The sequence below is a fragment of the Pseudomonas sp. LBUM1673 genome, assembly GCF_059695645.1.
Genome location: NZ_CP166780.1, coordinates 4,347,602 through 4,578,287 on the forward strand (window position 1 = coordinate 4,347,602; position 230,686 = coordinate 4,578,287).

The window sequence follows — 230,686 nt, forward strand, 5'->3', positions numbered from 1 at the left end:
TCGTCGCACCCGTTGTCCTGTTGCTGCCGCTGGCTGCCCATGCCGATTGGCCAAAGGGCGAACGCGAGAAATACATGGCTCAGTGCACTCAGGCGGCTACTCCGCAGATCGGCGCTGCGGCAGCCAAGTCACACTGCGCTTGCGGTGCCGACGCGATCAAGTCGTACCCGGCCAGCGACATTCAGGCCCTGATGGATAACAAGGCCAGCCCGGAACTGCAACAAAAGGCACTGGGCCAGATCGCCAAATGCAAGGCCAATACACCGGCGAAAAAGTGAGGAAAAAGTCCTTTTGACTCGGCCGAACACTGATAAAAAGTGCCGGATTTCAGCTTTTTCGTACGATTTATGCAGGTTTTACAGCTTTTTTTATTGTCTTTACTTTCGGCTGAAAGCCTTTTAAACCGGGGCTTTCAGCCACACGAAGCAACAAAGAAAACGTGACTGCAGGGCAAACAGCACACCCAGGGGGCTCCCAAAGCGAACATTTCGACTATGATACTCCCGTGTGCCCAGTTGGCCTGAGCAGCACAGTACTACTGAAAATATAAGTTTCTTGGAGATACACCATGTCTAATCGCCAAACCGGCACCGTTAAATGGTTCAACGATGAAAAAGGCTTCGGCTTCATCACTCCTCAAGGTGGCGGTGACGACCTGTTCGTACACTTCAAAGCTATCGAAAGCGACGGTTTCAAAAGCCTGAAAGAAGGCCAGACCGTTTCCTTCGTGGCTGAGAAAGGCCAAAAGGGTATGCAAGCTGCACAAGTCCGCGCAGAGTAATTTTCTGCCGCACTAAAAAAACCCCGTCCATGTGACGGGGTTTTTTATGGGCGAAACAAAAGCCAGAAGCAATCAACCGCAGTTGACGCGAGTAACCACCAGGTTGTTATCAGTGTTCAGGTTCAGGCGATCGGAGCGGTATTCCAGGGTCACCATATCGTCAGGCTTGAGGAACCGGGCATTCTGCGCGCCTGCGCGCGTACGTGCCTGCTCCAGCAGTTCGGGCGAAGCCTTTTTGCCAATGGTGAATTCGGCGGCCTTTGCTTCACAACGGCTGTGACCGGTGTCGGTCGCCACAGGGTCCTTTGCCGACTCGGTGGACGTACTGCTGCAACCGGCCAGCAGAGTGGCGGCCAACAAAGTACCCAATGACGCGAGCTTCCAAGGCATGAAGCCTCCTTTTTTCAATAGTTGAGCTGAGATCGTGCGACCGCCATTTTGACGTTTGGTTTCAAGGTGGGCGCTATCGCCCTGCCATCGATCCGGACAGCGGCGAGTGTGCCTGAGCATCACCCTGCCGCTCATCCCTCAATCGTGACTGAATATGAACGGCGCTTAATAAACGTCGATGTAGTCGAAAGGCGGCTTCGGCCAGTTCTCCTTGAGTGCATTGAAGATCTGCATGACCCAGACTTCATCGCTGGCCGCGACCAATCCGACATAGCCGGAACCCTTGGCCCACGTCTCCAGGCGAAACAGCAATCCGTCGATGTCGGTGCCGCCCACAATGCCCGACGAAATGTAGGCGATGCCGCCTTTGGTGACCCGCAGCTGGGTGTGCTCCTCGTCGCTGGCAGAGGCCAGCAGCTGACGCACCGCTTCCAGGGTCAAGCCGTCAGGCGTATTCAAATCGATCTGCACAGCACGGTCCTTGAAAATCCATCAAAGACCAAGTGTCGCATAGCCCTCGCCTCATGCCTAAGTCGGAGTGCCAAACGTCCCGCAAAATGGTTAACTCGACACTCAGACATCTCGATTTCACGAGCGCCATCATGACCACCGTAAGCATCGACGCCAACATCACAATCAAGTGGCCACAGGGCCACAGCTCTTACAGCCCCGGCAGCCCGGAAGAGTTGGCAATCATTGGTATCGATTTGCTGGTCAAGGAACTGGGGACACAAGCAGCCCAGACATTCATCGCCCAGATACTCGAGAAGTACCCCGCCGACTATATGGGCCTGACAGATAGCGAATGAATGTAAAAACCCGCAGGCTGGCACCTGCGGGTCCATGGCTTACTTCAAACGGGCCAGGCGCTGGGTCAGCAGATCGAAGAACCCCTGAGCGTCGCCACTTTCAACCCAGAAAGCATTTTTCGGTGCCTTCAAGCCGTCATACCAATCGACAATGGTTTGACCGAAGGTCGGCCCTTCGCGGCTATCAACCACCACGTTGACCGAACGGCCAGTGAACAGCTCCGGCTTGAGCAGGTAAGCGATGACCGTAGCGTCATGCACCGGGCCACCCGGAATGCCGTAGTGCTCCATGTCGCCTTTGACGTACTCGTTGAGAATATCGCCCACCAGCTTGCTGGCATTGTTGTTCAGGGCGGCGATCTGCTTCAGGCGCGCTTCACTGGTAAGAATCTTGTGGGTCACGTCCAGCGGCAGGTAGGTCAGCTTGACGCCACTTTTGAGCACCACTTCTGCAGCCTGCGGGTCGGCGAACAGGTTGAATTCGGCCACCGGAGTGATGTTGCCACCGTTGAAGTGCGCACCGCCCATGATCACCACTTCCTTGATGCCCTGAACGATTTCAGGCTCCTGGATCAGCGCCAGGGCCAGGTTGGTTTGCGGACCGAGCATGGCGATGGTGATGCTGTGGGGTTTGGCGGCCTTCAGGGTATCGATCAGATAGTTGACCGCATTGCCTTCGGCCAGACCTTTCTTCGGCTCGTGCACCGTGACACCCGACAGGCCTTCCTTGCCATGGATGTTCTCGGCATAGATCGGCGTGCGCATCAGCGGCTTCGGTGCACCCGCGTATACCGGCACCTCCTCGCGCCCTGCCCACTCGCGAGCCAGACGCGCATTACGCGAGGTCTTGTCCAAACGCACGTTGCCAGCGACGGTGGTCAGCGCACGAATGTTCAGTTCTTCCGGCGAGGCCAGGGCAAACAGCAAGGCGACCACGTCATCGGCACCCGGATCGGTGTCGATGATCAAGTCGATCTTTTCCGCCGCCTGGGCGCTTGTTGCGGTAATCAGGGACAAAAGCAGCAGACTCCGGAGCAGGTGGTGCAGTTTCTGAGCATAGCGGTGCATAGCGCACTCCTTGTGCGTGGGAAGAACGGGAAGTTAAAACGTTATTCCAGCCACCAGCACGATGTTGCAGTACGGCTGACATTCGCCTGTACGAACAATCGCCCGCGCCTGTCGGCTGAGCACTTTGAATTGCTCATGACCGAGCAGTTCGCGCCGGCCCAGCGCACCTTCGGCATTCAGTTCATCCAGCGTGCTCAATGCCGACGGTTTCTTGTCCAGAATCTCATGGGCCAGCACGTGGCTTTCGACCTGCATTTCGCTGAGCACAACCTTCAAGGTACTGATGAAATCCGGAATGCCGTGGGTCAAGGCCAGGTCGATCAATTCGACACCGGGCGGAACTGGCAGGCCAGCATCGCCGATCACGACCGTGTCGCCATGGCCCAGGGATGCGATCAGCCGCGACAGCGCGACGTTGAGCAAAGGTGTTTTTTTCATGGTGCTTTAAAGGCCTGTACGTCGGACAAGGTAGGAATCGAAGGTTGCGCACCAGCACGGGTAACGGACAGCGCAGCGGCGACCTGTCCGAAACGGATCGCATCGGACTCGCTTTTGCCGGCCGCCAGCGCTGCGGCGAAACCACCGACGAAAGTGTCGCCAGCCGCAGTGGTATCGACCGCCTTCACTTTCGGCGCCGGGAAATGCTCGAACCGCGTGCCATTGGCGAACAGCGATCCCTGAGCGCCAAGGGTGATGATCACTTTGCCGGCGCCCATGGCGATCAAGCGGGTCGCGGCGGTTTCGGCGGTGCTCAAGGAATCCACCGGCAAACCGCTCAACGCCGAGGCTTCGCTTTCGTTGGGAATCAGGTAATCAATGGATACATACCAATCCGCTGGCAGCGGGCGACTGGCCGGTGCTGGATTGAGGATCACGATTTTGCCCAGCTCACGACTGCGCTTAAGGGCATGGCCGACCGTGGCATCCGGCACTTCCAGCTGACAGATGATGACATCCGCCGCTTGCAGCACCGCGTCGAAACGGTCGATCACATCGGGGGTCAGCGCACCGTTGGCACCGGCAACAATGACAATCGCGTTTTGACTGTTGTCATCGACCACGATCAACGCCACACCGCTGGAACCTTCGACAGTGCTGACCGCCCGGCAATCGATCTGCTCGGCCAACAACGCCCCGCGCAGCGCTTCGCCATAGGCGTCGCTGCCCACACAACCGACCATCGACACCTGCGCCCCCAGCCGTGCCGCGGCCACGGCCTGGTTCGCGCCCTTGCCGCCGGAAACCGTGGCAAACGATTCGCCGATCAGCGTTTCACCACCACGGGGCAGCCGTGGCGCCCGGGTTACCAGGTCCATGTTCAGGCTGCCTATTACCACTACTTTTGCTGGCATACATCACTACTCATCAATTCTGTTTCTGCGGTGCTTTTGGTTTCAGCGGTATTGGGCAAACACACCGGCCAGCGGCGCGGTCGATTCGCGCAGGACAATACTGGGTGTCACGATGCGCTGATCGGTCGCCATATCCGGGGTAGCAATCCTGCGCAACAGCACCTCGGCCGCCATCTCGCCAAGCTGCAGGATCGATTGCCCCACGGTGGTCAACGCCGGATAGACGTAACGGCTCATCTGGATATCGTCGAAGCCAATCACCGACAGCTCGGTGGGTACCCGAATATTGCGTTCGGCAGCGGCGCGCAATACACCGATGCCGATCATGTCGTTACCGGCAAAGATCGCGCTGGGCGGGTTCTGTTGCAGCAGAATCGCGGCGGCGTTGTAACCACCCGTGCTGGTGAAGTCGCTTTCCAGCATGCGCTCGCGCGGCACTTCGACACCCGCCTCTTTCAAGGCTCGGCAATAACCAGCCAGACGCATCTGCGCCACGCTGGTACTCGCCGGGCCGCCGATGGTAGCGATGTCCCGATGCCCCAATTCCAGAAGGTGCCGGGTCGCCAGATAAGCGCCGTATTCGTGATCGATGCGCACCAGGTCCGCGTCGACGCCTTCCAGCCCACGGTCGACGATTACCATGGGTGTACGCACACCCGCCAGGCCTTCCGCTAGCCCACTGTCACCGCCGGCCGAGGCCACGATCAAGCCGTCGATGCGTTTTTCCAACAGCACGCGAAGGTAGCTGCGCTGCTTGTCCGGGTTGTCGTCGGAGTTACAGAGGATGACGCAATAGCCATTGCGTTCGCAGTAATCCTCGATGCCACGGGCCAGCTCGGCGAAGTACGGGTTGAGGCTGTTGGGCACCAGCAGGCCGATGGTCGCGGTGGTTTTCGCTTTCAACGACCGGGCCACGGCGCTGGGCACGTAGTCGAGGCTTTTGATCGCCGCCTCGACCTTGATCCGCACTTCTTCGCTGACCGGCCGCGTCTTGTTCACCACGTGGGAAACCGTGGTATAGGAAATGCCCGCGAGTGCCGCTACATCCTTGATGGTTGCCATGACTCAGGTCCGCCGGCTTGCGCGCTGACTGCGATAAGTATCAAGCACCACCGCCACCACGATAACCGCACCGGTGATGATGCGTTTGGTTGGCTCGGTCGCGCCGATCTGCGCCAGACCAGCCGCCAATACGGAGATGATCAGAACGCCGAAGAACGTGCTGATGACCGAGCCGCGCCCGCCCATCAGGCTGGTGCCGCCGATCACGACCGCGGCGATCACTTGCAGCTCCAGACCGGAGCCGGCATTCGGGTCCGCCGCTTCCAGGCGAGAAATCTGAAACAACGCAGCGATACCGGCCAGCAATCCCATCAGACTGAAGACCAGGATTTTGTAGGGCTTCGGATTGATCCCCGCCAGACGCACCGCCTCTTCGTTGGTGCCGATGCCGATCAGGTAACGACCGAACACCGTACGCGTCAGCACCGCTTGGGCAATGAAGATAATCAGCAAGGCAATGATGAATGACGGCGAGATGCCGAACGCGATCGGGTTGGACAGCCAGGCAAAGGCATCACCGATATAGGCAGTGCGCGAACCGGTCATCTGATACGCCAGGCCCCGCGCCATTTCCAGCACGCCGAGGGACACGATGAACGACGGAATCCGCCACGCCACGGTGATCGAGCCGGTGATAGTCCCGGCCAACGCCGCTACCGCCATGCCGAGCAAGGCCGCAGGCAAGACGCTCCAGCCCCAACCGAGAATCGCCACGCTGACCGCCGAAGCCGCGAGCGCCAGCACCGAACCTACCGACAGATCGATACCGCCGATGATCAATACGAAGGTCATGCCGACCGCCAGGACCATCAAATCGGGAATCTGGTTGGCCAGGGTGCTGAAGGTGTCGTAAGACAGGAAATGGCTGCTCAGGACCGAGAACAGCGCAACCATCGCCAACAAGGCACCGGCCAGGCCCAGATAAGTGCCGAGACCGTAAAAATTGCCACTACGTTTGCCGGCCAAAGATACAGTATTCATGGAAGATCCCTAGGCGCTGCTTCGTTGAGCAACGCATCACGTTTTTGGTAGCCGGCGAAAGCGGCGGCAAGCAAATCATCCTGGGTCCAGCTGTCACGCTCGAAGGTGTCGATCAGACGCCCTGCCGACAGCACACCGATGCGGTCGCAGATCAGCATCAGTTCGCGCAGGTCGCTGGACACCACCACCAGCGCTTTGCCCTGACGGGTCAACTCACCGAGCAATGTATAGATGTCGAACTTGGCGCCCACGTCGATGCCACGGGTCGGCTCATCGAACAGCATCACCGTGCAGTCGCGCTCCAGCCAGCGGCCGATCACGACTTTCTGCTGATTGCCGCCGGACAGCTCCGAGACCAATTGCGTCGGGCTGGAACTGCGAATGCGCATGGCGTCGATCTGACGCTGGGCCAATGACATCTCGTCACCGTTGTTGACGAAGCCACCACTGGAAATGACCGGCATATTGCCCAAGGCAATGTTGGCGCTGATCGATTGCGTCAGCAGCAGGCCTTCGCCCTTGCGATCTTCAGTGATCAGGGCGATGCCATGACCGACCGCATCGGCCGGGGAACGAATACTCACCACCTGAGCCGACGCCCCCAGCGCGACAGTACCGCTGTCGGCTGTATCGGCGCCGAAGATCAGGCGCAGCAACTCGGTGCGCCCTGCCCCGATCAAACCGGAAATTCCGAAAATTTCGCCGGCGCGCACCTCGAAGGACACGTCGCGAACCTTATCCGAACGGGTCAGCCCTTTGACCGTCAAGGCCGGCGCGCCAATCTTGCGCGGCCCCATGTCGATGTGTTCACCCAATTCACGGCCGACCATCAGGGTGACCAGTTGCTCGCTGTTGTAATTGGCCATCGGCTCGACACAGACCAGGTTGCCGTCGCGCAATACCGCAATGCGCTGGGCCACCCTTGCCAGTTCTTCGAGGCGGTGGGAAATGTAGATGATCGACACGCCACGAGCTTGCAGGCGGGTGATCTGCTCGAACAGCATTTCGACTTCACGGGCCGTGAGCATCGCGGTCGGCTCGTCGAGGATCAGCACATGGCAATCGCCGATCAGGTTGCGGGCGATCTCCACCATTTGCTGGTGACCGATACCGAGTTCGCCTACCAGTGTGTCCGGGTCGATCGCGTCGAGCCCGACCTGGGCCATGGCCTCGATCGCCGCCTTGCGCAATTGCTTGCGGCTGATCCAGCCACCATGGCTAGGCAGGTTGTCGAGAAACAGGTTTTCCGCCACCGACAACGTCGGTAACAGATTGAGTTCTTGCATGACCATGCGGATGCCCAGCTCTTCGGCCTGGCTCCGGCTGCCGGGACGGTAATCCTGCCCCTGGAATTGCATCTGGCCGGTGGTCGGCGTGACCAGTCCGCCAATGATTTTCGACAGCGTGCTTTTACCGGCACCGTTTTCACCGGTCAGCGCCAGCACTTCGCCGCGCATCAACGTCAGGTCGATGCCGGTGAGGACAGGTTGGGCGTAGGTCTTGCCGATACCGCTGACCGAGAGGACAGCGTTCGGGGCGCAAACGGACATAAAAACTCTCCATGTGCCCGCCCCAAGAGGCGAGCACCGTTGTGTCGCCAGAAGGACTACTTGGTAACCAGCTCTACTGGAGTTTCGATGACGCCATTGACGCCGCTATCGACTGTCTCGCCTTTGATGATTTTCAGCGCAGTCTCGATGCCGAACACCGCTTGCCGGGCAGCAAACTGGTCGGCGGTGGCCAGGACGCGGCCGTCCTTGAGCATTGGCTTGATCGCATTGATGTTGTCGTAACCGACCACTTGCACCTTGCCGGCCTTGCCCGCGGCACGCACGGCAGATACCGCGCCGACCGCCATGCTGTCGTTGCCGGCCAGCAGGGCCTTGATGTTCGGGTATTCGCTGAGCATCGACGAGGCAACCTTGCCGCCCTTGTCGATTTCCCAATCGCCGGACTGCAGGGACACGACTTTGATCTGCGCCGCTTCCATCGCATCCTTGAAGCCCGCTGTGCGCTGCTGGGCGTTGGTGGTGGTGGAAACACCTTCGATGATGCCGACTTCATCACCGGCCTTCAGTTGTTTGGCCAGGTACTCACCCACCAGACGCGCGCCTTTGCGGTTATCCGGGCCTACGAACGGAACGGTGATGTTTTTGCTTTTGACCACGGCCGGGTCCAGCTGGTTATCGATGTTGATCACGGTGATGCCGGCATCGACTGCTTTCTTGATGACCGGAACCATGGCCTTGGAGTCTGCCGGGGCGATGACCAATGCGTTGACTTTGGACAAAATCATTTGCTCGACGATGCGCGTCTGGCCGGCCGTGTCCGTTTCGTCCTTGATGCCGTTGGAGATCAGCTCGAAGTCGCCGGAGTGGTCTTTCTGGTAAGCCTTGGCGCCGTCTTCCATGGTCAGGAAGAATTCGTTGGCCAGGGATTTCATGACCAATGCGACTTTAGGTTTTTCAGGGGTTTCGGCCAAAGCCGAAGAGACAGGTAAAGCGGCGGATGCGGCAGCCAGCATAGCGACAGCGAGAAGACGTCCAGCGAATGGCAGCTTCATGGGTTTACTCCGATCTTATGATTATTCTGAGCAACGCTTGCGCTGAAGTACGCCCGGGACTCCGATCATCAAGGGATCAACCCATCGACGGCGACTGCGCAAACGTTTGCGTAGACCGAACTATGCGAACCCTGTCGAAATTTGTCAACGACCCGTTCTGTGTCTCGGCTGGCAAAAGTCCACCCTTCTACATCACGCCGTGGTGCTGACCAGACTGCCACTGCCGGAATCCTTGGCCAGCTCTTTCACCAGATTGCCCGTCACCTGCGAGAGCGCACCGCTGGTATCGGCGATTTGCCCCTGGATCGACATGACAACGGTGGCTTTAGCTTCCGGGGTCGGATAATTCGCGGCCTGAGCGGCCGCCAGTTGCTGCTGCTGTTCACGCAGTTGCTGCTGCAGTTCCTGCATGCGCTTGAGCAGTACCTGCACCGCAATACTTTGAGTGCTGCTTTTCTTGGATTTGGTTTCGCCCTGAGCCCCTGCGCCGCCACCGGTTCTGACCTGGTTGTCGCTGCCCTTCTCTTCGCCCAGCGATTGGGCTGAGGCGTCGGACGTCGCGTCACTCAAGGCTTTGATGGCCGCCGGGGACTTGCCCGCGATAGTGATTGCGCCTGCATTTGCAAAACCGACAGTAAACGACATGTGAACTCCTTGAGAAAAAAATCCTAGAAGGAACATCGACCTGTGCACGGGTTTCTTTAGCACTGGTTTTCGATTCCCCAAGGCGACTTTCTCAACAGCAAAGAGCTGCAACGGATGTTCTGGGAATACTGATTCGCCCTCGCCCGACCCGTTCGCGGTCGAGCATCGCTGTCACCACTCGCCAGTATTGGCCAGTGGCTAACGACCTCTTCCGATAAAAAACTTCCCACAGTCCTACACCAAACGGAAAAAACCACTGTCAGAGGATTTTCTTGAATTTTAAGCAGTTGCGAAAATCCCTACAGTTAAATACTGTATGCCCGTACAGCTTAATGAGGATAATTCCGTGGCCACTACCTCTGTCTCTCCTGACGCCTATGAACGCCTGGGCATCCGCGTCCAGAAAATCATTAACTCCCCCACCGCCCAGAAAGCCAAAGCGGCACTGATCTTCCGGCTCCCGGACGAACCCGTGGATGAGTGGGAGCGCTTGCTCGAGGAAATCGACGAGAACGACAACGTCACCCTTGCCCATCGCGACGATGGTGGTGTGCAGATTTTCTGGGTTGTGCCAAAGGAAGATTGAGTCGATGAGTGTCCGCTGGTTTGCTTTATTGTTTCTGCTCATCACCCTCGGCGCCCAAGCTGGCGCCCCACGTACCTTCAACGAAGCCAAGAAAGTCGCCTGGAAGTTGTATGCGCCGCAATCCACCGAGTTCTATTGCGGCTGCAAGTACACCGGCAACCGTGTGAACCTCGCCGCCTGCGGTTATGTGCCGCGCAAAAACGCCAAGCGCGCATCCCGCATTGAGTGGGAACACATTGTCCCGGCCTGGCAGATCGGCCATCAACGCGAGTGCTGGCAACAGGGCGGTCGCAAGAACTGCACGCGGTACGACCCAACTTATCAAAAAGCCGAAGCCGACCTGCATAACCTGGTGCCAAGCATCGGCGAGGTGAATGGCGATCGGAGCAACTTCAGTTTCGGCTGGTTGCCCGTGCAGCCGGGTCAATACGGCTCGTGCCTGACCCAGGTCGACTTCAAGGCGAAGAAAGTCATGCCCCGTCCTTCCATTCGCGGCATGATCGCCCGGACGTATTTCTACATGAGCAAGCAGTACGGCTTGCGCCTTTCGAAACAGGATCGGCAACTGTACGACGCCTGGAACAAAACCTATCCGGTAGAGGCCTGGGAACGTCAACGCAACCAGAGCGTGGCGTGCGTGATGGGACGCGGCAACGAATTTGTCGGGCCCGTCGACATGAAGGCCTGTGGCTGACCGGCGACTAAACCAGGCCTAATGCCAGAATTTTCTTCCACCCGATTGCGCCCATGCCGGGCGCACAAACAAAAACGCCCCGACCAAGGTCGGGGCGTTTTCATGTGCGGCTAAGGCTTAGCGCGGGAACGCTGGCGGGTTTACACCGGCCATGTCTTCCATCACGCGAACTACCTGGCAGCTGTAACCGAACTCATTGTCGTACCAGACGTACAGAACAACGCGGTTGTCCTGAACGATGGTCGCTTCAGCGTCCACAACGCCTGCGTGGCGCGAGCCCACGAAGTCGGTGGAAACCACTTCCTGCGAATTGACGTAGTCGATTTGCTTATGCAGATCGGAGTGCAGCGCCATATAGCGCAGGTACTCGTTCATCTCTTCACGGGTAGCGGCTTTCTCAAGGTTCAGGTTGAGAATGGCCATCGACACGTTCGGCGTCGGAACACGGATCGCGTTACCGGTCAGCTTGCCGGCCAGCTCAGGCAGCGCCTTGGCGGCAGCAGTGGCAGCACCAGTCTCGGTGATGACCATGTTCAACGCGGCGCTACGGCCACGACGATCGCCTTTGTGGAAGTTGTCGATCAGGTTCTGGTCGTTGGTGTACGAGTGAACGGTTTCGACGTGACCGTTGATGATGCCGAACTTGTCGTTGACAGCTTTCAGCACCGGCACGATAGCGTTGGTGGTGCAGGAAGCGGCGGACACGATCTTGTCGTCAGCGGTGATTTCACCGTGGTTGATGCCGTGAACGATGTTCTTCAGCTTGCCTTTGCCAGGCGCGGTCAGAACAACGCGGTCGATACCCGGGCAGGACAAGTGTTGACCCAAGCCATCGGCGTCACGCCATACACCGGTGTTGTCCACCAGCAGCGCGTTTTTGATGCCGTACTGGGTGTAGTCCACTTCGGTCGGGTTTTTCGCGTAGATAACCTGGATCAGGTTGCCGTTGGCGGTGATGGTGTTGTTGGCTTCATCAATGGTGATGGTGCCATCGAACGGACCGTGAACCGAGTCACGACGCAGCAGGCTGGCACGTTTGACCAGATCGTTCTCGGCGCCCTTGCGGACAACGATGGCGCGCAGACGCAGGCCGTCGCCACCACCGGTTTTCTCGATCAGGATGCGTGCCAGCAGACGGCCGATACGACCGAAGCCGTAGAGGACAACGTCGGTGCCAGTACGGCCGGAACCATTTTGCTTGCCGACCACATCGGCCAGTTCGTCACGGACGAACTCTTCGGCGGTACGGCCATTGCCTTCGGCCTTGAACTTGACGGCCAGCTTGCCCAGGTCTACCGAAGCGGCGCCGAGCTTGAGCTCGCTCATTGCTTTGAGCAGCGGGAATGTTTCGTGGACGGACAATTCGCTGTCATCGGACTGGCGATGGCGAGCAAAGCGGTGAGCTTTGAGAATCGCGATGACTGAACGATTGATCAGGCTGCGGCCATAGATCGAGCTCACCACGTTGTTATTGCGGTAGAGCTGACCGATAAGCGGAATCATCGCTTCTGCGAGTGCTTCACGGTCGATCCATTCACCAAGACACTGGTCGGGCTTCTGAGTCACGGGAACCTTCCACATGTAGGGGCAGAAAAAAGGGGCTACATTATGCCGCCGAGTCCCTCCCGTAGCAATGCGCGCCTGTCGCACGGGCGGTAACAAAATCCCGTTCAAAAAAATCACACCCTGCGCCAGCCCAGTAAAACCGGGGCTTTCAGCACAGTCAATTTTTCGACGACAACGCGGCCGTGTCCGTAACCCTCCGTAACACTGAGCGGTTTCGGCACTACATTTTCAGTAAATAACCACTGGTTTTTGTCATAACCACTACATTTTGCCCAACCTGTGTATATAGACACAGTCTGCAACTGACAGCCGGCACCCGAGGCCGTTACAATTGTCGACTTTGTCGCAACGCTTGGAGCTCAACCTTCCGTGCCCGTTCTGCGTCTACCGCTTCTCCCTGCCGCGGCAGGTAAACAGCACTGGGGCAACCTGCCCGGTGCAGCCCTGAGCCTGGCCATCGCCGAGGCCGCCAGCGCTGCCAAGCGCTTTACCCTGCTACTGACCGCCGACAGCCAGAGTGCCGAACGGCTGGAACAGGAGCTGAGTTTCTTCGCCCCGGATTTGCCTGTACTGCACTTCCCCGACTGGGAAACCCTGCCCTACGACCTGTTCTCGCCGCACCAGGACATCATCTCTCAGCGCATCTCCAGCCTGTATCGGTTGCCGGAGCTGGTGCATGGTGTGCTGGTCGTGCCGATCACTACAGCCCTGCACCGTCTGGCGCCGACCAAATTCCTGCTCGGCAGCAGCCTGGTGCTGGACGTCGGCCAGAAGCTCGATGTCGAGCAAATGCGCAGCCGGCTTGAGGCCAGCGGCTATCGTTACGTCGATACAGTTTATGAGCACGGCGAATTCACCGTACGCGGCTCGCTGATCGATCTGTTCCCGATGGGCAGCAAACTGCCCTTCCGAATCGACCTGTTCGACGACGAAATCGAAACCCTGCGTACCTTCGATCCGGAAAACCAGCGCTCAATCGACAAAGTGGACACCGTTCGCCTGCTGCCGGCGCGGGAATTCCCACTGCAAAAGGACGCGGTCACCCGTTTCAAGGCGCGCTTTCGCGAGCGTTTCGATGTCGACTTCCGTCGCTGCCCGATCTTTCAGGACTTGAGCAGCGGGATTACACCGGCCGGTATCGAGTACTACTTGCCGCTGTTCTTCGACGAAACCTCCACCCTGTTCGACTACCTGCCTCAGGACACACAAGTGTTCTCTTTGCCGGGCATCGAACAGGCGGCGGAGAATTTCTGGAACGACGTGCGCAATCGTTACGAAGAGCGCCGCGTCGATCCATCCCGTCCTTTATTGCCACCGGCCGAGCTGTTCTTGCCTGTGGAGGATTGCTTTGCCCGCCTGAAGAGCTGGCCCCGTGTGGTTGCCAGTCAACAGGACATGGAAACCGGTGTCGGTCGCGAGCGCTTCCCGGCTCAGCCGCTGCCGAACCTGGCCATCGAAGCCAAGGCCACCCAGCCGTTGGCGGCGCTGGCCGGTTTCCTCGACGCATTCCCCGGCCGCGTGCTGTTTACCGCCGAGTCCGCGGGCCGTCGTGAAGTGCTGCTGGAATTGCTGGAACGCCTGAAGCTGCGACCAAAATCCGTCGACAGCTGGCCGGACTTTGTCGCCAGCAAAGAGCGCTTGACGATCACCATTGCGCCGCTCGACGAAGGTCTATTGCTGGACGATCCAGCCCTGGCCCTGGTCGCCGAAAGCCCGTTGTTCGGTCAGCGCGTGATGCAGCGTCGCCGTCGCGAGAAACGCGCCGACGCCAACAACGATGCCGTGATCAAAAACCTCACCGAACTGCGCGAAGGCGCGCCGGTGGTGCACATCGATCATGGTGTCGGCCGCTATCTGGGGCTGACGATTCTGGAAATCGACAATCAAGCCGCCGAATTCCTGACCCTTGAATATGCCGAGAACGCCAAGCTGTACGTCCCGGTAGCCAACCTGCATTTGATCGCCCGGTACACCGGTAGCGACGATGCCCTGGCGCCGCTGCACCGCCTCGGCTCCGAGACCTGGCAAAAAGCCAAGCGCAAAGCCGCCGAACAGGTGCGCGACGTGGCCGCCGAATTGCTCGACATCTATGCCCGCCGCGCCGCTCGCGAGGGTTATGCCTTCGCCGACCCGAAAGCCGATTACGCGACCTTCAGCGCCGGTTTCCCGTTCGAAGAAACCCCGGATCAGCAAACCACCATCGAAGCCGTGCGCGAAGACATGCTCGCGCCGAAACCGATGGATCGACTGGTCTGCGGCGACGTCGGTTTCGGCAAGACCGAAGTGGCGATGCGCGCGGCGTTCATCGCGGTGCACGGCGGCCGTCAAGTGGCCATTCTGGTGCCGACCACCCTGCTCGCCCAGCAACACTACAACAGCTTTCGCGACCGTTTCGCCGATTGGCCGGTGAGCGTGGAAGTGATGAGCCGCTTCAAGTCGACCAAGGAAGTGAACGCCGCCGTCGCGGACCTGGCCGAAGGCAAGATCGACATCGTCATCGGCACCCACAAGCTGCTGCAAGACGACGTAAAAATCAAAAACCTGGGACTGGTGATCATCGACGAAGAGCACCGTTTCGGTGTCCGTCAGAAAGAACAGCTCAAGGCGCTGCGCAGTGAAGTCGACATCCTGACGCTGACCGCCACACCGATTCCGCGTACGCTGAACATGGCGGTGTCGGGCATGCGCGACCTGTCAATCATCGCCACGCCGCCGGCCCGTCGCCTGTCGGTGCGCACCTTCGTCATGGAGCAGAACAAGAGCACGGTCAAAGAGGCTCTGCTCCGTGAGTTGCTGCGTGGCGGCCAGGTCTACTACCTGCACAACGACGTGAAGACCATCGAGAAATGCGCCGCCGACCTCGCCGAACTGGTGCCGGAAGCGCGAATCGGCATCGGCCACGGGCAAATGCGTGAACGCGATCTCGAACAAGTGATGAGCGACTTCTACCACAAGCGCTTCAACGTGCTGATCGCCTCGACCATCATCGAGACCGGCATCGACGTGCCGAGCGCCAACACCATCATCATCGAACGTGCCGACAAGTTCGGCCTGGCACAGCTGCACCAATTGCGCGGCCGCGTCGGTCGTAGCCACCACCAAGCGTATGCTTACCTGCTGACACCGCCGCGCCAGCAAATCACTCCCGACGCGGAAAAACGTCTGGAGGCGATCGCCAATACCCAGGACCTCGGCGCGGGCTTCGTGCTCGCCACCAACGACCTGGAAATCCGTGGTGCCGGCGAACTGCTGGGCGATGGGCAGAGCGGGCAGATCCAGGCCGTCGGCTTCACGCTGTACATGGAAATGCTCGAGCGTGCGGTGAAGTCGATCCGCAAGGGCGAACAGCCGAACCTCGACCAGCCGCTGGGTGGCGGTCCCGAGGTCAATCTGCGTGTGCCGGCATTGATTCCCGAGGACTACCTGCCAGATGTGCATGCTCGACTGATTCTCTACAAACGCATTGCCTCGGCCACCGATGAGGAAGGCCTCAAGGACCTGCAAGTAGAGATGATCGACCGTTTCGGCCTGCTGCCGGAGCCGACCAAGAACCTGGTGCGGATCACGGCGCTGAAATTGCAGGCCGAACAGCTGGGCATCAAGAAAGTCGACGGCGGCCCGCAAGGCGGTCGTATCGAGTTCGCGGCGCAGACACCGGTCGACCCGCTGACACTGATCAAACTGATTCAGAGCCAGCCCAAACGCTACAAATTCGAAGGCGCCACGATGTTCAAATTCCAGGTGCCGATGGAAAGCCCGCAAGAGCGCTTTAATACCGTAGAGGCGCTGTTCGAGCGCCTCATTCCGACCACTGCTTGAAGGACGCCGCATGCGCCTGTTTCGCTCACTGACCTTGTTGATGACGCTGTTAATGTCGTTGCTCGCCTCGACGGCGTTTGCCGATGATCTGTATCAGGTTGAAATGATTCTGGTGCGGCAAAACGCCGTGCCCGCCATCGTCAGCCGCGCCGCGCCGGAAGACTGGGACGCCGGTGCCCAACGCATCAGCCCCGACAGCTTTCGCACGCCGAGCCTTAATCCCGAAGTGGAAAAACTCAGTGCCAGCAACAACTACACGGTGTTGCTGCACAAGGCCTGGCAACAGAATCTGGGCGAAGAAGCCAGCAAAGTTGCGATCAGCGAAGGCACCGAGCAGTTTGGCCAGTTCCCGATCGAGGGCACGCTGAATCTGAAACTGGGGCGCTTCACTGACGTCGACGCTGATTTTTGGGTCAATCAGATTGATGCCAACGGCCTGGTCACCGCCAGCGAACGCCTGAAGCAGGAAAGCCACACCAAGAACGGCCAACTGAACTTCCTCGACAACGGCCACCTGGGCCTGCTGATCAAGATCACTTCGCTGACCACCCCTGCGCCTCGGCCAGTCCCCGATGTAATTCCGGACTGATATGCCCCCGACCCTGAGCAAACCCCTGGCAACATCCTGGGTCAGCCGATTCAAGGAACAGAGCCTGGAGCGTGGCCGTCGCTACGCGCTGGAGAACCGCGTCAGGATCGTCGAGGTCGGCGACGCCACCATCACCGCCAGTTGCGAAGGCTCTGGCGGTAATGTTTACCGTCAGACCATTCGCCTGCGCGAGTCGGCCAAAGGCACCTTGCTGATGATCGACGCCACGTGCACTTGCCCGGTTCACAGCAACTGCAAACATTGCGCGGCGGTGTTGCTGCAAGTGCAGGAAACCCTCGCGTACCCGGCCGCGGCAAAAGACGCCGAACTGCTGGAAAAACTTCAGGCCGTACTGGAAAACCGTAGCCCGAAAGCGCCGCCACAAGTGTTGGTGGACAACGTGCAACCGGTGCCGCGCCTGTGGCTGGCGAGCATCGAGTTCAGTGCTTTCGAACCGCGCAACGGCAAGATGCAGCGTTACATCCAGCATCGCGCGGCGCTGTCCTTCAGCTATCTGGATGAATACGTCAGCGGACAGAAGAACGCTGACATCCTGATTCGCCAGGAAACCCAGACGTTACGGATAAAACGTCACCCGGAAGTCGAACAAACCTACAGAGAACAGCTGCGAATCCTCGGTTTCAAAATCGCTACCCGACAAAGCAAGGCCTTGCCGGAAAGTGCCGGCGAACTCTACGAGATGGTCAACGACAGCGCCTGGCTGACCTTCACCCTCAACGAGCTGCCGAAGCTGCGCACCCAGGGCTGGGAGTTGCAGATCGACGAGGATTTCGGTTTCGACCTGACCGCCGTGGACGACTGGTACGCCACTGTCGAGCAGGCACCGGAGCGCGACTGGTTCGACCTGGAACTGGGGATCATCGTCAACGGCGAACGCCTGAGCCTGCTGCCGATCCTGTTGAACCTGATGCGTTCCCACACCGAGATCCTCAACCCGGAACGGCTCGCCCGGCGCCGTGACGACGAACTGATCCTGGTGAACATCCCGCAACGCCGCAGCACCGACCAAGGCCCGTTGCAGGTCGCCCTGCCCTTCGGCCGCTTGAAACCGGTGCTGGCCACCCTCGGCGAGTTTTATCTGCAAGAGCCCGGCGAAACCACGCTGCGCTTGAGCAAGGCCGACGCCACGCGACTGAATCCGCTGGAAGGCCTGCCGCTGCTCTGGGAAGGTGGCGAACAGATCCGCACCTTTGCCCAACGCTTGCGAGACATCAAGGACCACACCGCGCAAGCGCCCGAAGGTTTGAATGCCACCTTGCGCCCGTACCAGCTGGAAGGCCTGAGCTGGATGCAGTCGTTACGGCAACTGGAAGTCGGCGGGATTCTCGCGGACGACATGGGTCTGGGTAAAACCCTACAGACTCTGGCGCACGTTCTCAGCGAAAAGAATGCCGGGCGCCTCGATCGACCGTGCATGGTGGTCATGCCCACCAGCCTGATCCCCAATTGGCTCGACGAAGCCGCGCACTTCACGCCGCAGCTCAAAGTGCTGGCATTGTACGGTGCCAGTCGCAAAAAACATTTCGAGAACCTGGCCGATTACGACCTGATTCTGACCACCTATGCGCTGCTGCCCAAGGATGTCGAACGCCTGTCCGCGCAGCCGTTGCACGTACTGGTGCTGGATGAAGCGCAGTACATCAAGAACCCCAACAGCAAGGCCGCCCATGCAGCCCGAGAGCTGAATGCTCGCCAGCGTCTGTGCCTGAGCGGCACGCCGCTGGAAAACCATTTAGGTGAGCTGTGGTCACTGTTTCACTTCCTGCTGCCCGGCTGGCTCGGTGACGTGAAAAGCTTCAACCGCGATTACCGCGTTCCGATTGAAAAACGCGCAAGCGAAGTACGACTTCAGCACCTGAACGGTCGGATCAAACCGTTCCTGCTGCGCAGAACCAAGGAACAGGTGGCCACCGAACTGCCACCGAAAACCGAGATCATTCATTGGGTCGAGCTCAACGAAGCCCAACGCGATGTGTACGAAACCATGCGCCTGGCCATGGACAAGAAAGTCCGCGACGAGATCACCCGCAAGGGCGTGGCGCGCAGCCAGATCATCATTCTTGAGGCGCTACTGAAGCTGCGTCAGGTGTGTTGCGATTTGCGCCTGGTCAACGATGCCGCCCTGCCCGCCCGCGGCAGTACCTCCGGCAAGCTCGACAGCCTGATGGAAATGCTTGAGGAACTGTTCGAAGAAGGTCGGCGGATTCTGCTGTTTTCGCAGTTCACCTCAATGCTGTCATTGATCGAGGACGAGCTGAAAAAACGCGACGTTGCCTATGCGATCCTGACCGGACAGACCCGCGACCGACGCACCCCGGTGAAGGAGTTCCAGAGCGGCAAGCGTCAGATCTTTCTGATTAGCTTGAAGGCCGGCGGTGTAGGACTGAACCTGACCGAAGCGGATACGGTGATTCACTACGACCCTTGGTGGAATCCGGCGACGGAAAATCAGGCGACGGATCGTGCGTATCGCATTGGTCAGGAGAAACCGGTGTTCGTCTACAAGATGATTGCCAGGGGCACGGTAGAAGAGAAGATTCAGCATCTGCAGAAGGAAAAATCCGATCTGGCCGCAGGCGTGCTGGATGGACGCAAGACCGGGGACTGGAAATTGCAAAGCGATGATATTGAGGCGTTGTTTGCGCCGTTGCCGGAAAAAATCGACAAGTAGCGTAGATATGTAGATCGCCTTCGCGGGCAAGCCTCGCTCCTACACGATTTGTGTTGATCACACCATTGTGGCTGTACACATTTCTGTAGGAGCGAGGCTTGCCCGCGAAAGGAACAACTCGGTAATGAGCCAGACTCAGCCCTTCAACACCCGCGCCAACGTCGACTTAACCTTGCCCATTCCGTCATGCAATGCCTGTTCGATCTCGGCCATGGTGATCACCGCTGTCGACTTGCCCGCCGCCGGGTTCACCACCAGCGCCAGGCAGGCATAATCCAGTTCCAGTTCACGCGCCAGTGCCGCTTCCGGCATCCCGGTCATGCCGACGATGTCGCAACCGTCACGTTCCAGCCTTGCGATTTCAGCGACAGTTTCCAGACGTGGCCCCTGGGTGCAGGCGTACACGCCATGGCTGCTGTAGCCAACGCCTTCAGCCGCCAACGCCGCGATCAACTGCTGGCGCAGGGGTTCGCTGTAGGGATAGCTGAAGTCGATGTGTGTGACGTGCTCCAAGTCATCGGCGAAATAGGTGTGTTCGCGACCACTGGTGTAGTCGATCAATTGATGCGGCACGCAAAAATGCCCGGTGCCCATCGCGGCATGAATCCCACCCACCGCGTTGACCGCAAGAATCGCTTCGGCACCAGCCTGCTTCAAGGCCCACAGGTTGGCGCGGTAGTTCACCTGATGCGGTGGAAAACGGTGTGGGTGCCCGTGACGCGCGAGAAACAGCACTTCCTTGCCTGCGTATTCACCGATCTGCACCTCGGCCGAAGGCGCGCCGTAGGGAGTGTCCACCGCCAATGACTGACGAATGCTCAAGCCTTCGAGTTGAGTCAGGCCGGTGCCACCGATAATCGCGTAAACCGTCATAACGAAAAGTCCTTAATCAATCAATTGAGCTTCTTTGAGCGCGCCGATGGCCGTCAGCCAGCGCGGGTCTTGACGGTATTCGGTGTTGGCGTACGCCTGCCCACGCATCCGCGCAATACGCGCCGAAGGTTTGACCTTCAAACGCTGGGCGGCGCTCAAGGCCAGCTCGGCAGCCGCACGATCGTTACACACCAGGCCCATGTCGCAACCGGCAGTCAATGCCGCTTCGATGCGACTGGCGGCATCGCCAACCACGTGGGCACCGGCCATCGACAGGTCGTCACTGAAGATCACGCCATCGAATTGCAGCTCGCCGCGCAGGATGTCCTGCAGCCAGCGACGGGAGAAACCTGCAGGCTGGGAATCGACTTGTGGATAAATCACGTGGGCCGGCATGACGGCGGCCAGTTGCTTGCTCAGTCGCGCGAACGGCACCAGGTCGTTGGCGCGGATCTCGTCGAGGCTGCGTTCGTCGTTGGGAATCGCGACGTGGGAATCGGCCTCGGCCCAGCCATGACCGGGGAAATGCTTGCCGGTGGCAGCCATCCCGGCGCTGTTCATGCCGCGGATGAATGCACCAGCGAGCAGAGCGGCACGCTCGGGATCACCTTCGAACGACCGAGTGCCGACCACCGCACTGCGCTGGTAATCCAGGTCCAGCACCGGGGCGAAACTCAGGTCGAGACCGACCGCCAGCACTTCAGTCGCCATGATCCAGCCGCACTGTTCGGCCAGGTATTCGGCATTCGGATTGTCGGCGATGGCGCGCATGGCTGGCAGCCGCACGAAGCCCTGACGCAGTCGCTGAACCCGACCGCCCTCCTGGTCCACCGCCAGCAGCAGATCAGGGCGAATGGCACGGATCGCGGCGCTCAACTCGCGCACCTGGCGCGGATGTTCGATGTTGCGGGCAAAAATGATCAGGCCGCCCACTTCGGGTTGGCGCAACAATTGGCGATCTTCAGCCGTCAGCCAGGTACCGGCGACGTCCACCATCAACGAGCCTTGCAGGCCAGCAGTCATAGAGATTCCTTGATAACGATAAACCCGGCTCGCACGAATTCGCCGCCATGGGATGTGCCCGGCAGGTCGGCGATATTAATGAGGAGCGGGTTCAGAACGAGAGTCGGCATGGGCGGCTAGCTTAGCGGATGTCAGCTACCGCGCCCACCCGTGTGGTTAAACCTTGGCGGCCACCGGTGCCGATTTGCTGCGCGGACGCAACTGCGCGGTGGCCATGGCCGTGTCGGTGACGCCGGTTTCGGCACGCATGCCAGCGGCCAGGAACGGCACCATCAGACGCATCACCTGCTCGATGGAAGTGTTGACGCCGAAATCGGTCTCGGCAATCGCGCGCAAGGCCTTGATCCCCGACATGCTGAACGCCGCGGCACCGAGCATGAAGTGCACGCGCCAGAACAGTTCGATCGGGGGAATGCGCGGCGCGGCCTCGTTGACCAGCATCATGTAGCGGCGGAACACCTTGCCGTACATATCTTCCAGATAACGACGCAAGTGCCCTTGGCTTTGACTGAACGCCAGCCCAAGCAAGCGCATGAAGATCGACAGGTCATTGCCGCTGCGTGGCTGCACCACCAGAGCTTGCTCGACGAGGATTTCCAGCAGCTCTTCAAGGGTCGGTTTGTTGTCGGGCTTGGCCTGACGGCGCTCCAGCTCTTTATCGAGACTGAGGCAGAACGGCCCGAGAAAACGCGAAAAGACCGCCTGAATCAGCGCCTTCTTCGACCCGAAGTGATAGTTCACCGCTGCCAGATTGACACCGGCCTTGCTGGTGATCAAACGCAATGAGGTTTCAGCGAAACCCTTTTCCGCGAACAACTGCTCGGCAGCATCGAGAATGCGTTCAACGGTTTCCGACTGGGCCATGGTTACTCCGCCTGACAAACACTTGTTTGAAACATACGTTTCAGCCCAGGCCTTGTCAAGTCTGGCGGTTCGTTTTTGGAATGGTCGGTCAGTTATTTAACCATACAACAGTAGCGCTTCAATCAGTGAGCAAAATGACCGTCCAGCGGCCGGCAAAAAAAGGGGCATTGCCAAGACCGATTCACTGTATATAATCCCAGTCACTGTATAAAAAGACAGAGCGATCAATATGCTAAAGCTGACGCCACGCCAAGCAGAGATTCTGGCCTTCATCAAACGCTGCCTCGAAGACAACGGCTACCCGCCGACCCGCGCGGAAATCGCTCAGGAACTGGGCTTCAAGTCGCCCAACGCGGCGGAAGAACATCTCAAGGCACTGGCCCGCAAGGGTGCGATCGAAATGACCCCCGGCGCCTCCCGCGGTATTCGCATCCCTGGCTTCGAAGCCAAGGCCGACGAGTCCAGCTTGCCGATCATCGGCCGAGTGGCTGCAGGTGCGCCGATCCTCGCCCAGCAGCACGTCGAAGAGTCCTGCAACATCAACCCTTCGTTCTTCCACCCTCGCGCTGACTATCTGCTGCGGGTCCATGGTATGAGCATGAAGGACGTCGGCATTTTCGACGGAGATCTGTTGGCCGTCCATACCACCCGTGAAGCCCGCAACGGCCAGATCGTGGTGGCGCGGATTGGCGACGAAGTAACCGTCAAACGCTTCAAGCGCGACGGCAGCAAGGTCTGGCTGATTGCCGAAAACCCTGAATTCGCCCCTATCGAAGTCAACCTGAAAGATCAGGAACTGGTCATCGAAGGCTTGAGTGTCGGCGTGATTCGCCGCTAAAGGAGGCTTTATGCAGTTCCCACACACCTCACAGCAAGCCCAACTGCCGTTGTTCGAGGCATTCATGGCACAACCGCTGGCGCCGATCCTGAAAGACGTGGTCGAATCGCCCTGGGGCACCGAGCCCGAAGTCTTCAGCGAGCTGTCACTGCGTGGCGCGGCCGGGAACTGCCTGAACCTTCTGGCGCCTATTCTCAGGGAACTGAGTCAGGACCAGGATGCACGCTGGCTGACACTGATCGCCCCACCCGCCAGCCTGACCCAAGCCTGGTTGCGGGACGCCGGCCTGAACCGTGAACGCATTCTGCTGCTGCAACCGCGCGGCACACAGAGCGCTCAGCAGTTGACCTGTGAAGCCTTGCGACTTGGCCGCAGTCATACGGTCGTCAGCTGGCTAAACCCATTGAGCACATCGTCACGGCAACAGCTGATCAACGCCGCCCGTACCGGGGATGCGCAAAGCCTGAATATTCGACTGGGTTGACGGACAAACACTGTGTGCGCTGAACAGCGCGGGGCTTCTCCAAGGATAGAGAAGCCGATCTGTAGAGGTACCCGCAGAATCCGACGGACGGGGATCAATGAAGAATCCGTGGTCCCTGTTCTTTATCAAACTCGCCTTCAACCAGGCGTCCTGCCATCTGAACACCGACACTCAACATCGCCTTGGCGACTTCCACATGCTGGCCTTGCAGGAAAACCTTGGCATCCTCGGAGAAATCCAAAGTAACCAGAGAACCCTCGTCCTCGGCCCTGCGCAGCTCGATTCGGCCGTCTGGTAACTCGACAATTTCTAGAAAGGACGTTGGCATAAAGGTCTGTTCTCCACGAAAGGCGGGGATTATATAGGCATCAGCCAAGCTTCGCTCGGGATCTTGACCAAATGCCATCACGAAGAGAAATTTCTGACAACGCTCTTCCTTGAGCGGACCCTTCCCTAAATACTCAATCCTTCAGCACTCGTTCAACCCCTCGCGAAACCGAATCGCCAGACCTTTCAGGTTCTGACGCCAGCTCTCAAGCTCTTCCCGGCTCAGTTCGTCAGGCGCCTCCTCTTCATCCAGATTAACGGCCTGGATCAGCGGCTGCGTCACATCGCCTTTGGGCTTGTGCGGAGCGCTAGGCGGTTGAAAAAGCGCCGCATGGGCTGCCAGCAGTTTCGCTAGCCAGGTTTCAGGGTTTTGCGCCAACTCGACCATCTCGGCCATTTCCGGAATAGCGATGGTTTCGAGCACTTCGCGGGTCAGCAGCATCTCTGCCCGCGGCGCATTGGCCTGAGGCAAACGATAGAAACCGGCGATTTCATGGCACAGCCCCAACAGCGCACCATACAAATGAAACAACGCCGATTCGCGCCCGGCCTGAATCAGCGCCAGGGAGTTCATCGCCCGCCCCTCTTCGGCTTTGGCGAGCGCTTCCAGCGACAGACCGGCGAAATAAATCTTCTGGTTGGTACGGGTATAGAGTTCGTGGGCCATGACGGCAGCCTCCACAACGAAATAATTGCTTCACGCAGGTCAGACAGTGTCGTGGATCACCTCCGCTTCCCGCAAGCCCAAAACAAAAGGCCGCATGAAAACCCGAGGGTTGTCATGCGGCCTTTTGTCTACAGGGCCTTTTAAGCCTTGGCTGATGGACGCTTGTCTTCAACCGTCCACTTACCGCCGTCGTAATACGCCTTCCAGCCAGTCGGTTTACCGTCGACCTCAGTCTGCACGTACTGCTCTTTGGTCTTGCGACTGTAACGGATCACGGCAGGAAGGCCGTCCGGATCTTTTTTCGGTGCTTCGCAAAGGAAATGGTACTTCGGATCGATCTCATCCTTGTGCGGCACGATCTCCATGACCAATGGTGCACGGGTCTCGCGGTTTTTCGGGAACTGGCTGGCCGCCAGGAACAGCCCGGAAGCACCGTCGCGCAGGATGTAGGTGTCGTTGACCTTTTCGCATTTCAGCTCAGGCATCTTCACCGGGTCCATCTTCGGCGGCGCCGCGTCACCGCTTTTCAGCAGTTTGCGGGTGTTCTTGCACGTCGCGTTGGTGCAACCGAAGAATTTGCCGAAACGGCCAGTCTTGAGCTGCATCTCGCTGCCACACTTGTCGCATTCCAGGCTCGGACCTTCATAACCCTTGATGCGATAGGTGCCCTCTTCGATTTCGTAGCCTGCGCAATCCGGGTTGTTACCGCAGATGTGCAGCTTGCGCTTTTCGTCGAGCAGGTAAGCGTCCATGGCCGTGCTGCAGATCGGGCAGCGATGCTTGCCACGCAGAACCAGAGATTCGGATTCACCCTCGTCGTCCGCGGCGATTTCATCACCGGGCACCAGATTGACCGTGGCCTTGCAGCGCTCTTTCGGCGGCAGGCTGTAGCCCGAGCAACCGAGGAACACACCGGTCGATGCAGTACGAATCTGCATCGGACGACCGCACAGCACGCACGGAATATCAGTCATTACCGGCTGGTTGGCGCGCATGCCGCCTTCGGCGCTCTCGGCCACTTCGAGTTTTTTCTTGAAGTCGCCGTAGAACTCGTCGAGCACGTTCTTCCAGTCGCGTTCGCCCTGCGCCACGTCATCGAGGTTCTCTTCCATGCCGGCGGTGAAGCCGTAGTCCATGAGATTGGAGAAACTCTCGGCCAGACGTTCGGTGACGATGTCGCCCATCTTTTCCGAATAGAAACGACGGTTGTGCAACGCCACGTAGCCGCGATCCTGGATGGTCGAAATGATCGCTGCGTAGGTCGAAGGACGACCAATGCCGCGTTTTTCCATCTCCTTTACCAGGCTGGCTTCCGAGTAACGCGCCGGCGGCTTGGTGAAGTGCTGGGTCGGATCAAGCTTGATCAGCTTCATCGCGTCGCCCTGGGCCATGTCCGGCAGCACGTCGTCATCGCCAGGTTTGGCAATTTGCGGCATAACACGGGTGTAACCGTCGAATTTCAGAATGCGGCCCTTGGCACGCAGCTCGAAGTCACCGGCACCGACGGTGACCGTGGTCGACAGGTATTGGGCCGGCAGCATCTGGCACGCCAGGAACTGGCGCCAGATCAGCTCGTAAAGCCGCTCGGCATCACGCTCCATGCCCGACAGCTTGCTTGGCTCGGTATTGGCGTCGGACGGACGAATCGCTTCGTGAGCCTCTTGTGCGCCTTCCTTGCTGCTGTAGACGTTCGGGGTTTCCGGCAGATATTTCTTGCCGAATTCACCGTCGATATAAGTACGCGCCATCGTCACGGCATCGGCCGAGAGGTTGGTGGAGTCGGTACGCATATAAGTGATGTAGCCGGCTTCGTACAAACGCTGGGCCATCATCATGGTTTTCTTCACACCGAAGCCCAGGCGGTTGCTCGCGGCTTGCTGCAGGGTGGAGGTGATGAACGGTGCCGACGGCTTGCTGCTGGTCGGTTTGTCTTCGCGCTTGACGATGCTATAGCTGGAAGCCTTGAGCTTTTCCAGCGCGGCCATGGCCTGGGCTTCGTTGAGCGGCTTGAAGGCTTCGCCTTTCTCGCGGGCCACGTCGAAGCGCACAGTCGCGCCCTTGGTAGTGCCGAGGTCAGCATGAACTTCCCAGTACTCTTCCGGGTTGAACGCGCGGATTTCACGCTCACGCTCGACCACCAGCTTCACGGCAACCGATTGCACGCGACCGGCGGACAAGCCACGGGCGACCTTGGCCCACAGCAGCGGCGAAACCATGTAACCCACCACGCGGTCGAGGAAACGCCGCGCCTGCTGGGCGTTTACACGGTCGATGTCCAGCTCGCCCGGTTTGGAGAAGGCTTCCTGAATCGCCTTCTTGGTGATTTCGTTGAACACCACGCGCTTGTAGCGGCTGTCGTCACCACCGATGGCTTCGCGCAGGTGCCAGGCAATGGCTTCCCCCTCGCGATCCAAGTCGGTTGCGAGATAGATGGTGTCAGCATCTTTAGCGAGCCGGCGCAGCTCTTCGATGACCTTTTCCTTGCCCGGGAGGATCTCGTACTTGGCTTTCCAGCCATGATCGGGATCGACACCCATGCGCGAGACCAGCTGCTTGCGCGCTTTCTCTTTCGGCGTGAGCACCGGACCTTCACCTGCAGCGGCCTTGCCACGCTTGGCGGCAGGCTCTTTGCTGGCGCTAGCCGAACCGCTGGTGGGCAGGTCTCGGATATGGCCGATACTCGACTTCACCACGTATTGGTTACCCAGATACTTGTTGATGGTCTTGGCCTTAGCCGGGGATTCCACAATGACCAGCGATTTGCCCATGGATCAGAAAATTCCTGAATTCTAGAAGTGAAAGGCGGTTGGCGCCTGACGCGGCACCGCTATATATAGTGGCTACAAGGTGAGGTCAAGCGCAGGGTTTTGCGCGCACTCAGCTTATGGCTTGGAAAAAAGGCTCGGTTCGGCTTGCACCAAAGCAAAGCGTGGCACCTGTTCGCCGTCAACCTCGACCGACTCCAGGAACATGCTCAAGGGACGCACCCAAAAGCCGTAATCGCCATACAGGGCTTGGTAGAAGACCACTTCTTCTTCGGTTTCCGAATGCCGCGCAATACTGAATACACGGTACTGCGGACCTTTGTAATGTTGGTAGAGCCCAGGTTGTATCGGCATGGTTTGGCCCTCGCTCAAATCTTTTCAAAATAAAAACAAAAATAAATTCAGAAAAACAAAAACCGGGGCACTTGGCCCCGGCTTCCTTCGACGAAACGCTTAAACGCGTTCGAAGACGGTGGAGATGCCTTGGCCGAGACCAATGCACATGGTGGCTACCCCGAAGGTACCGCCATTTTGCTTCATCACGTTCAGCAGAGTGCCGGAGATACGCGCACCAGAGCAACCGAATGGGTGTCCCAGGGCAATCGCGCCGCCGTGCAGGTTAACCTTCTCGTTCATCTTGTCGAGTACTTTCAAATCTTTCAGCACTGGCAGGGCCTGTGCGGCGAAAGCTTCGTTGAGCTCGAAGAAGTCGATATCGTTGATGCCGAGACCCGCGCGCTTCAGTGCTTTTTGTGTAGCCGGTACTGGACCATAGCCCATGATTGCCGGGTCTACACCTGCCACCGCCATCGAACGAATCACCGCCATAGGCTGAATGCCCAGGTCCTGTGCACGCTGCGCCGACATCACGATCATGCACGAAGCACCATCGGTGATTTGCGACGAAGTACCGGCCGTCACGGTGCCGCCCTTGGGATTGAACGCTGGCTTCAGAGCCGCCAGGCTTTCCAGGGTAGTTTCCGGACGAATGGTTTCATCGTAGTCGAACAGTTTCAGGAAACCGTTCTCGTCGTAACCCTGCATCGGGATGATTTCGTCTTTGAACTTGCCTTCCAGCGTCGCTTTATGAGCGAGCTGGTGGGAGCGCACGCCGAAAGCGTCCTGTTGTTCGCGACTAATGCCGTGCATTTTACCCAGCATTTCAGCGGTCAAACCCATCATGCCCGAGGCCTTTGCCGCGTACAGGGACATATGCGGGTTCGGATCGACACCGTGCATCATGCTCACGTGGCCCATATGCTCGACGCCGCCGACGACGAATACGTCACCGTTGCCGGTCATGATCGCTTGCGCGGCAGTGTGCAGTGCGCTCATCGACGAACCACACAGACGGCTGACGGTCTGGCCGGCAGCAGTGTGGGGGATCTGAGTCATCAGGGACGCCATGCGGGCGATGTTCCAGCCCTGCTCCAGGGTCTGGTTTACACAGCCCCAGATCACGTCTTCGACTTCGTTCGGGTCGACCTTGACGTTGCGTTCCAACAATTTGCTGATCAGGTGCGCCGACATGTCTTCGGCGCGGGTGTTGCGGTGCATGCCGCCCTTGGAGCGGCCCATCGGCGTACGACCGAAGTCGACAATCACGACGTCTCTAGGATTCAAGCTCATATACTTTCACTCTCGCTCTAGTGTGGGCGCTTAACCGAAGAAGCTCTGGCCGTTTTTGGCCATTTCACGCAGCTTCGCGGTCGGGTGGTACAGCGCGCCCAAATCAGCGTACTGGTCAGCCAGGGCAACGAACTCTGCAACACCGATCGAGTCGATGTAGCGCAGCGCACCGCCACGGAATGGAGGGAAACCAATACCGTAGACCAGACCCATGTCGGCTTCGGCGGCGGTTTCGACGATGCCGTCTTCCAGGCAACGCACGGTTTCCAGGCACAGCGGGATCATCATCCAGTTGATGATGTCTTCGTCAGTGACTTCCAGCTGTTGGAACACGATCGGCTTGAGCACTTCCAGCACCGAAGGATCGGCGACTTTCTTCTGCTTGCCGCGCTTGTCGGTCTCGTAGGCGTAGAAACCCTTGCCGTTCTTCTGGCCCAGGCGCTTGGCTTCGTAGAGCACGTCGACGGCCGAACGGCGATCGTCCTTCATGCGGTCCGGGAAGCCTTCAGCCATGACATCACGACCATGGTGACCGGTGTCGATGCCGACCACGTCCATCAGGTACGCCGGGCCCATCGGCCAGCCGAATTTTTCCATGACCTTGTCGATGCGGACGAAGTCCACACCGGCGCTGACCAGTTTGGCGAAACCGCCGAAGTACGGGAACAGCACGCGGTTGACCAAAAAGCCCGGGCAGTCGTTGACCACGATCGGGTTCTTGCCCATTTTCTTGGCGTAGGCAACGGTGGTGGCAACGGCCACTTCGCTGGACTTCTCGCCACGGATCACCTCAACCAGCGGCATCATATGCACCGGGTTGAAGAAGTGCATGCCGACGAAGTTTTCCGGACGCTTGAGGGCTTTGGCCAACAAGGTGATGGAAATGGTCGAGGTGTTGGACGCGAGGATGGTGTCCTCTTTGACCTTGCCTTCGACTTCGGCCAGCACGGCTTGTTTGACCTTAGGGTTCTCGACAACGGCTTCAACAACCAGGTCGACGTGACCGAAATCACCGTAGGACAGGGTCGGACGAATGCCATTGAGCACTTCAGCCATTTTGGCCGGGGTCATGCGACCTTTATCAACGCGGCCCACCAGCAGCTTGGCGGCTTCAGCCAGACCTTGCTCGATGCCGTGCTCGTTGATGTCCTTCATCAGGATCGGCGTACCTTTGGAGGCCGACTGATAAGCGATACCGCCACCCATGATGCCGGCGCCCAATACAGCGGCCTGCTTCACGTCTTTGGCGATTTCGTCGTAGGCCTTGGCCTTTTTCTTCAGTTCCTGATCGTTCAGGAACAGACCGATCAAGCTCTGTGCGGCAGAGGTCTTGGCCAGTTTGACGAAACCGGCGGCTTCGACTTCCAGCGCCTTGTCGCGACCGAAGTTCGCGGCTTTCTGGATGGTCTTGATCGCTTCGACCGGCGCCGGGTAGTTCGGGCCCGCTTGACCGGCCACGAAACCTTTGGCGGTTTCGAACGACATCATTTGTTCGATGGCGTTAAGCTTGAGCTTTTCGAGCTTCGGCTGACGCTTGGCCTTGTAGTCAAACTCACCGGAGATGGCGCCCTTGATCAGATTCAGCGCCGCTTCCTGCAACTTCTCCGAAGCGACCACGGCGTCGACGGCACCGACTTTCAACGCGTCTTCAGCGCGGTTTTCCTTACCGGCGGCAATCCACTCGATGGCGTTGTCGGCACCGATGATACGCGGCAAACGCACAGTACCGCCGAAGCCCGGGTAGATGCCCAGTTTGACTTCCGGCAAACCGATTTTGGCGGTGCTGGCCATGACACGGAAATCTGCCGCCAGGCACATTTCCAGACCGCCGCCCAGTGCGATGCCATTGATCGCGGCGACAGTCGGGACGTTGAGGTCTTCGAAATCGCTGAAAATCTTGTTGGCTTCGAGGTTGCCAGCAACAAGCTCTGCATCCGGCAGCTTGAAGTTGTCGACGAATTCGGTGATGTCGGCGCCGACGATGAACACGTCCTTGCCACTGCTGACGATCACACCCTTGATCGAAGCATCTGCCTTGATGGTGTCTACCGCCTGACGCAATTCGTTCAGGGTAAGACGGTTGAACTTGTTGACGGACTCACCCTTGAGGTCGAATTTCAATTCGACGATGCCACTTTCAAGAGCCTTAACCGTGATGGCTTTACCTTCGTAAATCATCAACTGATCTCCACGATATGGAAGCTGAACAGTACACGTCGGACGCAGGCGACTGGTTTGGCAGGGACGCTTATCGTCGATGCTAACGCCAATTCACCCGGCACACCCGCCAACGCGATAGTCGGGATTCTGTAGGAGCGATGTGTAATACAAACGCTCAATTCATACGCCCGTTTGATTTGGGTATGTCACCTTCACGGAATTTCCGACAATTGTCAATCGCCCAAAACACTGGTTGAAACGCGACTTTCCGGTCACTTCCGTACGACGAAGACCTTCAACACGCCGATCCATGCGAGGCCATTCATAGAATCAATAGTTAGAAAAGTCGCCCTAATTGCCGGCAGCCTGTGTTTAACAAGCTACGCTGGCGGGACCCTGAAGAAAAAACTTGAACGCTTTGACGAATGCCCAGCGTAAGATCAGCCCCACACCGAATTACCGGCCTGCCTGGCCAACCTCAGCCCGATGATGATGTCGGGCTTTTTATTGCCTTCTGTAGCAGCTGCCGAGCCTGCGAGGCTGCGTCCGGCTGCGAAGCAGTCGTAAATCAGGCGCCGTGGTGCATCAGGCTGATCGCGTGCTCAGGGTTTACGACGACTTCGTCGCCGGACGCAGCCTCGCAGACTCGGCAGCTGCTACAGGTCGGGTTCAGGCGAGTGCTTTGAGGGTGGTGTCGATTTGTTGCAAAACAGATGCTTCGCCCTTCTCGCCCCAATACAGGGCAATCATTTGCTTGTCCGCCTCGACCTTGTAGACGTTGGCCGGCAATTTTTCGAAATGATCCAGCAGCGCTCCATCCTCGCAGACCTCCTGCCACTGATTGACCCACACGCCCGGCGCCTTCTGCCAGTAACTCCAGCACGCCGGTTGCGTGCCACGACGCGGCCGGTGGTACTGGGCGCAAGGGCTCGGCGGCTCCTGGCTCAGCCAGTGCGGCCACTCCTGGGGCGCCAGCTGCATGGCAAGGCCAATGCGCCGCGCCTCCATGCGCAGAGCCATGCGCCCGCTCTGAGCGCGAGACGGTCGCAACCAGGCCAGCGGGCTCAGCACCACCAGCAGGATTGACACCACTATCCAGACCGTCATATCTCTACTCCCGATTCTTGATGAGCCCATTGAGTCACTTTGAAACCAATGCGCTTGAAACCAGCCATACTTACCAAATGTTGCAATCCTCAGGAGGAGCACCTCATGCCCTACCACCACATTCTGGTCGCTGTAGATCTAACCGAAGAGTGCGATCCTGTAATCCACCGCGCTCGCGAACTCTCGGTGAGTAATGGCGCGAAGCTGTCCCTGGTGCATATCGTCGAACCGATGGCCATGGCGTTTGGCGGCGACGTGCCAATGGACCTTTCCCAGTTGCAACAGCAACAGTTCGATCAGGCCAAGGAGCGACTTGAGCGATTGATCGTGAAATACCCGGAACTTTCCAAGGAATACAGCCACTTGACCTACGGCCAGCCCCGCCAGGAAATTCACCACCTCGCCAAGGAGCAAACGTGCGACCTGATCGTGGTAGGCAGTCATGGCCGACATGGTCTGGCACTGTTGCTCGGCTCCACCGCCAATGACGTGCTGCACGGCGCGCCTTGCGATGTACTCGCGGTGCGCCTGATCAAAAGCTGACAACACAACACTCATGTGGGAGCGGGCTTGCTCGCGAAGGCGGACATTCAGTCAGCATTGATGTTGAATGTAAGTCCCTCTTCGCGAGCAAGCCCGCTCCCACAGTGAATCCATGTCGGCCAGTAGATCGCATTTCATACGAAAAGCCCGGCGTTCATCACTGAACGCCGGGCTTTTTTATAGCCGGATCAATCAGGCATCCAGCTCGGCCCAGCGCTCGACCATCACGTCGAGTTCAGCCTGCAATTGCTCAAGCTGAGCGATCACCGCAGCCGTCTCGGCAGGAGGACGCTGATAGAAACCGGCATCCGCCATCTGCGCTTCAACCACCACGATCTGCTGCTCCATGGCTTCGATCTGACCTGGCAGGGCTTCCAGCTCACGCTGCAGCTTGTAGCTGAGCTTCTTCTTTGCCACCGTCGCCTCTACCACTGCAGCGACTGGCACGGGTTCAGCAGTGACGACAGCCGAGTTCAGGTCGGCTTTGCCGGACTTGCTCTCGCTTACCCCCAGCAGGCGCGGCGAGCCGCCCTGACGCAGCCAGTCCTGATAACCACCGACGTATTCGCGAACCTTGCCTTCGCCTTCGAAGACCAGGGTGCTGGTGACCACGTTGTCGAGGAATGCCCGGTCGTGACTGACCATCAGCACGGTGCCGTTGAAGGTCAGCAAGACCTCTTCCAGCAGCTCGAGGGTTTCCACGTCCAGGTCGTTGGTCGGTTCGTCGAGTACCAGCAGGTTCGCCGGTTTGCTGAACAGTTTGGCCAGCAACAGACGGGCACGCTCACCACCGGACAGTGCCTTGACCGGCGTGCGGGCGCGCTGCGGGCTGAACAGGAAGTCGCCCAGGTAGCTCAGCACATGACGGCTTTGACCATCGATATCGATGAAGTCGCGACCTTCGGCCACGTTGTCGATCACGGTCTTTTCCAGGTCCAGCTGATGGCGCAACTGGTCGAAGTAGGCCACGTCGATGCGCGTCCCCTCTTCCACTTTGCCGCTGGTCGGCTGCAGGCCGCTGAGCATCAGCTTCAGCAGCGTGGTCTTGCCGGTACCGTTGGCGCCGAGCAGACCGATACGGTCGCCGCGCTGTAGCACCATGGAGAAATCCTTGATCAGGAACGGGCCGCCCGGGTGAGCGAAGCTCACGTTCTCGAGGACCATCACTTGCTTGCCGGACTTGTCGGCGGTATCCAGCTGAATGTTGGCCTTGCCGGTGCGCTCACGACGCTCGCTGCGCTCAACGCGCAAGGCTTTCAGGGCACGGACGCGGCCTTCGTTACGGGTGCGGCGGGCCTTGATACCTTGACGGATCCAGACTTCTTCCTGGGCCAGTTTTTTGTCGAACAGTGCGTTGGCGGTTTCTTCAGCAGCCAGAGTCGCCTCTTTGTGCACGAGGAAGCTGGCGTAGTCGCCGTTCCAGTCGATCAGGCCGCCGCGATCCAGTTCCAGGATGCGGGTCGCGAGGTTCTGCAGGAATGAACGGTCGTGCGTGATGAACAGCACGGCGCCCTGGAAGTCCTTCAGCGCTTCTTCAAGCCAGGCAATAGCACCGATGTCCAAGTGGTTGGTCGGTTCGTCGAGCAGCAGCAGATCGGGTTCGGAAACCAGAGCCTGAGCCAGCAGGACGCGACGACGCCAGCCACCGGACAACTCGGCGAGGGTCTTGTCGGCCGGCAACTGCAGACGGCTCAAGGTGCTGTCGACCAGTTGCTGCAAACGCCAGCCATCACGGGCTTCGAGGTCGTGCTGGACATGCATCAGTTTGTCCAGGTCGGCGTCGGTGACGATGTTCTGGCTCAGGTGGTGATATTGCGCGAGCAGCTCGCCGACACCGTCCAGGCCTTCGGCAACCACGTCGAACACGGTCCGCTCGTCGGCTACCGGCAATTCTTGCGGCAATTCGCCAATCTTTAGGCCAGGTGCGCGCCAAACAGAGCCGTCATCAGGCTTCTGGTCGCCCTTGACGAGCTTCATCATGCTGGACTTGCCAGTGCCATTGCGGCCGATGATGCACACCCGCTCACCACGGGCGATCTGCCAGGACACCTTGTCCAACAACGGCATAGCGCCGAAAGCAAGGGACACATCGCTGAATTTGAGCAGGGTCATGAGCTTCTCCAAAAACCGGGCGCGCATTCTACCTGACTTGAGGCTGCAGAAGGCCGGCAATTTCAATGTCGAAGCACTCTGCACAACAATTGTTGCGAACTTGTGCCGGCAGGTCGGCAAAGCTTTCGCCCGCTGCTGGCAAAAGGCTAAGCTACAGATTATTCAGTGCCGCTCTTGTCGGCACTTGTCATGATTTCTCTGCCCGGACGTCTCATGCGCAGTCGCCTTTTCAATCTTTTTTCGTGTTTGCTTCTTACCGCCGCTGTCGCGCAATCCGCCCAGGCGGTGGACCTGTCCACCCAACGCCAGTATTACGATGAAGCCAAGCGTGCCTTGGCCAAAGGCGATTCCGGCCCTTATTTCCGTTACAGCCAGGCTCTGCGTGATTATCCGCTGGAGCCCTACCTGGCTTATGACGAACTGACCGCGCGGCTAAAAACCGCGAGCAACGCCGAAATCGAGAAATTCCTCGCTGAACACGGTGACCTGCCGCAAGCCAACTGGATGAAATTGCGCTGGCTGCGCTGGCTGACCGAACGCGGCGATTGGGCGACGTTCGTCAAATATTATGACCCCAAGCTCAATTTCACCGAACTGGACTGCCTGAACGCGCAGTATCAGATCAGCCATAACCGCAAGGCCGAGGGCTACGCCAACGCCGACAAACTCTGGCTGACCGGCAAAACCCAGCCCGACGCTTGCGATGGCGCGTTCGGCATGTGGGCCGCCGAGGGTCAACTGACCGAGCAGAAACGCTGGGAACGCACCAAGCTCGCCGCCCAGGCGCGCAATTATCCGCTGGCCAACAGCCTGATCAATGGCCTGACGACACTTGCCCCGCGCGGTCGCCTGCTGGTGGATGTGGCGCAGAAACCCGAGCTGCTCAATCAGCCGTCACGCTTCATCCCGGCCGATGAACCCATGTCCGATATCGTCAGCCTCGGCCTGCGTCGCCTGGCCCGTCAGGATCCGGACAAGGCCATGGCCCTGCTCGACGGTTATGCCAGCAGCATGCATTTCTCCCGTGACGAAAAAGTCGCGATTGCCCGGGAAATCGGCCTGACCCTCGCACGACGCTTCGACAGCCGCGCGCTGGACGTGATGACCAAATACGACCCGGAACTGCGGGACAACACTGTTTCCGAATGGCGCTTGCGCCTGCTGTTGCGTCTGGCCCGCTGGGACGATGCCTATCAGTTGACCCGCCGCCTGCCCCAGGACCTGGCCACCACCAACCGCTGGCGTTACTGGCAGGCTCGCAGCCTGGAGCTGGCGCAGCCGCAAAATCCAGAAGCGCAGACGCTTTACAAAAGCCTGGCTCATGAGCGCGACTTCTACGGTTTCCTGGCGGCCGACCGCTCGCAATCCCCCTATTCGCTTAACAACAAACCGCTGGTGCTCAGCCAGGCGCTGATCAACAAGGTGCGCAATACCCCGGGCGTGCGACGCGCCCTGGAATTCCATGCGCGCGGGCAGATCGTCGACGGTCGTCGCGAGTGGTACCACGTCAGCAGGCACTTCAGCCGTGACGAAATGGTCGCCCAGGCGAAACTGGCTTACGACCTGAAATGGTATTTCCCGGCGATCCGCACCATCAGTCAGGCGAAGTACTGGGACGACCTGGATATCCGCTTCCCGATGGCCCACCGCGAAACCCTGGTCCGTGAAGCCAAGGTCCGTGGCCTGCATTCGAGCTGGGTATTCGCCATCACCCGTCAGGAAAGCGCCTTCATGGCTGATGCGCGCTCCGGTGTCGGCGCCAGCGGCCTGATGCAACTGATGCCCGGCACCGCCAAGGAGACCGCGCGCAAGTTCAGTATTCCCCTGGCCTCACCGCAGCAAGTGTTCGATCCGGACAAGAACATTCAGCTCGGTGCCGCTTACCTGAGCCAGGTCCACAGCCAGTTCAACGGCAACCGCGTCCTCGCCTCCGCCGCCTACAACGCCGGCCCCGGCCGCGTGCGTCAATGGCTGCGCGGCGCCGATCACCTGAGCTTCGATGTGTGGGTAGAAAGCATCCCGTTCGACGAAACCCGGCAGTACGTGCAAAACGTGTTGTCGTACTCGGTAATCTACGGCCAGAAGCTCAACTCACCACAACCGCTGGTGGATTGGCATGAACGGTATTTCGACGATCAATAACCGCTAATGCCGGCTATGTAGGAGCTGTGTAGGAGCTGTCAAGTGAAACAAGGCTGCGATCTTTTGATCTTCAACTGTGCCGAAAAAGATCAAAAGATCGCAGCCTTGTTTCACTCGACAGCTCCTACAGGTGGAGATCGGTTTCGGCCTTGCCATCATTGAACTGCAACGCCGCCAGCCGGGCATACAGCGCATTGTTCGCAATCAACTCCTGATGCGTTCCCACCGCCACCAGTTTTCCCTGGTCCATCACCGCGATCCTGTCGGCGTTTTTCACCGTAGCCAGTCGGTGGGCGATGACCAGCGTGGTGCGGTTTTCCATCAGGCTGGGCAGGGCTTGCTGTATCAGGTGCTCGCTCTGGGCGTCGAGGGCGCTGGTGGCTTCGTCCAGCAGCAAGATCGGCGCGTCCACCAGCAGCGCCCGGGCGATAGCGAGGCGTTGGCGTTGCCCGCCGGACAAACCGAGACCCGCGTCGCCGAGGTGAGTCTGGTAGCCGTGGGGCATTTGCTCGATGAAGTCATGGGCGTAGGCGATTTTCGCGGCTTCCTGCACCTGGGCCAAGGTCGCCGTCGGGTGGCCGTAGCGAATGTTCTCTTCGATACTGCCGAAGAACAGCGCCGGGGTTTGCGAAACGAGGGCGAAGCAGCGGCGCAGGTCCAGAGGATCGAGTTGGGTCAGCGGCACACCGTCTAGCAGGATGCGTCCTTCGGCGGGGTCGTAAAAGCGCAACAACAAGTCATACACCGTTGATTTTCCTGCACCGGACGGCCCAACCAATGCAAGGGTTTCGCCGGCATTGATCGTCAGATTCAGACCATCGACCGCATAGCTTTGCGGACGCGACGGGTAGGAAAAGCGCACATCTTGCAGCACCAGATCGCCCTTCACCCGTTCAGGCAAAGTCACCAGACCGTGGGTCGGTGGCTGGATGATGTTTTCCGAACGCAACAATTCGGCAATCCGCTCTGCGGCCCCCGCCGCTCGCTGCAGTTCGCCGATCACTTCGCTCAACGTGCCGAAGGCACCGCCGACGATCAGGCTGTAAAAGACAAACGCCGCCAGCTCACCCGCAGAAATCCGCCCGGCGATGACATCCATACCGCCCACCCAGAGCATCACCCCAACCGCGCCCAACACCAGCACGATCACCAGGGTAATCAACCAGGCGCGCTGGAAGATGCGCTTGCGGGCAGTGTTGAAAGCCTCTTCCACGGTCGTGGCAAAACGCTGCTCGTCCTGGACCTGATGGTTGTAGGCCTGCACGGTTTTGATCTGACTCAGGGTTTCGGAGACATAGCTGCCGATATCGGCAATCCGGTCCTGGCTCAGCCGCGACAGGGTGCGCACCCGGCGCCCAAAAATCAGGATCGGCGCGACCACCAGCGGCAACGCGACCACCACGATGCTGGTGAGTTTGGGGTTGGTGATAAACAGCAAGACAATCCCGCCGATCACCATCAGCCCATTACGCAGGAACAGCGACAGTGAAGAGCCAATCACCGATTGCAACAGCGTGGTGTCGGCGGTCAGCCGTGACTGGATCTCGGAGCTGCGGTTGTCTTCGTAGAAACCCGGATGCAAGTAGACCAGATGATTGAACACCCGCCGGCGGATGTCGGCGACAACGCGTTCGCCGATCCACGACACCAGATAAAAGCGCGCAAAGGTGCCGATCGCCAGACCGACCACCAGCAGCATGAACAGGCCGATAGACCGGTTGAGCAAATGCGGCGACTGAGTCATGAAACCCTGATCCACCAGCAGACGAATCCCCTGCCCCATGGACAAGGTGATGCCGGCGGTGGCGATCAACGCCAGCAAGGCGCCGAAGGCCGGCCAGCGATAAGGCATGATGAAACGACTGGCCAGACGAATGGCGCGGCGGTGACGGGAAGAGAGCATGAAGATCATCCGAGGGCGCAATCAATGGCTTTGACCCGACCAGCCTACACCGACAGACGGGATTGAACGCTGTAAATCACAATGAGTCAGGTTAATTATGACCGTCAAGACTAGTGGCTAGAGATTATTGGTCTAAAGTCCGGGTGGAAACGTCAGGGTATTTCTGATGGACTGAAGATGCCGACCTGAAAGATCGCAGGGAGTTGTCACAGCCCGGTCACCTGGCGGTTTTACAGTAAGCACACAACCTGATGAGGAGACAGGCCATGTCCTTGCAAAACAGCAGCGATGACAAGATTCCAGTGATCCGCACGCAGCCAGACCAATCTCTGGGTTGCTCGATTATTGATAAGGATGGGCACGAAGTACCGATCACTGAAAACATGATCCAGGACGCTTGCCGCGAACTGGAAGAGCGATTGGTCAAGCCTGCCGAACAAAAGTGATGTAGCCACCGTCTTCTTGACCCGGCTCTTTTAGCCGGGTTTTTTATGGGTGTCTTTTGAGGGTGCTTCGCCCCCTATCGCGGGCAAGCCCGCTCCCACAGGATTACCGCGATTCCAAAATTGACGCATGACCTGTGGGAGCGTGGCTTGCCCGCGATAAGACCAACCCGGCACTCAGACAGCCGAAGCACCCAACGCCGCCACAATTTGCTGCAACGCCGGCGAATCCCCCTCGATCCGCACCTTCAACCCATCAATCTCACGCCGCAGCGGGTAATGCTTGCGCAGCGCATCGAACGCCGCACGCTGCTCGCTCACGTTGCCTACAAGGCTGCGACGGAAATCCGCGTCGTCACGGCGCGGGTCGTACACGCCACGGCACAACATCGCCAGCGCCCAGGCCGGATCACTGTCGGCGTTCAATGTCACTGCCGACAGCCACGGCGCTGGCAGCAAGTCGCTCAGGTGGACCTGCTCCGGTTGCCCAAGAAACTCGCAAAACGCCTGATAGATCTGCGCCGTCCCGCGCTGTTTGCCGTCGAGGCTGTAACCGGCAATGTGCGGCGTTGCCAGCACACACAGCTCAGCCAGCGCCACATCGACCTCGGGCTCAGCCTCCCAGACATCCAGCACCGCTTGCAGATCTTCACGTTGCAACAGCACCTGGCGCAGGGCGGTGTTGTCGATCACCGGGCCACGACTGGCGTTAATCAGCCAGGTGCCCGGTTTGAGTTGGTTCAAACGGTTTTTATCGAACAGATGCCAGGTTGCCTGAGGGCCTTGTTTGTCCAGCGGAGTGTGCAGGCTGATGACGTCGCATTGTTCGATGACCTGCTCGAGGCTGACGTAATCGCCCCCTTCAGCGGCTTGCCGTGGGGGATCGCAGACCAGCACGTTCCAGCCCAGAGCTTGCAGAACCTTGATCAAGCGCCCGCCCACTTCGCCGGCGCCGACCACGCCGTAGGTGCGCTGAGTCAGGTCGGCACCTTCGATTTCGGCCAGGGTCAGCAGGCTACCCAACACGTAATCGACCACACCCCGGGCATTACAGCCTGGCGCGCTGGACCAGGTGATACCGGCTTGCTGAAAGTAATCCAGCTCCAGGTGATCGGTGCCGATGGTGCAAGTGCCGACAAAGCGCACCTTACTACCTTCAAGCAATGCGCGGTTGACGTTGGTCACCGAGCGCACCAGCAGCACATCGGCCTGCTCGACAGTGGCGCGATCGATGGCACGTCCCGGCACCCGGCGGATTTCACCGAACCCTTCGAAGAAGGCATCGAGCAGCGGGATATTTTCGTCGGCAACAATCAGCATGGCGGGCTCCTTTGGCGGACCGGCAGTGTAGGCGCAGATGGCGGTAGTGGGCCAGCGGGCATTACGCATCCTTGTAGCAGCTGGCGCAGCCTGCTACGGGACGTCGCAATGTCCGCACATCGATTACAAATCGCTAACACAGGACTTTTCCTGACCACTGCGTCAAGGCGTAGAATGCGCCGCCTCGCGCATCAAAACCCTTTGGACGTTTCGCCTTGAATTCCGTGACTGACCGCCCCACCGCTATTTCCCTCGACCGCCCGGCCCGGGTTCGCCTGGAGCTGAAAAACCTGCTCGGCCTGGCGTTGCCGATCATGATCGCGCAACTGGCGACCACCGCCATGGGCTTCGTCGATGCAGTGATGGCCGGTCGCGTCGGGCCTCGCGATCTCGCAGCCGTCGCGCTGGGTAACTCGATCTGGGTGCCGGTGTTTTTGCTGATGACCGGCACGCTGCTGGCCACCACCCCGAAAGTCGCCCAGCGCTTCGGTGCCGGTACTCACAGCGAGATTGGCCCGATCGTGCGTCAGGCGCTGTGGCTGGCGCTGGTGGTGGGCTTGATGGCGACCGGCATGCTGTTCAGCGCCGAACCGATCCTGCACATCATGAAGGTCGACCCCGAGCTGATCGGCCCGTGCATGCAGTATCTGCACGGCATCGCCAGCGGCCTGCCCGCCGTCGCGCTCTATCACGTGCTGCGTTGCTTCAGTGATGGTCTGGGTCGCACGCGCCCGGCCATGGTGCTTGGCCTGTGCGGGCTGGCGCTGAATATTCCGCTGAACTACATCTTCATCTATGGCCACTTGGGTGTGCCAGCCATGGGCGGTGTCGGCTGCGGCTGGGCCACGGCGATCGTGATGTGGGTGATGGCGTTGGGCATGGCCGGCTGGGAGCGCTGGGCGCCGGCCTATCAGTCGAGTCAGTTGTTCAGCCGATTCGACTGGCCGCAGTGGTCGGTGATCAAACGCTTGCTGGGCATCGGCCTGCCGATCGGCATTGCGGTGTTCGCCGAGTCGAGCATCTTCGCCGTGATCGCCCTGCTGATCGGTAGCCTCGGCGCCACCGTGGTCGCCGGGCACCAGATTGCCCTGAACTTCAGCTCGCTGGTGTTCATGATCCCCTACTCCCTGGGCATGGCCGTGACCGTACGGGTCGGCCAGGCACTCGGCCGTGAAGAACCACGGCAAGCACGTTTCGCCGCCGGTGTCGGCATGGGCACCGCCCTGGTTTACGCGTGCCTGTCGGCGAGCCTGATGCTGTTGCTGCGCGAACCCATCGCCGCGATCTACACCGCCGACCCGACAGTGATTCAAGTGGCTGCGATGCTGATTGTGTACTCGGCGCTGTTCCAGTTTTCCGATGCCATCCAGGTGACGGCGGCCGGCGCACTGCGGGGCTATCAGGACACTCGGGTGACGATGATCCTGACGCTGTTCGCTTATTGGGGGATCGGTTTGCCGGTGGGTTACGCCCTGGGCCTGACCGACTGGTTCGGTACGCCGAGCGGCCCGAGCGGGTTGTGGCAGGGATTGATCGTGGGCTTGAGTTGCGCGGCGCTGATGCTGTCGATCCGCCTGACGCGCAGTGCACGCAAGCGGATCCGCATCAGTCGTTCGGCGGGTTCGTAGGAGCCAGGCTTGCCGGCGAAAGCGCTCTTAAGGACGCCTTCGCCGGCAAGTCGGATCGCCGCACCGCTGGCTCCTACGTGTCCGATTTACCCTTAACTTATCGACATTACCTGCATAGGCAGGCCCTTTTTTGTGCCCGTTAATCAAACTTCTTGCGGATCCAGTACAGGTAGGTGCCTGCCTGTTCATGCTGCGCCACCAACTCGTGGTCGAGAAACACGCAGAACTTGGGAATGTCGCGACGGGTCGACGGGTCGGTAGCGATCACCTTCAGCAAACCGCCGGGCACCAGGTCGCGGATGTGCTGGTGCAACATCATCACCGGCTCCGGGCAATTGAGGCCGGTGGCGTCGAGGGTACCGTCTACCGGCGTATCGATCATTTCACTCATGGTTTACTCCTGAAGCTTGCCGGTATTGTCGCGCAAAGCCGGGTGTTCGGTCACCTATGGCATAAAGCCGCCGTCTCTGTAGGAGCGAGGCGTTTTAGCGGGACTTGGGTTTCTTTACGTCGAGCCGGCGAAGATGGCAGGTCACTTCTTCTCGGTCGTGATACAGCTGCTTACAGCCGATCTCGACCCGAATACCCCGCGCCTTGAACCCGTCGGCAATTCGTTCCAGCAAGCGCTTCACTTCGGCGTAACGCTGTTTCATCGGCAGCTTGAGGTTGACCACCGCTTCCCGGCAATGCCCCTCGCCAATCCATTCTTCCAGCATCGCGGCGTTGCGCGCCGGTTTCTCGACGATGTCGCAGACCATCCAGTCCACCGGTTGCTTGGGCTTGAAGGTGAAACCGTCAGCCATCAAGTGCTGCACCAAACCGGTGTCCATCAGGCTTTCGGCCATCGGACCGTTGTCGATGGCGGTCACCAGCATGCCACGGTTGACCAGTTGCCAGGTCCAGCCGCCGGGTGCAGCACCGAGGTCGACACCGGTCATGTCGCTGTGCAGGCGCTCGTCCCACTGGTCGCGGGGGATGAAATGGTGCCAGGCCTCTTCCAGTTTGAGGGTCGAACGGCTCGGCGCCTCACGCGGAAACTTCAGACGTGGAATACCCATCGGCCACATCGCCGAATTGTTCGACTCCGCCAAGCCCATGAACACTTCGCGACCGCTCTTGAAGGTCAGCAGCAGCCGTGGTTTGTGGGCGTCTTCCACTAGTTTTCCGGCCGCCATCAGCGCCTTGCGCAGGTGGCCTTCGAATTTCTTGCAGAAGTTCGACAGTTCCTTGCCATCGTTGGTGTCGACCATTTCCAGCCACAGGCTGCCGCACACCGGGAAGTCCGCCATGTGCGCAAGGATCACGCTGATGCGGTCGGTTTCCGGCAGATCAATGAAAATCCCGCGAGCCCATTGGCGCGGGAAAATCAGGTCGGCAAAACGCTGGCCGCGCATCAGGCGCTCGGCGCCGTCTTCTTCGGTGCAAATAAATTCGGCGCAGGCGCTAGCGGTTTTGGCCTTGGCATAACCGGCCACGTTCAGCCGCGCGGCATGTTCGGAAATCTCGGAACAGACTTCGCTTTCGAAGCCCGGCCGGCAATGCATAAAGAGGGTGTTCATTCTTACTCCTGGGCAGTTGGCGAAGAATTCAGCCACTGCGCGATGCCCAGACTTGCGTTGAAGCAAAGCCTGTCATGAAAACCGGCGCATGATAGCCGAGATCGGAACCTTGGACTTGTCCTTACGGTCCAGTTATTAGCCTTAACGTCTAAACAGGGCTAGGTTAAGAGCTCTGTCTGTCCCGCCAGTCCGTAGCCGTGCGGACCCAAAGGAGATATTTCAATGCCGTCCCTCGATAGCCTGAAAACCCTTAAAACCTTACAAGTCGACGACAAGATCTACCACTATTTCAGCCTTCCCGAAGCCGCCAAAAGCCTGGGCGATCTCGACACGCTGCCGATGTCGTTGAAAGTGTTGCTGGAAAACCTGCTGCGCTGGGAGGACGAGAAAACGGTTACCGGCGCCGACCTCAAGGCGATTGCCGCCTGGCTCAAGGAGCGTCGCTCCGATCGCGAAATCCAGTACCGCCCGGCGCGGGTATTGATGCAAGACTTTACCGGCGTCCCCGCGGTGGTCGACCTGGCCGCCATGCGCGCCGCCATGGCCAAGGCCGGTGGCGACCCACAGCGAATCAACCCGCTGTCGCCGGTGGACCTGGTGATCGACCACTCGGTGATGGTCGACAAGTTCGCAAGCAGTAGCGCCTTCGAACAGAACGTCGATATCGAAATGCAGCGCAACCACGAGCGTTACGCTTTCCTGCGCTGGGGCCAGAGCGCCTTCGACAACTTCAGCGTGGTGCCGCCCGGCACCGGCATCTGCCACCAGGTCAACCTCGAGTACCTGGGCCGCACGGTCTGGACCAAGGACGAGGATGGACGCACCTATGCCTTTCCGGACACCCTGGTCGGCACCGACTCCCACACCACCATGATCAATGGCCTCGGCGTACTCGGCTGGGGTGTCGGCGGGATCGAAGCGGAAGCGGCGATGCTCGGCCAACCGGTGTCGATGCTGATTCCGGAAGTGATCGGTTTCAAACTCACCGGCAAGCTCAAGGAAGGCATTACCGCCACCGACCTGGTGCTGACCGTCACCCAAATGCTGCGCAAGAAAGGCGTGGTCGGGAAATTCGTCGAATTCTACGGCGACGGCCTCGCCGACCTGCCGTTGGCCGACCGCGCGACCATCGCCAACATGGCGCCGGAATACGGCGCCACCTGCGGCTTCTTCCCAGTGGACGAGGTGACACTGGAGTACTTGCGCCTGTCCGGCCGCACCCCGGAAACCGTGAAACTGGTAGAGGCCTACAGCAAGACCCAGGGCCTGTGGCGCCTGCCCGGCAAGGAGCCGGTGTTCACCGACAGCCTGGCCCTGGACATGGACAGCGTCGAGGCCTGTCTCGCCGGGCCGAAACGCCCGCAGGACCGCGTCTCGCTGCCAAATGTGGCGCAAGCGTTCAATGACTTTCTCGGCCTGCAATTCAAACCCTCCAGCAAGGAAGAGAGTCGCCTGGAAAGTGAGGGCGGCGGAGGCGTTGCGGTGGGCAACGCCGATCTGATCGGCGAAGCGGACTACAACCACGAAGGCCGCACGTATCGGCTGAAAAACGGCGCGGTGGTGATTGCCGCGATCACGTCCTGCACCAACACCTCCAACCCCAGCGTGATGATGGCGGCCGGGCTGGTGGCGAAGAAGGCCATAGAGAAAGGCCTCACACGCAAACCGTGGGTCAAGAGTTCGCTGGCCCCCGGCTCGAAAGTGGTGACCGACTACTACAAGGCGGCCGGCCTGACCCGCTACCTCGATGAACTCGGTTTTGCACTCGTCGGTTATGGCTGCACCACCTGCATCGGCAACTCCGGGCCGTTGCCGGAGCCAATCGAAAAAGCCATCCAGAAAGCCGACCTGACCGTCGCCTCGGTGCTCTCGGGCAACCGCAACTTCGAAGGTCGCGTGCATCCCTTGGTGAAAACCAACTGGCTGGCCTCCCCGCCCCTGGTCGTCGCCTATGCGTTGGCCGGCACGGTGCGCATCGACATCAGCAGCGAGCCCTTGGGCAACGACAAGGACGGTCACCCGGTTTATCTGCGAGACATTTGGCCGAGCACCAAAGAAATCGCCGACGCGGTGACTCAGGTGAACACCGCGATGTTCCACAAGGAGTACGCCGAAGTGTTTGCCGGCGACGAGCAGTGGCAGGCGATCGAAGTGCCGCAAGCGGCGACTTATGTCTGGAACAGCGATTCGACGTATATCCAGCATCCGCCATTCTTCGATGACATCGGCGGCCCGCCGCCGGTGGTCAAGGATATCGAAAGGGCGAAAGTCCTCGCGCTGCTCGGTGATTCGGTAACCACCGACCACATCTCCCCGGCCGGCAACATCAAGGCTGACAGCCCTGCCGGCCATTACCTGCGCGAGCAAGGGGTGGAACCGCGGGACTTCAACTCCTACGGTTCCCGTCGCGGCAACCATCAAGTGATGATGCGCGGCACCTTCGCCAATATCCGTATTCGCAATGAAATGCTCGGCGGCGAAGAAGGCGGCAACACGATTTATATTCCGACCGGGGAGAAGCTGCCGATCTACGACGCGGCCATGCGTTACCAGGCGTCGGGCACGCCACTGGTGGTGATCGCCGGGCAAGAATACGGCACCGGTTCGAGCCGCGACTGGGCGGCCAAGGGCACCAACCTGTTGGGGGTCAAAGCCGTCATCGCTGAAAGCTTCGAGCGGATTCACCGTTCCAATCTGGTGGGCATGGGTGTGTTGCCGTTGCAGTTCAAGCTGGATCAGAACCGCAAGAGCCTGAACCTCACCGGCAGAGAAACCCTGGACATCCTTGGCCTGACGGGCGTCGAGCTGACCCCGCGCATGAACCTGACGCTGGTCGTCACCCGTGAAAACGGCAACAAGGAAAAGGTCGAGGTGTTGTGCCGGATCGACACCCTTAATGAGGTGGAATACTTCAAGGCCGGCGGGATTTTGCATTACGTGCTGCGGCAGTTGATTGCCTCGTAACAGCCTGCTGACAACGACACCGCCTTCGGGCGGTGTTTTTGTATACGCGGTGTACGTCTCTATAATCGCGCGCCCCATCGCATAGGTGTTGTGTACGACACATAACCAATGTGAGAGCGACCTGTGGCGAGGGGGCTTGCCCCCGTTTGAGTGCGTAGCACTCACAAGATCTTTGGTATATCAGAGATTTTGGGGCTGCTTCGCAACCCAACGGGGGCAAGCCCCCTCGCCACAGGTCGCTCCAACATGGCCCGCGGCAACCTGCAGAATCTCTGAAACAAGGACTTCAAATGATCGCTCTGCCATGGATCTACCTGGCGCTTCTCTCTCTCGGCTACGGCCTGGCGTTGATCTACGGCCAACTCGGCTGGCTGGCCGCCATCTCTTTCGGGTTGCTGCTGTTCGCCGCTTTCGCCGTTCGCCAACAACAGGTTCCCATTGGCCGCTACCTCGGCCACGGCTTGTTCATCGTCCTGGCGGTGGCGCTGGCGCTGCACTGGCTTCCCGGTTTCTACAATGGTCGCGGCATCGTTCCACAGCGGTTCACCGTCGACGCCGTGCCGTTTGCCATGTACCTGAATCTGGACAAACCTCTGATCGGCTTCTGGCTGTTGCTGGTTTGCCCATGGATTGTCGGCCGGCGTTCCCTGCGCCTGTCCGTGTATGCCACTGCCCTCGCCCTGACCGTGAGCGTCGTGCTGGCCCTGGGTGGCGCGCTGTTGTTGGGCGTGATCAGTTGGGCACCTAAGTGGCCGGATCAGGCCTGGTTGTGGGTGCTGAACAATCTGTTGCTGGTAACGCTGGTGGAGGAAGCGCTGTTTCGCGGCTACATCCAGGGCGGTCTGAGCCGGCAGTTCAAACACCTGCCTTATGGCGAAAACCTCGCCTTGTTGCTCGCATCGATGCTGTTCGGCCTCGTTCATCTAGGCGCTGGCTGGCAATGGGTACTGTTGGCGAGTCTGGCCGGGGTCGGCTATGGCCTGGCCTACCGTTTCGGTGGGTTGGGCGCGGCCATCGCCACCCATTTTGGTTTGAATCTGCTGCATTTCGGGCTCTTCACCTATCCCATGCTCGCCGGCTGACGCAACGGTCGTTTTGCGACGTGTCACCGATGATTGAAAAAAACACATCAATAAATGCCTGACGATGCCGATACCTCGTCAAAGCCTTGCGGATTGAAAAAGCCATGCGTAACAACCAGCCCATTACCCAACGCGAACGGACCTTCCCGGCTCAGCAACGGTTGATTTCCACCACCGATGCCAAGGGCGTGATCACCTACTGCAACGACGCTTTCGTCGAAATCAGCGGGTTTTCTCGTGAGGAACTGATCCGTGCGCCGCATAACCTGGTGCGTCACCCCGACGTCCCGGCTGCGGTGTTCGCGCACATGTGGGGCACACTGAAACAAGGCTTGCCATGGATGGGCATTGTCAAGAATCGCTGCAAGTCCGGTGACCACTACTGGGTTAACGCCTACGTCACACCGGTGTTCGACGGCAATCAGGTGATCGGTTACGAGTCGGTGCGGGTCAAACCCACCGCCGAGCAGATCCGCCGTGCCGAAGCGCTCTACCAACGCATCAACCAGGGTAAGTCGGCGATTCCTTCAACAAACAAATGGCTGCCGGTGCTGCAGGACTGGCTGCCGTTTATTCTGGTCAGCCAATTGAGTTTCATGATTGGTACGTCTCTCAATTCCCAATGGGGTTTTGCGTTGGCCGCCGGCCTGTCGGTGCCATTGGGTCTGTTGGGTTTGAGCTGGCAACAGCGCGGCCTCAAGCGCCTGCTGCAACTGGCCGGGCAAACCACCTCCGACCCGCTGATCGCGCAGATGTACACCGACAGTCGCGGTGCCCAGGCGCGCCTGGAGATGTCGATCCTCAGCCAGGAAGCCCGTCTGAAAACCTGTCTGACCCGCCTGCAGGACACCGCCGAGCACCTGAGCGACCAAGCGAAACAGTCCGACACCCTGGCCCACAACAGCTCCACCGGCCTGGAACGTCAGCGCGTCGAAACCGAGCAAGTGGCCACCGCCGTGAATCAAATGGCCGCCACCACGCAGGAAGTTGCCAGCCATGTGCAGCGCACCGCCGACGCCACTCAGGAAGCCAATCGCCTGACCGGTCGCGGTCGCGATATTGCCGGGGAAACCCGTGAAGCCATCCAGCGCCTGTCGGTGGTGGTCGGTGAAACCGGCCTGACGGTCACGCAACTGGCCAAGGACAGCGACGAAATCGGCGGCGTGGTCGATGTGATCAAAGGCATTGCCGACCAGACCAACCTGCTGGCCTTGAACGCCGCCATTGAAGCCGCGCGTGCCGGCGAAATGGGCCGTGGTTTTGCGGTGGTGGCCGACGAAGTCCGGCAACTGGCACAACGCACCAGCGAATCCACCGGGCAGATCCATGCCCTGATCGCCAAACTGCAACAGACTGCCAGCACGGCGGTGCAAACCATGGAAACTGGCCATCGCCAGGCTGAAGAAGGTGTGGCGCGGGTACTGGAAGCGGATCAGGCGCTGGTGGGCATCAGCGAAGCGGTGGCCCACATCACCGATATGACCACCCAGATCGCCGCTGCGACTGAAGAGCAAAGTTCGGTGGCTGAAGAGATCAGCCGCAATATCAGCAACATCTCGCAACTGGCGGATCAGACTTCGGAACAGGCTCAACACTCGGCGTTGTTGAGTGAAGAACTGACCAAGACTGCAAATACCCAGTACTCGTTGGTGGAGCGGTTTAACCGCTGATTGATGCTGGAAAGGCAAAAACCCGGAAGGTGAAAACTTCCGGGTTTTTTATTGACTGGCAGATCGCTTTCGCGGGCAAGCCTCGCTCCTACAGGTCATGCGTCGATCGTGTGGGCGCTGATAACCTGTAGGAGCGAGGCTTGCCCGCGAAGAGGCCCTGTCTGGCACCGCAAATCTCACTGAAGAAACTCAGCAACCTTCTGCGCCGTAGCCGCCAGATGCTGCTCATGGGTAAACCCCGAAGCCTTCAACGGCTTCAAATCATGGTCCCCCGCCACCAGCCAGAACATCTCGATGCCCGGCGCCAATTCATAACCCTCGACGGCCTGACGATTACCCAACGCATCCCGCTCGCCTTGCACAATCAACGTCCGCGTCTTTAGCGCAGCTAGATGTTCGACCCGCGGCTTCTCCGGTTTGCCCACCGCATAAAACGGATAACCGAGACACACCAACCCATCCGCGCCCAACTCATCGGCCAGCAAACTGGCCATCCGCCCGCCCATGGACTTGCCGCCAATGGCCAGACGCCCAGCGACATGGCGTCGCACCACGGCATAGACCTCGCGCCAGCATTCCAGCAACTTCGGCGCCGGATTCGGCGGGCGCTTGCCACCGTCCACTCGCCGTTGCGCCATGTAGGGAAACTCGAAACGCAACACATTGACCCCATGCGCAGCAAGGCGCGCAGCCATGTCGTTCATCCAGCCGCTGTCCGTCGGCGCACCCGCGCCGTGAGCGAGAATCAGTGTCGCCGAAGCCGGCGCTGAGGCGGCATTCCACAACCATCCATGATCCCGCACGCACTGCGCCCATTGATCCCCGTCAATACTGGCCTTGTGCTGTTTGTCCATGCTTGCCTCGCTTTTAGTCTGCCTATAACTCCAGGCGAAGGGAGCGTTGCCTTGCGCAAACGCCTCCACTTCGGCTGAACCGTGGATGGGGAACCATGAACACTTCTATCAGTACCGCCTACAACTACAAGGTGGTCCGCCAATTCGCCATTATGACGGTGGTATGGGGCATCGTCGGCATGGGGCTCGGGGTTTTTCTCGCGGCCCAGTTGGTCTGGCCCGAACTCAATTTCAATCTGCCGTGGACCAGCTTCGGCCGGTTGCGTCCATTGCACACCAACGCGGTGATCTTCGCCTTCGGCGGCTGCGCTTTGTTCGCCAGTTCGTTCTATTCGGTACAACGCACCTGCCAGACCCGATTGTTTGCGCCGAAAATCGCCGCGTTCTGCTTCTGGGGCTGGCAACTGGTAATTCTTTTGGCAGCCATCAGCCTGCCGCTGGGTTACACCAGTTCCAAGGAGTACGCCGAACTGGAATGGCCGATCGACATCCTGATCACCATTGTCTGGGTGGCCTACGCCATCGTGTTTTTCGGCACGATCATGCAGCGCAAGACCAAACACATTTATGTCGGTAACTGGTTCTTCGGTGGATTCATCATCACCGTGGCGATCCTGCACATCGTCAACAACCTGGAGTTGCCAGTGAGTTTCACCAAGTCCTACTCGGTGTACGCCGGTGCGACCGATGCCATGGTGCAGTGGTGGTACGGGCACAACGCCGTAGGCTTTTTCCTCACCGCCGGTTTCCTCGGGATGATGTACTACTTCGTGCCGAAACAGGCCGAGCGTCCGGTGTATTCCTATCGCCTGTCCATCGTGCATTTCTGGGCGCTGATCACCCTGTACATCTGGGCCGGCCCGCACCACTTGCACTACACCGCGTTGCCGGACTGGGCGCAGTCATTGGGCATGGTGATGTCGCTGATCCTGTTGGCGCCAAGCTGGGGCGGGATGATCAACGGGATGATGACGCTCTCGGGCGCCTGGCATAAGTTGCGCAGCGATCCGATCCTGCGCTTCCTCGTGGTGTCGCTGGCGTTCTACGGCATGTCGACCTTCGAAGGGCCGATGATGGCGATCAAAACGGTCAATGCCCTCTCCCACTACACCGACTGGACCATCGGCCACGTTCACGCCGGCGCGCTCGGCTGGGTGGCGATGATTTCCATCGGTGCGCTGTACCACATGATCCCGAAAATCTTCGGCCGCACGCAGATGCACAGCATCGGCCTGATCAACGCGCACTTCTGGCTGGCGACCATCGGCACCGTGCTGTACATCGCCTCGATGTGGGTCAACGGCATCGCCCAGGGCCTGATGTGGCGCGCCGTCAACGAGGACGGCACGCTGACCTATTCCTTCGTCGAAACCCTGGTGGCCAGTCACCCAGGCTTCGTCGTGCGACTGGTGGGCGGCGCGATCTTTCTCAGTGGCATGTTCCTGATGGCTTACAACACCTGGCGCACCGTGCGGGCCTCGCAGCCCTCCGAAGCCGCCACTGCCGCGCAGATAGCCTGAGGAGTCCGCCATGAAACACGAAACAATCGAAAAAAACGTCGGCCTGCTGCTGTTGCTGATGGTGCTGGCCGTGAGCATCGGCGGCCTGACCCAGATCGTCCCGCTGTTCTTTCAGGACGTGACCAACAAACCGGTGGAAGGCATGAAGCCCTACACCGCGTTGCAACTGGAAGGTCGCGACATTTACATCCGCGAAGGCTGCGTCGGTTGCCACTCGCAGATGATCCGCCCGTTCCGCGCCGAGACCGAGCGCTATGGCCACTACTCGGTGGCCGGGGAAAGCGTGTGGGATCACCCATTCCTCTGGGGCTCGAAACGAACTGGACCTGACCTGGCGCGAGTGGGCGGTCGCTACTCCGAAGACTGGCACCGCGCGCATTTGTACAACCCGCGCAACGTGGTGCCGGAATCGAAGATGCCGGCGTATCCATGGCTGGTGGCCAATCCGGTCGACAGCCGCCACACCGAAACCAAGATCCGCGCCATGCGCACCCTCGGTGTGCCGTACACCGACGACGACATCGCAGGTTCAGTCGCCTCGCTCCAGGGCAAGACCGAAATGGACGCGCTGGTCGCCTACCTGCAAGTGCTCGGCACTGCCATCAAGAGCAAGAGGTGAGCCATGTTCTTTGAAATAAGCAGTGGAATGAACAGTGGAATGATCCGCGGCCTGGGCACGCTCGTGGTGTTCGTGGCCTTCGTCGGCCTGGCGCTGTGGGTGTTCAACAGCAAACGCAATCCGGCATTCGCCGAAGCGCGTCTGCTGCCGTTCGCCGACGAGCCGCCATCCGAAAACAGCACCCAACCAGAATCCGCCACTAGGAGTACCCGGCCATGACCACCTTCTGGAGTGTATGGATCTGCGTGCTGACCATCGGCAGCCTGATCGGCCTGACCTGGCTACTGATCGGTACGCGCCGAGGGGAAACCAAGGGCAGCACCGACCAAACCATGGGCCACAGCTTCGACGGCATCGAGGAATACGACAACCCGCTGCCGCAGTGGTGGTTCATGTTGTTCGCCGCCACCTTGGTATTTGCCGTGGGTTATCTGGTGCTTTACCCAGGCCTGGGCAACTGGAAAGGCATCCTGCCCGGTTACGAGGACGGTTGGACCGGCGTCCACGAATGGGAAAAGGAGATGAACAAGGCTGATGCCAGGTTCGGGCCGATTTTCGCCAAGTTCGCCGCCATGCCGGTGGAAGACGTGGCCCAGGACCCGCAAGCGCTGAAAATTGGCGGTCGCCTGTTTGCGTCCAATTGCTCGGTGTGCCACGGCTCGGATGCCAAGGGCGCGTTCGGCTTCCCTAATCTGTCGGACAGCCAGTGGCGCTGGGGCGGCGATGCCGAAACCATCAAGGCCACCATCCTGGGCGGGCGCATGGCGGCGATGCCGGCCTGGGGGGAAATCCTCGGAGACGCCGGCGTGAAAAACGTCGCCGCTTATGTGCGCCATACATTGGCCGGCCTGCCCTTGCCGGAAGGCAGCACGGCCGATCTGCAAGCCGGACAGCAAGCGTTCAGCACCACCTGCGTAGCCTGTCATGGGGCAAACGGCCAGGGCACTGAAGCCATGGGGGCGCCGAACCTGACGCAACCGGCCGGTTTTATCTACGGTACAAGCCTGGCGCAACTGCAACAAACCATACGTCACGGCCGCCAGGGCCATATGCCGGCGCAGAATGAACTGCTCGGCAACGACAAGGTGCAATTGCTGGCCGCTTATGTGTACAGCCTGTCACACGGTCTGAATACAGAACGTTTGCAGGCTGAAGGCAAAAGCGAATAAATCTCGTCCGCTCTACCGCCGCATTCACCCGGATGCGGCAGTTCCCTGCCCCTTTGCGACGCATTGTCGCACCCTCCCTTGGTCTGCCTTTCGATTCGCCGGATTCGAGTCTAAGCTTCCTGCGATGCGGACTGGTCAGCGCCGGTTCCAGGTCGATCCAACCCGATGTGTTCTACGAATGTGCTCGATGACAGGCCGCAAAGGCTGGTAGACACCGGCTATCGTCCCCGTTGCCCTCTGTCACCCGATCGTCGTGTTTGAACATACCCCGTTACAACTGACCTGAACCCCTCGCTTTTTTCATCCGCTGCGACATTTTGTCAGAGGGCAATTTTGTCCTTACGCAGCGCATGGAAAGGCCGCAGAATCAGCTTTTGAAAGCATTGACCCAGGTCATGGCGCGTTGCAATGACCCCCCGCTTTCTCCATACTTGCGGCCGATTTTTACTCCTAATAAAACACCCAAACCGTGGAACCTTAGAATGAGCACAGCAATCAGTCCGACTGCTTATAACTATAAGGTAGTCCGCCAGTTCGCCATCATGACGGTGGTCTGGGGGATCCTTGGCATGGGGCTTGGTGTCTTCATCGCCTCACAGCTTGTATGGCCGGAATTGAACTTCGGTCTGCCGTGGACGACTTTTGGACGCTTACGCCCGTTGCACACCAACCTGGTGATTTTCGCCTTCGGTGGTTGTGCTCTGTTTGCCACTTCCTATTACGTCGTGCAGCGAACCTGCCAAACGCGACTGATTTCCGACAGCCTCGCGGCCTTCACCTTCTGGGGTTGGCAAGCGGTGATCGTCGGCGCGATCGTTACCTTGCCGCTGGGTTACACCACCACCAAGGAATACGCGGAACTGGAATGGCCTCTGGCTATTCTGCTGGCCATTGTCTGGGTCACCTACGGTCTGGTGTTCTTCGGCACCATCGTCAAGCGCAAGACCAAGCACATCTATGTCGGTAACTGGTTCTACGGTGCTTTCATCGTCGTGACCGCGATGCTGCACATCGTCAACCACATGTCGCTGCCGGTCAGCCTGTTCAAGTCCTACTCGGCCTACTCGGGCGCGACGGACGCAATGATCCAGTGGTGGTACGGCCACAACGCCGTGGGCTTCTTCCTGACCACCGGCTTCCTGGGGATGATGTACTACTTCGTTCCAAAGCAGGCCGAGCGTCCGATCTACTCCTATCGTCTGTCGATCGTGCACTTCTGGGCGCTGATCACCCTGTACATCTGGGCAGGTCCCCACCATCTGCACTACACCGCACTGCCGGACTGGGCTCAGTCCCTGGGCATGGCGATGTCGATCATCCTGCTGGCTCCGAGTTGGGGCGGCATGATCAACGGCATGATGACCCTGTCGGGCGCCTGGCATAAGCTGCGCACCGACCCGATCCTGCGTTTCCTCGTGGTATCGCTGGCGTTCTACGGCATGTCGACCTTCGAAGGCCCGATGATGGCCATCAAGACCGTCAACTCGCTGTCGCACTACACCGACTGGACCATCGGCCACGTTCACGCCGGCGCTTTGGGCTGGGTAGCGATGATTTCGATTGGCGCGATCTACCACATGATCCCGAAACTGTTCGGTCGCGTGCAGATGCACAGCATCGGCCTGATCAACACGCACTTCTGGCTCGCGACCATCGGTACCGTGCTGTACATCGCGTCGATGTGGGTCAACGGCATCACCCAGGGCCTGATGTGGCGTGCAATCAACGATGACGGCACCCTCACCTACTCGTTCGTCGAAGCGCTGCAAGCCAGCCACCCAGGCTTCATCGTTCGCGCCCTGGGCGGTGCGTTCTTTGCCAGCGGCATGCTGTTCATGGCCTACAACGTATGGCGTACCGTACGTGCCTCGAACCCGGCTGAAGCCAAAGCCGCTGAACAGATTGCTGTAGTTGGAGCTCACTGATGAAGCATGAAGCAGTCGAGAAGAACATTGGCCTGCTGGCCTTCTTCATGGTTATCGCCGTCAGCGTCGGCGGCCTGACCCAAATCGTTCCGCTGTTTTTCCAGGACGTCACCAACAAGCCGGTCGAGGGCATGAAGCCTCGTACCGCCCTTGAACTGGAGGGCCGCGACGTGTACATCGCCAACGGTTGTGTCGGCTGCCACTCGCAGATGATCCGCCCGTTCCGTGCTGAAACCGAACGTTACGGCCACTACTCGGTCGCCGGTGAAAGCGTCTGGGACCACCCGTTCCTGTGGGGTTCCAAACGTACCGGTCCGGACCTGGCCCGTGTCGGCGGTCGTTACTCCGATGACTGGCAGCGTGCGCATTTGTACAACCCGCGCAACGTGGTGCCTGAGTCGAAAATGCCGGCCTACCCGTTCCTCGTGGAAAACAAGCTCGACGGCAAAGACACCGCCAAGAAAATGGAAGTCTTGCGCACGCTCGGCGTTCCTTACACCGACGAAGACATCGCCGGTGCCAAGGATGCTGTGAAGGGCAAAACCGAAATGGACGCGCTGGTGGCCTATCTGCAAGGCCTGGGCACCATCATCAAAAGCAAACGGTGATTTAGATGGATATCGGGATGATTCGTGGCTTGGGCACCGTTGTTGTGATGGTGGCCTTCATCGGTCTGGCGTTGTGGGTGTTCAGCCCCAAGCGCAAGTCGGAGTTTGAAGACGCGACCTTGCTGCCTTTCGCGGATGATCCCGAAGCCATCAAGCACGTCGAGCAAGCTTCTAGGAGTAACAAAGAATGACTACGTTCTGGAGTCTGTACGTCACAGTCCTCAGTCTCGGCACCATCTTCGCCCTGACCTGGCTGCTGCTGTCCACCCGTAGAGGCCAGCGCAGCGAAGCCACCGAAGAAACGGTCGGCCACTCCTTCGACGGTATCGAGGAGTACGACAACCCACTGCCGAAATGGTGGTTCATGCTGTTCGTGGGCACCATCATTTTCGCTCTCGGCTATCTGGTGCTGTACCCGGGCCTGGGTAACTGGAAAGGCCTGCTGCCGGGCTATAACTACCTCGATAACGAGAAGCAGACCGCGTTCGCCAACGGCCAGACCGGCTGGACCGGCGTTCACGAGTGGGAAAAGGAAATGCTCAGGTCGGACGCCAAGTTCGGCCCGATCTTCGCCAAGTTCGCTTCCATGCCAATCGAAGAAGTCGCCAAAGACCCGCAAGCCCTGAAGATGGGGGGCCGCCTGTTCGCCTCCAACTGCTCGGTCTGCCACGGTTCCGACGCCAAAGGCGCCTACGGTTTCCCTAACCTGACCGACGCCGACTGGCGCTGGGGCGGTGAAGCACAAACCATCAAGACCACCATCATGGGCGGTCGTCATGCCGTGATGCCGGCCTGGGCTGAAGTGATCGGCGAACAAGGCGTCAGCGACGTCGCCGCTTACGTGGTGACCAGCCTCGATGGTCGCAAGCTGCCGGAAGGCGCCAAAGCTGACCCGGTTGCCGGCCAGAAACTGTTCGCCGCCAACTGCGTGGCGTGCCACGGTCCGGCAGGCAAAGGTACCCCAGCGATGGGCGCCCCTGACCTGACTCACCCAGCGGCGTTCATCTACGGTTCGAGCTTCGCTCAACTGCAGCAGACCATCCGTTACGGCCGTCAGGGCCAGATGCCGGCGCAAGAACAGCTGCAAGGCAACGACAAGGTTCACCTGCTGGCGGCTTATGTATACAGCCTGTCCCACGGTGAAAAAGCACCGGAAGCCGAGGCTCAGTAAGGCCAACGCTGATGCAATAAAAAACGGCCCCGCCAATGAGAATTGGCGGGGCCGTTTCGTTGAAGCATGGCGAATCTATTCGACCGCAATCGTATCCACCGCCACGCGGCTCGGCCAGTTGTTACCTTCGACCTTGCTGATGGTCAGACTTTTCCTGTCCTTTGAAAAACTGGCGATCAGGTAGGTTTGCTGAGAAGCGGAGCCGCTCAAATACACCGGTACGCGACCAAATTTGTCGTTCCACCAGAGGCGTCCTGCCCTCGTGTGCAAATGGCCCGCGAACACCGCGGTGACTTTGTAGTCTTCGATCATCTTTATGAATCGGTTGACCTGCTCATCGCTGCCCTGCCAGCGGCCAGGCTTATGCATATTGAGAATGATGATCTGCCCCCTGTCGCGTGCAGCCTTCAAGTCCTTTTCCAGCCAGTCCAGGGAATCCTTGATTTCGAACGTCGTCGGGTTCAGGAAGTGGGAAATCCGTACCGAATACGTTGGCTCATTGTGCAACTGAACAAGGTGCACATCCCCGATATCCTTGGAGTAGGCCAGACTCCCCGAATAAAGCCTGTTAACCGCACTGCCACTGATCTTCAGATCCAGATTCTCGACCTTGCCACGATGATGCTCTTCAAAATCGGTAATACTGCCGGCAGCACAACTTTCGGAAAAACAATCGTTCTTCTCATAATCATGATTGCCGAGACCGTAAAAGACATTAGTGCCGAAGTATTTGCTTAGCGCCGGCCTGAGCCAACTCCGCTGCCAGCCGTGACCATAGGCAGTAATATCACCATTAATCATGACTGGAATATGCTCAGGTGATGTGCTGAAGTTTTTCCTGAAGTTTGCAATATCCGAAAACTGGCTTTCTATCAGCCCCCGCGAGCGCGCTTCCTTTTCCGAGTTGGATTCGGGCTCGCCGCTGTCAGTCTTATCCGTCCAGGGGTATTGCGGATCGGACGCAAACACCATGTGGTTGGGATTTTGCTCAGCCAGCACCGTGGGTGAAATAAAACCGAGCGACCACATAAGCGCACAACTAAGCAGACCTTCCTTGAATGAAGCTTTCATATAATTCCCTTTATGCTCTATTTAATAAACCGGCAACCGATGTTGCCCGAAAGGAAAGTTATTCGAAAACCACAAACAAGAAAACTCAAAACCCATTTCAAATTAATTAGCCGGCTCCCTTAACTACTCACCCAATAGCAGAACTTAAACCAGAAGCGACAAACCCAACTTAAAACCTTATTTAAAGATACCGATAGCCCCCCCTGGTTTGCCAAATGACGCCAGACTCAAGGGAATCGACCTCCCGCCTGCAAAAAAGTCAGCCATACTCATTAAGTCAATTGACCTGCATCATGCTTTGTTACATTCGCTACACCATTGGTGTTTTTTCCCCAACGCGACCAAAGGTCGCACCCTTGTGCCAGAGCGACAGGCGTATCATTGCGCCACTGCAACACCTCTTTTTGACCGCGGTCGGCACGTACTGACCGAGGCATTTTTCCACTGCCGTGGGATGCAATGATGAGTAATCAGATTCCGGTACACGACGTCACCCCGCCTGCCAAGAACACGAACAACAGCGTCGACCTCTACGCCTCTCGAGAAAAAATCTACACCCGCGCTTTCACCGGCCTGTTCCGCAATCTGCGGATGTTTGGCGGTGCCGGGCTGTTTCTGCTGTATTTCGGCACGGTGTGGCTGAGCTGGGGTGGTCACCAAGCTGTCTGGTGGAACCTGCCGGAGCGTAAATTCTTTATTTTTGGCGCGACCTTCTGGCCTCAGGATTTCATCCTGCTCTCGGGGATTCTGATCATCAGTGCCTTCGGCCTGTTCTTCATCACCGTGTATGCTGGTCGGGTCTGGTGCGGCTACACCTGCCCGCAAAGCGTCTGGACCTGGATTTTCATGTGGTGCGAAAAGGTCACCGAAGGCGATCGCAACCAGCGCATCAAGCTCGACAAGGCACCGATGAGTGCCAACAAATTCCTGCGCAAGTTCAGCAAGCACACGATATGGCTGTTGATCGGTTTTGTGACCGGCATGACCTTCGTCGGTTACTTCTCACCTATTCGCGAATTGGTGATCGAGTTCTTCACCGGTCAGGCCGATGGCTGGTCGTATTTCTGGGTCGGTTTCTTCACCCTTGCCACCTACGGCAACGCCGGCTGGTTGCGCGAGCAGGTGTGCATTTACATGTGCCCGTATGCACGCTTCCAGAGCGTGATGTTCGACAAGGACACGCTGATCGTCTCCTACGACCCGCGTCGTGGCGAAAGCCGTGGCCCGCGCAAGAAAGGCATCGACTACAAGGCTCAGGGCCTGGGTGATTGCATCGACTGCACCATGTGCGTCCAGGTCTGCCCCACCGGCATCGACATCCGCGACGGCCTGCAAATCGAATGCATCGGCTGCGCGGCCTGCATCGACGCCTGCGACAGCATCATGGACAAGATGGATTACCCGCGCGGACTGATCAGCTACACCACCGAGCACAACCTGTCGGGGCAAAAAACCCATAAACTGCGTCCACGTCTGATCGGCTATGCCCTGGTGTTGCTGGCGATGATCGCGTTGCTGGTGACAGCGTTCTTCATGCGCTCGCTGGTCGGTTTCGATGTCAGCAAAGACCGCGTGTTGTACCGCGAGAACGCCGAAGGCCGGATCGAAAACGTCTACAGCCTGAAGATCATGAACAAGGACCAGCGCGACCACACCTACGTGCTGGAAGCCACCGGCCTGCCGGACCTCAAGCTGCAAGGCAAGCGCGAGATCAAAGTCGCCGCCGGGGAGATTTTCAGCCAGCCGGTCGAGTTGTCCAGTGCACCGGAGCAACTGCCGTCGAGCACCAACGAGGTGAAATTCATCCTCAAGGATGCCGATGACGCCAACGTCCACGTTGAAGCCAAGAGCCGATTCATCGGCCCACAAATTCGTTGAGAGAAGTGATCATGCCCGCAGCAACTGCCGCAAGTCCCTGGTACAAGCACCTTTGGCCGTGGATCATCATCGCAATCCTGGCCTGCTCGGTGGCCTTGACCCTGTCGATGGTGACCATCGCGGTAAACAACCCGGACAATCTGGTCAACGACAACTATTACGAGGCCGGCAAGGGCATCAACCGTTCTCTGGACCGCGAACTGCTCGCCCAGACCCTGCAACTGCGCGCCAGCGTGCACCTGGATGACGTGACCGGTGAAGTCGACCTGCGCCTGAGCGGCAACAGCCAGCCCAAAACCCTTGAGCTGAACCTGATTTCGCCCACCCAACCGGAGAAAGATCGCAAGATCACCCTGGCCCGCAGCGAAACCGAACAGGGCCGCTACATCGGCCAGTTGAGCGACAAGGTAGAAGGCCGCCGCTTCGTCGAATTGCTGGGCGTGCAGGATGACAAGATTTGGCGCATGTTCGAGGAAGAACAGGTTAGCCATGCCAAGGACCTGCTGCTCGGTGATGAGCCGTTGCAAGGCGCCGAAGACCTGAAAAAATAGCACTTGCGAAGGCGATCAAATGTGGCGAGGGAGCTTGCTCCCGCTGGGGCGCGAAGCGGCCCTGAAACCTGCAAACCGGTCCTTTCAGGCATAGCGAGTTCTCAGTATTGCGACTGCTTCGCAGCCGAGCGGGAGCAAGCTCCCTCGCCACAATGGTTTTCATGGCAACAAACATGACCAGTCCAACCCCCTGCTACCACTGCGCCCTGCCCGTCCCGGCGGGCAGCCGCTTCACGGCCACCGTCCTCGGGGATACCCGCGAGTTCTGCTGCCCGGGTTGCCAGGCGGTGGCAGAGGCAATCGTGGCCGGGGGGCTGGAAAGCTATTACCAGCATCGCAGCGAAGCCTCGGCTAACCCCGAAGCCTTGCCGGTGCAGTTGGTGGATGAGCTGGCGCTCTACGACCGCGCCGATGTGCAGCAACCCTTTGTCCGTCACGAAGGCGAACTTGCCGAAACCACCCTGCTGATGGAAGGCATCAGTTGCGCCGCCTGCGGCTGGCTGATCGAAAAGCATCTTCGCAGCCTGCCGGCGGTGGCCGAAGCACGCTTGAATCTGTCCAACCATCGCCTGCACGTGCGCTGGGCCGATGCCCAATTACCACTGAGCCAGGTACTCAGCGAATTGCGCCACATCGGTTACGCCGCCCACCCGTACCAGGCCGACCGCGCCAGTGAACAACTGGCCAGCGAAAACCGCCTGGCCCTGCGCCAACTCGGTGTGGCCGGGCTGCTGTGGTTTCAGGCGATGATGGCAACCATGGCCACCTGGCCAGAATTCAACATCGACCTCAGCCCCGAGCTGCACACCATCCTGCGTTGGGTCGCACTGTTCCTCACCACCCCGATCGTGTTTTACAGCTGCGCGCCGTTCTTCAAAGGGGCGATGCGCGACCTGCGCACCCGGCACCTGACCATGGACGTCTCGGTGTCGCTGGCGATCGGCAGCGCCTACATCGCCGGGATCTGGACCTCGATCACCGGGGTCGGCGAGTTGTATTTCGATGCGGTGGGGATGTTTGCGCTGTTCCTGCTGGCCGGGCGTTATCTGGAACGTCGTGCCCGGGAACGCACCGCCGCCGCTACCGCCCAGCTGGTGAATCTGTTGCCCGCCTCCTGCCTGCGGCTGAGTGCTGACGGTCAGAGCGAGCGGATTCTGCTCAGCGAATTACGCGTGGGCGATCAGGTGCTGGTGCACCCCGGTGCGATTCTGCCGGCCGACGGCAAGATCCTCGACGGTCAATCGAGCATCGACGAATCCCTGCTCACCGGCGAATACCTGCCACAACCACGGACCCCGGGCGATGCCGTCACTGCCGGCACCTTGAACGTCGAAGGTGCGTTGACCGTGGAAGTCCTGGCGCTAGGTCAGGACACACGCCTGTCAGCCATCGTCCGCCTGCTGGATCGCGCCCAGGCCGAGAAGCCGCGACTGGCGGAAATCGCCGACCGCGCCGCGCAGTGGTTTTTACTGCTGACGCTTATCGCAGTGGCCGCCATCGGCCTACTCTGGTGGGAACTGGATTCATCGCGGGCGTTCTGGATTGTCCTGGCGATGCTGGTTGCCACCTGCCCATGCGCCTTGTCCCTGGCCACGCCAACCGCCCTCACCGCCGCTACCGGCACGCTGCATAAGCTCGGTCTTTTGTTGACGCGCGGCCATGTGCTGGAAGGCCTGAATCAAATCGACACGGTAATTTTCGACAAGACCGGCACCCTCACCGAAGGCCGTCTGGCCTTGCGCTCGATCCGGCCTCTTGGAGCCCTGACCAGCGATCAATGCCTGAGCCTCGCCGCCGCCCTGGAAAACCGCTCCGAACACCCTATTGCCCGGGCTTTTGGCCGCGCGCCGCTGGCCGCCGAAGAAGTTCACAGCACGCCGGGCCTGGGCCTCGAAGGATTGGTCGGCGCGCAACGCCTGCGCATTGGCCAACCGGGGTTTGTCTGCGAGCTCAGCGGCGCTCAAGTGCCGGTAATGCCCGAGGAGCCTGGCCAATGGCTGCTGCTCGGCGACAGCCAGGGACCGCTGGCGTGGTTCGTGCTCGATGACCGTTTGCGCGCCGACGCGCCCGCCCTGCTCGCAGCCTGCAAGGCTCGCGGCTGGCGCACGCTGCTGCTGTCCGGCGACAGCTCGCCCATGGTCGCCAGCGTCGCTGCCGAATTGGGCATCGACGAAGCCCGTGGCGGTTTGCGTCCGGACGATAAATTGCAGGTGCTGCAACAGCTGCACAAGGAAGGCCGCAAGGTGTTGATGCTCGGTGACGGGGTCAACGACGTGCCAGTGCTGGCCGCCGCCGACATCAGCGTGGCGATGGGTTCAGCCACCGATCTGGCGAAAACCAGTGCCGACGCGGTGCTGCTGTCGAACCGCCTCGACGCGCTAGTGCAAGCCTTCAGCCTCGCCCGTCGTACCCGCCGGGTGATCATCGAGAACTTGCTGTGGGCAGCGCTGTACAATGGCCTCATGTTGCCGTTCGCCGCCCTCGGCTGGATTACCCCGGTATGGGCCGCGGTCGGCATGTCCATCAGTTCGTTGACCGTGGTGCTGAATGCCCTGCGCCTGACTCGCCTACCCAACACGCCTGCGGTCAGCGCCACGCCAGAAACCCGCCCGCTGCCGGCCTGAGCCGCGCGGGCATGGAGTCCAGATGCCAGCTCTCTACGTGATGATCCCGGCCGCGCTGCTGATCGTGGCCATCGCTATCTATATCTTCTTCTGGGCGGTCGACAGCGGTCAGTACGACGACCTCGACGGCCCGGCCCACAGCATCCTGTTCGACGATCAGGACCCGAACCACAAGGCAGCGGTCGACGAGGCCAGCGGCCATCCGGCCAAACCGGACGACGACAAGGCGCCGCCCCATGCTTGAGTTGGCGCCACTGTTGGTGTCTGCGGTGATCCTCGGCCTGCTCGGTGGCGGGCATTGCCTGGGCATGTGCGGCGGCTTGATGGGCGCGCTGACTCTGGCGATCCCCAAGGAACAACGCAGCCGACGCTTTCGATTGTTGCTGGCCTACAACCTGGGGCGAATTCTGAGCTATGCCGCGGCCGGTCTTCTGATCGGCCTGGCCGGTTGGGCCGTGGCCAATAGCCCGGCGGCGATGTTCATGCGCATCCTCGCCGGGCTGCTGCTGATCGCCATGGGACTGTACCTGGCCGGCTGGTGGAGCGGCCTGACCCGCATCGAAAGCCTCGGTCGCGGCCTGTGGCGGCATATTCAGCCCGTTGCCAACACACTGCTGCCGGTATCGAGCCTGCCCCGCGCGCTGCTGCTGGGCGCGCTGTGGGGCTGGCTGCCGTGCGGGCTGGTTTACAGCACATTGCTGTGGTCGGCGAGTCAGGGCAATGCGCTGGACAGTGCATTGCTGATGCTGGCATTCGGGCTGGGCACCTGGCCGGTGCTGCTCGCCACAGGGCTGGCGGCCGAGCGCGTCACGGCGTTATTGCGCAAACGCAGCGTACGCATGACCGGCGGCTTATTGGTGATGGTGTTCGGCATCTGGACCTTGCCGGGGCCGCATCAGCATTGGCTCATGGGGCATTAGCTCGGCGGCGCGCCCTTGTAGCAGCTGCCGAAGGCTGCGTTCGAGGACGAAGTCCTCGCAAGTCCGGTATCCCCGGTATGCCTGAAAACCGAGGTGGATGGTTTACGACGGCTTCGCCGCCGAACGCAGCCTTCGGCAGCTGCTACAAAGGTGCGGCGCACATCCGGCCACAGTTGATGCAAATCAAAATGCCTCTGCGCTCTTCCCCCTAGACTCGCCCACACTGCCAGCCTATCCGGGGGAATGCCCGCATGCTCGACGCCATTCGTTGGGACACTGATCTGATCCGCCGTTACGACCTGGCGGGACCGCGCTACACCTCGTACCCGACCGCCGTGCAATTCGACAGCCAGGTCGGCACCTTCGACCTGTTTCACGCCCTGCGCGACAGCCGCAAGGCCCTGCGCCCGCTGTCGCTGTATGTGCACGTGCCGTTCTGCGCAAACATTTGCTACTACTGCGCCTGCAACAAAGTCATCACCAAGGACCGTGGCCGCGCCCTGCCCTATTTGCAGCGCCTGGAACAGGAAATCCAGCTGATTGCGTGCCACCTCGACCCCACGCAGAAAGTCGAGCAACTGCATTTCGGTGGCGGCACACCAACCTTTCTCAGCCATGATGAACTGCGCCAGTTGATGGCTCAGCTGCGCAAGCATTTCAACCTGTTGGACGACGATTCTGGCGACTACGGCATCGAGATCGATCCTCGCGAGGCCGATTGGTCGACCATGGGCCTGCTCCGGGAACTGGGCTTCAACCGGGTCAGCATCGGCCTGCAAGACCTCGACCCGGTGGTGCAACGGGCGGTCAATCGCCTGCAAAGCCTGGAAGAAACCCGCGCGGTGATCGACGCCGCCCGAACCCTGCAATTTCGCTCGATCAACATCGATCTGATCTACGGCCTGCCGAAGCAGACACCCGAGAACTTCGCCCACACCGTCGACGAAGTCATCAACCTGCAACCAGACCGGCTCTCGGTGTTCAACTACGCCCATTTGCCGGAACGCTTCATGCCGCAACGGCGGATCAACGGCAACGATCTGCCAGCGCCGGCGCAGAAACTGGAAATGCTCCAGGGCACCATCGAACAGCTGACAGCCGCCGGTTACCGCTACATCGGCATGGACCACTTCGCCCTGCCCGACGATGAACTCGCGATTGCTCAGGAAGAATCGACCCTGCAACGTAACTTCCAGGGCTACACCACCCACGGTCATTGCGATTTGATCGGTCTGGGAGTATCGGCCATCAGCCAGATCGGCGATCTGTACTGCCAGAACAGCAGCGAACTGACCCAGTACCAAAACGCTTTGGCGTCCGCTCAACTGGCCACCAGCCGTGGCCTGGTGTGCAACGCTGACGATCGCTTGCGCAGGGCCGTGATTCAGCAACTGATTTGCCAATTCAGCCTGGAATTCGCAGGGATCGAGCAAGCCTTCAATATCGATTTTCGGGGTTACTTCGGCGAGCTTTGGCCCCAGTTGCAGAGCATGGCCGAGGACGGTTTGATCGAACTGGACAACGACCGGATGACCGTACTTCCCGCAGGCAGGTTACTGGTGCGTTCGGTGTGCATGGTCTTCGATGCGTACCTGGAACAACAGAGTCGTCAGCGGTTTTCACGGGTGATTTAAGGCCTCTGCGGCAAATTAGCCACAGACTGGCCGCCCCCCCGTGGGTTACCCTTACGTCTTATGTGTGTTTTCTCACAAGGATCTAAGAAATGTCCGAGCCAGTAAAACTGCGCGCTCATAGCCAGGCCCATTGCAAGGATTGCAGCCTGGCCCCTCTTTGCCTGCCACTTTCTCTGAATCTGGAAGACATGGATGCGCTGGACGAAATCGTCAAGCGTGGTCGCCCGCTGAAAAAAGGCGAGTTCCTGTTTCGCCAGGGCGACACGTTCGATTCCGTTTATGCAGTACGCTCCGGCGCCCTGAAAACCTTCAGCCTGAGCGATGGCGGCGAAGAACAACTCACCGGTTTCCACCTGCCGAGTGAACTGGTCGGCCTGTCGGGCATGGACACTGAAAAGCACCCGGTCTCGGCGCAAGCCCTGGAAACCACCTCGGTGTGCGAAATCCCTTTCGAGCGCCTCGATGAACTGGCCCTGCAACTGCCACAACTTCGCCGTCAGTTGATGCGAGTGATGAGCCGCGAGATTCGCGACGATCAGCAAATGATGTTGCTGCTGTCGAAGAAAACCGCCGACGAGCGCATCGCCACCTTCCTGGTCAACCTGTCGGCCCGTTTCCGCGCCCGGGGCTTCTCGGCCAACCAGTTCCGATTGAGCATGTCGCGCAATGAAATCGGCAATTACCTGGGCCTGGCGGTGGAAACCGTGTCCCGGGTGTTCACGCGCTTCCAGCAAAACGAACTGATCGCGGCCGAGGGCAAGGAAGTGCACATCCTCGACCCGATCCAGCTCTGCGCCCTGGCCGGTGGCTCGATCGACGGCTGATCCTGGCGATGGCGGCTGAGCGAAACGGTTCAGCCGCCGTTATACTGCGACGTTTGCAGCCCGCCAGGACACTTCGACGATGGTCATCGACTCCTTCGACATCAAATCCCTGATCCGCCCCGTGATCGACTTCCCCAAGCCGGGCGTGATCTTTCGCGACATCACCCCGTTGTTCCAGTCGCCCACGGCCCTGCGCCTGGTGATGGACAGCTTTGCCCATCGTTACGTCGAGGCCGACTTCAGCCACATCGGCGCCATGGATGCCCGTGGCTTCCTGATCGGCTCGATCCTGGCGTATCAGTTGAACAAGCCGCTGGTACTGTTCCGCAAGCAGGGCAAATTGCCGGCCGACGTGCTGGCCGAGGGTTATCAGACCGAGTACGGCGAAGCCTTCCTCGAAGTCCATGCCGACAGCCTGTGCGAGGGTGACTCGGTGGTGATGTTCGATGACCTGATCGCCACCGGCGGCACGCTGATCGCGGCGGCGAACCTGATTCGACGCATGGGCGCGCGAGTGCATGAAGCGGCGGCGATCATCGACTTGCCGGAGCTGGGTGGTTCGCAGCGGCTGGAAGACATGGGGATTCCGACCTTTTGCCTGACGCAGTTTGCCCTTACCGATAAATAAGCAGCGTCTGTACTGACGCCATCGCGGGCAAGCCCGCTTGTATGGTAGGACTTGAAGGGAGGAGGAGGGACAAAGCCCGATTCTGACTGTTGACGCAGTACAGATCCGTGGGAGATTTCGCCCCTCCTCCTTTCACCCAAGCGCCGATAAAGAATGCATCTGGCTAGACCGACGATAGGAACAAGCCTGCGCCTCTGGGTGAGCCCTTCAAGTGCTCAAAACCATATCCCGGAGGAAATTTAATGGCAATGCTGGTTTCTGTCTCAAAGCCGATCGTAGGCGTGGATGTTGCCAAGAATGAACTGGTGATCTATCACGCCGAACTTGACCTGCTTGAAACGATTCCCAACAACAAGGCAGCCATCAAGAAGTGGTTGAAGGCCTTGTCGGGGACTGTCGCTATTGCCATTGAATCGACCAATATCTATCACCTGGAGTTCGCCGATCTGGCCTATGAGGCCGGCTGCGTGATTTACATGGTGGGTGGCTACGAACTCAGCCATTACCGCAAAGGGGTGAATGTCCGCGCCAAAACCGACGCGCTGGATGCCAGGCTACTCGCTCGCTATCTGAAGAACGAGGGTGATGATCTTCATCCTTGGACCCCGCCATCACCGCTGTACCGCCAGCTCTTGAGCCTTTTTCGTCGTCGCGCAGCCTTGGTTCAGGTTCGAGTCGGCCTGGTGCAAAGCTGGGCGAATGAGCCGCTGCTGAAGGCGGCTTTTGCCGAGCAAGTGAAATCGATGCAGCAGCTTGAGACGCTGGTCGAGAAGACGATTAACGATCATCTGAAAGAAGCCGGTTTGCTCGGCCAGTTGAAGCGTTGCCTGAAAGTTGAAGGCATCGGATTTCTGACCGGGGCTCGCTTGCTCACGGCGTTTCAGCGGGGCGACTTCAGAAACGCAGATGCCTTTATTGCCTTTCTGGGAATGGATTTACGGGTGTCGAAGTCGGGACAAAAAGACGGTCGCCGGAGCTTGACCAAGCGAGGTGACCCGGAAGCTCGCCGGCTTCTGCACAACGCGGCCATGTCGGCCAGTCGTACGCCAGCCTGGAAAGGCTTTTACGAAGAGCAAAGAGCTCGAGGCTTCAGCACCACTCAGGCGCTGGTGATACTGGCTCGCAAGCTTGCTCGGATCGTATTCGCTCTACTGAAAGGACAGAGCGAATACCAACCCAAAGCCGGTTGAGGGGCTTCCCCTCAACCATAGAATCTCCCACAAGGATTGTCGTTAAATGCAAGTTTTGCATACGACAAAAATCACTGTGGGAGCGGGCTTGCCCGCGAAAGCGTCAGCCGCAACACCGCAAAACTCAAAGCCCCATCTGCTTGCTGATGATCTCGTTCATCACTTCCCGCGTCCCGCCGCCGATCGACAGGATGCGATTATCCCGATACAGCCGCTCCACCAGGCTCTCGCGCATATAACCGAGGCCTCCAAGTATCTGCACAGCATCGCTGGTGATGCGGTCCGCGGTGTCTGTGGCGAAATTCTTGGCCATGGAAATCTCCTTGATCACGCTCTGCCCAGCGGCCATTTTCGCCGCCTGGCGGTAGGTGAATTCCCGTGATACCTCCAACGCCGTGGCCATTTCCGCGAGTCGGTGCTTGAGCACCTGGAACTTGCCGATGGGTTTGCCGAAAGCTTCACGCTGACGGGCCCATTTCAGGCTCTCTTCCAGCGCCAACTGGGCGGTCATGTTGGCCATCAGCGCCAGGGCCAGACGCTCGCTCTGGAAATTGCCCATGATGCAGGCGAAACCCATGTTTTCGGCACCGATCAGATGGCCCACCGGCACTGGGCAATCATCGAAAAACAATTCGGCGGTGTCCGACGCCCACCAGCCCATTTTCTTCAACTGGCGACCGACGGTGAAACCGGGTGTGCCCTTCTCGATCAGCAGCAAACTGATGCCGCCAAACCCAGGCTCGCCGGTGCGCACCGCGACAGTGTAGAAATCCGCCCGAACGCCGCTGGTAATGAAGGTTTTACTGCCGCTGACCCGGTAAAAGTCGCCGTCACGTACGGCGCGGGTTTGCAGGTTCGCGACGTCTGAGCCACCGCCGGGTTCAGTGACGGCCAGGGCGCTGATCTTCTCGCCCGTCAGCACCTGAGGCACCACACGATCACGGACTTCGGGCCTGGCCCACTTGAGGATCGGCGGCAGACCAATGTCCAGCGAGCCCAGCCCTGCGACCAGACCACCGGAGCCGCAGCGCATCAGTTCTTCACTGGCGGCGATCTTGGCGAACACATCGCCTTCATGGCTACCGCCCAAGGCTTCGGGATAGCCGATGCCCAGAATCCCCGCCGCACCGGCCTTGAGGTAGAGCTCACGGGGAAAGCTTTCGGCTTCTTCCCACTGGTCGATGTCCGGAAGAATCTCGCGTTCGACGAAACGCCTGACGCTGTCGCGGACCAATTGGTGGCTGGGGTCGAAGTATTCCTGAAAGACAGGCATCGGCGAACTCCACTGAAGGTTCAGCGAAGTTAACCGAGCGCTTGCTTGGTTTTCAATAGAGTTGTGTGAACCAGATAGACCGAGGCGCGTCCTTCGCGAGCAAGCCTCGCTCCTACAAGGGCAGCGTATTGCCTGTAGGAGCGAGGCTTGCCCGCGAAGGGGCCTGTTCAGACACTACAAGGCAATCGGCTTACGCCCGGCAAACGAATGCGCCAATGTCCCGCCATCCACCAGTTCCAGCTCACCGCCCAACGGTACGCCGTGGGCGATACGCGAGGCGATCAGGCCTTTGTTGCTGAGCAACTGCGCGATGTAATGCGCCGTGGCTTCGCCTTCCACCGTTGGGTTGGTGGCGAGGATGACTTCGGTAAACGTGCCTGCCTCTTCAATCCGCGCCAGCAGTTGTGGAATACCGATGGCGTCCGGCCCCAACCCGTCGAGGGGCGACAAGTGGCCCTTGAGCACAAAGTAGCGACCGCGAAAACCGGTCTGCTCCACCGCATAAACGTCCATCGGACCTTCCACCACACACAACAAGGTATCGTCACGACGTGGATCGGCGCATTGCGGACACAAATCGTCTTCGGTCAGCGTGCGGCACAAGCGGCAGTGGCCCACCCCTTCCATGGCCTGGCTCAGCGCCAGGGCCAGTCGCGAGCCACCGCTGCGATCACGCTCAAGCAGTTGCAACGCCATGCGCTGGGCAGTTTTCTGACCCACACCCGGCAAAATTCGCAGGGCATCGATCAGTTGGCGAATCAAAGGGCTGAAGCTCATGGGGAAAAAGTCCGACATAACAACGAGACGCGGTTTATACCCGCGCCTCTGTTTAGCGTCAAATAGCAGCGTGTCCTTGATCGATGAATCCGGCTGTATAGGGAGCAGACCTTTGTGGCGGTGTCGTGTTCGATGTTTTTACGGGGGACCGAGTTGACTTCTTCGCGAGCAAGACCGCTCCCACAGGATTTAGGTGATCCCTGTGGGAGCGGGCTTGCCCGCAAAGGCGGCCTCACAGGCACCACACTTCCAACAGGCAGAAACAAAAATGCCAGGCGCGATGCCTGGCATTTTTTTGTAGCCCATCCGATGCGCGCTGGCGAATCAGAATGGCAGTTTCATCCCCGGTGGCAGTTGCATGCCAGCGGTCACGCCGGACATTTTGTCCTGGCTGTTGGCTTCGATCTTGCGCACGGCGTCGTTGACGGCAGCGGCGAATACAGCCTCCAGCATCTCTTTGTCGTCTTCGCTCAGGCCTTCGACCAGGCTTGGGTCGATGGTCACGCGTTTGACGTCGTGACGACCGGTCATTACCACGGTGACCATATCGCCGCCGGCTTTACCGGTGACTTCGGCGTTGGCCAGCTCTTCCTGCATCTTGGCCATTTTTTCCTGCATCTGCTGCGCCTGCTTCATCAGGCCGGCCATGCCACCTTTCATCATGGGAATCACCTCAAAAGTGCTTGGATAAAAACAGCGCCCGGCGAGTGCAGCCAAGCGCCTTCAGTTATTAGTCCTGACTGACCAGGGCCTCGACAGGTTCAATAGTATCGTGACGGACCACCGCCCCGAACTGCTGCATCATTTGCTGGATGAACGGATCACAGTGGATCGACTCTTCGGCCTCGCGCTGACGGTTCGCACGGCGACGGGACGCGGCCTGGGCCGGTGTTTCCTGCTCGGGCTTGATCAGCTCCATGCTCAGGGTCAGCGTGCGCCCGTGGAACTGGTTCAGCGCATCGTTGAGGCGACGTTGTTGCGTCGCGTTGAACAAGGCGCTGTGGGCCGGGTCCAGGTGCAACAGCCAGTTGTCGCCATCGACGGCGATCAGCGTGCAGTTGGCGGCGATGCTGCCGGTCATGCCGGACACCGGCAGTTTCGGGAACAACTCCAGCCATTGCAGGGCCAGACCGGTGGCCGGCATCGCGGCCGGTTCAGGCTCGGGTTCCGGCGCAGGCTCAGCGGTGTGTTCGCTGGCCAGTTCGTCGAGGTAGCTGTAGGCCGAATCCATGTCCGGCTCGATGTAGTCCTCGTCCAGCGGCGGCTCGTCGTCCTGGTCCATGCCTGGCGTAGCGGCATCCACTTCGGCCATGGACGGTTCCGGGATCGGCGCAGCGGCCCATTCCGGCGCGTCCGGCACCACGCTGTCCGGCGTCGGCATGGGCATCGGTGGCAGTTCGGGTTGTTCACCGGCCGTTTCCAGTACCGGCTCGACGGCGGGTTGCTGGACAACTTCGGGCTCTACCGGGTCGTTCCAGGGCAGATCGACGACGTCCTCGACCGCCACGGGCTCGACAACAGGCTCGGGCTCGGGCTCAGGCGCAATCACAGGCACAGGCACGGACGCGACCGGCTCAGGCGCAGCAACCGAGACAGGGGTCGGTGCAACCACGGGCGCAGCCGGAACCGGTGCAACAGCCGCAGCGACTACCGGCGTAACAATCGGCGCGGCAGCCACTGAGTTTGCGGAATCAACTGTGGCCTGGCTGATCCCCACTGGCTTTAGCGGTTGCCTCGGGGCGTCCTCAGTGTCTGCCGGTCGGAACGCGAGCATTCGCAGCAGGACCATTTCAAAGCCGCCGCGCGGGTCCGGTGCCAGCGGCAAATCGCGGCGACCAATCAGGCCCATCTGGTAATAGAACTGCACGTCTTCGGCCGGCAAAGCCTGGGCCAGGGCCAATACGCGATCACGGTCGCCGTGACCGTTGTCGACGCCTTCCGGTAAGGCCTGGGCGATGGCAACCCGGTGCAGCACGTTGAGAATTTCCGAGAGCACGCCGTTCCAGTCCGGACCTTGTTCGGCCAGATGGCGCACCGCTTCGAGCAATGCCTTGGCGTCGCCTTCGATCAGCGCATGCAGGACGTCGTAGACCTGGCCGTGATCGAGGGTGCCGAGCATCGCCCGCACGTCGGCGGCCAGGACCTTGCCTTCACCGAAGGCGATGGCCTGATCGGTCAGGCTCATGGCGTCGCGCATCGAACCGTCGGCGGCGCGGCCCAGCAGCCACAGCGCGTCGTCTTCGAACGGCACGTTCTCGACGCTCAGCACGTGGGTCAAATGCTCGACCACCCGTTCCGGGGTCATGTTCTTCAGGGAGAACTGCAGGCACCGCGAGAGAATCGTTGCCGGAAGTTTCTGCGGATCGGTGGTGGCCAGGATGAACTTGACGTAGGGCGGCGGCTCTTCGAGGGTTTTCAACAGCGCATTGAAGGAATGGCTGGAGAGCATGTGCACTTCGTCGATCAGGTAGACCTTGAAACGCCCGCGACTCGGGGCGTACTGCACGTTGTCGAGCAATTCGCGGGTGTCCTCGACCTTGGTCCGGCTCGCGGCGTCGATCTCGATCAGGTCGACGAAGCGGCCCTCATCGATTTCGCGGCACACCGAACACTCACCGCAGGGGGTCGAAGTGATACCTGTTTCACAGTTCAGGCATTTGGCGATGATCCGCGCGATGGTGGTCTTGCCGACCCCGCGGGTACCGGTAAACAGATAGGCGTGGTGCAGCCGCTGGCTGTCCAAGGCATTGATCAGAGCCTTGAGCACATGGGTCTGGCCGACCATTTCGCGGAACGAGCGCGGACGCCATTTACGTGCAAGAACCTGATAACTCATCGAAAACCGTCGCAACGAAGGAACAGAAGCGGCTAATGCTAGCGGAGCAAGGCCAAAATTGCATCCGGTGCGCTCGTCTATTCTGGCTAAGCTGCACTTTGAGGAGCTTTTATCGGCCAGGGTTTGAGCCGTAACGGAGCGTTTAGGCGTTTTGCCTTGTGGGCACTGCTGCTGGTCAGCCCGAGTGTCGCGGCCGCCGAGGCGCCGTTGCGCTTTGTCGTATCCGATAGCTGGGCCATGCCCATGGTGCAGATCGAGCGCGGCCGACCGACCCAGGGCATTCTGCACGACATCATGCTCAGCCTGGCGACACAGGTTGGCGCGCCGGCTGAGTTTCACGTTTTGCCTCGAACACGCGTACAAAATGCCATGGAGCACGGTGAAATCGATGTGCGCTGTTATGTCTCACAATCCTGGCTGCCGAACCTGTCCGGCGACTATATCTGGAGCGTACCGCTGCTGCTTCAGCGCGAGTTGCTGATTAGCCGGCGAGGCTCCCCCGACTCGGTCAATCCGGCGCAGTTGCCGCGACAGTCGATCGGCACCGTGCTCGGCTATAGCTAGCCGACTCTGCAACCGCTGTTCGACGCCGACCAACTGCACCGCGACGATGCGCGCAATCAGGAACAGGTGCTGGAAAAACTGCTGGCCGGGCGCTATCGCTACGCCGTGGGCAACCAATGGACCCTGGACTGGTTCAACCAGCGCCTGCTGCCCGACCGGCAACTACACTGAAAGACCGCTGGGCCTGTTATCACGACTGCTTCGCAGCCGAACGCAGGCTTCGCCAGCTGCTACAGGACGCCGATGGCTCAGCCTGCCTGATCAAGTGCCTGCCATTGCGACGGGACAACAAACCCCGCCACCCAGTCCGCCACCTCGCCGGGTGGCATGGGGCGAGCGATGAAATAGCCTTGAGCGACCTCGCATCCCAGCCGCAACAGCAATTCGCCGTGTTCAAGGCTTTCCAGCCCCTCGGCGATCACCTGCCGGCCGAACGCCCGGGCCAGGCTAATCACCGCCGTGGTCAGGGCCAGATCGTCACGATCAATCAGAATGTCGCGCACGAACGACTTATCGATCTTGATGGTTTGGGTGCGTAAACGCTTGAGATAACTCAAGGACGAGTAACCCGTGCCAAAGTCACCCAGCGAAAACTGCACCCCCAATGCCTGACAGGCCTGTAAACAAGCGCTGACATGCTGGATATTCTCGATCGCCACCGATTCGACGATTTCCAGATCGAGCATCTGCGGAGCGACCTGGGCATGTCGAGCGAGCACGTGCCTGAGCCGATCGACGAAATCTGCGCGCTGAAAATGTCGCGCCGCGATATTGATACTGACCGGCCAACCTTGCCCCGCCTGTTGCCAACGGTGCAACTGCGACAGAACCTGGTCCATCACCCATTCGCCAATATCGATGATCAGGTCCGTGTCCTCCACCAGCGGCAAAAACTCTCGAGGCGGCACCATGCCGTTTTGCGGGTGCTCCCAACGCAACAACGCCTCGAAACCGACGACCACGCCACGGCGCATGTTTACCTTGGGCTGAAAATGCAGGCGCAATTCACCGGCGAGCAGCGCCTGACGCACCCGCTCGACGGTCTGGTGAGTGGCCTTGACCTCTTTATCCCGGGACACATCAAACAGATGAAAGCGGTTTCGCCCGCTCTGCTTGGCTACGTACATTGCCTGATCGGCGTGACGCAGCAGCGTTTCGGCATCTTCGTTGTCGTCAGGGAACAGGGTGACGCCGATACTGGCAAACACATTGATGTCCTTGCCGTGCAGCACGTATGGCGCCGAGATCGCCCCCAACACGCGGTCCAGCGCCGCGCGCAATTCCGGCAGATCACGCACGTAACGCAACACCAACACGAACTCGTCACCGGCCAGTCGCGCCACCACGTCTTCGCCGCGGACAATGTCGCGTAAACGCTTGGCTACTTCCACCAGCAACATATCGCCACTGGCGTGACCGTAGCCGTCGTTCACCGCCTTGAACCCGTCGAGGTCAAGCATGCACACCGCCAACGGAATGTTTTCATGCCGGGAGAATTCCAGCGCCTGATCCAGCAAATCCGACAGGAACGCGCGATTGGGCAACCCGGTCAGCACGTCATGCCCGACCCGCCATTGCAGGGATTGCAGCAACTGGCGTTTTTCGCTGATGTCGAAACGAATCGACAAGTATCGGTGAATGCGCCCGGTGTCATCATCGAGCACTGGCACCATGGTGCTGTCGACCCAATACAGGCTGCCATCCTTGGCGCGATTACAGATTTCGCCCTTCCAGATATTGCCCAGGGCGATGGTGCGCCACATGACAGCGAAGAAATCGGCGGGGTGCAGGCCGGAGTTCAGCAGGCGATGGTTCTGCCCGAGCAGTTCCTCGCGGCTGTAGCCGGACACGACGCAGAATTGATCGTTGACGTAGGTAATCCGGCCGTTCAGATCGGTCTCGGAAAATATGGCGGCGGCATCCACGGCCCTGCGGTATTTCTCATCCATGAGTCAGGCTCACTGTCGCTAGCGGTGGTACCGCTCGACCAGCACAGGATGCCCGGAAGAGATGTTTTGAGACGTACTGCGCAGAGACACGTTATCACTCCATGAACAGCATTTGATGGTCCCTGGACACCAAGCTTAAAAGCCTCGGGCAAGGTAGCAACAACGACTTTTGGTAACATTCCGCGAGGATTTCAAACCGCTAACGGCTTCTCCACATACCCGGAAAGGGAGGACAATGCTGGCTGTTTCATATTGCCTAAATTTCAGAAAGCAGATCACCAAACGCCCCTTCTAAGCGGGGATTCTACGAAATGCATCACATTTTGCAAAGCAAGGTGATGAATCATGCAGTTGCCTAATACAAAAATCTATCGTTAAGTTCTTGATTCTAAATGGGAATTGAGCGATGCAAATTTCAAGTTTGGGTCTGGCCATCCGACGCTACCGCAAGGTCGCAGGGCTTACTCAGGCTGAACTCGGCGAAAAAACCGGTTTTGACCCCAAAACCATCAGCCGCTTCGAAACCGGCACCTATACCCCCAGCGTGGAAGCATTGTTCCTGCTTGCCGACGTGCTGGGCGTGAAGCTGAAAGCCTTTTTCGCAGATCTGGGCGACGAAGATGAACAGCGGGCGTACCTGTTCAGCGTCATACACAAAGCCACCCCGAAGGATCTGGGAAAGCTGATCGCAGCGGTTGACCAGGCCTTGTCCAAGCCTTAGTGCCAGTAATGAAAAAAGGAGGCCGAGCTGTCGAAATGCGACAGCTCGGCCTCCTTTTGTATCACGCTCTTTATTTCATTTCGGAAACGACGAAACACCGCCCTGGATGAACTCCATGGCAGGGGAAACAAAACAGTTTTTAGATAGAAAACACGAAAGAGGGTTCGTGTTGCGTTATGGAGGCAACCCCACCAGCCACACCCCGGCACACAATGTCACCGCTGCGGCTGCTCCCTTCCAGGCCTGACCGGGTTCACGGCTGATCGTTGCGGGGGGACCGATGGGGTCACCATAACGACGCTCACCTGACGGCGAGCCGCGCCATTGTACCTATCTGAGACGAAGTTACAACCGTTCGGGCGGATTAAAAAATATGAGCCGCTTCAAGGACATGCGCCGGCCTTAAAAGATCACGATCTTATTGCGCCAACACCTCATCCGCCCTGCCACCCTCCTGCTGAATCACCAGATGAATAAAGTGCAGCTTGGCGATCACCGCCGGTGGCAGCACGAACGGATAGAAATCCGGCTGGCCCATGCTGCGTGACAACTCGTTGAGCATCCCGGCCAGTTCGATCCATGCATTGACGAACGACAGGAACGCCGGGCCGCCGGGGTGCTGCGGGCTGAATAGCGTGCTGGGTGGAAACGGCTGGTAATCGAAATCCATTTCCCGGGCACTCATGCCAAACCCCAGCGCGGTGTCCACCGCATCCATCATGTGCAGGTAATGAGCCCAGGTTTCGGCCCAGTCTTCCCAAGGGTGCATGGTCGCGTAGGCGCTGACGTAATCTTGCTGCCAGTCAAGCGGCACGCCTTGCTGGTAATGCCGCTCAAGGGCCTCGGCATAACTTTCACGCTCGTCACCGAACAAGCCGCGGAACGGTTCCAGCCAATCACTGTTGGCGATCAGCCGGTCCCAGTAGTAATGCCCTGTCTCATGGCGAAAATGCCCAAGCAGCGTGCGATAGGGTTCGTGCATTTGCACGCGAACCTGCTCGCGATGGGCGTCGTCGGCTTCTTTGATATCGAGAGTGATCAGGCCGTTGGCGTGCCCGGTGGTCGGCAGCTTGCCTTCGAGGTCAATGCCAATGAAGTCGAAGGCCAGACCAGCCTCTTCATCCACGGTTTTTGGGATGACTTGCAAGCCCAGGCTGATCAACTGAGCCACCAGACGACGCTTGGCGGTTTCCACTTTGCGCCAGCGCTCGTGGTTCTCGGGGATCGACAGGTCAGGGATGGTGCGATTCAGGCTACAGGCAATGCACAACCCATCATGATCATTGGCCGGCAGCAGCCAGTTGCAGGCGGCTGGAGAATCGAGATTGGCACACCGACGGAACACACCCGCATCGGGATCGGCTTCGAGCAACCAGGTATCCGCTTGCGGGCCGGGCTGCAATGAAGACAAGCGACTCTGCTGCGGCTGATAACCCAGCGCCGCCGAGCAAGCCAGGCACTGGCTGTTGCGAAAGAACAGCGACTGCCCGCAGCGGCAATGCCAGACCTTGCTGTTGCGCGAACGCTCACCCATGAAGGGCGTGGCGATACGTGAAGTGAGCTGTTCGAAAAAGCGGTACATGGCGATCTCTCCCCTGGGGCCTGCCAAGACTAGATCACTCCTCAGACATGATCGTTCCGTGTTTGTGGCGAGGGAGCTTGCTCCCGCTCGCCTGCGCAGCAGGCGCAAAAACCAAGGGGACCGCTTCGCGGTCCAGCGGGAGCAAGCTCCCTCGCCACAGGTCTCTGTTAGATCGAGATGTTGTATTCCTTCAGACGCGCCACAAACGCTTCTTCATCCAGCACCTTCAACCCCAGTTCACTGGCCTTGGCCAACTTCGAGCCCGCACCCGGTCCGGCGACCACGCAATGGGTCTTGGCCGACACGGAACCGGCCACCTTAGCACCGAGGCTTTCAAGTTTGTCCTTGGCGACATCACGACTCATCAACTCCAGCGAACCGGTCAGCACCCAAGTCTGCCCGGCCAGCGGCAACCCTTCGACGACTTTTTTCTCGCTCTGCCAATGCATGCCGAAATCGCGTAGCTGCTGTTCGGCGGCCTCGGCAAGCTGACGATTTTCTGCGACCGCAAAAAACTCACGCACCGAGTTCGCCTGCTTCTCCGGCAGCGCCTGGCGCATGTCCAGCCAATCAGCACCAAAAACCCCTTCCAGCGAACCAAACTTGTCCGCCAGTTTCTGTGCCCCGCCCGGCCCGACCGAAGGAATGTGCAGCTTGTCGAGGAAACCGCCCAGCGTGGTACTGGCGGCGAACTCGGCGCCCAACTCGCCCTGATCCTGAATCTGTAAACCGTGCTTGAGCAGATCCTGGATCACCTGCTGGTTATGCGCATCTTCAAAGAAGCTGTGGATCTCGTGAGCCACTTCCAGCCCGACATCCGGCAAGTACGTGAGCACCTGTGGCAACGCCTGCTGAACCCGTTCCAGAGAACCGAGAGAACGCGCGAGCACCTTGGCCGTCTCTTCGCCGACATCGGGAATGCCCAAGGCGTAGATGAACCGCGCCAGATTCGGCTGCTTGCTGTCTTCGATGGCGCCGAGCAGGTTCTTGCTCGACAGCTCGGCAAAGCCTTCCAGGTCGACGATCTGCTCGAACGTCAGGGCATAGAGATCAGCCGGCGAACTCACCAGACCTTCATCCACCAGTTGCTCGACGCTCTTCTCGCCCAGCCCTTCGATGTCCATGGCGCGGCGCGAGACAAAGTGAATGATCGCTTGCTTGAGCTGCGCACCGCAGGCCAGACGGCCGACGCAGCGATACACCGCGCCTTCGCTGATGGTCTCACGGCCCTTGCTGCGCTTGACCAGTTGCGTACGCTCGACATGAGAGCCACAGACCGGGCACTGCTCGGGAATCTGCACCGGCCGGGCATTCTCCGGACGGCGTTCAGCGACCACTTGCACCACTTGCGGAATCACGTCACCGGCGCGGCGGATGATCACCGTGTCGCCGATCATCAGGCCCAGCCGCGCCACTTCATCCATGTTGTGCAAGGTCGCATTGGCCACGGTGACGCCTGCGACCCTGACCGGTTTCAAGCGCGCCACCGGCGTCACGGCACCGGTGCGACCAACCTGGAATTCCACATCGAGCAGTTCGGTGAGTTCTTCCATGGCCGGGAATTTGTGGGCAATCGCCCAGCGCGGCTCGCGAGCGCGGAAACCTAGTTCACGCTGGGAAGCAATGCTGTTGACCTTGAACACCACGCCGTCGATTTCATATTGGAGCGCATTGCGACGCTCACCGATGTCGCGGTAGTAATCCAGGCATTCATCAATGCCTTGGGCCAGTTTCAGCTCATGACTGATCGGCATACCCCAGGCTTTGAGTTGCTGCAGATTGCCAATGTGCGTGTCGGCGATATCGGCCGAAATCTGGCCGATGCCGTAGCAGCAGAATTCCAGCGGACGATTGGCTGTGATCTTCGAATCCAGTTGCCGCAAGCTGCCCGCCGCCGCGTTACGCGGGTTGGCGAAGGTCTTGCCGCCCACTTCCAGTTGCGTGGCGTTGAGCCGCTCGAAACCGGCCTTGGACATGAACACTTCGCCGCGTACTTCCAGGGTCGCTGGCCAACCGGTGCCATGCAGCTTGAGCGGGATATTGCGCACGGTGCGCACGTTGACACTGATGTCTTCACCAGTGGTGCCGTCGCCGCGGGTGGCACCGCGCACCAGCACACCATCCAGATACAGCAGACTGACCGCCAGGCCATCGAGCTTGGGTTCGCAGCTGTACTCCACCGCTGCGCCACCGCCGAACAAGTCGCCGACCGGCAGATCCAGCCCTTCCGTCACCCGGCGATCGAATTCACGCATGTCGGTTTCTTCGAAGGCATTGCCAAGGCTGAGCATCGGCACTTCATGACGTACCTGAGTGAATGCCGACAACGCCGCGCTGCCGACACGCTGGGTCGGCGAGTCGCTGGTGATCAATTCGGGATGAGCCGCTTCGAGGGCCTTGAGTTCGTGGAACAAGCGATCGTATTCAGCGTCCGGAATACTCGGCTCGTCCAGCACATGATAGCGATAGTTGTGCTGATCGAGCTCGGCGCGCAGCTCTAGAATGCGGTTTTTGGCGGCGGTCATGGGTGTTCTCTCATAAAGCAAAAGAGCAGCCGAGGCTGCTCAATCTTTTAAATACGGTAGCTTAACGCTGCAGACACTGTGGCGAGGGAGCTTGCTCCCGCTCGGCTGCGAAGCAGTCGTAAAACCAGTGAATACGGTCTGTCTGAATAAATGGGGTTGCCTGAATGGGGGCCGCTTCGCGACCCAGCGGGAGCAAGCTCCCTCGCCACAGAAGCCCGCCCCAGTCATTCGATTTAGCGCTTCTGGGTCAGGGCGCGACGCTCGAACTCGACGATGCGCTGACGGTAGTGCTCAATCGTTTGGGCAGTCAGCACGCTGCGCTGATCGTCTTTCAGTTCGCCGTTCAGCTCCTGGGACAGCTTACGCGCCGCAGCCACCATCACGTCGAAGGCCTGCTTCGGATGACGCGGGCCTGGCAGACCGAGGAAGAAGCTCACCGCCGGCGTGCTGAAATGATCGATGTCATCCAGATCGAAGACGCCCGGCTTGACCGCATTGGCCATGGAGAACAGGACTTCGCCGTTGCCGGCCATGCTTTCGTGGCGGTGGAAAATATCCATCTCGCCGAAGCGCAGGCCGCTTTCCAGAATGTTCTGCAACAGCGCCGGGCCCTTGAAGCCGGCCGGGTCGCGGCAGATCACACTGATCACCAGCACTTCTTCGGCTTGCGGCTGATCTTTATCGGCCGGGCTGGCGGACTTGGTGTCATCCGGGAAATCGTCGTCACGGCTGTTGAAGCTCGGGCCGCCGTCCAGGTCCAGGTTGAGGTTCAAGTCGCCTTGCGATGGCTCGCCATGGCCACGCTTGCCGCGCTTGGAACCCGACTCTCGGGGTTCACGGGCAGGCATGCTCACCGACGGCAGATCGTGCTCGTCCAGTTGCGGCTCTTTATGGGTATCCAGCACGCGGGGCGGGCCCAACAGCTCGGCGCTGGTGTCCTCGTCTGGCAGGTTGGACAAACTTCGGTCAAGACGGAATTTCAGTTTTCCCTTGCCGCCGCGCATGCGACGCCAGCCATCGAAAAGAATACCGGCAATGACAATAATGCCGATGACGATCAGCCACTCGCGCAGACCGATTTCCATGTAATCCCGTGCCTCTATAAAAAATGCTGAAAAATAAGGGGTTTACAACTCGTAAACCGCTTTAAAACGTGGCGCCAACTCTATGTTCTGACAGGCGTTTTGCCCACGTATACGAAAAATTGACATTAAACTAGCACGACCAAAGGCAACTTTACACCGTCTGTCACATTGGCTTGCGCGAATATGTCGATTGGCCAGCAAGTCGAGACAGGTAAAAAAGTCCTACAGACCAAAAATACTTGCCCTACACGCAATGACTCAGGCGTCCACCATGGCCATCGCCTCCTCCACATCCACTGCCACCAGACGCGAGCACCCCGGTTCGTGCATCGTCACCCCCATCAGTTGATCGGCCATTTCCATGGCGATCTTGTTGTGGGTGATGTAGATGAACTGCACCGTCTGCGACATCTCTTTGACCAGCCGCGCGTAGCGTCCAACGTTAGCGTCATCCAATGGCGCATCAACCTCATCGAGCATGCAGAACGGCGCCGGATTCAACTTGAAGATGGCAAATACCAGGGCCAATGCGGTCAGGGCTTTTTCGCCACCGGAGAGCAAATGGATGGTGCTGTTCTTCTTTCCTGGCGGCTGCGCCATGATCGTTACCCCTGTATCGAGTAGATCTTCGCCCGTCAGTTCCAAATACGCGCGCCCTCCACCAAAAACTTTTGGGAAAAGGGCCTGTAAACCGCCATTGATCTGATCAAAGGTATCCTTGAAGCGATTTCGGGTTTCCTTGTCGATCTTGCGAATCACGTTCTCGAGGGTGTCCAGCGCTTCCACCAGATCGTCGTTCTGAGCATCCAGATAACGTTTACGCTCGGATTGTTGCTGGTATTCGTCGATGGCCGCGAGGTTGATCGCACCGAGGCGTTGAATCCGCGCGGCAATGCGTTCGAGTTCTTCTTCGGCGTCCTTCTCGTTGGCTTCGGCCACCAGCGTGGCGAGCACGCCGTGAAGGTCGTAACCGTCTTCCAGCAGTTGATCTTCAAGGGCCTTGCGACGCACAGTCAGGGCTTGCCATTCCATGCGCTGCGTTTCCATCTGGCCGCGAATCAATTGCGATTGTTGTTCGGCCTGGTTACGGCGTTTTTCGGCGTCACGCAGTTCGCGGTCGGCATCTTCCATGGCCATTTGCGCGGTCTTGAGTTCTTCGTCAACCGTCATGCGCTTGTCGAGCAATTCTTCAAGCTTCAGCCGCAGTTCTTCCAGCGGCGCCTCGCCCTCTTCGAGGTTGAGGCTCAACTGTTCACGCTTCTCGGTCAGGCGCTCGGACTGCATTTCCAATCGCTCGAGGGCCTGACGAGTGGAGTCGTGTTGCGCTTTGAGCGAGCCCAGGCGCACCGCCAGTTGATGCGCATGGTCCTTGTGCTGCCGGGCTTCCTGACGTACCCGGTCAAGGCGCTCGCGCAGGCTGTCGCGCTGGGCCAGCAGTAACTCGCGCTGTTCGGTGTCCAGCGCCATGCTGTCGAGGGCTTCCTGCAATTGCAGGCGCGCTTCGCCGATGTTTTCGTGTTCCAGCTCGCGCTGCTCGCTCAACTCGGTGAGTTCTTCGTCGAGACGGGTGCGGCGCAGGGTCAACTGCTCGACCTTGGCTTTGCCGGCAGACAACTGGGCTTTCAATTCACCCTGCTGTCGGGCTTCATCTTGCAGCAGACGGCGCAAATGTTCGCGGCCGTTTTCCTGCTGACGCTGTTGTGCCCGCAGGTTTTGCAATTGGGTTTCGAGGGTTTCGACCGTGGCTTCGCGCTCTTCGCGTTCGAGGCCCAAACGCTGGATTTCCTGGCCACGGGCGAGTACGCCGCTTTCTGCTTCGCTGGCGCGGCGCACGCGCAGGAAATGTCGACCGACCCAGTAACCGTCGCGGCTGATCAGGCTTTGACCGGCGGCCAATTGCCCGCGCAAGGCCAAGGCCTGTTCAAGGCTGTCGACCGGTTTCACCTGACCCAGCCAGGGCGACAAATCGATCTGTGCTTCGACCTTGTCGAGCAAGCTGCCGGGCACACGCACGCCATCGCTGGCCGGGCTGATCAAGCGTAAATCGCCTTGAGAAAACCCGGCCAGATCGAAGCCACCGAAGTCATCCACCAGCACCGCTTGCAGGTCAGCGCCGAGCACGGTTTCCACCGCCAACTCCCAACCGGCCTCGACCTTCAGGCCTTCGGCCAGACGCGGGCGATCCGCCAGATTTTGTTCGCGCAGCCATTCGGCGGTGCCGGTACCCGGATCGAGGGCGGCTTGCTGCAAGGCTTCCAACGAAGCCAGCCGCCCGTTGAGCCGCTGCAAATCGCCTTGGGCTTGCTGCTGATTTTGCAGGGCTTGCTGCAATTCCTGACGCAGTTGCTCAAGGCGCTCGACCTGCGCTTCTTCACTGGCCTGTAAATCTTCCAGCGTCGCTTCACTCGCGGCCAACTGCTCGCTGAGCTCCATGATCGCCGCGTCTTCCGGGTCCGCCGACAGCAACGCACGCTCTTCGCCAAGGCGCTTCTGGCGATCGGCCAAACGTTCCATGCTGGTTTCAAGCTGCTGGATTCGCGACTGCTGAACTTCAGCCTGGCGGCGTGGCTCGGCGGCGGTGAGGTTGAAAGTGTCCCACTGCTCCTGCCAGCCGTGCATGGTGGTTTCGGATTCTTCCAGCGCCGCAGCGGCTTCTTCGGCGGCGGCGCTGGTGACTTCCTGCTCCGGCGTGAGCATGTCCAGCTCTTCGCCCAAAGTCAGCAGCAAGGTGCGGTCGTGGCCCAAGTGCGACTCGGTTTCCAGCCGCGCGCGCTCGGCTTCTTTCAGGTCGTCCTGCAACTGACGCAAGCGCTGCTGACCGTGCTGGATGCTCTGTTCGACCCGGGCGATATCGCCACCGACCGAATAGAAGCGCCCCTGCACCAGATTGAAGCGTTCAGACAGGTCGTGATGCCCGTCACGCAGGCGTTCGATGGCCGCATCGGCATTGCGCTGCTCGGCCACCAGGGCTTCGAACGTAACTTCCTGAGTGCCGATGATCGCTTCGCGCTGGCCGACCTGTTCGTTCAACGCCTGCCAGCGCAGGGCCGACAGCTGGGCCTTGAGCTGACGCTCTTCGCCCTTGTATTCCTGATACTTCTTGGCGGCCTCGGCCTGGCGGTGCAAGCGTTCAAGCTGACGCTCGAGCTCTTCGCGCAGGTCGGTCAGGCGGGCAAGGTTTTCGTGGGTGCGGCGGATGCGGTTTTCGGTTTCGCGCCGACGCTCCTTGTACTTGGAAATACCGGCGGCTTCTTCGATGAAATTGCGCAGGTCTTCGGGCTTGGACTCGATCAGCTTGGAGATCATCCCCTGCTCGATAATCGAATAGCTGCGCGGGCCGAGGCCAGTACCCAGAAAGATGTCGGTGATATCGCGGCGGCGGCATTTGGCGCCGTTGAGGTAGTAGGTGGTCTGGCTGTCGCGGGTCACTTTGCGGCGAATGGAAATTTCCGCATAGGCAGCCCATTCGCCGAGCAGGGTGCCGTCGGAGTTATCGAACACCAGTTCGATGCTCGCCTGGCTCACCGGTTTACGGCTGGTCGAGCCGTTGAAGATGACGTCGGTCATCGACTCGCCGCGCAAATTCTTGGCCGAGCTCTCGCCCATCACCCAACGCACGGCGTCGATGATGTTCGACTTGCCGCAGCCATTGGGCCCGACCACTGCCGCCATGTTACTGGGGAAGTTCACCGTGGTCGGGTCGACGAAGGATTTGAACCCCGCCAGCTTGATGCACTTGAGCCGCACGCTTAAGCGACCGTCAGGGCAGAAACTACCAGATCGCAACTGCGCTGGGCATACGCCGTCAGCACCACGCGGATCTGCGCAAAGTCACGGGCCAGCACGGCGGCGAGTAAACGTTCGAACAGTTCCAGGAACTCGCTCATCGAGGCCTTGCGCTGGTCCAGGGCGAGGAAATACGCACGGCTCATGGCCGGCTGCAAATTCTCGACGGTTTCCTGCAAGTACGGGTTGTTGGCGAACGGATACGCGGCGCGCATCACACTGAAGCTGTCGTCGACGAATGTGCGGATGTCCTGGCGCTCGTAGCTGGCGGTCAGGCGCTGCTGGATCTGCACGAACGGCGCCATGTCGGCCTGGACTTGCCAGCCGCTGGCCACAGCGTTGCCGAGCAGAATGTACAACTCGCTCATCAGCGTGCACAGGCTCTGCACCTTGTGCGCCGTGAGTTCGGTCACGTGGGCGCCACGTCGCGGCAAAATCGCGATCAAGTGGCGGCGCTCGAGGATCAGCAAAGCCTCACGGACTGAACCGCGGCTGACATTGAGGGCCAGCGTGACCTTCTGTTCCTGGATGCGCTCCCCCGGCTTCATTTCGCCGCGAATGATACGTTCGGCGAGGTGGTGAGCGATTTGCTCGGCGAGGCTGTCCGGCGCCTTGAACGTCATGGTTGTCCTTCAAACTCTTCGATCTGCACAAGCGGCGCAGTGTAGCGCAATTGATGGGTCATGGCGGAGTGCCCACCCAGCGGTTTTTGGCACGATTCAAGCAAAAAGCAGGCTATCCCGTGAGGGTCAATAATGAAGGAACGAGTCGTTGATCGACAAAATGCCATTTCCTGACCTTTAAGTCAGAAAATCATTGACCGGAAAGTCAGACCTGATAAATTCGGCTCATGTCGGTTAACAACAATAATGAGTTTGCGAGGCCTTCCGTGATCCAGTTTTTATTAAACCAGGAACTCCGTAGCGAGCACGCCCTGGACCCGAACCTGACCGTGCTCAATTACCTGCGCGACCATGTGGGCAAACCCGGCACCAAAGAAGGCTGCGCCAGTGGTGACTGTGGCGCCTGCACTGTGGTGGTCGGCGAGTTGCAGACGGACGAAGACGGCCGCGAACACATTCGCTATCGCAGCCTCAACTCTTGCCTGACTTTTGTTTCGTCGCTGCACGGCAAGCAACTGATCAGCGTCGAAGACCTCAAGCACAAGGGCGAGCTGCACAGCGTGCAGAAAGCCATGGTCGAGTGCCATGGCTCGCAGTGCGGTTTCTGCACCCCGGGCTTTGTCATGTCGTTGTTCGCCCTGCAAAAGAACAGCGACCAACCGGATTCCCATAAAGCCCACGAAGCCCTGGCCGGCAACCTTTGCCGCTGCACCGGTTATCGCCCGATTCTGGCCGCCGCCGAACAATCTTGCTGCGGCAAACAACCCGACCAATTCGACGCGCGAGAAGTGGACACCATTGCTCGTCTTAAAGCCATCGCTCCCACCGACATCGGCGAACTTAACAGTGGCGACAAACGCTGCCTGGTGCCGCTGACCGTGGCTGATCTGGCCGACCTCTACGACGCTTATCCACAGGCCCGCCTGCTGGCCGGCGGCACCGACCTGGCGCTGGAAGTCACACAATTGCACCGCACCCTGCCGGTGATGATTTATGTCGGCAACGTCGCCGAGATGAAGCGCATCGAAGTGTTCGACGATCGCCTGGAAATCGGCGCCGCCACCGCCCTCTCCGACTGCTATGACGCCTTGAAGGCCGAGTACCCGGACTTCGGTGAGTTGCTGCAACGCTTCGCCTCTTTGCAGATCCGCAACCAGGGCACTCTCGGCGGCAACATCGGCAACGCCTCGCCGATCGGTGACTCGCCACCGCTGCTGATCGCCCTTGGCGCACAGATCGTCCTGTGCAAAGGCGAGACTCGCCGCACCATGGCCCTGGAAGATTACTTCATCGATTACCGGGTCACCGCCCGTCAGGAAAGCGAGTTCATCGAGAAAATCATCGTGCCGCGTGCCAGCGACGAACAACTGTTCCGCGCCTATAAGGTTTCCAAGCGTCTGGACGATGACATTTCCGCGGTCTGCGCCGCCTTCAACCTGCGTATCGACAATGGCGTAATCGCCGACGTCCGCGTTGCTTTCGGCGGCATGGCGGCGATCCCGAAACGCGCGAAAAACTGCGAAGCTGCACTCCTCGCAGCCCAATGGAATCACGCCACTGTCGAACGCGCCTGCGCTGCATTGGCCGAAGATTTCACGCCACTCTCGGACTTCCGCGCCAGCAAGGAATACCGCCTGCTCAGCGCACAGAACCTGCTGCGTAAATACTTCATCGAACTGCAAACACCGCACATCGAGACTCGGGTGACCGCTTATGTCTAATCATCACGCCGTAGAGAAGACCCAAGCCGAACTGGCTGAATTGTTCGCCAAGGACCTGACTACCGGTGTCGGCCGCAGCGTCAAGCACGACAGCGCCGACAAGCACGTGTCCGGCGAAGCGCAGTACATCGACGATCGGCTGGAATTCCCCAATCAGCTGCACGTTTACGCACGACTGTCGGACCGCGCCCACGCGAAAATCATCAGCATCGACACCAAACCCTGCTACGCCTTCGAAGGCGTGCGCATCGCTATTACCCACGAAGATGTGCCAGGCCTGAAAGACATCGGTCCACTGTTGCCGGGCGATCCGCTGCTGGCCATCGATGACGTGCAATTCGTCGGTCAGCCAGTACTCGCTGTCGCGGCAAAAGACCTGGAAACCGCGCGCAAAGCCGCCATGGCCGCGATCATCGAATACGAGGATCTCGAACCGGTGCTGGACGTGGTCGAAGCGTTGCGCAAGCGCCACTTCGTACTCGACAGCCACACCCATCAGCGCGGCGATTCGGCCACTGCTTTGGCCACTGCCGAACATCGCATTCAAGGCACGCTGCACATCGGTGGCCAGGAGCACTTCTACCTCGAAACACAAATCTCTTCAGTAATGCCGACCGAAGACGGCGGCATGATCGTCTACTGCTCGACGCAGAACCCCACCGAAGTGCAGAAACTGGTGGCCGAAGTGCTCGATGTGTCTATGAACAAAATCGTCGTCGACATGCGCCGCATGGGCGGTGGTTTCGGCGGCAAGGAAACCCAGGCCGCAAGCCCGGCGTGCCTGTGCGCGGTGATCGCACACCTGACCGGCCAGCCAACCAAAATGCGCCTGCCGCGGGTTGAAGACATGCTGATGACCGGCAAGCGTCACCCGTTTTACGTCGAATACGACGTGGGCTTCGACAGCACCGGTCGCCTGCACGGCATAGCGCTGGAGCTGGCCGGGAATTGCGGTTGCTCGCCGGACCTCTCGGCGTCAATTGTTGACCGTGCAATGTTCCATGCCGACAACTCGTACTACCTGGGCGATGCGACCATCAACGGTCACCGCTGCAAGACCAACACCGCGTCGAACACCGCTTACCGTGGCTTCGGCGGCCCGCAAGGGATGGTCGCCATCGAAGAAGTGATGGACGCGATTGCCCGCCATCTGGGCCTCGATCCGTTGGCTGTGCGCAAGGCCAATTACTATGGCAAGACCGAGCGCAACGTCACCCATTACTACCAGACCGTCGAGCACAACATGCTCGAGGAAATGACCGCCGAACTGGAAGAAAGCAGCCAGTACGCCGAGCGCCGCGAAGCGATTCGTCGCTACAACGCCAACAGCCCGATCCTGAAAAAAGGCCTGGCGCTGACCCCGGTGAAATTCGGCATTTCCTTCACCGCCAGCTTCCTCAACCAGGCCGGTGCGCTGATCCACGTCTACACCGACGGCAGCATCCACCTGAACCATGGCGGCACCGAAATGGGCCAGGGCCTGAACACCAAAGTCGCGCAGGTTGTGGCTGAAGTATTCCAGGTGGAAATGGACCGCGTGCAGATCACCGCGACCAACACCGACAAGGTCCCGAACACTTCGCCAACCGCTGCTTCGAGCGGTGCCGACCTCAATGGTAAAGCGGCGCAAAACGCGGCAGAAATCATCAAGAAACGCCTGGTGGAATTCGCCGCGCGGCAATACAAGGTCAGTGAAGAAGACGTGGAATTCCACAACGGTCACGTGCGGGTTCGCGATCACATTCTGACGTTTGAATCACTGATCCAGCAGGCATATTTCGCCCAGGTGTCGCTGTCGAGCACCGGCTTCTACAAGACCCCGAAAATCTACTACGACCGCAGTCAGGCCCGTGGTCGGCCGTTCTACTACTACGCCTTCGGCGCGGCCTGCGCCGAGGTGATCGTCGACACCCTGACCGGCGAGTACAAGATGCTGCGCACCGATATCCTCCACGACGTCGGCGACTCGCTGAACCCGGCGATCGATATCGGTCAGGTCGAGGGTGGTTTCATCCAGGGCATGGGCTGGCTGACCATGGAAGAACTGGTGTGGAACAACAAAGGCAAACTGATGACCAACGGCCCGGCCAGCTACAAGATCCCGGCAGTGGCCGACATGCCACTGGACCTGCGGGTGAAGCTGGTGGAAAACCGCAAGAACCCGGAAGACACGGTGTTCCATTCCAAGGCCGTGGGTGAGCCGCCGTTCATGCTCGGCATCGCCGCGTGGTGCGCGATCAAGGACGCCGTGGCCAGTTTGGGCGACTACCAGCATCAACCGAAAATCGACGCACCGGCGACCCCGGAGCGGGTGTTGTGGGGCTGTGAGCAGATGCGGCAGTTGAAGGCGGTGAAAGCCGTGGAAGCTGAAACCGAACTGGCTTCGCTATAGACCGAGGTGCGGCCATTCGCGAGCAGGCTCGCTCCCACATTTGAAATGCATTCCCTGTGGGTGCGAGCCTGCTCGCGATGAGGCCCGAACAGACAACAATGTTGTAGGGGTGAAAACATGTACAACTGGATCGACGCCCTCGCCGACCTGCAAGCCCGGGGTGAACCCTGTGTGTTGGTGACCATCATCGAAGAGCTCGGCTCGACGCCGCGCAATGCCGGCTCGAAGATGGTCATCAGCGCCACGCAAACGTTCGACACCATCGGTGGCGGGCATCTGGAATACAAGGCCATGCAGATCGGCCGCGAGATGCTTGCCAGCGGCCGGCAGGACACGCATCTGGAGCGTTTCAGCCTCGGCGCCAGCCTGGGCCAGTGCTGCGGCGGGGTGACCGTGTTGCTGTTCGAACCGATGGGCCAGGTCCAGGCACAGATTGCTGTGTTCGGCGCCGGCCACGTCGGCCGGGCGCTGGTGCCGCTGCTCGCCAGCCTGCCTTGCCGGGTGCGCTGGATCGACTCGCGGGAAGCCGAATTCCCCGAACAGATTCCCCACGGCGTGCGCAAAATCGTCACCGAAGAACCTGTGGATGAAATCGATGACCTGCCCGCCGGCAGCTATTGCATCGTCATGACCCACAACCACCAGCTCGACCTCGAACTCACCGCCGCGATCCTCAAGCGCAACGACTTCGCCTACTTCGGCCTGATCGGTTCGAAGACCAAACGGGTGAAGTTCGAACACCGCTTGCGTGACCGTGGTTTCGACAGCGCCGTGCTGCAACGCATGCGCTGCCCGATGGGCATCGGCGAAGTCAAAGGCAAGTTGCCTGTGGAGATCGCCATCTCCATCGCTGGCGAAATCATCGTCACCTATAACGCGAACTTCGGCCAGCACACCGCCAGCGCCGGATCATCGATCGCCAAACTGCTGCCTGCTTCACGCCGCAGCCAAGCTTCAAATTAAGAAGCCACGAATTGAGAACCCCCATGCCTCTGACTCGCAAAGCCTACCGCGCCGCCATTCTGCACAGCATCGCCGACCCTGCCGAAGTGGGCATCGAAGCCTCCTACGAGTATTTCGAGGATGGTCTGCTGGTGGTCGATAACGGCCGGATCAGCGCCATCGGCCATGCCAGCGAACTGCTGCCAACCCTGCCGGCCGATATCCAGATCACTCATTATCAGGACGCGCTAATCACCCCGGGCTTTATCGACGCTCACATCCACCTACCGCAAACCGGTATGGTCGGCGCCTACGGCGAGCAATTACTGGACTGGCTGAACACCTATACCTTTCCATGCGAAAGCCAGTTCGCCGACAAGGCCCACGCTGACGAAGTGGCGGACATTTTCATCAAGGAACTGCTGCGCAACGGCACCACCACTGCGCTGGTGTTTGGCAGCGTGCATCCGCAATCGGTGAATTCGTTTTTCGAGGCTGCCGAACAGCTGGACCTGCGAATGATCGCCGGCAAGGTGATGATGGACCGCAACGCGCCGGACTACCTGACCGACACTGCCGAATCGAGCTACGTCGACAGCAAAGCGCTGATCGAGCGCTGGCATGGCAAGGGTCGCTTGCACTATGCGGTCACCCCACGCTTTGCACCGACCAGCACCCCGGAACAACTGACCCTCGCCGGCCAGTTGCTGAGCGAATACCCGGATCTGTACATGCAGACCCACATCAGCGAAAACCTCAAGGAAGTCGAGTGGGTCAAGGAGCTGTTCCCGGAGCGCAAGGGCTATCTGGACGTCTACGACCACTATCAACTGCTGGGTGAGCGCTCGGTGTTCGCCCACGGCGTGCACCTGTGCGACGACGAATGCGCGCGCCTGGCAGAAACCGGCTCGGCCATCGCCTTCTGCCCGACGTCGAACTTCTTCCTCGGCAGCGGTTTGTTCAACCTGCCGATGGCCGAGAAACACAAACTGAACGTTGGCCTGGGCACGGACGTCGGTGGCGGTACCAGTTTTTCGCTGCTGCAAACCCTGAACGAAGCCTACAAGGTCATGCAGCTGCAAGGTGCGCGGCTGAGCCCGTTCAAGTCGCTGTACCTGGCTACCCTCGGCGGCGCCCGCGCTCTGCGCCTGGAAGACAAGATCGGCACCTTGCAACCAGGCTCCGACGCGGACTTCCTGGTGCTGGACTACAACGCCACGCCACTGCTCAGCTATCGCCTGAAGCAGGCCAATAACATTGCCGAGACGTTGTTTGTATTGATGACGCTGGGGGATGACCGGACTGTTCTGCAGACGTATGCGGCGGGGAATCTGGTGCATCAGCGCTAAGATCTTTCAGGCATAAAAAAATCCCTCGCAAGCGTTGGTTGCGAGGGATTTTTTGTGTCTTTGAGGCCGCCTTCGCGGGCAAGCCTCGCTCCTACAGGTTGGTGGTGGATCACAAAATGATGTGAACGACACAAAACCTGTAGGAGCGAGGCTTGCCCGCGAAGGCCGCACCTCGGTCTATCAGAGTTTCGCGACCGGCCGCCCCGGCTTCTTGGTCTGCAACAAATGCGAAAACACCGCATGCAAATCATCCGACGCACTTTCTTCGTCGAGGTTGAGTTTGCTGTCGATGTGATCCATGTGATGCATCATCAGGTCCACCGCCAGCGTCGCGTCCCGCGCTTCGATAGCGTTGATCAACTGGGTGTGTTCATCGTAGGAACAGTGGGAACGGTTGCCGCTCTCGTACTGGGCGATGATCAACGAAGTCTGGGACACCAGGCTGCGCTGGAAGCTGATCAGCGGTGCGTTTTTCGCCGCTTCGGCCAGTTTCAAGTGAAACTCGCCCGACAGACGGATACCGGCGCCACGATCGCCACGAGAAAAACTGTCGCGCTCGTCGTTGACCATCTGCCGCAAGTCGGCAATCTCCTCGGCAGTGGCATGCTGAACCGCCAGTTCAGTGATCGCCCGTTCCACCAGACGCCGCGCCATAAACACCTGACGGGCCTCTTCGACACTCGGGCTGGCAACGACAGCACCGCGATTCGGTCGCAGCAACACCACGCCTTCATGGGCCAGACGCGACAGCGCACGGCGAATGATGGTGCGGCTGACCCCAAAAATTTCCCCTAGCGCTTCTTCGCTCAACTTGGTGCCGGGCGCCAGACGCTGTTCGAGGATGGCCTCGAAGATATGTGCGTAGACAATATCGTCCTGGGTACCGCTGCGGCCGGCTTTGCCTGCTCGCGGTTGTTTCTTGAGGGGCTGCAACTGTTCGTTCATGGGCACTCGAGTCGGGAGAACTGCGGCGAATTGACCGTGACTGTAATACGGCACAGTGGGTCGCTGGCAAGTATCGCGTAAAAAACACCGTAATTGTACACAATGGTAGGTGACAACACGACTGTACGGCTGTTTGTCGCCTTCGCTGTATTGCAACGACCGGTTACTTTTCAGTTTAGGCTTGAACGCACAATCCGCAGCCTGAACACAATCCCCTGTGGGAGCGGGCTTGCTCGCGAAGAGGGCGTGTCAGTCGACATCAATGTTGTCTGGCACACCGCCTTCGCAAGCCCGCTCCCACAGGGTTCAGCGTTGCTACGGACATCTTTATCAGAACAAGGAACGCCGCTGTCATGACCGACGCCACACACACGCAGCTTCGCCCCCTGACCGATACGTCAACCTCAGCCATCGTCGCCGGGTTCATCGCCATGATGACCGGTTACACCAGCTCACTGGTGCTGATGTTCCAGGCCGGGCAAGCAGCGGGCCTGAGCAGCGGGCAAATTTCGTCATGGATCTGGGCGCTCTCGATTGGCATGGCGGTGTGCTCGATCGGTCTGTCCCTGCGCTACCGCACCCCGATCACCGTTGCCTGGTCGACCCCCGGCGCGGCGTTGCTGATCACCAGCCTGGGCGGTGTCAGCTACGGCGAGGCCATCGGCGCCTACATCACTTGCGCGGTGCTGGTGACCCTTTGTGGTTTGACCGGCAGTTTCGAACGGTTGGTGAAAAAGATTCCAGCCTCATTGGCGGCGGCGTTACTGGCGGGGATTCTGTTCAAGATCGGCAGCGAGATTTTCGTCGCCGCTCAGCACCGCACCGCGCTGGTCCTGGGGATGTTTTTCACGTATCTGGTGGTCAAACGCCTGTCGCCACGCTACGCCGTGCTCGCTGCGCTGCTGATCGGCACCGCGCTGTCGGGGTTCATGGGGCTGCTGGATTTCAGTGGTTTCCACCTGGAAGTTGCGACCCCGGTCTGGACCACGCCGCATTTCTCCCTGGCCGCGACCATCAGCATCGGCATTCCGCTGTTTGTGGTGGCGATGACCTCGCAGAACATGCCGGGCATCGCCGTACTGCGCGCCGACGGCTACAACGTACCGGCCTCGCCGCTGATCACCACCACCGGCATTGCCTCGTTGCTGTTGGCGCCGTTCGGTTCTCACGGAATCAACCTGGCTGCCATCAGCGCGGCGATCTGCACCGGCCCGCATGCCCATGAAGATCGCAACAAGCGCTATACGGCAGCCGTCTGGTGCGGGATTTTCTACGGGATTGCCGGGGTGTTCGGCGCGACGTTGGCGGCGTTGTTTGCCGCATTACCTAAAGAACTGGTGCTGTCGATTGCCGCGCTGGCGTTGTTCGGCTCGATCATCAATGGGTTGAGCATTGCCATGGCGCAAGTGCAGGAACGGGAAGCGGCGCTGATTACCTTTATGGTGACGGCATCAGGGCTGACGCTGTTTTCCATCGGTTCGGCGTTCTGGGGGATTGTCGCGGGGGTGTTGACGCTGGTGATTCTGAACTGGCGCAAAGTGTAGGAGCGAGGCTTGCCCGCGAAGGCGTCGTGTCAGTCGATATCAATGTTGAATGAAACTCCGTCTTCGCGGGCAAGCCTCGCTCCTACAAAAAGCAGGCATAAAAAAACGGCGACCCTTGGGGTCGCCGTTTTTTAGAACATCAAGCTACCGGATTGATCGGCTTTTCCGGGTACCAGACGTCGATCAGCGGGCTGACGGTTGCTTCGGTCAGTTCGCTGCGGCCTTTGAGCCAGGCTTCAACAGCGGCACGCTGCTCTTCGGAAACCGAGCCACGCTTCTGCAGGCACACCAGACCGAAGTCGTCGCCGCCCACATAGCCCAGACCGTTGGCTTCCATGGCTTCTTTCAGGAACGCGTCGAGGAAAGCATCAATGGCTTCATCAGCCAAATCTTCTTTGAAATCCAGGTTCAGTTCGAAACCCAGCTCTTGAAATTCATCGACGCACAGTTTTTTGCGCAGACGCTGGGAACGGTTAGTCGCCATTGGAACAATCCTCATAAGTAATAACGGGCGGCACTTTAGCAGTTTAAGGCGCCGATTGCCCGCCTCAGAACGGCGCTACACCTACCGCCGGTAAAAAAATAGCCGATTAGACGACCAGGGTAAGGCACAAGCCGTTGCACCTTGGGGCATAATGCCGACACTTTCATGACCGCTGAGGGAATTTATCTCCATGCCCTCGTCTTTTTTCCCCTCGGCTGTAGGGTTTTATTTCAGATGATCAAATCTTTGCGTCCATTGTTGCTGGCCAGTCTTCTTCTACCCCTGGCTCTCCCTGTTTCCGCCGCGTCGATCAACACCGCCCTGTCGCCCAACGTCGAAAAGGCCCTCAAGGCCAGCAAGTTGCAGGACAGTGCCCTGTCGCTGGTAACGATCCCGCTCAATGGCCCGGGCACCCCGACCATCTTCAATGCCGACGTTTCGGTCAATCCGGCCTCGACCATGAAACTGGTCACCACGTATGCCGCGCTGGAAATGCTCGGCCCGAACCATCAGTGGAAAACCGAGTTCTACACCGACGGCACCCTCAGCGGTGGCATCCTCAACGGTAACCTCTATCTCAAAGGTGGCGGCGATCCGAAGCTGAACATGGAAAAACTCTGGCTGCTGATGCGCGACTTGCGCGCCAACGGCGTGACCCAGGTCACCGGTGATCTGGTGCTGGACCGCGGCTTCTTCATGCAACCGCAACTGCCCGAATTCAATGACGACGGCAATGACGAGAACAAACCGTTTCTGGTCAAGCCCGACGCGCTACTGGTCAACCTCAAGGCCCTGCGTTTCGTGGCCCGCAACGACTCGGGCAAGGTCCTGGTGTCGGTCGAGCCGCCGATTGCGAGCATCCGCATCGACAATCAGGTCAAGGCGCTCAACTCCAAGCAATGCACCGGGGGGGTGCGCTACAACCCAGTGCCTCAGGCTGATGGCAGCGTCACCGTGACCGTCGGTGGCCAGTTGGGCGAAGGTTGCAGCTCCCAGACCTACCTGTCGCTGCTCGACCACGCGACCTACACCGCCGGTGCCGTGCGGGCGATCTGGAAGGAACTGGGCGGCAGCATCCAGGGCCAGGATCGTCTGGCACCGACGCCGGGCAGTGCCAAGGTGCTGGCCCGGGCCTACTCGCCAGACCTGGCGGAAATCATTCGCGACATCAACAAATACAGTAACAACACCATGGCTCAGCAGTTGTTCCTGAGCCTGGGCCAGAAATTCCGCACCGACGCCGACGGTGATGACGCCAAGGCAGCCCAACGCGTGGTGCGCCAGTGGCTGGCGCAGAAAGGCATCACCGCACCGCACCTGGTGATGGAGAACGGCTCCGGCCTGTCCCGCGCCGAACGAGTGAGCGCCCGTGAAATGGCCGCGATGCTGCAAGCCGCATGGCACAGCCCGTATGCCGCCGAGTTCATCAGTTCGATGCCCATTGCCGGCACCGACGGCACCATGCGCAAACGCCTGAAGACCACCGCGATGCGCGGTGAAGCCCACGTCAAGACCGGCACCCTGAACACCGTGCGCGCCATCTCCGGCTTCAGCCGCGACGTCAATGGCAATACCTGGGCCGTGGTGGCGATCCTCAACGACAAGGCACCGTTTGGCGCTTCCTCGGTGCTGGATCAGGTGCTGCTGGACCTGTACCGCCAGCCGAAACTGCCGACTACGGCTTCGGTGTTGTAACCCGATCGTCCAGACACTGGAGATCAAATGTGGCAGCGGGCCTGTGGCGAGGGGGCTTGCCCCCGTTGGGCAGCGAAGCAGCCCCAAAATCTCTGATGTACCAAAGATCTTGTGAGTGCTACGCACTCAAACGGGGGCAAGCCCCCTCGCCACAGGCTCGCTCCCACAGGGGGTACGCAGCCTTAGCTCATCTGCCCCTCAACCCGATCCCTTCCTGCCTGCTTCGCCGCATACACACCCGAGTCAGCCCGCAACAGCAGCGCATCCGCACCCTCTCCGGCCCGCCAACTGGCAATCCCGAAACTCGCGGTGACGATCCCGACTTCGTCGATCGGCGAACTGCGCAACCCTTGCCATAATTCCACTGCCAGTACATGGGCCTGTACACCGTCGATGTCCGGGCAGAGCACCATGAACTCTTCACCCCCCAGGCGACAGAAGACATCGGTGCGCCGCAGGCGACCGCCAATGCGCTCGCACACGGCCTGCAGGACTCGATCACCCACGGCATGACCGTGCTGGTCATTGATGCGCTTGAAGTGATCGATGTCGAGCATGATCACCGACAACTCGCCACCGCCGCGCTCGACCCGGGCCATTTCGGTGGTCAGGCGCTCCTGGAAGTAGCGGCGATTATGGATCCCGGTCAGGGAGTCGGTCACCGACAGTGCGCGCAATTCCTCTTCCACACGCTTGAGGTCGGAGATGTCCGAAATGTAACCGTGCCAGAGCACACCGCCACCGGGCAGTTCCTCCGGAGTCGCTTCGCCGCGGACCCAGCGCAGACCACGCGCGGGCAATTGCACGCGGTACTCCTCGCGCCAGGGGCTGAGGGTGTCTGCCGACGCCTGGATCGAGGCGCGGACCCGGCTCGAGTCCTTAGGATGAATCCGCGCGAACACCGCTTCGGCATTGAGCAACAGCACGTCCGGCTCGAGTTCGTAGATCTCGCGGATGCCGTCGCTGGCGTAGATCACGCTGAAGCGCCCATCGAATTCCATCTTGAACTGGTAAATCCCGCCGGGCACATGGGCGCTGAGCTTCTTCAACAACAGGTCCCGTGCCGCCAGGGCCTCATGGACGCGCTTGCGTTCGGTAATGTCGATACAAATCGCCAGGTGCCCGACCCACAAGCCTTGTTCGTCGAGGACCGGGGTCGCCAGCATGTTCACCGTCAAATGGCTGCCGTCGCGGCGGACCAGCGTCCACTCCCGGGCTTCGTGACCGCCCTCTTCCCCACCTTCGACCAACATCGCCTGACACGTCGGGATCGGCTTGCCATAGCGCGCGCTCAATTCCGCCGAACGCGCCTCGAGTTCCCGGGGCAGGTACAGGTTTTCCAGGGTCATGTGGCTGACGACCTGCGCACTGGAGTAACCGAGCATTTGCTCTGCGCCGGCATTGAAGGTGCTGATAATCCCGCGCAGGTCGGTGGCAATGATCGCCACCTGAGTCGCGGCATCCAGCACGCCACGCAACTGGCCATGAGTGCCACGCAACTCTTGCTCACGATCGTGAAGCTCCTGGGTGCGCTGTTCGACCATTTTCAAGGCCCGTTGGCGCTGGCTGACCAACACATAGAGAAACACACCGAGCAGCAGGCTGAGCAAACCACCGAGCACCACCTGGCTGGCCACCGAGGAATGGTTGGCTTTCAGGAAGGCAGCGCTGGGGCGCATGTCCACTTGATAATCGTGGTCGGCCAGACGCAGCAATCGCGTAGAGGACAAATCACTGGCTCCCGCCGCGTTGGTCGACTCGTACAGCACTTCGTGCTGCTCATCGGTGGACAAGTCGAGAATACGCACCGAGAGAGAGTCATGATTCTCCTCCGGCAGCCCTTCCGCCAGCAGATGGCGCATGCTGATCACCGCCATGACATACCCGTCGGGCCCAGCGTTCGGGATGTTCTGAAAGTTGACCGGCGCCACCAGCAACACACCCCGCGAATAGGCGGGCTCGATGCCCACCAGATGCAACGGTTGCGACACGGCCATGCGGCCGTTGTGATCGGCCCGCTCCAGGGTCGAACGGCGCAGGGGTTGGGCCAGCAGGTCGTAACCCAGCGGCGTGGGCAGTCGGCTTTGGGTTTGGGTATAGAGCACCGGCACGTACTCGTCCCGCTCCGCGGCCGGTTGCAACCGGCCATCGGCGTTGAGTTCACGAAAGGTGAAATCGCTCAAGCCTTCTTCAAGCACCGCGCGTTCAAGCAGAGGGCGTTCGGCACGGGAAACCCGTGGCGCCCAGGAGTAAGCCTGGGTGCGACGCAAAAGAGGTTTGGCGTAACCGTTGAATTCCTCGCGGGACACCGACTCGGAATTGGAGAAGAACCGTCGCAGGCCGTCGAGACGCTGCTCCTGATCTTCGAAACGTTCTTCAATACGGCTGTAACGTTCACTGGCGAGCAGTTGGAAACGTTGCCGCAATTGTTGATGAAACTGATTGAGGGTTGCCCAGGCCAGCAATCCCGTGAGAATCCCGCCGGCGAGCAATACCAGCAGCGCGACCAGCCAGGCCGAAACATCTTCGCGGATAAAACCCAGGATCTTGGGGCGCACGGCGTGCAACGACATAAAGGCAACTCAAAACGCCAGGTGCCGGAAAAGCCCATTGGCCATGGGTTGAGTTATAGCTATTAGCCACTAATTTGACCAGCACTGAAAGTATCCAAGAGCCTTTAAAAATCAAGGCTCTGTGGATCCAATCGGTTCAAGTATCAGCGAGCGGTGATTTTCCAGGCACGGTGGATTTTGCCATTACGGGCGAAATCCGGATCGATGGTCTGGGTGGTGATTTCTTCAACGGCATATCGCTCGGTGAGGTTTTCCTCGAGCGCGAACTTGCGGAAGTTGTTGGAGAAGTACAACACCCCGCCCGGCGCCAGACGCGCCATGGCCAGGTCGATCAACTGCACTTGGTCACGCTGCACATCGAAGATCCCTTCCATGCGCTTGGAGTTGGAGAAGGTCGGCGGGTCGATGAAGATCAGGTCGTACTCGTCACGGCAGGCATCGAGCCAGGCCATCACATCGCCCTGCTCCAGACGGTTCTTGTCGGAGAAACCGTTCAGCGACAGGTTGCGACGCGCCCAATCCAGGTAGGTTTTCGACAGGTCGACGCTGGTGGTGCTGCGCGCGCCGCCCTTGGCCGCATGAACGCTGGCGGTCGCGGTGTAGCAATACAGGTTGAGGAAGCGCTTGCCGGCCGCCTCTTTCTGGATCCGCATGCGCATCGGCCGGTGGTCGAGGAACAGCCCGGTGTCCAGGTAATCGGTGAGGTTCACCAGCAGCCTCACACCGCCTTCGTTGACCTCGTTGAACTTGCCCTGAGCGCTTTGGCGTTCGTACTGCTTGGTGCCGCTCTGACGCTCGCGACGTTTGACCACCACGCGGCTCTTGTCGATGTTCAACGCCTGTGGGATCGCCGCCAGGGCATCGAACATCCGCGCCGAGGCTTTTTCCGGGTCGATGGATTTCGGGGCGGCATATTCCTGAACGTGGACCCAGTCGTGATACAGGTCGATGGCCATGGAATATTCAGGCATGTCGGCATCGTAGACGCGGTAGCAGTCGATGCCTTCACGCTTGACCCACTTGCCCAGCGCCTTGACGTTTTTTTGCAGACGGTTGGCAAACATCTGCCCGCCTTCGCTCAGGCGCGGCTGCTCGACCACCACCGGTGCCGGTTTGATCGGGTTGCCGTTCTTGTTGTACTTCTCGTACTTGCCCGGCGCTTCGATGTTCGACGGGGCATCGGACTCGGCCTGTTCGCGCTCGATCTGACGCTGTTCCGGGGTGCGACGCTCGCCGGTAACGAACTGGTCCGGCGTGACCTTGATCAGCAGCAATTTGCACGGCAAGGCGCCGTTCCAGAACGAGTACTGCTTGTGGCTGCGGATGCCCATGCGCTTGCCCAGGTCCGGCGCGCCGGTGAACACCGCCGCTTCCCAGTTCAAGCAGGCCTGACGCAGGCGCTCGCCGAGGTTCTGGTAGAGGTAGAGCAAGCTCGCCTCATCGCCCAGACGCTCGCCGTACGGAGGGTTGCAGATCACCAGGCCTTTCTGGTTCTGGTCCGGGCGCGGCTCGAACGTCGCCACTTCGCCCTGGTAAATCTTGATCCACTCGCTCAGGCCGGCACGTTCCACGTTGTTGCGGCCCGGTTGAATCAGGCGAGGGTCGGCTTCGTAACCGCGAATCCACAGCGGTGGCTTGGCCAGGCCGGCCGCGGCGCGTTCGGTGGCTTCTTCGTGGAGTTTTTTCCACAACGCCGGCACGTGACCGAGCCAGGCGGTGAAGCCCCATTGCTCGCGGCGCAGGTTCGGCGCCATGTCGGCGGCGATCATCGCAGCTTCCACCAGGAACGTACCAACACCGCACATTGGGTCAGCCAGCGCGCCGCCATCGGCGGCAATCCGTGGCCAGCCGGAACGGATCAGAATTGCCGCCGCGAGGTTTTCCTTCAGCGGCGCCGCGCCCTGCTGCAAGCGGTAGCCACGCTGGTGCAAGCTGTGACCGGAAAGGTCAAGGGACAGAATCGCTTCGCCACGGTCCAGACGCAGGTGAATGCGCAGGTCCGGGTTGAGCTTGTCGATGGACGGACGGTCGCCCTGCGGGGTACGCAGCTTATCGACGATGGCGTCCTTGACCTTCAAGGCACCGAAGTGGGTATTGTCGATGCCCGATCCGTGACCGCTGAATTCGACGGCCAAGGTGCCATCGTTGAGCATGTGGTCTTGCCACTCGATGTCCAGCACGCCGTGGTAGAGGTCTTCGGCGTCCTTCATCGGGAAACGCTTGAGCACCAGCAGCACCCGGTTCGCCAGGCGCGACCACAGGCACAGACGATAGGCGGTTTCCATGGTGGCCATGCCACGCACAGCCGAGGTGTGCTCGCGTGCGTCCTCAAGGCCAAGCCCGACGGCTTCCTCGATGAGCAGGCCTTCGAGGCCTTTGGGGCAAGTGAGGAAGAGTTCGAAACGATCGGACATGGTAATTCCAGAGCCTTTAGCTAAGTGAACCGGCAACGCATTACCGATCCGGTTTTCAATCAGGCGCTTTTCTAAAAGAGCGCCCGCGTGGCACGAAGGTGTGCCGTCCCCACCCTGACTGCTCGGGTTAAAAGAGCTTAGATGCCAGGGCAGATAAAAAAGTCGATGCAACAAAATGTCATAAGCCGACCCTTCGTCGAATAATCCCCAAGGGCAACAGGTGTCATTCTCGTTAAAGGCACACCCCATCACTCAGCGCAGGGCCGATCATACCGGGGTTTGGCCAATAAACACGGGACAAATATCGTGTTACTTATGGCCATAACATCTTTATGGTTACGTTCTTATGACAAAACGATCATTCCCTCGATGTGACGCATTGGTTAGAACTCAACTCAGGTTGACGTCGCAACGGCGTCAACACATTGGCTCGCGACGCCGGCAGCGAGCCGCCAACGGCAGAATTTTTCTGCCTGACCTCGATTGAGGTCGACGCGATAAATACAGTCAACAAGTGAGGGCAACACCCTATGAGAAGACTTAAGCGTGATCCGTTGGAAAGAGCATTTTTGCGCGGATATCAATATGGCGTTGGTGGTAAATCCCGTGAGCTTTGCCCTTTTACTCTACCGTCGGTACGCCAAGCCTGGATCAATGGCTGGCGAGAAGGACGCGGCGACAATTGGGACGGTATGACCGGCACTGCGGGAATCCACAGACTCAACGAACTTCACGCCGTCGGCTAATACAGGGCACACACTCCGACACGACAATCTGAATACGCAACGACTTAACCACGCACGTCCCATCCGGACGGCGGGCTTCGGCCCAGGGGCTCCTTCGAGGAGCCCTTTTTTATGCCTGCTCCAAATTCAGCGAAGAAACAATTGTGGCGAGGGGGCTTGCCCCCGTTGGGCTGCGAAGCGGCCCCAAAACCAGGCAACGCGGTGAATCAGAGAGAACACGGACACAGGGTTTACGACTGCTTCGCAGCCGAACGGGGGCAAGCCCCCTCGCCACAAAAGCCCTCAGCACAAGGCCCCTACACTGCCTTCAGCGCAGGGCTGCGATGGCGTCTACGGATTCACGAATCAGCGCCGGGCCTTTATAGATGAAGCCGGAGTAGAGCTGCACCAGGCTCGCACCCGCGGCGATTTTCTCAGCCGCATGCTTGCCTTCGGTGATGCCGCCCACGGCAATGATCGGCAAGCGACCGGCCAGTTCTGCCGCTAACACTTTCACGGTGTGGGTGCTCTTGTCGCGAACCGGTGCGCCGGACAATCCACCCGCCTCGTCACCATGTTCCATGCCTTCGACGCCAACGCGGCTCAGGGTGGTGTTGGTGGCAATCACTGCGTCCATCCCGGTTTCGATCAACGCTTGGGCGACTTGAGCGGTTTCTTCATCAGTCATGTCCGGCGCGATCTTGATCGCCAGCGGAACATGTTTGCCGTGACGCAGGGCCAGTTCCGCCCGGCGGGTGGCCAGGTCAGCGAGCAATTGCTTGAGCGAATCACCAAATTGCAGGCTGCGCAGGCCCGGGGTGTTCGGCGAACTGACGTTGACCGTCACGTAGCTGGCGTGGGCATAGACCTTGTCCAGGCAGATCAGGTAGTCGTCGACTGCACGCTCAACCGGCGTATCGAAATTCTTGCCGATGTTGATGCCCAGAACGCCCTTGTACTTGGCTGCCGCCACGCGAGCGAGCAAGTGATCGACGCCGAGGTTGTTGAAGCCCATGCGGTTGATGATCGCCTCGGCGTCCGGCAAGCGGAAAATCCGTGGTTTCGGGTTGCCTGGTTGCGGACGCGGAGTGATGGTGCCGATTTCGACGAAACCGAAGCCCAGTTGGGCAAAACCGTCGATCGCCGCGCCGTTCTTGTCCAGACCAGCCGCCAAACCCACCGGGTTCGGGAACTCCAGGCCCATGACCGTCACCGGCATTTTCGCCGGTGCCTTGCACAGCAAGCCATTGAGGCCCAAACGCCCGCCCGCGCCGATCAGGTCCAGGGACAGATCGTGGGAGGTTTCCGGGGAAAGTTTGAACAACAGCTGACGGGCCAGGGTGTACATGGGCAGGCTTGACTCGGTTGGCGATGAGAGGCGGCGATTATAGCCGTGCATCGTGTCCACAGGCGAGGCGCGCGGCAAAATCAGCCAGCGATGGCATATGCCTTGCACCGTCACAGGCCTCAGCACTCATGCCAATGACGGGATGAGTGGAAGGACAATGGCGTCGTCACCCGGCTTTGCCCACGCAAAGGCCTTGGGACGACGCTTTTTTTTGGAAGGTGCGAAATCGATGAATGAACCATCAACCGGCCCGCTGGCCTGGGTCAATGGCAGCGATGCCCCGGAAAAAACCGAAATCAACCTCGGCTTCATGGCCCTGAGCGACTGCGCCTCAGTGGTGGTCGCCGCCACTCAGGGCTTCGCCCAACCCTACGGCCTGACCCTGAACCTCAAGCGCCAGTCGTCCTGGGCCAACCTGCGAGACAAACTGGTCAGCGGCGAGCTCGACGCCGCCCACAGCCTGTACGGCCTGATTTACGCCGTGCACCTGGGCATCGGCGGCGTAGCCTCCACCGATATGGCCGTGCTCATGGGCCTGAACCAGAACGGCCAGAGCATCAACCTCTCCCACGGCTTGCAAGCCCTGGGAGTGACCAGTCCTGAGGCACTGGACCTGCACGTGCACCAAAGTCGCCCAAAACTGACCTTCGCTCAGACATTTCCTACGGGCACCCACGCCATGTGGCTGTATTACTGGCTGGCGAGTCAGGGTATTCATCCGTTGCAGGATGTCGATAGCGTGGTGGTGCCGCCGCCGCAAATGGTCGCGCACCTGCAAGCCGGGCGCATCGACGGTTTCTGCGTCGGCGAGCCGTGGGCTGCCAGTGCGGTGCAGCAGAATCTCGGGTTTACGATGGCCACCACCCAGACCCTCTGGCCCGATCACCCGGAAAAAGTCCTCGGCTGCACCCGCGCCTTCGTCGAGCAATACCCCAACACCGCCCGGGCATTGGTGATGGCGATCCTCGAGGCCAGCCGGTTCATCGAAGCAAACCGCGAAAATCGCCGCAGCACCGCGCAACTGTTGAGCGCTCCTGAATATCTGGATGCACCGCTCGAGTGCATCGAACCGCGCTTGCTTGGTGACTACACCGACGGCCTGGGCAATGACTGGCAAGACCCGCACGCGATGCGTTTCCACGGTGGCGGCGAGGTCAATCTGCCGTATTTGTCCGACGGCATGTGGTTCATGACCCAGTTCCGTCGCTGGGGTTTATTGCGTGACGACCCGGATTACCTCGGCGTGGCCCGTCAGGTCCAGCAACTAGACTTATACCGTGAGGCCGCCACCGCTGTCGGTGTGCCCACCCGGAGTCAGGAAATGCGCAGCAGTCAACTGATCGACGGCAAAGTCTGGGACGGCTCGGACCCGGCCGGCTATGCCCGCAGCTTCAAGCTGCACGCCATGAGCGACAGCGCTCCCCTTCTCGCCAGCCGCTGACAGGAGCCTGCGAAAATGTTGCGTATCCTGCTGATCAATGACACCGCGAAAAAAGTCGGGCGTCTGAAAGCGGCCCTGACCGAAGCCGGGTTCGAGGTCATCGACGAGTCCGGCCTGACCATTGACCTGCCCGCGCGCGTCGAAACGGTGCGTCCGGACGTGATCCTGATCGATACCGAGTCACCGAGCCGCGATGTGATGGAGCAAGTGGTGCTGGTGACGCGTGACCAGCCACGGCCAATCGTGATGTTCACCGACGAGCACGACCCCGGTGTGATGCGCCGGGCGATCAAGTCCGGCGTCAGTGCCTACATCGTCGAAGGCATTCACGCACAACGCTTGCAGCCGATTCTCGACGTGGCCATGGCGCGCTTTGAAAGCGACCAGGCCCTGCGCGCGCAACTGCACGCCCGCGACCAGCAACTGGCCGAGCGCAAGCGCATCGAGCTGGCCAAGGGGCTGTTGATGAAGATGAAGGACTGCAATGAGGAAGAGGCCTACACCCTGATGCGCCGCCAGGCCATGAGCCGCCAGCAGAAGCTGATACAGGTGGCGGAGCAGATCATTGCCATGAGCGAGTTGCTTGGCTGAAGCCTTGTGGAGCCTGTACTGACGCCTTCGCGGGCAAGCCTCGCTCCTACAAGAACCAAGCGCAAAACCTGTAAGAGCGAGGCTTGCCCGCGAATGGCCACAACGCGATCTCACGTGTTGGCACAGATCTCGCTAAGTAAATCACTGCAAGGTAACCAACGGCGGTTGCCCCACCTACGACAAAGACGTCGCTCACCTCATTCGCCCCCTGGCGGATCGGGTAGCGGCGTTTTTCCGTTTTGGCCCCAGAGACCGGGGCCGGTGGTGCGGCCGTTGTGGCGCCCCACCTGCAAGCTCATGACTCCTTCTTGATACGCCTGACAGCTGAGGTGCGCGATGAATTCAAGCTTCTGGAAATCCGGCCATACCCCGACACTGTTCGCGGCCTTCCTCTATTTCGATCTGAGCTTCATGGTCTGGTACCTGCTCGGCCCTTTGGCGGTGCAGATCGCCGCTGATCTGCACCTGACCACCCAACAGCGCGGGTTGGTAGTGGCCACGCCGATTCTGGCCGGGGCCATACTGCGCTTTGCGATGGGCTTGCTGGCTGATCGCCTGTCGCCAAAAACCGCCGGGATAATCGGCCAGGTGATCGTCATCTGCGCCCTGTTCGTCGCCTGGAAAGTCGGCATCCACAGTTACGAGCAAGCGCTGTTGCTGGGCCTGTTCCTTGGTATGGCCGGTGCGTCCTTCGCCGTCGCCCTGCCATTGGCCTCGCAATGGTATCCGCCCCAGCACCAAGGCAAAGCCATGGGCATCGCCGGTGCCGGTAACTCAGGCACCGTGCTCGCAGCCCTGATCGCCCCGGTGCTGGCCGCCGCGTTTGGCTGGAGCAACGTGTTCGGCTTCGCCCTGATCCCGCTGATCCTGACCCTGATCGTCTTCGCCTGGCTGGCCAAGAATGCACCTGAGCGGCCGAAAGCCAAGTCGATGTCCGACTACTTCAAGGCTCTGGGTGACCGTGACAGCTGGTGGTTCATGTTTTTCTACTGCGTGACCTTCGGCGGCTTCATCGGTCTGGCCAGCGCCCTGCCCGGCTACTTCAACGACCAGTACGGCCTGAGCCCGGTGACTGCCGGCTACTACACGGCGGCCTGCGTGTTCGGTGGCAGCCTGATGCGTCCGTTGGGCGGCGCACTGGCGGATCGCTTCGGCGGGATTCGCACCCTGCTGGCGATGTACACCGTGGCGGCGATCTGCATTGCGACAGTGGGTTTCAATCTGCCGAGTTCCTACGCCGCGTTGGCGCTATTCGTCTGCACCATGCTCGGTTTGGGTGCAGGCAACGGTGCGGTATTCCAATTGGTTCCGCAGCGTTTTCGTCGTGAGATCGGTGTGATGACCGGGCTGATCGGCATGGCCGGCGGCATCGGTGGCTTCGCACTGGCGGCCGGCATGGGCGCGATCAAGCAAAGCACCGGCAGCTATCAACTGGCCCTGTGGTTGTTCGCCAGCCTCGGTGTACTCGCCTGGTTCGGTCTGCACGGGGTGAAACGCCGCTGGAGAACCACTTGGGGTTCGGCAGCCGTCACCGCTGCTCGGGTGTGAGGGCTGAATGAGCCTGCAACTGAGTTTTGCCGAAGCCAGCGCCATCGGGCCTCGCGAAGAGAACCAGGACGCTGTGCGCCTGGTCACGCCGGCCCCGGCACTGGCAGCGAGCAAGGGTTACCTGTTCGCCATCGCCGACGGCGTCAGTCAATGTGCCGATGGCGGTCTCGCGGCCCGCTCGACCTTGCAGGCCCTGGCGCTGGACTATTACGCCACCCCGGAAACCTGGGGTGTCGCCCAGGCACTGGATCGCCTGCTGCTGGCGCAAAATCGCTGGTTGCAGGCCAATGGCGGCGGGCAACCGCTGCTCACCACAGTCAGTGCTTTGGTGATGCGCGGCAGGCGTTTCACCCTGGCTCACGTCGGCGATTGCCGGGTTTACCGCTGGCACGCCGACACGCTGCAACGGGTGAGTGAGGATCACGTCTGGGACCAGCCGGGCATGCAGCATGTGCTCAAGCGGGCCCTGGGGCTGGATCAACATCTGGTGCTGGACTTTCTGGATGGCGAACTGCGCCTGAACGAGAGCTTCGTACTGCTCAGCGACGGCATCTGGGCCGCGCTGGGCGACACGGCCATTGCGGCGATTCTGCGCGATCAACCTGATCTGGACAGCGCCGCGCAGACATTGGTCAGCGCCGCGCATCTGGCCGGCAGTCAGGACAATGCCAGCGCCCTGCTGGTGCGGGTCGATGCCCTCGGTGAAACCAGCATTGGCGATGCACTGATTCATCTGCAGCAATGGCCGCTCCCGCCTGCGCTGAAGCCGGGTCAGACCTTCGAAGGCTGGCAGGTCGAAGGGATCCTCGGCCAGAGCCAGCAGTCGCTGCTCTATCGGGTGCGCGACGCACAACAACAGCCCTGGCTGCTGAAAACCTTGCCCAGTGCGCTCCGTGACGATCATCAGACCGGGCAGGCGTTGTTGTCGGAGGAATGGTTTCTCAAACGGGTGGCCGGACGGCATTTTCCTGAAGTCCATGCCGCCAGTCAGCGTCAGCATTTGTACTACGTGATGCGGGAATATTCCGGGTCGACCTTGGCTGAGCTGCATGAGCGTGTCCCAACGCTGCCATTGGCTCAATGGCTGGACCTGGCCGAACGCCTGCTGCGGGCCATCGGCATATTGCATCGACGGCAGATTCTGCATCGCGATATCAAACCGGAGAACCTGTTGCTGGGGGACGACGGAGAGTTGCGCCTGCTGGATTTCGGCCTCGCCTACTGCCCCGGGCTGTCTGAAGATCAAGCTTGCGCGCTGCCCGGAACGCCCAGCTATATCGCGCCAGAAGCCTTTCGAGGTGACCCTCCTACACCGCAACAGGATTTGTATGCGGTGGGCGTGACCTTGTATTACCTGCTGACCGGGCATTATCCCTACGGCGAAATCGAAGCGTTCCAGCGCCCTCGGTTTGGTGTGCCTGTCAGCGCCAGTCGCTACCGGCCCGACCTGCCGGAATGGATCGCGCAAAGCCTGGAGCGCGCGGTGGCGTCGGCTCCGGATCAGCGCTTTGAAACGGCGGAAGAATGGTTGTTGCTGCTGGAACAGGGAGAACGACGCAGCTTGAGCGTGCGCCCCAGACCGTTGCTGGAGCGCGAACCGTTGAAAGTCTGGCGGACGTTGGCGCTGGTGTCTTTGCTGGTGAATCTGGTGCTGCTGTTTTTGCTGTTTCATGGTTGAGTTTTTCAAAAGATCGCAGCCTGCGGCAGCGCCTACGGGTGCCCACGATCTCCTGCAGGAGCTGCCGTAGGCTGCGATCTTTTGACTTTTCTGCTTCAAAACCGGGCATCGCGCCTTGAACCGGTGCACGCAAACACCCTCCTCCCACGCTGAGAGCCCATAAATTCGGCATTTGTGCGACTTGGCACAACCACTGCATTACCTTTCCCACCACACATAAAGCCCGGCCTTCAACGTAGAAGGCTGCGCTGCCCGAGAGAACGGGACAAGGACAAAGGCGTCCTCGCTAGTTAACTAGCGGGACGCCTTTTTTTGTTTGCGCAAAATTTTGTCGAGCAAGGCCTGAATGCCCTGATGAGGCAGGCCCGAGCTCCCCGGAGAACCTGATGAAAAAACTAAAACTGGTGATGATCGGCAACGGCATGGCCGGGGTTCGTACCCTGGAAGAGCTGCTCAAGCTGAGTAATGAGCTTTACGACATCACGGTCTTCGGCGCCGAACCCCATACCAACTACAACCGCATCCTGCTGTCGCCCGTACTGGCCGGCGAACAAACGTTCGAAGAGATCGTGCTCAACGATCTGGACTGGTACCTGGAAAACAACATCAAGCTGCTGCTCAACCGCAAAGTGGTGGAGATCGACCGGGTCAAACGCCGGGTCATCGCCGAAGACGGCACCGAGGCCGAATACGACCGCCTGCTGATCGCCACCGGCTCGACCCCGTTCATCCTGCCGATCCCCGGCAATACCTTGCAGGGCGTGATCGGCTACCGCGACATTGCCGACACCCAGGCGATGATCGACACCGCCAAGACCCACAAGCACGCCGTGGTCATCGGCGGCGGCCTGCTGGGCCTTGAAGCCGCCAACGGCCTGATGCTGCGGGGCATGCACGTCACTGTGGTGCACATCGGCGAATGGCTGCTGGAGCGGCAACTGGACAAAACCAGCGGCCAACTCCTGCAAACCGCCCTGGAAGCCCGCGGCCTGCATTTTCGCCTGTGCGAACAGACCCAGGCCCTGCACGACGCCGGCAATGGCCGGGTCGGCTCGGTGCAGTTCAAAAACGGCGACATCATTCCTGCCGATCTGGTGGTGATGGCCGCCGGCATTCGCCCCAACACCGAACTTGCGGAAAAATCCGGCATCCCTTGCAGCCGCGGGATTCTGGTCAACGACACAATGCAAACCTACGATCCCCGGGTCTATGCCATCGGCGAATGCGCCAGCCACCGTGGAATTGCCTACGGTCTGGTCGCGCCGCTGTTCGAACAGGCCAAGGTGTGCGCCAACCACCTCGCCCAATTGGGCTTCGCCACCTACAAAGGCTCGGTGACTTCGACCAAATTGAAAGTCACCGGCATTGACCTGTTTTCCGCCGGCGACTTCATGGGCGGCGAAGGCACCGAAACCATTACCCTCTCCGACCCGATCGGCGGGGTCTACAAAAAACTGGTGATCAAGGATGACGTGCTGGTTGGGGCCTGTCTGTACGGCGATACGGCGGACGGTGGCTGGTATTTCCGGCAGATCCGTGAGAACCATGCCATCGGCGAGATCCGCGATCACCTGATGTTCGGCGAAAACGCCTTAGGTGACGTAGGACACCAGGGCCAGGACAAAGCCATGAGCATGGCCGACACCGCCGAAGTCTGCGGCTGCAACGGCGTGTGCAAAGGCACCATCGTCAAGGCCATCCAGGAGCACGGACTGTTCAGCGTCGACGACGTCAAGAAACACACCAAGGCCGCCAGCTCCTGCGGCTCCTGCGCCGGCCTCGTCGAACAAATCCTGATCAACACCGTGGGCGGCGCGGCAGACGTCAAACCGAAAAGCGAAAAAGCCATCTGCGGTTGCAGCGACCTCAACCACGGGCAAATCCGCCAGGCCATCCGCGACCAGCACCTGCTGACCATCGCCGGCACCATGAGCTACCTGAACTGGCGCACCCCGAACGGTTGCGCCACGTGCCGCCCGGCGCTCAACTACTACCTGATTTCCACCTGGCCGGGCGAGGCCAAGGACGACCCGCAATCGCGCCTGATCAACGAACGCGCCCACGCCAATATTCAGAAAGACGGCACTTACTCTGTGGTCCCGCGGATGTGGGGTGGAGTGACCAATCCTTCAGAGCTGCGGCGCATTGCCGACGTGGCCGACAAATACAACGTGCCGATGGTCAAGGTCACCGGAGGCCAGCGCATCGACTTGCTGGGGATCAAGAAGCAGGACCTGCCAGGGGTCTGGAAAGACCTGGACATGGCGTCCGGCCACGCTTACGGCAAATCCATCCGCACCGTGAAAACCTGCGTCGGCAGCGAGTTCTGCCGCTTCGGCACCCAGAACTCCACGCAATTGGGCATCGAGCTGGAGCACGACCTGTTCAACATGTGGTCGCCGCACAAAGTGAAACTGGCCGTCTCCGGTTGCCCACGCAACTGCTCGGAAGCAGGGATCAAGGACGTCGGCATTATCGGCGTGGATTCCGGCTGGGAAATGTACATCGGTGGCAACGGCGGGATCAAAACCGAAGTCGCGGAGTTTTTCGTCAAGCTGAAAACCGCCGAAGAAGTACGCGAATACAACGGGGCTTTCCTGCAGCTGTACCGCGAAGAAGCGTTCTACCTCGAGCGCACCGTGCATTACCTGCAGCGGGTTGGCATGGAACACATCAAGAAAGCCGTGCTGGAAGACCCGGAACGGCGCAAGGCATTGAACGATCGCCTGCAATTCTCCCTGTCGTTCGAACAGGACCCCTGGAAGGAACGTCTCGAACAGCCGCTGCTGAAAAAAGAATTCGAGGTTATCCCCGTGAAGAACCTGGAGGTGCAGGCATGAACTGGCTGGATATCTGCGCACTGGAAGAGATCAACGCCCTTGGCTCGCGGATCATCGCCGGCCCGAAAGGCGACATCGCGATTTTTCGTACAAGTGATGATGAGGTTTTCGCCCTCGACGACCGCTGCCCGCACAAGGGCGGGCCGCTGTCCCAGGGTTTGATCTACGGCAAACGGGTAGCCTGCCCGTTGCACAACTGGCAGATCGACCTGGAAACCGGCGAGGCCCAGGCCCCTGATATTGGCTGCGCCCACCATCACTCGGCACGGGTCGAGAATGGCCGGGTGCTGCTGGCCCTGCGGGAAGCAAGCTGATGAACCAGATCACCGCCTCCACCTGCTGCTACTGCGGGGTCGGCTGCGGCGTGCTGATCGAGCACGACGGCGAGCGCATCCTCGGCGTCAGCGGCGATCCGGCGCACCCGGCCAACTTCGGCAAGTTGTGCAGTAAAGGTTCGACCCTGCACCTGACCGGTGACTTGAAGGCACGGGCGTTGTACCCGGAACTGCGCCTGGGCAAAGGCCTGGCCCGCAGCCGCACCGACTGGGACAGCGCCCTCGATCACGCCGCCAACATCTTCGCCAAGACCATCGCCGAGCACGGCCCGGACAGCGTCGCGTTCTACATCTCCGGGCAATTGCTGACCGAGGATTACTACGCCTTCAACAAACTGGCGCGGGCGCTGGTGGGCACCAACAACATCGACAGTAATTCACGGCTGTGCATGTCCTCGGCAGTGGTCGGCTACAAGCGCAGCCTCGGCGCCGACGCTCCGCCCTGCAGCTACGAAGACCTGGAATTGAGCGACTGCGTGATGATCGTCGGCAGCAACATGGCCTACGCCCACCCGGTACTGTTTCGTCGCCTGGAAGAAGCCAAATCCCGTCGCCCACAGATGAAAGTCATCGTCATCGACCCACGGCGCACCGACACCTGCGATTTGGCCGACATGCATCTGGCGATTCTGCCCGGCACCGATGTCGCCTTGTTCCATGGGATTTTGCACCTGTTGCTGTGGGAAGACTGGGTCGACCGCGACTTCATCAAGGCCCACACCGAAGGCCTCGCCGAGTTGAAAAACCTGGTGCGTGATTACACCCCGACAATGGTTTCGCAACTCTGTGGCATCAGCGTCGAGCAACTGCATCAATGCGCGGAATGGGTCGGCACTTCACCGAGTTTTCTGTCGCTGTGGTGCATGGGTCTGAACCAGTCCACCGCCGGCAGTGCGAAGAACAGCGCGCTGATCAACCTGCACCTGGCCACTGGGCAAATCGGCCGGCCCGGTGCGGGACCTTTCTCGCTGACTGGTCAGCCGAATGCCATGGGCGGCCGGGAAACCGGCAGTCTGTCAAACCTGCTGCCAGGTCATCGCGAAGCAGCCAATGCCGAACACCGCGCGCAAGTAGCCACCTACTGGGGCGTTGATCAACTGCCCGAGAACACCGGGCTGACCGCCATCGAACTGTTCGAGCAGATGCGCAGCGGCAAGATCAAAGCCCTGTGGATTGCCTGCACCAACCCTGCACAATCGCTGCCGGACCAGACCGCGGTGCGCCAGGCACTGCAAGCCTGCCCGTTCGTGGTGTTGCAGGAAGCCTTCCACACCACCGAAACCGCTGCATTCGCCGACCTCTTGTTGCCCGCCGCCAGTTGGGGTGAAAAGGAAGGCACGGTAACCAACTCCGAGCGGCGTATTTCCCACGTCCGCCGGGCCATCGGCGCACCCGGTGAAGCACGGTCCGACTGGGCGATCACCGTGGATTTCGCACAGCGCCTGGAAAAACATCTACGCCCCGCAGCCACCAGCCTGTTTGCCTTTGAAACCCCGGCACAGGTCTTCGACGAATACAAACAACTGACTCGCGGCCGCGACCTCGACCTGTCCGGGATCAGCCATGAATTGATCGACCGGCTCGGCCCGCAGCAATGGCCATTCCCTGTCGGTGCCAGCGAGGGCACCGCCCGCCTCTATCTCGATGGAATTTTTCCAACCGCCAGCGGACGTGCACAGTTCGTGACCGACCCGTATCGCGCCGCCAAAGAGCAACGCGATGCGCGCTTCCCGCTGACCCTGATCACCGGCCGCCTGCGCGATCAATGGCACGGCATGAGCCGCACCGGTACCGCCGCGCAGTTGTTCGGCCATGTCAGCGAAGCGGTGTTGAGCCTGCACCCGGATGAACTGCGCCGACATCGCCTGCAACCTGGCGACCTGATCAATCTGAAAAGTCGCCGGGGCTCGGTGATCGTGCCGGTCAGCAGCGACGACAGCGTACGTCCGGGCCAGGCTTTCCTGCCGATGCATTGGGGCGACCGCTTTCTCAAGGGCGGCGTGAATACCCTCACCCTTCCAGCCTTCGACCCATTGTCGAAACAACCGGAACTCAAACACAGCGGTGTGCGCCTCGAGCCTGTGCAATTGCCTTGGCAGCTTTTCGCCCTGATAGAAGGTGATGTTCAACAGCACTTGGAGACGCTACGACCGCTCTGCGAGGCGTTTTCCTACGCCAGCCTCAGCCTGGCCGGCCGTGAGCGCCCTGCGTTGCTGATACGCGCCGCCAGCGCCACCGCGCCAGATCCACAGCTGTTGCGTGATATCGATCAATGCCTGGGGCTCAACGACGGCCCGGTATTGGCTTACGACGATCCTCGGCGTTCGATCGGCAAACGGGTGCGCATCGAGAACGGCCGGATCACCGCGATTCGCCTGGCCGGTGAAACCCTCGCCCAGCATTGGCTGCAAAGCCTGTGGCTCGAAGGGCGCGCCGACGAACAGCTGCGCCGTTGGCTGCTGGCGCCCTTGAGTGCGCCACCGGGCAGCACTGGCAGTCCGGCGTCCGACACCAAAACCCTGTGCAACTGCATGAACGTCAGCCAGAACGCGGTGTGTGCCGGCATTGGCCGTGGCCTGGACTTGCAGGGTTTGAAACAAGAACTGGGCTGCGGTACGCAATGCGGCTCCTGCGTTCCGGAAATCAAGCGTTTGCTGGCCGCCACTGCGCAGCCAGTCGCCGTCATCTCGTGAGGAAAACACTATGAGCGCAAAAGTCTGGCTGGTGGGTGCGGGTCCCGGCGATCCTGAATTGCTGACCCTCAAGGCGGTTCGAGCATTGCGCGAAGCGGACGTGGTGCTGATCGACGACCTGGTCAATGACGCGGTACTGGAGCATTGCCCAGACGCACGCATTATTCCTGTGGGTAAGCGCGGAGGCTGTCGCTCCACGCCTCAAGCCTTCATTCATCGCCTGATGTTGCGTTATACCCGCCACGGTAAATGCGTGGTGCGGCTCAAGGGTGGCGATCCGTGCATTTTCGGGCGCGGTGGTGAAGAAGCGCAGTGGCTACGTGAACGCGGCGTCGAGGTTGAGCTGGTCAATGGCATCACCGCGGGTCTTGCCGGCGCGACCCAATGCGATATTCCGCTGACGCTCAGGGGCGTCGCGCGTGGCGTGACACTGGTCACGGCGCATACTCAGGATGACAGCAGCCTGAACTGGCAGGCCCTGGCTCAAGGGGGCACTACGCTGGTGATCTACATGGGCGTGGCGAAGCTCAGTGAAATTCGCAAGCAACTGCTGGCCGGCGGAATGGCAGCCGATACGCCTGTGGCGATGATCGAAAATGCGTCCCTGCCGCACCAACGGGAATGTCGGAGCGATCTGACAGCGATGGAGGAAGATGCCTGCGCCTTTGAATTGAAAAGCCCAGCCATTTTGGTGATTGGAACCGTGGCAGCCTGTGCAACGTCATCTCTGTGGGAGCGTGGCTTGCCCGCGATGATGGCGGCCGATCAATCAGCCTGAACCTGCCTTCCCCTCATCACCAAATCCCTCATCACCAAATCGCAGACAAAGAAAAGCCCGGCCTAAGCCGGGCTTTTCCAGAGCTGCGAGCTAATTACTTAGCGCTAGCTTCAACCTGCGCTTCTACGCGACGGTTTACAGCGCGACCAGCGTCAGTTTTGTTGTCAGCAACTGGGCGGGATTCGCCGTAGCCAACAGACTGAACGCGGGACGATTCAACACCGTACTGGTTGGTCAGAACTTGCTTAACGGCGTTTGCACGACGCTCGGACAGTTTCTGGTTGTAAGCGTCAGGACCGACGGAGTCAGTGTGACCTTCAACAGTAGTGCTGGTGGATGGGTACTGCTTCATGAAGTCAGCGAGGTTTTTGATGTCGCCGTAGCTGTTAGGCTTGACTACCGACTTGTCGAAGTCGAATTTCACGTCCAGCTCAACACGAACAACTTCAGCAACTGCTGGGCAGCCATCAGCGTCAACAGTTACGTTGGCTGGGGTGTCCGGGCACTTGTCAACGTTGTCGCAAACGCCATCGTTGTCGCTGTCGGCGCAGACTTCAGCTGGTGCTGGAACTGGAGCAGCAGCAGGCTTGGAGCCGCCACCGAAGTTCACACCGATACCGACGCTAGGAGCCCACTCGGTGTCGCCCTGGTCGATGTTGTACTGAGCTTCAACGCCGGCACGGGCGTAGAAGTTGTCAGTGAAGTACAGCTTGGCACCGCCGCCAACGTTGGCGAAGGTGGAACCGTTACGACCACCGCGAGCGTCCTGACCGATGCTCTGATCGGAGAAACCGGCAGAAACGTACGGACGCAGCATGTCGCCTGGGTTGTTGAAGTGGTACAGAGCGTCCAGGGCAGTGTTGGAGCCCTTGATGTTCTTGCCAGATTCGCTACGAACGTTATGGACTTCGTCGTAGGCCAGACGCAGTTCAACGTCGTCGGTCAGGAAGTAACCAACCGAACCACCGAACAGGTTGCCGTCGTTTTTGAAATCGCGCTGGCTGTCGTAGTACTCTTTCTTGGCGAAGCCTTCGATTTCAACTGCGCCTTGGCCTTGTGCCAGAGCGCCGAACGAAGTGGCGGCAATAAGAGAACCAATGGCCAAGCCCAAGGTGTTTTTCAGTTTCATCCGTTAAATCCCCATCTGGTGATTGTGAAGCAGTCCCGCAAACCGGGGGACAACTCGGCGGCAAGTCTATCAGAACTTGCCTACACGTAAGAGATATTTGCGCCGAACTAAGTTTCAGCGATGCCTGCAAATTTCTCACGCAATTTGTCTAGAGCGCGTTTGTAACGCATTTTTGTCGCACTCAAACCCATGTGCATTATGTCTGCGATTTCCTGAAATTCCAGTTCTGCGACAAATCGTAGCACCAGAATCTCTCGATCAATCGGGTTCACATACACCAGCCAACGATCAAGCCCGCCCTTCTCCTCGGGTGTCGGCGCCTTTTCTTCAGACGCTTCCTCAAGGGGGTCCAGACTCAAAGCGTCCATCAAGCGACGCTTTCGCCGTTCTTTCCGATACTGCGTGATGCACTCGTTGTACGTGATGCTATACAGCCACGTCTTGAACTTCGATTTGCCCTCGAAGTTCTTCAGGCCGTATAGCACCTTCAACATCACTTCCTGACAGACATCATCTGCATCACGATCGTTCCCGAGATACCGTGCACAAACGTTAAATAATGTTCGCTGATAACGCCGCATCAGTTCTTCATAGGCGCGCGTTACGTGAAAAAGCTCGGTATGCGAGCGCGCGACCAACTCCTCATCAGAGAGCTCGCGGGGGTCGTAGCGCGTGGAGAGCAATTGAGCTTTATTCAAAACAAGTCAGGGCCGACAGTCAGGTCAATGTCCGCCGCAGCCCTTTCAGGACATTTTGCGGCGGCATACATTAGCAGGATTTGCCGGGTTAGCGGCTACTCACATGCTGCTCCAAGAGAATCCGATTCGAGAGAGAGACTAGCTCACCCTCGTCGGTGAGCACGGTGGTTTTAACCGTGCCGATCTCTTCGATCTGACCTTCGACCTCGCCAACACGCACTTGTTGCCCAACCTGATACAACTCACGCACATAGATTCCCGCAAGAATCTGACCGGCAATTTCCCGGCTTCCCAACCCCATGGCCAGCGCAACCGCCAGACCAACGGTAATCAAGACAATCACGATCACATGGTTGAGCAGGTCAGTCTTGACCTCCAACTGGCTGATCGCAACCGAAATACTGATGATGATCACCAGGCCCTGGGCAATCCGCCCCAGACCTGCGGCGTAATCGAGCCCTACGCCTTCTGCCGCGCCACGCACCAGCCCATTGGCCAGTTGCGCCAGCAAGACTCCCACCAGCAGCACTAGCGCGGCGCCGAATACTTTCGGCAAATACAACGCCAGCATGTCCAGCGTAGCCGAAACTCGTTCAAGTCCAAGTGATTCTGCGGCCGAAACCAGAAAAATCAGCAGAACGAACCAATAGACGATCTTGCCGATCAGCGTCGAGATAGGCACTTGAAGGCCAGCGCGGGACAGCAATTTGGTCAGCCCGGTCCCCCCCATCAGGCGATCGAGGCCCAGTTTGGCGAGCAATTTGGAGAGCAGCGTGTCCAGCAGCTTGGCCACGACAAAACCCAGCAGCAGCACCACCAGTGCGCCGAACAGGTTCGGAATGAAGTTTGCTACCTTGGTCCATAACGCGGTCATTGCAGTGACGAGGCTCTGAGTCCAGAGATCAAGTTCCATATTCAATCAGCCTTATCAGCAGTGCGAGCGGTAGGTTTACGCAGACGGGAAACCGGCGAGACATGGGCCGATCCGTTATTCAGGGCGATCATCAGCGCGGGCAGCCAACGGCCCAGCAGGCTGAACAGATCGCCGGCACCGACCTGGCGGTTGGCGGTTTTCAGCACGCGACCCAGGCAGGCATCGTCGTCACGGCTGGACGGCGAAGCTTTGAGCATGTCACGCAAAGACTGTTCAAACGGATCGTGCATACGCACCTCTCGTGATATCTGTGAAAGACGCGGTCAAATTTGGTCGGGTCACATGGCTCATCATCAGACCCAGCGCAAACGTCGGAATAACCACCACTGCCCCAGCGCCACCGAGACCATCAGCAGGCAGGCGACCAAGAAGCCATAGGGGCTGGCAGAGAACGGAATGCCGCCGACGTTGATACCCAAAAGACCGGCCAGAAAACTCATCGGCAAAAAGATCCCGGTGATGATCCCGAAGCGGTACATGGTGCGGTTCATCCGCACGCTCAAACGCCGGTCTTCGGCCTCCAGGACCAGCCCCACGCGCTCCCGGGTCAATTCCAGCTCCTCGAGATAACGGGTCAGGCTGTTGTTCAATTCGTTCCAGTAATCGCCATCGTCTTCGGCGAACCACGGCAGTTTTATCCGCGTCAGCTGACCGAAAATATCCCGCTGCGGCGCCAGAAAACGCTTCAGCGCAGCCGCCCTGCGACGGATCTGCAAAACGGCCCCATGCTCCGGCGTATACCGTTCGTCGGCATCCAGCTTTTCTTCTTCCTCATCGACGATTTCCGAGAGGCAGCTGACTAGATCCTGCACCTTGTTGGTGAGGTATTGCGCCATATAAAGGATCAGTTCTGAAGCGGTTCTCGGCCCTTTGCCTTCGGCCAGTTGCACCAGCAACTCATCGGTGGCGCGCAATGGCCGCAGACGCAGGGAAATCACCCGCTGGGCCGAACCGAAGATCCGCACCGAGACCATGTCTTCCGGCTCAGCACCCGGATTGAGGTTGATCCCGCGCAGAAACAGCAGCAGCTCGGAGTCCGGCAGGGGCAAAAGACGCGGCCGGGTGTTCTCTTCCAGCAACAAGTCGCAACTAAATTCACTCAGACCGCTGTATTTGCGCAGCCAGGTCTGGGTTTGCGGGTGACTGCGATCCCAGTGCAGCCACAGGCTTTCATGGGCCTGCAGCTGCAAGTCATCGAGTTCAGTCCGGGCTATCGAACGCGCACCGCCTTTACCATCCAGCACCAGGGCATGCACCAGCCCCCACTGCGCGTTTTCTTCCTCGAACATCCTCACCCCTTTAATGAAACGCGCTTTATTCAGGCATCTTCAGCGGGCTTGGCGAAATAATCACGCCATTGTTGTCCGCATAAACATAGTGACCCGGGTGGAAGGTCACACCCGCGAAGGTCACGGCAATATTGAGTTCACCAACACCGCGCCGGTCGGTTTTCATCGGGTGGCTGGCCAGGGCCTGAACCCCCAGGTCGGTTTGGGCGATGACGTCGACATCGCGGATGCAACCGTAGATCACCAGCCCTTCCCAACCGTTCTTCGCCGCTTTCTCGGCCAGCAGGTCGCCCAACAGCGCGCGGCGCAGGGAACCGCCACCGTCGACCACCAGCACTTTACCGTTACCCTTGAGCTCGACTTGTTCCTTGACCCGCGAGTTGTCTTCGAAACATTTGATGGTCACGATTTCGCCGCCGAACGAATCACGGCCGCCGAAATTGCTGAACATCGGTTCCAGCACCTGCACCAGCTCCGGATAGGCATCGCACAGGTCAGGCGTGAGGTAATGGTTCATCGAGAAACTCCTGTAAAAAGGAAGACAATCGAGTAGGCAGCATACGCGGGCCAGGGCTGAGCGGTTGCAAACGCGCCAATCGAATCAGTCACCTAAAGTGACCAGAACCGCTCAATGCGTCATATCTTAGCCGCAAGCCGATCAGAGCGAAATGTTCTTGTTAGAGCATTCGGCTTAAATCGCCGCGGCCAAATCCGGCTGTCCACCCAGCAAAGGCGCCTGTTGATCCGCCAGCCAACGCGCCACCAACGGCCAGACTTGCGCCTGAGCCGCTTTGCTGACGAGCATTTCCACATGACCGAAATTATCGCCAAAGCCTTGCTCGCGGCCAAGGGTGATGAATTGCTTGTGCTCGGAGCCGACCTGATCGAACAGCTTGCGGCAGGCCCAGGTCGGGTCCTGATGATCGCCCGCGGCGCTCACGGCCAGCACTGGCAACTGAACTTCGGCCAAACCCGCCCACCAGTCCTTGTCGGCATCGCCAAAACGGCCGAACAGCCCGTACCAGCGCATGCTTTCCAGGGCCAGGCCAATCGGCTCGTCCTCCGGGCCGCGCTTGAGCCGCGAACCTGACAGCTGGGCAAATCGCTTGAGAATGAAGCGCCCGCTCCACTCCACCGGCGGAAACTTCAACGGCCAGTAGGTGCGGCTGACCTGCGTGCCAAAAAACGCCGCGGAAGCCACGGCAGGTTCGCCCAGATACTGACCGCCCAATGCCGCGGCCAGGGTAATGCCACCCAGCGAATGACCGATCCAGTGTGGGATCTGGCCGCTTTGCTCGCGCACGAACGCGCCAATGGCCGGCAAATCGTAACGTGCGTAGTCGGCGACGCGGTTCTTGCGATAGTCCTGGTTGCGCTGAGACAAGCCGTGACCACGCATTTCCGGAATCCACACATCGAACCCCTGGCGCGTCAGATAGGCACCCAGCCCCAGACCTTTGGGAGAGAACCAGAAGCGACGATTGGAAAAGCTGCCGTGCAACAGAATCACCGGCACACCGCGCACCGTTGGCTCATCGGCCAGGCCCAGGCGCGTCACAGCCAGTTCGACGGTACCGTCGGGGCTGTTACCGGGTTTCAAACGATAGACGTCTTCGCTCAGATCACCGCGCCGCTCGGCACTGATCAGGGCGACAGGAAATAGGTTGCTGCTGCTTTGCATAATGCTCTTGCACAAAAAAGGGCGGCATCCAGAGGATGCCCGCCCTACTTGAGTCTTAAAGCCTCGACCCACACTACCACTGGACCGAGGCTTCATTCACGAATCAGGCCGGAGCCTGACCTTCAGCCAGGAAGAACCAGGTTTCCAGCACGGAATCGGGGTTCAGCGAAACGCTTTCGATGCCCTGCTCCATCAGCCATTTGGCCAGATCCGGGTGGTCCGAAGGGCCCTGACCGCAGATGCCGATGTATTTGCCAGCCTTGTTGCATGCCTGAATAGCATTGGCCAGCAGCTTCTTGACCGCAGGATTACGCTCGTCGAACAGGTGCGCGATGATCCCGGAGTCACGGTCCAGACCAAGCGTCAGCTGGGTCAGGTCGTTGGAGCCGATGGAGAAGCCGTCGAAGAACTCAAGGAACTCTTCAGCCAGAATCGCATTGGACGGCAGTTCGCACATCATGATCACGCGCAGACCGTTTTCGCCACGGGCCAGACCGTTTTCGGCCAGCAGGTCGACGACCTGGCTCGCTTCACCCAGGGTACGGACGAACGGCACCATGATTTCGACGTTGGTCAGGCCCATCTCGTTGCGCACGCGCTTGAGGGCGCGGCATTCGAGCTCGAAGCAGTCGCGGAACGATTCGCTGATGTAACGCGAAGCGCCACGGAAGCCCAGCATCGGGTTCTCTTCTTCCGGCTCGTAGAGCTTGCCGCCGATCAGGTTGGCGTATTCGTTGGACTTGAAGTCCGACAGACGCACGATGACCTTTTTCGGCCAGAACGCTGCCGCCAGGGTGCTGATGCCTTCGACCAGTTTGTCGACATAGAAGCCGACCGGGTCGTTGTAACCGGCAATGCGCTTGTCGACGCTGTCCTTGGTTTCTTGCGGCAGGCCGTCGTAGTTCAACAGCGCTTTGGGGTGAACACCGATCATGCGGTTGATGATGAACTCCAGACGGGCCAGGCCCACACCAGCGTTCGGCAGCTGTGCGAAATCGAAGGCGCGGTCCGGGTTGCCAACGTTCATCATGATCTTGAACGGCAGATCAGGCATGGCGTTCACGGAGTTTTTCTTGATGTCGAAGCCCAGTTCGCCTTCGAAGATGTAACCGGTGTCGCCTTCAGCGCAGGAAACAGTCACGCCCTGGCCGTCTTTCAACAGCTGGGTGGCGTTGCCGCAACCGACCACGGCCGGGATGCCCAGTTCGCGAGCGATGATCGCCGCGTGGCAGGTACGACCGCCACGGTTGGTGACGATGGCGCTGGCGCGCTTCATGACCGGTTCCCAGTCCGGGTCGGTCATGTCGGAGACCAGCACGTCGCCCGGCTGGACTTTGTCCATCTCGGACACGTCCTTGATGATGCGGACCTTGCCGGCGCCGATGCGCTGGCCAATGGCGCGACCTTCCACCAGCACGGTGCCGGTTTCTTTCAACAGGTAACGTTCCATGACGTTGGCCGAAGTGCGGCTCTTCACGGTTTCAGGACGGGCCTGAACGATGTAGAGCTTGCCGTCGTCGCCGTCTTTGGCCCATTCGATGTCCATCGGGCACTTGTAGTGTTTCTCGATGATCATCGCTTGCTTGGCCAGCTCGCTGACTTCGGCGTCGCTCAGGCAGAAACGAGCGCGATCGGCCTTGTCGACATCGATGGTCTTGACCGATTTACCGGCGGTGGCGACTTCGCCGTAGATCATCTTGATGGCTTTGCTGCCCAGGTTGCGACGCAGGATGGCCGGGCGACCGGCTTCCAGCGTGCCTTTGTGGACGTAGAACTCATCCGGGTTCACCGCGCCTTGTACGACGGTTTCACCCAGGCCGTAGGCGCCGGTGATGAACACCACGTCACGGAAGCCCGATTCGGTATCGAGGGTGAACATCACGCCAGCGGTGCCGGTTTCGGAGCGGACCATGCGCTGCACACCGGCCGACAGGGCTACCAGCTTGTGGTCGAAGCCCTGGTGGACGCGGTAGGAAATGGCGCGGTCGTTGAACAGGGAGGCGAACACCTCTTTGGCGGCGCGAATGACGTTTTCGACACCACGGATGTTCAGGAAGGTTTCCTGCTGGCCGGCGAAGGAAGCGTCCGGCAAGTCTTCGGCGGTAGCGGAAGAGCGCACGGCCACGGCCATGTCAGGGTTGCCGGCCGACAGCGTGGCGAACGCGGTGCGGATCTCGGCGTTGAGCTTCTCGGGGAACTCGGCTTCCATGATCCATTGACGGATCTGGGCGCCGGTTTTGGCCAGGGCGTTGACATCGTCGACATCCAGCGCGTCGAGGGCGGCGTGGATCTGGTCGTTCAGACCGCTCAGTTCCAGGAAATCACGATACGCCTGAGCCGTCGTGGCGAAGCCACCGGGCACCGATACACCGGCACCTGCAAGGTTACTGATCATCTCGCCCAGGGATGCGTTCTTGCCCCCCACATGCTCTACATCATGGACGCCGAGCTTATCGAGGGAAACTACGTACTCTACCAAGGTGATCTCTCCACTAACTGTGTTGGAAAAGCTCAGAAGCCGGCGACTCGGAGGAGCATTTGCCGGCTGTATGGCCTGGACCTGGAAAATAAGTGAGAATGCAGGCCATTGGCGGCCGGCAAATCGCGCCTACTATATCCAAGAATCGTCACTAGCTTAAGGCCCAAGGTGCAAATGAAACGATCTGCTTTCTTTATCTCCGATGGCACGGGCATTACAGCCGAAACCCTCGGTCAAAGCCTGCTGGCGCAGTTCGAAAACATTACCTTCAGCAAAATCACGCGGCCCTACATCGACAACGCGGATAAAGCGCGGGCCATGGTACAACAAATCAACAAAGCCGCCGAAAACGATGGTTTTCGTCCGATTATTTTCGACACCATCGTCAATCAGGACATTCGTGAGATCCTCGCGACGTCCAATGGTTTCATGATCGACATTTTCTCGACCTTCCTGGCCCCACTGGAACAGGAACTGACCGAGCACTCTTCCTACACCGTCGGCAAATCCCATTCCATTGGTGGCAACTCCAATTACATGGAACGCATCGAGGCGGTGAACTTCGCCCTCGACAACGACGATGGCGCCCGCACGCACTATTACGACAAGGCCGACCTGATTCTGGTGGGCGTGTCGCGCTGCGGCAAAACCCCGACCTGCCTGTACATGGCCATGCAATTCGGCATCCGCGCGGCCAATTACCCGCTGACCGAAGACGACATGGAGCGCCTGCAACTGCCAACCGCCCTGCGCGCCCATCATCACAAGCTGTTCGGCCTGACCATCGACCCGGACCGCCTCACCGCGATCCGCAACGAACGCAAGCCCAACAGCCGCTATTCGAGCTATGCGCAGTGCGAATTCGAAGTGCGCGAGGTGGAGAATCTGTTACGACGCGAGAACATTCCCCACATCAATTCCACGCACTTCTCCGTGGAAGAGATCTCAGCGAAGATTTTAGTAGAGAAAGGTGTGGAGCGGCGGTTCAAGTAATTCTTTAGCCCCTGCCAGGCCGCCTTCGCGAGCAAGCCCACACATTTGATCTTCAGCGAACACAGATTTTGTGTACGACAAAGATAAAATGTGGGAGCGGGCTTGCTCGCGAAGAACGATAACGCGGTCCCCTAGATCACAAACAAATCCACAAACCGGTTCACCGGCGTCGCCTCCAGCGCAGCCTGGTCCTTGCACAGCGCAAAGATTTCGGCGCTCCGTTGAGCCGTGAAGCGCGTCGCCAGATTGGCCTTGAACTTGTCTTCCAGCAACGGAATGCCATCGGTACGGCGACGGCGATGGCCAATCGGGTACTCCACCACCGCATTCTCGGTGCTGGAGCCGTCCTTGAAGAACACCTGCACCGCATTGGCGATGGAGCGCTTGTCCGGCTCCAGGTATTCGCGAGTGAAGCGCGGGTCTTCGACGATGAGCATTTTGTCGCGCAGCACGTCGATAATCGGATGCACCGCGTGGAAATCGTCCTCGTACTGCTCGGCCACCAGATGACCGAACACCAGGGGTACGGCGGTCATGTACTGAATGCAATGATCGCGGTCCGCGGCATTGGCCAGTGGGCCGACCTTGGAGATGATGCGGATCGCCGATTCGTGGGTGGTAATGACGATCCTGTCGATTTCGTGCAGGCGATTCCTGACCAATGGATGCAGAGTGACGGCGGCCTCGCAGGCGGTTTGTGCGTGGAACTCGGCGGGAAAACTGATCTTGAACAGCACGTTTTCCATCACGTAGCTGCCGAACGGGCGGGAGAAACTGAAAGCGCGCTTGTCTTCAGGCTTGAGCGTCAGGTCGTTGTTGGTGTGACTGAACAGCACGTCGTAGAACCCCCACTGTTTGGCGGTCAGTACGCCGGGGATGCCCATTTCACCACGCATCGCGATGTCCGCCAGACGCACGCCACGGCTGGTCGCGTCCCCTGCTGCCCAGGATTTGCGCGACCCGGCATTCGGCGCATGCCGGTAAGTGCGCAGCGCCTGGCCGTCGGCAAAGGCATGGGACAACGCAGACAGCAGCTGCTCGCGGTTGGCACCCATGAGTTTGGCGGTGACGGCGGTCGAGGCGACTTTCACCAGGATGACGTGATCGAGACCTACGCGGTTGAAGGAGTTTTCCAGGGCAATCACGCCCTGAATCTCATGAGCCATGATCATCGCTTCCAGCACCGCGCGAACGGTCAGCGGTGCGTCGCCATTGGCCAGGCGCTTTTGCGACAAATGGTCGGCCACCGCGAGAATACCGCCGAGATTATCGGACGGATGGCCCCATTCGGCGGCGAGCCAGGTGTCGTTGTAGTCGAGCCAGCGGACGATACAACCGATGTCCCACGCAGCTTTGACCGGATCGAGACGATAACTCGTGCCAGGCACGCGGGCGCCGAAAGGAACGACAGTGCCTTCGACGATCGGGCCCAGGTGCTTGGTGCATTCGGGAAAACGCAGGGCCAACAGACCGCAACCGAGGGTGTCCATCAGGCAGTTGCGGGCGGTATCCAGCGCCTCGGGAGAGTCGATTTTGAAACTGAGGACGTAGTCGGCGATGTCCTGCAGGACCGTGTCGTAGTCGGGGCGGTTGTTCAGGTCGACGTTGGCGCTCATGTTCGACTCACTCGGACAGCGGTTCGTTGATGGGACCTCGGTTCAGGATCAATCTTAGTTGGTGACGCCATTTTTGTTGTTGAAATGCAGTCCACTGTGGGAGCGGGCTTGCCCGCGATAGCGGTGTATCAGCCAACATAGATGTTGAATGTGAAGGCCTCATCGCGGGCAAGCCCGCTCCCACAGGGTTTTGGGTGACTTCTAAATTTATGTCAGAAAGAATCCCCCGGCACTCGGACGTAGCCTTCCATCAACACCCGCGCACTGCGGCTCATGATGGCTTTTTTCACGGTCCATTCACCGTTGACCTGAGTGGCCTCGGCGCCCACGCGCAAGGTGCCGGAGGGATGACCGAAGCGCACAGCATTGCGGTCCATGCCGCCCGCCGCCAGGTTGACCAGCGTGCCGGAAATCGCCGCTGCCGTGCCGATCGCCACCGCTGCCGTGCCCATCATTGCGTGGTGCAGTTTGCCCATGGACAGCGCGCGCACCAGCAGGTCGATGTCGGTGGCCGCAATCGCTTTGCCGCTGGACGCAATGTAATCCGCAGGTTTAGCCACAAAAGCCACCTTCGGCGTGTGCTGACGTTTGGCGGCTTCGTCCAGGTGCTGGATCAGCCCCATGCGCAGCGCGCCGTAAGCGCGGATGGTTTCGAACATCGCCAAGGCCTTCAGGTCGCCGTTGATTGCGCCCTGCAACTCGGTACCGGTGTAGCCGATGTCTTCGGCATTGATGAAAATGGTCGGAATGCCGGCGTTGATCAAGGTGGCCTTGAGCGTACCGACACCCGGCACTTCGAGGTCATCCACCAGATTGCCGGTGGGAAACATCGAACCACCGCCACCCTCTTCTTCCGCCGCCGGGTCCATGAATTCGAGCTGCACTTCGGCCGCCGGAAAGGTCACGCCGTCGAGTTCGAAATCGCCGGTTTCCTGGACCTCACCGTCGGTGATCGGCACATGGGCGATGATGGTCTTGCCGATGTTGGCCTGCCACACGCGCACCACCGCCACACCGTTGTGCGGAATGCGGCTGGCGTCCACCAGGCCATTGCTGATGGCGAACGAACCGACCGCCGCCGACAGGTTGCCGCAGTTGCCGCTCCAGTCGACGAAAGGCTTGTCGATGGAAACCTGCCCGAACAGGTAATCGACGTCGTGATCGGCCTTGCTGCTTTTCGACAGGATCACGGTTTTGCTGGTGCTGGACGTCGCACCGCCCATGCCGTCGATTTGCTTCTCGTACGGATCAGGGCTGCCGATCACGCGCAGCAACAAGGCGTCGCGAGCGGTGCCTGGAACCTGCGCCGCTTCGGGCAAATCCTTCAGGCTGAAGAACACGCCTTTGCTGGTGCCGCCGCGCATGTAGGTGGCGGGAATTTTAATTTGAGGTGCGTGAGCCATTGGTGCTCCTACTCCTTATCGTAAAAGCAGGCAGACACAGGCCTGAAATCCCGTGTCCGCACATCGAGTGTTAAACGGCGACCGCCGATTCTTCGAGGAAGTCCTGAGCGAAACGCTGCAACACGCCGCCGGCCTCGTAGATCGACACTTCTTCGGCGGTGTCGAGGCGGCAGGTCACCGGCACTTCGACGCGCTCGCCATTCTTGCGATTGATCACCAGCGTCAGCGTTGCACGCGGGGTGCGGTCGCCGATCACGTCGTAGGTTTCGCTGCCGTCGATGGCCAGGGTGTGACGGTCGGTGCCCGACTGGAACTCCAGCGGCAACACGCCCATGCCCACCAGGTTGGTGCGGTGAATGCGCTCGAAGCCTTCGGCGGCAATCGCTTCCACCCCCGCCAGACGCACGCCCTTGGCCGCCCAGTCCCGGGACGAACCCTGGCCGTAGTCGGCGCCGGCAATGATGATCAGCGGCTGCTTGCGTTCCATGTAGGTTTCGATGGCTTCCCACATGCGCATCACTTTGCCTTCGGGCTCGACGCGAGCGAGAGACCCCTGCTTGACCTTGCCGTTTTCCTGAACCATTTCATTGAACAGTTTCGGGTTGGCGAAGGTTGCGCGTTGCGCGGTCAGGTGGTCACCGCGGTGCGTTGCGTAAGAGTTGAAGTCCTCTTCCGGCAAGCCCATTTTCGCCAGGTATTCACCGGCGGCGCTGTCGAGCATGATCGCGTTGGACGGCGACAGGTGATCGGTGGTGATGTTGTCCGGCAGCACCGCCAGCGGGCGCATGCCCTTGAGCGGACGCGCCCCGGCCAGCGCACCTTCCCAGTACGGCGGACGACGGATGTAGGTGCTCATCTCGCGCCAATCGTACAACGGCGTGACTTTCGGACCGGTGTCTTCGTGGATGGCGAACATCGGAATATAAACCTGACGGAACTGCTCCGGCTTGACCGAGGCCTTGACCACCGCGTCGATCTCTTCGTCGCTCGGCCAGATGTCTTTCAGGCGAATTTCTTTGCCGTTCGCGTCCAGGCCCAGCACATCTTTTTCGATGTCGAAACGGATGGTGCCAGCGATGGCGTAAGCCACTACCAACGGCGGCGAAGCGAGGAACGCATTCTTGGCGTACGGGTGGATCCGGCCATCGAAGTTGCGGTTACCGGACAACACGGCCGTGGCGTACAGATCGCGGTCGATGATCTCTTGCTGGATCACCGGGTCCAGCGCGCCGGACATGCCGTTGCACGTAGTGCAGGCGAAGGCCACGACGCCGAAGCCAAGTTGCTCCAGCTCTTTAGTCAGCCCGGCTTCATCCAGGTACAGCGCCACGGTTTTCGAACCCGGCGCCAGGGACGATTTGACCCACGGTTTGCGGGTCAGCCCGAGCTTGTTGGCATTGCGCGCCAGCAGACCTGCGGCAATGACGTTGCGCGGGTTGCTGGTGTTGGTGCAACTGGTGATGGCGGCGATGATTACCGCGCCGTCCGGCATTTGGCCGGGCACGTCGTCCCACTGGCCAGAGATGCCTTGGGCAGCGAGATCGGAAGTCGCGACGCGGGCGTGCGGGTTGCTTGGACCGGCCATGTTGCGCACGACTGAGGACAGGTTGAAGGTCAGCCCGCGCTCGTATTGCGCGCCTTTGAGGCTGTCAGCCCACAGGCCCGTGGTCTTGGCGTAGTTCTCGACCAATTGCACCTGCTCGTCTTCACGGCCGGTGAGTTTCAGGTAGTCGATGGTCTGCTGGTCGATGTAGAACATCGCCGCCGTGGCGCCGTATTCCGGGGCCATGTTGGAGATGGTTGCGCGGTCGCCCAGGGTCAGGGCCGAAGCGCCTTCACCGAAGAATTCCAGCCACGCGCCGACGACTTTTTGTTTGCGCAGAAACTCGGTCAGCGCCAGCACCATGTCGGTGGCGGTGATGCCCGGTTGCAGCTTGCCAGTCAATTCGACGCCGACGCTTTCCGGCAGACGCATCCACGACGCGCGGCCAAGCATCACGCTTTCAGCTTCCAGACCACCGACACCGATGGCGATCACGCCCAGCGCATCGACGTGCGGGGTGTGGCTATCGGTACCAACGCAGGTGTCGGGGAACGCCACGCCGTCGCGCACCTGGATCACCGGCGACATTTTCTCCAGGTTGATCTGGTGCATGATCCCGTTGCCCGGCGGGATCACGTCGACGTTCTTGAAGGCTTTCTTGGTCCAGTTGATGAAGTGGAAACGGTCTTCGTTGCGACGGTCTTCAATGGCGCGGTTCTTTTCGAAGGCCTCAGGATCGAAGCCACCAGATTCGACGGCCAGGGAGTGGTCGACGATCAGTTGCGTCGGCACCACCGGGTTCACTTGCGCCGGATCTCCGCCTTGCAGGGCGATGGCATCGCGCAGGCCGGCGAGGTCCACCAGGGCGGTCTGGCCGAGAATGTCGTGGCACACCACGCGGGCCGGGAACCACGGGAAATCGAGGTCGCGTTTGCGCTCGATGAATTGTTTGAGCGATTCGGTGAGCGTGGCCGGGTCGCAGCGACGCACGAGGTTTTCCGCCAGCACGCGGGAGGTGTACGGCAGGGTGTCGTAGGCGCCAGGCGCAATGACATCGACCGCCGCGCGGACGTCGAAATAATCCAGGTGGCTGCCGGGCAGCGGTTTGCGGAATTCTGTGTTCATCGTCAGGACTCGGTCACGGTGGTTACTTAAGGGGAGCGCCTGGTACAGCAACTGGATTGAACGCGATCCACTGTGGGAGCGAGCCTGCTCGCGATAGCGGTGTATCAGTCGACATTGATATTGAATGTCAGTCCGTCATCGCGAGCAGGCTCGCTCCCACAGGGTTTCCGGTTCCTTCAGTAGCCAGCGTCGGCCCCTCCAGGTCAGCGTTGTTCGATTGGCACGAACTTGCGCTGTTCGACGCCGACGTACTCGGCGCTCGGACGGATGATGCGGTTGTTGGCACGTTGTTCGAACACATGGGCCGCCCAGCCGGTCAGGCGCGAGCAGACGAAAATCGGCGTGAACAACTTGGTCGGAATGCCCATGAAGTGGTACGTCGAGGCATGGTAGAAGTCGGCATTCGGAAACAGCTTCTTCTGTTCCCACATGGTCTTGTCGATGGCTTCGGACACAGGGAACAGCACCGTGTCGCCCACTTCGTCAGAGAGTTTTTTCGACCAGGCCTTGATTACCTCGTTGCGCGGATCGTTGTCCTTATAGATCGCGTGGCCGAAGCCCATGATCTTGTCCTTGCGCTCAAGCATGCCGAGGGTGCCTTTGATCGCCTCTTCCGGCGTTGCAAAGCGCTCGATCATTTCCATCGCCGCTTCGTTGGCGCCGCCGTGCAGCGGGCCGCGCAGGGAGCCGATGGCGGCGGTGACGCAGGAATACAGATCCGACAGGGTCGAGGCGCATACCCGGGCGGTGAAGGTCGAGGCGTTGAACTCGTGTTCCGCGTAGAGGATCAGCGAAACGTTCATCACCTTGACGTGCAACTCGCTCGGTTTCTTGTCGTGCAACAGGTGCAGGAAATGGCCGCCGATGCAGGCTTCGTCGGTCACGCAATTGATGCGTTTGCCGTCGTGGCTGAAGCGATACCAGTAGCACATGATCGCCGGGAACGCGGCCAGCAGGCGGTCGGTTTTGTCGTGCTGCTCGGAGAAGTCTTTCTCCGGCTCGATGTTGCCCAGAAACGAGCAACCGGTGCGCATCACGTCCATCGGATGAGCGTCGGCGGGGATGCGCTCCAGCACTTCTTTCAGCGCTTGCGGCAGGTCGCGCAGCTTGCTCAGTTTCTGGGTGTAGGCAGCGAGTTGCGCCTTGGTGGGCAGCTCGCCGTACAGCAGCAGGTAAGCCACTTCCTCGAATTGTGCGTCAGCCGCCAGTTCGCGAACGTCGTAGCCGCGATAGGTCAGGCCTGCGCCCGACTGGCCCACGGTGGACAGTGCGGTTTGCCCGGCTACCTGGCCACGGAGCCCGGCACCACTGAGTACTTTTGCTTCGGCCATTGCTGTCTCCAATCTTGAATTTGTTAGGGAAACTTGTAGGAGCGAAGCTTGCTCGCGAAAGCGGTGTCTCAGACGACATTGATTTTGAATGTCAGTCTGTCTTCGCGAGCAAGCTTCGCTCCTACAGGGCTTTCATTACTTTTTTGCAGCAAACAACGCATCGAGCTTCTGCTCGAAGGTGTGGTAATCGATACGATCGTAAAGCTCCATGCGTGTCTGCATGGTGTCGATGACGTTCTGTTGCGTGCCGTCGCGGCGGATCGCGGTGTAGACGTTTTCCGCGGCTTTGTTCATCGCACGGAATGCCGACAGCGGGTACAGCACCAGCGACACGTCGGCCGCTTTCAGTTGTTCGGTGGTGTACAGCGGCGTCGCGCCGAATTCGGTGATGTTGGCCAGGATCGGCGCTTTCACGCGGCTGGCGAACAGTTTGTACATCTCAAGTTCGGTGATGGCTTCCGGGAACACCATGTCGGCGCCAGCCTCGATGCACGCGGCCGCGCGATCCAGCGCAGACTCCAGACCTTCCACCGCCAGGGCGTCGGTGCGGGCCATGATCACGAAGCTGTCGTCGGTGCGGGCATCGACGGCTGCTTTGATGCGGTCGACCATTTCCTGCTGCGAGACGATCTCTTTATTAGGACGGTGACCGCAGCGCTTGGCGCCGACCTGGTCTTCGATGTGAATCGCCGCCGCGCCGAACTTGATCATCGACTTCACGGTACGGGCGACGTTGAACGCCGAGGAACCGAAACCGGTGTCCACGTCCACCAACAGCGGCAGGTCGCAAACGTCAGTAATGCGACGCACGTCGGTCAGCACGTCATCCAGGCCGGTAATCCCCAGGTCCGGCACGCCGAGGGAGCCGGCAGCCACCCCGCCCCCCGACAGGTAAATAGCCTTGAAACCGGCGCGCTTGGCCAGCAGCGCGTGGTTGGCGTTGATCGTGCCGACCACTTGCAGCGGATGTTCGCTGGCGACCGCATCGCGGAAACGCTGGCCTGGAGTGCTCTTGCTGGAACTCATGACTCACCTCGTTCAGTGGCTGTCGGGTTAGCGCCGTCCTGGTAATGACGGGCGATATTGCGTTTGGAGGCGCCGATGTGACGACGCATCAACAACTCAGCCAACTCACCGTCACGGTCGGCGATGGCGTCGAGAATGCGGTGGTGCTCGGCAAACGCCTGGCGCGGCCGATTGGGCGTGGTGGAAAACTGGATGCGGTACATGCGCACCAGTTGATAGAGCTCGCCGCAAAGCATCTGGGTCAGGGTGCGGTTGCCGCTGCCCTGGATGATCCGGTAATGAAAGTCGAAATCGCCTTCCTGCTGGTAATAGCCTCGGCCTGCCTGAAACGCCTCATCGCGCTCGTGGGTTTCCAGCACCCGGCGCAGTTCGTCGATTTCTTCGACCGTCATGCGTTCAGCCGCCAGACGGCACGCCATGCCTTCCAGGGATTCGCGAATTTCGTAGAGTTCCAGCAATTCGGCGTGGCTCAGCGACACCACCCGCGCCCCGACGTGCGGTATGCGAACCAGCAGGCGTTGGCCTTCCAGACGGTGAATGGCCTCACGCAGCGGCCCGCGGCTGATGCCGTAGGTGCGCGCCAGCTCAGGCTCGGAGATCTTGCTGCCCGGGGCGATCTCGCCCTTGACGATGGCCGCCTGAATGCGTCGGAAGACGTTTTCGGAAAGTGTTTCCGAGTCGTCCTGAACCGTGACCGTGGGATCGAGTTGATCCAGCATATTGTCGACACCTTTAAAATCAATGCCGCAAAAACTAGCGAATATGGCCAGTTACGTCAAAGGATAAATAGATATTGTCGACAATCGTCTAATAACCGCTTGCACCATAACGAAGCAGAACCCCCAAGTTATAGCCGTCCGCCAGCGCTGGCGCCATAAAACCACCGTGCTAGAATGCCGCCCGCATTTGCTTGTCATCTGCATTGCCTGTCATAAAAAGCGGATAGGCATACGAGGGAGCTTGTGCAGCAATGCCAGGGCCTTGAATTGAAGAACGGACCGCTGCGCACCAGGATTTATGAGACTCAAGCCCTTCACCACATTCCTTTGTCTTCTTGGCCTGCCAGGTTTCGCCGCGGCAGGGGAAAAGACTGTGTACGGCCTCAATGAGTACGCTTCGCTGGACGGCATCAATCTGGAAGTCGCCGCCAAACTCGACACCGGGGCGAAAACCGCTTCGCTGAGTGCACGCGACATCAAACGTTTCAAACGCAATGGCGAATCCTGGGTGCGTTTCTATCTGGCCATCGACGCCGCGCATTCGCACCCGATCGAACGACCGCTGGCCCGTGTCAGCAAGATCAAGCGCCGGGCGAGCGACTACGACCCGGAAGAAGGCAAGAAGTACACCGCCCGTCCGGTCATCGAGCTGGATATCTGCATGGGCTCGGCTTTACGCAGCATCGAAGTGAACTTGACCGACCGCAGCGCCTTCCAATACCCGCTCTTGATCGGCTCCGAAGCGCTCAAACGTTTCGATGCGCTGGTCGACCCCAATCTTAAATACGCTGCTGGCAAACCCGCCTGCGCCACCGACGCACATACCGCAGAGTAATTCCAATGCGCGCTCTTACCCTCCATCTGAAATTGCTGATCGCCATCCTGGTGGTGCTGGGCATTTCAGTTACGGCCTATCAGATTTTCGTGCTCGGTATCCCGGTGACCGAAGACGCTACCGACGACTTGTGGAACATCGACGCCAAGGTCGAGTTCGTCGCCAACGCCAAGGACCCGATCAAGATCCAGATGTTCGTGCCACCGCTGAGCCGCGACTACGTGAGCCTCAACGAGAGTTTCATTTCCAATAATTACGGCGTGGCGGTGAACCGTGTCGACGGTAACCGCAAGGTCACCTGGTCGGCGCGTCGGGCCAAAGGCAACCAGACCCTTTATTACCGTCTGGTACTGACCAAGCGCTACAGCGGTGAAAAATCCAAGGTCAAAGGCCCGACCTTCCGCGACAGCATCGCTATAGAAGGCCCGGAAAAAATCGCCGCCGAAGCCCTGCTCGCGCCGATCCGCCAACACTCGGCCGACGTCGAAACCTTCATCGGCGAAGCCATCAAGCGCGTCAACAACCTCAACGACGACAACGTAAAACTGCTGCTGGCCGGCGATCCGTCCACCGTGAACAAAGCCAAAATCGTCGAGCTGGTACTGTCCATCGCCCACGTGCCGGTGGAAAAGGTCCACACCATTCGCCTGGTGGCCGATCAGCCGCAAATGCCTGAGCTCTGGTTGCGCAGCTTCAACGGCACCGACTGGCTTTACTTCAACCCGGAAACCGGCGAACAGGGCCTGCCCACCGACCGCTTGCTGTGGTGGACCGGCGACGAAAACCTGATCACCGTCGATGGCGGCAAGAAAGCCAACGTCACCTTCAGCCTGAACAACAGCGAAATGAACGCCATTCGTCTGGCCAAGCTGACCGACGAAAACTCCGACGCCAACTTCCTCGACTACTCGCTGTACGGCCTGCCGCTGCAAACCCAGCAGACCTTCATGATCATGGTGATGATTCCGATCGGCGTGCTGGTGATCCTGATCCTGCGCAACCTGATCGGCATTCAGACACTCGGCACTTTTACCCCGGTGCTGATCGCCCTCGCCTTCCGGGAAACCCAGCTCGGTTTCGGCATCGTGCTGTTTACCATCATCACGGCGCTGGGGCTGTCGCTGCGTTCCTACCTTGAACACTTGAAACTGCAAATGCTGCCGAGGCTGTCGGTGGTGCTGACATTCGTGGTGGTGCTGATCGCGGCTATCAGCCTGTTCAGCCACAAACTCGGCCTGGAGCGCGGGTTGTCGGTGGCGCTGTTCCCGATGGTGATTCTGACCATGACCATCGAACGCCTGTCGATCACCTGGGAAGAGCGCGGGGGCGGCCATGCGATGAAGGTGGCGATCGGCACGCTGTTCGCTGCCTCCCTGGCGCACCTGATCATGAGCGTGCCGGAGCTGGTGTACTTCGTGTTCACCTTCCCGACGGTTCTGCTGATCCTGGTGGGCTTCATGCTGGCCATGGGTCGCTATCGCGGTTACCGCCTGACCGAACTGGTGCGCTTCAAGGCTTTCCTCAAGAAGGCTGACGCCTGATGTTCGGTCTCTGGAAGACCTGGAAAGCCCTGGAGGCCCGGGGCATCATGGGGATCAATCGGCGCAACGCAGACTACGTGCTCAAGTACAACAAGCGCAGCCTGTACCCGATCGTCGATGACAAGATCATCACCAAGGAGCGTGCCATCGCCGCCGGCATTCACGTGCCGGAGCTATACGGCGTGATCTCCACCGAGAAAGAAATCGACAACCTCGCCGACATCATCGGCGGGCGCAACGATTTCGTGGTCAAACCGGCCCAGGGCGCCGGCGGTGACGGCATTCTGGTGATCGCCGACCGCTTCGAGGGCCGCTATCGCACGGTGTCGGGCAAGATCATCAGTCACGAGGAAATCGAGCACCAGATTTCCAGCATCCTGACCGGCCTGTATTCGCTCGGCGGTCACCGTGACCGCGCACTGATCGAATACCGCGTGACCCCGGACCAGATCTTCAAAAGCATCAGCTATGAAGGCGTGCCGGACATTCGCATTATCGTGCTGATGGGTTATCCAGTGATGGCCATGTTGCGCCTGCCGACCCGCCAGTCCGGCGGCAAGGCCAACCTGCACCAGGGCGCCATCGGCGTCGGTGTCGATCTGGCTACAGGCCTGACATTGCGCGGCACCTGGCTGAACAACATCATCACCAAACACCCGGACACCACCAACGCAGTGGACGGCGTGCAACTGCCCTACTGGGACGGTTTCATGAAGCTCGCTGCCGGTTGCTATGAGCTGTGCGGGCTGGGTTACATCGGTGTCGACATGGTGCTCGACCAGGAGAAAGGGCCGCTGATTCTTGAGTTGAACGCCCGCCCCGGGTTGAACATTCAGATCGCCAACGACTGCGGGTTGACGTTGCGTACCCATGCGGTCGAAGCGCGACTGGAAGAGTTGAAGGCCCGCGGGATCACCGAAACAGTGCAGGAACGCGTGGAGTTCGTTCAGGAATTGTTTGGGCACATTCCAGCGGTTGAGGGCTGACCTGTGGCGAGGGGGCTTGCCCCCGTTGGGTTGCGCAGCAACCCCAAGTCATTCTCCCCCCGTACATCAGATAGCCCGCACCAGCCGGTTTTACGACTGCTGCGCAGCCGAACGGGGGCAAGCCCCCTCGCCACAGGTCTTGCGCAGCCGCTTTCAACCTTCCAATCCCCGACATCCCCCTAGGAGCAAATCCTGCAGAGGACTACAATCGCTCCCCCGCCTCGATGGCTGATCTGCCCCGCCCATGTTGACCTGTTCCGTACACCCGCTGCCCTATCGTGCCAACCCCGCCGAGTACTTCGCGGCGATTCGTCATGCCCCCGGTGCCGTGCTGCTCGACAGCGGCCGGCCGAGCGCCGAGCGCGGGCGTTATGACCTGCTCAGCGCCTGGCCACTGGAACAATTGGCCGTGTTACCGGATGAAAGCGGCAGCCATTTCCTGCAACGCCTTCGCGACCACCTGACGCGACTCGGTAACGCGGCCCTGCCTGCGTCCTGTGACCTGCCCTTCGCTGGCGGCCTGATCGGCTATCTGAGCTACGACTTCGGCCGACATCTGGAAAACCTGCCGAGCCAGGCGCAGGACGACCTGCAATTGCCCGACGCACGTTTCGGGCTCTACGATTGGGCACTGATCAGCGATCACCATCTGGCCACCAGTCAACTGGTGTTCCACCCGACGTTGATCGACAGCGAACGACAGCGGCTGATCAAACTGTTCACTCAGCCAGCTCCCCAGAAAATCGAGCCTTTCAAACTGAACGGTCCGATGAATGCAGACCTGAGCGCCGACGACTATCGACAAGCCTTGGAACGCATTCAGCAGTACATCCAGGCTGGCGACTGCTATCAGGTCAACTTCGCCCAGCGCTTTCGCGCCCAATACCAGGGCGATCCGTGGGCCGCGTACTGCGCGTTGCGGGCAGCGTGCCCGACACCGTTTTCCGGCTTCCAGCGCCTGCCCAACGGCGACGCGGTACTGAGCCTATCGCCAGAGCGTTTCGTCAAAGTCAGCGAACGCCACGTTGAAACCCGTCCGATCAAAGGCACCCGCCCCCGCGGCCTGACGGCTGCCGAAGATGCCGCGAACGCCGCCGAGCTGCTGGCCAGCCCCAAGGACCGCGCGGAAAACCTGATGATTGTCGACCTGCTGCGCAACGATCTGGGTCGCACCTGCCGTATCGGCTCAGTGCGGGTGCCTGAGTTGTTCAGTCTGGAAAGCTACCCGAACGTGCATCACTTGGTGAGCAGCGTTACCGGCGAGCTGGCGGATGGCAAGGATGCGCTGGATTTGATCGCCGGCAGCTTCCCCGGCGGCTCGATTACCGGCGCACCGAAGATTCGTGCCATGCAAATCATTGATGAATTGGAACCGACCCGTCGCGGGTTGTACTGCGGTTCATTGCTGTACCTGGACGTGCGCGGCGAGATGGACAGCTCCATCGCCATTCGCAGCTTGCTGGTCAAGGATGGGCAGGTGTGTTGCTGGGGTGGCGGCGGGATCGTGGCGGATTCGGATTGGCGGGAGGAATATCAGGAGTCGATTACCAAGGTGAAGGTGTTGCTCGATACCTTGCAAGGCCTCTGATGTCAGGCTTCTGTGGCGAGGGGGCTTGCCCCCGTTGGGGTGCGAAGCGCCCCCAAAACCCGACACCGCGAATTTTCAAATAGACCGCATGCACCGGTTTACGACTGCTTCGCAGCCGAACGGGGGCAAGCCCCCTCGCCACAATGTTGTGTTTACAAACTCAAGGCCCTATTCGAAGCCTTGAGGAACTCCTGCTTCAACTCGGCAAAGCTGTGCACCGCCGGGAATTGTGGAAATTCACGAATCACATTGTCCGGTGCATGGAACAGAATCCCGGCATCCGCCTCGCCCAGCATCGTGGTGTCGTTGTAGGAATCCCCTGCCGCAATCACCCGGTAGTAGAGGCTCTTGAACGCCAACACCGATTGACGCTTGGGATCTTTCTGACGCAACTGATAACCCGTGACCCGACCGGCATCGTCAGTGATCAAGCGATGGCAAAGCAACGTCGGGAAGCCCAGTTGGCGCATCAGCGGCTGGGAAAATTCGTAAAAGGTGTCCGACAGAATCACCACCTGAAAGCGCTCACGCAGCCAGTCGACGAACTCGCTGGCGCCTTCCAGAGGCTTGAGCGTGGCGATCACTTCCTGGATGTCGGAAAGCTTCAGGCCGTGCTCGTCGAGAATCCGCAGGCGCTGCTTCATCAACACGTCGTAGTCGGGAATGTCCCGAGTGGTGGCCCTGAGGGAGTCGATCCCGGTTTTTTCGGCAAAGGCGATCCAGATTTCCGGGACCAGCACACCTTCAAGATCCAGACAGGCAATTTCCACAAGACACTCCCATTTTGTACTGTTTATTGAGTCGAGCGAGCAAAAGGACTGCCGAACTCTAGCGACTCGCCCTCCTCTGTGCAACGCAGAGGGCGCACCAGCCGCCGCAGGATTTTGTTACCATCGGAGCATATAGAGCGCCCAGCGCCACCGACCTGTAGGAAGCCGCCCTGATGAGCCCATCGTTCGATGTCGTGGAACTCGCCACGACCTATGCCAACAAATCCGCTCAGGACATCCTGAAACTCGCGTTCGCCGAGTTCGGCGATGACCTGTGGATATCTTTCAGTGGTGCCGAGGATGTGGTGCTGGTGGACATGGCCTGGAAGCTGAACAAAAACGTCAAAGTGTTCAGCCTCGACACCGGCCGCTTGCACCCCGAGACCTACCGCTTCATCGAACAGGTGCGCGAGCACTACAAGATCGATATCGAAGTGGTGTCGCCGGACTACACCAAACTCGAACCTTTCGTGAAGGAAAAGGGCCTGTTCAGCTTCTACAAGGACGGCCATGGCGAGTGCTGCGGCATCCGCAAGATCGAGCCGCTGCGTCGCAAGCTGTCCGGCGTGACCGCCTGGGCCACCGGCCAGCGTCGAGACCAGAGCCCGGGCACCCGCAGCGCGGTCGCGGTGCTGGAAATCGACACCGCGTTCTCCACCCCGGAACGCACCCTGTACAAATTCAACCCGCTGGCACAGATGACCAGCGAAGAGATCTGGGGCTACATCCGCATGCTGGAGCTGCCGTACAACAGCCTGCATGAGCGGGGGTTCATCAGCATTGGCTGCGAGCCTTGCACCCGCCCGGTGCTGCCAAACCAGCATGAGCGCGAAGGTCGTTGGTGGTGGGAAGAAGCCACGCAGAAAGAATGCGGGCTGCATGCGGGCAATATCATCAGCAAATCCAAAGCTTAAAAGATCGCAGCCTGCGGCAGCTCCTACAGATGAGCACTATTCCCCTGTAGGAGCTGGCGAAGCCTGCGATCCTTTGATCTTAAAAAATGTGTACACAGAAATGTCACCATAAGCGCCATGTTTGTGTGCACTTTTAATTTCATCACTCCAAAAAGTTACATCCCCTTCTCCTGACTTCCTCAGTCGATCATTCTCAGAAAACTGCCATCGAAATAGCTGATTGGCGCCAGGATTGCAGGGATGCTCTACCTGATCATCGCCAAACGGCAGCCTTACTACACAGATGTCAGTGGTGAAGCCATCGCGGTCGATAACGTCAGCCATTGATCCCCGGGCGGCCCGGCAACGTCGGGCCGCAGAACCATCTCGCTATAAAAGGACCTCCCATGCGAATTCTCGTGGTCAACGTCAACACCACCGAATCCATTACACAGGCCATCGCCCGTCAGGCTCAATCCGTGGCCTCGCCTGGCACGGAAATCATCGGCCTGACCCCGCATTTCGGCGCCGACTCCATCGAGGGCAATTTCGAAAGCTACCTGGCCGCCATTGCGGTGATGGATCGGGTCATGTCCTACGATCAGCCCTTTGATGCGGTGATTCAGGCCGGTTACGGCGAACACGGCCGCGAAGGTTTGCAGGAGTTGCTCAACGTGCCGGTAGTGGACATCACCGATGCCGGCGCCAGCACCGCGATGTTCCTTGGCCATGCCTACTCGGTGGTCACCACCCTGGACCGCACTGTGCCGCTGATCGAGGATCGCCTCAAACTGTCAGGCCTCTGGGACCGTTGTGCGTCGGTGCGGGCCAGCGGGCTGGCGGTGTTGGAGCTGGAATCCGATCCAGAGCGTGCGCTGGAGGCGATTGTTCGGCAGGCGGAACTGGCGGTGCTCGAGGATAAGGCCGAGGTGATCTGCCTGGGCTGCGGCGGCATGGCCGGGCTGGATGAGCAGATTCGTCAGCGCACCGGCGTGCCGGTGGTGGATGGGGTGACTGCTGCGGTGACCATTGCCGAATCGCTGGTGCGGTTGGGGTTGTCGACGTCGAAAGTGCGGACGTATGCGACGCCTCGGCCGAAGAACATTATTGGTTGGCCGGGGCGGTTTGGGCGGTAGACCGCGTTATCGTTCATCGCGGGCAAGCCACGCTCCCACAGGTTTTGAGTCGTATCATAATGATATAAACGACACAAAATCTGTGGGAGCGTGGCTTGCCCGCGATAGCCGCACCTCGGTCTTAAGCCAGGTTCAAAGCGCACTAAACCGCTGCCCCAACCCCTGCTCCGCAAACTGCTCAATGATGAAATCGACAAACGCCCGGGTCTTGCCCGGCAGCAGTTTGTGTTCGGCGTAATAGATGGAGATGTTGCCGTCGTCGACATACCAGTCGGGTAACACCCGCAGCAACGTCCCGGCGTCCAGATAGCCCACGGCGAACGGCATGCTCACCAACGCGATGCCCAACCCCTGGGCCGCGGTGGCGCAGGCGGCCTCCGAATCACTCATGGTCATCCGCGCCTTGAGCGTCAGCGGGCTGTGTTGCCGGGTGCGGCTGGTCAACTGCCAGGAACGCACACGCCCCGTCTGCGGCGACCGTATCAAGATGCCGTCGTGGTGCTTGAGATCGTCGGGCTCGACGATCGCCTCGTGCTTCGCCAGGTACTCGGCTGAAGCCACCAACACCCGATGGGCGGGCGTCAGCTTGCGCGCCACCACGCCCTGGGGCAGCTCGAATCCGCCACCAATCGCCGCATCGAATCCCTGGCCGATCAGGTCGACCTGGCGGTTATCGAAATGCCAATCCGGGTTGATCGCCGGAAAACGCCGTAAAAACTCTCCCAGCAACGGCACGATGTACAAGCACCCGAACACGGTGCCCATGCTGACTTTCAACGTGCCAGCGGGACGCCCTTCAGCGCTGGCGAGGTTGGCCACGGCATTCTGGATCGTGTGCAGGCTGGTGCTGACTTCGCCGAGAAACAGCTGGCCCGCCTCGGTCAGCGTCAGGCTGCGCGTGCTGCGCTGGAACAGCCGCACACCCAGTCGCGCCTCTAGCTTGGCGACGCTCTTGCCCACCGCTGCCGGCGTCAGGCTCAAGCGTCGCGCGGCTTCGGCGAAGCTGCCGACCTCGGCGCTGCGCACGAAGCATTCGATACTGCTGAAGGTTTCCATAGGCGCCACTATAAACTTCTGGTTTACACAGACTATAGCAACGACGGTCTACCCGGAGGGTCATGCGCAGCCGATACTCGACTCCAACAACAAGGCAGCCCGCCTTGAATTTCTGGAGATCGACATGACCACTCAACACCTCAGCGGTAAAGTAGCTCTGATTCAAGGTGGTTCACGCGGCATCGGCGCTGCCATCGTCAAACGCCTGGCCGCCGAAGGCGCTACCGTCGCCTTCACTTACGTCAGCTCCACCACCAAAGCCGAAGCGCTGCAAAACAGCATCACTACCTCAGGCGGCAAAGCCTTGGCCATCAAGGCCGACAGCGCCGATGCCGTCGCCATTCGCCATGCCGTTAACGCCACCGTCGAAGCCTTTGGGCGCCTGGACATCCTGGTCAACAACGCAGGCGTTCTGGCCGTCGCACCGCTGGAAGACTTCACACTCGAAGACTTCGACCAGACCCTGGCCATCAACGTACGCAGCGTGTTCATCGCCACCCAGGAAGCGGCCAAATATATGACCGAAGGCGGTCGCATCATCAACATCGGCAGCACCAATGCCGAGCGCATGCCCTTCGCCGGTGGTGGTCCGTACGCCATGAGCAAATCGGCGCTGGTCGGCCTGACCAAAGGCCTGGCCCGCGACCTCGGCCCACGGGGCATCACCATCAACAACGTGCAACCGGGTCCGGTCGACACCGATATGAACCCGGCCAGCGGCGACTTCGCCGACAGCCTGATCCCGCTGATGGCCGTGGGTCGTTACGGCAAAGTGGAAGAAATCGCCAGCTTCGTCGCTTATCTTGTCGGTCCCGAAGCCGGCTATATCACCGGGGCCAGCCTGACCATCGACGGTGGTTTCGGCGCCTGATGCAGGTCACTGTGGGAGCGGGCTTATGTGGCGAGGGGGCTTGCCCCCGTTTGGGCGCGAAGCTCCCCTGAAACCAGTCACAGCGGTCTTGAATTAGAAAGTGGTTACCTGTTTTACGACTGCTTCGCAGTCGGACGGGGGCAAGCCCCCTCGCCACACAAGCCCGCTCCCACATTTACCGGCGTTAAGCCCACTCGAGCGCCGGCAAACCACAGGCACTGGGCTTGAACGCCTTCAGCGTACGAAGAATGCCGTCGGCGTGTGCGTACTTTTCGTCGGCCATCGCCGCATCCGGGATCGCAATTGCTGTCATTCCCGCCGCTTTCGCTGCGGTGACGCCGAACGGTGAATCCTCGAACACCAGACAATCCTCGGGCGCGACACCCAGGCGTCGCGCCGCTGTCAGGAAAATATCCGGCGCCGGTTTAGCCGCGCCCACTTCCGGGTCGTCAGCAGTGACGATGAAGTCGAACAGCGCGAACCAGTCGCGGTGCAAGGTGGTTTTCTGGCCGAACGATTGACGCGACGAACTGGTGCCCACCGCAATAGGAACATTGTTGGCTTTCAAGTGCCGCACCAGCTCTTCTGCGCCGGGCATCGCCAGCGCTGTTGGAAAACGCTCGCGCATCAGCGGCTCGCGGATCACCAGAAACTCTTCGGCGGTAATCGGCAGGTCCAGCGCCTCGACCACATAGCGCGCCAGGTCACCCGCGCCACGGCCGATGATGTTCTGCTTGACGCTCCAGTCGAAGGTCCGGCCGTAACGCTCGGCAATGATGGAGGTGACCTCGGTGTAAATGCCCTCGGTGTCCAGCAGCAAGCCGTCCATATCGAAAATCACGGCCTTTATCGGGCCGAACTCATCCAAGGGTGCATTCATCGCATCTGATCCGTTTTCTCATGACATCCCAGGAGCGGCTCAGGCACGACCGGGTCCGTGATGGATTAAAGGGTTCAGCAGCATAGCGAGCACGGTTGGCAGAGAGCAACGGGCAATGCCTGGCGGATACAAAAATCCGGGTCGAGGCGCCCGCGATGATTTAGCGATTTTCCCTACACCAAACGCCTCCTTTCCCGACTTCTTTCCTCGCTGATCCCCCGCAAAGTCTCGCGCTCCCAATTGATCAGCGCGAGGGATTGCGAATGTTCGAACCTGACAAGGTCCTGGCCTTGAACAATGCCATCGGCCTGCTGGTGGTCGCCGCCATGAACCCCGAGCAGCCGGACGTCGAAGCGCTGCTCGGTGATTTTCGACTCTGCCTCAACAACTACGAGGCCTGGGCGGAAAACTTCTGGACCGGTGGGGCGCTGAATGTCGAGCAAGTGTTCAAGGTCGGCAACGAAGTCCGGCTCAGCGCGCCGAAGAACTCCACCGCCCCTGTCAGCTCGACGCTCGCCATGTGCCCTGCCAGCGGTCCGTTGACTCTGGTGCACCTGTTTGAAGCCGCGCGTTTCGTACCGATAGGCGATACGCCGGTGATGCTTGAGCCGGTTATCTCGCAGCGTAACGGCGAATTGACGTTCGGTGAGCCCGTCCACGAAACCATCGGCCCCAGCGGCATCCTCGAAATTCCCGAATGCTGGCGCGGCCAGCGCTATCGCATCACCTTCTTTCCCAATGTTTCTGCTGATCACGTCAAAGCCCTCTATGCCTCCTATCAAGGCGTGATCGGCGAGCTGGAAGGCTGGTTGCGCAACGAATGGACAAGCGAATTCCAGCCTTTGTGGGCAGGTTTTTCCGAGGCAGGGTTCACCCAGCGCTACGGCCTGCTGCAACAGGCCGACTGGCGCGGCTTCGAGCATTCGCTGCACGGTTTGTGGGATGACGTGAAGCAGGTCTACGCCTTGGTGGCAGACCTGCAAACCAACAGCGAAAAGCTTCTCGAATACCTGACTCAAGGCGAACTTGAAACGTTGCTGAATGCGTCGGCTGAAGCCATCGCCAATGTGCTGCTGATGTTGAGCGATGAGCCGTTGATGTTCATCCATCTCGCAGCCTTCACCAGTTGGCTGAGGATGTTGCCGCCGCAGTACATCGCCGAAGTCGTGGCGCAAATTCGCACAGAACTATTGATCAGTTTCCTGCTGGTGCGACTCATCGGTCCTACGGGCCTGAAGCTCGGCATGAGCGCCAAAGTACTGGGCAAGATCAAGTCCCAGCGGGCTCGGCAGTGGTTGGCGGCGGCCAGTTTGCGCCTGGCCGAACTGACGGCCAAATCCGACCTTTCAGCCCACGCTGGCGCGCTCAAACCGCTCGTGGTCGGCGCGCGACATGCATCGCTGAAACCTGCACCGACGGTTCCGTTACAGATCAGCGCCGGCGGCTCTCCAGTTGTGCAGGTAAATAATCCGGTTGCCATTGCTCGCGACAAGTCCGCAGCCATGACCCGGCTGGGCCGTCACGAACCTCACGACGATGTACCGAGTCAGGCGAAAAATCCCAACGGCGACAGCGCCGATGCGGCGGATAAAACCGCGACCAACGGCTGCCCGGTGTCGATGGTCAACGGCGAAGAACTGCTGACCCTGAGCGACGGTTCGCTGGATGGGCTACTGCCGTTTGCCTTCACCCGGCTGTACCGCACCAGCGCGGTGGAGATCGATTGCGGGCTGGGCCGGGGCTGGAGCCATTCGCTCGCCCATCGGCTGGAAATCGATGGCGACACCGTCATCTGGATCGACCATGAAAACCGTCGCACCACGTTTGCGCTGCCGGGCGTCGAGCGTCCGGCAATTCATAACAGCCTCTCGCGCGCGGCGATTTACCTCGGGAACGAGCCGGATGAGTTGATTCTCGCCTTGGCCGGCGAGACGAGCCGGTTCTACCACTTTCGAGAGGGTCGCTTGAAGGCGATCAGCGACGCCTACAACAACCGCCTCCACATCACCCGCGACCGTCAGGATCGCATTCAACGCCTCGATAACGGCGCGGGCCGTTCGCTGCTGTTGCGCTACGAGCGCAGGCACCTCGTCGCCGTCGAATACCAGTCGTTTCACCCCAGCGATGATCCGAGTGAAACCTGGCGTACAGAGCAGACGCTGGTTTTCTATCGCTACGACGCCCGCCAACGCTTGATCGAAGCGACCAACGCCGCCGGTGAAAGCGAGCGTTACGACTACGACGATCAACACGTGGTCTTGCAGCGGCAGCTAGCCGGGGGGGCGAGTTTCTTCTGGGAGTGGGAACGGTCTGGCAAGGCGGCCCGGTGCGTGCGGCATTGGGCGTCGTTTGCGCAGATGGACGCGCGCTATGTCTGGGATGACCAGGGCAGCGTCACGGTCCGGAACATCGACGGCAGCGAAGAGGTTTACGTCCACGACGACCGGGCACGGCTGGTGCGCAAGGTCGGGTTGGATGGCGGTGAACAGCTCAAGGCCTATGACGAGCAAGGCCGATTGGTGGCCGAGCAGGATCCGCTCGGGGCCGTCACTGAATACCGTTACGACGATGTCGGACGGTTGGTGGCACTGATTCCGCCGGAAGACGAACCGACGGCCTACGAGTATCGCAACGGTTTCCTGCAGGCGCGTTATCGCGGCAAAGTGGTGTGGACCTACCGGCGCAATGCCCAGGGGGAAGTCACTGAAGCGACCGATCCCGACGGGAACGTCACTCACTATCACTACGACGAACAAGGCCGGCTGCTGTCGATCCGCTACCCGGACACCAGCCGGCATGTGTTCGTCTGGAACGCCTTGGGGCAGTTGCTTGATGAGACCTTGCCGGACGGTGGGCGGCGGCGCTTTTCCTACGACGCATTGGGGCGGCAGACGACTCGCCAAGACGAACACGGTGCCGTCACCCAGTACCAATGGGACGCCGTCGGCCGCCTGATCCAGACGACGCTGCCTACCGGCGCCAGTCGCGCCTTCAGCTACAACGCCTACGGCAAGATCACCGCCGAACGGGATGAACTGGGGCGCATCACCCGTTACGAATACGCCGACGATCTGCATCTGGTCAGCCGCCGGATCAATCCCGACGGCACCCAGCTCAAGTACCGCTACGACAACGCGCAGCTGTTGCTGACGGAAATCGAAAACGAATCCGGTGAAAAATATCGGCTGGACTACACGCCCAACGGATTGATCCGACAGGAAACCGGTTTCGACGGTCGCCGCACTGCCTACGCCTATGACCTCAACGGTCAGTTGCTGGAGAAAACCGAGTTCGGCGATGACGGCTCGCAGCTGGTTACGGCTTATGAGCGGGACTCGGCCGGACGGTTGCTAACCAAAACCCTGCCCGACGGCATCAAGGTCGAGTACTGCTACGACTCGCTGGGCCGACTGACCAGCGTCGACGACGGTCACGATCATCCGCTGGAATTTGAGTACGACCAGCAGGACCGGCTGATCACCGAGCATCAGGGCTGGGGCACCTTGCGTTATGGCTACGACGCTTGCGGCCAGCTCAACCGCCTGCGCCTGCCGGATGGCAGCAAACTCGACTATCACCACGCCAAGGGTGGCGCGCTGACGGCCATTGATCTCAATGGCACACGCCTCACCACTCACCAGTTCGCCTTCGGCCGCGAACAGCAACGCCAACAGGGTCTGCTGCTCAGCGAATACGCCTACGATGACCAGGGCCGACTGAAAGCTCACGCTGTCAGCCAACAGCAACAACCACTGTATCGCCGCGACTATGCCTACAGCCTCAACGGCAATCTCGACCACATCGCCGACACCCGCCACGGCCAGCGCAGCTACCAGTACGACCCGCTCAACCGCCTGACCCGCGTCCGCCACACCCGCGACCAACAGCCGGAAAGCTTTGCCCACGACCCGTCCGGCAACCTGCTGATGCAGGATCGCCCCGGCCCGACGATCGTCAAAGGCAACCGCCTGCTCACGCAGGGTGACCGTCATTACGACTACGACGCCTTCGGTAACCTCATCCGCGAACGTCGTGGCGCCGCGCAGAAACTGGTCACTGAGTACCGTTACGACTGCCAGCACCGATTGGTCGGCGTCACTACTCCGGACGGCCGTTGCGCCAGTTACCGCTACGACGCCTTCGGCCGCCGCATTGCCAAAACCGTCGATGGCAAAACCACCGAGTTCTTCTGGCAGGGCGACAATCTCGTCGCTGAAAGCTGCCGCGAGCACTACCGCAGCTACATCTACGAACCCGGCAGCTTTCGCCCGTTGGCCATGCTCGATGGCAAAGGTCCGAAAAAGGCCTGCCCGTTCTACTACCAACTCGACCACCTCGGCACACCGCAAGAACTCACCGACTACAGCGGCGACATCATCTGGGCCGCCCGATACACCGCCTATGGCCGTCTCACCCGCCTCAACCGCGACACCCACCAGGTCCTCGATCAGCCGCTGCGCTTCCAAGGGCAGTATTTCGACGCGGAAACCGGCCTGCATTACAACCGGCATCGTTACTACAATCCGGATGTTGGACGGTATTTGACCCCGGATCCGAGCAAGTTGGCGGGTGGGTTAAACGGCTATCAGTACACGCGGAACCCGACGGGGTGGGTTGATCCGTTGGGGTTGAGTGAGTGCCCTGGAGGGGATGGGTGTAAGAAGCCATCGTTTGGGGATGAGGATCCGACGGGGAAGGCTAGGGTTGATGAGGGGGAGCCCGGAACCCCAAATCCAAAACGAGAGAACTATTATTTGTACCGTGGTGACGACCGAGAACCATGGGAAATTTTTGAGGCAGGATTTGAACCCTTGGGAGACAGTACAGATCTGTACATGCACGCATTGGATAACAGAAGCCCTCCTAGTTATTTTGTCAGCACTTCGACAAGCGAAAATGAGGCAAAAAAATTTGCCACAGGCTACTGGCTTGCCGACGGCTATGTATATGTACTGAAAAACATTAGCGGAATCGATGTAAATAAAGAACTTGGCATGATGTCACCACATCGGCGTGAGGTTGAGATAGCGTTCCCAGGAGGAATAAAAAATCACGACATCGTCGGCGTCACCCCCGTCCATGATGATGGTAGCTATAAGGGCTACTCAATACCCAACCCTTTCAGGAAGTAATCATGAACAAAATAGAAATACTAATAAATAATCATGGGATCGTAGAAACGGCCACAATCGAATGCGACAGAAAGAAACCAACACTCACATTCACGATGCAAAATGGTTTAAAAAAAGTTTATACCGCCTATGACCTTTACGTATGCTTTGGCATGTTAAGAGCCGACTACCCTGAGATAAAATTTCTGTGCAAAGGAGCCAAGTTAAATGTTCATCCTTCACGAATGTCCTCCCAGATGTCTAGCGGCTTAGTCGCATACGAACTTAAACTTGGAAAACCTAGCGAAGAAGAGGACATCGTACGAATTTTCGACTACGAAGACAAAAATATCACTAGCGATATTGAGGAGCAAAAAACCTTCTATAAAAACTGGATCGAGTCATTGATTACTACAACGCCAAAAAAACCTGAAGATAACACCTAGTAAAACAACCGACAACATAGAACATTCAGCCATACAGTCGATCACACCTAATAAATCTGACAACTAGAGCAAACATAATGAAACATCACATAAAACTACAACTCGGGCATACCATTGAAACTGCAACCCTTGAAGAGCATTTCAGCTCACTGACATTCACAATGAAAAATGGATTCAGAAAAACCTACACCGACCATGACCTGTATTTATGCCTGGCACAAATCCGACGAGACTTCCCTGAAATAAAATTTCTTTGCAAAGGAGCAAAACTTAATGTATTCCCTTCACGAATGTGCTCCCAGATGAGCAACGGAGCTGTTGCTTATGAGATGACACTGGGAGAAACAGCATCGCGTGACAATATTGTTCACATTTTTGATTTTGAGGACAAAAACATTACCAATGACATTTCCGAACAAGTAAATTTTTACAACCAATGGATAAACCATTTTCATACGAGACAACTAACCCAGCAAGAATCCAGATCCAACCTAAAGAGACACTACATATTTAGCCCACTCAAAAAACAAGTCTAACAGAGTACAAAAAAGCAACCCAAAACAAAAACCAACAGAAAAAATTTCTCGGCGCCACACCCAACAATACTAATGACCGCCCACCAGACCACACATTTTTTAATCTGAACAGGAAATAGGACTTGGGCAGCGTAGAAATTACGATAATCAAAAATTACGAGCGTCAATCCGCTGAGCTTCTCTGTAATTCAGAAAACGTAACCATTACTTTCGTCATGAAAAATGGATATCGAAAATCATACGCAGGTGATAATTTCTACATTTGCTTGGGCCATATTAGGCAAGACCATAGCAATGTAACTTTCTTGTGCAAAGGAGCAAAAATAAACGTACACCCCTCCAGCATGTCCTCGCAGATGTCGCTTGGGGTAAAAGCATATGAACTCACATTAGGTAAATATGCATCAAGGAGTGACCTGGTAAATATCTTTGACTATGAAGAAAACGATCTTACGAACGATCCGCAGGTTCAGAGAGACTTCTTTATGCGCTGGATTGAGTCAGATATTGCAGAGGAGTAACGAGTCGAGAAAAGAGGTCAGGAAACCTGGATTTCCTGTGAAAAATATCGAAGCCCAGCTCGACGCTGGGCTCAGCTCTACAGTAAAAAATCTGACTTAGCCGCCAGAACCACCGGCTTTACCTCCACCTTCCGCTCCACCACCGGTCTCATCTATCTCAAAATCACCTGACTCTCCAGACCCACTTCCAGAACCACTCCCCATCGAACTTCCACCGCTCATCGACCCACTTCCCTCCCCCGGGCGGCTACTACTCCCGTTGGCATCGCCGCCATTCCCACCACCAATGGTGTCCGGTGGCGGCGCCTTCCCACCAGAAGTACCTGCATTCATTTCCGAGTAGGGCGGCATCCCGCCCTTGTCGACCGGCGCATCGCGGCCAGTAGATTGGGCAAACGCCACCAATGAACTGATCGACAATAGGCCGACCATCGTTAGCGCCGTCAATTTTGATCTGATCATGGCGCACCTCCTATAAAAGAGTGCTTTACCTGATCTCTGGCAGCGATCGCTTTTTAAAGGTGCCGCGCAATCGACAAACGGCGCTGCATCGCTGCCCAGGTTTCAGCTCGGTTCGCCCGAGGCGTCATCCCCGGCAATGTCCGGGTCTTCGGGGTCGGCTTCCACATCACCGCGCTTCACATCATCGGAGGGCACCTGCTCAACACCCGTGTCGTCATCGTCGGGTGGGCGCTGATCGCGACTCAGGGGGTTGGTGGGTGAAGGCAGCGGATACTCGGGGGTATCGTCGATATCGGAGTCTTTCGGATCAGCGTTCATAACGCACCTCTCAATGGACCTGAAAAGCAGATCCTGACCTTTCGAGGGCAACACGATAGACGCGGTTCGATTAGAGGGACGATCGGTCGGCACGACCGCAAAATCACTCGTCGTCTTCCTCGTCGTATTCGTCGTACTCGCAATTGCCCACGTCGCCTGCGTCATCGGCATCGTTGAGCGGCACCGTGGCGTCGTCCATCAGAGACCCCGGATCTTCGTTGCCAGGATCGTTGATCGGGCCTTCTTCTTCCTTGTCTTCGGTTTCTGGAGTCATGGCATGCCTCACAACGTTCAGGGGTGTATGACGTTCGAAACGTCCTACACCCAAACGTTCCAGAGCCCTACCGACAGAAACGAAAAACCCGGCGCTGGGCCGGGTTTCTACTGTCACTCGATATCGAGTTAGCGATGCTTGTACTTATTTTTATGCTTGTGTTTGTGTTTGCCGCCACCGGAATGTGAGCTGCCGCTGTCATTACCCAGGTTGCTGCCCACCGCGCCACCGGCTGCACCGCCCACGCCGGCACCAATGGTTGAACCGGTGGAGCCGCCCAGGCTGTTGCCGATCACCGAGCCGCCCGCCGCGCCGACACCGCCGCCAATGGCCGCTTCTGTCCGACTGCCCTTGCGCGCACCGACCGCGCTGCCTGCCGCACCGCCGACGCCAGCACCCACCGCTGCCCCCGTGCTGCCGCCCAGCTGCCCACCGACCACGTTACCCAGCGCACCGCCAAGACCACCGCCCACTGCAGCGGTGCCGTCGCCGGCCGCCATTGCACCCTGAGCAACCAAAAGTCCCAAAACCACCGTGGACAATGTCAAACGCATGATATGAACCTCTAATTTCCGCATCGGGGGAAGAACGTGCCGCGGATAAGCCTCAGCCTGGCCAGAAAACCAGATACCGACTGTACGAGATTTGAGCCACACGCGGGAGAATCGTTCCAAAACGAAAAAGCCCGGCATCAAGCCGTAATGCTGTTCACTTAAGCGGAGCAGCCTTACGGTCCACTGGAAACCGGGTTTTTGAGATTTTCACTGTCCTTGGCCTCGAAGGCCTTGGGCGGTGATCCAGAAACAATCCTCCGATACCTGCCCTTAACTCTGCTAAACGCCTTCCTGTCGCTGAAACCGGATTGGCTGCTGCCATCACGATCAATTGCACGGCAATGTACTGGCAGGCCGGTTTGAAACGGATGTCCGACGGTGCTCGGCCAAACGCCACCGCCGCCTGACTGGCTTCTCGACGAATCACGTTGTATGCCAGCAAAAGCCCCCATACCTCCTGATAGATCAGATCGACTTTTTTGCTACGCAAGGTCATCGCGTTCTGTTGCATCGAGCTCTTGATGTCCCTGAAGCCCAATTCAATTTCCCAACGCTCCTGATAAAGCTTGGCAACGGCCTTGGTGTCGTAGGTGTTGGCCGGCAACGACGTCATGACGGTCTTTAGCTTGCCTTGGATTTCATAGCTGACTTCGCGTGCCTCCCAGTGTGTTGGAAGAGCCGGGTTTCGCTTCCTGGCCTGCGGCGAGACTTTCATGCGCACCAAACGGTCGTGTTGGCCGTAACGGGTCGCTTCCTCACAGACCATGCCTTTTTTGGCCGGGATCAACCAATGACGGTTGGTCCCGGCGTTGCTCAGGCTCGACAGCATTTTAGCCCCCCAGAACCCCTTGTCGAATAACGTCACCGAGTGGTCGGGGACCTGCTGCAAAAACTCGTCGGCCAAGCGCATTTCACTGCGTCGGTAAGGGCTCAATTGAGCATCCAGGATCAAGTGCGAGCGTACATCCATCAACGCCACCAGCCGCATCATGGGAAACGGTGTCTGGCGGTCGGTCGAAGTATTTCCCGAGCCGAAGTGATCCCGAAGCTCGGGCGTATCCGCAGTGCGCAAGAGCGCACCGTCTACCGCGAACACCTGCAGGTCGTGCCAGGCGTCACCGCTATAGCGCTCTGCCCCCCCATTGGGTACCCGTCTTGCGGAACAACCACTCAACGGGATCGGCGCCGAGCCGCTTTCGAGCTTCGGTTACACCGCTACGGGCCAACAGGTGGTCGGAGGCCAGACCTTGGGCGCAAATGTTCAAGCGTCTGGCCACCTCGTGAACGGGTTCGTCACGAAACAGCGCCATGCCGAGCACCAGCCAAAGCACTTGGTCAGCAGGCAAGCGACGTCGGCGAATGGTGGCCTGACTGGAAAGATCCAGCGCAGAGGCTACCCACTCAATGGGGATGTTTTGGGTAAAGGTGCTCAGGTCGCAGAAGTTGAAAAGGTCGCCGAGGTCGAGCAGGTCCTGTTGAACAGACATAAAAAATCCGATGCCAGAGGTCTGGCATCGGATTTTCGGATAAGCCCAGCTAGGACTCAAATGCTTAAGTGAACAGCATTAGGCATCAAGCCGGGCCTTTTCAGCGGATCAGGATCAGTGGCGCTTGTGGCCTTTGGACAGATTGCTGCCCACACCGCCGCCCAATGCACCGCCCAAGCCTGCGCCGATAGTGGAACCTGTCTTGCCGCCCAGGCTGTTGCCGATCACCGAACCGCCCGCCGCGCCGACACCGCCGCCAATGGCCGCTTTGGTGCGGCTGCCTTTACGTGCGGCAACAGCGCTGCCGGCTGCGCCAGCACCAATCGCGGCACCGGTGCTGCCGCCCATTTTCTGGCCGACCACATTACCCAACGCACCACCCAAACCACCACCGAGCGCAGCCGTGCCGTCACCGGCAGCCATCGCACCTTGAGCAACCAAAAGGCCCAGAACCAGAGCAGGCAGTGTTAAACGCATCACAAGAACCTCAAAAAAAAGGGGTACGGAAAGGCCGGAGATTGAATGCTTTAGAGGAGGCAAAGTCCAGACACAAAACCGGAACAACCTCGCCATTGGCGACGGTTGGACAGCGTTTATGCAAAAGGTTTTATGACAGGCAAAAAAAAGCCCGCTGGGGAGACGGGCCAGGGTACTGCTTTCTAACGGATGAGCTGAGCCTACGTAGGCCGGTGTGAAAAGTTTGTGAAAAAACCACCAACACTCGAAAAGTTGTAGGACATTTTTCGTTATTGCCACCGAGCCCGCTTTCTACCCTTCAAAAACAAGTAACCCCGCTCGATGGCGGGGTTCATACGGCTAACTGTTTACTTCCTGGAAGGCGCCCCCAGCTTGGGCATGAATTTTGATTTAGGCCCTCGAGTTCGAGGCACTGCCGATTTGATTTTGTTGATTTTGATACGGTCTTCACCGAAGCTCGGCACATAGTCCGTCTGACCACACTGCACGCAATTATTGATCGGAAACTCTGCCCCGTCGTCTTCGATATACGGCTCAGTCATATCTTCGCTCCTCTCAAGCGGGTCGATACCGGCAAGCCCTATTTGCCTGAGAAATATCGACCACCCAGGATTTTGAGACTAGTTGGTCATTCCCAGACTTGTGATTCCGATCGTTACATGCCCGACGAATGGCCAGCGCTTGCCTCAAGCCCCTTCCCTGACTACCTCAGCTTGACCGCCGTCCCGGTCACAAACACCACCACCATCCCGCCCTTGCCGGCCGGCATGCTGATCTCATAATCAAGCCCCACCACCGCATCCGCCTGAAGCGCCCGCGCCCGCTCCTTGATCTCGTCGGTCGCCTGAATCCGCGCATCCTTCAACGCCCGCTCCAATGTCTGAGAACGCCCACCGAAAAAATCCCGCATCCCGGCGAACAAGTCGCGAATCACGTTAACGCCCTGCACCGACTCAGCGCTGACGATGTCCAGGTAAGCGGTGATTTGCCGGCCTTCGATGGTGTGGGTAGTGGTGGTGATCATGGGGAGTTTTCCTAGAAGAGGTATAAATGTCATTACGTGTCGCATCAGTCCATCAGAGACTTGTTGGAATAATGAATCTTAGAGGCCTAACGTTTGACATGAGAGACTTGGCCAGGCTTGCCAGAACAGCCTTTCGATGGAAGGGTTAGACCTCAGGGGGGCACACAGCGCTCTCAGCCTTAGGGGCAGGTAGCCAGAGGCCAACCGACGCGCGCTGCACGGAGGAGGCTGGCCTTAACAACCAAGCGGTGAAATGGGGCAATAACGAAGATGTAGGCCCGGCCTAGACGGTTGTGGCACTGGACCACGGTTGAAAAAACGAGTTGGCGACTGCCTTCTGGCTCTGCCTCTCCAGAACATAGGATCGATATCCGGAAGTCGAGGTGCTTGTCGTCCTCTCCCAACACGATTTCAGTCTGGTTCGTGCTGTAGACCTTGAAGACTCCAATCCGATTAGCAAGTGATGCCAAATATTTGGCTGTCTTGAGACCAAAACAGGCAACGATAGTGTCTCGGACTTTCATGAGCCATCCGATCCAGGATGGCTGGTGGGAAAGGATGAATCGAGCTAGCAAATCTGGATTGCTAGATGTGCCCGCAGGGAGCCGAATCGCAAAAGCGTCCGCTAGGTGCATCGACTTATAAAGGTGGGTGATGCCGGACCTCGAGGGGACTGGCACGGACATAATGAGCTCAAATTCTCGGGGCATCGGGGATCTCTCCTGAGTTCTAACTACTAATTAGACGACATGCCATGTCGCGTTTCTTGTTGCGATGGTTTGTCGTATAACGCTCCTTGTCGCCCTGTAAGTGCTTGTCTAGCTTAGAAGTGACGGTTACCGACTTTCAAGCCGGACAGGGACAACCGCGCTCACTGCTCATTCCCAAGCACACGAGGTATCTGCATAGTGGAGGAATCTCGCTGTACAAGCGGCTCTTTTTCCATATTGCGGCGTGCCTACTTAGGCTAACAGGTACGTATTCAAGTGTGGAGGTCACGGCAACTCCAGGTTCCAGGCGCAGTAGCGCACCAGGAGCGGAGCTCGCATGGGTCGTTGCGATGCCGTCCGGATAACCAATGTCCACGCCTTGATGAGGTCCAGAGCCTCGCTGAGCGAGCATGGATTAACTGGATGTTGTTGAGGCGCCAACTTCTCCTTGTCGGATACTGAGCCCGATCAAGGCATCATAGAGCTCTTGCTGCCCAGCTGGCAGAACAGGGAGCAACGTCGCACGGCGCTTGTCGACATCGAACCAGGATTCAACCAACCATCCCACCAGATAGAGCGCCGAAAGGCATCCGCCAGCGGTTGCAACGTTCCCCTGGCATACAAGAGGCTGGTCCATGGGCTCAAGTCCCAGAGCTTGCAAGCTCGATCGTGCATCCGGGTGTGTAGTTGCTTGGCCGCTGAGCAGCCCAAGCCGTTCGAGTATGAAAGCTCCGGCGCATATGGAGCCGATTCGCTGGCGTCTGGAGTCAAGTTCAAACGACGGCAGGAAATCTGGGGCGGCAAGTGCAGCGGGTATCCCTTCCTTGCCGCTGACGAACAATACCGCGTCGGCACTATTGGCCTCGGAAAGCGGACCGTGCACCGAAACAGGCAGGCCGTGCGCCGATCGCACGATAGAGCTAGAACCCAATATTCGGACGTGCCAGTCCTCAGTGTTGCGGCCTAAAATGTCCCACATCAGGAATAGGTCGATATCAGTGAATTGGTCGAAAGCAACCAGAACGATTTTCTTCAAGGCGAGCTCCATGAAAAGTGCTGGCGTGCAAAACGCAACGGCCATCTTTGCTGGTGTTCGCAGCGTATCAATCGGTTGCGCACCATACACAGTCTGTATGGCGCTAAATATGGAGCGAAATAACTGGTGAGAAAACTAACTCGTAACCATTGGATCGCGGCTGGTTTTGAGGCCCTCGACCAAATAGGGCATATTGGCGTTTCGGCCGAGAGTCTATCGCGCCGATTGAATGTGACCCGCGGATCGTTCTATCACCATTTCCGCAATCGCGAAGACTTTGTCCGCACCTTGCTGGCCGCTTGGGAAGAAGACTACACGGAGCGCATGCTCGCTTATGCGGCGCAGGGTCGTAGCGCGGGCGAAACCTTGAAACGCTACTTGAGTATTGCCGCTGAGAAACAACCTGGGCGGGAAGTTTCCATCCGAGCCTGGTCGCTGCACGATCCGTTGGTAGGCGAGTTTCAGCATCGTGTTGACACAAGACGACTGGACTTCGCGATACGGACGTGCCGCCGCTTGGTCCATATGCCAGGCGAAGCAGAAGTGATTGGTCAGGTGGCCCATCTGTGCCTGATTGGTGGTCAACAGGCAGGGCTGCGGCGTGATGCCGCTCGCTTCAACAGTTTCCTGCATCGAGCCTTTTCACTTTTCGAAGGGGCTCTTCCACCGTGGCGGGCCTAAGTCATGAGCTAAATTGGGTAACTGAATAAATAGAGGTCGCGTGCCACTGCAAATGTGTTTGGGGTAGGGACGTCGCTACCAATCTGCAACGCTTCAAGCCTTCGCGCGCTATAGCAATGGCGATTAATGGAGACCTCGCATCCGTCTTAGGGAAGTATGCTGATAAGATCGAGCATGCAACGGATGTCATTGAATTGCGTCGCCTACAACGGGAGTCATCCCGTAAGGCTATAAGGTCGACGAACGTCCTACGTCTGGAGCACGACCAATCATGGCCTTTTACACTTGAGGATCATGTGGAGCACTTCCTCCGGCTAGCACCGAAGATGAGACCTGAGATCGAGTATTTTTTAAAGTACGCCAAAAATCCAACCTCAACGGCAGCTAAATTCTCGGCAGCACTCAATTCCTTCACCGAATGGCTGCTTGAACGCCATTCCCTTCAATGTAGTGGTCAACTAATCCCGGACACGACGTTAAGTTTTTCTTCGGCCCGAGCTGGCGCCAGCCCACCGTTGAATTGATGGGGTCGAACCCAGTTGTACCGATGCATCAAGAAGTGGCTGATATCGCGCTGGGCTTCTTGAGCCGTTCTGTAACCCGTGGTCGGTATCCATTCCGTTTTCAAGCTGCGGAACACGCGCTCCATTGGCGCGTTGTCCCAGCAATTCCCCCGGCGACTCATGCTCTGGCGCATGCGATAACGCCACAGCCGCTGGCGAAATAAACGACTCGCATACTGCGACCCTTGATCCGAGTGAAACAGCGGGCCCTGAGGTCTTCCTCGTTGCTCGTAAGCCATATCCAGCGCCTTGATAACCAGATCGGCGTCCGGCTTTCCGACAACGCCCAGCCCACCACCCGGCGCATGCAAAGATCCAGCACGACCGCCAGGTAATGCCATTTCCCCTGGGCCCAGATGTAGGTGATGTCGCCGCACCACACCTGGTTGGGTGCCGGAACATCGAACTCCCGATTCAAGATGTTCGGGATATCCAACCGTTCAACCGTCGCTCGTTTATAGGCATGTGATCCGGGCTGTTTACTGACGAGGTCAAGCTCGCGCATCAGGCTGCGCACTTTGAATCGACCGAGCTGCTCACCGTCGTCACGCATCAGCGACAGGATGCTGCGGCTGCCCGCAGCACTGCGACTTTGCGAGAACAGCTCGCTCACCCGGCTGCGCAACCGAAGCCGTTCGACATCAGGCGTTCGGCGCCTAAGGTGCTGGGCGTAGTAGCACGAACGGGTGACTTCAAACACCTTGCACAGCCAATCAACCGGCTCATGGACGCTCAGCTGATTGATCAGCGCGTACGCTCGTGATCTTCCGACATCAAGAGCGCGGTAGCCTTTTTTAATATCGATTTTTCCCGTTCAAGGCGGGCGATCCGGACTTCCAGCTCCTGGATTTTCTGCTGTTCCGGGGTCAGCGCTTTGCTCTGCGGAGTGACGCCTTGGCGCTCCTCCTGAACCTGATCAACCCAGCGGCGCAGGGCCGACTCGCCGACGCCGAGTGAACGGCTGGCTTCGATGTAGCTGTAGTTTTGCTTGAGTACGAGGTCGGCAGCCTCGCGTTTGAATTCAGCAGAAAAGGAACGGCGTTGTTTGGTCATTTGACACCTCGATCTGGCGAGCATTCTCACCTAAATGGGTGTCCGGTTTCATTAGACCACTACACTCCGACAGAACACTATGCCTGGAGCCTGCGCCTTGATCCATACGACAATTGTGCTGGGGTATTAACGGCAACGGAGGTGAAACGCCCGCATTCACTGGATTTCGTTGCTTCGAGACTATTCAAAAATGCATGAGTAGCACTCAAGAATCTATTGCAACTGAGTGAGACTAACCCGTCAGCCTTTGAGCAGGTGCCGAATACGTACAGGCTTTCCAGCGATATGAAAGCGCCGAGCGGCTGATTCGATTTTCAACTCTGCGCGAGTGACTCTACTGTGATGGCGTAGATGATCGTGCCAGGACTCGTCAAAAAACAGCTCAATCCACAGTTGCGGATTTTCGGTGTCCTGCATCAATTGCCAGGAAAAAGAACCATTGCGCTGCCGCATTCTGCGCACCTCTTCCATGGCCTCTTTGAAGGCATCGGCATCCGCCGTGTCAATCTCATACTCGACCGTGATCATGACTGGCCCACGTTCACCATCAACGTCGACATTAATCAACGGTTGAGGCCAATGCAGCGAAGGGGCCAGGTCTTCTGCGCTCAGCGCAGGCAGTTTGACCCACCAGCCCAACTCCACTCCCACCACCATGATTACGGCGGCAAAACTCAGCGATATCGGGATCGAAAGCCAGCTGGCGATCAGCCCCCATATCACACCGCCCATGGCCATGCTGCCAAAAAAAGTCAGAATGTAGACCGCCAACGCCCTGGCCCTTACCCATGCAGGTACCGATGTTTGCGCAGACACCTGAAGGCTGGACAATACCGCGATCCAGGCAGCACCACTGATGAGCATCACAGGGATAAGCAGATAGAAATCTTGAATCCATGCCAAAGCCAGCAATACTGCCGCATAGATAAGGCTGGCCGATGCCACCAGCAGATTGACAGCAATATGACGACGAATTCCGGGCAGAAACATTGCGCCCGCGACTGCCCCGATCCCGACACAACCGAGCAAGATCCCAAATTGCTCAGCGCTGCCCTTCAGCTCACTTCGCACGATCAGTGGAAGCAAGGACATACCGGCGCTTGCGCCCAGAAAGAAAGCGAGGGCGCGCACCAGAACTCGCTGCAGGTGCCGTGAACTACGGGCATAGCGCCAACCCACACGTATAGCGCCAAACAGGCGTTCTGCCGGCAATACGGTCTGTTGTGGCGTACGATGCCACAAGGCGAGCACCACGATAATGCCAAGGAAGGACAGGGCATTGACGGCAAATGTCGCCCATGGCCCTACCAGGCTGATGATGATGCCAGCGATGGCCGGTCCGAGTGCTCGAGCAACGTTGATCCCCACGCTGCTAAGCGATATCGCGGCGGGCAGATCGCTGGCTGGAACCAACTCGGGTGTCAGCGCTGACCATGCTGGCATGGTCAGCGCTGTTCCGATCCCCATGGCCAGTGTAAACAGGAGTAAAAGCGTAGCGCTCATCAGGTCCGCAAAGGTGATCAAGGCGAGCGCAAGTGCAATGACGGCCATTCCTGACTGGACAGCCAACAGGTAACGTCGTTTGTCGATGATGTCGGCCAGCGCGCCAGCGGGTAGCGCTAGAAGGAACATAGGAGCGGCACCAGCTACTTGTACCAGAGACACCATAAAAGGACTGGCCGACAAGGAGGTCATCAGCCAGCCAGCACCGACTTCATGCATCCACGTCCCTATGCTGGATGCAATGCTGGCGAGCCACAGACTGCGAAACAGTCCATGGCGAAGCGGTTGCCAGGCCGAAGTTGTCGGTGCCTGCTCATTAGTCACCTTTTTATCCCTACAGTTTGCTCAGGAGTGGCCAGCGATGCGACAGACTCGTACTCAATGCCAATCTTCCAGATCCTCCAACAAGAATCGTCGAGTAGATGATCAGCAGCAGCCAGGCGAACTGGCCCTCGGCCAGGCTCCACTCGGGATGAACCCAGATAACCGATACAACCAGTAAAAATAGAATAGGCAGTGTCGCAAGGCGCGTCAGAAGTCCCAACGCGATGAATATCGGACAAAACACTTCCGAGAAAATTGCCAGAGACAAGGTCAGCCGAGCCCCCATGCCAAACGGGTCTTCGATCAACCCCAGTTCGTGCTCAAAATTGAAAAGCTTAGGCAATCCGTGCACCAGCAACAGCATCAGTACACCTGTGATTCGTAGCCAACACAGCGCCACATCCGGTGCAGTCGTCGTATTCACATAAGATGTGGACATGTTCCATTGCTTCCTCTCAAGGAATGCGCCTCATCCCCCATCAGGGAAGAGGCGCCATACAGATCAGTGACCTTCCGATGCGTTAAACATGGTTTTGGCATAAATCAAACCAAGACCATAAGCACCACCGTGAGCGATAGAGGTTTTCACCGTCTCGTTGTAGGTGTCGCCGCGAGCCCAGTCACGCTGCAGTTCCAGGAGGTATTGAAGCGAGGTCATTGGACGCGCACCTGCTTGAATCATACGCTCGATAGCGCGCTCATGAGCCTCATCTGAAACGTCGCCACACGCATCGCAAATGACGTATACCTCAAACCCTTGGTCAAGAGCCGAGATCGCGGGTCCAACAATGCAGACCGAGGTCCAGAGACCGGCAAGAACGATTCTGCTGCGACCGATCTTATTCACGGCGACGGCTATACGCTCGTCCTCCCAGGTATTCATGCTGGTCCGGTCAATCAGCTCCTGGCCGGCGAAGACTGAGGTAATCTCTTCAAACATGGGGCCCGAAAAACTTTTTTCGGCGACGGTGGTAAGAATGGAAGGAACGCCAAACTCCTTCGCTGCTTTCGAGATCAGTGCAGCGTTATTACGGAGTGAGACAGCGTCGATAGATTTAGTCGCAAATGCCATCTGTGACTGAAAGTCGATCAGAATCAGAGCGTGGTTGCCTGGATCAATCAGGCCTTTGCCTGGTGCTGCTTTTGCGGTTGCCATAACACTTCTCCAGATACGTTTGAGAGGCGTTATTTTCGGCTTCGTTGGAACAGAGGGATTGTATGGATGTGCGAATCTGGAAAATTTGTGCTGATGGGCGCTGCTGTAGTTAAAGCCCGCCCTCGGCCAGCCGTTCACGCAAGAACTCGATCAGCGCCTGCACCGGTCGCGAACCCTGACGATGCTGCGGATAGACCGCCGATAATGTCAACGGCTCAGGGCGCAAGTTGTCCAGCACCGGCACCAGCCGCCCGTCCTTCAAGGCCGAACCGAGAATGAAGGTCGGCAAATAAGTAATGCCCATGCCGGCGATGGCCGCGTCCTTGAGCAATTCACCGTTGTTGACCCGCATCCTTCCGGTGACGTTCACGGTCAATGGTTTGCCCTGCCCTTCGAAACGCCATTGCACCTGACGACCGTGGCCGTAAGGCAGACAGTCATGACTGTGCAAGTCTTCAGGGTTGACCGGCGTACCGCGCTCGGCCAGGTAGGCCGGGCTGGCGCAGTACACCCGCTGGATGGAGGCGAGGCGTCGGGCGATCAGCGTCGAGTCTTCCAGCACGCCGATGCGCAATGCCAGGTCGTAGCCCTCATTGAGCAAGTCCACCGGACGATCACTCAAGTCCACTTCCACCGTGACGTCGCGATAGCGCTGCAAAAACACCGGCAGCAGGCCACCCAAGTGCGCCATCGCGAACGACAGCGGCGCGCTCAAGCGAATGGTGCCGCGAGGCTCGCTGGTCTGGCCGGCGATGCCCTGCTCCACTTGCTCGACTTCGCTGAGCAGGCGCAAGGCCGACTCGTAATAACTCTGCCCCAGGGGCGTGGCGTCCAGCCGCCGGGTCGAGCGATTGAGCAGCCGCACACCGAGGCGCTCTTCCAGTTGCATCAAGCGTCGGCTGACGAATTGCTTGGACAGCCCCAACTGATCGGCCGCCGCGGTGAAACTGCCGGAGTCCATGACCTGGCAAAAAATACGCATATCTTCAAACGGGTTCATTGTCACGACCTGGTTGACAGTCAAACACTTTATAGCCGCTTTTTCCCGTTTCGGCACCCTATTAATCTGTGTTCACGGTGCTGCCAAGCCTTGATTCAAGGGACCGGGCGCGCTACCCGCCCCTTCCTTTTTTCGCCCGGAGTTCCCCATGTCCATTGTCTACGGTCATCCCTTGTCGTGGAGTGCCCTGCTGCTGGTGATCGATGCGCTGCTCTGGCATCTCGCGCCGTTCAAGCATCGCGTCACCCGGGTCGGGCTGCGTCTGGGTCTGTTCCTGATCTTCAGTGCGATCATCATCAATACCGGCGTCAGCCCATTGCAGGCTCCGGTGTTTGCCGACGACCGCGTTGCGCAACTGGGGGCAACGGCCCTGGGGGTTCTCTGGTGGCTGTACGCCGCGCGGGTGCTCACCGAAGTCATCGGTCTGGTGCTGATGCGACGCATTGGCCACAGTGGGCGGTTGCTGCAGGATGTCATTGGCGCGCTGGTGTTTTTGATCGCGATCGTCGCCGCGGCCGGCTATGTGCTGGAGCTGCCAGTCAAAGGCCTACTGGCGACCTCCGGGGTCGTGGCGATCGTCGTCGGTCTGGCGTTGCAGAGCACGTTGAGCGACGTGTTTTCCGGCATCGTGCTCAACACCACCAAACCCTATCAGGTGGATGACTGGATCATGATCGACGGCACCGAAGGCAAGGTGCTGGACATCGACTGGCGTGCCACCCACCTGCTCACCAGCGCCGGCAGCACCGCGGTGGTACCGAATTCGGTGGCGGCCAAGGCGAAGATCGTCAACCTGAGCCGGCCGAGCAACATGCACGGAGTATCCATCAGCATTCAGGTGCCCAACCACATCCGCCCGCGTCGGGTGCTGGACGCACTGGATCGCACCTTGCAAGGCAGCAGCAGCCTGCTGCTTTCCCCGGCGCCTAAAGCGCTGCTCAAGGAGGCCGGTGAAACCATGTCCGAATACGTGGCCAGCGGTTTTATCGCCGAGCTGGGCAAAAAAAGTGAAGTGCGCAATCAACTGTTCGACCTTGCCCATCGGCACCTGGAAGCGGCGGGTATTTCCCGGCAGCTCGACGGTGTGATTGAACCGACAACCCGTGCGCGTGCGTTGCTGGATGAGGTGAAAATCTTCCGTTCCCTGGGCGAGGACGAGCGTGATCAGATGGCCCAATCGATGGTTGCGCAGCAGTACGCGGCGGGCCAGGTGCTGCTGGAATTGGGAGAAGTGCCGGACAGCCTTATGGTCATCGCCACGGGTGTGGTCAGCGCGACAGTGCCTGACGGCGCAGGGCAAACCGAAGCCGGGCGCATGGGGCCGAGCGAGGTGATGGGTGAACAGAGCATCCTCACCGACACACCGTCCCAGGCGACATTCACGACATTGACCTCGTGCATCATCTACCGGATCGACAAGTCCCTGACCCGTGAATGCATGGAGCAACGCGTCGAGGTGGGTCGGGCGTTGAACAAGCTACAGGCGGTTCGGCAACAGAACAGCCGGTTGGCGTTGATGGCCAAACCGGTGCAAATCAAGAAAGGGGGCTTTCTCAGTTGGTTGCAGAATCGTCAGGCGTAAAACACGACCCTCGTAGGAGCGAGCCTGCTCGCGATGGCCTCCAGAACGCCGCGTTTATCCAGGAAACGCGCGTTACCGTTAACGACCATCGCGAGCAGGCTCGCTCCTACAGGGGAAGCATCTGCCTGAATGGGCTTACTTCGACGTCAGCGCCGAGTAGCTGTTCATCAGGTTGCGATAGTTCGGAATGCGCGGCGACAGCAGGTTCGCCAGGCCTTCCATGTCGTTGCGCCAGTCGCCTTGCAGCTCGCACGCCACCGAGAACCAGTTCACCAGCTGCGCACCGGCCGCGGCCATGCGCGCCCAGGCAGCCTGTTGCACGGTTTCGTTGAAGGTGCCCGAAGCGTCAGTGACCACGAACACTTCAAAACCTTCAGCCAAGGCCGACAAGGTTGGGAAAGTCACGCATACGTCAGTCACCACACCGGCGATGATCAACTGCTTGCGGCCGGTGGCCTTCACGGCTTTGACGAAATCTTCGTTGTCCCAGGCGTTGATCTGGCCTGGACGCGGAATGTACGGCGCATCCGGGAACAGCTCTTTCAACTCAGGTACCATCGGGCCGTTCGGACCGTTTTCGAAGCTGGTGGTGAGGATGGTCGGCAGTTTGAAGAACTTGGCCAGGTCCGCGAGGGCCAGCACGTTGTTCTTGAATTCGTTGGGCGAGAAATCCTGCACCAGCGAGATCAAGCCGGTCTGGTGGTCAACCAGCAATACAACGGCTTCATCTTTGTTCAGACGTTTGTACGGAACGTTGCTCATGTGAAACTCCTCGGTAGTTGGATGGTGCTTATGACGCCGGCACGCTTGGCCGGCGCTTTTTTTTGATCGTCAGAAGGCAAAACACGAGCAGCCAAAGGCGCCCCAGAAACCGGCGAAATCGCTGACCGGCGCATTCGACAGGCGCGCCCGCTCATGGCTATGGGAATGCACCGCGCACGGCCCGCTGCAGTGGTGAACCTGAGCCTGCATCGGCGAAGTCGGACGCCAGTGACCCGGCACCTTGACCACCGGCGACCAGTCCGGCAGCACCGGCACACTGGCAGGCCCGAGTTTTTCGAAATCACCGGCGGCGTATACCACCTTGCCACCAACCACGGTCAGCACCGACTCGATCCACTTGATGGCCTCTTCTTCGACGCTGAAAAAGTCTGCGGTCAGAGCCACGACGTCCGCCAGTTGGCCGATCTTGATCTGGCCTTTCTTGCCCTGTTCGGAGGAGAACCAGGCGCTGCCGTGGGTGAACAGTTCCAGTGCGGTCTGGCGGGACAGCCCTTCGCTGTGCAGTTCCAGGCCACCGACGGTGCGGCCGCTGACCATCCAGTACAGCGAAGTCCATGGATTGTAGCTGGACACCCGCGTCGCGTCGGTGCCGGCGCCGACCGGTACACCTTCGGCCAGCATGCGCTTGATCGGCGGCGTCGCTTCGGCCGCCTTGGCGCCGTAACGCTCGACGAAGTACTCGCCCTGGAACGCCATGCGATCCTGAATCGCAATGCCACCGCCCAGCGCCCTCACCCGCTCGATGTTCTGCGGGGTGATGGTTTCGGCGTGGTCGAAAAACCACGGCAAGCCATTGAACGGGATATCTCGATTGACCTTCTCGAACACGTCGAGCATGCGGCTGATGGATTCGTTGTACGTCGCGTGCAAACGAAACGGCCAGCGCTGCTCGACGAGGTGGCGGACCACCGGTTCCAGCTCGTCTTCCATGGTTTGCGGCAGGTCCGGGCGCGGTTCGAGGAAGTCTTCGAAATCCGCCGCCGAGAACACCAGCATTTCACCGGCCCCGTTATGTCGCAGGTAATCGTCGCCCTGGTGCAGGGTGACGCTGCTGGTCCAGTTCTTGAAGTCAGTCAGCTCTTCCTTCGGCTTCTGGGTGAACAGGTTATAAGCAATGCGAATCGTCAGTTGCTGGTCCTTGGCCAACTGCTCAATGACTTGGTAATCATCCGGATAATTCTGGAAACCACCGCCGGCGTCGATAGCGCTGGTCAGGCCGAGACGGTTGAGCTCGCGCATGAACTGACGGGTCGAGTTGATCTGATACTCCAGCGGCAGCTTCGGCCCTTTGGCCAGGGTCGAGTAGAGAATCATCGCGTTGGGACGCGCCACCAGCATGCCGGTCGGATCGCCGTTGGCGTCGCGCACAATTTCGCCACCCGGCGGGTTTGGTGTGTTGCGGGTGTAGCCGGCAACCCGCAATGCGGCGCGGTTGAGCAACGCGCGATCGTACAAATGCAAGACGAACACTGGCGTATTGGGCGCAGCCTGGTTGAGTTCTTCCAGGGTCGGCATGCGCTTTTCCGCGAACTGGAATTCGTTCCAGCCACCGACCACCCGCACCCATTGCGGCGTTGGCGTGCGATCGGCCTGGTCCTTGAGCATGCGCATGGCATCGGCCAGGGACGGCACGCCTTCCCAGCGCAGTTCGAGGTTGTAGTTCAAGCCGCCACGAATCAGGTGCAAGTGCGAGTCGTTGAGCCCGGGGATCACGCAGCGGCCCTTGAGGTCAATGACCTGGGTGCCCGAACCGCGCAGGGCCATGGCTTCGGCATCGGTGCCAACCGCAACGAAGCGACCGTCGGTGATCGCCACCGCACTGGCGAGGGGTTTTTCACGGTCAACGGTATGAAATTGGCCATTGAACAGAATCAGATCGGCGTTCATCGCGTTTCCTCAGGTGGAGTGGAATGAGGCTGTCCGGCTTCCAGCCACGGCGCGAACAGGCGCGTCGCCCAGGGCATGAACAGGTACACCACCGAAACCACGATGGTCACGGTGATCAGAAAAGTGGCGACCACGTAATTGGACAGAAAGGCATTGAGCTCGAGCAGCGGGCCCCAGATCAGCGGCACCAGCAAGGTATGCGGCAGGATCACCAGCAACGTCACCACGGACTGCTTCCAGCGCGGCGGTGGCGAACCGGCATCGTCCTGCGGTGCGAACCAGAACTCCTTGACCGGATTAACCTCGGTCTGGTCCCCATCCGCCAGCATCGGCGCGGCTTCGTTGATCAGCTCCAGCCGTTGCGGCGAATCGAGCCAGCGCTGCATCGCCTCGGTTGAGCAGAAACGCAGCACGCAGGTGAACATGTCCAGGCCGGCGTTCTTGCCGCGAATCACATCCACCCCCAAATGCCCCTCGCTCTGCCCGGCAATACTGACTATCCGCCGCAGCCAGGCTTCATAGGGCACTTCAAAACCGGCTTTGACCCGGTGTTTGACGACCAGGGTCACGACTTCTTCGAAGCCCCGAACCGGGCGGGTGGTTGCAGGGTCGGGGCGATTGGAATCAGGCATAACGGAAGGCTCCGGCGAACCAGCACGAATGAAAAACCACCGGCGTTGATGCGCCGGGACTTGATTCGATAGTGCCGGTGTGAGGGAGGGAAAAATTGAACGTATGTGCTCTCTTTACGAGCGTACTCTCAAGGTGCGGCCAGGATTTTTTTCCCCTACGAAGCCGGAATATTCAGAGGCTCAGACATGAACTGACTAATCCGCGACCGCAACCATCGCTCCGCTGGATCATTATCATGTACCCCGCTCCAGGCCATCGACAACTGCGCCTCATCGATGGGAAACGGCGGATCTTCGGCTCTCAAGGCACAGCCTTCGACCAGCGCGCAGGCGGCGTAGTCGGGAACCGTGGCGATCATTTCGGTGCCGGCGAGCAACGCCCGCAAACCACTGAATTGCGGAACCCCCAACACCACGCGCCGGGTACGACCGACCTTGGCCAGGTCGAGGTCGATATTGCCGCTCAGATCGCCGGAGAACGACACCATAGCGTGGGGTCGCCGGCAGTATTCATCCAGCGTCAACTCACCAGGCCGGTTGTCACCGCGCAGCACTTTGCAGGCAATATCCCGCAGCTTCTTGCGCTTGGCATTGGCCGGCAGTTCGGTGGTGTAACTGACTCCTACTGAAATCTCCCCGGACGCCAGCAACGCCGGCATCAGCAGGTAATTGGCCCGGCGCACCACCACAATGATCCCCGGCGCCTCCTTTTGCAGTTGGCTCAACAGCGGCGGAAACAGGCCAAACTCGGCGTCGTCCGACAGACCAATGCGAAACACATCACAACTGGTAGCCGGATCAAACTCCTTGGCCCGGCTGACCGCCCCGGAGATGGTGTCCATCGCCGGTTGCAGTTCCTTGAGAATCGCCAGCGCCCGCGCCGTCGGCTCCATGCTGCGACCGTTGCGCAGCAGCAATGGATCGTCGAACAAATCACGCAACCGCCCCAACGCAGCGCTCACGGCCGGCTGACCCATGAAGAGTTTTTCGGCGACCCGGGTCAGGTTTTTTTCGAACATCAGAGCCTCGAAAATCACCAGCAGGTTCATGTCGACGCGGCGCAGATCGTTACGGTTCATAGGCACAGTCTCATTGTGTTTTCAGCCAGCCACGTCTGCCAGACTTTACTCGATCTTCGGCACTTTGGTCCCCGATGTTGCCCTGCCCTGCCCGCTCGTAATTGTAGCAATGTGCTGAGTAGGCGCAGATTTTCGCTCGCCGTTAACAGGAGGAATTAACAACGTTTAACTCGCAAGCCAAAGCCCTGCGACCAAGAATGAAGCCCTCTGCGCATACCTGTTTTTTCCAAAAGGGATGGTGCTGACCCACCGTGCAGTGCGCCAGCGCATTCCCACCGACACGGACATTTGTCATGGCCCACGTTCAGCATAACGCCGCCCGCGCGTCAGCCACGCAAACGCGAAAAACCACCACTGGCGGCCTCACTCCCTGGCGGGAAAGCCTGGTCAAACAATTGATCCTCGACCGCCTCAGCGAAACCCTGGAAGTCACCGAACTGGCCCAGGCCTGCGCGCTGTCCCGCAGTCATTTCTCCCGTACCTTCAAGTGCAGCACTGGCCTGTCACCCCAGGACTGGATTCGTCGCCAGCGCATCGCCCGGGCCAAGCAACTGATCCAGAACACCGACCTGACCCTGACGCAAATCAGTCTGGAATGCGGCTTCTGCGATCAGGCGCACTTCTGCCACATTTTCACCCGCAGCGAAGGCATCACGCCTTTCGCCTGGCGCTGTCAGGCAGTGCGATCCGCCTCGCCCACCGCAGCACTCGCCGCCCCCTCATATACCACTCAAATTCACGCCCAATGAAAACGCCGAGCGGCATGACCGCTCGGCTTTCAGGGATGACGCCAATCAGGCCTTGATGAACGCCAGCAGGTCGGCGTTGAGCTGATCCTTGTGAGTATCAGTCAGCCCATGGGGCGCGCCGGGGTAGATGAGCAGTTTCGAGCCCTTGACCAGTTTGGCCGAGGCGATGCCGGAGGCTTCGATCGGTACGATCTGGTCAGCGTCGCCATGCACCACCAGGGTTGGCACGTCGAACTTTTTCAGGTCTTCGGTGAAGTCGGTTTCGGAGAACGCCTTGATGCAGTCATAAGCACTCTTGTGACCGGCGGTCATGCCTTGCATCCAGAACCAATCGATCATGCCCTGAGAAGGCTTGGCGTCAGGCTTGTTGAAACCAAAGAACGGCCCGCTGGCGACGTCTTTGTACAGCTGCGAACGGTCCGCCAGGGACGCCTGACGCAGACCGTCAAACACTTCCATTGGCAGGCCGTCTGGATTGGCTTCGGTCTTGAGCATCAGCGGCGGCACCGCGGAAATCAGTCCGGCCTTGGCGACCCGTCCGGTGCCGTGTCGGCCGATGTAGCGCGCCACTTCGCCGCCGCCGGTGGAGAAACCGAACAGCACCGCGTTTTGCAGATCCAGCAGCTCGATCAACTGCGCGAGGTCGTCGGCGTAGGTGTCCATTTCATTGCCGAACCAGGGCTGACTGGAGCGGCCGTGACCACGGCGGTCATGGGCGATGACCCGGTAGCCCTTGGATGCCAGGAAGATCATCTGCGATTCCCAGCTGTCGGCATTCAACGGCCAACCGTGGCTGAAGACGATGGGCTGACCGGTGCCCCAGTCCTTGTAGTAAATCTCGGTACCGTCGCGGGTGGTGAATGTGCTCATGGCGATTGCTCCTTAATTAAGGGGTCGGGGTGTTTGGGTGAATCAAACCGATGGATGGCTCATTCGTTCGGCCAGGCGCGCTACCCGCTCGCCCAGGTGCGCGGCGGTGTAGCGATCTTCGGGAGGTGGCGCATGGTCCGGAGACTGTTCGACATTCGACTGGGCCATGGCCCCCAGGGAACTGCCCAGGCGATTCAATTGCCCATCGAACACGCCAGCGCTGGAGCGCGCCGGCAGCAGGTCGAGGCCGACCCAGATCATCGAGTGCTGAGCGGCGAACACCGCCATCTGCAGCAAGGTGTTGAGCTTGTCGCCACACAGGCAGCCGGAGTTGGTGAACCCGGCGGCCAATTTGTCGCGCCAGGGCTGGGCCAGGTAGAACGACGCAGTAGCCTCCATGAAGCCTTTGAACGGCGCCGAGGCGCTGCCCATATAGGTCGGGGCGCCGAAGATGATCGCGTCGGCGCGGTGCAAGCAGTCCCAGTGCTCGTCCACTTCCCCGACCGGAATCAGCCGGCAGGTACTGCCCAGGTGCCGTTCCACGCCTTGGGCCACGGCTTCGGCCATGACGCGGGTGTGCCCGTAGCCACTGTGATAGACCACCACCACGTTACTCATTCCGGCATCCTCCCAGAAGTGTTCATCCTTTTTGCTGCACGAAGCACAAAGACCGGTGCCTTCGGTTGATGGACTTGAAGTATTGGATTTTTGGGCGTAGACCGGACGCAGGACGAGTTAAACGTTGTTAATTTTCAACGGTGCGCCAAAAGACCCGACTCACCCCTTTGCCACCGCCGCGCCCAGCAAATACGGAGCTTGCGAACGGTGCCGGAAACGCTGCTGCCGATGCGCACACCGGATAGTCGCTCGGCCACCGCGTTGCGCTGACGAAAAAATCTGCGGAACATGCTCGGATACCGCGTGATAGACGGATGCAAGCAGGAGTGACCCGTTGACCCTTTCCCCCGAACAGGCTGTGCATTTCGGCCCTTACCGGATCTACCCCGGACAACGTCTGGTGCTGGAGGCCGACCAGCCCCTGCGCCTGGGTCGGCGCGCCATGGACATTCTGTTGGTCCTGCTGGAGCACGCCGGGAATGTGGTCAGCAAGCAGCAACTGATCGCTCGGGTGTGGCCCAAAAGCGTGGTGGAAGACATCAACCTGCGAGTGCACATGGCGGCGCTGCGCAAAGCCCTCGGCGACGGTCAGGCCGGCCAGCGCTACATCGTCACTGTGGCCCAGCGTGGTTACAGCTTTGTCGCGCCGTACTCCCTGGAACACGTCGAGCAATGTCCCGCGAGCGGGGGGCACGGGCCGAGCGACCATAACCTGCCCATTCGTCGGACTCGCATGATTGGTCGCCAGGCTTTGGTCGACAGCCTTGTGGCACAGCTGTCACACCAGCGTTTCATCACCCTCGTCGGCCCTGGCGGTATCGGCAAGACCACCGTGGCGCTGCGCGTCGCCGAACAACTGATCGGTCGCTACCGGGACGGCATTCGCCTGCTGGACCTGGCCCCGATCAACGACCCTTTGATGATCACCACCCACCTGGCGACGCTGCTCGACCAGTCCTTGCATGACGCCGAACCGATGAGCTGTCTCGCGACCTTCCTGCGCGAGCGGCAGATGCTGCTGGTCATCGATAACTGCGAACACCTGATCGACGCCATTGCGTTGCTCAGCGAAAGCATCCTTCGCGGCGCGCCCGATGTGCACATTCTGGCCACCAGCCGCGAGAGCCTGCGGGCCGAAGGCGAATTCGTTCAACGCCTGGAGTCTCTGGACTGCCCACCGCCGATCGCCGTGCTGGACCGCACCCAAGCCTTGACCTTTTCGGCTCTGCAATTGTTCGTCGAACGGGCGATGGCCAGCCATGACAGTTTCGAACTGACGGATGACGAGCTGCCTCTGGCGATCGAGATTTGCCGCCGTCTGGACGGCATTCCTTTAGCGATCGAACTGGCCTCGGCGCAAGTGAGCAGCCTTGGCCTGAGTGGATTGCTGACGCAACTGCAAGGCAGTTTTCGTCTGCTCACCCAGGGCTGTCAGACGACGCTGGGCCGGCATCAGACCCTGCGCGCAACACTCGACTGGAGCTTCGAGCTGCTGAGTGCCTGCGAACAGACCTGCCTGCAGCGACTGGGTGTGTTCAGGGGAGGTTTCACGCTGGAATCGGCGGCCGCCGTGATTGTCGGCGAACACATCGAACCCCGCGAGGTGTTTGGCTCTTTCATGCAACTGGTGGCCAAGTCACTGCTGAACGTGGAGGTGGGCGACGAAGAGGTGTTCTACCGTCTGCTCGACACCACCCGCAGCTATGCCCTGGAAAAACTCGACCAGGCAGCTGATCTGCCAGACACCCGGGAACGCCACGCCGAACGCTGCCTGGCCTTGATGCAGCAGGCCCAGAACGACTGGGAGCACATCCAGAGCGGTGTTTGGATCGAGCGTTATGCCCGCAGTCTGGAAGACATTCGCTCGGTCCTCGATTGGGGCTTGAACGCTCAAGGGCCGAAGTCACTGGCGATCCGACTGGCTGCGGCTTCGACGCCACTTTGGCAGGAACTGTCGCTGCTCAAGGAACACGGCGTATACGTGCGCAAGGCCCTGGCACTGCTCGAATCGACGCCCGAGCCCTGCCCTCGTCTGAAAATGGCCCTCAAGCTTGCCCTCGGCAGCTCCTGCTACCACACCCAAGGTGGCACCGCCGAAACCGTCGAAGCCTTTGTGACCGCCAGAACCCTGGCCGAACGCTGCAACGACGTGGCCGGTCAGCTTAGAGCCGTGTCCGGGCACATGGCGGTCAATCTCAGTTGCGGCAACTACCAAGCGGCCCTGGAACAGAGTCTGCAATTCGATCGGCTGGGTTTGCAAGACGATGCCATTGTGTCCCTGAGTACTCACCGTTTGCAGGTGCTGGCCCTGCACTTTGCCGGGGATCAGCAACTGGCACGGGAGAATGCTGAACAGGTCATTCAGCGCATGGCCCAGAGCGGACACCTCAATCGCTTCACCCACGGCTTTGGCGTCCAGTACGACCAGAGCGTCGCCGTCCTGACCATCCTGGCGCGGATCCTCTGGTTGCAGGGCCATCCCGAAAAAGCCTGGCGCACCGCCCGTCAGGCGCTGGACATCGCGATCCAGATCAATCACGGCACGTCCATCTGCTACACCCTGGCACTGTCCGGTTGCCTGATCGCCCACTACAACGGCGACACTCAAACTGCCCGCGAACTCTTGCGCCTGCTGCTCGAACAAGCACAAAAACATTCGGTGCTGCTGTTCTACAACTGGGCCCGGCACTATGCGCAGGTGATCGATGGCTATGATGCACACTCGAACCTGCAACCCGGCGCCGGGCTGATCAAGGAAATCATGGTCACCCTGGATACCGGCTTCGTCGATGACGCCTTGCTGGCACGGGCCGAAAACGGTGCGGCGGGCTGGAGCACGGCGGAAATCCTTCGGGCCAGAGCGGATGCTCTGCTTGCAGAAAACTGCCAGAGCGCAGCCGAGACCGTTCTGCTCAAAGCGCTGGCGGTGGCAAAAGCCCAGGGTGCTCTGGCCTGGGAACTGCGCACTGCCACGTCACTGGCCCGGCTTTGGCAGCGTCAAGGCCACTTCCAACAAGCCCATGACCTGCTGGCGCCGATCTACAACCGGTTTACCGAAGGCTTTGCCACGCCAGACTTAACCAACGTCCGTCAGCTGCTCGATGAGCTGCAACGACAGCGGTCCGCCTGAAACCCAGCGTGCCCGGCTAATGTAGCGGGCGTAACGCATTTCGAAGGCCCGCAAGTCACCACTGTGTTCGAGCTTCTCCAGCGCGTAAGCGCGGGTGGTGTTGAGAAAGCGGTAACGCGCCACGCCACTGCCCTGCTCCACCGACAGCAGTGATTTCACCGCCAGTCGCTCCACCACTTCCACCAGGCTGGTCGGCCGCAGCACGGCACAACTGATCACGCTAATGGCCGCGTCCAGGGTGAAAGCCATTTTGAACACCGCCAAACGCTGCAGCACGGTTTGCTCCAGCAGGCTCAGCCGCTCATAGCTCCAGTCCAGCGCGGCCTTGAGCGTCTGATGCCGTGGCACGGCTGTACGCCGGCCTTGGGTCAGTAGCTGAAAACAGTTGTCCAGTTGTGCTTGCAGCCCCACCAGCGCCAGCGCATCGATCTGCGCCGCTGCCAGTTCGATGGCCAGGGGCAAACCGTCGAGGCGCCGACAGATTTCACGCACGGCCTTGAGGTCCTGTTCGCGCAGAGCAAACCCTTGTTGACGGGCACGGGCACGGCTGACAAACAACTGCACCGCCGAATAGCCCATGGCCTCGGTAACACAATGCAGCGCCGACATCGGCGGCACCGTCAGGGCTGGCAAACGCTGGACTGTTTCCCCCGCCACCTGCAGCGGTTCGCGGCTGGTGGCCAGGATCGATAGCCGTGGCGCCGAAACCAATAGACCCTCCACCATCGATCGGCAACGTTCGAGCAGGTGCTCGCAATTGTCGAGCACCAGCAATGCATGCCGTTGCGCCAGTGCATCCACGCCAACGTCCAGCTCAAGGGTGTGACTCAGATGATCGACGAGCCGCGCCGGGTCATCGATTGCCGCCAGATCAACGATCCAGACGCCATCGCGATAGTGCTGCAACAGCAGCTCGGCCACGCGCAAGGCCACCGTGGTCTTGCCAATGCCGGCGGGGCCGACCAGGGTCATGAAACGGCGAACCGGTAACTGCCGAACCACACTGCCAACGACCGAATCTCGGCCGGTCACTGGCGTGAGCCGCGCAGGCAGGTTGTGCTGGTGCTTCTGAACGGTCTCAATCGAAACCAGCGTCCCTTCCAACTCGCGCTGCACTGGGGCGATGAAGCTATAACCGCGCTGAGGAATATTAACGATGTAGCACTGTCCGTTCTGGCCATCGCCGAGGGCCCGACGCAGGGCGGCAATGTGCACGCGCAGGTTGATTTCCTCGACCACCGAAGTTGGCCAGACGTGGGCGATCAGTTCGTCCTTGCTGACGACGTTGCCAGCGCGCTCGACCAGCACCTGGAGGATATCCAGTGCCCGCCCGCCCATGCGCAGTGGCCGATCACCTTCCAGGATCAGCCGTTGATGCGGGTGGAACGCGTAGGGGCCGAACCGCAGCACCGCATCGCTGTTTAAATCTCTGAGGCTGTTCATACACGTTCACGTGCTGAAAACCTGGCCCGGCTCAAGGCACCACGTCCATTGCGCGAGTTCGCCCAGGCTCCCGCACCTCCATTGCTAAGAGTTCACGGGTATCTTGGCAGGCATGGCTGATGGCACAACTGTCACGGAAGGAGCATTCCGGCCATCGTGGTGCGCGGAACGGACAATCACCCGTCAGCTAAATTGCTCGCGGTACTGGGTCGGGGTCAAGCCAAGCTTTTCACTGAACAGAAAACGCATGTGCCGCACGCTGCCGAAGCCGCTTTTGTAGGCCACGGTCTTGAGCGGCAAGTCGCTGGTTTCCAGCAGATTTCTGGCGCAGTCGATGCGCGCGCTTTGAACAAACCCCATCGGCGTCATGTTCACTTCCCGGGCAAACACCCTGGCGAAATGACGCGCACTCATGTTGGCCAGACTGGCCATGCGCTCGATGCTGAAGGCTTCATCAAGGTGTTCGAGCACATAGCTCTGCACTCGAGTGATGGCGGTTTCGTGGGGCGCCACTGCCGCCATCAGCGGACTGAACTGCGCCTGTCCGCCCTGGCGTTTCATCACCACCAGCAACACCTTGGCCACGTCCTGGGCGATTTTCTTGCCGTGATCCTGTGCGACCACCGCCAGTGCCAGGTCGATGCCGGCGGTGACGCCGCCAGAGGTGATCAGGTTGCGGTCCTGAACGTAAATCTGATCGGTTTCAACCGTCGCCTTGGGGAAGCCCCTGATCAACCGTTCCGTGTAATGCCAGTGAGTCGTCACGCGATAACCATCCAGCAAACCAGCATGCCCCAGCACGAAAGCGCCCGTGCAGATCGAGCCATAAAAGGTCGCCCGGCTAACGGCGCCCTGCAGCCAGTCGAGCAACGGCGGGTGTTTTTCGTTGTAGGCCCCCGGGCCGCCCGGCACCAGCAACAGGTCATAGCCCTCGCATGCCTGATCAATATGCAGATCGGCCTGGACTCTGACGCCATTGGAGGCGCGCAGCGCGCCGTGCTCGGTGCCGATAGTCGACAGCTCATAGCCCTCGCCCGGTTCCAGATAACGATTGGCAATGGAGAACACCTCCATGGGACCGGCCATGTCGAGCAGGAGAAAGTCTGGGAACAGCACCATTGCCACGGTTTTCATGGGTTCAAAATCACTGAGGTCACTAAAAGAGAACGGCTTAATTTCATTGCGCCGAACATCAAACCCTTGTGGTCTGGCGCCCGGCATTATGGCCAAGTGTAACAATAAGGATACATGAACCTGCTCACATAACTGTCAACCTAAACGAGACAGTATTTCAATTTTCATCTACTTATTGCACTCGCCGGTAAACATTAACCTTCTCCTCACTCGGACGAATTCACGTCCTGACAGGAGTTTCATCATGCTGACCCTTCGCAAAGCCTCTGATCGCGGCGCGGCCAATCACGGCTGGTTGAAGTCGTTCCATACCTTTTCCTTTGCCAACTACCGCAATCCGCGGGAGCAGGGTTTTTCCGACCTGCTGGTGATCAACGATGACCGCGTGGCAGCCGGTAAAGGCTTCGGCCAACACCCGCACCGGGACATGGAGATTTTCTCCTATGTGCTCGAAGGTGCCCTGGAACACAAGGACACCCTGGGCACCGGTTCGGTGATCCGCCCCGGCGATGTGCAGTTGATGAGCGCCGGCAGCGGCGTGGCCCACAGTGAATACAATCACTCGGCGACCCGGCCGGTGCACTTCCTGCAAATCTGGATCGTGCCGGACGTCAGCGGCGCCAAACCGCGTTATCAGCAAGAGCACTTCAGCACGCAGAAGAAACGCGGTCGTCTGCAACTGATCATCTCCCCCGATGGGGCCAACGGTTCGTTGCGGGTGCGTCAGGATGCCCGGGTCTATGCCGGCCTGATCGATGGCAAGGAAACCGCTACTTTGGCGCTGGACGCCAACCGCTACGCCTACGTCCACGTGGCTAGCGGTAGCGTCGAACTCAACGGCGTGCAGTTGCAAGAAGGCGACGGCGTGCGGGTCAGGGATGAACAGGCGCTGACCCTGACCAATGGTGTAGATGCCGAAGTGCTGGTGTTCGACCTGCGGCCTCAAGAATTACCGGAAATGCCGTGACCGTGAATAGCCTGGGGGCCTCAACGCCTCCGGGCATCACGAATGGGTGTGAGAAAACGCTTCGACAAGTAGGGCGGCCGCGAAAACCGAGTGCAATCTTGAGATCGTGCGTTAGCAAAAAAAAGGCACAAACATACAGGCGTGTTACCGCCGTATAAGCAACTCTAGGTACCTACGTTCGGAGGTACACCATGAAGAGCCCGATGCTTTGCTTCTGCCTGTTGTGTGTAGGAAAGGTTATGGCAGCAGACTCGACAGAGCCCGAAACGTCAGACTTTCTAAAGGACGCAACGCTCAACGTTCTCAGTCGAAATTTCTTCTTAAACAATGATAACCGCTCCCAGAACGCTGCGAAGAATTACCAGCGGGAATGGGCGCAGGGCTTCATCACGACGTTTGAGTCAGGCTTCACGCCCGGAACATTTGGTTTTGGTGTGGATGTGCATGCTTTTGTCGGGCAAAAACTTGATGGCGGTAAGGGGCACTCAGGAACCGGGCTTTTACCCGTCGACAGTGATGGAGAGTCCGCTCGAAACTTCAGCGACGGCGGCGGCGTGATCAAGGCTCGTCTCTCACAGACCCTTATTAAGTTCGGTGAGATGGAAGTAGAAAGCCCAGTCTTCGACACCTCCGACAAACGCCTGCAACCTGAATACGCAACGGGGTGGCTCTTACAAAGTGACGAGCTTGCCGGCATACACTTGGTCGGTGGCAAATTCACAGCATTCAAAAACCAGGACTCCTCCTCTTCCAAAGGAGATTTTGCTGGGTATGGCGTTAACACCGATGTGGGCTCAATCAGCTTCGTTGGAGCTGACTTCACGTCCAACAAGAACCTAGGCGCCAGGCTCTATGCCTCCCAGCTAACAGACACTTGGAGGCAGTATTACGCCAACGTGTACGCCCGTCGCTGGGATACGTTTGTAGATTTCAACATCTACCGTACGGTTGACTACGGGCGCTCTGTCGCAGGAGCCATCAGCACAACAGCTTATAGCCTTTCTGCCAAACACAACATTGGCAGCCAAGCCTTTACCCTGGCGGCCCAAAAAATTCATGGTGACACACCTTTCGATTTCGTAGGGGGCGACTCCATATACCTGGCCAACTCCATCAAGTTCGCCGATTTCAATGGCGCCCATGAAAGCTCCTACCAAGCCCGCTACGACCTGGATTTTGCATCCATGGGCTTTCCTGGACTCAAGTTCATGTCACGGTATGTGACTGGACGTGATATCGACGGCACTCATGCGCCGCAAGGAGGGGCCTACTTCCCTTTTGATACGAGCGAACAGGACTTTGTCCCTCAGCAAGGCAAAGGCGGAAAGCACTGGGAGCGTGACATTGATCTGAGCTACACCGTCCAGTTCGGGCCGGCGAAAGATCTTTTACTGCATTTCACCCACGTCTCTCATCGGGCGAATGAAGCACAAGGCGGGCCGGACATCGACCGCATTTACTTTGTCGTTGAGTACAACTTCAAACTGCTGTGATCCCTTACCCTTTGAGGAAGTGACGGATCTGAACAGGCATACCATCCGCTTGGAAACGCCTTTGCCGCGGACCGTCCAAGCGGGTGGCGGCGATGTCGTGGCGATCCTCAACCGCAATGAGCCGGCCTTCTATTGCGTCCCAGCTGATCGGTATGAAGCCATGCTCGACTTGATTGATGATCTCAAGCTGGCGAAGGAAGTGAAGGCGCAGCTGGAAGCCAACGAGCCCCGGATTCCCGCCAAGATAGTCAACGGCGATCTGCTCTTTAAGGGCGAGTCGGGGTTTGACGATGCCAAGTAAGTATCAACTGAACTTCAATAGCGCGGCGTAGAAAGCCTGGAAGAAGCTGGATGCCGAAACACGCGGGCTGTCGGTTAAAAAACTTGATCAGTGGCTGGTTAACTCGAGAGCCCCGGCCCGACAAGCTGTACGGACTCAAGAACTGCTACAAGACTAAGCTCTGGTCGCTCGGCTAAGCGACACAAAAGGCCGGTCCACATCTTAACCATGCGCCAGACGTGCATCGTGAGAAACTGCGCCGTACTTGACCATCAGTTTTTGCGTTTTCACTGACCAGTCAATTGCATTCAATATAACCACGCATTTGCAAACGGGATGACCACTTCCGCAGCACAGTATGGCCTGCATACGCCACCTTCGGCAGCTTGCTGCTGCCGTGCTCATGGGGTATCGAAAGAATTCGCATAAAATACGGGCTTGATTAGGATAATCGTAGGGACATAAATTTTAAAAATCAGCATAATTTCATTGTAAAACAGGTGCTTATTTTCTATTCGAGTCCAGGTCGTTCAATCGGCGTGACAAACACCGAAAAGTCACCAGCAACAGCGATGCCGATGATGGTGCCGCAGCCCGGGGAATGGACTGCACCTGACTGACAGTCGGGCATGCCCCGGTCATCACATCACTGCCTTCACCCGACTCAGGATCTCGCGGCGCCGGTCTCGTCAGCCAGTGCAGCCTCCACCCGCCCACCGCTATCGGTGTTCAGGAGGCCACATCATGAGATGCCCAAGCTCCCGGTCGTAAAGAGCCGTCAGTCCCGCGTTAGTGGACAAACCTCACAGGTCGCAGGAGCCTTGATCCCTGATAACACTCAACAGCCGTGGCGGGATGAGTGAGGGCGAAGTCAATAACTGCAGCAGAATAGCGATGCAACTGCACGAAGCGTTCGAGCCACCACAACCGTTGCTGGAATACCGGCAGGCGTCACTGCCCTACCCGGTCGAAGCACCGGCAGCAGGTAGGTGGACAGGATCAGCCCCCACTGGAACGCCCTGCTTCTCTTTCTGCAAGAAAACGAAAGCGATGATGATGGCCTTGGTCGGTCGGAGTGATGGTCGTAACTTTGGCTATGGCCACCAGCTGAGCTACGCCGGCCCACAAGCGCTAAAGGATCTATTTGCCGGCGGCCACTTCGCCACGGTCAAAGCTCATAGCGATCGCTGGCAAGAGTTCGTGCATTGGTGTCGGTCAGAGGACGGTCCCGGTTACAACGATGCGAGTCAGATCGATCGACGGACGCTGCTGGACTACACCGCTTAGAAACTGTCGGGAAAATTAGCCTTTGGTCGCAAAGCACTGAGCCATTCAGGGTATGGGCCAAAGTATGGGCTGGGATTTTTTTTCAGAAACACAGAAACGAAAAAGCCCTGAATAATCAGGGCTCTAACGTATAAGTATGGCGGTGAAGGAGAGATTCGAACTCTCGATACAGTTTCCTGTATACACACTTTCCAGGCGTGCTCCTTAAGCCACTCGGACACTTCACCGTATCTCGTCAAACGTATTCAGTCTGTCGAGGCGCGCTAATGTAGTCGAAAGCTTTTCTGATGGCAAACATTTTTTTCAGAATTTTCATGCGGTTAACTCAGTTAACCCTTTCGTGCCATTCAAGGCCATGGCAAACCCGCCAATCTCCGGCTTCGCCTCCCCTTCTATATAGAGGCCAATGCGCGGCGGACGTGGCTGACTACGCCTGGCGGGCGGGAAAAGGGTGACTGGCGGGTCAGTCACGGCGCTTTACCTGGCCTACGGTGGTGGGTAACGTCTGCCCTACTTTATTAGAAGGATTGGCGTCATGAGTGAGTTGATTTCTTACCATCTCGAAGACGGTATCGCGACCCTGACCTTGAGCAATGGCAAGGTCAATGCCATCTCGCCGGACGTGATTATTGCGTTTAACGCTGCGCTGGATCGGGCGGTGGAGGATCGGGCGGTGGTGATCATTACCAGTCAGCCGGGTATTTTTTCGGGTGGCTATGACTTGAAGGTGATGACGTCTGGCCCTAAAGAGGCCATAGCGCTGGTGGCTGCCGGTTCGACCCTGGCTCGTCGTCTGCTGTCGCACCCGTTCCCGGTGGTCGTGGCCTGTCCTGGGCATGCGGTGGCCAAGGGGGCATTTATTCTGTTGTCGGCGGACTACCGCATTGGTGTGGATGGCCCGTTCAGCATTGGGCTGAACGAAGTGCAGATCGGCATGACCATGCACCACGCCGGTATCGAGTTGGCCCGTGATCGTCTGCGCAAGTCGGCGTTTCATCGCGCGGTGATCAATGCCGAGATGTTCAATCCGCAGAGTGCTGTGGATGCCGGTTTCCTTGATGTGGTGGTGTCGGCCGAAGAGCTGCAAGGCGCGGCGCTGGCGGCGGCTCGTCAGTTGAAGAAGCTCAATATGACCGCCCACAAGAACACCAAGCTGAAAGTGCGCAAGGCGCTGCTGGAGACGCTGGACAACGCGATCATCCTGGACCAGGAGCATATGGGTTAAGCCCGAACGCGCTTCACCGAAAAGCCCGACCATCGTGTCGTAATGCTGGTCAGTTAAGGCGCGGACCCTGTGGGAGCGGGCTTGCTCGCGAAAGCGGTGTGTCAGGCGACATCAATGTTGACTGTGCTACCGTCTTCGCGAGCAAGCCCGCTCCCACATGGATTGCGCTTTTCATTTAAAACCTTACAACCGCTCTAGGCCGCACCTGACCAATAAGTCGGAACATGCGCTCAAACATCGGCTATCTCCTACTTCTTTAGCGGCAATTGCCGAAAACAGTGCACATCCGTACACTGCGCCACCTTTTGTCCCGGTGAGCCCTTTAAATGCTGTTTGTGTTTCGTATGTTATTGATGGGCATGCACTTTATTCTGGCCGGTGTGCTTGGGGTGATCCTCGGTCTGTGCCGGCCGTTTAATCCGGACAACAGCCGTTTATGCGCGCGCCTGTATGCGTGGCCGGCGATGTGTATTTTGCGTTTGCGGGTGAAGGCCGACGTCGGGCCGTTGATGGATAAACCCGACAGCTGCGTGATCATTGCCAACCATCAGTCCAACTACGATCTGTTTGTGTTCGGCAACGTCGTGCCCCGCCGTACCGTGTGTATCGGCAAGAAGAGCCTGAAGTGGGTGCCGCTGTTCGGGCAGTTGTTCTGGTTGGCCGGCAATGTGTTGATTGACCGTGGCAATGCGCACAAGGCACGCCAGTCGATGCTGACCACCACTCACACCTTGCAGCATGAAGACACCTCGATCTGGGTCTTCCCGGAAGGCACTCGCAACCTCGGCGAAGAGCTGTTGCCGTTCAAGAAAGGCGCATTCCAGATGGCGATTGCCGCCGGGGTGCCGATCGTGCCGGTGTGTGTCAGCAGTTATGTTAAACACATGCGATTGAACCGCTGGCGCAGTGGGAAGATTCTGATCCGTTCGCTGCCGGCGATTCCTACGGCTGGATTGAGTCTGGATGACATGCCAATGCTGATCGCCCAGTGCCGCGAGCAGATGCGCGAGTGCATCGACTCGATGGATCGGCAACTGCAAGCCGCCTGAAAGAAACCCCGCCTGCGCCAATATCCATGTGGGAGCGGCGGTGCGGCGATCCGACTTGCTCGCGAAGACGGCGGCACAGTCAATATTGATGTCGCCTGACACACCGCTTTCGCGAGCAAGCCCGCTCCCACAGGTTCCGCGTGCATTACCCGCCCCGTGCGGGTTTTCTTTTGCCTGCGAACTCTACATATTTTGCTGACTCTCAAGCACTAGACAAGGTTAAGCTGAGCCCTGCCTGGCGCTGCCAGTCTTCACCAATAGAAAACGGCTAATAAGAAGTGAATCACCATCATGGGTAGAGTCGTTGCTGCTGCGGTTTACAGCGCCGGTAAGAAAGTCACCAATATTACCCTCGACGAAGGCGCTGCCTGGGCTGCCAAGCCTGGCCACTTTGTGTGGATCGGCCTCGAAGAGCCGAACGCCCAGGAGCTGTTCAACCTGCAACGCCAGTTCAACCTGCACGAACTGGCCATCGAAGACGCCCTGGAAAAGCACAGTCGACCGAAGCTGGAAACCTTCGGCGATGCACTGTTTATCGTCACGTATTCGCCGATCCGCAATGAAGGCAAACTGCAGTTCATCGAGACTCATATCTTCGCCGGCAAGGGTTACATCATTACCGCACGCAATGGTCATTCGGCGTCCTACGCCCATGTCCGACAGCGTTGTGAGGCGCGACCGCTGTTGCTGGAGCATGGGGAAGATTTCGTACTTTATGCCATCCTCGACTTCGTGATTGAAAACTACCAGCCGATGGGCGAAGCGATCCATGCCGAGATCGATGAGCTGGAAAACAACGTGATGTGCAGTTCCCTGAACGAGCGCGACATCCAGAAACTCCACAGTCTGCGCCGCGATGTGTTGCGCTTGCGCCGGTTTGCGGCGCCGATGGTGGAGATCGGTGAGGAATTGCAGAACCTGAGCTTTCCATTTATCGACAAAAACATGCGCCCGTATTTCCGCGATGTGCAGATTCATGTCACGCGGCAGATGGAAGACCTGACGACCCTGGCAGACATCGCCAGCCAGACCATCGAGATCGGGGTGTTGCTGGAGGCGTCACGGCAGAGTGTGGTGCAGCGCAAGTTTGCGGCGTGGGCAGCGATTCTGGCGTTCCCGACGGCGGTGGCGGGGATTTACGGGATGAACTTCGAGGACATGCCAGAGTTGACCTGGCATTACGGGTATTTCGCGGTGCTGGGGTTTATCACCGTTGGGTGCGTGAGTTTGTGGGCGAGTTTCAAGAAGTCGGGGTGGTTGTAGTCACGATCGAGGCGTCTGCGAAATTCGCGGGCAAGCCTCGCTCCTACAGGGTTTCGTTGAACCTGTAGGAGCGAGGCTTGCCCGCGAAGCTTTTAAGGCTTAACCGACTCAGCCTGAGGCTTGTGCGCCACAAACCGCATCATCCACTCCGCGACGGTCGCGCCATGGTGTGGATGTTCCAGGCTTGCCACGCCCTTCTGATAAACCTCTTCGCCCAGATGCTGCTGACGAATATCCAGCAGTGTCCGTGAGTAATCGTGAATGAACTCCGGATGCCCCTGGAAGCACAGCACTTGATCGTTGATGTGGTACGCGGCGAACGGGCAGAAATCGCTCGAGGCAATGACCGTGGCGTTTTCCGGCAGCACGGTGACCTGATCCTGGTGACTGATCAGTAGCGTCAACTCTTCCCTCACCGGGCTCATCCAAGGTGCCTTGGCCGCGAGCTTGTAGTTGTGGATGCCGACGCCCCAGCCCTGGGTCGCCCGCTCGGTCTTGCCGCCCAACAGCAACGCCAGCAGTTGATGGCCGAAGCACACGCCCAGCAGTTTGTCGCCGCGCTCGTAGCGGTTCAGCAGGTACGTCTTGAGAGTTTGAATCCAGGGGTCGGTGCCGAAGGAGTCGGCCTTGCTGCCGGTGACCAGATACGCATCGAAGGTCAGGTCATCGCTGGGATAATCGCCCTGCATCACGTTGTAAACGGTGAACTCGGCAGCGATGGGTTGCTGCGAAAACAGACGCTGGAACATCTGCCCGTAACCCTGATATTGATCGACCAGCTCCGGACGCAGGATGTCGGTTTCCAGAATGCAGATGCGTAACGACATAAAAAATACCTGACACATGATGGGAATAATGCACACCCCAGAGCCTGCCTTGAAACATGGTGGCAAGGCAAGCCCCCGCATGCGTCATCGGTCCCTTAGAACAACGCGTCTTTGGCGGCTTTCTCCAGCAGCAGCGCGGGCGGCGTGAAGCGATCACCATACTGCTTGGCCAGGTACTGGGCGCGGGCGACGAAGTCTTTCACGCCGTACTGATTGATGAATTGCAGCGCACCGCCGGTCCAGGCCGCGAAGCCAATGCCGAAGATCGAGCCGACGTTGGCATCCGCCGTCGAAGTCAGCACGCCCTCCTCCATACAACGCACGGTTTCGATGGCTTGCACAAACAGCAGTCGATCACGCACATCCTGCGGCGAAATCTGCCCGTCAGCTTTCTCGAAGCGGGTTTTCAGCTCTGGCCACAAATGCTTCTGCCCTGCGCCCGGGTAATCGTAGAAGCCACCTCCAGCGGCCTTGCCCGGACGCTTGTATTCCTTGAGCAGCAAGTCAATCACGGCGAACGCCGGGTGCTCAATCAGCGCTTTCCCTTCCGCTCGCAGGTCTTTGGCGGTTTGCTCGCGGATATGGCTCATGAGGCTGAGGGAAACTTCGTCGGAGATCGCCAGAGGCCCGACGGGCATGCCGGCCTTGCGTGCTTCGGTCTCGATCATCGGCGCGCTCACGCCTTCGCCAAGCATGGCGATGCCTTCGTTGGTGAAGGTGCCAAATACTCGGGAGGTAAAGAAGCCGCGACTGTCGTTGACCACGATCGGGTTTTTTTTGATTTGCAGGACGAAATCGAAACCGCGAGCCAGGGTTTCGTCGCTGGTATGGGTACCTTTGATGATTTCCACCAGTGGCATTTTTTCCACGGGACTGAAGAAATGCAGGCCGATGAATTTCGTCTGGTCCGGCACGGCAGTGGCCAGGCCACTGATCGGTAAGGTCGAGGTGTTGGAGGCGATAACCGCGTCCGGGCCGACGACTGTTTGCGCGGCCGATGAGACTCTGGCTTTCAGTTCGCGATCTTCAAACACCGCTTCAATGATCAAATCGCAACCCGCCAGATCCACATCGTTTTCGGTGGCATGGATTCGCGCCAACATCGCCTCGCGCTGCTCCCGAGTTAACTGACCACGCGCAACCTTCTTGTCCAGCAACGCCGCCGAGTGGGCTTTGCCCTTCTCTGCCGCGGCGAGGTTGATGTCTTTGAGCACCACGTCGATGCCGGCCGAGGCGCTGACCAATGCGATACCCGCGCCCATCATCCCGGCACCGAGCACGCCGACTTTCTTCGTCACGTAAGGTGCTATGCCTTGGGGCCGCGAGCCGCCGGCATTGATCTCATTGAGCTGGAACCAGAACGTGCCAATGAGGTTTTTCGCCACTTGGCCGGTGGTCAGCTCGGTGAAGTAGCGGGTCTCGATCAGGTGCGCCGTGTCGAAATCCACCTGGGCGCCTTCTACCGCAGCGCAGAGGATTTTCTCCGGCGCGGGCAGGCATCCCTGGGTTTTGCTGCGCAAGATTGATGGCATGATGGCCAGCATTTGCATGACTTTCGGATCCGACGGCGTGCCGCCAGGGATCTGATAACCCTTCACATCCCAGCGCTGCACAGCGACCGGGTGAGCGACAATCCACGCCCGCGCCTTGGCCATCAGTTCATCGCGATCGGCTGCCAACTCGTCGATCAACCGCGCCTGTAACGCCTGTTGCGGCCGGATTTTCTTGCCTTCAAGCAGATACGGTAGGGCTTTTTCAATGCCCAGCATGCGGACCATGCGCACCACTCCGCCGCCGCCCGGCAACAGGCCGAGGGTGACTTCCGGCAGGCCAAGCAGCACCGATGGATTGTCCAGCGCTACACGGTGATGACAGGCCAGGCAGATTTCCCAACCACCGCCGAGCGCCGCGCCATTGATCGCGGCGACCACCGGTTTGCCGAGGGTTTCCAGAGTACGCAGTTGGCCCTTGAGGGTCAGCACCATGTCGTAAAAAGCTTTGGCTTGTGGTTTGCCGACCTTGATCAGTTCATTGAGGTCGCCGCCGGCGAAGAAGGTCTTCTTGGCCGAGGTGATGATCACACCGGCAATGGCGTCCTTGTCGGCGACCAGTCGGGTGACGCAGGTGGCCATGGCGTCGCGGTAGACCGCGTTCATGGTGTTGGCACTCTGGCCCGGCATGTCGATGGTCAGGACGACAATCTGGTCCTGACCTTTTTCGTAACGGATGGCTTCGGTCATGGCATTTTCCTTGAAGTCAGGGCTCAGAGGCGTTCGATGATGGTGGCAATGCCCATGCCGCCGCCGACACACAATGTCGCCAGGCCATAGCGCAGGCGCCGGGCTTCAAGCTCATCGAGCAGCGTGCCGAGAATCGCGCAGCCGGTGGCGCCAAGCGGGTGGCCCATGGCGATGGAGCCGCCGTTGACGTTGACCTTGTCGGGGTCGATGGCCATGTCCTTGATGAACTTGAGCACGACCGAGGCGAACGCTTCGTTGACTTCGAACAGGTCGATGTCTTCGACCCGCAGCCCGGCCTTGGCCAGCGCCTTGCGGGTGGCCGGCGCCGGGCCGGTGAGCATGATGGTCGGGTCGGTGCTGGTGACCGCCGTGGCGACGATTCGCGCCCGTGGCTGCAAGCCCAGCGCCCGGCCACAAGCTTCGGAGCCGATCAGCATCAACGCCGCGCCATCGACGATTCCAGAACTGTTGCCCGGTGTGTGAACGTGGTTGATCCGCTCAACCTGGCTGTAAACCCGCAACGCCGTGGCGTCGAAGCCCATTTGCCCGATCATTTCGAAACTCGGCTTGAGCTTGCCCAGGCCTTCCATTGTCGATTCGGCGCGAATGAACTCATCGTGATCGAGCAGGATGATGCCGTTCTGGTCCTGCACCGGCACCAGCGACTTGTTGAATGAGCCGTTCGCCCGCGCCCGCGCCGCCTTCTGCTGGGAGTGCAACGCGAAGGCATCGACGTCCTGACGGCTGAAGCCTTCAATCGTGGCAATCAGGTCGGCACCCACGCCCTGAGGCGTGAAGTGGTTATGCAAATTGGTTTCCGGGTCCAGCGCCCAGGCCCCGCCATCGCTGCCCATGGGCACGCGGGACATCGACTCGACGCCACCGACCACCACCAGGTCTTCGAAGCCGGAACGCACTTTCATCGCACCGAGGTTCACCGCTTCCAGACCCGACGCGCAGAAGCGATTGAGCTGCATGCCAGCCACGCTGACGTCCCAGTCGGCCACCTGTGTGGCGGTCTTGGCGATGTCGGAGCCCTGATCGCCGATGGGCGTCACGCAGCCGAGTACCACATCATCGACCTGACTGGTGTCTAGGGACATGCGCCGCTGCAGCGCCGTCAGCAGTCCGGCCACCAGGTTCACGGGTTTGACGCTGTGCAAGGCGCCATTGGCCTTGCCTTTGCCACGGGGCGTGCGTAATGCATCGAATATCAAAGCTTGGGTCATGACGTCCTCGAACCTGATGGTGCGATCTTATGATCTTTATGCCCTCACCTTATGCCCGACAGCCGGGGATTCAATGACCACAGTGCTCATTGGCGTTGACGGTCACGCTCAGACGAACGGTAGTCAGCTATCGGATATACCGATTCATGTCACCAAGCTGTCTAGCCAACGGGCGCCCAAGCAGCTGGCCATAAGCCTCATGCCTTTTTAAAAGCGATAAGTGCTCAGCACATACGAAATGGATCTAAGCCAATCGTGACGCGGGCCCTAAGGTAAACCTTGTACGAAGTTGTCGTCGGGTTTTGCCGAGGCACTCGTCCTACAAGGAAGTGCAGCGCTTTGCCGTCATGGAGATAGGCAGGCAGGCATCAGGAAATAACAAAAAAGGCGGTCAAGCCATGTTCAAGCATTCGAAAGTACGTCAAGCCGGGCTCATTCTATTCGCCACTACGCTGTTGTTGATTTTGCCGAACCTGACCAAGGTGATTGGCTGATCGTGCATCAGGGTTTTCATTTCGCCTGATAAAAATGTGATTGGCTCACTACCCGGGCCGGCGTGGCTGTGCCAACCTTTGCGGCACTTCCACGACATGGACGGCGATCATTTGAAAGCGCTCATTCTGTTTGGAGCCTTGCTACTCAGCACGCCTCTGTCTGCCGCACAGTTGATTCTTGCGCTGGGCGAGCCTCCTCGCACCTGGCAGACCGAAGAATTGCTCAAGCATCCTCAGGTTCAGACCATCACGATCACTAACGACGTTTCCTATAAACGGGACATGAGCTATCGCGCCGTGCCGTTGACGGCGTTGTTGACGGGCATCAAGCCTGACGATCATCTGCAAGCCGTTGCCCTGGACGGTTTTGCCGCCGAACTGGCTGCCGCGCCGTTGCTCAATACCCAAGGGGCGCGAGCCTGGCTGGCGATTGAAGACCCGGCCAAGCCGTGGCCGCCGCTGTCAGAGGGCAAACACAGTGCAGGGCCGTTCTATCTGGTCTGGACCGATCCGCAGGCAGGCAACATAAGCCCCGAACAATGGCCGTTCGAAGTGGCCAGCATCAAGCGCATGGCCCCAGTGGCCGAGCGCTTCCCTGCCCTGCTGCCCGATCCGGCGCTGAAGACGGACGATCCGGTGAACAAGGGCTTTGCGCTGTTTCAGAAGAACTGCCTGGCGTGCCATCGATTGAACGGTGCGGGGGATGCGCAGTTCGGGCCGGACCTGAATATTCCGTTCAACCCCACCGAGTACTTCGGCGCGGATTTCCTCAAGCGCTACATTCGAGATCCGCAGAGCTTGCGCCAATGGCCACAGGCGAAGATGCCTGCATTCTCGACGGCGGTGTTGCCGGAGGGGGATCTGGAGTTGTTGGTGGGGTATTTGAAACATATGGCGGGACGGAAGGTGTCTTCGGCCAAGTAAATAACCCACCTGTGGCGAGGGAGCTTGCTCCCGCTGGGGCGCGAAGCGGCCCTCAAATCAGGCGACGCGATCCGTCAGGCAAATCGCATTCGCCGGGTTTGCGACTGCTGCGCAGCCGAGCGGGAGCAAGCTCCCTCGCCACAATGAATCGCTGCTACTGCTGTTGCACCGAAATCACCGGCGCCGGCGTCGGCGAGACAAACACCTTCGCATGCATCTGTTCGCACCCGCCGCCACGGCGCATGCCGCGCACCGGGCAGGCGTCCAGGTAATCCAGGCCCACGGCCAGTTTCAGATGACGCTCAGGGCGGGCCAGTTCGTTGGTCACGTCGAAGCTGTACCAGGCGTCATCCAGCCAGGCTTCAGCCCAGGCGTGACTGGCCAAGTGTTCGCAATCCTCGCTGTACAAATACCCCGACACATAGCGCGACGGAACCCCAAGGCTGCGGGCACAGGCGAGAAACGCATGGGTGTGGTCCTGGCAGACCCCGGAACGCCCGGCAAAAGCTTGCGCCGCACTGGTGTCCACTTCGGTGGAACCCGGCGTGTAGGTCATGTGCTGGTTCAGGCCATGCATCAAATCGATCAGCGCCGTGCGATCCCGGCGCTGTTTGCACTGTTTCTCGGCAAACGCGCGCAGGGCTTCGTCGGCGTCGGTCAGGCGCGTGAAGCGCAGGAACGGCAGCGCCGACTGGCTCTCATGCTCGGCTTCGCGCAGTTCGTCGATGTCCACCTGGCCACGGGCACCGATGATGATTGCCTCGTGGGGTTCGTCCAGGGTCAGCACATGCAGAATGTTGCCGAACGGGTCGAGTTGCGCGCGCACCGGGCGCGGCAGGTCGAGCTGCCAGCTGAGCACATGCTGGCGCTCGCTGTCGTGGGGTGTCAGTCGCAGGTACTGGATGCTCGCCCGCACCTGATCTTCGTAGTGATAGGTGGTCTCGTGGCTAATGGAAAGTCTCATGCAGCCTCCAGGTAGGAACTGTGAATGGCGTTGCCCAACTGGCGCACCAGCGGGATGAACTCGTTCAGCCAGGCGTGCAGGCCTTCGTCGAGGATTTCGTTGATACCGGTGTAGCGCAGGCGCGCGTCCATTTCCGCGGCCAGGCGTTGCGCAGGACGGCCGTTGGCCCCCGGCAATTGGGCAAGGATCTGGTCGATTTCTTCGGTGCAGGCGCGCAGGGATCGCGGCACGTCGGCGCGCAACAGCAACAACTCCGCCACATGCCGGGCGCCGGGTGCATCGCGGTAGATCTCGGTGTAAGCCTCGAACGACGACAAGGCCCGCAGCAAGGCGCTCCACTGATAGTAGGCGTGAGCCGTGCCGTCGCTGACCGCTTCAGCCTGATCGCCAGCCATTTCGTAACGGGCGTCGAGTAGACGCAGCGTGTTGTCCGCCCTTTCGATAAAGGTGCCCAGACGAATGAAGCGGAACGCATCATTACGCATGATGGTGCCGTAGGACGCGCCGCGGAACAGGTGAGAACGTTCCTTGATCCACTCACAGAAACGGCTCATGCCGTAGCGGCTCAAGCCCTGTTCGGCGATTCCGCGAATTTCCAGCCAGGTGGCATTGATGTTTTCCCACATGTCGGCAGTGATTCGCCCACGCACCGCATGGGCGCTGGCCCGCGCGGCACCGAGGCAGCTGTAGATACTCGCCGGGTTGGCCGCATCCAGGGCGAAGAAATGCAGCAGCCGTTCGGCATGAAGATCGCCGTGGCGCTCCAGGTAATCGTCCAGGGTGCCGGTGATCAGCAGCGGCATGGCGAGTTCGTGCAAGCCGTCGCCACGACCGTCCTGAGGCATCAGTGACAGCGAATAACTGATGTCGAGCATCCGTGCGAGGTTTTCCGCCCGCTCCAGGTAACGCGACATCCAATACAAATCCGAGGCAGTTCTACTTAACATGGCAGGCTTCCTTCAATCCTCGACCACCCAGGTGTCCTTGGTTCCGCCGCCCTGGGAGGAGTTCACCACCAGGGAGCCTTCGCGCAAGGCGACACGGGTCAAACCGCCGGGCACAACCCGGGTTTCGCGGCCAGACAATACAAACGGACGCAGGTCGATATGGCGTGGAGCGATGCCGTTTTCGACAAAGGTCGGACAGGTCGACAAAGACAACGTCGGTTGCGCGATGTACGCGTGGGGCTTGGCTTTGATCCGCTCGCGGAAAGATTCGATTTCCGCTGCCGTCGCCGCCGGCCCCACCAGCATTCCGTAGCCACCTGAGCCCTGGGTTTCCTTGACCACCAGCTCTGGGAGGTTGGCCAGTACGTGGGACAGTTCAGAGGGATTACGACACTGCCACGTAGGCACGTTCTTCAGAATCGGCTCTTCATCCAGGTAGAAACGAATCATGTCCGTGACGAAGGGATACACCGACTTGTCGTCCGCGACCCCGGTGCCGATGGCATTCGCCAGCACCACGTTGCCGGAGCGGTAGGACGACAGCAGCCCTGGAACGCCGAGCATCGAGTCCGGGTTGAACGCCAGTGGATCGAGGAAGGCATCGTCGAGGCGACGGTAGATCACGTCGACAGCTTTCGGCCCGTCGGTGGTGCGCATGAACACTTTGTCATCGCGCACGAACAGGTCCGCGCCTTCCACCAGTTCAACGCCCATTTCCCGAGCCAGGAACGCATGCTCGAAAAACGCACTGTTGAAACGACCCGGCGTCAGCACCACCACGCTAGGGTTGTCGATCGGGCTGGAGCTTTTCAGGGTGTCGAGCAACAGGTTCGGATAGTGGTCGATCGGTGCGATGCGCTGGGTCGAGAACAACTCGGGGAACAGGCGCATCATCATCTTGCGGTCTTCGAGCATGTAGCTCACGCCGCTGGGTGTACGAAGATTGTCTTCAAGCACGTAGTACGTGCCGTCGCCATCGCGCACCAGGTCGACGCCGGAAATGTGCGAATAGATATCGCGGTGCAGATCCAGCCCTTGCATCGCCAACTGATATTGCTCATTGGCCAGCACTTGCTCGGCCGGGATGATGCCGGCCTTGATGATGCGCTGCTCGTGATAGAGGTCGGCAAGGAACATGTTCAATGCCTTGACCCGCTGAATGCAGCCGCGCTCGACGACCCGCCATTCACTGGCGGGGATACTGCGGGGAATGGTGTCGAAGGGAATCAGGCGCTCTGTCCCCTGCTCATCACCGTAGAGCGTGAACGTAATCCCGGCACGATGAAATAACAGATCGGCCTCGCGTCGCCGTTGTGCCAAAAGCTCGTCAGGCGTTTCGGCCAGCCAACGGGCAAACTCCCGATAATGCGGGCGGACCTGGCCGCCGGCATCGTACATCTCATCAAAATAGGTGCGGATCATGCCGTACTCCTTGTCACCCGGTCATCTAGGCTTCGCAAGGCCCGTGCCATCGGCATAAACGCTTTGATATCAATCAGTTGGATAATCGCCCCAAACGCGCCGCACCAATACTGTGCAGCAAATGCCCCAACCTGATCGCCCCCGCTTCATTGCGAAGCAATGCTGTCGCCTATCACCAGCATAGTCAGAGTTGATTTCACTGCCCGGGGGCCGATGCGGATAATCCGCACATTCGCTGCAAAACTTATCGCTCTTCCCTTTTCGCCACCTGTTCAGGTGGTTTTTTTTGTCCGTTCGAAATGTCGTGAAATGTTGACTTCGATTGGCCCAACCCTCGAAACGAAAACGGCCAACCCGAAGGTCAGCCGTTGCTGAGTGTTGTCTCTGTTCATAAGGTTATGCGAGTAGCCCTCGTACCTCCTGCTTGACGCCCCATCCTTCGATGATGCCGCCCAAAGGCTCGACCACCGCCTCGAAGTCCTGCTCAAAGTCGCCGATACCGTCGTAGGTGGCGTACATCACTTTGCTCAGCTCCAGATGCCATGCGCCGTCGTCGCGCACGCTGATCTGGGCATTCAAGGATTCACCACAGAAATGACCTGCCGCCCTGCGTGCCCGCTCCTCGTCCGGGAAAATGGCGTAGAACTCGATGGGATGGAACCGTGAAAAGTCGAAACCGCCTTCTTTCATGCGGCGCAGCACGCTGCTGCTGATGTCTTCTTGATAGGCTGTGCTCATGAAACGTCCCCCTCAGACTGATGGATAGACTTTCCGTATTCCCTGCACTTTCAACCGATTGGTGAGAGCGATACGGCAACAGAGGTTGCCGACGGGAAACAAGCATGTAGCTGACAAGACCAGACCTTAGCGAGTCATTCGCTGATCTCGCTTGCAGAGTAGCCCCAAGACAGAGCCGCTGCCAAGGCCTGGTTGTGAATGTGACAAGAGGTGTATCAGACCGGGGTAATACCGAGGATTTCAATGCTGTACTGGGATTTCAGACTTTTGACCGTCGGATCATCGGTGCGACCCTCCAGATCATTGAGGTCAAGTTCGGCAGCGACCGGCAGCCGCCGGGCGCGAATGAGTTTGGCGGCTTGCTCGCTGTCCGGGCATTCCTCGCACTCGAAGAGTTCGTCTGCTGTTTCACCGTGATCATCCACGAAAGTGATTTTCCACTTTTGCATCGGTGTCTCCTCGATCAAACCCGCAAATGGGCTTACAACCATCTGGACTTTTGCCCTGACTGATCGTTCAAACGGATTACCGCATGCTGGCATGAAAAAAACACAGGTACCTGTAGGAGCGAACGCGGTGTATCAGTTGACATGTGTATTGACTGATATACCGCGTTCGCTACAGGGGTTATGCGTTCATTTTAGTCGTTGCTGGGTTTGTTCACCGCTTGCAGCACGTATTGCGGCAAGGCGAAAGCACCGATGTGGATTTCCGGGTTGTAGTAGCGGGTGATGATGCCGCTGCCAACGAACCGTTGTTGCAGGGTTTCGCGGGACAACTTGCGATAGGCGGTATTGGTGGCGCCCCAGGCGAAGGTCATCGCGCCGCCAATGTAGGTCGGCACGGCCGCCTGATAGAAGTGCCAGTCCGGAAACAGGCTGCGCAGACGGCCGGCGGTGGTTTTGACTTCTTCGATTTGCATGAACGGGGTGCCGTTCTGGGTCACCAGAATACCGCCTTCGTTCAGGCAGCGACGGCAAGCCTGGTAGAAGTTTTCGGAGAACAGCACTTCGCCCGGGCCGATCGGGTCGGTGGAGTCGGAAATGATCACGTCAAACTTTTCGGTGGTGGTGGCGACGAAACGCATGCCGTCGTCGATCACCAGGTTCAGGCGTGGGTCATCGAACGCACCCTTGGAGTGGTTCGGCAGGAATTCCTTGCACATATCGACCACGGTGCCGTCGATCTCGACCATGGTGATGTGCTCGACACTGCGGTGCTTGGCCACTTCACGCAGCATGCCGCCGTCGCCGCCGCCGATGATCAGCACGCGCTTGGCGGTGCCATGAGCGAGGATCGGCACGTGGGTGAGCATTTCGTGGTAGATGAATTCGTCGGCTTCGGTGGTCTGGATCACGCCGTCCAGCGCCATCACCCGGCCCATGCGCGGGTTTTCGAAGATCACCAGGTGCTGGTGTTCGGTGCGCACTTCGTGCAGCAGTTTTTCCATGCCAAAACGCTGGCCATAGCCTTCGTAGAGGGTTTCCAGGTACTCGCTGGTTGGGGTATTGCTCATGGGAAGTGCTCCGATGAATGCGGGTGGCAACGGACGGTTACCCGCCCATGATGGCCAATCGATCGCCTCGATTGACCGGGAAAGGCGCGCATTCTACGTCGCGGAACATGACAGGTCGAACCTCACTTGATGAACCGACACAATGCCCTGTGGGAGCGGGCTTGCCCGCGATAGGATCACCGCGGTGTAGCTGACAGACCGCAGGGCCTGCATCGCGGGCAAGCCACGCTCCCACAGGTTCGGTGTTGCTTTCGGGAAACCGGTCAGATCCGCACGTCGCCTCGCGGTCCGGCGATGGCCCAGATGATCAGGCCCAGCACCGGCAGCAGGAGGATCAACAGCACCCAGATGATTTTCATCCCGGTTTCGGCGCCACTTTTAAGCACGTTGATGATGGCCCAGATATCCAGGGCAAGAATAATCAGACCGACCAGGCTGTTGAACGTGGAACCCATGGTGACGCTCCCGAAAAGTGGTATGCACTCTTAGGATAGACGGGCGTGACGAGGGTTCCGTTTTATTACCGTCGTAGACGGTTTCAGACGTGGATCGCCACTTTCAAGGCTTCCAGGGATGGCGCAGCGGCGATGCCGACTTCAGCGCATAACTCAAGAACCCGTGGCACGTCGTTACCGTAGACCAACACCACTTGCAGTTCGTCGTCGAGCAACTGGCTGAAGTTCATCAGCACGTAACCGCCGTTCTCTTTGTTCATGCTGCTCATCTGCACTTGAATGCGGTTGAGCGCGGTGAGCGCTTCAGTCTTGGCCAGTTGCTTGGGCTTGATGTTGAACTCAACGCCGGGGCCGAACGAGGCGACAATCTGCGTAAACAGGTCCACGTAGGTGTCAGCCTGGAACAGCACGGTTTCCGGCAGGCTGCCGACGACCATCCACTCACCCAGCGGGATCGGAAACGTATCGTCGTAGTTGATGTCCGGATTGGCCGTCAGAAAAGCCTCGGGATCGGCGTAGGCCTGAGCCGCTTCGTCAGCGACTTTCAGGATTTCGTCCTCGCCCATGCACCCGGAGCTGATTTTGCTGATGAGTTCGACGAGTGCGGCTTTCATGAGGTGGATCCTGTAGCGAGGGAATTATGAGGGCGCGAAGGATAGCGCATTCGAAAACGGATTGCGGGACCTGGCATGAATCTGTGGCGAGGGAGCTTGCTCCCGCTGGGCTGCGAAGCAGCCCCAAAATCAGCCACCGCAGTCATTCAGATAGACCGCATTCGCCGGGTTTACGACTGCTTCGCAGCCGAGCGGGAGCAAGCTCCCTCGCCACAAAAGCCCCGCAGCCACATTGGGAATCAGCCGAGCAACTTCTCAAGCTGCGCGGTGGTATCCACCGCGCCCATGGTCTTGGCCGCATCCAGCGCGGATACACCACTGGCGTCCTTGGCTTTCGGATCGGCACCTTTGCTGATCAGGTAGTCAATGATTTCGACGCGGTTGAACATCGCCGCCATCATCAGCGCAGTGCGACCGTCGAAGGACGAACCTTCCACTTGCGCGCCCCCCTCCACCAACGCCTTGACCACCGCCAGATCACCCTTGAACGCCGCGCCGGCAATCGGGCTCTGGCCGTTGTCGTTGCGGATTTCGGGGTCGGCCTTGTGCTCGAGCAGGACTTTTACCGTGTCGACATGGCCGTGGTAGGCGGCGAGCATCAGCAAGGTGTCGCCCTTGTGGTTGCGCAGGTTCGGCGGCAGGCCCTTGGTCAGTAGCGCAGCCATCATGGCCGCATCGCCCTCGCGCGCTTTGTTGAACACCTGTTCGGCAAATTCAGCAGCCTCTTCGGGGGTCATCTGGCGGCTTTTGTCTGACATTGGGGACTCCACAGTCGGTCAATCGGAAAGCGGATAGTTTCCCGAGCGGTCCGGAACCTGTCACTTCTTTTTTCTCATGGTTTGCCATAGCTATATTCAATAAGAGCCACATTCAATAAAGACCACATCAATAGCGGTACCTGCCAGCGCGAATGTCCGCCAACACCTGCTCGGTGACTTGCACGTAAGTCTGGGTACCCGGCAACCAGGCGTAAATCGGGTCATCGCCGGTTTTGTTCGGGTCGAAGGCTTCGTCCTTGAGTCGCGTCTTCTGGTATTTGAAGGTCCCGGTAGTCTCCATTTTCACTTTCACTCGCAGGAAAAGTGGCACCGCATAGGCAGGCATTTGCTGCCTGGCGAAAGCCAGCAACTCGCTGAAATCCAGCGTCGCCAGAGATTCGGCCGGAGTGATTGCCGCCATCCCCGCCCGCCCGTTGGTGTTGTGGATTTCCACGCCATAAGCCACGGCTTCGGCGATATGCGGGTGTTGCAAGAGAATGTTTTCGACCTCGGTGGTCGAGACGTTTTCGCCCTTCCAGCGGTAGGTGTCGCCCAAGCGATCAACAAACTGTGCGTGGCCAAAACCGATATTGCGCAGCAGGTCACCGGTATTGAAGTAACGGTCGCCCTTCACGAACACATCGTGAAGCACGACTTTTGCAGTCTTCTGCGGATCGGTGTAGCCGTCCAGCGGAGCCTTGTCGTCGATCCTCGCCAACAAAAGACCCTGCTCGCCCTTGGCCACTTTACGCATGAAGCCCTTGGCATCGCGCGTGGGTGCGCCGCTGTTGTGGTCGTACGCCACCAGCTCCCAGGACATCAGGGAAAAACCGATGGTGTTGTCGAAGTTGAGAATGTTAGTGAAGCCGATATTGCCGTCGCTGGCGGCGTAGAGCTCGCAGATATGGTCGACGGCAAAACGCGTCTTGAACTCGCTCCATGCACCGGGACGCAGGCCATTGCCGATCATCTTCGTCACGCTGTGCCGACTGTCGTCGACGCTGTGCGGTTGATCCACCAGGTAGCGACACAATTCGCCGACGTAACCGAGGGTGGTCGCCCGGTATTTGCGCACGTCGCTCCAGAACTGGCTGGCGCTGAACTTGCGGCGGATGGCAAACCCCGACGCCCCGCTGATCGCCGAGCCCCAGCACACGCAGAGCCCGGTGGCGTGGTACAGCGGCAAGGTGCAATAGACGATGTCCTGGGGCTGCATGTCCAGGGCAATCAGCCCGAAGCTGGCGGAGCTGCGCATCCAGCGGCCGTGCTTGAACACACCGGCCTTGGGCAACCCAGTGGTGCCCGAGGTGTAAATATAGAAACAAGGGTCGTCGAAAAAAACCTGCCGGCTGCTGACGGGGTTATCGCTGGACGCGTCGCAGCTGGCCGTCATCAGGTTGATGAAGCCATCGGGCGAATTGCCCGGATGACGGTAAGTGTCTTGATCGGCGACAAACCAGGTGCGCGTCGCGTCGATGGACACCCGCTCGCGGACCGCATTGAAGGCCGGAACCAGCTCTTCTCCGACCACGATCGCCACGGGTGCCACCAGGTTCAGACTGTGAGCGAGGGTGTCGCGGGTCTGTGAGGTATTGAGCAAGGCGCTGATCGCGCCGACCTTGGCCACCGCCAATATTGTCACCAACAGTTCCGGACGATTCTCGATAAAGATCGCCACCACGTCGCCCTTGCCGATACCTTGGGCGATCAGGTGATGGGCGATGCGATTGGCCCATTGATTGACCTGTGCATAAGTGAGCGCCACCTCGCCCTGTAGCAAGGCCGGGCCATCGGGATTGCGCAACGTCGCCTGCTCGAAGCTCCAGCCGAGACCACACGGTTGGGTCGGGTCCTTGATGTTGGCGACTTTCATGCCCTTCACCACCCGCGGAATGGCTCTGGCAATGGAAGGCAGCTTGCGGAGCATCATGCCCCAGGTGATCGTGTCGTTCAGCGTGCGGCTCATGGTTGCTCCCGTTCGATTTTCTTATTGTCGGGTGGCGTTGATTGAGGCCGAAAATACGTCAGCGCTTCTTGAGCTGTACACGCGGTTTTTGCAATGTTTTGTATCCGCGACCGAAGCGTTCGGCCGAGACCTTCGAAAAGTGGAACCCTGGTTCCATCCAGTTGTCGACGACCACGCAAAATGCAGGATGCACGATGGCCATTCATGCAAATTGCACGAAGGCCAAAAAACATTAAAAAGATAAACTATTGATTTATATAAAGTTTTAAAAAATAGGACGCTGGCACAATCACTGCAACTACCTCTCCATTGTTGCCCTTTAAAGCACTCACGGAGCCGATAGACATGAGCCTGATCCAGGAAAAATTTTCGTCGCTGTTCTCCAACTTCGAAGTGACCACCCAGCCACGGCCTGACGGCGGCATTCTGCTGACCCTGCGCAGCCAGGAAGGCAAAGTCTTCAAACGTTCGATTTCCTACCAGCAATTGCATGCCGGCGATCAGCTGTCGTGGGTGATCAGCGCGATTCGCCGTGACATCGCCGAACAAGCCAGCGAACTGCCGCAAATCTCCATGTTGCAAAGCCAGCAACGGTTTGCCCTGCCGACCTATCACTCGGCATAAACCGTAACAGTCGCGCAATCCCTGTAGGAGCAGAGCTTGCTCGCGAAAGCGGTGTGCAATTCAACATTGATGTTGCCTGACACACCGTCTTCGCGAGCAAGCTCTGCGCCTACAGATTATGGGTTTACAGGGCTGAAGGATCGATCCGGGCAAAACTGTGCACCGTCACATGCCCTGCCAACTCCCTGCCCTCACGGGCCAAACCACAGGTTGCCATGCCAGCCGCACGCGCCGCGTCCAGCTCCTCGACGATGTCCGACAGAAACAGAATCTGCGCCGCTTCCAGGCCGATGGATTGTGTAATGCGCTCGTAGGACTGCGCTTCGCGCTTGGGCCCCGAAGTGGTGTCGAAATAGCCGCTGAACAGTGGCGACAAATCTCCCGCGTCCGAGCAACCGAAGATCAGTTTTTGCGCCTGAATCGAGCCCGAAGAATACACAAACAGTTGATAGCCTTCCTGGTGCCAGCGCTTGAGCGCTTCAACGGCGTCCGGGTAAACGTGGCCTTTCAACTGTCCGGCCTGATAACCCTGCTCCCAGACCATGCCTTGCAACGCCTTGAGCGGCGTGGCCTTGCGGTCTTCGGCGATCCAGTCCAACAGGATTTCGATCACTCGCTCGACGTCGGCGTCAGGTTCACTGTTGTCCCGGCGAACAGCCGCCAGCTGCTCTGCTACATCCGCGCGTTCGGCGTGCTGGCGAACAAACTCTGGCAGGTGTTTGGCGGCGTAGGGAAACAACACGTCGAACACAAAACTCACCGCGCTGGTGGTGCCTTCGATGTCGGTGAGAATCGCTTTGATCGGCATCGGTTCAGTCCTCGAGACCCGGGAAATGGCTGGCGATGTTGTCGCCGGTGAAGTTCGCCACCCAACCTTCCGGGTTGTTGAACAGACGGATCGCAACGAAATGCGGATGCTCGCCCATGTCGAACCAGTGCTTCGTGCCGGCCGGGACCGAGATCAGGTCGTTTTTCTCGCAGAGCACCGCGTAGACGTAATCGCCGATGTGCAGGGTGAACAAGCCACGGCCTGCGACGAAAAATCGTACTTCGTCTTCGCCATGGCGGTGCTCGTCGAGGAACTTGGCGCGCAATTCGGCTTTTTGCGGGTGATCGCTGTTCAGGCTGACCACGTCGACGGTGATGTAACCGCGCTCGGTCATCAACTTGTCGATTTGCTCCTGGTACGCGGCGATCACTTCTTCCTGGCTGGCACCGGGCTGGATTTTCGCCGCGGCTTGCCAACGGTCGAAGCGCACGCCCTGTTCGGCCAGGGTCGAGGCGATGTCTTCGAAGTGGGTCAGCACCTTGTTCGGTATTTCGGGACTTGAAACGTGATAAACGGACAGGCTGCTCATGGGGCAATTCCTCGGTATCGGCGCCGCCTTCCGGCTTTTTACAGGCCGGTCAGACAGCGCATTTCATCAGGCGATGGGGCGACTTCAGGCGAAGTAAGCCTTAACGGTTCAACACGCTGCGAGTCTTCAACTCGCATTCGAACAAAAATTCAAAGGCTTCGATTTGCCGCAGCGCGTCGCTCATGCGCGCGCCCCATGTGTAGAGGCCATGGCCGCGAATCAGGTAGCCGACGCAATCGGGATGGGCGTCGAGCCAAGGCTGCACCTTGGCGGCCAGCCGCGCAATGTCTTGATCGTTGTCGAAAATCGGCACGCGCACCCGAGACTCGTGGGTCGATACGCCGCTGAAGGCCTTTTGCAGCTCGTAATCTTCAAATTCGATGAACGCTTCCGGCGTCAGGCGCGACAGCACCGTGGCGTTCACCGAATGGGTATGCAGTACCGCGCCGATCTCAGGGCGCCAGCTGTAAAGCTGAGTGTGCAGCAGGGTTTCGGCGGACGGCTTTTTGCCGGGCTCCAGGCTATTGCCCGACAAATCAGTGGCCAGCACATCATCAGGGCCCAACTGGCCTTTGTGCTTGCCAGACACCGTCAGCAAGGCTTCGGTCGGCGACAGTCGGGTCGAATAATTGCTGCTGGTGGCCGGCGACCAGCCGCGGCCATACAGAAAGCGCCCGGCTTCGATGATTTCCTGGGCGAGGTGTTCACGGGTAAGGCTCATGGCCTGTCCTCTTGCATACGTGTGGCAATGATAACGGCAGCGGCGAAGGCTGCGAGACTGGCAATACTAAAGGTCAATGTGGCGCCGAGGGCATTCCAGCTGTAGCCGGAATACAACGCGCCCAGTGCACCGCCGGTGCCGGCCAGTGCTGCGTAGAGCGCCTGGCCCTGGCCTTGCTGACGGGCGCCGAAGCTACGTTGCACGAACTGGATGGCCGCCGCGTGAAAGCTGCCAAAGGTTGCCGCGTGCAACACCTGCGCAAACAGCAGCACCCAGAGGAATTCGGCAAAGGAACCTAGCAGCAACCAACGCAGGGCCGCCAGCAGGAAACTGGCCAGCAGCACCCGGCGCACCGAGAAGCGCGCAAGGATTTGGCTCATGGCCAGAAACATCAAGACTTCGGCGACCACGCCGACCGCCCAGAGCATGCCGATCAGCCCGCGACTGTAACCGAGTCGCTCAAGGTGCAGCGTCAGAAAGGTGTAATACGGGCCGTGGCTCATTTGCATCAACGCCACGCAACCGTAGAACGCCAATACCCCAGGGTTGCGCAATTGCTTGAGGAACCCCTCCCCCGTCACCCGATCGCTCTGGACCGGTTGGGCGTTGGGCACCCACAAACTGCTGACGACGATCCCGGCCATGATCAGCACCAGTGCAACAGGATACACATCCAGGCTGAGCCATTCGAACAACCGCCCGAGGGCAACCACCGTAATGATGAAACCGATGGAACCCCACAAGCGGATCTGGCTGTAGCGAGACGTCTGCCCCTGCAAATGCGCCAGGGTGATGACTTCGAACTGCGGCAACACCGCGTGCCAGAAGAACGCGTGCAAGGCCATGACCATCGCCAGCCACACGTAGCTTTTGCTGACGAAAATCAGCGAGAAGGTCAGCAGCGTACAGACCGCGCCGAAACGCACGATAGCCAGACGTCGCCCGGTGTGGTCACCGAGCCAGCCCCAGATGTTCGGCGCCACGCAGCGCATGAGCATCGGGATCGCCACCAGCTCGCCAATACGCGCACTGGAAAAGCCCAGGTGATCGAAATACAGCGCCAGAAACGGCGCCGTCGAACCGAGCAAGGCGAAATAGAACAGATAGAAACTGGAGAGCCGCCAGTACGGGAGCGCCGCCACGTCGTCAGACCGCAGCGGCTATAAGGTCAGCCATTAAAGCTGACCCAGCACCGGAGTGCTCACGCGTACATCGACGTTCTGCCCACGGTGACGCAGCAGGTGATCCATCAACACGATGGCCATCATCGCTTCGGCAATCGGCGTGGCGCGGATGCCGACGCACGGGTCGTGACGACCTTTGGTGACAACCTCAACCGGGTTGCCATGGATGTCGATGGAACGGCCCGGCGTGGTGATGCTCGATGTCGGCTTGAGCGCCAGATGCGCAACGATCGGCTGACCGGACGAGATGCCACCCAGAATGCCGCCGGCGTTGTTGCTGAGAAAACCTTCGGGGGTCATTTCATCGCGGTGTTCGGTGCCGCGCTGGGCGATGCTGGCAAAACCGGCACCGATTTCCACGCCTTTGACCGCATTGATGCTCATCAGCGCGTGGGCCAGTTCCGCGTCGAGGCGGTCGAAGATCGGCTCGCCGAGACCGGGCATCACGCCTTCGGCGACCACGGTGATCTTCGCGCCGACCGAATCCTGGTCACGACGCAACTGGTCCATATAGGCTTCCAGCTCCGGCACTTTGTCCGGGTCGGGACTGAAGAAGGCGTTCTCTTCCACCGAATCCCAGGTCTTGAACGGGATTTCGATCGGGCCGAGCTGGCTCATGTAGCCACGAATGACGATGCCCTGGGTGGCCAGGTACTTTTTCGCAATCGCCCCTGCCGCCACGCGCATGGCGGTTTCACGGGCCGAGCTGCGACCACCGCCGCGGTAATCGCGCTCGCCGTATTTGTGGTGGTAGGTGTAGTCGGCGTGGGCCGGGCGGAACAGATCCTTGATCGCCGAGTAATCCTTGGACTTCTGGTCGGTGTTGCGGATCAACAGGCCGATGGCGCAACCGGTGGTGCGACCTTCGAATATGCCAGAGAGGATTTCGACTTCGTCGGCTTCCTGACGCTGGGTGGTGTGGCGGCTGGTACCGGGCTTGCGCCGGTCCAGATCGCGCTGCAGGTCCTCAAGGGAAATCTCCAGGCCCGGCGGACAGCCATCGACAATGGCGACCAACGCCGGACCATGGCTTTCGCCCGCGGTGGTGACAGTGAACAGCTTGCCGTAGGTATTGCCGGACATGCAGGACGCTCCGTGAAATCGAACCTAAAATACGTAATACGCGCCAGTATACGCAGGCTACCCGACTAGTTCATCCTCGAACCTTATGGGTGCCTGCGAGTCCAACCGGCACCTTGTTGTTGATGGCGTGATGATGCTGCGAGTTCTAGCCTTGAGCCTTACCCTGTTTACCGGCTTTGCACAGGCCACTGTCCTGCAACGCCCGATCACATTGGACACGGGCAGCGGCGAGCTTTTCGGCTCGCTGTTGCTGCCCAAGTCCGACACGCCTGTGCCGGTTGTCCTGATCATTTCCGGCTCCGGCCCTACGGATCGTGACGGAAACAACCCCGACGGCGGACGCAACGACAGCCTCAAACGGCTGGCCTGGGTGCTGGCCAAACACAACATCGCCAGTGTGCGTTACGACAAGCGCGGTGTCGCGGCGAGCCTCGCTGCGACTCCGGACGAACGCAATCTGTCGGTGGAGGCCTATGTGGCCGACGCCGTGGCCTGGGGGCAAAAGCTCAAGGCCGATCCGCGTTTTGGCAAACTGATTTTGCTGGGCCACAGTGAAGGTGCGTTGATCACCAGCCTGGCGGCGCCAAGCGTCGATGCCGCAGCGGTGATTTCCATGTCCGGCAGCGCCCGGCCAATCGATCAGGTGCTGCGCCAGCAGTTGAGCAATCGTCTGCCCCCGCCGTTGATGCTGCGCAGCAATGAGCTGCTCGACAGCCTCAAGGCCGGCCACACCGACGACAACGTGCCGCCGCAGTTGCAGGTGATTTTCCGCCCCAGCGTGCAGCCGTATCTGATATCGCTGTTTCGCCAGGACCCGGCCGCCGCTTTTGCCAAACTGAAAATGCCGGCGCTGATCATCCAGGGCAGCAACGACATTCAGGTCGGTGTGGGTGACGCCAAGGCGCTCAAGGCCGCCAAGCCGGACGCCGAACTGGCGCTGATCGAAGGCATGAACCACGTGATGCGCATCGTGCCCAACGACGTGAAACGGCAATTGGCCTCCTATAAAGATCCGCAATTGCCGCTGGCGGCCGAACTCGGCGCGCGAATCCTCGAGTTTATTGACGGACTTCGCCCCAGTTAAGCGCTGTTTGCCCTCCAGTCCTGAAAAAAACGGCCGATAAGCCTTTGTCGCCAGCGCAATGGCTGGCGGCAAGCAGGGCTTGGACAGGATCTCGCCGTTATGACTGATACCCAGACTTCACCCGACACCACCGCTGAAAAAGACGCATCGCCAGCGGTCGAGCTGCCGTGGGCGGACGTCCACGTCGAGCACCACAAAATGCTCCGCCTGGCGCCGCTGCAAACCGACCGCAACACTGGCGGACGGCCGTTGCGCTTTGTCGAATTCGGTTATGCCGAACGCAACAGCAAGGAACACAGCCTGCTGCGCATGACCATCAAGCTGCCGGCCCAGCGGGTGCGCAAAGAACAGAATCATCTGGACGTGTGGGCCGATCACGCCACCAAACGTGTGCATTTCGGGCCGGAAAGCGGCTTGCAGATCGAGCCGATGAACCGCGGCATCGGGCGTTTCATGGCGGCTCATGGCATTACTTGGGCGAAGAAAAGATGGCCTGCCTACACCGTCGACGGCACTGACCTGAACAACAAGGATGCGCTGAACGAAGACACTCGCCTGCGCCGCGATCACTTTCTGCGGGTGCACGGTTTTGACGTGGTCTACGCCGATGCCCAGCATTTGAAGGGCAGTGTTAAAGAGGTACAAGTCGGCGATTTGCTGGGTGACTGGAACAGCGAAAAGCTGCAACTGGTGGAAATCCTCGAAGCCGCGCAAATGCTCCAGCAAGCCGAGCAGAACCTGGCGGAACAGGAAGTCAAACTGAAGAAGCACGAAGAAAAGGTCAGCAAGTACAAACGCGAGGACGCCGGGCTGCGTTTTACCATTACCTGTCTGGTGGCGTTTGCGGTGTTTCAGGCGGGGTTGTTGATCTGGATTGCTACGCACCGCTGAAGACTTGAGATCGCGGCGGGGCCATTCGCGGGCAAGCCTCGCTCCTACAGGTTTAGTGTGTACCCATCATTTGGACACGACAAAATCTGTAGGAGCGAGGCTTGCCCGCGAAGGCTTTCTACGGTCAGACGCGAGAAGCGAACAGCGCCTGATGATCACGGCACTGCTCCGCTGTCAGCATGAACACCCCATGCCCACCGCGCTCGAACTCCAGCCAGGCAAAGTCGACTTCCGGGTACAACGACTCGACGTGAACCTGGCTATTACCCACCTCAACGATCAGCAAACCCTTCTCGGTCAGATGATTCGCTGCCTCGGCGAGCATGCGGCGCACCAGGTTCAAACCATCATCGCCACAGGCCAGGCCCAGCTCGGGTTCGTGCTGATACTCATCCGGCATGTCAGCGAAATCTTCCGCATCGACGTAAGGCGGGTTCGACACGATCAGGTCGAAACGTTGACCCGGCAAACCATCGAAACCATCGCCCTGAACAGTGAACACCCGCTCGTCGACACCGTGGCGCTCGATGTTCTGATTCGCCACTTCCAGCGCTTCGAACGACAGGTCGGCCAGTACCACTTCGGCGTTCTGAAACTCGTAAGCACAGGCGATGCCGATGCAACCGGAACCGGTGCACAGGTCAAGAATGCGCGCAGGTTCGGCACCCAGCCACGGCTCGAAACGTTTTTCGATCAGCTCGCCAATTGGCGAACGCGGAATCAGTACGCGCTCGTCGACAATGAACGACAGGCCACAGAACCAGGCTTCGCCCAGCAGGTAAGCGGTCGGAATGCGCTCCTCGATACGGCGCTTGAGCAAGCGTTGCAGATGGACCAGCTCGTCTTCTTCCAGACGGCAGTCCAGATAGCTGTCAGCGATTTCCCATGGCAAGTGCAGCGCACCCAACACCAGTTGACGGGCTTCATCCCAGGCGTTGTCGGTCCCATGGCCGAAAAACAGATCCTCCCCATGGAAGCGGCTGACGGCCCAACGGATATGGTCACGCAGGGTACGAAGTCGGGAAGTGATCACGGGGGCAAACTCCAGAAAAAACGACTGACGATTCTAACAGCCAAAAGGCGCCGCGACGACGCAGGAAAAACACCGGATCAGATGTAGGATTCTTCTATTTTTTCAGCAGGCTATTGAACAGAACGAGTATCTTGACAAGGCTGCGAGCCAACAACGGCGGTGCCTACGATGGTAGCGATTCACAGAAGCGCTCAGCCAGAGGACAATGTCGCAAAAGCCCCACTCGAAGGAGCCCCAGAATGTCCGTTCCAAAAACGATGTTTCAACTCAGCGGCCGTGGTTATGCAGCGGCCAATCTGGGTCATGCGACCCTTGTCATCATCGATGCCCAGAAAGAATACCTCAGCGGCCCCCTGGCACTGAGCGGCATGGATACTGCCGTCGCGAACATCAAACAACTGCTGGCCGCTGCCCGTGCGGCAGGTCGCCCGATCGTGCACGTGCGTCATCTCGGCACTGTCGGTGGGCTGTTCGACCCGCAGGGCGAGCGCGGTGAGTTCATCCCGGGCCTGGAGCCGCAGGTCGACGAAACCATCATTGGCAAATTGCTGCCGAGTGCGTTTCACGGCACTGAACTATACGATCGCCTGCAACAACTGGGCTCGCTCGACCTGATCGTCTGCGGCTTCATGAGTCACTCCAGCGTCAGCACCACCGTGCGCGCGGCGAAGAACCTGGGTTTTCGCTGCACTCTGGTGGAAGATGCCTGCGCGACGCGGGATTTGCCCTGCAAGGGCTCAATCCTCAGCGCCGAACAGGTTCAGCAGACCGAAATGGCGATCATGGCGGACAACTTCGCCACCCTCGCCCTGACCCGCGAGCTGATCTGATTGACTTTCAATGAGCGGTCTATACCGCCGCTCATCCGCAAAAGCCTCTCATTTGCTGTAATTGCCCTAGCCTCAGGAACATCCCGGTCAACTCCCGGTCGAAGGGCCGATACCCATTGAGGAAGGTCGGAATGAAGTTATCCGATGGTTTTGATGCACGCCGCTTGCGGCCCAAGGGCCAAAGCAACTGGCGTTTTCGCTTCGGCGCAGCGTTCGCTGCCCTGCTGGCGATGTGCGGCGTGTTGCTGGCGATGGCCGGCGCGGCCAGTCTGCTGGGACGGCCACCGGCGTTGGGCGAGTTGAATGCCAGCCCGCTGGGCTCGGCGATCATTCTGGCCGTTGGCCTGTTCGTGCTGTACATCGGCGTGTGGCTGTGGCGCCGCTGCCGTCGTCGCTCGCGCCAGTCGCAAGCGCTGAACATGGCCCCGCACCTGATGAAAAAACACGACTAAGCCCAAAGCCGGACGTTTTGTCGCGCCCCATTCGTCCCGACTTGGGTAAACTGGCCACCCTTCGCGGAGGCTGACATGCAAGACGACGATTTTTTCCTGTTCAAAAGCGCGATCAAAGGCGTCAAGCCGATCAAGCACGATCGCGCCGAAACCGGCAAACCCAAGGCCGACCGCACACAAATCGCCAAGCTGCGCCAAGCTGCCACAGTGCGCACCGATGCCACCACCGTTGATGGGCTGTCCGATCAGTTCGTCATTGATGTGGGCCCCGAAGATGAGCTGATGTGGGCCCGCGACGGTGTCCAGGAAAGCCAGATGCGCAAGCTCAAGATCGGACAGATTCCGTTCGAAGGCAGCCTCGATTTGCACGGCATGAGCGTGGAAAAGGCCCGTGAAACGCTATGGGCGTTTCTGGCTGAAGCGACCAAATTCGAAATCCGCTGCGTGCGCGTTACCCACGGCAAGGCCGTGCGTCTGGACGGCAAGCGGCCGATGATCAAGAGTCACGTCAACACGTGGCTACGTCAGCATTCACAGGTGCTCGGCTTCACGTCGTGCCAACCGAAACACGGCGGCGCCGGAGCGGTTTATGTGATGCTCAAACGCACCATGATGGAAGGTCGCGACGAGTGATGCCGTCGCTTCACGCTTGCAGCGCCGTGTCCGTCACCGTACCTTTGCCCTTTGCGTAAAATCCCACAGGTAGTTTCATGTTCCTGGAACAGAATTACACCGACATGCTAGGGGGTGTTTTCTAGATAGCCAGGGTCAATAAAACTGGGCGTTTCATACTTAGGCCTACGCGATTTCACGCGCTAAAACCTACCCATTGGTACGGAAATTGGGGGAGTGCAGTTCCCCCCACTTGCCCAAACGCCCTCTGCGCTATCGTCATGTAGCAACTTATAAGCAAACCGATGGAGAATCAGGGTATCCGTCCGGCCAAGTCATCTACACGGCCTCGCAAAGCCAAGACATGGTGTGCACTTAAATTTAAGTGGGCACCAGCTCTAGCCTTTTAAGCGGGTATTTTATGCAGCCACAACGCCGTTCCTACTCCAAGTCCTTCAAGGCTCAGGTCATTCAAGAGTGTGCCCAGCCCGGCGCTTCGATTGCCGGCATCGCCCTCAGCCATAGCCTCAACGCTAATCTCGTCCACAAATGGATTCGGGTGCATGCGCAGAAAAGCATGGTGCTGTAACCTGCATTCATTCCGTTACCCATCCAGTTGGCCGGAGCAAATCCGAACGCAGCATCGGCGAATATCTGCGTTGAGATCCAGTACCCACGGGGCACCGTCAAAGTGAACTGGCCAACCGAAAGTGCTGCTGCCTGCGCGATCTTTCTTCGAGACTTGCTGCGATGATCCGCATCGATTCCATCTGGCTCGCCACTGAGCCGATGGACATGCGCGCCGGTACCGAGACGGCATTAGCCAGAGTGATCGCGGTGTTCGGTGCGGCGAAGCCGCACTGTGCTTATCTGTTCGCCAACCGCCGCGCCACTCGGGTGAAAGTTCTGGTGCATGACGGCTTCGGGATCTGGCTGGCGGCTCGCCGTTTGAACCAAGGCAAGTTCCACCGGCCAGGCATTCGCCAAGGCTCTGAAATGGAGTTGGATACGGAGCAACTCCAGGCGTTGGTGTTGGGCCTGCCATGGCAGCACGCGGGCACCGTCGGCGCAATCACACTGCTTTAACAGCTGCCATTAGCCTATCGATCTATCGCCGTGAATTGTCTGGTCTGGCAAAATCGGCACCATGACTTCTCTCCCCAATCTCGACCACTTTACCCCTGAACAACTGCGCGCTTTGACGGCGCAGTTGATGCAGCGTGTCGAGACGCTCGATCAGCAAGTCGAGACCATGGGCAAGAAAATCAACCGCGATCAAACGGTTATCGAGAAGCTGACCCACGAGATAACACAACTCAAGCGTTTGAAGTTTGCCAAGCGCAGCGAGCAGATGAATCCTGAGCAGGCCAGCTTGCTCAATGACCTGATCGATACCGATATCGCGGCGATTGAAGCAGAGCTTCAAGCCTTGCAAACAGCGTCAGCGGCGACCGAGAAAAAGCAGAAGCCCAAGCGCACGGCATTGCCGGCTGAGTTTCCACGCACGTTGATCCATCACGAACCTGACAACACTCACTGCCCATGTGGCTGCGCACTCAAGCGCATCGGTGAGGACGTCAGCGAGAAGCTGGACTACACGCCCGGCGTGTTTACCGTTGAACGTCATGTCCGTGGCAAGTGGGTATGCGATGACTGCGAAACGCTGATCCAGGCACCCGTTCCGGCGCAGATCATCGACAAAGGTATCCCGACTGCCGGGTTACTGGCCCACGTCATGATTGCGAAGTTTGCTGACCATCTGCCGCTTTACCGTCAGGAATCGATCTTCGGTCGTGCCGGCTTGACGATTCCACGTTCAACTTTGGCTCAATGGGTTGGCGTTACTGGGGTGCAGTTGCAACCTCTGGTCGATGCACTGCGCGAGGTAGTGCTTGGGCAGCAGGTTATCCATGCCGATGAAACGCCCGTGCAGATGCTCGTGCCGGGCTCAAAGAAAACCCACCATTCTTATGTTTGGGCCTACGCCACCAGCCAGTTCTGCGAAACAGTAGCTGTTGTTTATGACTTCAGCCCTAGCCGCGCCGGCGAGCATGCTCGCAACTTCCTGCAAGACTGGAAGGGCAAGCTGGTGTGTGATGATTTTGGTGGCTACAAGGCCAGTTTCGAACTGGGCGTGACTGAGATCGGCTGTATGGCCCATGCGCGGCGCAAGTTCTTCGAGCTCCACGCGACCAACAAAAGCATGCTCGTCGAACAGGCCCTGCGCTACATCCAGTTGCTTTACGAAATCGAGCGTGAAGTGCGCGACCTGGAGCCGGATTTACGGCGCCGAATACGGCAAGAAAAAGCCGCGCCGGTAATGGAGATGCTGCATGCCTGGATGCTGGCCCAGCGCGGTCTCGTGCCTGAAGGCTCAGCCATCAGCAGAGCACTGGATTACAGCCTGAAACGCTGGGCAGCGCTGTCGCGCTACCTTGACGACGGAGCCGTACCCATTGACAACAATTGGGCCGAAAACCAGATCCGACCTTGGGCTCTTGGACGCAAGAACTGGCTCTTCGCAGGGTCGCTACGCAGCGGAAAACGGGCGGCGGCGATCATGAGTTTGATCCAGCCGACACGGCTCAACGGGCATGATCCGTATGTCTATTTGAAGGACGTGCTCACGCGGCTACCGACGCAGCGGGCGAGTGGGATTGCGCAATTGCTGCCCCATAACTGGCAGACACCCAGGCTAACTCACTAACCAAAGGACATAGAATGCTCATTGTCTTCAGCGGCCTTCCAGGCACCGGAAAAACGACTATCGCAAATGACCTTGCTACCCAAACAGGCGCCGTTTATCTGCGGATCGATACGATTGAACAGGCTATTCGAAACTCTGGTGCTCTTGCACAAGGTGTGGGGCGGAGTGGTTACATGGTCGCCAATGAGCTTGCTTTGAGTAATCTTCGTTTTGGCAGCACCGTCATAGTTGACTGTGTTAACCCAGTAATCGAAAGCCGAAAGGCGTGGAGCGAAATCTCCTCACGCTCTGGTGCCCCATTAGTAAATATCCAAGTGATCTGCTCCGATAAACATGAACACCAGCGCCGGGTAGAAACAAGGAAGATTGATATTCCTGGGCTGGCTCCACCAACCTGGCAGTCTATACTGGATCACGAATATGAGGCGTGGGATGACGCTCCGTTTAGCATAAACACCGCCCTGACATCCCCGGCGCAGGCTGTGGCGATGATCACAAAACGATTTTTTTCCAAGCAGTAGCGTCGGCTAAGCCCAAGGTTGCAAGGTGTGATTAGCGGACGCTTACCGCTGTTCTACGCGCTATGGCGATTACAAAAAATAAACCCAAGAACATTGCTAAATGACGTCGAAACTCTATAGTTGCTGCCTTAAAGAAGATCGACTGTAAGGATAGATTCAGGTTCTATTTCTTACATTGAGCTGACGCCAATATCCGGCAATCCCACACCCCAGTTGTGGCGAAAGGAACTTACGAGAACAAGTTCGCTCGGGAGGAGCCCTTATGCAATTAACACGATGGGCAAAGCACATTCTAAGCAGTGCAGAAACGCAAGGAGGCCAATCAAGTGTTTGGTAAGATTAGTAAAAATCGAGCGGGGACTGCTAGATAGAAGTAGATCAAATCACAACTAGCATTGTCCCCACTCAATATTTTTTACAAAGAGTGCCGCCCCAAAACCAAGTCACTCTTTTTCTCTGCGCTAATGATGTCCACAACACCGAAAGCCGCTTCCATTTTTTCGATCCCACCTTGTCCACGACGAACGTCGGTAATTACAACACCGGTCGACTTGACCCGCTCGGAAACCGCATTGAGATACTCATCAATCGGGTAATGAAAACCCCATGATTTGCGCGATATGACGCAGTCAAAAGGCTCGGCGCTTCGAATATCCCAAGCACCAACTTCACACAACACTATATTTTTCTCTTCCACACCATTTAGAAGCAAAAATTGTTTTGTAACATCCAACGACGCACTAAATTTATAAGTCTCGTTAAAACCAGTAGGTGCGATATCGGCAGGCGTTAGGTTCCCAATGTCAATTGATTGATCAAAGAGATACAATACCGGCTTCTCACCTTGAATTTGATTATAAATCAACAAGGGAATTAGCCCGATACCGCACCCGATATCTAAAATTCTCCCGCACTCTTTAGGAATATGGGGTGCAATATTGTTAAAATACAAGGCACTTGCTGTAACGACAGAGTCAAGAAAAGCAGTCTGAAACTTCTCGCTGCCTTTCAAAGTCTCAAAGATGTCCTCCCCTTCCCGCTCGTATTGTCGGCGAACCTCGGCGGAAGCACTTTGCGCCAGCAGCACCTGAAGTGCGGCCATAGGGTATTTCAAACCTCGAAATTCGATGGTTTCAGTACTCATTTTCGTCCTCGATGCATATATCAATAGATTCAAAAACCACGCCCAGCCGTCTATCCGTAGAGCCTGCAACAGCGGGAATAACGCAGCTAGACATCGCTACACCAACCGAACTGAAAGCTGCGCATGATACTACGGCATCCCGCCATCGTCGCCAATTTATGGCTTATCAGTAGTTTCTGCAGCCGAAATCGCACCAATATCCGTTACACTATGCGCAACTGGAAGCTCACCGAATTGACGGAATGGATAGATTCGCATGACTAAAAATCTCGTCGCGCAAGCGACATTGGTAGGTAGCGATCAACGGGGTCGCTTGAAGCACCAGCGTCCGCTGGTGATCTGGCTTACAGGTCTCAGCGGTGCGGGTAAGTCAACGCTAGCTAACGCCCTGGAATTGGCCTTGACGGAGAATGAACGGCATACCTACCTATTGGATGGCGATAATGTTCGCCTAGGACTTTGTCGCGACCTTGGATTTAGTGACGCAGACAGGGAGGAAAATATTCGACGCATATCGGAAGTAGCAAAATTATTTATTGATGCAGGGCTCATAGTGATTACAGCCTTCATCTCGCCCTTCCGTAGTGACCGCGACTTAGCAAAATCAGTAATTGGAGCCGCATCTTTTATAGAAGTATTTGTTGATACCCCACTTGCCGAATGCGAGCGCCGAGATCCTAAAGGACTGTACGGTAAAGCCAGACAGGGACTCATCAAAAATTTTACAGGAATCGATTCCGTCTATGAAGCCCCTCTGACCCCTCAAATAAGAGTCGATACCACTGCAGAACCTTTGACTGCATCCGTAGAGCGAATTCTCAGCTTTATTGACGCGCGACTAAGAAGTTGAGTACATCTAATCATGTTGCCCTGAAACGGACCAGCACGCTTTACCCTGACCTAAAGACCAACCACCCTACCCAAAAAAACAACACCAGACAATTAAGCCAAAGACTTGCAAACTAAGCACTTGCGAGTCTTCCCACAAGCAAAAGAATGCGTCGAACGGCCAGTATGCCTCGAAAAGCTCCTACACCAAAAACGGACGTCACGGAGGTGCCCGATGCATAACCGTCTTGATATTCACAAATAGCAGATATCAAGACGACCTCATTGGAATCAAACTCTCAAAAAAACCGAAGAATCAATCTGCCGAATGCAACACTATCAGAGGCCCACCAATGACAAGGCAACGGCAGGATATAGATCACTGTTAAACCTTTTAACATAATTTGCAACATGAGGGTTCTGACTGATAGCCAGACGAACCGCATCATTGAGAAAGACCCGATCATAGTGTTTAGCAGGATCATCAACCATCACGTTTTGGTAACGCTGATCCACACCAACAAATGAATTTATGGAAGCAACCGTTTTTTCGAACTCAAAAACGAGGCTCTCATATTGAATATGCAGCACATCCTTACTAGTCTCGACCTTACAAATAGCTTGATACGCTTCACCCCACGCATCAATCATTTTTTCAACATCTGTAATTGCCTTCCACCAATCTTTACCTTGCCTAGACATCTCTGTACGACGCAGCATAGAATTAATTACGTCGTAAGGATTGCGAGTAATATGGAGGTATTTTACTCGTGGCAGCAACAGCAAACTTGACAATTCCTTGTAGTAGTTAGGCAGCTTATCCCCCCAAAGTACAAGCCCATGATCTCCACCAAGCCTCTTGTGATGAAACTTATAAAGATAGCGAATCGCGGGCCAGACGGACTTATCTGAAAAATTATGACTATGAATATTGTCAACCGTTAGCGTCTCACGTACGGAAAGCTCCCGCATACCACCTGCGAGCCCCTGCGAACGACGCTCCCGTGTCCCCAATGCTTTATTGAACACCTTAAGCATATTCAGAAGGTTCTCCTCTGAAGATACATAAGTCTGAACATTCGAATTGAGCACCTGCAAAAGCGCAGTAGTGCCGCTTCGAGGAGCCCCACCAATCAACAATGGGGACGACAACATTTCAAGGTTAGCCATGCTTCGCTTCTCTTCTTCCAAGCCGTGAGTGTTTACCGGTCATCACCGGGTAAAATTTCTTTAATGACAATAACGGTTTTTCTATAAAAATAAAGGAAATACTCGCCAAGCCTAACGAAAACAAGCCAACTACAATAAACAGCAAATAAGGTTGCACCACAGAAGGAAAAAACTCTTGATTGCGTGCAACCCACTCAACTCCACCAGGCCTAGCTATATAGTGAATGACGTAAACGCCGTAGCTAATACGCCCAACCCACCTGAATGCTTTCCATTCCAGTATTTTCACCAAGCCACCGCTCTGATGCTGTAGGACGTACGCGACCAGTGTCAGAGAGAACAGCGCAAAACACAAATGAGCTACCGAGGAGTAAAAAACATCCTGATTTATACCATCTCGAAAAAAAGAAAAATAAACAGACACCAGGAACAAAATCAGAATACCCACCAACAGAGCTGGCTTGCTACCCACCCAGGTCATAGCGGAAGGCTTATAGGCCAGCAGCCCCCCCAGACAGAGGCCCTCTACACATCCCCACAAAGGGTGTGTTGCATAATTCCATACATAGAATCCACCACGAGCAGCAAACGAATAGGCGAGAACTATCTTTATCAGCAAGCCGGATATCAAAAGCAAGATAAGCCAAAGACAAGAACGATGAGGAGGCAGGAAAATTACAAAGAAAGGAATTATGAGATAAAACTGTTCTTCAACCGCAAGCGTCCAAAAATGATCAGCATTACCAAACGAAATATCGAAAAAGAAGGAATAGTTCGACGAATAAAACAACAACCAAGACAAATGCTCCGTCACATTCAAATCCTTGGCAACCCAATAAAGATATGCAAGCGCCAAATAATATAGTGGGAAAATCCTTAGCACCCTCCGATAATAAAATACGGAGAACGCCGAAAATCTGGTACTTACACCTCTACTAACATGACGCCGCAACTCTAAAAGTGACTTGGTAACTAAAAAACCACTGATTACAAAAAAAAGAATTACGCCAACTCGACCAAAATGAAAAAAATCAAGGACTGTATCGGGGCGGGGCCACAGATGGGATACCAGTACCATTAGTACTCCAATAGCACGTAATCCATCCATACCTTTAATATGCGACTGACCTATTTCACGCTCACGGCTCATCTAAAACCCCACAGAGCAGTGCACCGTACCATTACAGCATTATAATACTCACCGCCAACTCGGAACGGCACCGACTCCGGTATACACAAGTGGTCAACTTCATCCGCACTTGTCACCTGCAAGGAGAGCGAACAAGCCCCCGGACTCAGCTCGACCGGTCCAAGACTTGCTGTCACCGATGTTACTCTGACAGGCGAGCGTGTAGCGCAGCGAGCAGAATTCCAATCCATAATTATACTCTGTGAAGCGTCTCTGAGAAGTACACGATGTTGAGCACCATGAGGTAGTCGTGAGACATCAATTTTCAATTTTAGCATCTCACCATAGCCCAAAATTCGCCCCAACTCGAATGACACATCATTCACAAATAGAGAAATGGAAGTTAGTTCGGCATTATAACCACAACCACGCTTTAGATCGTTCAGTCCGCTTAATTTATCCTGGTAAAGCTCGAGTACTTTCTGGACACTATCATCGAATAGAATACTCCCCTTTTCTAAAAAACCTTTTTCTAAAAAAACACCTCTATTGCAGATCCGCGCTACCTGCCCTATTGAATGCGATACAAATATCACTGCGGCATTTCGAGCTAGTTCGTTAACCCGCTCATAGCACTTCAAGCGAAAAGCCAGACCACCAACAGCCAATACTTCATCTATTATTAAGATATCTGGCTTCATGGCTGACGAAGCAGCGAATCCCAATCGCGATTTCATACCAGAACTGTAGAACTGAACCGGCGAGTCAAAGAACTCGCCAATGTCCACAAATTCTTCTACCGCACCCAAGTAACGCTTGAGTGACGTGCCGCTCTTACCCATAAGCCGGCCACGTAGTACGACGTTATCTCGGCCACTTATAACAGGGGAAAACCCTGCACTCATTTCCAATAGAAAACCTAATTCTCCGAGGTCATTCACTTTCCCTCGGTCGGCAGCGAGCCTCCCTGCTATACACTTGAGCAAAGCACTCTTACCAGCTCCACTTTGCCTTACCAAAGCCAGAACTTCACCTCGCTGTAGTGAGAAGTTCATATCGCGCAGAAGTCACGAAGTTCAGGATTCCCTGGACCTCGGGCAAATGCACCGCAGAGTACATCTCTAGCTGCGTATTTTACTGAAGAGCTTAAATCTCTTGAGTATTTCTTCCACGGCCCTTGCACTTCTAATAGCGCGCTCATCAGCTAAGAACCCACCCCACTAAGTTTGGCATCTCGCTTTCCATGGATTGGATAAATAATACGAAATTATCAATGGTATTCCTGTGATAAAAAACAATGATACAGGTGGAAAACTCGATGAACCCCAAACTCCAAGCCTAAGCACGATTCAAGAGAACAACCTAAAATATCCTGCAGTGACACCGATATTAGGTTACTCAGAAGAGTCTCGAAGACTGAACGAAAGCCAAATGCTAACATCCTAAGCGACCTTTGCGCAAAATTACCTTTCGCACAACAACGTAGAGCAAGGAGCCGACAAAAGTTAACACCGACAGAGCAAGTCTGACGCGTATTGTTCAATGAACCAAGCCACTAATGTCGTTGAGCTCCCCACGGGCACCACTGGGAACGCATGAAGTAGAACAAGGCATGATCGGAAAAGACTTTGACGTAGCATCGTGAGGTGGATGAACGGGATGAGGCGGCCGTCCAGGCAGCGTTTGCTGCCCGCCCAAGGGATGATAGGTGTAGACATTTTACTGTATGCCTTGTCTGGGCTTGCAGGGACCATCGCAGGGACGGCGGCCGGGTTGGATGTTGACGCATCCAACTCGGTCGCTCTTTTTCACTTCGTTGTTGAGACTTCTTTGGCGTAAGCCTGACAGGCCGCCAACGCGATCAATCCTTCGTCGACGGCATCGGTGATGCCGATAACTCGTTGAGCATGCGCCGGGGCAAGTTGGGATCTTGTGGCGCCATGAACCATGCCGCCGGTTGTGGTGGCGGCTGACACTGTGCCGCCACTGCCGGCATCGATCTTGCTGGGGTTACGTGGGTGCGGTGCCAGCACTTCATTGGTGAGCTGCTCGTAGTAGTCCGAGCGGATCTCGCTGTACCAGTGCATGCGCCCCGGCCCGACACCCTTCAGCCGCAGACGGCCGTCGATCAAAGTCTTGGCCTTGTGCGTGCCGACGATGTGCACCCGCAGGCCGTATTTAGCGGCCTTGGTGTTGTCTTGTGAGGTGTCGACCGACTGCGGCGGCTTGGTGAAGATCTCCTTGTCGCGGCTGTCGATGGACGCGCCCTTGATGGCCATGACGTTGTAGCGCTGACGATCCCGCACGTAGGTGTACACGGCGTCACTGGTGTTGCCGTCGGAGCTGTCGATGCTGACCGCCGACACCGCCAACTGCGCACCGCCCTCGGTGGGAATCGGCCGGGAGATGACCCGATCCAGTTCCTGCCAGACGCTGTCATGGGGGTCGATGGGATTGCCATGCAGCTCACCCCAATACAACCGCCAGGACTCTTCGCCCCGGCCCCAGCCAGTGATCACCAGCGCCAGGCGGTCACCTTGAACGTCGACGCCGACGGTGATCAGCAGCACGCCTTTAGGCGCCGTCAGTTCCGCGTAGGGTTCGGCGCGTTTCTCCAGCTCATCGGTCTTCGGTGCATCACTCTGGTACTCGTAGCTCTCGCCTTTGGAGCTGTTGACGAAGGCGATCATCGGCCCGATGTTGCCCTGCGCCGCCGCATGTTCGGCCTGGAGCTTTTTCTCCATCAGCACCTGGAAGCGCGATCCCCAAAACGTCGCGTACAGTTCGTTGAGGATGTAGCCGGCGATCCCACGAAACTCCGCCGTGGCCGACCAACGCCCATGCTTGAGGTTGGCGTTCTTCTGGTTGTCATCCCAGATCGCACCGCAGTGCGGGCAGGAGCAGGAGCGGGAGCAGGAGTAGAAGACTTTCTCCGGCCGCTTCTTGCCGTACACCTCGTGCAGGTACTGCGGATCCTCATCGCAGTGCAGATTGTCGAAGCTCAGCGCGTGTTCCTGGCCGCATTCGTGGCACGGCACGAGACCGACGCGCTTGTCTGACAGCTCCAGCTCGGCATCGATGGCTGACAAGCCTTTGATGGTCGGCGTGCCGCCGATGATGATCTTGGAGCGGCGAAAGGTTTTCAGACGCTCCTTGGCCAGCTTGATGCTGTCGCCCTGCCCGCGCAGGTTGAGGTTGCAGTCGTCGGGCTCCTCAATCGCTACCTGGCGCGGTTGCCCATCGACAGCATCACCTCCCCGATGTTGCGCAAGATCGTCGGCAGCACCGAGTGGAAATCTCCAGGCGTGAAGCGTTCGGCCATTCAGCGGCTGACCACAGTGTTCGGCACCGCGGTGAAAGATGGGCTGATCAATCGCAACCCGGTCGAGTCCATCGAGCTGCCGGCGAAAACCAAGAAGCCTATTGACCCCTTCACGGTGGCGGAGGCTGACGCAATCATCGACCACCTGTACAAGACCCTGACCCACTCGATGCGGATCTACGCGGCGTACTTCGAGTTCGCCTTCTATACCGGAATGCGCCCGAGTGAAATGGCGGCGTTGCGCTGGGACGAGGTCGACAAGGAGAAGCGCCTGGTCAACGTGTGTCGGACCGTCGCGGACTAAAAGATTGAGGAACGGACCAAAACCCGCAATATCCGGCAGGTCATGCTCAACAGTCGCGCTTTGCACGCCATAGAGGCAGCCGAGCGCGTGGCCAAGCAACGCACGCAGCAGAGTCGCCGTTTGTGTTCCCGCCAACCAAGAATTTCGAGTTCATCCAGCAGGCTAGTGTGACCGACAAACACTTCCAGGCGGCGCTGACCGATTTGAAGCTTCGCGCCCGCCGGCAATACAACTGCCGACACACATACGCTACCATGTGCCTCATGGCGGGTATGAACCCTGCATTTATTGCCACTCAGCTCGGTCATAGCGTTCAGATGCTGCTATCGACCTACGCCCGATGGATAAACTCCAGCACCAACTGGGGTGAACTCGGGAAGCTCGAAAACAGCTGGATTGGTACAAAATTGGTACAGACTGAAACAGTACCCCTCTGAAACCCTTATGGAATCAGCCCCTGTGACACTGGAACAGAATTACACCGAGATTCTCGGCCAATTGGGCGAGGACGCCTCCCGCGAGGGCCTGCTCGACACGCCAAAACGTGCCGCCAAAGCCATGCAGTACCTCTGCCGCGGTTATGAACAGACGCTGGAAGAGGTCACCAACGGTGCCTTGTTCAGCTCCGATAACAGCGAGATGGTGCTGGTCAAGGACATCGAGCTCTACTCGTTGTGCGAGCACCACCTGCTGCCGTTCATCGGCAAGGCCCACGTTGCCTACATCCCGAGTGGCAAGGTCCTGGGGCTGTCGAAAGTCGCGCGCATCGTCGATATGTACGCCCGTCGCCTGCAGATCCAGGAAAACCTCAGCCGCCAGATCGCCGATGCGGTCCAGCAAGTCACCGGCGCCCTGGGCGTTGCGGTGGTCATCGAGGCCAAGCACATGTGCATGATGATGCGCGGTGTGGAGAAACAGAATTCGACGATGATCACCTCGGTGATGCTCGGCGAGTTCCGCGAAAACGCGGCCACCCGCAGCGAGTTTCTCAGCCTGATCAAGTAAGCCCGCAGCACGAAGAAAACCGGCATTCATCGCCGGTTTTTTTTCGTCTGTGAAAATCAGGTAAGCTGCGCGCCTTTCTACATTTGCACCGAGAGGCTTATCCCGTGTTTGTTAAAGCGCTTCGTATCGGCCTCGGCCAACTGATCATCTTCATCGACTTCATCACTCGTCCAGGCAAGAAGCAGCGCCCTGCCGCTGCTCAGGCGCAGGTCGAAACGGCCGCCAAAAACCTGACCCTGTATCAGTTCCACGCCTGCCCGTTTTGCGTGAAAACCCGCCGCACCCTGCGTCGCCTGAACGTTCCGGTAGCATTGCGCGATGCGAAGAACAATGCACAGGATCGCCAGGCTCTGCTGGAGCAAGGCGGCAAGATCAAAGTGCCGTGCCTGCGCATCGAAGAGAATGGCCAGACCACCTGGATGTATGAGTCCAAGGTGATCATTGATTATCTGGATAAGCGGTTTGCTGCAGCCTGATGGTTTTGTAGTGTTTCTGATGACCTCTTCGCGGGCACAAGCACTACAAATCACAGACAAAAATAAACCGGCCAATTGGCCGGTTTATTGTTTTATACCCTCCCCTCAGGCCGCTTCTGCCGCCTGGGCCTGGCGCACCACCGCCGCCAATCGTTTGAGCCCTTCGTCCAGCCGCGCCGGGTCGATGTGGCTGAAGTTCAGCCGCAGATGGCCGGGGTTGTTGTCCGGCTCGGGGAAAAACGGCTCGCCCGGCATGAACGCCACATCTTCGGCCAATGCGGATTTGAGTAGCGTGCGGGTATCCAGCGGCTGCTTGAGCGTCAGCCAGAAAAACAACCCGCCCTGCGGAACGTTCCACTGCGCCAGATCGCAAAAATGCCTTTCCAGTGCGGACTGGAACGCATCCCGACGAACCCGGTAAAAGTTGCGCAGTTCGCTCAGGTGCTGCTGGTATTTCTCGGTGCCGATCCATTGCAGCGCTTGCCACTGCCCGATGCGGTTGGTGTGCAGATCGGCCGATTGCTTGAGCCGCAGCAAGTGTGGGAACAGGTCTGGACTGGCGATCAGATAACCGATTCGCAGTCCCGGCAACAGGGTTTTCGACACGGTGCCGGTGTAGATCCAGCTGGCCTTGTTCAAGCGGCTGACGATCGGAGTGGCATCGCCGCCGTCGAAGGTCAATTCGCGGTAGGGTTCGTCTTCAATCAGGGTCACGCCGAACTCATCGAGCAACGCTGCGACGGCATCGCGCCTGGCCTCGCTGTAGCGCACCGCCGACGGGTTTTGAAACGTCGGAATCAGGTAGATGAACGCGGGCTTGTGTTTTTCCAGACGACTGCGCAGCTGCGTCAGGTTCGGGCCATCCGCTTCCAGCGGGACCGTGATGCAGTCGGCGCCGAACAGCTGAAAAATCTGCAACGCCGCCAGGTACGTCGGTGCTTCGAGCAGGATCTCGGTCCCTTTATCGATGTAGAGCTTGGCCGCCAGATCGAGGGTTTGCTGGGAACCGCTGACCACCAGCACCTGACTCGCCTCGCACGGCACGCCCAACGCTCGGGCTTCGGCCGCCAGCGCCTCACGCAACGCTGGTTCGCCTTCGCTCATGCCGTATTGCCCCATGGATAATGGCATGTCCGCCCACTCGACTTTTGGCAGCATGGCTTCGGCCGGCAAGCCGCCAGCGAACGACATCACTTCCGGGCGCTGGGCGGCGGCGAGGATTTCACGGATCAAAGAACTTTTAAGGCGCGAGACACGTTCGGAAAAAGCCATGGGGTCACCGGTAGCGAGGCCTGAGGGAAATGAGTCAAACTGGTTGACCGAAATTACGACAGAGCGAGCGAATACGTCAATATGCTTGACCTTAAAAACCCCAGCACTCAGCAACAAGCCATGGAAGCGTTTTTCTTCGGCTACCAGGCTTTCACCGCCAAGGCTGATGAAATGCTCGAGCGTCGAGGCTTGAGCCGGGTGCACCAACGCATCGTGTTTTTCATCGCCCGCTACCCTGCCCTGAGCGTCAAAGAGTTGCTGGCGTTGCTCGGCGTGAGCAAGCAGGCGCTGAACATTCCGTTACGCCAGCTGCTGGAAATGCATCTGGTAGACAGCGTTGCGTCCGAAACCGACAAGCGTAAGCGGCTGCTGGAGTTAACCGTGGAAGGCGCGCGGTTCGAGCAGTCGTTGCGGCGTGAGCAGGTGAAATTGCTGGAGCGGGTGTTTGCCGAGGCCGGGGAGACAGCGGTGAATGGGTGGTTGGCGGTGAATCTCGCGTTGGGTAAAAGTCAGGTGGTAGCTGACTGAATGCTCCACCCGCAACATGTGTGTCGACTGATCTAAAGCTATCGCGGACAAGCCACGCTCCCACAGGAGAATGCGCTCATCTGTGGGAGCGGGCTTGCCCGCGAAGGCGTCCTTCCTGGCGATATATCCCTATTGCCAAACTTTTCGTCTACAAAATCAAAAACATTATTTGCTTTATTTGTATACAAAAGCATAATTCGCTTCGTGCGAGTTCCTGATCAATAGGTCAACAAATTCGCAAGTGCCTCAAAGGGCCGCTGCCACCCTCATGGGTCCGGCCCTGGAAATAACAATAAAACTCTTGAGGAGTACTCGCTGTGGAAAGCCGCAAATCCGAAGCCTCGACGCTGGAACTCTCGCCGCCATTACGCAATGGCTGGCTGGAGCGCATCTTCAAACTCAGCTTGCATGGCACCACGGTGAAGACCGAGCTGATCGCCGGTCTGACAACCTTCATCACCATGGCCTACATCATCTTCGTCAACCCAAACATCATGGCCGATGCTGGCATCGATCACGGTGCCGCGTTCGTCGCCACCTGCATCGCTGCCGCGCTGGGTTGCCTGCTGATGGGGCTGTACGCCAACTGGCCAGTCGGCCTGGCGCCGGGCATGGGCCTGAACGCGTTCTTCACCTACACCGTGGTCGGCACCATGGGCTACAACTGGGAAACCGCCCTCGGTGCAGTGTTCGTTTCCGGTGTGTTGTTCATGTTCCTGACCTTCTCCCGGATCCGCGAATGGCTGCTCAACAGCATCCCGGTGAGCTTGCGCTTTGCCATGGGCGCTGGCGTGGGCCTGTTTCTGGGGCTGATCGGTTTGAAAACCGCAGGCATCGTCGTCGACAGCCCAGCCACCCTGATCAAGCTCGGCTCCCTGCGCGAGCCTGGTCCGCTGCTGGCTGCCATCTGCTTCCTGATGATTGCTGTGCTCAGCTACCACAAAGTGTTCGGTGCGATTCTCATCAGCATCATCACCGTGACCCTCGCCGGCTGGGGCCTGGGCCTGGTGCACTACGAGGGCATCATGTCAGCCCCACCGAGTCTGGCCCCGACCTGGATGGCCATGGACGTCGCCGGCGTATTCAACGTCAGTATGATCAGCGTGGTGCTTGCCTTCCTCTTCGTGCACATGTTCGACACTGCTGGCACCTTGATGGGCGTCGCCCAGCGTGCCGGCCTTGTGAACGCCGACGGCAAGATCGAGAACCTCTCCCGCGCCCTGAAAGCCGACAGTGCGTCCAGCGTATTCGGTGCGGTGGTTGGCGTTCCGCCGGTTACCAGCTATGTAGAAAGTGCCGCTGGCGTAGCGGCAGGTGGTCGGACTGGTCTTACCGCTGTGACCGTCGGTGTGCTATTTATAGCCGCAATGTTTTTTGCACCGCTGGCTGGCATGATCCCCGCTTATGCCACCGCCGGTGCGCTGATTTACGTGGCGATGCTGATGATGGGCGGCATGGCGCACATCGAGTGGGACGAAGCGACCGACAGCATTCCGGCGATCGTCACCGCAATCATGATGCCGCTGACCTTCTCTGTCGCCGACGGTATTGCGTTGGGCTTCATCACCTACGTGGCGTTGAAGGCCGGCACCGGCAAGTACAAGGAAATTTCCGTCAGCCTGTGGGTGCTCTGCGCGATCTTCATCGCCAAGTTCATCTTCTTGTAAGCGGCCACGCGGTACGCGTTTCAAACCAGCCTCACCCCGTAGGGTGGGGCTTATGCACTAATGGAGGAAAGTGATGAGTCTGGAAACCTGGCTGCTGTTCAGCGGCGCTGCGCTGGTGGTAATCCTGATCCCGGGGCCGCTGTCTCTGCTGATGATCAGCAACAGTCTTAATTACGGTTTGCGCCGCTCTTACCCGGCGTTTCTAGGGGGCGTGATTGCGTCTATCTGCCTGCTCAGTGCTTCGGCCTTGGGTCTGGGCGCATTGTTGTTGGCGTCGGAACAGCTATTCAGCGCCCTGAAAATCGTCGGCGCGCTGTACCTGTTCTACCTCGCCTGGCAGAGCTGGCAGCAATCGCGTCTGCCATCCCAAGGTGCTGAAGTGCCTCAGGCTGCGCCGGTGCCACGCTTTCGTGCACTGTTTGAGCGCGCGTTCATGCTCGGCGCCAGTAACCCGAAAGACATTTTGTTCTTTGCCGCGTTCCTGCCGCAGTTTCTGAGCGACGAGCAGCCGTTCCTGCCACAGCTATTGGTGATGATTGCGACCTGGATGGTGCTGGATCTGCTGTGCAAATTGACGTATGGGCTGGGTGCCCATGGAGCGGCACGGTATCTGCGCAGTGGCAAGGGGCAAAGCTGGTTTAACCGAATCAGTGCCGGGTTATTCGGCGGCGCGGGTGCAGCTTCCTTGCTGAGTAGCCACTGACGCTCTCGAATTGTATCTTTAACTTTCTGTTTGACCCGTCCCGACTGCCATCCTGACTTGTGAAGTTGCCTGTCAAAGATGGCAGCAACTTCGCTCCCCCCTTGCTCCCCGCTCATCGACTGCATTTAGTTAGGGTCGTCTGCAGATGGCGCACGCCCGCCAATCGTAATACATAGCAACAACCCACAGATATACACCACCTTGAACACGCCACTAGCATAGGACTGCAACTCCATACTCAATAGCAGAACAAGGATGTTCTCAATGGCCACTGTTTTCGAGCCCTCATCTATACATCATGACAACGCCGTAGAGATTACGGACATCGTTCTTCAGGCGAACGAACGCACGCCCTCGACCATTGACTTTGAGAGCGACGACACATCACAAAACATTCCGGAGCGAAGTCGCAAAAAGGCACAACTGAAAGTTGTCGACGAGCTATTTGGTCCTCTTAAAATTGGTTCTTTTTTAGTGACCCGTGTATCCCTGGATGCATTAGGTGCAACCGTTGACGGTCGACACTTGAATGGCCATAACACTTTTTTTCGCACGCCCAAGCGATCCTTTGTCAATTCGTTACAGTTCAGTTCAGTTGATATTGAAGCACGCATGAAAATGACCGCTGACGCGGACAACTATCTACTGCCATCATTACTTTTCGAGATCGCAAGTCGGCGTCCGTTAACCGCCCCTCCGATGTTGAAGGATGGTCTTGAAGCGCAAGCTGAACCGGACGGATACCGGAACAAACTGGAAAAACTTCTAAAATCGGCGCAAAAGCTCGATATACGCCACGCGCACTTGCCAAAGAAAACGCCTCATTGGGTCAACCGGGTAAAAAGCAGCAGTATGGCCGGCACGGGCGTGGGGCTCCAGGCCTTCGGAATTTACAGTGGCCTGCGCGGCCTTCAAGACGCCATCAAAAACAAGGACTCATATGAAACAATATTTAATGGCGCTAGCATCTCGGCGGAATTGACCTCAATAGCTGTCGAAGTGGCTGTGGCGCAAAAAGCCACGCAAATGATCAAGGCCGGACAAAGTGCCTACAAGGACTTCGCTAAAACCCGATTTGCTGTAAGGCTGGGACGTGGGGGAGGATTGATTGCCAGTGCACTGACGCTGCCTTTCGACATTATCTGCGCAGTCAACTCCTTCAACGCTGCAGCCAATGCAACCGACAAGGAGGCCATTGATCATTACGTCAGCGCAGGCCTGAGCGTCACCAGTGCCGCCATGAGCATCATACTCGGCGCGGCGGCATTGGCAGGCTTCTCGTTTGCCGGCCCGGTGGGATTGGTAGCAGGACTTTTTTTGGTCGCCGGGTCACAGATATGGGCAGCCATTCGCGCAGTCGATGATATCGACGACTACATAGAGCTCACCGCCCACGAGCGCCTGCGCACAGGCTGGTTCGCATTCTGGGGAATCAGCCCGGACGAAAATATTCAGAATCGCCACGCCATTGCTAAAGCAACGACTGAACACTCGAAACAGCTGCAAGCCATGGCCAGAAAATTACTGGATGGTGAATTAAAGGACAACACGGAAGTTATCGTAAACGGTAAGTTTGATGTGGAACTCAAGCCGACGCAGATAAAGACCACCAGTTGGTGGACCGGACAAGAGAAATACGAGACCGTCAAACGCCCAAAAATAAATGATGGCGACGACACAATAGATGCCCGCATGAGCGTTAATAGTGATACACCTGGGGCAGTATTCGGAACACCGGCGGAACACAAAGGTGTTCTGTGGTTCATTGGAGGCGGTAGAGACACCATTATAGGTACTGAGAAAAAGCCAAACTCTTTCCATTACGGAGCGGGGAAAAAAGACCTGACCGGCGGCGAAAAAGATGATGAGTTCATCTTCGAGGGCGCCGCGGAACTGCTTGATAAAGGACCTCTGAGTTCTGAACACTCCAAATTGAAAGGTGGTTCAGGCAACGACACGTTGATCCTGGCTGGCAAAGTCACCGGGCACAACAAAGAACGATGGGGATATGACATCGATTTAACCGCTGGGACCCTGTCTGTCATTATCCCGGACCCTTCCGCTGACAATCATCTTGGATACGCTTTCCATACTCTGGTAGAGCGCATTGAGAATGTTGAAACCCTGGCGGGCGCGACAAACGATGTCAAGGGCACAGACGGCCCGAATATCATCAAGTCTCGGGGTACGGATTTCATTTCCGCGGGTGCCGGGGATGACCAAATCCATCTTCTCAACGGGAACGGGTCGGCAGCGGGTGGGGCCGGGAAGGATGAATATTTCATCGCCCATAAAATCGGTAATAAGGTCGGTGATAATGCCGGCCATGTGTCTATTTTCGAAGACGGTGCGGACGATAGTCTCATTGCACTGGACTGGAGGATGGATCTGATTGAAAGCTGGACGATAGAAGAACAGCAACTGGTCATCACTTCAAGATTTGATCTCGACGACACCCACAAAAAACTTGTAAACATCAAGGAAGTCTACAAGCAAGTCGGCAATCAACGGCAACTGAAAAACAACAAACTGACTTTCATTACAAAAGACGGGTTTCATTTGACACCCGAACTCCCTGAAATAATTGAGACCGATGACCCATTCGATATTGAAGTAATCATAATTCAACAAGGAATCACAAAAAAACCGGTCTTACTCTACAACTCCGAATACTCGGTCGCCCACGATAAAAACACGAACTACTTCATTTCACGAGTCAATGAACACACAACGCTCACCGTAAAACAGCACAGCCGAAATGCTCTTACCACTCTTTATCTGGATTATGCCAGTCATGAACTGACTCGCGTCGCGGCTCATTACAGCGCAGACCTGAATCGCGAACGCGACTTTGACCGCATCCTGTATAAGGAGTGCGACCTGACTTTTCACTTTGACACCAAGCGGTTGACTATCAAGAATCTGGCCAGCACTCCCTATTCCGGAGTGCGACAGCTCCATAACCGACCCAACCGACTCACCGCCCCCTGGTTAGACTTCAATCATCACTTCATTCTGGTCATGAACGATGGAGTTTCTTATCGAGCCAAGCTTCCCGATTTGCCCGACAGT

Annotated in this window: 198 protein-coding genes, 1 tRNA gene, 1 other RNA gene and 6 pseudogenes (2 of these 206 cut by a window edge); 94 read left to right on the forward strand and 112 right to left on the reverse strand. The window is 58.8% G+C overall.

The genetic code is table 11. From position 1 onward, the window contains the following. On the forward strand, window positions 1-278 hold the 3' portion of the coding sequence (locus tag ACA044_RS20095) for a hypothetical protein (protein ID WP_497442955.1). 25 nt of this gene lie to the left of the window's left edge; 278 of the gene's 303 nt are visible here — the last part of the coding sequence; the start codon falls outside the window, past its left edge; the stop codon is at window positions 276-278. A 290-nt stretch (window positions 279-568) separates the two neighbouring features. Then, window positions 569-781, forward strand: a complete 213-nt coding sequence (locus ACA044_RS20100) for a cold-shock protein (RefSeq protein WP_007905882.1) — start codon at window positions 569-571, stop codon at window positions 779-781. A 72-nt stretch (window positions 782-853) separates the two neighbouring features. Here the strand turns inward: ACA044_RS20100 and ACA044_RS20105 are convergent, their stop codons facing one another. Both ACA044_RS20105 and ACA044_RS20110 read right to left on the reverse strand, forming a co-directional pair. After that, the gene (locus ACA044_RS20105; RefSeq protein ID WP_223483674.1) at window positions 854-1,171 is read right to left on the reverse strand and encodes an I78 family peptidase inhibitor; all 318 of its coding nucleotides are present in this window, start codon (window positions 1,169-1,171) and stop codon (window positions 854-856) included. Window positions 1,172-1,336: 165 nt separating this feature from the next. Then, window positions 1,337-1,642 carry a hypothetical protein gene (locus ACA044_RS20110; RefSeq protein WP_497442956.1) on the reverse strand — a complete coding sequence of 102 codons (306 nt, stop codon included), beginning with the start codon at window positions 1,640-1,642 and terminating at the stop codon, window positions 1,337-1,339. A gap of 131 nt (window positions 1,643-1,773) precedes the next feature. Between ACA044_RS20110 and ACA044_RS20115 the strand changes: the two genes are divergently transcribed. Continuing rightward, window positions 1,774-1,980 carry a hypothetical protein gene (locus ACA044_RS20115; protein WP_007905889.1) on the forward strand — a complete coding sequence of 69 codons (207 nt, stop codon included), beginning with the start codon at window positions 1,774-1,776 and terminating at the stop codon, window positions 1,978-1,980. A gap of 39 nt (window positions 1,981-2,019) precedes the next feature. Here the strand turns inward: ACA044_RS20115 and ACA044_RS20120 are convergent, their stop codons facing one another. The 8 genes from ACA044_RS20120 to ACA044_RS20155 form a co-directional block, all read right to left on the reverse strand. Further along, entirely contained in the window at window positions 2,020-3,048 is a 1,029-nt protein-coding gene (locus tag ACA044_RS20120; protein WP_497312441.1) for a nucleoside hydrolase, read from the reverse strand. A 33-nt stretch (window positions 3,049-3,081) separates the two neighbouring features. Then, the gene (gene rbsD / locus ACA044_RS20125) at window positions 3,082-3,486 is read right to left on the reverse strand and encodes a D-ribose pyranase (RefSeq protein WP_497442957.1); all 405 of its coding nucleotides are present in this window, start codon (window positions 3,484-3,486) and stop codon (window positions 3,082-3,084) included. Continuing rightward, entirely contained in the window at window positions 3,483-4,400 is a 918-nt protein-coding gene (gene rbsK, locus ACA044_RS20130) for a ribokinase (RefSeq protein WP_497442958.1), read from the reverse strand. Before rbsK ends, rbsD begins: the two co-directional genes overlap by 4 nt. Window positions 4,401-4,442: 42 nt before the next feature. Further along, a complete protein-coding gene (locus tag ACA044_RS20135; protein WP_497442959.1) occupies window positions 4,443-5,462 on the reverse strand; it encodes a LacI family DNA-binding transcriptional regulator in 1,020 nt (339 codons plus the stop codon). A 3-nt stretch (window positions 5,463-5,465) separates the two neighbouring features. Then, window positions 5,466-6,443 carry an ABC transporter permease gene (locus tag ACA044_RS20140; RefSeq protein WP_497442960.1) on the reverse strand — a complete coding sequence of 326 codons (978 nt, stop codon included), beginning with the start codon at window positions 6,441-6,443 and terminating at the stop codon, window positions 5,466-5,468. Continuing rightward, on the reverse strand, window positions 6,440-7,993 hold the full coding sequence (locus ACA044_RS20145; RefSeq protein WP_497442961.1) for a sugar ABC transporter ATP-binding protein: 1,554 nt from the start codon (window positions 7,991-7,993) through the stop codon (window positions 6,440-6,442). Before ACA044_RS20145 ends, ACA044_RS20140 begins: the two co-directional genes overlap by 4 nt. Window positions 7,994-8,049: 56 nt before the next feature. Further along, the gene (locus ACA044_RS20150) at window positions 8,050-9,006 is read right to left on the reverse strand and encodes a sugar ABC transporter substrate-binding protein (protein ID WP_497442962.1); all 957 of its coding nucleotides are present in this window, start codon (window positions 9,004-9,006) and stop codon (window positions 8,050-8,052) included. Between the two features lie 192 nt (window positions 9,007-9,198). Beyond that, window positions 9,199-9,651, reverse strand: coding sequence for a hypothetical protein (locus tag ACA044_RS20155; protein WP_497442963.1), 453 nt, complete (start codon window positions 9,649-9,651; stop codon window positions 9,199-9,201). 316 nt (window positions 9,652-9,967) lie between these two features. Between ACA044_RS20155 and ACA044_RS20160 the strand changes: the two genes are divergently transcribed. Together ACA044_RS20160 and ACA044_RS20165 are read left to right on the forward strand one after the other, a co-directional pair. Beyond that, window positions 9,968-10,237 (forward strand): DUF1654 domain-containing protein, encoded by a 270-nt coding sequence (locus tag ACA044_RS20160; protein ID WP_497442964.1) that lies wholly within the window; start codon window positions 9,968-9,970, stop codon window positions 10,235-10,237. A gap of 4 nt (window positions 10,238-10,241) precedes the next feature. Next, window positions 10,242-10,931 (forward strand): endonuclease, encoded by a 690-nt coding sequence (locus ACA044_RS20165; protein ID WP_497442965.1) that lies wholly within the window; start codon window positions 10,242-10,244, stop codon window positions 10,929-10,931. Between the two features lie 117 nt (window positions 10,932-11,048). Here the strand turns inward: ACA044_RS20165 and ACA044_RS20170 are convergent, their stop codons facing one another. Next, window positions 11,049-12,512, reverse strand: a complete 1,464-nt coding sequence (locus ACA044_RS20170) for a glyceraldehyde-3-phosphate dehydrogenase (RefSeq protein WP_497442966.1) — start codon at window positions 12,510-12,512, stop codon at window positions 11,049-11,051. Between the two features lie 354 nt (window positions 12,513-12,866). Here ACA044_RS20170 and mfd point away from each other — a divergent pair, with 354 nt between their 5' ends. The 3 genes from mfd to ACA044_RS20185 are packed head-to-tail and all read left to right on the forward strand — an operon-like array spanning window position 12,867 to window position 19,597. Further along, window positions 12,867-16,316, forward strand: a complete 3,450-nt coding sequence (gene mfd, locus ACA044_RS20175; protein WP_497442967.1) for a transcription-repair coupling factor — start codon at window positions 12,867-12,869, stop codon at window positions 16,314-16,316. Between the two features lie 10 nt (window positions 16,317-16,326). After that, window positions 16,327-16,905, forward strand: coding sequence for a CsiV family protein (locus ACA044_RS20180; protein WP_497442968.1), 579 nt, complete (start codon window positions 16,327-16,329; stop codon window positions 16,903-16,905). Window position 16,906: 1 nt separating this feature from the next. Beyond that, window positions 16,907-19,597 carry an SNF2-related protein gene (locus ACA044_RS20185; protein WP_497442969.1) on the forward strand — a complete coding sequence of 897 codons (2,691 nt, stop codon included), beginning with the start codon at window positions 16,907-16,909 and terminating at the stop codon, window positions 19,595-19,597. Window positions 19,598-19,732: 135 nt separating this feature from the next. Here ACA044_RS20185 and ACA044_RS20190 read toward each other — a convergent pair whose 3' ends face one another. The 3 genes from ACA044_RS20190 to ACA044_RS20200 form a co-directional block, all read right to left on the reverse strand. Further along, window positions 19,733-20,470 carry an S-methyl-5'-thioinosine phosphorylase gene (locus tag ACA044_RS20190; RefSeq protein ID WP_007991412.1) on the reverse strand — a complete coding sequence of 246 codons (738 nt, stop codon included), beginning with the start codon at window positions 20,468-20,470 and terminating at the stop codon, window positions 19,733-19,735. A 12-nt stretch (window positions 20,471-20,482) separates the two neighbouring features. Beyond that, on the reverse strand, window positions 20,483-21,481 hold the full coding sequence (gene nagZ, locus ACA044_RS20195; RefSeq protein WP_497447273.1) for a beta-N-acetylhexosaminidase: 999 nt from the start codon (window positions 21,479-21,481) through the stop codon (window positions 20,483-20,485). A gap of 168 nt (window positions 21,482-21,649) precedes the next feature. Continuing rightward, window positions 21,650-22,357 (reverse strand): TetR/AcrR family transcriptional regulator, encoded by a 708-nt coding sequence (locus ACA044_RS20200; RefSeq protein ID WP_497442970.1) that lies wholly within the window; start codon window positions 22,355-22,357, stop codon window positions 21,650-21,652. A 229-nt stretch (window positions 22,358-22,586) separates the two neighbouring features. Here ACA044_RS20200 and lexA point away from each other — a divergent pair, with 229 nt between their 5' ends. Next, the gene (gene lexA, locus ACA044_RS20205; protein WP_497442971.1) at window positions 22,587-23,195 is read left to right on the forward strand and encodes a transcriptional repressor LexA; all 609 of its coding nucleotides are present in this window, start codon (window positions 22,587-22,589) and stop codon (window positions 23,193-23,195) included. Window positions 23,196-23,205: 10 nt separating this feature from the next. After that, on the forward strand, window positions 23,206-23,679 hold the full coding sequence (gene sulA, locus ACA044_RS20210) for an SOS-induced cell division inhibitor SulA (RefSeq protein WP_497442972.1): 474 nt from the start codon (window positions 23,206-23,208) through the stop codon (window positions 23,677-23,679). Window positions 23,680-23,773: 94 nt separating this feature from the next. Here sulA and ACA044_RS20215 read toward each other — a convergent pair whose 3' ends face one another. The 7 genes from ACA044_RS20215 to ACA044_RS20245 all read right to left on the reverse strand — a co-directional run bounded on the left by ACA044_RS20215 (window position 23,774) and on the right by ACA044_RS20245 (window position 32,334). After that, entirely contained in the window at window positions 23,774-24,007 is a 234-nt protein-coding gene (locus tag ACA044_RS20215) for a hypothetical protein (RefSeq protein ID WP_497447274.1), read from the reverse strand. Window positions 24,008-24,148: 141 nt separating this feature from the next. Continuing rightward, a complete protein-coding gene (locus tag ACA044_RS20220) occupies window positions 24,149-24,673 on the reverse strand; it encodes a DUF6586 family protein (RefSeq protein WP_497442973.1) in 525 nt (174 codons plus the stop codon). A gap of 140 nt (window positions 24,674-24,813) precedes the next feature. Next, complete coding sequence (gene topA, locus ACA044_RS20225) at window positions 24,814-27,441, reverse strand: type I DNA topoisomerase (protein ID WP_497442974.1); 2,628 nt, start codon at window positions 27,439-27,441, stop codon at window positions 24,814-24,816. Window positions 27,442-27,555: 114 nt separating this feature from the next. After that, window positions 27,556-27,792, reverse strand: coding sequence for a DUF1653 domain-containing protein (locus tag ACA044_RS20230; protein ID WP_046047845.1), 237 nt, complete (start codon window positions 27,790-27,792; stop codon window positions 27,556-27,558). A gap of 99 nt (window positions 27,793-27,891) precedes the next feature. Beyond that, a complete protein-coding gene (fadA, locus tag ACA044_RS20235; RefSeq protein ID WP_123365431.1) occupies window positions 27,892-29,067 on the reverse strand; it encodes an acetyl-CoA C-acyltransferase FadA in 1,176 nt (391 codons plus the stop codon). A 30-nt stretch (window positions 29,068-29,097) separates the two neighbouring features. Further along, complete coding sequence (fadB, locus tag ACA044_RS20240; protein WP_497442975.1) at window positions 29,098-31,245, reverse strand: fatty acid oxidation complex subunit alpha FadB; 2,148 nt, start codon at window positions 31,243-31,245, stop codon at window positions 29,098-29,100. A gap of 651 nt (window positions 31,246-31,896) precedes the next feature. Continuing rightward, the gene (locus ACA044_RS20245) at window positions 31,897-32,334 is read right to left on the reverse strand and encodes a hypothetical protein (protein ID WP_497442976.1); all 438 of its coding nucleotides are present in this window, start codon (window positions 32,332-32,334) and stop codon (window positions 31,897-31,899) included. Between the two features lie 105 nt (window positions 32,335-32,439). Here ACA044_RS20245 and ACA044_RS20250 point away from each other — a divergent pair, with 105 nt between their 5' ends. Next, window positions 32,440-32,877, forward strand: a complete 438-nt coding sequence (locus ACA044_RS20250) for a universal stress protein (protein ID WP_030128421.1) — start codon at window positions 32,440-32,442, stop codon at window positions 32,875-32,877. A gap of 192 nt (window positions 32,878-33,069) precedes the next feature. On the opposite strand, the gene ACA044_RS20255 is transcribed toward ACA044_RS20250, so the two are convergent. After that, window positions 33,070-34,989: an ATP-binding cassette domain-containing protein gene (locus ACA044_RS20255; RefSeq protein ID WP_497442977.1), complete on the reverse strand. Its 1,920-nt coding sequence runs from the start codon at window positions 34,987-34,989 to the stop codon at window positions 33,070-33,072. Window positions 34,990-35,202: 213 nt separating this feature from the next. On the opposite strand from ACA044_RS20255, the gene ACA044_RS20260 reads away from it, so the two are divergent. Next, window positions 35,203-37,131 (forward strand): transglycosylase SLT domain-containing protein, encoded by a 1,929-nt coding sequence (locus ACA044_RS20260; protein WP_497442978.1) that lies wholly within the window; start codon window positions 35,203-35,205, stop codon window positions 37,129-37,131. A 124-nt stretch (window positions 37,132-37,255) separates the two neighbouring features. Here the strand turns inward: ACA044_RS20260 and ACA044_RS20265 are convergent, their stop codons facing one another. Beyond that, window positions 37,256-39,034 carry an ABC transporter transmembrane domain-containing protein gene (locus tag ACA044_RS20265; RefSeq protein WP_497442979.1) on the reverse strand — a complete coding sequence of 593 codons (1,779 nt, stop codon included), beginning with the start codon at window positions 39,032-39,034 and terminating at the stop codon, window positions 37,256-37,258. 266 nt (window positions 39,035-39,300) lie between these two features. Here ACA044_RS20265 and ACA044_RS20270 point away from each other — a divergent pair, with 266 nt between their 5' ends. Then, window positions 39,301-39,480 carry a PA1571 family protein gene (locus ACA044_RS20270; RefSeq protein WP_030128426.1) on the forward strand — a complete coding sequence of 60 codons (180 nt, stop codon included), beginning with the start codon at window positions 39,301-39,303 and terminating at the stop codon, window positions 39,478-39,480. 174 nt (window positions 39,481-39,654) lie between these two features. Here the strand turns inward: ACA044_RS20270 and pdxB are convergent, their stop codons facing one another. Next, window positions 39,655-40,797, reverse strand: coding sequence for a 4-phosphoerythronate dehydrogenase PdxB (pdxB, locus tag ACA044_RS20275; protein WP_497442980.1), 1,143 nt, complete (start codon window positions 40,795-40,797; stop codon window positions 39,655-39,657). 215 nt (window positions 40,798-41,012) lie between these two features. On the opposite strand from pdxB, the gene ACA044_RS20280 reads away from it, so the two are divergent. Next, window positions 41,013-42,425, forward strand: a complete 1,413-nt coding sequence (locus ACA044_RS20280; RefSeq protein ID WP_497442981.1) for an MATE family efflux transporter — start codon at window positions 41,013-41,015, stop codon at window positions 42,423-42,425. A gap of 139 nt (window positions 42,426-42,564) precedes the next feature. On the opposite strand, the gene tusA is transcribed toward ACA044_RS20280, so the two are convergent. After that, on the reverse strand, window positions 42,565-42,816 hold the full coding sequence (tusA, locus tag ACA044_RS20285; RefSeq protein WP_497442982.1) for a sulfurtransferase TusA: 252 nt from the start codon (window positions 42,814-42,816) through the stop codon (window positions 42,565-42,567). 94 nt (window positions 42,817-42,910) lie between these two features. Next, window positions 42,911-43,984 carry a 23S rRNA (cytidine(2498)-2'-O)-methyltransferase RlmM gene (gene rlmM / locus ACA044_RS20290; RefSeq protein WP_367372223.1) on the reverse strand — a complete coding sequence of 358 codons (1,074 nt, stop codon included), beginning with the start codon at window positions 43,982-43,984 and terminating at the stop codon, window positions 42,911-42,913. Window positions 43,985-44,206: 222 nt separating this feature from the next. Here rlmM and acnA point away from each other — a divergent pair, with 222 nt between their 5' ends. From acnA to ACA044_RS20305, 3 genes are all read left to right on the forward strand, one after another. Beyond that, window positions 44,207-46,948 carry an aconitate hydratase AcnA gene (gene acnA, locus ACA044_RS20295; protein WP_497442983.1) on the forward strand — a complete coding sequence of 914 codons (2,742 nt, stop codon included), beginning with the start codon at window positions 44,207-44,209 and terminating at the stop codon, window positions 46,946-46,948. A gap of 290 nt (window positions 46,949-47,238) precedes the next feature. Further along, window positions 47,239-48,030 carry a CPBP family intramembrane glutamic endopeptidase gene (locus tag ACA044_RS20300; RefSeq protein ID WP_497442984.1) on the forward strand — a complete coding sequence of 264 codons (792 nt, stop codon included), beginning with the start codon at window positions 47,239-47,241 and terminating at the stop codon, window positions 48,028-48,030. A gap of 104 nt (window positions 48,031-48,134) precedes the next feature. Continuing rightward, window positions 48,135-49,700: a methyl-accepting chemotaxis protein gene (locus ACA044_RS20305; RefSeq protein WP_497442985.1), complete on the forward strand. Its 1,566-nt coding sequence runs from the start codon at window positions 48,135-48,137 to the stop codon at window positions 49,698-49,700. Window positions 49,701-49,876: 176 nt separating this feature from the next. Here ACA044_RS20305 and ACA044_RS20310 read toward each other — a convergent pair whose 3' ends face one another. Further along, on the reverse strand, window positions 49,877-50,554 hold the full coding sequence (locus ACA044_RS20310; protein WP_497442986.1) for an alpha/beta family hydrolase: 678 nt from the start codon (window positions 50,552-50,554) through the stop codon (window positions 49,877-49,879). A 95-nt stretch (window positions 50,555-50,649) separates the two neighbouring features. On the opposite strand from ACA044_RS20310, the gene ccoN (ACA044_RS20315) reads away from it, so the two are divergent. The 8 genes from ccoN (ACA044_RS20315) to ccoP (ACA044_RS20350) all read left to right on the forward strand — a co-directional run bounded on the left by ccoN (ACA044_RS20315) (window position 50,650) and on the right by ccoP (ACA044_RS20350) (window position 57,566). Next, complete coding sequence (gene ccoN / locus ACA044_RS20315) at window positions 50,650-52,074, forward strand: cytochrome-c oxidase, cbb3-type subunit I (protein ID WP_497442987.1); 1,425 nt, start codon at window positions 50,650-50,652, stop codon at window positions 52,072-52,074. A 10-nt stretch (window positions 52,075-52,084) separates the two neighbouring features. Further along, window positions 52,085-52,693 carry a cytochrome-c oxidase, cbb3-type subunit II gene (gene ccoO / locus ACA044_RS20320; RefSeq protein WP_497442988.1) on the forward strand — a complete coding sequence of 203 codons (609 nt, stop codon included), beginning with the start codon at window positions 52,085-52,087 and terminating at the stop codon, window positions 52,691-52,693. Between the two features lie 3 nt (window positions 52,694-52,696). Beyond that, window positions 52,697-52,912 carry a cbb3-type cytochrome oxidase subunit 3 gene (locus ACA044_RS20325; protein ID WP_497442989.1) on the forward strand — a complete coding sequence of 72 codons (216 nt, stop codon included), beginning with the start codon at window positions 52,697-52,699 and terminating at the stop codon, window positions 52,910-52,912. After that, complete coding sequence (ccoP, locus tag ACA044_RS20330) at window positions 52,909-53,862, forward strand: cytochrome-c oxidase, cbb3-type subunit III (protein ID WP_497442990.1); 954 nt, start codon at window positions 52,909-52,911, stop codon at window positions 53,860-53,862. The genes ACA044_RS20325 and ccoP (ACA044_RS20330) overlap by 4 nt, the downstream gene beginning before the upstream one ends. A gap of 482 nt (window positions 53,863-54,344) precedes the next feature. Then, complete coding sequence (gene ccoN, locus ACA044_RS20335) at window positions 54,345-55,787, forward strand: cytochrome-c oxidase, cbb3-type subunit I (protein ID WP_497442991.1); 1,443 nt, start codon at window positions 54,345-54,347, stop codon at window positions 55,785-55,787. Beyond that, window positions 55,787-56,395, forward strand: coding sequence for a cytochrome-c oxidase, cbb3-type subunit II (ccoO, locus tag ACA044_RS20340; RefSeq protein WP_007905434.1), 609 nt, complete (start codon window positions 55,787-55,789; stop codon window positions 56,393-56,395). Before ccoN (ACA044_RS20335) ends, ccoO (ACA044_RS20340) begins: the two co-directional genes overlap by 1 nt. A 5-nt stretch (window positions 56,396-56,400) precedes the next feature. Continuing rightward, window positions 56,401-56,586, forward strand: coding sequence for a CcoQ/FixQ family Cbb3-type cytochrome c oxidase assembly chaperone (locus ACA044_RS20345; RefSeq protein ID WP_003175465.1), 186 nt, complete (start codon window positions 56,401-56,403; stop codon window positions 56,584-56,586). Continuing rightward, window positions 56,583-57,566, forward strand: coding sequence for a cytochrome-c oxidase, cbb3-type subunit III (ccoP, locus tag ACA044_RS20350; protein ID WP_497442992.1), 984 nt, complete (start codon window positions 56,583-56,585; stop codon window positions 57,564-57,566). The genes ACA044_RS20345 and ccoP (ACA044_RS20350) overlap by 4 nt, the downstream gene beginning before the upstream one ends. A 75-nt stretch (window positions 57,567-57,641) precedes the next feature. Here the strand turns inward: ccoP (ACA044_RS20350) and ACA044_RS20355 are convergent, their stop codons facing one another. Then, complete coding sequence (locus tag ACA044_RS20355) at window positions 57,642-58,637, reverse strand: metallophosphoesterase family protein (protein ID WP_497442993.1); 996 nt, start codon at window positions 58,635-58,637, stop codon at window positions 57,642-57,644. 462 nt (window positions 58,638-59,099) lie between these two features. Here ACA044_RS20355 and ccoG point away from each other — a divergent pair, with 462 nt between their 5' ends. The 9 genes from ccoG (at window position 59,100) to ACA044_RS20400 (ending at window position 68,886) form a co-directional block, all read left to right on the forward strand. Then, on the forward strand, window positions 59,100-60,515 hold the full coding sequence (ccoG, locus tag ACA044_RS20360) for a cytochrome c oxidase accessory protein CcoG (RefSeq protein ID WP_497447275.1): 1,416 nt from the start codon (window positions 59,100-59,102) through the stop codon (window positions 60,513-60,515). An 11-nt stretch (window positions 60,516-60,526) separates the two neighbouring features. Then, entirely contained in the window at window positions 60,527-61,066 is a 540-nt protein-coding gene (locus ACA044_RS20365) for a FixH family protein (RefSeq protein WP_497442994.1), read from the forward strand. 173 nt (window positions 61,067-61,239) lie between these two features. Beyond that, complete coding sequence (locus tag ACA044_RS20370; RefSeq protein WP_497442995.1) at window positions 61,240-63,690, forward strand: heavy metal translocating P-type ATPase; 2,451 nt, start codon at window positions 61,240-61,242, stop codon at window positions 63,688-63,690. A gap of 22 nt (window positions 63,691-63,712) precedes the next feature. Next, entirely contained in the window at window positions 63,713-63,934 is a 222-nt protein-coding gene (ccoS, locus tag ACA044_RS20375; RefSeq protein WP_497442996.1) for a cbb3-type cytochrome oxidase assembly protein CcoS, read from the forward strand. Continuing rightward, the gene (locus ACA044_RS20380; protein WP_497442997.1) at window positions 63,927-64,610 is read left to right on the forward strand and encodes a sulfite exporter TauE/SafE family protein; all 684 of its coding nucleotides are present in this window, start codon (window positions 63,927-63,929) and stop codon (window positions 64,608-64,610) included. The genes ccoS and ACA044_RS20380 overlap by 8 nt, the downstream gene beginning before the upstream one ends. 251 nt (window positions 64,611-64,861) lie before the next feature. Continuing rightward, window positions 64,862-66,244, forward strand: coding sequence for an oxygen-independent coproporphyrinogen III oxidase (gene hemN, locus ACA044_RS20385; RefSeq protein WP_497442998.1), 1,383 nt, complete (start codon window positions 64,862-64,864; stop codon window positions 66,242-66,244). Between the two features lie 89 nt (window positions 66,245-66,333). Further along, entirely contained in the window at window positions 66,334-67,068 is a 735-nt protein-coding gene (fnr, locus tag ACA044_RS20390) for a fumarate/nitrate reduction transcriptional regulator Fnr (RefSeq protein WP_497442999.1), read from the forward strand. Window positions 67,069-67,147: 79 nt separating this feature from the next. Beyond that, window positions 67,148-67,696 (forward strand): adenine phosphoribosyltransferase, encoded by a 549-nt coding sequence (locus ACA044_RS20395; RefSeq protein WP_497443000.1) that lies wholly within the window; start codon window positions 67,148-67,150, stop codon window positions 67,694-67,696. A 242-nt stretch (window positions 67,697-67,938) separates the two neighbouring features. Next, on the forward strand, window positions 67,939-68,886 hold the full coding sequence (locus ACA044_RS20400) for an IS110 family RNA-guided transposase (RefSeq protein WP_497442278.1): 948 nt from the start codon (window positions 67,939-67,941) through the stop codon (window positions 68,884-68,886). 124 nt (window positions 68,887-69,010) lie between these two features. Here the strand turns inward: ACA044_RS20400 and ACA044_RS20405 are convergent, their stop codons facing one another. From ACA044_RS20405 to dnaX, 4 genes are all read right to left on the reverse strand, one after another. After that, complete coding sequence (locus ACA044_RS20405; RefSeq protein WP_497443001.1) at window positions 69,011-70,159, reverse strand: acyl-CoA dehydrogenase family protein; 1,149 nt, start codon at window positions 70,157-70,159, stop codon at window positions 69,011-69,013. A 174-nt stretch (window positions 70,160-70,333) separates the two neighbouring features. Further along, complete coding sequence (recR, locus tag ACA044_RS20410; RefSeq protein WP_497443002.1) at window positions 70,334-70,936, reverse strand: recombination mediator RecR; 603 nt, start codon at window positions 70,934-70,936, stop codon at window positions 70,334-70,336. A gap of 324 nt (window positions 70,937-71,260) precedes the next feature. Beyond that, the gene (locus ACA044_RS20415; RefSeq protein ID WP_007905413.1) at window positions 71,261-71,599 is read right to left on the reverse strand and encodes a YbaB/EbfC family nucleoid-associated protein; all 339 of its coding nucleotides are present in this window, start codon (window positions 71,597-71,599) and stop codon (window positions 71,261-71,263) included. 67 nt (window positions 71,600-71,666) lie between these two features. Beyond that, complete coding sequence (gene dnaX, locus ACA044_RS20420) at window positions 71,667-73,772, reverse strand: DNA polymerase III subunit gamma/tau (RefSeq protein ID WP_497443003.1); 2,106 nt, start codon at window positions 73,770-73,772, stop codon at window positions 71,667-71,669. 123 nt (window positions 73,773-73,895) lie between these two features. Here dnaX and ACA044_RS20425 point away from each other — a divergent pair. Continuing rightward, window positions 73,896-74,501, forward strand: a pseudogene (locus tag ACA044_RS20425) (substrate-binding periplasmic protein); the annotation flags it as partial. Between the two features lie 83 nt (window positions 74,502-74,584). Here the strand turns inward: ACA044_RS20425 and ACA044_RS20430 are convergent. Beyond that, window positions 74,585-76,285 carry a putative bifunctional diguanylate cyclase/phosphodiesterase gene (locus ACA044_RS20430; RefSeq protein ID WP_497443004.1) on the reverse strand — a complete coding sequence of 567 codons (1,701 nt, stop codon included), beginning with the start codon at window positions 76,283-76,285 and terminating at the stop codon, window positions 74,585-74,587. A 406-nt stretch (window positions 76,286-76,691) separates the two neighbouring features. On the opposite strand from ACA044_RS20430, the gene ACA044_RS20435 reads away from it, so the two are divergent. Continuing rightward, on the forward strand, window positions 76,692-77,006 hold the full coding sequence (locus tag ACA044_RS20435; protein WP_258696753.1) for a helix-turn-helix domain-containing protein: 315 nt from the start codon (window positions 76,692-76,694) through the stop codon (window positions 77,004-77,006). Between the two features lie 186 nt (window positions 77,007-77,192). On the opposite strand, the gene ffs is transcribed toward ACA044_RS20435, so the two are convergent. The 6 genes from ffs to ACA044_RS20465 form a co-directional block, all read right to left on the reverse strand. Continuing rightward, window positions 77,193-77,289: signal recognition particle sRNA small type (ffs, locus tag ACA044_RS20440), an RNA gene on the reverse strand. A 135-nt stretch (window positions 77,290-77,424) separates the two neighbouring features. Further along, complete coding sequence (locus tag ACA044_RS20445; RefSeq protein ID WP_497443005.1) at window positions 77,425-78,588, reverse strand: zinc-binding metallopeptidase family protein; 1,164 nt, start codon at window positions 78,586-78,588, stop codon at window positions 77,425-77,427. A gap of 167 nt (window positions 78,589-78,755) precedes the next feature. Next, window positions 78,756-81,113: an NAD-dependent DNA ligase LigA gene (gene ligA, locus ACA044_RS20450; protein WP_497443006.1), complete on the reverse strand. Its 2,358-nt coding sequence runs from the start codon at window positions 81,111-81,113 to the stop codon at window positions 78,756-78,758. A 233-nt stretch (window positions 81,114-81,346) separates the two neighbouring features. Beyond that, window positions 81,347-82,198 carry a cell division protein ZipA gene (gene zipA / locus ACA044_RS20455; protein WP_497443007.1) on the reverse strand — a complete coding sequence of 284 codons (852 nt, stop codon included), beginning with the start codon at window positions 82,196-82,198 and terminating at the stop codon, window positions 81,347-81,349. Between the two features lie 258 nt (window positions 82,199-82,456). Next, entirely contained in the window at window positions 82,457-85,945 is a 3,489-nt protein-coding gene (gene smc, locus ACA044_RS20460; RefSeq protein ID WP_497443008.1) for a chromosome segregation protein SMC, read from the reverse strand. Between the two features lie 2 nt (window positions 85,946-85,947). After that, on the reverse strand, window positions 85,948-86,607 hold the full coding sequence (locus ACA044_RS20465) for a GntR family transcriptional regulator (RefSeq protein WP_320391235.1): 660 nt from the start codon (window positions 86,605-86,607) through the stop codon (window positions 85,948-85,950). Window positions 86,608-86,873: 266 nt separating this feature from the next. Between ACA044_RS20465 and xdhA the strand changes: the two genes are divergently transcribed. From xdhA to guaD, 4 genes are all read left to right on the forward strand, one after another. Beyond that, the gene (xdhA, locus tag ACA044_RS20470) at window positions 86,874-88,328 is read left to right on the forward strand and encodes a xanthine dehydrogenase small subunit (RefSeq protein WP_497443009.1); all 1,455 of its coding nucleotides are present in this window, start codon (window positions 86,874-86,876) and stop codon (window positions 88,326-88,328) included. Continuing rightward, on the forward strand, window positions 88,321-90,720 hold the full coding sequence (xdhB, locus tag ACA044_RS20475) for a xanthine dehydrogenase molybdopterin binding subunit (RefSeq protein WP_497443010.1): 2,400 nt from the start codon (window positions 88,321-88,323) through the stop codon (window positions 90,718-90,720). The genes xdhA and xdhB overlap by 8 nt, the downstream gene beginning before the upstream one ends. 117 nt (window positions 90,721-90,837) lie before the next feature. Next, the gene (xdhC, locus tag ACA044_RS20480) at window positions 90,838-91,683 is read left to right on the forward strand and encodes a xanthine dehydrogenase accessory protein XdhC (RefSeq protein ID WP_497443011.1); all 846 of its coding nucleotides are present in this window, start codon (window positions 90,838-90,840) and stop codon (window positions 91,681-91,683) included. A gap of 23 nt (window positions 91,684-91,706) precedes the next feature. Next, a complete protein-coding gene (gene guaD, locus ACA044_RS20485) occupies window positions 91,707-93,011 on the forward strand; it encodes a guanine deaminase (protein WP_497443012.1) in 1,305 nt (434 codons plus the stop codon). Between the two features lie 180 nt (window positions 93,012-93,191). On the opposite strand, the gene ACA044_RS20490 is transcribed toward guaD, so the two are convergent. Next, window positions 93,192-93,956 carry a GntR family transcriptional regulator gene (locus tag ACA044_RS20490; protein WP_008007001.1) on the reverse strand — a complete coding sequence of 255 codons (765 nt, stop codon included), beginning with the start codon at window positions 93,954-93,956 and terminating at the stop codon, window positions 93,192-93,194. A gap of 353 nt (window positions 93,957-94,309) precedes the next feature. Between ACA044_RS20490 and ACA044_RS20495 the strand changes: the two genes are divergently transcribed. Then, entirely contained in the window at window positions 94,310-95,500 is a 1,191-nt protein-coding gene (locus tag ACA044_RS20495; RefSeq protein WP_497443013.1) for a benzoate/H(+) symporter BenE family transporter, read from the forward strand. A gap of 139 nt (window positions 95,501-95,639) precedes the next feature. Here the strand turns inward: ACA044_RS20495 and ACA044_RS20500 are convergent, their stop codons facing one another. Continuing rightward, on the reverse strand, window positions 95,640-95,984 hold the full coding sequence (locus tag ACA044_RS20500; RefSeq protein WP_007896965.1) for a YggL family protein: 345 nt from the start codon (window positions 95,982-95,984) through the stop codon (window positions 95,640-95,642). 234 nt (window positions 95,985-96,218) lie between these two features. Here ACA044_RS20500 and dacB point away from each other — a divergent pair, with 234 nt between their 5' ends. Then, window positions 96,219-97,679: a D-alanyl-D-alanine carboxypeptidase/D-alanyl-D-alanine endopeptidase gene (dacB, locus tag ACA044_RS20505; protein WP_497443014.1), complete on the forward strand. Its 1,461-nt coding sequence runs from the start codon at window positions 96,219-96,221 to the stop codon at window positions 97,677-97,679. 182 nt (window positions 97,680-97,861) lie between these two features. On the opposite strand, the gene ACA044_RS20510 is transcribed toward dacB, so the two are convergent. Continuing rightward, a complete protein-coding gene (locus tag ACA044_RS20510; RefSeq protein WP_497443015.1) occupies window positions 97,862-100,252 on the reverse strand; it encodes a sensor domain-containing diguanylate cyclase in 2,391 nt (796 codons plus the stop codon). Between the two features lie 143 nt (window positions 100,253-100,395). Continuing rightward, complete coding sequence (gene rlmKL / locus ACA044_RS20515; RefSeq protein ID WP_497443016.1) at window positions 100,396-102,666, reverse strand: bifunctional 23S rRNA (guanine(2069)-N(7))-methyltransferase RlmK/23S rRNA (guanine(2445)-N(2))-methyltransferase RlmL; 2,271 nt, start codon at window positions 102,664-102,666, stop codon at window positions 100,396-100,398. A 530-nt stretch (window positions 102,667-103,196) separates the two neighbouring features. Between rlmKL and rmf the strand changes: the two genes are divergently transcribed. Continuing rightward, a complete protein-coding gene (gene rmf, locus ACA044_RS20520; RefSeq protein ID WP_003223300.1) occupies window positions 103,197-103,412 on the forward strand; it encodes a ribosome modulation factor in 216 nt (71 codons plus the stop codon). A 307-nt stretch (window positions 103,413-103,719) separates the two neighbouring features. Here the strand turns inward: rmf and ACA044_RS20525 are convergent, their stop codons facing one another. After that, window positions 103,720-104,739 carry a quinone-dependent dihydroorotate dehydrogenase gene (locus ACA044_RS20525; RefSeq protein ID WP_315867567.1) on the reverse strand — a complete coding sequence of 340 codons (1,020 nt, stop codon included), beginning with the start codon at window positions 104,737-104,739 and terminating at the stop codon, window positions 103,720-103,722. A 229-nt stretch (window positions 104,740-104,968) separates the two neighbouring features. On the opposite strand from ACA044_RS20525, the gene ACA044_RS20530 reads away from it, so the two are divergent. The 8 genes from ACA044_RS20530 (at window position 104,969) to cobA (ending at window position 116,643) form a co-directional block, all read left to right on the forward strand. Continuing rightward, window positions 104,969-106,180: a CmpA/NrtA family ABC transporter substrate-binding protein gene (locus ACA044_RS20530; protein ID WP_497443017.1), complete on the forward strand. Its 1,212-nt coding sequence runs from the start codon at window positions 104,969-104,971 to the stop codon at window positions 106,178-106,180. A gap of 15 nt (window positions 106,181-106,195) precedes the next feature. After that, the gene (locus ACA044_RS20535) at window positions 106,196-106,771 is read left to right on the forward strand and encodes an ANTAR domain-containing response regulator (protein WP_030127923.1); all 576 of its coding nucleotides are present in this window, start codon (window positions 106,196-106,198) and stop codon (window positions 106,769-106,771) included. A 336-nt stretch (window positions 106,772-107,107) separates the two neighbouring features. Continuing rightward, window positions 107,108-108,319, forward strand: coding sequence for a nitrate/nitrite transporter (locus ACA044_RS20540; protein ID WP_497443018.1), 1,212 nt, complete (start codon window positions 107,108-107,110; stop codon window positions 108,317-108,319). A gap of 7 nt (window positions 108,320-108,326) precedes the next feature. Continuing rightward, window positions 108,327-109,997: a bifunctional protein-serine/threonine kinase/phosphatase gene (locus ACA044_RS20545; RefSeq protein WP_497443019.1), complete on the forward strand. Its 1,671-nt coding sequence runs from the start codon at window positions 108,327-108,329 to the stop codon at window positions 109,995-109,997. A 386-nt stretch (window positions 109,998-110,383) separates the two neighbouring features. Next, entirely contained in the window at window positions 110,384-112,837 is a 2,454-nt protein-coding gene (gene nirB, locus ACA044_RS20550; RefSeq protein ID WP_497443020.1) for a nitrite reductase large subunit NirB, read from the forward strand. Continuing rightward, window positions 112,834-113,151 carry a nitrite reductase small subunit NirD gene (nirD, locus tag ACA044_RS20555; RefSeq protein ID WP_008146292.1) on the forward strand — a complete coding sequence of 106 codons (318 nt, stop codon included), beginning with the start codon at window positions 112,834-112,836 and terminating at the stop codon, window positions 113,149-113,151. Before nirB ends, nirD begins: the two co-directional genes overlap by 4 nt. Continuing rightward, the gene (locus tag ACA044_RS20560; RefSeq protein WP_497443021.1) at window positions 113,151-115,865 is read left to right on the forward strand and encodes a nitrate reductase; all 2,715 of its coding nucleotides are present in this window, start codon (window positions 113,151-113,153) and stop codon (window positions 115,863-115,865) included. Before nirD ends, ACA044_RS20560 begins: the two co-directional genes overlap by 1 nt. Window positions 115,866-115,875: 10 nt before the next feature. Next, window positions 115,876-116,643 carry a uroporphyrinogen-III C-methyltransferase gene (gene cobA, locus ACA044_RS20565; RefSeq protein ID WP_497443022.1) on the forward strand — a complete coding sequence of 256 codons (768 nt, stop codon included), beginning with the start codon at window positions 115,876-115,878 and terminating at the stop codon, window positions 116,641-116,643. Between the two features lie 94 nt (window positions 116,644-116,737). On the opposite strand, the gene ACA044_RS20570 is transcribed toward cobA, so the two are convergent. The 8 genes from ACA044_RS20570 to ppsA all read right to left on the reverse strand — a co-directional run bounded on the left by ACA044_RS20570 (window position 116,738) and on the right by ppsA (window position 124,853). Then, window positions 116,738-117,772, reverse strand: coding sequence for an OmpA family protein (locus tag ACA044_RS20570; protein WP_497443023.1), 1,035 nt, complete (start codon window positions 117,770-117,772; stop codon window positions 116,738-116,740). Window positions 117,773-117,879: 107 nt separating this feature from the next. Further along, the gene (sigX, locus tag ACA044_RS20575; protein ID WP_497443024.1) at window positions 117,880-118,470 is read right to left on the reverse strand and encodes an RNA polymerase sigma factor SigX; all 591 of its coding nucleotides are present in this window, start codon (window positions 118,468-118,470) and stop codon (window positions 117,880-117,882) included. Window positions 118,471-118,558: 88 nt separating this feature from the next. Continuing rightward, entirely contained in the window at window positions 118,559-119,383 is an 825-nt protein-coding gene (locus ACA044_RS20580) for a mechanosensitive ion channel family protein (protein WP_007902078.1), read from the reverse strand. 2 nt (window positions 119,384-119,385) lie between these two features. Further along, window positions 119,386-119,634: a hypothetical protein gene (locus ACA044_RS20585; RefSeq protein ID WP_008006975.1), complete on the reverse strand. Its 249-nt coding sequence runs from the start codon at window positions 119,632-119,634 to the stop codon at window positions 119,386-119,388. Window positions 119,635-119,697: 63 nt separating this feature from the next. Next, window positions 119,698-120,693: a divalent cation transporter CmaX gene (gene cmaX, locus ACA044_RS20590; RefSeq protein WP_497443025.1), complete on the reverse strand. Its 996-nt coding sequence runs from the start codon at window positions 120,691-120,693 to the stop codon at window positions 119,698-119,700. A 25-nt stretch (window positions 120,694-120,718) separates the two neighbouring features. Next, on the reverse strand, window positions 120,719-121,210 hold the full coding sequence (gene rraA / locus ACA044_RS20595; protein WP_497443026.1) for a ribonuclease E activity regulator RraA: 492 nt from the start codon (window positions 121,208-121,210) through the stop codon (window positions 120,719-120,721). Window positions 121,211-121,384: 174 nt separating this feature from the next. Beyond that, window positions 121,385-122,374, reverse strand: coding sequence for an alpha/beta fold hydrolase (locus ACA044_RS20600; protein WP_497443027.1), 990 nt, complete (start codon window positions 122,372-122,374; stop codon window positions 121,385-121,387). A 103-nt stretch (window positions 122,375-122,477) separates the two neighbouring features. Beyond that, window positions 122,478-124,853: a phosphoenolpyruvate synthase gene (gene ppsA / locus ACA044_RS20605; protein ID WP_497443028.1), complete on the reverse strand. Its 2,376-nt coding sequence runs from the start codon at window positions 124,851-124,853 to the stop codon at window positions 122,478-122,480. Window positions 124,854-125,027: 174 nt separating this feature from the next. Between ppsA and ppsR the strand changes: the two genes are divergently transcribed. Further along, a complete protein-coding gene (ppsR, locus tag ACA044_RS20610; RefSeq protein WP_497443029.1) occupies window positions 125,028-125,846 on the forward strand; it encodes a posphoenolpyruvate synthetase regulatory kinase/phosphorylase PpsR in 819 nt (272 codons plus the stop codon). A 131-nt stretch (window positions 125,847-125,977) separates the two neighbouring features. Here the strand turns inward: ppsR and prpD are convergent, their stop codons facing one another. The 6 genes from prpD to ACA044_RS20640 form a co-directional block, all read right to left on the reverse strand. Next, window positions 125,978-127,462 carry a 2-methylcitrate dehydratase gene (gene prpD, locus ACA044_RS20615; protein WP_497443030.1) on the reverse strand — a complete coding sequence of 495 codons (1,485 nt, stop codon included), beginning with the start codon at window positions 127,460-127,462 and terminating at the stop codon, window positions 125,978-125,980. A gap of 212 nt (window positions 127,463-127,674) precedes the next feature. Further along, window positions 127,675-128,865, reverse strand: a complete 1,191-nt coding sequence (gene prpF, locus ACA044_RS20620) for a 2-methylaconitate cis-trans isomerase PrpF (RefSeq protein ID WP_497443031.1) — start codon at window positions 128,863-128,865, stop codon at window positions 127,675-127,677. A 70-nt stretch (window positions 128,866-128,935) separates the two neighbouring features. Further along, the gene (gene acnD, locus ACA044_RS20625) at window positions 128,936-131,533 is read right to left on the reverse strand and encodes a Fe/S-dependent 2-methylisocitrate dehydratase AcnD (protein WP_497443032.1); all 2,598 of its coding nucleotides are present in this window, start codon (window positions 131,531-131,533) and stop codon (window positions 128,936-128,938) included. A gap of 203 nt (window positions 131,534-131,736) precedes the next feature. Next, window positions 131,737-132,864, reverse strand: a complete 1,128-nt coding sequence (prpC, locus tag ACA044_RS20630; protein WP_497443033.1) for a bifunctional 2-methylcitrate synthase/citrate synthase — start codon at window positions 132,862-132,864, stop codon at window positions 131,737-131,739. 135 nt (window positions 132,865-132,999) lie between these two features. Further along, on the reverse strand, window positions 133,000-133,890 hold the full coding sequence (prpB, locus tag ACA044_RS20635; RefSeq protein ID WP_497443034.1) for a methylisocitrate lyase: 891 nt from the start codon (window positions 133,888-133,890) through the stop codon (window positions 133,000-133,002). Continuing rightward, on the reverse strand, window positions 133,887-134,609 hold the full coding sequence (locus ACA044_RS20640) for a GntR family transcriptional regulator (RefSeq protein ID WP_497443035.1): 723 nt from the start codon (window positions 134,607-134,609) through the stop codon (window positions 133,887-133,889). The genes prpB and ACA044_RS20640 overlap by 4 nt, the downstream gene beginning before the upstream one ends. Before the next feature lie 298 nt (window positions 134,610-134,907). Here ACA044_RS20640 and rloA point away from each other — a divergent pair, with 298 nt between their 5' ends. The 4 genes from rloA to pabB all read left to right on the forward strand — a co-directional run bounded on the left by rloA (window position 134,908) and on the right by pabB (window position 139,559). Continuing rightward, window positions 134,908-135,444 (forward strand): retropepsin-like aspartic peptidase RloA, encoded by a 537-nt coding sequence (gene rloA, locus ACA044_RS20645; protein ID WP_497443036.1) that lies wholly within the window; start codon window positions 134,908-134,910, stop codon window positions 135,442-135,444. Window positions 135,445-135,449: 5 nt separating this feature from the next. Beyond that, window positions 135,450-136,985 (forward strand): osmotic stress tolerance membrane protein RloB, encoded by a 1,536-nt coding sequence (rloB, locus tag ACA044_RS20650; protein WP_497443037.1) that lies wholly within the window; start codon window positions 135,450-135,452, stop codon window positions 136,983-136,985. Then, window positions 136,985-137,971, forward strand: a complete 987-nt coding sequence (locus ACA044_RS20655; protein WP_497443038.1) for an alpha-L-glutamate ligase-like protein — start codon at window positions 136,985-136,987, stop codon at window positions 137,969-137,971. The genes rloB and ACA044_RS20655 overlap by 1 nt, the downstream gene beginning before the upstream one ends. Window positions 137,972-138,215: 244 nt before the next feature. After that, window positions 138,216-139,559, forward strand: a complete 1,344-nt coding sequence (pabB, locus tag ACA044_RS20660) for an aminodeoxychorismate synthase component I (protein ID WP_497443039.1) — start codon at window positions 138,216-138,218, stop codon at window positions 139,557-139,559. 152 nt (window positions 139,560-139,711) lie between these two features. Here the strand turns inward: pabB and thrH are convergent, their stop codons facing one another. Beyond that, window positions 139,712-140,329: a bifunctional phosphoserine phosphatase/homoserine phosphotransferase ThrH gene (gene thrH / locus ACA044_RS20665; protein ID WP_497443040.1), complete on the reverse strand. Its 618-nt coding sequence runs from the start codon at window positions 140,327-140,329 to the stop codon at window positions 139,712-139,714. A 173-nt stretch (window positions 140,330-140,502) separates the two neighbouring features. Here thrH and ACA044_RS20670 point away from each other — a divergent pair, with 173 nt between their 5' ends. Next, a complete protein-coding gene (locus tag ACA044_RS20670; RefSeq protein WP_008074131.1) occupies window positions 140,503-141,243 on the forward strand; it encodes a phosphoadenylyl-sulfate reductase in 741 nt (246 codons plus the stop codon). A gap of 36 nt (window positions 141,244-141,279) precedes the next feature. On the opposite strand, the gene ACA044_RS20675 is transcribed toward ACA044_RS20670, so the two are convergent. Beyond that, window positions 141,280-141,567, reverse strand: coding sequence for a hypothetical protein (locus ACA044_RS20675; protein WP_497443041.1), 288 nt, complete (start codon window positions 141,565-141,567; stop codon window positions 141,280-141,282). Between the two features lie 62 nt (window positions 141,568-141,629). Here ACA044_RS20675 and ACA044_RS20680 point away from each other — a divergent pair, with 62 nt between their 5' ends. Continuing rightward, window positions 141,630-142,358 carry an aspartate/glutamate racemase family protein gene (locus ACA044_RS20680; RefSeq protein WP_497443042.1) on the forward strand — a complete coding sequence of 243 codons (729 nt, stop codon included), beginning with the start codon at window positions 141,630-141,632 and terminating at the stop codon, window positions 142,356-142,358. A gap of 132 nt (window positions 142,359-142,490) precedes the next feature. On the opposite strand, the gene ACA044_RS20685 is transcribed toward ACA044_RS20680, so the two are convergent. After that, complete coding sequence (locus ACA044_RS20685) at window positions 142,491-143,414, reverse strand: LysR family transcriptional regulator (RefSeq protein ID WP_497443043.1); 924 nt, start codon at window positions 143,412-143,414, stop codon at window positions 142,491-142,493. A gap of 124 nt (window positions 143,415-143,538) precedes the next feature. Between ACA044_RS20685 and ACA044_RS20690 the strand changes: the two genes are divergently transcribed. Next, the gene (locus ACA044_RS20690) at window positions 143,539-144,285 is read left to right on the forward strand and encodes a 3-oxoacyl-ACP reductase family protein (protein WP_497443044.1); all 747 of its coding nucleotides are present in this window, start codon (window positions 143,539-143,541) and stop codon (window positions 144,283-144,285) included. Window positions 144,286-144,469: 184 nt separating this feature from the next. Here ACA044_RS20690 and ACA044_RS20695 read toward each other — a convergent pair whose 3' ends face one another. Beyond that, entirely contained in the window at window positions 144,470-145,165 is a 696-nt protein-coding gene (locus tag ACA044_RS20695; RefSeq protein WP_497443045.1) for an HAD-IA family hydrolase, read from the reverse strand. Window positions 145,166-145,428: 263 nt separating this feature from the next. On the opposite strand from ACA044_RS20695, the gene ACA044_RS20700 reads away from it, so the two are divergent. The 4 genes from ACA044_RS20700 (at window position 145,429) to ACA044_RS20715 (ending at window position 151,779) form a co-directional block, all read left to right on the forward strand. Further along, window positions 145,429-150,297 carry an RHS repeat-associated core domain-containing protein gene (locus ACA044_RS20700; protein WP_497443046.1) on the forward strand — a complete coding sequence of 1,623 codons (4,869 nt, stop codon included), beginning with the start codon at window positions 145,429-145,431 and terminating at the stop codon, window positions 150,295-150,297. A 2-nt stretch (window positions 150,298-150,299) separates the two neighbouring features. Next, the gene (locus ACA044_RS20705; RefSeq protein ID WP_497443047.1) at window positions 150,300-150,722 is read left to right on the forward strand and encodes a hypothetical protein; all 423 of its coding nucleotides are present in this window, start codon (window positions 150,300-150,302) and stop codon (window positions 150,720-150,722) included. Window positions 150,723-150,799: 77 nt separating this feature from the next. Beyond that, the gene (locus tag ACA044_RS20710) at window positions 150,800-151,258 is read left to right on the forward strand and encodes a hypothetical protein (RefSeq protein ID WP_497443048.1); all 459 of its coding nucleotides are present in this window, start codon (window positions 150,800-150,802) and stop codon (window positions 151,256-151,258) included. Window positions 151,259-151,380: 122 nt separating this feature from the next. After that, window positions 151,381-151,779, forward strand: a complete 399-nt coding sequence (locus tag ACA044_RS20715; RefSeq protein ID WP_497443049.1) for a hypothetical protein — start codon at window positions 151,381-151,383, stop codon at window positions 151,777-151,779. Window positions 151,780-151,875: 96 nt separating this feature from the next. Here ACA044_RS20715 and ACA044_RS20720 read toward each other — a convergent pair whose 3' ends face one another. From ACA044_RS20720 to ACA044_RS20765, 10 genes and pseudogenes are all read right to left on the reverse strand, one after another. Beyond that, entirely contained in the window at window positions 151,876-152,241 is a 366-nt protein-coding gene (locus tag ACA044_RS20720) for a hypothetical protein (RefSeq protein WP_497443050.1), read from the reverse strand. A 102-nt stretch (window positions 152,242-152,343) separates the two neighbouring features. Continuing rightward, window positions 152,344-152,559 (reverse strand): hypothetical protein, encoded by a 216-nt coding sequence (locus tag ACA044_RS20725; RefSeq protein WP_497443051.1) that lies wholly within the window; start codon window positions 152,557-152,559, stop codon window positions 152,344-152,346. 103 nt (window positions 152,560-152,662) lie between these two features. Further along, on the reverse strand, window positions 152,663-152,833 hold the full coding sequence (locus tag ACA044_RS20730) for a hypothetical protein (protein WP_497443052.1): 171 nt from the start codon (window positions 152,831-152,833) through the stop codon (window positions 152,663-152,665). A 128-nt stretch (window positions 152,834-152,961) separates the two neighbouring features. After that, window positions 152,962-153,387, reverse strand: coding sequence for a glycine zipper domain-containing protein (locus tag ACA044_RS20735; protein ID WP_497443053.1), 426 nt, complete (start codon window positions 153,385-153,387; stop codon window positions 152,962-152,964). A gap of 154 nt (window positions 153,388-153,541) precedes the next feature. Beyond that, window positions 153,542-154,874: pseudogene (locus ACA044_RS20740) on the reverse strand (IS4 family transposase). Window positions 154,875-154,988: 114 nt separating this feature from the next. Further along, window positions 154,989-155,351 (reverse strand): bacteriocin, encoded by a 363-nt coding sequence (locus ACA044_RS20745; protein ID WP_497443054.1) that lies wholly within the window; start codon window positions 155,349-155,351, stop codon window positions 154,989-154,991. Between the two features lie 347 nt (window positions 155,352-155,698). Further along, window positions 155,699-155,893, reverse strand: coding sequence for a hypothetical protein (locus ACA044_RS20750; RefSeq protein WP_223487598.1), 195 nt, complete (start codon window positions 155,891-155,893; stop codon window positions 155,699-155,701). A 161-nt stretch (window positions 155,894-156,054) separates the two neighbouring features. Continuing rightward, window positions 156,055-156,375 (reverse strand): YbjQ family protein, encoded by a 321-nt coding sequence (locus ACA044_RS20755; protein ID WP_007902143.1) that lies wholly within the window; start codon window positions 156,373-156,375, stop codon window positions 156,055-156,057. 179 nt (window positions 156,376-156,554) lie between these two features. Next, window positions 156,555-157,085 carry a DUF2867 domain-containing protein gene (locus ACA044_RS20760; RefSeq protein ID WP_497443055.1) on the reverse strand — a complete coding sequence of 177 codons (531 nt, stop codon included), beginning with the start codon at window positions 157,083-157,085 and terminating at the stop codon, window positions 156,555-156,557. 415 nt (window positions 157,086-157,500) lie between these two features. Then, complete coding sequence (locus ACA044_RS20765; protein ID WP_149629619.1) at window positions 157,501-158,121, reverse strand: DJ-1/PfpI family protein; 621 nt, start codon at window positions 158,119-158,121, stop codon at window positions 157,501-157,503. Between the two features lie 126 nt (window positions 158,122-158,247). On the opposite strand from ACA044_RS20765, the gene ACA044_RS20770 reads away from it, so the two are divergent. Further along, window positions 158,248-158,802, forward strand: coding sequence for a TetR/AcrR family transcriptional regulator (locus tag ACA044_RS20770; protein ID WP_497443056.1), 555 nt, complete (start codon window positions 158,248-158,250; stop codon window positions 158,800-158,802). 454 nt (window positions 158,803-159,256) lie between these two features. Here ACA044_RS20770 and ACA044_RS20775 read toward each other — a convergent pair. The 5 genes and pseudogenes from ACA044_RS20775 to ACA044_RS20795 form a co-directional block, all read right to left on the reverse strand. After that, window positions 159,257-160,418, reverse strand: a pseudogene (locus ACA044_RS20775) (IS3 family transposase). 240 nt (window positions 160,419-160,658) lie between these two features. Beyond that, window positions 160,659-162,245 (reverse strand): MFS transporter, encoded by a 1,587-nt coding sequence (locus tag ACA044_RS20780; protein ID WP_497443057.1) that lies wholly within the window; start codon window positions 162,243-162,245, stop codon window positions 160,659-160,661. Between the two features lie 10 nt (window positions 162,246-162,255). Continuing rightward, window positions 162,256-162,684 carry a DoxX family protein gene (locus tag ACA044_RS20785; RefSeq protein WP_497443058.1) on the reverse strand — a complete coding sequence of 143 codons (429 nt, stop codon included), beginning with the start codon at window positions 162,682-162,684 and terminating at the stop codon, window positions 162,256-162,258. A 63-nt stretch (window positions 162,685-162,747) separates the two neighbouring features. Next, a complete protein-coding gene (locus ACA044_RS20790; RefSeq protein WP_076030320.1) occupies window positions 162,748-163,401 on the reverse strand; it encodes a hydrolase in 654 nt (217 codons plus the stop codon). Window positions 163,402-163,510: 109 nt separating this feature from the next. After that, entirely contained in the window at window positions 163,511-164,401 is an 891-nt protein-coding gene (locus tag ACA044_RS20795) for a LysR family transcriptional regulator (protein WP_497443059.1), read from the reverse strand. A gap of 148 nt (window positions 164,402-164,549) precedes the next feature. Between ACA044_RS20795 and ACA044_RS20800 the strand changes: the two genes are divergently transcribed. Then, window positions 164,550-165,983: a mechanosensitive ion channel domain-containing protein gene (locus ACA044_RS20800; protein WP_497443060.1), complete on the forward strand. Its 1,434-nt coding sequence runs from the start codon at window positions 164,550-164,552 to the stop codon at window positions 165,981-165,983. Window positions 165,984-166,118: 135 nt separating this feature from the next. Here ACA044_RS20800 and ycaC read toward each other — a convergent pair whose 3' ends face one another. The 4 genes from ycaC to ACA044_RS20820 form a co-directional block, all read right to left on the reverse strand. Continuing rightward, the gene (gene ycaC / locus ACA044_RS20805) at window positions 166,119-166,745 is read right to left on the reverse strand and encodes an isochorismate family cysteine hydrolase YcaC (protein ID WP_497443061.1); all 627 of its coding nucleotides are present in this window, start codon (window positions 166,743-166,745) and stop codon (window positions 166,119-166,121) included. Between the two features lie 69 nt (window positions 166,746-166,814). Beyond that, entirely contained in the window at window positions 166,815-168,653 is a 1,839-nt protein-coding gene (locus tag ACA044_RS20810) for an amidohydrolase (RefSeq protein ID WP_497443062.1), read from the reverse strand. After that, on the reverse strand, window positions 168,650-169,285 hold the full coding sequence (locus ACA044_RS20815; RefSeq protein WP_497443063.1) for an antibiotic biosynthesis monooxygenase: 636 nt from the start codon (window positions 169,283-169,285) through the stop codon (window positions 168,650-168,652). Before ACA044_RS20815 ends, ACA044_RS20810 begins: the two co-directional genes overlap by 4 nt. A gap of 155 nt (window positions 169,286-169,440) precedes the next feature. Beyond that, window positions 169,441-170,364 (reverse strand): LysR family transcriptional regulator, encoded by a 924-nt coding sequence (locus tag ACA044_RS20820; protein ID WP_497443064.1) that lies wholly within the window; start codon window positions 170,362-170,364, stop codon window positions 169,441-169,443. A gap of 293 nt (window positions 170,365-170,657) precedes the next feature. On the opposite strand from ACA044_RS20820, the gene ACA044_RS20825 reads away from it, so the two are divergent. Continuing rightward, window positions 170,658-171,113, forward strand: coding sequence for a helix-turn-helix domain-containing protein (locus tag ACA044_RS20825; RefSeq protein WP_497443065.1), 456 nt, complete (start codon window positions 170,658-170,660; stop codon window positions 171,111-171,113). 45 nt (window positions 171,114-171,158) lie between these two features. On the opposite strand, the gene ACA044_RS20830 is transcribed toward ACA044_RS20825, so the two are convergent. Then, entirely contained in the window at window positions 171,159-171,983 is an 825-nt protein-coding gene (locus tag ACA044_RS20830; RefSeq protein WP_497443066.1) for an alpha/beta fold hydrolase, read from the reverse strand. Window positions 171,984-172,025: 42 nt separating this feature from the next. After that, the gene (locus ACA044_RS20835) at window positions 172,026-172,601 is read right to left on the reverse strand and encodes a flavodoxin family protein (protein ID WP_076030310.1); all 576 of its coding nucleotides are present in this window, start codon (window positions 172,599-172,601) and stop codon (window positions 172,026-172,028) included. Window positions 172,602-172,935: 334 nt separating this feature from the next. On the opposite strand from ACA044_RS20835, the gene ACA044_RS20840 reads away from it, so the two are divergent. Further along, window positions 172,936-175,731 carry an ATP-binding protein gene (locus ACA044_RS20840; RefSeq protein WP_497443067.1) on the forward strand — a complete coding sequence of 932 codons (2,796 nt, stop codon included), beginning with the start codon at window positions 172,936-172,938 and terminating at the stop codon, window positions 175,729-175,731. Here the strand turns inward: ACA044_RS20840 and ACA044_RS20845 are convergent. Further along, on the reverse strand, window positions 175,678-177,174 hold the full coding sequence (locus tag ACA044_RS20845; RefSeq protein ID WP_497443068.1) for an ATP-binding protein: 1,497 nt from the start codon (window positions 177,172-177,174) through the stop codon (window positions 175,678-175,680). The genes ACA044_RS20840 and ACA044_RS20845 overlap by 54 nt on opposite strands. A gap of 183 nt (window positions 177,175-177,357) precedes the next feature. After that, a complete protein-coding gene (locus ACA044_RS20850) occupies window positions 177,358-178,308 on the reverse strand; it encodes a GlxA family transcriptional regulator (RefSeq protein WP_497443069.1) in 951 nt (316 codons plus the stop codon). A gap of 244 nt (window positions 178,309-178,552) precedes the next feature. Between ACA044_RS20850 and ACA044_RS20855 the strand changes: the two genes are divergently transcribed. The 4 genes and pseudogenes from ACA044_RS20855 to ACA044_RS20870 form a co-directional block, all read left to right on the forward strand. Then, entirely contained in the window at window positions 178,553-179,275 is a 723-nt protein-coding gene (locus tag ACA044_RS20855) for a pirin family protein (protein WP_076030306.1), read from the forward strand. 191 nt (window positions 179,276-179,466) lie between these two features. After that, complete coding sequence (locus ACA044_RS20860; RefSeq protein WP_497443070.1) at window positions 179,467-180,768, forward strand: OprD family porin; 1,302 nt, start codon at window positions 179,467-179,469, stop codon at window positions 180,766-180,768. Window positions 180,769-180,817: 49 nt separating this feature from the next. Further along, on the forward strand, window positions 180,818-181,069 hold the full coding sequence (locus tag ACA044_RS20865) for a type II toxin-antitoxin system Phd/YefM family antitoxin (RefSeq protein ID WP_497443071.1): 252 nt from the start codon (window positions 180,818-180,820) through the stop codon (window positions 181,067-181,069). Window positions 181,070-182,104: 1,035 nt separating this feature from the next. Beyond that, window positions 182,105-182,332 (forward strand): annotated as a pseudogene (locus tag ACA044_RS20870) (integrase domain-containing protein); the annotation flags it as partial. 140 nt (window positions 182,333-182,472) lie between these two features. On the opposite strand, the gene ACA044_RS20875 reads toward ACA044_RS20870, so the two are convergent. Further along, window positions 182,473-182,562: transfer RNA gene (locus ACA044_RS20875), tRNA-Ser, on the reverse strand. 308 nt (window positions 182,563-182,870) lie between these two features. On the opposite strand from ACA044_RS20875, the gene ACA044_RS20880 reads away from it, so the two are divergent. The 3 genes from ACA044_RS20880 (at window position 182,871) to ACA044_RS20890 (ending at window position 185,872) form a co-directional block, all read left to right on the forward strand. Beyond that, window positions 182,871-183,560, forward strand: coding sequence for a crotonase/enoyl-CoA hydratase family protein (locus ACA044_RS20880; RefSeq protein ID WP_497443072.1), 690 nt, complete (start codon window positions 182,871-182,873; stop codon window positions 183,558-183,560). Window positions 183,561-183,886: 326 nt separating this feature from the next. Then, window positions 183,887-184,609: a 1-acylglycerol-3-phosphate O-acyltransferase gene (locus tag ACA044_RS20885; protein WP_497443073.1), complete on the forward strand. Its 723-nt coding sequence runs from the start codon at window positions 183,887-183,889 to the stop codon at window positions 184,607-184,609. Between the two features lie 291 nt (window positions 184,610-184,900). Then, window positions 184,901-185,872 (forward strand): magnesium and cobalt transport protein CorA, encoded by a 972-nt coding sequence (locus ACA044_RS20890; protein ID WP_497443074.1) that lies wholly within the window; start codon window positions 184,901-184,903, stop codon window positions 185,870-185,872. A 92-nt stretch (window positions 185,873-185,964) separates the two neighbouring features. Here ACA044_RS20890 and ACA044_RS20895 read toward each other — a convergent pair whose 3' ends face one another. The 3 genes from ACA044_RS20895 to ACA044_RS20905 form a co-directional block, all read right to left on the reverse strand. Beyond that, window positions 185,965-186,699: an amidotransferase gene (locus ACA044_RS20895; protein ID WP_497443075.1), complete on the reverse strand. Its 735-nt coding sequence runs from the start codon at window positions 186,697-186,699 to the stop codon at window positions 185,965-185,967. A gap of 95 nt (window positions 186,700-186,794) precedes the next feature. After that, on the reverse strand, window positions 186,795-188,939 hold the full coding sequence (locus tag ACA044_RS20900) for a 3-hydroxyacyl-CoA dehydrogenase NAD-binding domain-containing protein (protein WP_497443076.1): 2,145 nt from the start codon (window positions 188,937-188,939) through the stop codon (window positions 186,795-186,797). 23 nt (window positions 188,940-188,962) lie between these two features. Then, entirely contained in the window at window positions 188,963-190,168 is a 1,206-nt protein-coding gene (locus ACA044_RS20905) for an acetyl-CoA C-acetyltransferase (RefSeq protein WP_497443077.1), read from the reverse strand. Window positions 190,169-190,758: 590 nt separating this feature from the next. On the opposite strand from ACA044_RS20905, the gene ACA044_RS20910 reads away from it, so the two are divergent. Then, the gene (locus ACA044_RS20910) at window positions 190,759-191,586 is read left to right on the forward strand and encodes a c-type cytochrome (RefSeq protein WP_497447276.1); all 828 of its coding nucleotides are present in this window, start codon (window positions 190,759-190,761) and stop codon (window positions 191,584-191,586) included. A 154-nt stretch (window positions 191,587-191,740) separates the two neighbouring features. On the opposite strand, the gene ACA044_RS20915 is transcribed toward ACA044_RS20910, so the two are convergent. From ACA044_RS20915 to ACA044_RS20960, 10 genes are all read right to left on the reverse strand, one after another. After that, entirely contained in the window at window positions 191,741-192,550 is an 810-nt protein-coding gene (locus ACA044_RS20915; RefSeq protein ID WP_497443078.1) for a transglutaminase family protein, read from the reverse strand. Further along, window positions 192,547-193,497 (reverse strand): alpha-E domain-containing protein, encoded by a 951-nt coding sequence (locus ACA044_RS20920; RefSeq protein WP_497443079.1) that lies wholly within the window; start codon window positions 193,495-193,497, stop codon window positions 192,547-192,549. The genes ACA044_RS20915 and ACA044_RS20920 overlap by 4 nt, the downstream gene beginning before the upstream one ends. Before the next feature lie 12 nt (window positions 193,498-193,509). Continuing rightward, on the reverse strand, window positions 193,510-194,919 hold the full coding sequence (locus ACA044_RS20925) for a circularly permuted type 2 ATP-grasp protein (RefSeq protein ID WP_497443080.1): 1,410 nt from the start codon (window positions 194,917-194,919) through the stop codon (window positions 193,510-193,512). 396 nt (window positions 194,920-195,315) lie between these two features. After that, window positions 195,316-195,657 carry a ribonuclease E inhibitor RraB gene (locus ACA044_RS20930; RefSeq protein WP_007902188.1) on the reverse strand — a complete coding sequence of 114 codons (342 nt, stop codon included), beginning with the start codon at window positions 195,655-195,657 and terminating at the stop codon, window positions 195,316-195,318. A gap of 215 nt (window positions 195,658-195,872) precedes the next feature. After that, window positions 195,873-196,106, reverse strand: a complete 234-nt coding sequence (locus tag ACA044_RS20935; RefSeq protein ID WP_497443081.1) for a hypothetical protein — start codon at window positions 196,104-196,106, stop codon at window positions 195,873-195,875. Window positions 196,107-196,297: 191 nt separating this feature from the next. Next, the gene (gene speE / locus ACA044_RS20940) at window positions 196,298-197,173 is read right to left on the reverse strand and encodes a polyamine aminopropyltransferase (RefSeq protein ID WP_497443082.1); all 876 of its coding nucleotides are present in this window, start codon (window positions 197,171-197,173) and stop codon (window positions 196,298-196,300) included. 263 nt (window positions 197,174-197,436) lie between these two features. Further along, window positions 197,437-197,628 carry a PLDc N-terminal domain-containing protein gene (locus tag ACA044_RS20945; RefSeq protein ID WP_038979785.1) on the reverse strand — a complete coding sequence of 64 codons (192 nt, stop codon included), beginning with the start codon at window positions 197,626-197,628 and terminating at the stop codon, window positions 197,437-197,439. Window positions 197,629-197,711: 83 nt separating this feature from the next. Further along, window positions 197,712-198,242, reverse strand: a complete 531-nt coding sequence (locus ACA044_RS20950; RefSeq protein ID WP_497443083.1) for a hypothetical protein — start codon at window positions 198,240-198,242, stop codon at window positions 197,712-197,714. Window positions 198,243-198,481: 239 nt separating this feature from the next. After that, entirely contained in the window at window positions 198,482-199,000 is a 519-nt protein-coding gene (locus tag ACA044_RS20955) for an ankyrin repeat domain-containing protein (RefSeq protein ID WP_497443084.1), read from the reverse strand. Window positions 199,001-199,127: 127 nt separating this feature from the next. Then, entirely contained in the window at window positions 199,128-200,966 is a 1,839-nt protein-coding gene (locus ACA044_RS20960; protein WP_497443085.1) for a long-chain-acyl-CoA synthetase, read from the reverse strand. Window positions 200,967-201,311: 345 nt separating this feature from the next. Here ACA044_RS20960 and ACA044_RS20965 point away from each other — a divergent pair, with 345 nt between their 5' ends. After that, window positions 201,312-201,590 (forward strand): DUF3509 domain-containing protein, encoded by a 279-nt coding sequence (locus ACA044_RS20965; protein ID WP_497443086.1) that lies wholly within the window; start codon window positions 201,312-201,314, stop codon window positions 201,588-201,590. Between the two features lie 124 nt (window positions 201,591-201,714). Here ACA044_RS20965 and mtnC read toward each other — a convergent pair whose 3' ends face one another. The 5 genes from mtnC to aroC form a co-directional block, all read right to left on the reverse strand. After that, a complete protein-coding gene (gene mtnC, locus ACA044_RS20970) occupies window positions 201,715-202,398 on the reverse strand; it encodes an acireductone synthase (protein WP_497443087.1) in 684 nt (227 codons plus the stop codon). Window positions 202,399-202,402: 4 nt separating this feature from the next. Beyond that, a complete protein-coding gene (locus ACA044_RS20975; RefSeq protein ID WP_497443088.1) occupies window positions 202,403-202,948 on the reverse strand; it encodes a 1,2-dihydroxy-3-keto-5-methylthiopentene dioxygenase in 546 nt (181 codons plus the stop codon). A 100-nt stretch (window positions 202,949-203,048) separates the two neighbouring features. Further along, window positions 203,049-203,669, reverse strand: coding sequence for a methylthioribulose 1-phosphate dehydratase (locus ACA044_RS20980; protein WP_497443089.1), 621 nt, complete (start codon window positions 203,667-203,669; stop codon window positions 203,049-203,051). Further along, window positions 203,666-204,811, reverse strand: a complete 1,146-nt coding sequence (locus ACA044_RS20985; protein WP_497443090.1) for an MFS transporter — start codon at window positions 204,809-204,811, stop codon at window positions 203,666-203,668. The genes ACA044_RS20980 and ACA044_RS20985 overlap by 4 nt, the downstream gene beginning before the upstream one ends. Window positions 204,812-204,844: 33 nt before the next feature. Then, window positions 204,845-205,936 (reverse strand): chorismate synthase, encoded by a 1,092-nt coding sequence (gene aroC, locus ACA044_RS20990; protein WP_497443091.1) that lies wholly within the window; start codon window positions 205,934-205,936, stop codon window positions 204,845-204,847. Window positions 205,937-206,021: 85 nt separating this feature from the next. On the opposite strand from aroC, the gene ACA044_RS20995 reads away from it, so the two are divergent. Continuing rightward, window positions 206,022-207,020, forward strand: a complete 999-nt coding sequence (locus ACA044_RS20995; protein WP_497443092.1) for an alpha/beta hydrolase — start codon at window positions 206,022-206,024, stop codon at window positions 207,018-207,020. Between the two features lie 99 nt (window positions 207,021-207,119). Continuing rightward, window positions 207,120-207,911, forward strand: coding sequence for a hypothetical protein (locus tag ACA044_RS21000; RefSeq protein ID WP_497443093.1), 792 nt, complete (start codon window positions 207,120-207,122; stop codon window positions 207,909-207,911). A gap of 124 nt (window positions 207,912-208,035) precedes the next feature. Here the strand turns inward: ACA044_RS21000 and prmB are convergent, their stop codons facing one another. After that, window positions 208,036-208,944 (reverse strand): 50S ribosomal protein L3 N(5)-glutamine methyltransferase, encoded by a 909-nt coding sequence (prmB, locus tag ACA044_RS21005; RefSeq protein ID WP_497443094.1) that lies wholly within the window; start codon window positions 208,942-208,944, stop codon window positions 208,036-208,038. Between the two features lie 239 nt (window positions 208,945-209,183). Between prmB and ACA044_RS21010 the strand changes: the two genes are divergently transcribed. From ACA044_RS21010 to ACA044_RS21040, 7 genes are all read left to right on the forward strand, one after another. Then, a complete protein-coding gene (locus tag ACA044_RS21010) occupies window positions 209,184-209,774 on the forward strand; it encodes a cysteine hydrolase family protein (RefSeq protein ID WP_497443095.1) in 591 nt (196 codons plus the stop codon). Window positions 209,775-209,905: 131 nt separating this feature from the next. Further along, complete coding sequence (locus ACA044_RS21015; protein WP_497443096.1) at window positions 209,906-210,226, forward strand: hypothetical protein; 321 nt, start codon at window positions 209,906-209,908, stop codon at window positions 210,224-210,226. Between the two features lie 75 nt (window positions 210,227-210,301). Beyond that, complete coding sequence (locus tag ACA044_RS21020; RefSeq protein ID WP_497443097.1) at window positions 210,302-210,859, forward strand: Smr/MutS family protein; 558 nt, start codon at window positions 210,302-210,304, stop codon at window positions 210,857-210,859. 400 nt (window positions 210,860-211,259) lie between these two features. Further along, complete coding sequence (locus ACA044_RS21025; protein WP_497443098.1) at window positions 211,260-211,427, forward strand: transposase; 168 nt, start codon at window positions 211,260-211,262, stop codon at window positions 211,425-211,427. A gap of 161 nt (window positions 211,428-211,588) precedes the next feature. Next, window positions 211,589-211,924 (forward strand): IS66 family insertion sequence element accessory protein TnpB, encoded by a 336-nt coding sequence (gene tnpB / locus ACA044_RS21030; protein WP_497443099.1) that lies wholly within the window; start codon window positions 211,589-211,591, stop codon window positions 211,922-211,924. Between the two features lie 61 nt (window positions 211,925-211,985). After that, window positions 211,986-213,545 carry an IS66 family transposase gene (tnpC, locus tag ACA044_RS21035; protein WP_497443100.1) on the forward strand — a complete coding sequence of 520 codons (1,560 nt, stop codon included), beginning with the start codon at window positions 211,986-211,988 and terminating at the stop codon, window positions 213,543-213,545. Between the two features lie 14 nt (window positions 213,546-213,559). Beyond that, the gene (locus ACA044_RS21040; RefSeq protein WP_497443101.1) at window positions 213,560-214,066 is read left to right on the forward strand and encodes a P-loop nucleotide/nucleoside kinase family protein; all 507 of its coding nucleotides are present in this window, start codon (window positions 213,560-213,562) and stop codon (window positions 214,064-214,066) included. Window positions 214,067-214,481: 415 nt separating this feature from the next. Here the strand turns inward: ACA044_RS21040 and ACA044_RS21045 are convergent, their stop codons facing one another. Further along, window positions 214,482-215,210 carry a hypothetical protein gene (locus ACA044_RS21045; protein ID WP_497443102.1) on the reverse strand — a complete coding sequence of 243 codons (729 nt, stop codon included), beginning with the start codon at window positions 215,208-215,210 and terminating at the stop codon, window positions 214,482-214,484. 256 nt (window positions 215,211-215,466) lie between these two features. On the opposite strand from ACA044_RS21045, the gene cysC reads away from it, so the two are divergent. Then, on the forward strand, window positions 215,467-216,060 hold the full coding sequence (gene cysC, locus ACA044_RS21050; protein WP_497443103.1) for an adenylyl-sulfate kinase: 594 nt from the start codon (window positions 215,467-215,469) through the stop codon (window positions 216,058-216,060). 317 nt (window positions 216,061-216,377) lie between these two features. On the opposite strand, the gene ACA044_RS21055 is transcribed toward cysC, so the two are convergent. The 5 genes and pseudogenes from ACA044_RS21055 to ACA044_RS21075 form a co-directional block, all read right to left on the reverse strand. Then, entirely contained in the window at window positions 216,378-217,208 is an 831-nt protein-coding gene (locus ACA044_RS21055) for a sulfotransferase family protein (protein WP_497443104.1), read from the reverse strand. Continuing rightward, entirely contained in the window at window positions 217,201-218,358 is a 1,158-nt protein-coding gene (locus ACA044_RS21060; protein WP_497443105.1) for an acyltransferase family protein, read from the reverse strand. The genes ACA044_RS21055 and ACA044_RS21060 overlap by 8 nt, the downstream gene beginning before the upstream one ends. Further along, on the reverse strand, window positions 218,355-219,392 hold the full coding sequence (locus tag ACA044_RS21065; protein WP_497443106.1) for an ABC transporter ATP-binding protein: 1,038 nt from the start codon (window positions 219,390-219,392) through the stop codon (window positions 218,355-218,357). Before ACA044_RS21065 ends, ACA044_RS21060 begins: the two co-directional genes overlap by 4 nt. A 753-nt stretch (window positions 219,393-220,145) precedes the next feature. Then, a pseudogene (locus tag ACA044_RS21070) lies at window positions 220,146-220,325 on the reverse strand (lysis protein); the annotation flags it as partial. A 45-nt stretch (window positions 220,326-220,370) separates the two neighbouring features. Next, a pseudogene (locus ACA044_RS21075) lies at window positions 220,371-221,711 on the reverse strand (terminase gpA endonuclease subunit); the annotation flags it as partial. Here ACA044_RS21075 and ACA044_RS21080 point away from each other — a divergent pair. The 4 genes from ACA044_RS21080 (at window position 221,598) to ACA044_RS21095 (ending at window position 223,444) form a co-directional block, all read left to right on the forward strand. Continuing rightward, on the forward strand, window positions 221,598-221,963 hold the full coding sequence (locus tag ACA044_RS21080) for a tyrosine-type recombinase/integrase (RefSeq protein ID WP_497443107.1): 366 nt from the start codon (window positions 221,598-221,600) through the stop codon (window positions 221,961-221,963). The pseudogene ACA044_RS21075 and the gene ACA044_RS21080 overlap by 114 nt on opposite strands. Window positions 221,964-222,085: 122 nt before the next feature. Next, on the forward strand, window positions 222,086-222,400 hold the full coding sequence (locus ACA044_RS21085; RefSeq protein ID WP_497443108.1) for a site-specific integrase: 315 nt from the start codon (window positions 222,086-222,088) through the stop codon (window positions 222,398-222,400). Between the two features lie 22 nt (window positions 222,401-222,422). Next, window positions 222,423-222,968 carry a GTP cyclohydrolase I FolE gene (gene folE / locus ACA044_RS21090; protein WP_320394541.1) on the forward strand — a complete coding sequence of 182 codons (546 nt, stop codon included), beginning with the start codon at window positions 222,423-222,425 and terminating at the stop codon, window positions 222,966-222,968. 104 nt (window positions 222,969-223,072) lie between these two features. Next, window positions 223,073-223,444: a glutathione S-transferase N-terminal domain-containing protein gene (locus ACA044_RS21095; protein ID WP_497443109.1), complete on the forward strand. Its 372-nt coding sequence runs from the start codon at window positions 223,073-223,075 to the stop codon at window positions 223,442-223,444. 105 nt (window positions 223,445-223,549) lie between these two features. On the opposite strand, the gene ACA044_RS21100 is transcribed toward ACA044_RS21095, so the two are convergent. Next, on the reverse strand, window positions 223,550-224,716 hold the full coding sequence (locus ACA044_RS21100) for an aminotransferase-like domain-containing protein (protein ID WP_497443110.1): 1,167 nt from the start codon (window positions 224,714-224,716) through the stop codon (window positions 223,550-223,552). A gap of 81 nt (window positions 224,717-224,797) precedes the next feature. On the opposite strand from ACA044_RS21100, the gene ACA044_RS21105 reads away from it, so the two are divergent. The 4 genes from ACA044_RS21105 to ACA044_RS21120 form a co-directional block, all read left to right on the forward strand. Continuing rightward, window positions 224,798-225,244 carry a MarR family winged helix-turn-helix transcriptional regulator gene (locus tag ACA044_RS21105; RefSeq protein ID WP_497443111.1) on the forward strand — a complete coding sequence of 149 codons (447 nt, stop codon included), beginning with the start codon at window positions 224,798-224,800 and terminating at the stop codon, window positions 225,242-225,244. Between the two features lie 317 nt (window positions 225,245-225,561). Next, window positions 225,562-226,911, forward strand: coding sequence for an NCS2 family permease (locus tag ACA044_RS21110; RefSeq protein ID WP_497443112.1), 1,350 nt, complete (start codon window positions 225,562-225,564; stop codon window positions 226,909-226,911). A gap of 73 nt (window positions 226,912-226,984) precedes the next feature. Beyond that, window positions 226,985-227,614 (forward strand): LysE family translocator, encoded by a 630-nt coding sequence (locus ACA044_RS21115; protein ID WP_497443113.1) that lies wholly within the window; start codon window positions 226,985-226,987, stop codon window positions 227,612-227,614. A gap of 264 nt (window positions 227,615-227,878) precedes the next feature. Further along, window positions 227,879-230,686: the 5' portion of a calcium-binding protein gene (locus ACA044_RS21120; protein ID WP_497443114.1), read on the forward strand. It continues 915 nt past the right edge of the window; only the first 2,808 of its 3,723 coding nucleotides appear in the window; it begins with the start codon at window positions 227,879-227,881; its stop codon lies beyond the right edge, outside the window.

What these genes read in the sequence shown, in the direction of transcription:
- ACA044_RS20100 (WP_007905882.1), top strand. Translation starts at nt 569, where the DNA reads ATGTCTAATCGCCAAACCGGCACCGTTAAATGGTTCAACGATGAAAAA.
- ACA044_RS20105 (WP_223483674.1), bottom strand. Translation starts at nt 1,171, where the DNA reads ATGCCTTGGAAGCTCGCGTCATTGGGTACTTTGTTGGCCGCCACTCTG.
- ACA044_RS20115 (WP_007905889.1), top strand. Translation starts at nt 1,774, where the DNA reads ATGACCACCGTAAGCATCGACGCCAACATCACAATCAAGTGGCCACAG.
- ACA044_RS20120 (WP_497312441.1), bottom strand. Translation starts at nt 3,048, where the DNA reads ATGCACCGCTATGCTCAGAAACTGCACCACCTGCTCCGGAGTCTGCTG.
- rbsD (WP_497442957.1), bottom strand. Translation starts at nt 3,486, where the DNA reads ATGAAAAAAACACCTTTGCTCAACGTCGCGCTGTCGCGGCTGATCGCA.
- rbsK (WP_497442958.1), bottom strand. Translation starts at nt 4,400, where the DNA reads ATGCCAGCAAAAGTAGTGGTAATAGGCAGCCTGAACATGGACCTGGTA.
- ACA044_RS20135 (WP_497442959.1), bottom strand. Translation starts at nt 5,462, where the DNA reads ATGGCAACCATCAAGGATGTAGCGGCACTCGCGGGCATTTCCTATACC.
- ACA044_RS20140 (WP_497442960.1), bottom strand. Translation starts at nt 6,443, where the DNA reads ATGAATACTGTATCTTTGGCCGGCAAACGTAGTGGCAATTTTTACGGT.
- ACA044_RS20145 (WP_497442961.1), bottom strand. Translation starts at nt 7,993, where the DNA reads ATGTCCGTTTGCGCCCCGAACGCTGTCCTCTCGGTCAGCGGTATCGGC.
- ACA044_RS20150 (WP_497442962.1), bottom strand. Translation starts at nt 9,006, where the DNA reads ATGAAGCTGCCATTCGCTGGACGTCTTCTCGCTGTCGCTATGCTGGCT.
- ACA044_RS20155 (WP_497442963.1), bottom strand. Translation starts at nt 9,651, where the DNA reads ATGTCGTTTACTGTCGGTTTTGCAAATGCAGGCGCAATCACTATCGCG.
- ACA044_RS20160 (WP_497442964.1), top strand. Translation starts at nt 9,968, where the DNA reads ATGCCCGTACAGCTTAATGAGGATAATTCCGTGGCCACTACCTCTGTC.
- ACA044_RS20165 (WP_497442965.1), top strand. Translation starts at nt 10,242, where the DNA reads ATGAGTGTCCGCTGGTTTGCTTTATTGTTTCTGCTCATCACCCTCGGC.
- ACA044_RS20170 (WP_497442966.1), bottom strand. Translation starts at nt 12,512, where the DNA reads ATGTGGAAGGTTCCCGTGACTCAGAAGCCCGACCAGTGTCTTGGTGAA.
- ACA044_RS20180 (WP_497442968.1), top strand. Translation starts at nt 16,327, where the DNA reads ATGCGCCTGTTTCGCTCACTGACCTTGTTGATGACGCTGTTAATGTCG.
- ACA044_RS20185 (WP_497442969.1), top strand. Translation starts at nt 16,907, where the DNA reads ATGCCCCCGACCCTGAGCAAACCCCTGGCAACATCCTGGGTCAGCCGA.
- ACA044_RS20190 (WP_007991412.1), bottom strand. Translation starts at nt 20,470, where the DNA reads ATGACGGTTTACGCGATTATCGGTGGCACCGGCCTGACTCAACTCGAA.
- ACA044_RS20200 (WP_497442970.1), bottom strand. Translation starts at nt 22,357, where the DNA reads ATGGCCCAGTCGGAAACCGTTGAACGCATTCTCGATGCTGCCGAGCAG.
- lexA (WP_497442971.1), top strand. Translation starts at nt 22,587, where the DNA reads ATGCTAAAGCTGACGCCACGCCAAGCAGAGATTCTGGCCTTCATCAAA.
- sulA (WP_497442972.1), top strand. Translation starts at nt 23,206, where the DNA reads ATGCAGTTCCCACACACCTCACAGCAAGCCCAACTGCCGTTGTTCGAG.
- ACA044_RS20215 (WP_497447274.1), bottom strand. Translation starts at nt 24,007, where the DNA reads ATGCCAACGTCCTTTCTAGAAATTGTCGAGTTACCAGACGGCCGAATC.
- ACA044_RS20220 (WP_497442973.1), bottom strand. Translation starts at nt 24,673, where the DNA reads ATGGCCCACGAACTCTATACCCGTACCAACCAGAAGATTTATTTCGCC.
- topA (WP_497442974.1), bottom strand. Translation starts at nt 27,441, where the DNA reads ATGGGCAAATCGCTGGTCATTGTGGAATCCCCGGCTAAGGCCAAGACC.
- ACA044_RS20230 (WP_046047845.1), bottom strand. Translation starts at nt 27,792, where the DNA reads ATGCCGATACAACCTGGGCTCTACCAACATTACAAAGGTCCGCAGTAC.
- fadA (WP_123365431.1), bottom strand. Translation starts at nt 29,067, where the DNA reads ATGAGCTTGAATCCTAGAGACGTCGTGATTGTCGACTTCGGTCGTACG.
- fadB (WP_497442975.1), bottom strand. Translation starts at nt 31,245, where the DNA reads ATGATTTACGAAGGTAAAGCCATCACGGTTAAGGCTCTTGAAAGTGGC.
- ACA044_RS20245 (WP_497442976.1), bottom strand. Translation starts at nt 32,334, where the DNA reads ATGACGGTCTGGATAGTGGTGTCAATCCTGCTGGTGGTGCTGAGCCCG.
- ACA044_RS20250 (WP_030128421.1), top strand. Translation starts at nt 32,440, where the DNA reads ATGCCCTACCACCACATTCTGGTCGCTGTAGATCTAACCGAAGAGTGC.
- ACA044_RS20255 (WP_497442977.1), bottom strand. Translation starts at nt 34,989, where the DNA reads ATGACCCTGCTCAAATTCAGCGATGTGTCCCTTGCTTTCGGCGCTATG.
- ACA044_RS20260 (WP_497442978.1), top strand. Translation starts at nt 35,203, where the DNA reads ATGCGCAGTCGCCTTTTCAATCTTTTTTCGTGTTTGCTTCTTACCGCC.
- ACA044_RS20265 (WP_497442979.1), bottom strand. Translation starts at nt 39,034, where the DNA reads ATGCTCTCTTCCCGTCACCGCCGCGCCATTCGTCTGGCCAGTCGTTTC.
- ACA044_RS20270 (WP_030128426.1), top strand. Translation starts at nt 39,301, where the DNA reads ATGTCCTTGCAAAACAGCAGCGATGACAAGATTCCAGTGATCCGCACG.
- pdxB (WP_497442980.1), bottom strand. Translation starts at nt 40,797, where the DNA reads ATGCTGATTGTTGCCGACGAAAATATCCCGCTGCTCGATGCCTTCTTC.
- tusA (WP_497442982.1), bottom strand. Translation starts at nt 42,816, where the DNA reads ATGAGTGAAATGATCGATACGCCGGTAGACGGTACCCTCGACGCCACC.
- rlmM (WP_367372223.1), bottom strand. Translation starts at nt 43,984, where the DNA reads ATGAACACCCTCTTTATGCATTGCCGGCCGGGCTTCGAAAGCGAAGTC.
- acnA (WP_497442983.1), top strand. Translation starts at nt 44,207, where the DNA reads ATGCCGTCCCTCGATAGCCTGAAAACCCTTAAAACCTTACAAGTCGAC.
- ACA044_RS20300 (WP_497442984.1), top strand. Translation starts at nt 47,239, where the DNA reads ATGATCGCTCTGCCATGGATCTACCTGGCGCTTCTCTCTCTCGGCTAC.
- ACA044_RS20305 (WP_497442985.1), top strand. Translation starts at nt 48,135, where the DNA reads ATGCGTAACAACCAGCCCATTACCCAACGCGAACGGACCTTCCCGGCT.
- ACA044_RS20310 (WP_497442986.1), bottom strand. Translation starts at nt 50,554, where the DNA reads ATGGACAAACAGCACAAGGCCAGTATTGACGGGGATCAATGGGCGCAG.
- ccoN (WP_497442987.1), top strand. Translation starts at nt 50,650, where the DNA reads ATGAACACTTCTATCAGTACCGCCTACAACTACAAGGTGGTCCGCCAA.
- ccoO (WP_497442988.1), top strand. Translation starts at nt 52,085, where the DNA reads ATGAAACACGAAACAATCGAAAAAAACGTCGGCCTGCTGCTGTTGCTG.
- ACA044_RS20325 (WP_497442989.1), top strand. Translation starts at nt 52,697, where the DNA reads ATGTTCTTTGAAATAAGCAGTGGAATGAACAGTGGAATGATCCGCGGC.
- ccoP (WP_497442990.1), top strand. Translation starts at nt 52,909, where the DNA reads ATGACCACCTTCTGGAGTGTATGGATCTGCGTGCTGACCATCGGCAGC.
- ccoN (WP_497442991.1), top strand. Translation starts at nt 54,345, where the DNA reads ATGAGCACAGCAATCAGTCCGACTGCTTATAACTATAAGGTAGTCCGC.
- ccoO (WP_007905434.1), top strand. Translation starts at nt 55,787, where the DNA reads ATGAAGCATGAAGCAGTCGAGAAGAACATTGGCCTGCTGGCCTTCTTC.
- ACA044_RS20345 (WP_003175465.1), top strand. Translation starts at nt 56,401, where the DNA reads ATGGATATCGGGATGATTCGTGGCTTGGGCACCGTTGTTGTGATGGTG.
- ccoP (WP_497442992.1), top strand. Translation starts at nt 56,583, where the DNA reads ATGACTACGTTCTGGAGTCTGTACGTCACAGTCCTCAGTCTCGGCACC.
- ACA044_RS20355 (WP_497442993.1), bottom strand. Translation starts at nt 58,637, where the DNA reads ATGAAAGCTTCATTCAAGGAAGGTCTGCTTAGTTGTGCGCTTATGTGG.
- ccoG (WP_497447275.1), top strand. Translation starts at nt 59,100, where the DNA reads ATGAGTAATCAGATTCCGGTACACGACGTCACCCCGCCTGCCAAGAAC.
- ACA044_RS20365 (WP_497442994.1), top strand. Translation starts at nt 60,527, where the DNA reads ATGCCCGCAGCAACTGCCGCAAGTCCCTGGTACAAGCACCTTTGGCCG.
- ACA044_RS20370 (WP_497442995.1), top strand. Translation starts at nt 61,240, where the DNA reads ATGACCAGTCCAACCCCCTGCTACCACTGCGCCCTGCCCGTCCCGGCG.
- ccoS (WP_497442996.1), top strand. Translation starts at nt 63,713, where the DNA reads ATGCCAGCTCTCTACGTGATGATCCCGGCCGCGCTGCTGATCGTGGCC.
- ACA044_RS20380 (WP_497442997.1), top strand. Translation starts at nt 63,927, where the DNA reads ATGCTTGAGTTGGCGCCACTGTTGGTGTCTGCGGTGATCCTCGGCCTG.
- hemN (WP_497442998.1), top strand. Translation starts at nt 64,862, where the DNA reads ATGCTCGACGCCATTCGTTGGGACACTGATCTGATCCGCCGTTACGAC.
- fnr (WP_497442999.1), top strand. Translation starts at nt 66,334, where the DNA reads ATGTCCGAGCCAGTAAAACTGCGCGCTCATAGCCAGGCCCATTGCAAG.
- ACA044_RS20395 (WP_497443000.1), top strand. Translation starts at nt 67,148, where the DNA reads ATGGTCATCGACTCCTTCGACATCAAATCCCTGATCCGCCCCGTGATC.
- ACA044_RS20400 (WP_497442278.1), top strand. Translation starts at nt 67,939, where the DNA reads ATGGCAATGCTGGTTTCTGTCTCAAAGCCGATCGTAGGCGTGGATGTT.
- ACA044_RS20405 (WP_497443001.1), bottom strand. Translation starts at nt 70,159, where the DNA reads ATGCCTGTCTTTCAGGAATACTTCGACCCCAGCCACCAATTGGTCCGC.
- recR (WP_497443002.1), bottom strand. Translation starts at nt 70,936, where the DNA reads ATGAGCTTCAGCCCTTTGATTCGCCAACTGATCGATGCCCTGCGAATT.
- ACA044_RS20415 (WP_007905413.1), bottom strand. Translation starts at nt 71,599, where the DNA reads ATGATGAAAGGTGGCATGGCCGGCCTGATGAAGCAGGCGCAGCAGATG.
- dnaX (WP_497443003.1), bottom strand. Translation starts at nt 73,772, where the DNA reads ATGAGTTATCAGGTTCTTGCACGTAAATGGCGTCCGCGCTCGTTCCGC.
- ACA044_RS20430 (WP_497443004.1), bottom strand. Translation starts at nt 76,285, where the DNA reads ATGGATGAGAAATACCGCAGGGCCGTGGATGCCGCCGCCATATTTTCC.
- ACA044_RS20435 (WP_258696753.1), top strand. Translation starts at nt 76,692, where the DNA reads ATGCAAATTTCAAGTTTGGGTCTGGCCATCCGACGCTACCGCAAGGTC.
- ACA044_RS20445 (WP_497443005.1), bottom strand. Translation starts at nt 78,588, where the DNA reads ATGTACCGCTTTTTCGAACAGCTCACTTCACGTATCGCCACGCCCTTC.
- ligA (WP_497443006.1), bottom strand. Translation starts at nt 81,113, where the DNA reads ATGACCGCCGCCAAAAACCGCATTCTAGAGCTGCGCGCCGAGCTCGAT.
- zipA (WP_497443007.1), bottom strand. Translation starts at nt 82,198, where the DNA reads ATGGAAATCGGTCTGCGCGAGTGGCTGATCGTCATCGGCATTATTGTC.
- ACA044_RS20465 (WP_320391235.1), bottom strand. Translation starts at nt 86,607, where the DNA reads ATGACGTTCAAGGCGCCGGACAGCCTCGCCGAGCAAATCGCTCACCAC.
- xdhB (WP_497443010.1), top strand. Translation starts at nt 88,321, where the DNA reads ATGTCTAATCATCACGCCGTAGAGAAGACCCAAGCCGAACTGGCTGAA.
- xdhC (WP_497443011.1), top strand. Translation starts at nt 90,838, where the DNA reads ATGTACAACTGGATCGACGCCCTCGCCGACCTGCAAGCCCGGGGTGAA.
- guaD (WP_497443012.1), top strand. Translation starts at nt 91,707, where the DNA reads ATGCCTCTGACTCGCAAAGCCTACCGCGCCGCCATTCTGCACAGCATC.
- ACA044_RS20490 (WP_008007001.1), bottom strand. Translation starts at nt 93,956, where the DNA reads ATGAACGAACAGTTGCAGCCCCTCAAGAAACAACCGCGAGCAGGCAAA.
- ACA044_RS20495 (WP_497443013.1), top strand. Translation starts at nt 94,310, where the DNA reads ATGACCGACGCCACACACACGCAGCTTCGCCCCCTGACCGATACGTCA.
- ACA044_RS20500 (WP_007896965.1), bottom strand. Translation starts at nt 95,984, where the DNA reads ATGGCGACTAACCGTTCCCAGCGTCTGCGCAAAAAACTGTGCGTCGAT.
- dacB (WP_497443014.1), top strand. Translation starts at nt 96,219, where the DNA reads ATGATCAAATCTTTGCGTCCATTGTTGCTGGCCAGTCTTCTTCTACCC.
- ACA044_RS20510 (WP_497443015.1), bottom strand. Translation starts at nt 100,252, where the DNA reads ATGTCGTTGCACGCCGTGCGCCCCAAGATCCTGGGTTTTATCCGCGAA.
- rlmKL (WP_497443016.1), bottom strand. Translation starts at nt 102,666, where the DNA reads ATGTCCGATCGTTTCGAACTCTTCCTCACTTGCCCCAAAGGCCTCGAA.
- rmf (WP_003223300.1), top strand. Translation starts at nt 103,197, where the DNA reads ATGAGAAGACTTAAGCGTGATCCGTTGGAAAGAGCATTTTTGCGCGGA.
- ACA044_RS20525 (WP_315867567.1), bottom strand. Translation starts at nt 104,739, where the DNA reads ATGTACACCCTGGCCCGTCAGCTGTTGTTCAAACTTTCCCCGGAAACC.
- ACA044_RS20530 (WP_497443017.1), top strand. Translation starts at nt 104,969, where the DNA reads ATGAATGAACCATCAACCGGCCCGCTGGCCTGGGTCAATGGCAGCGAT.
- ACA044_RS20535 (WP_030127923.1), top strand. Translation starts at nt 106,196, where the DNA reads ATGTTGCGTATCCTGCTGATCAATGACACCGCGAAAAAAGTCGGGCGT.
- ACA044_RS20540 (WP_497443018.1), top strand. Translation starts at nt 107,108, where the DNA reads ATGAATTCAAGCTTCTGGAAATCCGGCCATACCCCGACACTGTTCGCG.
- ACA044_RS20545 (WP_497443019.1), top strand. Translation starts at nt 108,327, where the DNA reads ATGAGCCTGCAACTGAGTTTTGCCGAAGCCAGCGCCATCGGGCCTCGC.
- nirB (WP_497443020.1), top strand. Translation starts at nt 110,384, where the DNA reads ATGAAAAAACTAAAACTGGTGATGATCGGCAACGGCATGGCCGGGGTT.
- nirD (WP_008146292.1), top strand. Translation starts at nt 112,834, where the DNA reads ATGAACTGGCTGGATATCTGCGCACTGGAAGAGATCAACGCCCTTGGC.
- ACA044_RS20560 (WP_497443021.1), top strand. Translation starts at nt 113,151, where the DNA reads ATGAACCAGATCACCGCCTCCACCTGCTGCTACTGCGGGGTCGGCTGC.
- cobA (WP_497443022.1), top strand. Translation starts at nt 115,876, where the DNA reads ATGAGCGCAAAAGTCTGGCTGGTGGGTGCGGGTCCCGGCGATCCTGAA.
- ACA044_RS20570 (WP_497443023.1), bottom strand. Translation starts at nt 117,772, where the DNA reads ATGAAACTGAAAAACACCTTGGGCTTGGCCATTGGTTCTCTTATTGCC.
- ACA044_RS20580 (WP_007902078.1), bottom strand. Translation starts at nt 119,383, where the DNA reads ATGGAACTTGATCTCTGGACTCAGAGCCTCGTCACTGCAATGACCGCG.
- ACA044_RS20585 (WP_008006975.1), bottom strand. Translation starts at nt 119,634, where the DNA reads ATGCACGATCCGTTTGAACAGTCTTTGCGTGACATGCTCAAAGCTTCG.
- cmaX (WP_497443025.1), bottom strand. Translation starts at nt 120,693, where the DNA reads ATGTTCGAGGAAGAAAACGCGCAGTGGGGGCTGGTGCATGCCCTGGTG.
- rraA (WP_497443026.1), bottom strand. Translation starts at nt 121,210, where the DNA reads ATGAACCATTACCTCACGCCTGACCTGTGCGATGCCTATCCGGAGCTG.
- ACA044_RS20600 (WP_497443027.1), bottom strand. Translation starts at nt 122,374, where the DNA reads ATGCAAAGCAGCAGCAACCTATTTCCTGTCGCCCTGATCAGTGCCGAG.
- ppsR (WP_497443029.1), top strand. Translation starts at nt 125,028, where the DNA reads ATGAAACGATCTGCTTTCTTTATCTCCGATGGCACGGGCATTACAGCC.
- prpD (WP_497443030.1), bottom strand. Translation starts at nt 127,462, where the DNA reads ATGAGCGCCAACGTCGACCTGAACAACCGCCCCGACTACGACACGGTC.
- prpF (WP_497443031.1), bottom strand. Translation starts at nt 128,865, where the DNA reads ATGGCTCACGCACCTCAAATTAAAATTCCCGCCACCTACATGCGCGGC.
- acnD (WP_497443032.1), bottom strand. Translation starts at nt 131,533, where the DNA reads ATGAACACAGAATTCCGCAAACCGCTGCCCGGCAGCCACCTGGATTAT.
- prpC (WP_497443033.1), bottom strand. Translation starts at nt 132,864, where the DNA reads ATGGCCGAAGCAAAAGTACTCAGTGGTGCCGGGCTCCGTGGCCAGGTA.
- prpB (WP_497443034.1), bottom strand. Translation starts at nt 133,890, where the DNA reads ATGAGTTCCAGCAAGAGCACTCCAGGCCAGCGTTTCCGCGATGCGGTC.
- ACA044_RS20640 (WP_497443035.1), bottom strand. Translation starts at nt 134,609, where the DNA reads ATGCTGGATCAACTCGATCCCACGGTCACGGTTCAGGACGACTCGGAA.
- rloA (WP_497443036.1), top strand. Translation starts at nt 134,908, where the DNA reads ATGAGACTCAAGCCCTTCACCACATTCCTTTGTCTTCTTGGCCTGCCA.
- rloB (WP_497443037.1), top strand. Translation starts at nt 135,450, where the DNA reads ATGCGCGCTCTTACCCTCCATCTGAAATTGCTGATCGCCATCCTGGTG.
- ACA044_RS20655 (WP_497443038.1), top strand. Translation starts at nt 136,985, where the DNA reads ATGTTCGGTCTCTGGAAGACCTGGAAAGCCCTGGAGGCCCGGGGCATC.
- pabB (WP_497443039.1), top strand. Translation starts at nt 138,216, where the DNA reads ATGTTGACCTGTTCCGTACACCCGCTGCCCTATCGTGCCAACCCCGCC.
- ACA044_RS20670 (WP_008074131.1), top strand. Translation starts at nt 140,503, where the DNA reads ATGAGCCCATCGTTCGATGTCGTGGAACTCGCCACGACCTATGCCAAC.
- ACA044_RS20675 (WP_497443041.1), bottom strand. Translation starts at nt 141,567, where the DNA reads ATGGCTGACGTTATCGACCGCGATGGCTTCACCACTGACATCTGTGTA.
- ACA044_RS20680 (WP_497443042.1), top strand. Translation starts at nt 141,630, where the DNA reads ATGCGAATTCTCGTGGTCAACGTCAACACCACCGAATCCATTACACAG.
- ACA044_RS20685 (WP_497443043.1), bottom strand. Translation starts at nt 143,414, where the DNA reads ATGGAAACCTTCAGCAGTATCGAATGCTTCGTGCGCAGCGCCGAGGTC.
- ACA044_RS20690 (WP_497443044.1), top strand. Translation starts at nt 143,539, where the DNA reads ATGACCACTCAACACCTCAGCGGTAAAGTAGCTCTGATTCAAGGTGGT.
- ACA044_RS20695 (WP_497443045.1), bottom strand. Translation starts at nt 145,165, where the DNA reads ATGAATGCACCCTTGGATGAGTTCGGCCCGATAAAGGCCGTGATTTTC.
- ACA044_RS20700 (WP_497443046.1), top strand. Translation starts at nt 145,429, where the DNA reads ATGTTCGAACCTGACAAGGTCCTGGCCTTGAACAATGCCATCGGCCTG.
- ACA044_RS20705 (WP_497443047.1), top strand. Translation starts at nt 150,300, where the DNA reads ATGAACAAAATAGAAATACTAATAAATAATCATGGGATCGTAGAAACG.
- ACA044_RS20710 (WP_497443048.1), top strand. Translation starts at nt 150,800, where the DNA reads ATGAAACATCACATAAAACTACAACTCGGGCATACCATTGAAACTGCA.
- ACA044_RS20720 (WP_497443050.1), bottom strand. Translation starts at nt 152,241, where the DNA reads ATGATCAGATCAAAATTGACGGCGCTAACGATGGTCGGCCTATTGTCG.
- ACA044_RS20725 (WP_497443051.1), bottom strand. Translation starts at nt 152,559, where the DNA reads ATGAACGCTGATCCGAAAGACTCCGATATCGACGATACCCCCGAGTAT.
- ACA044_RS20730 (WP_497443052.1), bottom strand. Translation starts at nt 152,833, where the DNA reads ATGACTCCAGAAACCGAAGACAAGGAAGAAGAAGGCCCGATCAACGAT.
- ACA044_RS20735 (WP_497443053.1), bottom strand. Translation starts at nt 153,387, where the DNA reads ATGCGTTTGACATTGTCCACGGTGGTTTTGGGACTTTTGGTTGCTCAG.
- ACA044_RS20745 (WP_497443054.1), bottom strand. Translation starts at nt 155,351, where the DNA reads ATGCGTTTAACACTGCCTGCTCTGGTTCTGGGCCTTTTGGTTGCTCAA.
- ACA044_RS20750 (WP_223487598.1), bottom strand. Translation starts at nt 155,893, where the DNA reads ATGACTGAGCCGTATATCGAAGACGACGGGGCAGAGTTTCCGATCAAT.
- ACA044_RS20755 (WP_007902143.1), bottom strand. Translation starts at nt 156,375, where the DNA reads ATGATCACCACCACTACCCACACCATCGAAGGCCGGCAAATCACCGCT.
- ACA044_RS20760 (WP_497443055.1), bottom strand. Translation starts at nt 157,085, where the DNA reads ATGCCCCGAGAATTTGAGCTCATTATGTCCGTGCCAGTCCCCTCGAGG.
- ACA044_RS20785 (WP_497443058.1), bottom strand. Translation starts at nt 162,684, where the DNA reads ATGTCCACATCTTATGTGAATACGACGACTGCACCGGATGTGGCGCTG.
- ACA044_RS20790 (WP_076030320.1), bottom strand. Translation starts at nt 163,401, where the DNA reads ATGGCAACCGCAAAAGCAGCACCAGGCAAAGGCCTGATTGATCCAGGC.
- ACA044_RS20795 (WP_497443059.1), bottom strand. Translation starts at nt 164,401, where the DNA reads ATGAACCCGTTTGAAGATATGCGTATTTTTTGCCAGGTCATGGACTCC.
- ACA044_RS20800 (WP_497443060.1), top strand. Translation starts at nt 164,550, where the DNA reads ATGTCCATTGTCTACGGTCATCCCTTGTCGTGGAGTGCCCTGCTGCTG.
- ycaC (WP_497443061.1), bottom strand. Translation starts at nt 166,745, where the DNA reads ATGAGCAACGTTCCGTACAAACGTCTGAACAAAGATGAAGCCGTTGTA.
- ACA044_RS20810 (WP_497443062.1), bottom strand. Translation starts at nt 168,653, where the DNA reads ATGAACGCCGATCTGATTCTGTTCAATGGCCAATTTCATACCGTTGAC.
- ACA044_RS20815 (WP_497443063.1), bottom strand. Translation starts at nt 169,285, where the DNA reads ATGCCTGATTCCAATCGCCCCGACCCTGCAACCACCCGCCCGGTTCGG.
- ACA044_RS20820 (WP_497443064.1), bottom strand. Translation starts at nt 170,364, where the DNA reads ATGAACCGTAACGATCTGCGCCGCGTCGACATGAACCTGCTGGTGATT.
- ACA044_RS20825 (WP_497443065.1), top strand. Translation starts at nt 170,658, where the DNA reads ATGGCCCACGTTCAGCATAACGCCGCCCGCGCGTCAGCCACGCAAACG.
- ACA044_RS20830 (WP_497443066.1), bottom strand. Translation starts at nt 171,983, where the DNA reads ATGAGCACATTCACCACCCGCGACGGTACCGAGATTTACTACAAGGAC.
- ACA044_RS20835 (WP_076030310.1), bottom strand. Translation starts at nt 172,601, where the DNA reads ATGAGTAACGTGGTGGTGGTCTATCACAGTGGCTACGGGCACACCCGC.
- ACA044_RS20845 (WP_497443068.1), bottom strand. Translation starts at nt 177,174, where the DNA reads ATGAACAGCCTCAGAGATTTAAACAGCGATGCGGTGCTGCGGTTCGGC.
- ACA044_RS20850 (WP_497443069.1), bottom strand. Translation starts at nt 178,308, where the DNA reads ATGAAAACCGTGGCAATGGTGCTGTTCCCAGACTTTCTCCTGCTCGAC.
- ACA044_RS20855 (WP_076030306.1), top strand. Translation starts at nt 178,553, where the DNA reads ATGCTGACCCTTCGCAAAGCCTCTGATCGCGGCGCGGCCAATCACGGC.
- ACA044_RS20860 (WP_497443070.1), top strand. Translation starts at nt 179,467, where the DNA reads ATGAAGAGCCCGATGCTTTGCTTCTGCCTGTTGTGTGTAGGAAAGGTT.
- ACA044_RS20880 (WP_497443072.1), top strand. Translation starts at nt 182,871, where the DNA reads ATGAGTGAGTTGATTTCTTACCATCTCGAAGACGGTATCGCGACCCTG.
- ACA044_RS20885 (WP_497443073.1), top strand. Translation starts at nt 183,887, where the DNA reads ATGCTGTTTGTGTTTCGTATGTTATTGATGGGCATGCACTTTATTCTG.
- ACA044_RS20890 (WP_497443074.1), top strand. Translation starts at nt 184,901, where the DNA reads ATGGGTAGAGTCGTTGCTGCTGCGGTTTACAGCGCCGGTAAGAAAGTC.
- ACA044_RS20895 (WP_497443075.1), bottom strand. Translation starts at nt 186,699, where the DNA reads ATGTCGTTACGCATCTGCATTCTGGAAACCGACATCCTGCGTCCGGAG.
- ACA044_RS20900 (WP_497443076.1), bottom strand. Translation starts at nt 188,939, where the DNA reads ATGACCGAAGCCATCCGTTACGAAAAAGGTCAGGACCAGATTGTCGTC.
- ACA044_RS20905 (WP_497443077.1), bottom strand. Translation starts at nt 190,168, where the DNA reads ATGACCCAAGCTTTGATATTCGATGCATTACGCACGCCCCGTGGCAAA.
- ACA044_RS20910 (WP_497447276.1), top strand. Translation starts at nt 190,759, where the DNA reads ATGGACGGCGATCATTTGAAAGCGCTCATTCTGTTTGGAGCCTTGCTA.
- ACA044_RS20915 (WP_497443078.1), bottom strand. Translation starts at nt 192,550, where the DNA reads ATGAGACTTTCCATTAGCCACGAGACCACCTATCACTACGAAGATCAG.
- ACA044_RS20920 (WP_497443079.1), bottom strand. Translation starts at nt 193,497, where the DNA reads ATGTTAAGTAGAACTGCCTCGGATTTGTATTGGATGTCGCGTTACCTG.
- ACA044_RS20925 (WP_497443080.1), bottom strand. Translation starts at nt 194,919, where the DNA reads ATGATCCGCACCTATTTTGATGAGATGTACGATGCCGGCGGCCAGGTC.
- ACA044_RS20930 (WP_007902188.1), bottom strand. Translation starts at nt 195,657, where the DNA reads ATGAGCACAGCCTATCAAGAAGACATCAGCAGCAGCGTGCTGCGCCGC.
- ACA044_RS20935 (WP_497443081.1), bottom strand. Translation starts at nt 196,106, where the DNA reads ATGCAAAAGTGGAAAATCACTTTCGTGGATGATCACGGTGAAACAGCA.
- speE (WP_497443082.1), bottom strand. Translation starts at nt 197,173, where the DNA reads ATGAGCAATACCCCAACCAGCGAGTACCTGGAAACCCTCTACGAAGGC.
- ACA044_RS20945 (WP_038979785.1), bottom strand. Translation starts at nt 197,628, where the DNA reads ATGGGTTCCACGTTCAACAGCCTGGTCGGTCTGATTATTCTTGCCCTG.
- ACA044_RS20950 (WP_497443083.1), bottom strand. Translation starts at nt 198,242, where the DNA reads ATGAAAGCCGCACTCGTCGAACTCATCAGCAAAATCAGCTCCGGGTGC.
- ACA044_RS20955 (WP_497443084.1), bottom strand. Translation starts at nt 199,000, where the DNA reads ATGTCAGACAAAAGCCGCCAGATGACCCCCGAAGAGGCTGCTGAATTT.
- ACA044_RS20960 (WP_497443085.1), bottom strand. Translation starts at nt 200,966, where the DNA reads ATGAGCCGCACGCTGAACGACACGATCACCTGGGGCATGATGCTCCGC.
- ACA044_RS20965 (WP_497443086.1), top strand. Translation starts at nt 201,312, where the DNA reads ATGAGCCTGATCCAGGAAAAATTTTCGTCGCTGTTCTCCAACTTCGAA.
- mtnC (WP_497443087.1), bottom strand. Translation starts at nt 202,398, where the DNA reads ATGCCGATCAAAGCGATTCTCACCGACATCGAAGGCACCACCAGCGCG.
- ACA044_RS20975 (WP_497443088.1), bottom strand. Translation starts at nt 202,948, where the DNA reads ATGAGCAGCCTGTCCGTTTATCACGTTTCAAGTCCCGAAATACCGAAC.
- ACA044_RS20980 (WP_497443089.1), bottom strand. Translation starts at nt 203,669, where the DNA reads ATGAGCCTTACCCGTGAACACCTCGCCCAGGAAATCATCGAAGCCGGG.
- aroC (WP_497443091.1), bottom strand. Translation starts at nt 205,936, where the DNA reads ATGTCCGGCAATACCTACGGCAAGCTGTTCACTGTCACCACCGCGGGC.
- ACA044_RS20995 (WP_497443092.1), top strand. Translation starts at nt 206,022, where the DNA reads ATGGGTGCCTGCGAGTCCAACCGGCACCTTGTTGTTGATGGCGTGATG.
- ACA044_RS21000 (WP_497443093.1), top strand. Translation starts at nt 207,120, where the DNA reads ATGACTGATACCCAGACTTCACCCGACACCACCGCTGAAAAAGACGCA.
- ACA044_RS21010 (WP_497443095.1), top strand. Translation starts at nt 209,184, where the DNA reads ATGTCCGTTCCAAAAACGATGTTTCAACTCAGCGGCCGTGGTTATGCA.
- ACA044_RS21015 (WP_497443096.1), top strand. Translation starts at nt 209,906, where the DNA reads ATGAAGTTATCCGATGGTTTTGATGCACGCCGCTTGCGGCCCAAGGGC.
- ACA044_RS21020 (WP_497443097.1), top strand. Translation starts at nt 210,302, where the DNA reads ATGCAAGACGACGATTTTTTCCTGTTCAAAAGCGCGATCAAAGGCGTC.
- ACA044_RS21025 (WP_497443098.1), top strand. Translation starts at nt 211,260, where the DNA reads ATGCAGCCACAACGCCGTTCCTACTCCAAGTCCTTCAAGGCTCAGGTC.
- tnpB (WP_497443099.1), top strand. Translation starts at nt 211,589, where the DNA reads ATGATCCGCATCGATTCCATCTGGCTCGCCACTGAGCCGATGGACATG.
- tnpC (WP_497443100.1), top strand. Translation starts at nt 211,986, where the DNA reads ATGACTTCTCTCCCCAATCTCGACCACTTTACCCCTGAACAACTGCGC.
- ACA044_RS21040 (WP_497443101.1), top strand. Translation starts at nt 213,560, where the DNA reads ATGCTCATTGTCTTCAGCGGCCTTCCAGGCACCGGAAAAACGACTATC.
- ACA044_RS21045 (WP_497443102.1), bottom strand. Translation starts at nt 215,210, where the DNA reads ATGAGTACTGAAACCATCGAATTTCGAGGTTTGAAATACCCTATGGCC.
- cysC (WP_497443103.1), top strand. Translation starts at nt 215,467, where the DNA reads ATGACTAAAAATCTCGTCGCGCAAGCGACATTGGTAGGTAGCGATCAA.
- ACA044_RS21055 (WP_497443104.1), bottom strand. Translation starts at nt 217,208, where the DNA reads ATGGCTAACCTTGAAATGTTGTCGTCCCCATTGTTGATTGGTGGGGCT.
- ACA044_RS21060 (WP_497443105.1), bottom strand. Translation starts at nt 218,358, where the DNA reads ATGAGCCGTGAGCGTGAAATAGGTCAGTCGCATATTAAAGGTATGGAT.
- ACA044_RS21065 (WP_497443106.1), bottom strand. Translation starts at nt 219,392, where the DNA reads ATGAACTTCTCACTACAGCGAGGTGAAGTTCTGGCTTTGGTAAGGCAA.
- ACA044_RS21080 (WP_497443107.1), top strand. Translation starts at nt 221,598, where the DNA reads ATGTTGCGCAAGATCGTCGGCAGCACCGAGTGGAAATCTCCAGGCGTG.
- ACA044_RS21100 (WP_497443110.1), bottom strand. Translation starts at nt 224,716, where the DNA reads ATGGCTTTTTCCGAACGTGTCTCGCGCCTTAAAAGTTCTTTGATCCGT.
- ACA044_RS21105 (WP_497443111.1), top strand. Translation starts at nt 224,798, where the DNA reads ATGCTTGACCTTAAAAACCCCAGCACTCAGCAACAAGCCATGGAAGCG.
- ACA044_RS21115 (WP_497443113.1), top strand. Translation starts at nt 226,985, where the DNA reads ATGAGTCTGGAAACCTGGCTGCTGTTCAGCGGCGCTGCGCTGGTGGTA.